This window comes from Methanosarcina sp. Kolksee (genome assembly GCF_000969945.1).
GTDB lineage: Archaea > Halobacteriota > Methanosarcinia > Methanosarcinales > Methanosarcinaceae > Methanosarcina > Methanosarcina vacuolata.
The window spans coordinates 1-230,686 of sequence record NZ_CP009524.1; the positions used below are offsets into that span (position 1 = coordinate 1).

Annotated in this window: 183 protein-coding genes, 3 tRNA genes, 3 rRNA genes and 1 pseudogene (1 of these 190 cut by a window edge); 79 read left to right on the forward strand and 111 right to left on the reverse strand. The window is 39.8% G+C overall.

Going from position 1 to position 230,686, the window contains the following annotated elements; genetic code table 11:
• The first annotated feature begins 1,030 nt into the window (after positions 1-1,030).
• The 4 genes from MSKOL_RS00190 to MSKOL_RS00205 all read left to right on the forward strand — a co-directional run bounded on the left by MSKOL_RS00190 (position 1,031) and on the right by MSKOL_RS00205 (position 5,426).
• Entirely contained in the window at positions 1,031-2,275 is a 1,245-nt protein-coding gene (locus MSKOL_RS00190) for an ORC1-type DNA replication protein (RefSeq protein ID WP_048116571.1), read from the forward strand.
• Positions 2,276-3,314: 1,039 nt separating this feature from the next.
• Positions 3,315-3,875: a dephospho-CoA kinase gene (locus tag MSKOL_RS00195; protein ID WP_048153202.1), complete on the forward strand. Its 561-nt coding sequence runs from the start codon at positions 3,315-3,317 to the stop codon at positions 3,873-3,875.
• Positions 3,876-3,948: 73 nt separating this feature from the next.
• Entirely contained in the window at positions 3,949-4,428 is a 480-nt protein-coding gene (locus MSKOL_RS00200) for an RNA-binding domain-containing protein (RefSeq protein ID WP_048153203.1), read from the forward strand.
• Positions 4,429-4,652: 224 nt separating this feature from the next.
• On the forward strand, positions 4,653-5,426 hold the full coding sequence (locus MSKOL_RS00205; RefSeq protein ID WP_048116579.1) for a sugar phosphate isomerase/epimerase family protein: 774 nt from the start codon (positions 4,653-4,655) through the stop codon (positions 5,424-5,426).
• A 158-nt stretch (positions 5,427-5,584) separates the two neighbouring features.
• Here the strand turns inward: MSKOL_RS00205 and MSKOL_RS00210 are convergent, their stop codons facing one another.
• The 4 genes from MSKOL_RS00210 to MSKOL_RS00225 form a co-directional block, all read right to left on the reverse strand.
• Positions 5,585-6,424 (reverse strand): class I SAM-dependent methyltransferase, encoded by an 840-nt coding sequence (locus MSKOL_RS00210; RefSeq protein ID WP_048153204.1) that lies wholly within the window; start codon positions 6,422-6,424, stop codon positions 5,585-5,587.
• A gap of 414 nt (positions 6,425-6,838) precedes the next feature.
• On the reverse strand, positions 6,839-7,441 hold the full coding sequence (locus MSKOL_RS00215) for a gamma-glutamylcyclotransferase (RefSeq protein ID WP_231592319.1): 603 nt from the start codon (positions 7,439-7,441) through the stop codon (positions 6,839-6,841).
• A 41-nt stretch (positions 7,442-7,482) separates the two neighbouring features.
• Positions 7,483-8,553 carry an elongation factor Tu gene (locus tag MSKOL_RS00220; RefSeq protein ID WP_048116583.1) on the reverse strand — a complete coding sequence of 357 codons (1,071 nt, stop codon included), beginning with the start codon at positions 8,551-8,553 and terminating at the stop codon, positions 7,483-7,485.
• 389 nt (positions 8,554-8,942) lie between these two features.
• A complete protein-coding gene (locus MSKOL_RS00225) occupies positions 8,943-10,115 on the reverse strand; it encodes an RNA ligase (RefSeq protein WP_048116586.1) in 1,173 nt (390 codons plus the stop codon).
• Positions 10,116-10,414: 299 nt separating this feature from the next.
• Between MSKOL_RS00225 and MSKOL_RS00230 the strand changes: the two genes are divergently transcribed.
• Positions 10,415-11,203 (forward strand): TIGR00266 family protein, encoded by a 789-nt coding sequence (locus MSKOL_RS00230; protein ID WP_048153205.1) that lies wholly within the window; start codon positions 10,415-10,417, stop codon positions 11,201-11,203.
• Positions 11,204-11,662: 459 nt separating this feature from the next.
• Here the strand turns inward: MSKOL_RS00230 and MSKOL_RS00235 are convergent, their stop codons facing one another.
• The 6 genes from MSKOL_RS00235 to MSKOL_RS00260 form a co-directional block, all read right to left on the reverse strand.
• Positions 11,663-12,439 (reverse strand): CBS domain-containing protein, encoded by a 777-nt coding sequence (locus tag MSKOL_RS00235; protein ID WP_048116592.1) that lies wholly within the window; start codon positions 12,437-12,439, stop codon positions 11,663-11,665.
• Between the two features lie 171 nt (positions 12,440-12,610).
• A complete protein-coding gene (locus MSKOL_RS00240; protein ID WP_048116595.1) occupies positions 12,611-13,456 on the reverse strand; it encodes a CBS domain-containing protein in 846 nt (281 codons plus the stop codon).
• Between the two features lie 566 nt (positions 13,457-14,022).
• Positions 14,023-15,144: a CBS domain-containing protein gene (locus MSKOL_RS00245; protein ID WP_231592320.1), complete on the reverse strand. Its 1,122-nt coding sequence runs from the start codon at positions 15,142-15,144 to the stop codon at positions 14,023-14,025.
• A 182-nt stretch (positions 15,145-15,326) separates the two neighbouring features.
• On the reverse strand, positions 15,327-16,142 hold the full coding sequence (locus MSKOL_RS00250) for an HPP family protein (protein ID WP_048116598.1): 816 nt from the start codon (positions 16,140-16,142) through the stop codon (positions 15,327-15,329).
• A 64-nt stretch (positions 16,143-16,206) separates the two neighbouring features.
• Positions 16,207-16,854, reverse strand: coding sequence for a cyclic nucleotide-binding/CBS domain-containing protein (locus MSKOL_RS00255; protein WP_048153206.1), 648 nt, complete (start codon positions 16,852-16,854; stop codon positions 16,207-16,209).
• A gap of 796 nt (positions 16,855-17,650) precedes the next feature.
• Positions 17,651-19,105: an OB-fold nucleic acid binding domain-containing protein gene (locus MSKOL_RS00260; protein WP_048153207.1), complete on the reverse strand. Its 1,455-nt coding sequence runs from the start codon at positions 19,103-19,105 to the stop codon at positions 17,651-17,653.
• 789 nt (positions 19,106-19,894) lie between these two features.
• Between MSKOL_RS00260 and MSKOL_RS00270 the strand changes: the two genes are divergently transcribed.
• Positions 19,895-20,518 carry an RNA 2'-phosphotransferase gene (locus MSKOL_RS00270; RefSeq protein ID WP_048116607.1) on the forward strand — a complete coding sequence of 208 codons (624 nt, stop codon included), beginning with the start codon at positions 19,895-19,897 and terminating at the stop codon, positions 20,516-20,518.
• A gap of 45 nt (positions 20,519-20,563) precedes the next feature.
• Here the strand turns inward: MSKOL_RS00270 and MSKOL_RS19640 are convergent, their stop codons facing one another.
• The 3 genes from MSKOL_RS19640 to MSKOL_RS00285 form a co-directional block, all read right to left on the reverse strand.
• Positions 20,564-20,722, reverse strand: coding sequence for a hypothetical protein (locus MSKOL_RS19640; RefSeq protein WP_156150917.1), 159 nt, complete (start codon positions 20,720-20,722; stop codon positions 20,564-20,566).
• Positions 20,719-21,714: an RNA 3'-terminal phosphate cyclase gene (gene rtcA, locus MSKOL_RS00280; protein ID WP_048153210.1), complete on the reverse strand. Its 996-nt coding sequence runs from the start codon at positions 21,712-21,714 to the stop codon at positions 20,719-20,721. The genes MSKOL_RS19640 and rtcA overlap by 4 nt, the downstream gene beginning before the upstream one ends.
• A 99-nt stretch (positions 21,715-21,813) precedes the next feature.
• Positions 21,814-23,292, reverse strand: a complete 1,479-nt coding sequence (locus MSKOL_RS00285) for an NAD(P)/FAD-dependent oxidoreductase (protein ID WP_048153211.1) — start codon at positions 23,290-23,292, stop codon at positions 21,814-21,816.
• A 1,516-nt stretch (positions 23,293-24,808) separates the two neighbouring features.
• Between MSKOL_RS00285 and dnaG the strand changes: the two genes are divergently transcribed.
• Entirely contained in the window at positions 24,809-26,365 is a 1,557-nt protein-coding gene (gene dnaG, locus MSKOL_RS00290) for a DNA primase DnaG (protein ID WP_048153212.1), read from the forward strand.
• A gap of 454 nt (positions 26,366-26,819) precedes the next feature.
• Complete coding sequence (locus tag MSKOL_RS00295; protein WP_011305979.1) at positions 26,820-27,098, forward strand: UPF0058 family protein; 279 nt, start codon at positions 26,820-26,822, stop codon at positions 27,096-27,098.
• Here MSKOL_RS00295 and rimI read toward each other — a convergent pair.
• Both rimI and arcS read right to left on the reverse strand, forming a co-directional pair.
• Positions 27,082-27,612 (reverse strand): ribosomal protein S18-alanine N-acetyltransferase, encoded by a 531-nt coding sequence (gene rimI / locus MSKOL_RS00300; RefSeq protein WP_048116619.1) that lies wholly within the window; start codon positions 27,610-27,612, stop codon positions 27,082-27,084. The genes MSKOL_RS00295 and rimI overlap by 17 nt on opposite strands.
• 306 nt (positions 27,613-27,918) lie before the next feature.
• Positions 27,919-29,799: an archaeosine synthase subunit alpha gene (gene arcS, locus MSKOL_RS00305; RefSeq protein WP_048153213.1), complete on the reverse strand. Its 1,881-nt coding sequence runs from the start codon at positions 29,797-29,799 to the stop codon at positions 27,919-27,921.
• 315 nt (positions 29,800-30,114) lie between these two features.
• Here arcS and MSKOL_RS00310 point away from each other — a divergent pair, with 315 nt between their 5' ends.
• From MSKOL_RS00310 to MSKOL_RS00325, 4 genes are all read left to right on the forward strand, one after another.
• A complete protein-coding gene (locus MSKOL_RS00310) occupies positions 30,115-31,485 on the forward strand; it encodes an FAD-binding oxidoreductase (protein ID WP_048123441.1) in 1,371 nt (456 codons plus the stop codon).
• Positions 31,486-31,489: 4 nt separating this feature from the next.
• The gene (locus tag MSKOL_RS00315; protein WP_231592321.1) at positions 31,490-32,677 is read left to right on the forward strand and encodes a (Fe-S)-binding protein; all 1,188 of its coding nucleotides are present in this window, start codon (positions 31,490-31,492) and stop codon (positions 32,675-32,677) included.
• 235 nt (positions 32,678-32,912) lie between these two features.
• The gene (locus MSKOL_RS00320) at positions 32,913-33,170 is read left to right on the forward strand and encodes a hypothetical protein (RefSeq protein ID WP_048153214.1); all 258 of its coding nucleotides are present in this window, start codon (positions 32,913-32,915) and stop codon (positions 33,168-33,170) included.
• A 102-nt stretch (positions 33,171-33,272) separates the two neighbouring features.
• The gene (locus MSKOL_RS00325; RefSeq protein WP_048153215.1) at positions 33,273-33,554 is read left to right on the forward strand and encodes a hypothetical protein; all 282 of its coding nucleotides are present in this window, start codon (positions 33,273-33,275) and stop codon (positions 33,552-33,554) included.
• 742 nt (positions 33,555-34,296) lie between these two features.
• Here the strand turns inward: MSKOL_RS00325 and MSKOL_RS00330 are convergent.
• From MSKOL_RS00330 to MSKOL_RS00340, 3 genes are all read right to left on the reverse strand, one after another.
• Entirely contained in the window at positions 34,297-35,775 is a 1,479-nt protein-coding gene (locus tag MSKOL_RS00330; protein ID WP_048153216.1) for a flippase, read from the reverse strand.
• A gap of 399 nt (positions 35,776-36,174) precedes the next feature.
• Complete coding sequence (locus tag MSKOL_RS00335; RefSeq protein ID WP_048116630.1) at positions 36,175-36,435, reverse strand: type II toxin-antitoxin system RelE/ParE family toxin; 261 nt, start codon at positions 36,433-36,435, stop codon at positions 36,175-36,177.
• 2 nt (positions 36,436-36,437) lie between these two features.
• Positions 36,438-36,698, reverse strand: coding sequence for a DUF2683 family protein (locus MSKOL_RS00340; RefSeq protein WP_048116633.1), 261 nt, complete (start codon positions 36,696-36,698; stop codon positions 36,438-36,440).
• A 273-nt stretch (positions 36,699-36,971) separates the two neighbouring features.
• Between MSKOL_RS00340 and MSKOL_RS00345 the strand changes: the two genes are divergently transcribed.
• Positions 36,972-38,297 carry a HEPN domain-containing protein gene (locus MSKOL_RS00345; protein ID WP_048116636.1) on the forward strand — a complete coding sequence of 442 codons (1,326 nt, stop codon included), beginning with the start codon at positions 36,972-36,974 and terminating at the stop codon, positions 38,295-38,297.
• Between the two features lie 359 nt (positions 38,298-38,656).
• Here the strand turns inward: MSKOL_RS00345 and MSKOL_RS00350 are convergent, their stop codons facing one another.
• The 4 genes from MSKOL_RS00350 to MSKOL_RS00365 all read right to left on the reverse strand — a co-directional run bounded on the left by MSKOL_RS00350 (position 38,657) and on the right by MSKOL_RS00365 (position 44,176).
• Positions 38,657-40,498, reverse strand: a complete 1,842-nt coding sequence (locus MSKOL_RS00350) for a YgiQ family radical SAM protein (protein WP_048158056.1) — start codon at positions 40,496-40,498, stop codon at positions 38,657-38,659.
• Between the two features lie 402 nt (positions 40,499-40,900).
• Positions 40,901-41,542 carry an MBL fold metallo-hydrolase gene (locus tag MSKOL_RS00355; protein ID WP_048153217.1) on the reverse strand — a complete coding sequence of 214 codons (642 nt, stop codon included), beginning with the start codon at positions 41,540-41,542 and terminating at the stop codon, positions 40,901-40,903.
• A gap of 212 nt (positions 41,543-41,754) precedes the next feature.
• Positions 41,755-42,513 carry a TatD family hydrolase gene (locus tag MSKOL_RS00360; RefSeq protein WP_255351951.1) on the reverse strand — a complete coding sequence of 253 codons (759 nt, stop codon included), beginning with the start codon at positions 42,511-42,513 and terminating at the stop codon, positions 41,755-41,757.
• A 154-nt stretch (positions 42,514-42,667) separates the two neighbouring features.
• Positions 42,668-44,176 (reverse strand): 2-isopropylmalate synthase, encoded by a 1,509-nt coding sequence (locus MSKOL_RS00365; RefSeq protein ID WP_048153219.1) that lies wholly within the window; start codon positions 44,174-44,176, stop codon positions 42,668-42,670.
• An 824-nt stretch (positions 44,177-45,000) separates the two neighbouring features.
• Here MSKOL_RS00365 and MSKOL_RS00370 point away from each other — a divergent pair.
• From MSKOL_RS00370 to rrf, 3 genes are all read left to right on the forward strand, one after another.
• A 16S ribosomal RNA gene (locus MSKOL_RS00370) occupies positions 45,001-46,478 on the forward strand.
• Positions 46,479-46,687: 209 nt separating this feature from the next.
• Positions 46,688-49,595 (forward strand): 23S ribosomal RNA (locus MSKOL_RS00375).
• A 71-nt stretch (positions 49,596-49,666) separates the two neighbouring features.
• A 5S ribosomal RNA gene (gene rrf, locus MSKOL_RS00380) occupies positions 49,667-49,788 on the forward strand.
• Together the 16S, 23S and 5S rRNA genes form the textbook arrangement of a ribosomal RNA operon.
• Before the next feature lie 469 nt (positions 49,789-50,257).
• Here rrf and bfr read toward each other — a convergent pair.
• Positions 50,258-50,728, reverse strand: a complete 471-nt coding sequence (gene bfr / locus MSKOL_RS00390) for a bacterioferritin (protein WP_048153221.1) — start codon at positions 50,726-50,728, stop codon at positions 50,258-50,260.
• Positions 50,729-51,021: 293 nt separating this feature from the next.
• On the opposite strand from bfr, the gene MSKOL_RS00395 reads away from it, so the two are divergent.
• From MSKOL_RS00395 to tpiA, 7 genes are all read left to right on the forward strand, one after another.
• The gene (locus MSKOL_RS00395) at positions 51,022-51,408 is read left to right on the forward strand and encodes a hypothetical protein (RefSeq protein WP_048116648.1); all 387 of its coding nucleotides are present in this window, start codon (positions 51,022-51,024) and stop codon (positions 51,406-51,408) included.
• A gap of 228 nt (positions 51,409-51,636) precedes the next feature.
• Positions 51,637-52,269 carry a YIP1 family protein gene (locus MSKOL_RS00400; protein WP_048153222.1) on the forward strand — a complete coding sequence of 211 codons (633 nt, stop codon included), beginning with the start codon at positions 51,637-51,639 and terminating at the stop codon, positions 52,267-52,269.
• Positions 52,270-52,396: 127 nt separating this feature from the next.
• Positions 52,397-52,468 (forward strand) — tRNA-Cys (locus MSKOL_RS00405).
• Between the two features lie 60 nt (positions 52,469-52,528).
• Positions 52,529-52,600, forward strand: a tRNA-Cys gene (locus MSKOL_RS00410).
• A gap of 172 nt (positions 52,601-52,772) precedes the next feature.
• Complete coding sequence (gene nth / locus MSKOL_RS00415; RefSeq protein WP_048153223.1) at positions 52,773-53,387, forward strand: endonuclease III; 615 nt, start codon at positions 52,773-52,775, stop codon at positions 53,385-53,387.
• 287 nt (positions 53,388-53,674) lie between these two features.
• On the forward strand, positions 53,675-54,853 hold the full coding sequence (locus tag MSKOL_RS00425) for a bifunctional 5,6,7,8-tetrahydromethanopterin hydro-lyase/3-hexulose-6-phosphate synthase (protein ID WP_048116656.1): 1,179 nt from the start codon (positions 53,675-53,677) through the stop codon (positions 54,851-54,853).
• A 203-nt stretch (positions 54,854-55,056) separates the two neighbouring features.
• Positions 55,057-55,725 carry a triose-phosphate isomerase gene (tpiA, locus tag MSKOL_RS00430; RefSeq protein ID WP_048116659.1) on the forward strand — a complete coding sequence of 223 codons (669 nt, stop codon included), beginning with the start codon at positions 55,057-55,059 and terminating at the stop codon, positions 55,723-55,725.
• On the opposite strand, the gene MSKOL_RS00435 is transcribed toward tpiA, so the two are convergent.
• The 3 genes from MSKOL_RS00435 to MSKOL_RS00445 all read right to left on the reverse strand — a co-directional run bounded on the left by MSKOL_RS00435 (position 55,722) and on the right by MSKOL_RS00445 (position 61,332).
• Complete coding sequence (locus MSKOL_RS00435; RefSeq protein ID WP_197078795.1) at positions 55,722-58,586, reverse strand: HEAT repeat domain-containing protein; 2,865 nt, start codon at positions 58,584-58,586, stop codon at positions 55,722-55,724. The two genes, tpiA and MSKOL_RS00435, sit on opposite strands and share 4 nt — an antisense overlap.
• Positions 58,587-58,937: 351 nt before the next feature.
• Positions 58,938-59,117 (reverse strand): hypothetical protein, encoded by a 180-nt coding sequence (locus MSKOL_RS00440; protein ID WP_048116665.1) that lies wholly within the window; start codon positions 59,115-59,117, stop codon positions 58,938-58,940.
• Between the two features lie 154 nt (positions 59,118-59,271).
• Positions 59,272-61,332: a DNA-directed DNA polymerase II small subunit gene (locus tag MSKOL_RS00445; protein WP_048153225.1), complete on the reverse strand. Its 2,061-nt coding sequence runs from the start codon at positions 61,330-61,332 to the stop codon at positions 59,272-59,274.
• A gap of 731 nt (positions 61,333-62,063) precedes the next feature.
• On the opposite strand from MSKOL_RS00445, the gene MSKOL_RS00450 reads away from it, so the two are divergent.
• The 6 genes from MSKOL_RS00450 to porB all read left to right on the forward strand — a co-directional run bounded on the left by MSKOL_RS00450 (position 62,064) and on the right by porB (position 67,810).
• Positions 62,064-62,621, forward strand: coding sequence for a signal peptidase I (locus MSKOL_RS00450; protein ID WP_048116670.1), 558 nt, complete (start codon positions 62,064-62,066; stop codon positions 62,619-62,621).
• A gap of 678 nt (positions 62,622-63,299) precedes the next feature.
• The gene (dusB, locus tag MSKOL_RS00455) at positions 63,300-64,271 is read left to right on the forward strand and encodes a tRNA dihydrouridine synthase DusB (RefSeq protein ID WP_048153226.1); all 972 of its coding nucleotides are present in this window, start codon (positions 63,300-63,302) and stop codon (positions 64,269-64,271) included.
• A gap of 614 nt (positions 64,272-64,885) precedes the next feature.
• Complete coding sequence (locus MSKOL_RS00460; protein ID WP_048116675.1) at positions 64,886-65,434, forward strand: pyruvate ferredoxin oxidoreductase subunit gamma; 549 nt, start codon at positions 64,886-64,888, stop codon at positions 65,432-65,434.
• A complete protein-coding gene (gene porD / locus MSKOL_RS00465; RefSeq protein ID WP_048116678.1) occupies positions 65,431-65,715 on the forward strand; it encodes a pyruvate synthase subunit PorD in 285 nt (94 codons plus the stop codon). Before MSKOL_RS00460 ends, porD begins: the two co-directional genes overlap by 4 nt.
• On the forward strand, positions 65,715-66,923 hold the full coding sequence (gene porA, locus MSKOL_RS00470) for a pyruvate synthase subunit PorA (protein ID WP_048116681.1): 1,209 nt from the start codon (positions 65,715-65,717) through the stop codon (positions 66,921-66,923). Before porD ends, porA begins: the two co-directional genes overlap by 1 nt.
• Positions 66,920-67,810, forward strand: coding sequence for a pyruvate synthase subunit PorB (porB, locus tag MSKOL_RS00475; protein ID WP_048116684.1), 891 nt, complete (start codon positions 66,920-66,922; stop codon positions 67,808-67,810). The genes porA and porB overlap by 4 nt, the downstream gene beginning before the upstream one ends.
• A gap of 1,540 nt (positions 67,811-69,350) precedes the next feature.
• Here the strand turns inward: porB and MSKOL_RS00480 are convergent.
• The 8 genes from MSKOL_RS00480 to MSKOL_RS00515 all read right to left on the reverse strand — a co-directional run bounded on the left by MSKOL_RS00480 (position 69,351) and on the right by MSKOL_RS00515 (position 78,403).
• Positions 69,351-69,806: a hypothetical protein gene (locus tag MSKOL_RS00480; RefSeq protein ID WP_048116689.1), complete on the reverse strand. Its 456-nt coding sequence runs from the start codon at positions 69,804-69,806 to the stop codon at positions 69,351-69,353.
• 472 nt (positions 69,807-70,278) lie between these two features.
• Positions 70,279-71,103, reverse strand: coding sequence for a metal ABC transporter permease (locus MSKOL_RS00485; RefSeq protein WP_048116691.1), 825 nt, complete (start codon positions 71,101-71,103; stop codon positions 70,279-70,281).
• 54 nt (positions 71,104-71,157) lie between these two features.
• Positions 71,158-71,922, reverse strand: a complete 765-nt coding sequence (locus tag MSKOL_RS00490) for a metal ABC transporter ATP-binding protein (RefSeq protein ID WP_048153227.1) — start codon at positions 71,920-71,922, stop codon at positions 71,158-71,160.
• A gap of 250 nt (positions 71,923-72,172) precedes the next feature.
• Positions 72,173-73,135, reverse strand: coding sequence for a metal ABC transporter solute-binding protein, Zn/Mn family (locus MSKOL_RS00495; protein ID WP_048153228.1), 963 nt, complete (start codon positions 73,133-73,135; stop codon positions 72,173-72,175).
• Positions 73,136-73,407: 272 nt separating this feature from the next.
• Positions 73,408-73,857 carry a metal-dependent transcriptional regulator gene (locus MSKOL_RS00500; protein WP_048123449.1) on the reverse strand — a complete coding sequence of 150 codons (450 nt, stop codon included), beginning with the start codon at positions 73,855-73,857 and terminating at the stop codon, positions 73,408-73,410.
• 231 nt (positions 73,858-74,088) lie between these two features.
• Positions 74,089-75,402 carry a GntP family permease gene (locus MSKOL_RS00505; protein WP_048153229.1) on the reverse strand — a complete coding sequence of 438 codons (1,314 nt, stop codon included), beginning with the start codon at positions 75,400-75,402 and terminating at the stop codon, positions 74,089-74,091.
• A gap of 502 nt (positions 75,403-75,904) precedes the next feature.
• Positions 75,905-77,095 carry an ISH3 family transposase gene (locus MSKOL_RS18985; protein ID WP_082090993.1) on the reverse strand — a complete coding sequence of 397 codons (1,191 nt, stop codon included), beginning with the start codon at positions 77,093-77,095 and terminating at the stop codon, positions 75,905-75,907.
• Positions 77,096-77,401: 306 nt separating this feature from the next.
• Positions 77,402-78,403 carry a hypothetical protein gene (locus tag MSKOL_RS00515; RefSeq protein WP_048153230.1) on the reverse strand — a complete coding sequence of 334 codons (1,002 nt, stop codon included), beginning with the start codon at positions 78,401-78,403 and terminating at the stop codon, positions 77,402-77,404.
• A gap of 424 nt (positions 78,404-78,827) precedes the next feature.
• Here MSKOL_RS00515 and MSKOL_RS00520 point away from each other — a divergent pair, with 424 nt between their 5' ends.
• The 3 genes from MSKOL_RS00520 (at position 78,828) to MSKOL_RS00530 (ending at position 83,329) form a co-directional block, all read left to right on the forward strand.
• Positions 78,828-80,147: a cobyrinate a,c-diamide synthase gene (locus tag MSKOL_RS00520; RefSeq protein ID WP_048158058.1), complete on the forward strand. Its 1,320-nt coding sequence runs from the start codon at positions 78,828-78,830 to the stop codon at positions 80,145-80,147.
• 538 nt (positions 80,148-80,685) lie between these two features.
• Positions 80,686-81,150 carry a glyoxalase/bleomycin resistance/dioxygenase family protein gene (locus tag MSKOL_RS00525; protein ID WP_048153231.1) on the forward strand — a complete coding sequence of 155 codons (465 nt, stop codon included), beginning with the start codon at positions 80,686-80,688 and terminating at the stop codon, positions 81,148-81,150.
• A gap of 745 nt (positions 81,151-81,895) precedes the next feature.
• Complete coding sequence (locus MSKOL_RS00530; protein WP_048153232.1) at positions 81,896-83,329, forward strand: methanogenesis marker 14 protein; 1,434 nt, start codon at positions 81,896-81,898, stop codon at positions 83,327-83,329.
• A 179-nt stretch (positions 83,330-83,508) separates the two neighbouring features.
• Here MSKOL_RS00530 and MSKOL_RS00535 read toward each other — a convergent pair whose 3' ends face one another.
• Entirely contained in the window at positions 83,509-83,835 is a 327-nt protein-coding gene (locus MSKOL_RS00535; protein WP_048123454.1) for a DUF2098 domain-containing protein, read from the reverse strand.
• Between the two features lie 535 nt (positions 83,836-84,370).
• Positions 84,371-85,330, reverse strand: coding sequence for a GTP cyclohydrolase MptA (gene mptA, locus MSKOL_RS00540; protein ID WP_048116709.1), 960 nt, complete (start codon positions 85,328-85,330; stop codon positions 84,371-84,373).
• Positions 85,331-85,730: 400 nt separating this feature from the next.
• On the opposite strand from mptA, the gene MSKOL_RS00545 reads away from it, so the two are divergent.
• Entirely contained in the window at positions 85,731-86,015 is a 285-nt protein-coding gene (locus MSKOL_RS00545) for a non-histone chromosomal MC1 family protein (RefSeq protein WP_048116710.1), read from the forward strand.
• A gap of 121 nt (positions 86,016-86,136) precedes the next feature.
• Here MSKOL_RS00545 and MSKOL_RS00550 read toward each other — a convergent pair whose 3' ends face one another.
• A complete protein-coding gene (locus MSKOL_RS00550) occupies positions 86,137-86,340 on the reverse strand; it encodes a hypothetical protein (RefSeq protein WP_156150918.1) in 204 nt (67 codons plus the stop codon).
• Positions 86,341-86,389: 49 nt separating this feature from the next.
• On the opposite strand from MSKOL_RS00550, the gene argB reads away from it, so the two are divergent.
• Both argB and MSKOL_RS00560 read left to right on the forward strand, forming a co-directional pair.
• Positions 86,390-87,289: an acetylglutamate kinase gene (argB, locus tag MSKOL_RS00555; RefSeq protein WP_048153234.1), complete on the forward strand. Its 900-nt coding sequence runs from the start codon at positions 86,390-86,392 to the stop codon at positions 87,287-87,289.
• 73 nt (positions 87,290-87,362) lie between these two features.
• Positions 87,363-87,869, forward strand: a complete 507-nt coding sequence (locus tag MSKOL_RS00560; RefSeq protein WP_048153235.1) for a GNAT family N-acetyltransferase — start codon at positions 87,363-87,365, stop codon at positions 87,867-87,869.
• A gap of 33 nt (positions 87,870-87,902) precedes the next feature.
• Here MSKOL_RS00560 and MSKOL_RS00565 read toward each other — a convergent pair whose 3' ends face one another.
• Together MSKOL_RS00565 and guaA are read right to left on the reverse strand one after the other, a co-directional pair.
• The gene (locus tag MSKOL_RS00565) at positions 87,903-88,943 is read right to left on the reverse strand and encodes an archaeosine biosynthesis radical SAM protein RaSEA (RefSeq protein WP_048116720.1); all 1,041 of its coding nucleotides are present in this window, start codon (positions 88,941-88,943) and stop codon (positions 87,903-87,905) included.
• Positions 88,944-89,085: 142 nt separating this feature from the next.
• Positions 89,086-90,003 carry a glutamine-hydrolyzing GMP synthase gene (guaA, locus tag MSKOL_RS00570; protein ID WP_048116722.1) on the reverse strand — a complete coding sequence of 306 codons (918 nt, stop codon included), beginning with the start codon at positions 90,001-90,003 and terminating at the stop codon, positions 89,086-89,088.
• A 501-nt stretch (positions 90,004-90,504) separates the two neighbouring features.
• Here guaA and MSKOL_RS21260 point away from each other — a divergent pair.
• Positions 90,505-90,639 carry a hypothetical protein gene (locus tag MSKOL_RS21260; protein WP_255351952.1) on the forward strand — a complete coding sequence of 45 codons (135 nt, stop codon included), beginning with the start codon at positions 90,505-90,507 and terminating at the stop codon, positions 90,637-90,639.
• A 720-nt stretch (positions 90,640-91,359) separates the two neighbouring features.
• On the forward strand, positions 91,360-94,113 hold the full coding sequence (recQ, locus tag MSKOL_RS00575) for a DNA helicase RecQ (protein WP_052725612.1): 2,754 nt from the start codon (positions 91,360-91,362) through the stop codon (positions 94,111-94,113).
• A 226-nt stretch (positions 94,114-94,339) separates the two neighbouring features.
• Here recQ and hxlA read toward each other — a convergent pair whose 3' ends face one another.
• A complete protein-coding gene (hxlA, locus tag MSKOL_RS00580) occupies positions 94,340-95,620 on the reverse strand; it encodes a 3-hexulose-6-phosphate synthase (RefSeq protein WP_156150919.1) in 1,281 nt (426 codons plus the stop codon).
• A 366-nt stretch (positions 95,621-95,986) separates the two neighbouring features.
• On the opposite strand from hxlA, the gene MSKOL_RS00585 reads away from it, so the two are divergent.
• From MSKOL_RS00585 to MSKOL_RS00600, 4 genes are all read left to right on the forward strand, one after another.
• Complete coding sequence (locus MSKOL_RS00585) at positions 95,987-96,463, forward strand: DUF5788 family protein (protein WP_048153237.1); 477 nt, start codon at positions 95,987-95,989, stop codon at positions 96,461-96,463.
• Between the two features lie 237 nt (positions 96,464-96,700).
• Positions 96,701-97,627, forward strand: coding sequence for an aspartate carbamoyltransferase (gene pyrB / locus MSKOL_RS00590; RefSeq protein WP_048116728.1), 927 nt, complete (start codon positions 96,701-96,703; stop codon positions 97,625-97,627).
• The gene (pyrI, locus tag MSKOL_RS00595; RefSeq protein WP_048116730.1) at positions 97,624-98,094 is read left to right on the forward strand and encodes an aspartate carbamoyltransferase regulatory subunit; all 471 of its coding nucleotides are present in this window, start codon (positions 97,624-97,626) and stop codon (positions 98,092-98,094) included. The genes pyrB and pyrI overlap by 4 nt, the downstream gene beginning before the upstream one ends.
• A gap of 210 nt (positions 98,095-98,304) precedes the next feature.
• The gene (locus tag MSKOL_RS00600; protein WP_048153238.1) at positions 98,305-98,778 is read left to right on the forward strand and encodes a DUF5788 family protein; all 474 of its coding nucleotides are present in this window, start codon (positions 98,305-98,307) and stop codon (positions 98,776-98,778) included.
• A gap of 90 nt (positions 98,779-98,868) precedes the next feature.
• Here MSKOL_RS00600 and MSKOL_RS00605 read toward each other — a convergent pair whose 3' ends face one another.
• The 10 genes from MSKOL_RS00605 to MSKOL_RS00650 all read right to left on the reverse strand — a co-directional run bounded on the left by MSKOL_RS00605 (position 98,869) and on the right by MSKOL_RS00650 (position 105,270).
• Positions 98,869-99,609, reverse strand: coding sequence for a DUF1673 family protein (locus MSKOL_RS00605; RefSeq protein ID WP_156150920.1), 741 nt, complete (start codon positions 99,607-99,609; stop codon positions 98,869-98,871).
• Positions 99,610-99,620: 11 nt separating this feature from the next.
• Entirely contained in the window at positions 99,621-100,340 is a 720-nt protein-coding gene (locus MSKOL_RS00610) for a DUF1673 family protein (protein ID WP_231592588.1), read from the reverse strand.
• A 68-nt stretch (positions 100,341-100,408) separates the two neighbouring features.
• Positions 100,409-101,029, reverse strand: coding sequence for a DUF1673 domain-containing protein (locus tag MSKOL_RS00615; RefSeq protein WP_255351953.1), 621 nt, complete (start codon positions 101,027-101,029; stop codon positions 100,409-100,411).
• The gene (locus tag MSKOL_RS00620; protein WP_048153241.1) at positions 101,026-101,625 is read right to left on the reverse strand and encodes a DUF1673 domain-containing protein; all 600 of its coding nucleotides are present in this window, start codon (positions 101,623-101,625) and stop codon (positions 101,026-101,028) included. The genes MSKOL_RS00615 and MSKOL_RS00620 overlap by 4 nt, the downstream gene beginning before the upstream one ends.
• On the reverse strand, positions 101,622-102,242 hold the full coding sequence (locus MSKOL_RS00625; protein WP_048153242.1) for a DUF1673 domain-containing protein: 621 nt from the start codon (positions 102,240-102,242) through the stop codon (positions 101,622-101,624). The genes MSKOL_RS00620 and MSKOL_RS00625 overlap by 4 nt, the downstream gene beginning before the upstream one ends.
• Positions 102,239-102,856: a DUF1673 family protein gene (locus tag MSKOL_RS00630; protein WP_048153243.1), complete on the reverse strand. Its 618-nt coding sequence runs from the start codon at positions 102,854-102,856 to the stop codon at positions 102,239-102,241. Before MSKOL_RS00630 ends, MSKOL_RS00625 begins: the two co-directional genes overlap by 4 nt.
• The gene (locus MSKOL_RS00635) at positions 102,853-103,470 is read right to left on the reverse strand and encodes a DUF1673 family protein (protein ID WP_048153244.1); all 618 of its coding nucleotides are present in this window, start codon (positions 103,468-103,470) and stop codon (positions 102,853-102,855) included. Before MSKOL_RS00635 ends, MSKOL_RS00630 begins: the two co-directional genes overlap by 4 nt.
• A 13-nt stretch (positions 103,471-103,483) precedes the next feature.
• On the reverse strand, positions 103,484-104,134 hold the full coding sequence (locus MSKOL_RS00640; protein ID WP_231592323.1) for a DUF1673 domain-containing protein: 651 nt from the start codon (positions 104,132-104,134) through the stop codon (positions 103,484-103,486).
• Between the two features lie 64 nt (positions 104,135-104,198).
• Positions 104,199-104,780 carry a DUF1673 domain-containing protein gene (locus MSKOL_RS00645; RefSeq protein ID WP_048116755.1) on the reverse strand — a complete coding sequence of 194 codons (582 nt, stop codon included), beginning with the start codon at positions 104,778-104,780 and terminating at the stop codon, positions 104,199-104,201.
• A gap of 40 nt (positions 104,781-104,820) precedes the next feature.
• Positions 104,821-105,270, reverse strand: coding sequence for a hypothetical protein (locus MSKOL_RS00650; protein WP_048153246.1), 450 nt, complete (start codon positions 105,268-105,270; stop codon positions 104,821-104,823).
• 253 nt (positions 105,271-105,523) lie between these two features.
• Here MSKOL_RS00650 and MSKOL_RS00655 point away from each other — a divergent pair, with 253 nt between their 5' ends.
• From MSKOL_RS00655 to MSKOL_RS00670, 3 genes are all read left to right on the forward strand, one after another.
• Positions 105,524-105,940 (forward strand): hypothetical protein, encoded by a 417-nt coding sequence (locus MSKOL_RS00655; RefSeq protein WP_048153247.1) that lies wholly within the window; start codon positions 105,524-105,526, stop codon positions 105,938-105,940.
• Between the two features lie 48 nt (positions 105,941-105,988).
• The gene (locus MSKOL_RS19645) at positions 105,989-106,192 is read left to right on the forward strand and encodes a hypothetical protein (protein WP_156150922.1); all 204 of its coding nucleotides are present in this window, start codon (positions 105,989-105,991) and stop codon (positions 106,190-106,192) included.
• A 502-nt stretch (positions 106,193-106,694) separates the two neighbouring features.
• The gene (locus MSKOL_RS00670; RefSeq protein ID WP_231592324.1) at positions 106,695-107,216 is read left to right on the forward strand and encodes a hypothetical protein; all 522 of its coding nucleotides are present in this window, start codon (positions 106,695-106,697) and stop codon (positions 107,214-107,216) included.
• Positions 107,217-107,886: 670 nt separating this feature from the next.
• Here MSKOL_RS00670 and dapB read toward each other — a convergent pair.
• From dapB to MSKOL_RS00705, 8 genes are all read right to left on the reverse strand, one after another.
• Positions 107,887-108,678 carry a 4-hydroxy-tetrahydrodipicolinate reductase gene (gene dapB, locus MSKOL_RS00675; protein WP_048116763.1) on the reverse strand — a complete coding sequence of 264 codons (792 nt, stop codon included), beginning with the start codon at positions 108,676-108,678 and terminating at the stop codon, positions 107,887-107,889.
• Complete coding sequence (dapA, locus tag MSKOL_RS00680; RefSeq protein WP_048153249.1) at positions 108,675-109,550, reverse strand: 4-hydroxy-tetrahydrodipicolinate synthase; 876 nt, start codon at positions 109,548-109,550, stop codon at positions 108,675-108,677. Before dapA ends, dapB begins: the two co-directional genes overlap by 4 nt.
• Positions 109,551-109,590: 40 nt before the next feature.
• Positions 109,591-109,785 carry a 30S ribosomal protein S17e gene (locus MSKOL_RS00685; RefSeq protein ID WP_048116768.1) on the reverse strand — a complete coding sequence of 65 codons (195 nt, stop codon included), beginning with the start codon at positions 109,783-109,785 and terminating at the stop codon, positions 109,591-109,593.
• 527 nt (positions 109,786-110,312) lie between these two features.
• Positions 110,313-110,612, reverse strand: coding sequence for a hypothetical protein (locus MSKOL_RS00690; protein WP_048158061.1), 300 nt, complete (start codon positions 110,610-110,612; stop codon positions 110,313-110,315).
• 294 nt (positions 110,613-110,906) lie between these two features.
• Positions 110,907-111,671: a heparan-alpha-glucosaminide N-acetyltransferase gene (locus tag MSKOL_RS00695; protein ID WP_048153250.1), complete on the reverse strand. Its 765-nt coding sequence runs from the start codon at positions 111,669-111,671 to the stop codon at positions 110,907-110,909.
• A 54-nt stretch (positions 111,672-111,725) separates the two neighbouring features.
• Complete coding sequence (locus MSKOL_RS19650) at positions 111,726-111,896, reverse strand: hypothetical protein (protein WP_156150923.1); 171 nt, start codon at positions 111,894-111,896, stop codon at positions 111,726-111,728.
• A gap of 193 nt (positions 111,897-112,089) precedes the next feature.
• On the reverse strand, positions 112,090-112,965 hold the full coding sequence (locus MSKOL_RS00700; RefSeq protein WP_048153251.1) for a CPBP family intramembrane glutamic endopeptidase: 876 nt from the start codon (positions 112,963-112,965) through the stop codon (positions 112,090-112,092).
• A 2-nt stretch (positions 112,966-112,967) separates the two neighbouring features.
• The gene (locus tag MSKOL_RS00705) at positions 112,968-113,849 is read right to left on the reverse strand and encodes a DUF1616 domain-containing protein (protein ID WP_048153252.1); all 882 of its coding nucleotides are present in this window, start codon (positions 113,847-113,849) and stop codon (positions 112,968-112,970) included.
• A 477-nt stretch (positions 113,850-114,326) separates the two neighbouring features.
• On the opposite strand from MSKOL_RS00705, the gene MSKOL_RS00710 reads away from it, so the two are divergent.
• The gene (locus tag MSKOL_RS00710; protein WP_048158062.1) at positions 114,327-115,223 is read left to right on the forward strand and encodes an NAD-dependent epimerase/dehydratase family protein; all 897 of its coding nucleotides are present in this window, start codon (positions 114,327-114,329) and stop codon (positions 115,221-115,223) included.
• A 324-nt stretch (positions 115,224-115,547) separates the two neighbouring features.
• Here the strand turns inward: MSKOL_RS00710 and MSKOL_RS00715 are convergent, their stop codons facing one another.
• Positions 115,548-116,444: a DUF1616 domain-containing protein gene (locus MSKOL_RS00715; protein WP_048116774.1), complete on the reverse strand. Its 897-nt coding sequence runs from the start codon at positions 116,442-116,444 to the stop codon at positions 115,548-115,550.
• Between the two features lie 987 nt (positions 116,445-117,431).
• On the opposite strand from MSKOL_RS00715, the gene MSKOL_RS00720 reads away from it, so the two are divergent.
• Positions 117,432-118,394 (forward strand): glycosyltransferase family 2 protein, encoded by a 963-nt coding sequence (locus MSKOL_RS00720; protein ID WP_048153253.1) that lies wholly within the window; start codon positions 117,432-117,434, stop codon positions 118,392-118,394.
• A gap of 210 nt (positions 118,395-118,604) precedes the next feature.
• Here the strand turns inward: MSKOL_RS00720 and MSKOL_RS00725 are convergent, their stop codons facing one another.
• The 9 genes from MSKOL_RS00725 to MSKOL_RS00765 all read right to left on the reverse strand — a co-directional run bounded on the left by MSKOL_RS00725 (position 118,605) and on the right by MSKOL_RS00765 (position 129,192).
• Positions 118,605-120,140, reverse strand: coding sequence for a lipopolysaccharide biosynthesis protein (locus MSKOL_RS00725; RefSeq protein WP_231592325.1), 1,536 nt, complete (start codon positions 120,138-120,140; stop codon positions 118,605-118,607).
• A gap of 592 nt (positions 120,141-120,732) precedes the next feature.
• A complete protein-coding gene (locus MSKOL_RS00730) occupies positions 120,733-121,779 on the reverse strand; it encodes a polysaccharide deacetylase family protein (RefSeq protein WP_048153254.1) in 1,047 nt (348 codons plus the stop codon).
• A gap of 57 nt (positions 121,780-121,836) precedes the next feature.
• Positions 121,837-123,264 carry a nucleotide sugar dehydrogenase gene (locus MSKOL_RS00735; RefSeq protein ID WP_048116783.1) on the reverse strand — a complete coding sequence of 476 codons (1,428 nt, stop codon included), beginning with the start codon at positions 123,262-123,264 and terminating at the stop codon, positions 121,837-121,839.
• A 96-nt stretch (positions 123,265-123,360) separates the two neighbouring features.
• Entirely contained in the window at positions 123,361-124,299 is a 939-nt protein-coding gene (locus MSKOL_RS00740) for a UDP-N-acetylglucosamine 3-dehydrogenase (RefSeq protein WP_082090996.1), read from the reverse strand.
• A gap of 45 nt (positions 124,300-124,344) precedes the next feature.
• On the reverse strand, positions 124,345-125,427 hold the full coding sequence (locus MSKOL_RS00745) for a DegT/DnrJ/EryC1/StrS aminotransferase family protein (RefSeq protein ID WP_048153255.1): 1,083 nt from the start codon (positions 125,425-125,427) through the stop codon (positions 124,345-124,347).
• Positions 125,428-125,490: 63 nt separating this feature from the next.
• Complete coding sequence (locus tag MSKOL_RS00750; protein ID WP_048153256.1) at positions 125,491-126,159, reverse strand: N-acetyltransferase; 669 nt, start codon at positions 126,157-126,159, stop codon at positions 125,491-125,493.
• A gap of 503 nt (positions 126,160-126,662) precedes the next feature.
• Positions 126,663-126,911 carry a hypothetical protein gene (locus tag MSKOL_RS19655; protein ID WP_048116790.1) on the reverse strand — a complete coding sequence of 83 codons (249 nt, stop codon included), beginning with the start codon at positions 126,909-126,911 and terminating at the stop codon, positions 126,663-126,665.
• Between the two features lie 548 nt (positions 126,912-127,459).
• On the reverse strand, positions 127,460-128,302 hold the full coding sequence (locus MSKOL_RS00760; RefSeq protein WP_052725294.1) for a CPBP family intramembrane glutamic endopeptidase: 843 nt from the start codon (positions 128,300-128,302) through the stop codon (positions 127,460-127,462).
• Positions 128,303-128,304: 2 nt separating this feature from the next.
• Positions 128,305-129,192: a DUF1616 domain-containing protein gene (locus tag MSKOL_RS00765; protein ID WP_048153257.1), complete on the reverse strand. Its 888-nt coding sequence runs from the start codon at positions 129,190-129,192 to the stop codon at positions 128,305-128,307.
• Positions 129,193-130,093: 901 nt separating this feature from the next.
• On the opposite strand from MSKOL_RS00765, the gene MSKOL_RS00770 reads away from it, so the two are divergent.
• The 3 genes from MSKOL_RS00770 to MSKOL_RS00780 all read left to right on the forward strand — a co-directional run bounded on the left by MSKOL_RS00770 (position 130,094) and on the right by MSKOL_RS00780 (position 134,194).
• Entirely contained in the window at positions 130,094-130,993 is a 900-nt protein-coding gene (locus tag MSKOL_RS00770; protein ID WP_048158065.1) for a glycosyltransferase family 2 protein, read from the forward strand.
• Positions 130,994-131,015: 22 nt separating this feature from the next.
• Positions 131,016-132,029 (forward strand): glycosyltransferase, encoded by a 1,014-nt coding sequence (locus MSKOL_RS00775; RefSeq protein ID WP_048153258.1) that lies wholly within the window; start codon positions 131,016-131,018, stop codon positions 132,027-132,029.
• Positions 132,030-132,214: 185 nt separating this feature from the next.
• Complete coding sequence (locus tag MSKOL_RS00780) at positions 132,215-134,194, forward strand: hypothetical protein (protein WP_048116796.1); 1,980 nt, start codon at positions 132,215-132,217, stop codon at positions 134,192-134,194.
• 511 nt (positions 134,195-134,705) lie between these two features.
• On the opposite strand, the gene MSKOL_RS00785 is transcribed toward MSKOL_RS00780, so the two are convergent.
• Positions 134,706-135,911 (reverse strand): glycosyltransferase, encoded by a 1,206-nt coding sequence (locus tag MSKOL_RS00785; RefSeq protein WP_048153259.1) that lies wholly within the window; start codon positions 135,909-135,911, stop codon positions 134,706-134,708.
• Between the two features lie 202 nt (positions 135,912-136,113).
• Between MSKOL_RS00785 and MSKOL_RS00790 the strand changes: the two genes are divergently transcribed.
• The 6 genes from MSKOL_RS00790 (at position 136,114) to MSKOL_RS00815 (ending at position 148,691) form a co-directional block, all read left to right on the forward strand.
• The gene (locus MSKOL_RS00790; protein WP_048153260.1) at positions 136,114-137,298 is read left to right on the forward strand and encodes a glycosyltransferase family 4 protein; all 1,185 of its coding nucleotides are present in this window, start codon (positions 136,114-136,116) and stop codon (positions 137,296-137,298) included.
• 1,053 nt (positions 137,299-138,351) lie between these two features.
• Entirely contained in the window at positions 138,352-139,827 is a 1,476-nt protein-coding gene (locus tag MSKOL_RS00795; RefSeq protein WP_197078796.1) for a right-handed parallel beta-helix repeat-containing protein, read from the forward strand.
• Positions 139,828-140,707: 880 nt separating this feature from the next.
• Positions 140,708-142,738 carry a right-handed parallel beta-helix repeat-containing protein gene (locus MSKOL_RS00800; protein WP_048153261.1) on the forward strand — a complete coding sequence of 677 codons (2,031 nt, stop codon included), beginning with the start codon at positions 140,708-140,710 and terminating at the stop codon, positions 142,736-142,738.
• A gap of 816 nt (positions 142,739-143,554) precedes the next feature.
• Positions 143,555-146,461, forward strand: coding sequence for a disaggregatase related repeat-containing protein (locus tag MSKOL_RS00805; protein WP_048153262.1), 2,907 nt, complete (start codon positions 143,555-143,557; stop codon positions 146,459-146,461).
• 303 nt (positions 146,462-146,764) lie between these two features.
• Positions 146,765-147,160: a hypothetical protein gene (locus MSKOL_RS00810; RefSeq protein ID WP_156150924.1), complete on the forward strand. Its 396-nt coding sequence runs from the start codon at positions 146,765-146,767 to the stop codon at positions 147,158-147,160.
• Between the two features lie 61 nt (positions 147,161-147,221).
• Positions 147,222-148,691: a flippase gene (locus MSKOL_RS00815; RefSeq protein WP_048116812.1), complete on the forward strand. Its 1,470-nt coding sequence runs from the start codon at positions 147,222-147,224 to the stop codon at positions 148,689-148,691.
• Positions 148,692-148,747: 56 nt separating this feature from the next.
• On the opposite strand, the gene MSKOL_RS00820 is transcribed toward MSKOL_RS00815, so the two are convergent.
• A complete protein-coding gene (locus tag MSKOL_RS00820; protein ID WP_048153264.1) occupies positions 148,748-149,707 on the reverse strand; it encodes an NAD-dependent epimerase/dehydratase family protein in 960 nt (319 codons plus the stop codon).
• 211 nt (positions 149,708-149,918) lie between these two features.
• Between MSKOL_RS00820 and galU the strand changes: the two genes are divergently transcribed.
• On the forward strand, positions 149,919-150,806 hold the full coding sequence (gene galU, locus MSKOL_RS00825; protein ID WP_156150925.1) for a UTP--glucose-1-phosphate uridylyltransferase GalU: 888 nt from the start codon (positions 149,919-149,921) through the stop codon (positions 150,804-150,806).
• 188 nt (positions 150,807-150,994) lie between these two features.
• Here the strand turns inward: galU and MSKOL_RS00830 are convergent, their stop codons facing one another.
• The gene (locus tag MSKOL_RS00830) at positions 150,995-152,278 is read right to left on the reverse strand and encodes a UDP-glucose/GDP-mannose dehydrogenase family protein (RefSeq protein WP_048153265.1); all 1,284 of its coding nucleotides are present in this window, start codon (positions 152,276-152,278) and stop codon (positions 150,995-150,997) included.
• A gap of 233 nt (positions 152,279-152,511) precedes the next feature.
• Here MSKOL_RS00830 and MSKOL_RS00835 point away from each other — a divergent pair, with 233 nt between their 5' ends.
• The 6 genes from MSKOL_RS00835 to MSKOL_RS00860 all read left to right on the forward strand — a co-directional run bounded on the left by MSKOL_RS00835 (position 152,512) and on the right by MSKOL_RS00860 (position 158,822).
• Positions 152,512-152,790, forward strand: coding sequence for a hypothetical protein (locus MSKOL_RS00835; protein ID WP_048116821.1), 279 nt, complete (start codon positions 152,512-152,514; stop codon positions 152,788-152,790).
• Between the two features lie 607 nt (positions 152,791-153,397).
• Positions 153,398-154,471 (forward strand): DUF354 domain-containing protein, encoded by a 1,074-nt coding sequence (locus MSKOL_RS00840; RefSeq protein WP_048158068.1) that lies wholly within the window; start codon positions 153,398-153,400, stop codon positions 154,469-154,471.
• On the forward strand, positions 154,455-155,504 hold the full coding sequence (locus MSKOL_RS00845) for a polysaccharide deacetylase family protein (protein WP_082090997.1): 1,050 nt from the start codon (positions 154,455-154,457) through the stop codon (positions 155,502-155,504). The genes MSKOL_RS00840 and MSKOL_RS00845 overlap by 17 nt, the downstream gene beginning before the upstream one ends.
• A gap of 19 nt (positions 155,505-155,523) precedes the next feature.
• Positions 155,524-156,420 carry a glycosyltransferase family 2 protein gene (locus MSKOL_RS00850; RefSeq protein WP_255351985.1) on the forward strand — a complete coding sequence of 299 codons (897 nt, stop codon included), beginning with the start codon at positions 155,524-155,526 and terminating at the stop codon, positions 156,418-156,420.
• 51 nt (positions 156,421-156,471) lie between these two features.
• Positions 156,472-157,686 (forward strand): glycosyltransferase family 4 protein, encoded by a 1,215-nt coding sequence (locus MSKOL_RS00855; RefSeq protein WP_048153268.1) that lies wholly within the window; start codon positions 156,472-156,474, stop codon positions 157,684-157,686.
• 128 nt (positions 157,687-157,814) lie between these two features.
• Positions 157,815-158,822 carry a GNAT family N-acetyltransferase gene (locus MSKOL_RS00860; RefSeq protein ID WP_048153269.1) on the forward strand — a complete coding sequence of 336 codons (1,008 nt, stop codon included), beginning with the start codon at positions 157,815-157,817 and terminating at the stop codon, positions 158,820-158,822.
• A 282-nt stretch (positions 158,823-159,104) separates the two neighbouring features.
• On the opposite strand, the gene MSKOL_RS00865 is transcribed toward MSKOL_RS00860, so the two are convergent.
• The 3 genes from MSKOL_RS00865 to MSKOL_RS00875 all read right to left on the reverse strand — a co-directional run bounded on the left by MSKOL_RS00865 (position 159,105) and on the right by MSKOL_RS00875 (position 163,582).
• Positions 159,105-160,577, reverse strand: coding sequence for a lipopolysaccharide biosynthesis protein (locus MSKOL_RS00865; protein ID WP_048158069.1), 1,473 nt, complete (start codon positions 160,575-160,577; stop codon positions 159,105-159,107).
• A gap of 84 nt (positions 160,578-160,661) precedes the next feature.
• Entirely contained in the window at positions 160,662-162,599 is a 1,938-nt protein-coding gene (locus MSKOL_RS00870; protein ID WP_048153270.1) for a hypothetical protein, read from the reverse strand.
• A 185-nt stretch (positions 162,600-162,784) separates the two neighbouring features.
• Positions 162,785-163,582 (reverse strand): hypothetical protein, encoded by a 798-nt coding sequence (locus tag MSKOL_RS00875; protein WP_048153271.1) that lies wholly within the window; start codon positions 163,580-163,582, stop codon positions 162,785-162,787.
• Between the two features lie 1,034 nt (positions 163,583-164,616).
• On the opposite strand from MSKOL_RS00875, the gene MSKOL_RS00880 reads away from it, so the two are divergent.
• Positions 164,617-166,218, forward strand: a complete 1,602-nt coding sequence (locus tag MSKOL_RS00880; protein WP_231592328.1) for a glycosyltransferase family 2 protein — start codon at positions 164,617-164,619, stop codon at positions 166,216-166,218.
• A gap of 434 nt (positions 166,219-166,652) precedes the next feature.
• Here MSKOL_RS00880 and MSKOL_RS00885 read toward each other — a convergent pair whose 3' ends face one another.
• Positions 166,653-168,740, reverse strand: coding sequence for a disaggregatase related repeat-containing protein (locus tag MSKOL_RS00885; protein WP_048116843.1), 2,088 nt, complete (start codon positions 168,738-168,740; stop codon positions 166,653-166,655).
• Positions 168,741-169,707: 967 nt separating this feature from the next.
• Between MSKOL_RS00885 and MSKOL_RS00890 the strand changes: the two genes are divergently transcribed.
• Positions 169,708-170,094 carry a serine O-acetyltransferase gene (locus MSKOL_RS00890; protein ID WP_231592330.1) on the forward strand — a complete coding sequence of 129 codons (387 nt, stop codon included), beginning with the start codon at positions 169,708-169,710 and terminating at the stop codon, positions 170,092-170,094.
• Between the two features lie 292 nt (positions 170,095-170,386).
• Here the strand turns inward: MSKOL_RS00890 and MSKOL_RS00895 are convergent, their stop codons facing one another.
• On the reverse strand, positions 170,387-172,132 hold the full coding sequence (locus MSKOL_RS00895; protein ID WP_048153273.1) for a hypothetical protein: 1,746 nt from the start codon (positions 172,130-172,132) through the stop codon (positions 170,387-170,389).
• Between the two features lie 869 nt (positions 172,133-173,001).
• Positions 173,002-173,898 carry a polysaccharide deacetylase family protein gene (locus MSKOL_RS00900; protein WP_048153274.1) on the reverse strand — a complete coding sequence of 299 codons (897 nt, stop codon included), beginning with the start codon at positions 173,896-173,898 and terminating at the stop codon, positions 173,002-173,004.
• 613 nt (positions 173,899-174,511) lie between these two features.
• Here MSKOL_RS00900 and MSKOL_RS00905 point away from each other — a divergent pair.
• Positions 174,512-176,125: a right-handed parallel beta-helix repeat-containing protein gene (locus MSKOL_RS00905; RefSeq protein ID WP_048158070.1), complete on the forward strand. Its 1,614-nt coding sequence runs from the start codon at positions 174,512-174,514 to the stop codon at positions 176,123-176,125.
• Between the two features lie 173 nt (positions 176,126-176,298).
• On the opposite strand, the gene MSKOL_RS00910 is transcribed toward MSKOL_RS00905, so the two are convergent.
• Both MSKOL_RS00910 and MSKOL_RS00915 read right to left on the reverse strand, forming a co-directional pair.
• The gene (locus MSKOL_RS00910; protein ID WP_048153275.1) at positions 176,299-176,841 is read right to left on the reverse strand and encodes a metal-dependent hydrolase; all 543 of its coding nucleotides are present in this window, start codon (positions 176,839-176,841) and stop codon (positions 176,299-176,301) included.
• 97 nt (positions 176,842-176,938) lie between these two features.
• On the reverse strand, positions 176,939-177,643 hold the full coding sequence (locus MSKOL_RS00915) for a (5-formylfuran-3-yl)methyl phosphate synthase (RefSeq protein WP_048116862.1): 705 nt from the start codon (positions 177,641-177,643) through the stop codon (positions 176,939-176,941).
• A 112-nt stretch (positions 177,644-177,755) separates the two neighbouring features.
• Between MSKOL_RS00915 and MSKOL_RS00920 the strand changes: the two genes are divergently transcribed.
• The gene (locus MSKOL_RS00920) at positions 177,756-178,490 is read left to right on the forward strand and encodes a HisA/HisF-related TIM barrel protein (protein WP_048116864.1); all 735 of its coding nucleotides are present in this window, start codon (positions 177,756-177,758) and stop codon (positions 178,488-178,490) included.
• A 269-nt stretch (positions 178,491-178,759) separates the two neighbouring features.
• A complete protein-coding gene (locus MSKOL_RS00925) occupies positions 178,760-179,020 on the forward strand; it encodes a hypothetical protein (RefSeq protein WP_048116866.1) in 261 nt (86 codons plus the stop codon).
• 226 nt (positions 179,021-179,246) lie between these two features.
• On the opposite strand, the gene MSKOL_RS00930 is transcribed toward MSKOL_RS00925, so the two are convergent.
• The 3 genes from MSKOL_RS00930 to MSKOL_RS00940 are packed head-to-tail and all read right to left on the reverse strand — an operon-like array spanning position 179,247 to position 181,954.
• Positions 179,247-180,443 (reverse strand): prenyltransferase/squalene oxidase repeat-containing protein, encoded by a 1,197-nt coding sequence (locus MSKOL_RS00930; RefSeq protein ID WP_048153276.1) that lies wholly within the window; start codon positions 180,441-180,443, stop codon positions 179,247-179,249.
• Entirely contained in the window at positions 180,424-181,698 is a 1,275-nt protein-coding gene (locus MSKOL_RS18995) for a nucleotide modification associated domain-containing protein (RefSeq protein ID WP_082090999.1), read from the reverse strand. Before MSKOL_RS18995 ends, MSKOL_RS00930 begins: the two co-directional genes overlap by 20 nt.
• Before the next feature lie 4 nt (positions 181,699-181,702).
• The gene (locus tag MSKOL_RS00940) at positions 181,703-181,954 is read right to left on the reverse strand and encodes a hypothetical protein (RefSeq protein ID WP_048153277.1); all 252 of its coding nucleotides are present in this window, start codon (positions 181,952-181,954) and stop codon (positions 181,703-181,705) included.
• Between the two features lie 290 nt (positions 181,955-182,244).
• Here MSKOL_RS00940 and MSKOL_RS00945 point away from each other — a divergent pair, with 290 nt between their 5' ends.
• Positions 182,245-182,907, forward strand: a complete 663-nt coding sequence (locus MSKOL_RS00945; RefSeq protein WP_048116870.1) for a DUF166 domain-containing protein — start codon at positions 182,245-182,247, stop codon at positions 182,905-182,907.
• Between the two features lie 80 nt (positions 182,908-182,987).
• Positions 182,988-183,413, forward strand: coding sequence for a DUF2111 domain-containing protein (locus MSKOL_RS00950; RefSeq protein ID WP_082091000.1), 426 nt, complete (start codon positions 182,988-182,990; stop codon positions 183,411-183,413).
• Between the two features lie 199 nt (positions 183,414-183,612).
• Here the strand turns inward: MSKOL_RS00950 and MSKOL_RS00955 are convergent, their stop codons facing one another.
• The gene (locus MSKOL_RS00955; RefSeq protein WP_048116874.1) at positions 183,613-184,443 is read right to left on the reverse strand and encodes a F420-dependent methylenetetrahydromethanopterin dehydrogenase; all 831 of its coding nucleotides are present in this window, start codon (positions 184,441-184,443) and stop codon (positions 183,613-183,615) included.
• Between the two features lie 415 nt (positions 184,444-184,858).
• On the opposite strand from MSKOL_RS00955, the gene serB reads away from it, so the two are divergent.
• Together serB and MSKOL_RS00965 are read left to right on the forward strand one after the other, a co-directional pair.
• Complete coding sequence (serB, locus tag MSKOL_RS00960) at positions 184,859-185,551, forward strand: phosphoserine phosphatase SerB (RefSeq protein WP_197078798.1); 693 nt, start codon at positions 184,859-184,861, stop codon at positions 185,549-185,551.
• 49 nt (positions 185,552-185,600) lie between these two features.
• Positions 185,601-186,458, forward strand: a complete 858-nt coding sequence (locus tag MSKOL_RS00965; protein WP_048153279.1) for a coiled-coil protein — start codon at positions 185,601-185,603, stop codon at positions 186,456-186,458.
• Positions 186,459-187,168: 710 nt separating this feature from the next.
• Here MSKOL_RS00965 and MSKOL_RS00970 read toward each other — a convergent pair.
• From MSKOL_RS00970 to MSKOL_RS00995, 6 genes are all read right to left on the reverse strand, one after another.
• Entirely contained in the window at positions 187,169-187,747 is a 579-nt protein-coding gene (locus tag MSKOL_RS00970) for a GNAT family N-acetyltransferase (RefSeq protein ID WP_048153280.1), read from the reverse strand.
• A gap of 923 nt (positions 187,748-188,670) precedes the next feature.
• The gene (locus MSKOL_RS00975; protein WP_048153281.1) at positions 188,671-189,810 is read right to left on the reverse strand and encodes a radical SAM protein; all 1,140 of its coding nucleotides are present in this window, start codon (positions 189,808-189,810) and stop codon (positions 188,671-188,673) included.
• Between the two features lie 70 nt (positions 189,811-189,880).
• Positions 189,881-191,038 carry an NAD(P)/FAD-dependent oxidoreductase gene (locus MSKOL_RS00980; RefSeq protein WP_048153282.1) on the reverse strand — a complete coding sequence of 386 codons (1,158 nt, stop codon included), beginning with the start codon at positions 191,036-191,038 and terminating at the stop codon, positions 189,881-189,883.
• A 15-nt stretch (positions 191,039-191,053) separates the two neighbouring features.
• The gene (locus tag MSKOL_RS00985; RefSeq protein WP_048116895.1) at positions 191,054-191,995 is read right to left on the reverse strand and encodes a UbiA prenyltransferase family protein; all 942 of its coding nucleotides are present in this window, start codon (positions 191,993-191,995) and stop codon (positions 191,054-191,056) included.
• A 288-nt stretch (positions 191,996-192,283) separates the two neighbouring features.
• Positions 192,284-193,756 (reverse strand): tRNA guanosine(15) transglycosylase TgtA, encoded by a 1,473-nt coding sequence (tgtA, locus tag MSKOL_RS00990; RefSeq protein WP_048153283.1) that lies wholly within the window; start codon positions 193,754-193,756, stop codon positions 192,284-192,286.
• A 199-nt stretch (positions 193,757-193,955) separates the two neighbouring features.
• On the reverse strand, positions 193,956-194,543 hold the full coding sequence (locus tag MSKOL_RS00995; protein ID WP_048116901.1) for a pyruvate kinase alpha/beta domain-containing protein: 588 nt from the start codon (positions 194,541-194,543) through the stop codon (positions 193,956-193,958).
• A gap of 487 nt (positions 194,544-195,030) precedes the next feature.
• Here MSKOL_RS00995 and MSKOL_RS01000 point away from each other — a divergent pair, with 487 nt between their 5' ends.
• Both MSKOL_RS01000 and MSKOL_RS01005 read left to right on the forward strand, forming a co-directional pair.
• Positions 195,031-195,777 carry a proteasome assembly chaperone family protein gene (locus tag MSKOL_RS01000; RefSeq protein WP_048153284.1) on the forward strand — a complete coding sequence of 249 codons (747 nt, stop codon included), beginning with the start codon at positions 195,031-195,033 and terminating at the stop codon, positions 195,775-195,777.
• 4 nt (positions 195,778-195,781) lie between these two features.
• Positions 195,782-196,171, forward strand: coding sequence for a DUF473 domain-containing protein (locus MSKOL_RS01005; protein ID WP_048153285.1), 390 nt, complete (start codon positions 195,782-195,784; stop codon positions 196,169-196,171).
• A 339-nt stretch (positions 196,172-196,510) separates the two neighbouring features.
• Here the strand turns inward: MSKOL_RS01005 and thsA are convergent, their stop codons facing one another.
• Positions 196,511-198,145, reverse strand: coding sequence for a thermosome subunit alpha (gene thsA, locus MSKOL_RS01010; protein ID WP_048116909.1), 1,635 nt, complete (start codon positions 198,143-198,145; stop codon positions 196,511-196,513).
• 660 nt (positions 198,146-198,805) lie between these two features.
• Here thsA and MSKOL_RS01015 point away from each other — a divergent pair.
• The 4 genes from MSKOL_RS01015 (at position 198,806) to MSKOL_RS01030 (ending at position 202,822) form a co-directional block, all read left to right on the forward strand.
• Positions 198,806-199,144: a hypothetical protein gene (locus MSKOL_RS01015; RefSeq protein WP_082091001.1), complete on the forward strand. Its 339-nt coding sequence runs from the start codon at positions 198,806-198,808 to the stop codon at positions 199,142-199,144.
• A gap of 531 nt (positions 199,145-199,675) precedes the next feature.
• Entirely contained in the window at positions 199,676-200,248 is a 573-nt protein-coding gene (locus MSKOL_RS01020; RefSeq protein WP_231592333.1) for a DUF2795 domain-containing protein, read from the forward strand.
• Between the two features lie 916 nt (positions 200,249-201,164).
• Positions 201,165-202,646 (forward strand): hypothetical protein, encoded by a 1,482-nt coding sequence (locus MSKOL_RS01025; RefSeq protein ID WP_048153286.1) that lies wholly within the window; start codon positions 201,165-201,167, stop codon positions 202,644-202,646.
• Positions 202,643-202,822: a hypothetical protein gene (locus tag MSKOL_RS01030; RefSeq protein WP_048116912.1), complete on the forward strand. Its 180-nt coding sequence runs from the start codon at positions 202,643-202,645 to the stop codon at positions 202,820-202,822. The genes MSKOL_RS01025 and MSKOL_RS01030 overlap by 4 nt, the downstream gene beginning before the upstream one ends.
• Before the next feature lie 340 nt (positions 202,823-203,162).
• Here MSKOL_RS01030 and MSKOL_RS01035 read toward each other — a convergent pair whose 3' ends face one another.
• The 10 genes from MSKOL_RS01035 to MSKOL_RS01085 form a co-directional block, all read right to left on the reverse strand.
• Positions 203,163-206,210 (reverse strand): FAD-binding and (Fe-S)-binding domain-containing protein, encoded by a 3,048-nt coding sequence (locus tag MSKOL_RS01035; protein WP_048153287.1) that lies wholly within the window; start codon positions 206,208-206,210, stop codon positions 203,163-203,165.
• A gap of 212 nt (positions 206,211-206,422) precedes the next feature.
• Positions 206,423-207,040, reverse strand: a complete 618-nt coding sequence (locus MSKOL_RS01040; protein WP_197078799.1) for a 4Fe-4S binding protein — start codon at positions 207,038-207,040, stop codon at positions 206,423-206,425.
• Between the two features lie 6 nt (positions 207,041-207,046).
• Positions 207,047-207,406 (reverse strand): TrmB family transcriptional regulator, encoded by a 360-nt coding sequence (locus tag MSKOL_RS01045; RefSeq protein WP_048153288.1) that lies wholly within the window; start codon positions 207,404-207,406, stop codon positions 207,047-207,049.
• Between the two features lie 584 nt (positions 207,407-207,990).
• The gene (locus MSKOL_RS01050) at positions 207,991-209,214 is read right to left on the reverse strand and encodes a SufD family Fe-S cluster assembly protein (protein ID WP_048153289.1); all 1,224 of its coding nucleotides are present in this window, start codon (positions 209,212-209,214) and stop codon (positions 207,991-207,993) included.
• A complete protein-coding gene (locus MSKOL_RS01055) occupies positions 209,196-209,939 on the reverse strand; it encodes an ABC transporter ATP-binding protein (RefSeq protein ID WP_048116922.1) in 744 nt (247 codons plus the stop codon). Before MSKOL_RS01055 ends, MSKOL_RS01050 begins: the two co-directional genes overlap by 19 nt.
• A gap of 487 nt (positions 209,940-210,426) precedes the next feature.
• Positions 210,427-211,089 (reverse strand): MBL fold metallo-hydrolase, encoded by a 663-nt coding sequence (locus tag MSKOL_RS01060; RefSeq protein WP_048153290.1) that lies wholly within the window; start codon positions 211,087-211,089, stop codon positions 210,427-210,429.
• 9 nt (positions 211,090-211,098) lie between these two features.
• Positions 211,099-212,070, reverse strand: a complete 972-nt coding sequence (locus tag MSKOL_RS01065; RefSeq protein ID WP_048116928.1) for a DUF128 domain-containing protein — start codon at positions 212,068-212,070, stop codon at positions 211,099-211,101.
• 502 nt (positions 212,071-212,572) lie between these two features.
• On the reverse strand, positions 212,573-213,067 hold the full coding sequence (locus MSKOL_RS01075; protein WP_048153292.1) for a DUF5817 domain-containing protein: 495 nt from the start codon (positions 213,065-213,067) through the stop codon (positions 212,573-212,575).
• A 45-nt stretch (positions 213,068-213,112) separates the two neighbouring features.
• Positions 213,113-213,787, reverse strand: a complete 675-nt coding sequence (locus MSKOL_RS01080; protein ID WP_048153293.1) for an undecaprenyl diphosphate synthase family protein — start codon at positions 213,785-213,787, stop codon at positions 213,113-213,115.
• Positions 213,788-213,940: 153 nt separating this feature from the next.
• Positions 213,941-215,125 (reverse strand): redox-regulated ATPase YchF, encoded by a 1,185-nt coding sequence (locus tag MSKOL_RS01085; protein ID WP_048153294.1) that lies wholly within the window; start codon positions 215,123-215,125, stop codon positions 213,941-213,943.
• A 313-nt stretch (positions 215,126-215,438) separates the two neighbouring features.
• Between MSKOL_RS01085 and MSKOL_RS01090 the strand changes: the two genes are divergently transcribed.
• A tRNA-Arg gene (locus MSKOL_RS01090) sits at positions 215,439-215,510 on the forward strand.
• Positions 215,511-215,926: 416 nt separating this feature from the next.
• On the forward strand, positions 215,927-216,340 hold the full coding sequence (locus tag MSKOL_RS01095; protein WP_048116943.1) for a cell surface lipoprotein: 414 nt from the start codon (positions 215,927-215,929) through the stop codon (positions 216,338-216,340).
• 236 nt (positions 216,341-216,576) lie between these two features.
• Here MSKOL_RS01095 and MSKOL_RS01100 read toward each other — a convergent pair whose 3' ends face one another.
• The 11 genes and pseudogenes from MSKOL_RS01100 to MSKOL_RS01150 all read right to left on the reverse strand — a co-directional run.
• Entirely contained in the window at positions 216,577-217,365 is a 789-nt protein-coding gene (locus MSKOL_RS01100; RefSeq protein ID WP_048116946.1) for a winged helix-turn-helix domain-containing protein, read from the reverse strand.
• A gap of 597 nt (positions 217,366-217,962) precedes the next feature.
• On the reverse strand, positions 217,963-218,748 hold the full coding sequence (locus MSKOL_RS01105) for a winged helix-turn-helix domain-containing protein (protein ID WP_048153295.1): 786 nt from the start codon (positions 218,746-218,748) through the stop codon (positions 217,963-217,965).
• Between the two features lie 157 nt (positions 218,749-218,905).
• Positions 218,906-220,834, reverse strand: a complete 1,929-nt coding sequence (locus tag MSKOL_RS01110) for a hydantoinase/oxoprolinase N-terminal domain-containing protein (RefSeq protein ID WP_048116952.1) — start codon at positions 220,832-220,834, stop codon at positions 218,906-218,908.
• Positions 220,835-220,987: 153 nt separating this feature from the next.
• Positions 220,988-222,994: a hydantoinase/oxoprolinase family protein gene (locus tag MSKOL_RS01115; RefSeq protein WP_048153296.1), complete on the reverse strand. Its 2,007-nt coding sequence runs from the start codon at positions 222,992-222,994 to the stop codon at positions 220,988-220,990.
• Between the two features lie 518 nt (positions 222,995-223,512).
• On the reverse strand, positions 223,513-224,532 hold the full coding sequence (locus MSKOL_RS01120; protein WP_048158074.1) for a cation diffusion facilitator family transporter: 1,020 nt from the start codon (positions 224,530-224,532) through the stop codon (positions 223,513-223,515).
• A 504-nt stretch (positions 224,533-225,036) separates the two neighbouring features.
• Complete coding sequence (locus MSKOL_RS01125; protein ID WP_048116955.1) at positions 225,037-225,621, reverse strand: acetate uptake transporter; 585 nt, start codon at positions 225,619-225,621, stop codon at positions 225,037-225,039.
• A gap of 52 nt (positions 225,622-225,673) precedes the next feature.
• Positions 225,674-227,050: pseudogene (gene mtaB, locus MSKOL_RS01130) on the reverse strand (methanol--corrinoid protein co-methyltransferase MtaB); the annotation flags it as partial.
• Between the two features lie 23 nt (positions 227,051-227,073).
• Positions 227,074-227,850, reverse strand: coding sequence for a methanol--corrinoid protein MtaC (gene mtaC, locus MSKOL_RS01135; protein ID WP_048116961.1), 777 nt, complete (start codon positions 227,848-227,850; stop codon positions 227,074-227,076).
• Positions 227,851-228,861: 1,011 nt separating this feature from the next.
• Positions 228,862-229,023 (reverse strand): hypothetical protein, encoded by a 162-nt coding sequence (locus tag MSKOL_RS20835; protein WP_156150926.1) that lies wholly within the window; start codon positions 229,021-229,023, stop codon positions 228,862-228,864.
• An 84-nt stretch (positions 229,024-229,107) separates the two neighbouring features.
• Positions 229,108-229,662 carry a TATA-box-binding protein gene (locus tag MSKOL_RS01140; protein ID WP_048116969.1) on the reverse strand — a complete coding sequence of 185 codons (555 nt, stop codon included), beginning with the start codon at positions 229,660-229,662 and terminating at the stop codon, positions 229,108-229,110.
• A gap of 903 nt (positions 229,663-230,565) precedes the next feature.
• Positions 230,566-230,686, reverse strand: partial view of a GTP-binding protein gene (locus tag MSKOL_RS01150; protein WP_052725296.1) — the 3' end only. Its footprint extends 551 nt past the window's final position; the window shows 121 of its 672 coding nt (coding positions 552-672); its start codon lies beyond the right edge, outside the window; it ends in the stop codon at positions 230,566-230,568.

Sequence of the window (230,686 nt, forward strand, 5' to 3'; positions counted from 1 at the left end):
TATTTAAGGTATAAATCTTTTCCAGTGGAAATCAGGGGGTCTTTACCATAACAATTAATACGGTGTACTTCCATTGCATCTACTGCAAATATAGCTTAAAATCACTTGTTTATAAACCAATTTCACCTAAAATTTCAACAAAAGAAGATATGGAATATAGATTTTATCTGGTAGGCGAGGTATCTTAATACTTAAAACTCGCCCGCCATTTTATCATCAGCTAGTAGAAAATAAGGGTTTCAGGCATTAATTATAAGCAATATGTCTCTTCTATCCCTTTCTCCTTATTAGCAGGATATATAGGGTTTTTCATAAAGGCACAAATAATGATGGAGTAAAATCTCAGAAATCCTAAAATGAACTTTAGTTCCAGATATTGAAAGTTAAAATTTCGGAGTTGAGAGTTTAACCTTTCCCCCTTTCCCTCTCTCTCTCTTTCCAAATATCCCTTACATGAAACCACATTTACAGCCTCCTAAAATCCCTTGATAACCATTACACAAATTATTGAAACCCGCTGAACGGCTATTGTAAAATCAGTCTAAAGCTTGTCAAATAGTTGCGGTTATAATTGTCAGGCATTTGAAAAGGAAGCTCTAAAAACACAATACTTAATAGATGCGGATCAGGAGGATTAAATTGACTGCAGACTGTAAAAATTCCTCCTGATTTCAGGTAACAGTAAAACGTTTGAGATTAAAAACACTTAAAATTAGTAAAACGCTTAAAATTAGTAAAACGCTTAAAATTAAAAGCACTTAAAATTAGTAAAACATTTAAAATCAAAACATTTAAAATTAAAAAACTAAAAATCATTATTACAAAAATAAATATTAAAGTAATTCAAAGAAAAAGTATACAGAGTTTTTCAACTATATTAATTTATTATATCTAACTTACTTAGTAAAATTACTGTATCTACTGTATCCATTAATTTGACATGCAATGGTTTGCATTGTATTAATTATCTGCGTTAGAAGTATCTTAATTTCTTAAATGCTTAATATCATAATTTTTATAGAGGATCTTCATGATAAAAGCTCAATCATTAGACGGCTTATTCGAAAAATTACTTGACGGAAAATCAATTTTCAAAAATAAAGAAGTACTTCGGCCTTCTTATACGCCTGACCTTTTATTGCACAGAAATGAGCAAATTAACAGTCTTGCGACAATCCTGGTTTCTGCACTCCGAGGAGAAACTCCTTCCAATGTACTTATTTATGGGAAAACCGGGACAGGAAAAACCGCTGTTACCCGTTATGTTGGAAAAGAACTTGAAAGGGTAAGTGAAGACAAATCCCTTTTCTGCTCGGTTGTTTATATTAATTGTGAAGTAATCGATACACAGTACCGGCTCCTTGCAAATCTTGCCAGACATTTTGAAGAAGAAGTTCCGATGACCGGATGGCCTACTGACCAGGTCTTCATGAAATTCAAGGAGGCAATAGATTCCAGAGAGCAGGTCATTGTCATAATTCTGGACGAAATCGATAAGCTGATAAAAAAAGGCGATGATGTTCTTTATAACCTGTCGAGAATCAATACAGACTTGCAGAGAGCCAAAGTCAGTATGATCGGCGTTTCAAACGATCTTAAATTCACGGAATTTCTGGACCCCAGGGTCAAAAGTTCCCTGGGTGAAGAAGAACTTATCTTTCCTCCTTATGACGCTGAACAGATAAGCGATATCCTGAAACAAAGAGCAAAAATGGCCTACACCGACGGTGCTCTTGGTGAGATGGTAATTCCCTTATGCGCCGCTTTTGCAGCTCAGGAACACGGCGATGCAAGGCGCGCACTTGACCTCCTAAGGGTCTCGGGGGAAATTGCAGAAAGGGAAAATCAGCCTCAGGTTCTTGAAGAGCACGTAAGGCGCGCTCAAGAAAAAATCGAAGTTGATCGCGTAGTCGAAGTGGTAAGAACCCTTCCAACCCAGTCCAAACTCGTACTCTATAGTATCATTCTTTTGCGGAGTAGAGGCAGAGAAGGTAAAAATGTCACAACAGGCGAGATGTACAATGTTTACCGCCAGCTCTGCCACCATATTGATGTGGATATTCTTACCCAGCGCAGGGTTACCGATCTCATGTCCGAACTTGATATGCTGGGAATAGTCAACGCAGTGGTTGTAAGTAAAGGTCGCTATGGTCGAACGAAAGAAATTTCACTGAGCGTTCCAGTCGAAAGCACCCGTAAAGTACTTCTTGAGGATTACAGACTCAAACCTCTGGTAGACTTCAAGGCGTCAGTTTTCAGCAAGATGTTTTCGTAAAGACGTTTTCAGCAAGATATTTTCATAAATACGTTTTCAGCAAGATGTTTTCGTAAAGACGTTTTCAGCAAGATATTTTCATAAATACGTTTTCAGCAAGATGTTTTCGTAAAGACGTTTTTGTAAATACGTTTTTGTAAATACGTTTTTGTAAATACGTTTTTGTAAAGACGTTTTTGTAAAGACGTTTTCGTAAAGACGTTTTCATAAGAATGAGGCATGTTTTCACAAGGATGAGACTTTTTATATTCTCCATCCTGGTTTTTTGGCCTACCTGCTAACTTCTCACTTTTTCGGGGTTTCCATAACTTCTTTTAACTTTTCTTATTTTAGGTCTTTAAGTCTTCTCTAACTTCCCTTACTTCAGGTTTTTGCCTTTCTTTGCCCTTTCTCTACTCTCAGTTTTCTCTCAGTTTTTCAGTTTTTTTCGTGCTCCAGCTTATTTTTATCATTCATGTGTTAGTTTTCAGGAAATAATATATACGATCCTGTGATTTGACTAGAATCATATTATCTTATGTTAGCTTATGGATTCGATTATTCAACTTACTATTTAATTTATAATTTTATCTCTACCCACCTTTAAAATTAGGATTCAATATACTCAGGTTTCTGTTCAAATCTAATAATTCAATAGTCCAAACCCAATAATCTAATATTAAACAAATTAGACAATTCAAATCCAATGATTATTGCTTAGGCAATTCAGATCCAATGATTATTGCTTAGATAATTCAAGTCCAATGATTATTGCTTAGGCAATTCAGATCCAATGATTATTGCTTAGATAATTCAAGTCCAATGATTATTGCTTAGGCAATTCAGATCCAATGATTATTGCTTAGATAATTCAAATCCAATGATTATTGCTTAGATAATTCAAATCCAATGATTATTAATAGACAATTCAAATCCAATGATTATTGCTTAGATAATTTAAATCCAATGATTCACGATCCAGTAATTCAAGTTAATAATTCAGGTTTAATGGCTCATATTAATAGTTTAAGTTTAATTAAAGTTTAAAGGGTAATTTTTGATGAAGATAATAGCGTTCGTAGGCATGCCAGCATCTGGAAAGTCGGAAGCTGCCAGAATTGCTGCTGAAATGGGTATTCCCGTTATTAACATGGGTGATGTGATCCGGAAGGAAGTTTCAAAGCGCGGGCTTGAACCCAATGATTCCAATACCGGAATGGTTGCAACACAACTTCGCAAATGCGAGGGTATGGATGCAGTCGCAGTACGCTGTACTTCCCAAATCAGGGATGCCGGCTCTGACCTTATTGTTGTGGATGGGGTGCGTGGAATTGCCGAAGTGGAATGCTTCAGGCGAGAATTCGGAGAAGGTTTTATTCTAATTTCGATTTATGCTCCTATTGAAATTCGCTTTTCTAGAGTTCAGAAACGAGGAAGAAGCGATGATATGAACAGTATAGAAGGGCTCCGCAACCGGGACGAACGAGAACTCGGCTGGGGGATGGGAGAAGCTATAGAAGCATCGAATATTGAAATTGAAAATAATTCCACTCTGGAAATTTTCAAGAAGGATGTTGTTGAGGTTTTGAGCAACTACTTTGGAAAAAACCCCACGGAGTAACACTCTCAAATATATTTCTGAACAAAATGCAAAATTCCGGAATAAATCCTTTTTAAATTACTGGAGTAGATTTATGATACATGTTAAGGTTTCAGCAGCTGTATATCCTACAGAAGACTCGGAAAAGGTTGTCAAAGCAGTCTCGTCTCTTTTTACTGATATTGAACTTGAGAAGAAAGATATTGAAATCACTGGTTCAGAAACGGGAGTTTCTCCTTCCTTTTTCTTTTCAGGGGAAGGGGGAATTGATGTTCTGCAAACCCTGCATTGGCTCATTCGCAGGGAAGAAATTATAGATAGCGTCCGCAACAAAGCTTTCAGCAAAGGTTTGTCCAGCGACGGGCTTTCGGTTCATTTTTCGCTCAATAAACAGGCTGCTTTTGTCGGAATTCCCAGTGTTCCTGCGCAGGAAGAACCTCTTGGATCTATTGAAATCATTATCAGAACCGACTCTCAGGAAGAAATGGAAAGGCTTTTTGAATGGTTTTTGCCCCTTACTGAAGACGGAAAACCTGTTGTTGAGGTAGAAATGGACTATGTGGAGAGGAATTGAAGGGCTTTAACATGTTTTACACAAGATACATTTTCTCTGTAACCTTTTAATCCATTTTTAATCCATTTTTAATCTATTTTTAATCCATTTTTAATCTATTTTTAATATCTTTAATATTTTGTAAAACTGGGCTAATAATAGTTCATTAAAATAATTCAGTTAAATATATCTCAGTTCTCGCTAGATGATGTATATTGATAAATGAAAAGGAATGAACTTTCATCATGCAGTTGCACAGAATCAGCTATTCTTCGCGTGCAGTCATTGAAGACCCTTTCAAATGGGCTTACACGCTCGAAGACCATGGATACACCGGTTGGGAAGTCGTACAGGAAGGTTCTCAGTGCCTGAACAGTAAGAACATTCAGAATTTGAAAAATATCAGTGAAACCACAGGTCTCGAGCTAACTCTGCACCTACCTTTCTCGGATATGAATCTGGCAGGTCTGAATTACTCAATCAGGACAGAAGTTATCAGGCAGATGAAGCACTACCTTACTCTTGCCTCTAACTATGTCAATCTTGCTGTAGTACACCCTGGTTATCTTTCTCCTTATGGCGCGCAGGTTCCACAGGAAGCTTATTTTACCAATCTTGCTTCTCTCCAGGAAATCTGTGACTTCGCTGCGGATTTCGGAATCCTTGTTGCTGTCGAAAATATGCCCGACATGCCTAAGATCTTTGGAAAATATCCCGACGAGATGCTTGAGATGCTTGAATCCATTGGAAGCCATAATGTAGGTTTCACCTTCGATGTCGGACACGCAAACACATTAGGGCTTATTGACGATTTTCTGGATCAGTTAAGCAATCGTATTTCCCATGTGCACATCCATGATAATATGGGAAAAAAAGATGAACATTTACCTATTGGAGAGGGTAATATTAACTGGAAACAGGTTATGGAGAAGCTCTCAAACTACGAAGGAATCTTTGTTACTGAAATGAGTTCAGTAGAAGAAGGGATCAAGAGCCTCGAGTTTTTAAGGAATTTGTGATAAGGAACTTGTGAGTTTTTGAGGCTCTGTTTCCCGTTTTTTACTTCTTTCAAATTATTTTTTCCCTATATTTTCATAACTCGTCTTTCTGAAGAACCTCTTGAAATTATTTTTCCCCTATATTTCCATAACTCGTCTTTCTGATGATACTATTAAAATTACTTTTTAATTGCTTTACAAAAGATAACATTGTTACCATTCCAGAGATCGATACCTGGCAAAACATCATCATAGCACTCGACTTTTTCAAAGTTTTCCTGTACCAGCATCTTTTTCAGGTCATCATACGTGAAGAAGTGAGTCCAAAAACGATATACATTGAAATTGTCAGAATTATCGATTACGATGTGCTGGTACAATATCACTTTGTCCATCGGATAATAATAGGAGTCTGAAAGAACAAGGTATGGTCTATCTTTCCAAAAGCCACATTCTTCCATTTCCCAGGATTTTTCAGCAACTTTCAATTCGATGTCTTTATCGCTGAGAACATCAAAAATGAAAATTCCTTTAGGCTTTAAAGCTCTGTAAGTATTCTGTAATAAAGTCCTTCTTGCAACTGGTGTTAAGACGCCAAAATCAGTAAAAATCATCATTGCAAGGTCATATTTATTCTCTTCACATAGTTCGAGGTAATTCTGGTTTATGTATTCTATATCCAGGTTTTTCTTTATGGCTTCATTTCTGGCATATTCGATTGAATTCTTTGAGAAATCGACACCTGTTACTTTATGTCCCCTCTTTGCCATAACCTCAGCATACAATCCGGGTCCGCATCCCAGATCAAGAATATTCATTTTTTCCTGATTGACGGAGTTTAAAATCCAGTCCACGGTACTCTCTATACTTGCTTTTCTCCGGCTTGCCAGATCAATATCCGGGTTCAAATGGATATTCAACAGCTGCTTTGAAATGTGGTCATCTGTCCACATAACAGCGTTTCCTTCTGCATAGATTTGCGGTTTCTTTGTAAACTCTAGAATATCTCTAAAATTCATAAATGAGCCCTCTTTTCCACCGTCATGGATTTATTTACGGACTTATTCACGGACTCTTATATTTGCGATTAACCACAACTCTCTATCTCTACGATTAACCGTTAAACAACTCTCTATTTGCGATTAACCACAACTCTCTATCTCTACGATTAACCGTTAAACAACTCTCTATTTGCGATTAACCACAACTCTCTATCTACGATTAACCGTTAACATCTTTCAATAAAACAGAATGCTCAGCTGTTGTTCATTCTAAAATCCTTTTTTGAATTCCCCATTAATAACTTACGCCATGGTGGGAATTCTTCGTAATGTTTAGCATGAAAATTCTTTCAAGTACTTTCATTTCTTTGTGCCTGTGATTAGAAGAATTTCATGTGTGTTTTGGTAGTATTATTCACTTTCTTAATTGTTTCATTCCTGTGGTTCTTTTTCATTCAAGTATCTGGCCCAGTCACCATGCTCGATTCTTTCCGATTCAGGTTTCTCATCATAAACGTAAATAAAGCCTCTAAATTTCTGCTCACCAATTTCCAGATCCACATACTCCCTGTGGTATCCTCCGAAAAGTTCCATATAATCAATTGATTTGGCAATTTCAAGCTGCTGTTTTCCTGAAAACCTGCGTACTTCAGCTACAACACAGGAATTTTCCAAGGGATAGATGCCTGGATAAGGGCCCAGGGAGTAAAGAGCGTACCCTCTTACTGTTGTTGTACCAAGAAACTCTGACCTGTTTTGCAGATCAAAACGGCGGCTATTGTAAAGCCCATTTCTTAGGCTGCCGTACAGTGCCATGATAAGCTCTTCACCTTCAGGTTTCTGGTAAGAACGCTGCCAACAGACATTTCTGTGAAAAACATTTCCATAAAAAGTCTTATCTCTTACTGTACTCTCCCCGTCTTCACAAGTAGCTTCATTTTTTCTTGAATCCTCTTTTTTTGAATCTTCTTTTCCTAAATCCTCTTTTTTTGAATCCTTTTTTCCTAAATCCCTTTTTCCTGAATTTTTCTCCATATTCTACCCTTAAAAATTATGTATTTAAATTTATAAAATAGTTATTTTGTAAAGCCATAGCCTGCAAATCTCTGGGGAATGTCAAGGTTTGCCAGCAGGAAACGGTCTTCTTTACTGTAAGCTACTTTTTTATTACCTAAAAGTTCCATCACGCAGGTACTGCCAGGCTTTGCTTCTTTTACTTCCTTCCCATCAACCAGGATCTTCTCCACACGTACAGGTTCGGACTGCAGGCCAACAAAGAGATGAAGCACACTTGAGGTTTCAATTGCTCGTGTGAATCTTGAGATGGTGCATTCAAGGACATAATCAGTACTTATGATTTCTTTATCGGAGATGATAAATCCCCTTTCTATATCTTTGGCCTGCACGTTTTTAAGACGCATTCCTACTCTGGTGCCTGTGGGTGCACTTTCAATATCCACATCGTGGCTCTGGATGGATCGGATTTCAATGTCTCTGTCCATCGGGAAAATTTTGGTTTTGTCCTTGTCTTTTGAAATCCCCTGTTTGACAACTCCAAGAACAACGCAGCCTTTTCCAGTAACATTGAACGCATGATCTATAAACACTCTTGTAGGCAGACTATTCAACTCAGCCTGTTCGGCTTCGATTTTTTCCGAGATCTCGGAAATTTTGGCTTTGAGGTCTTCCACACCCTCAAAAGGATCTTTTGCACTTTTATTAGTATTCAGGGAAATACATTCCCAATCCTGAAGGGAAGTGCCTGCGGTCATCAGTTTTATTTTCTTTATCAGCTCATCGATTGCATACATATGTGTACTGTCGGACTTTGTCAGGGCAATTATTCCATGCTTAAAGCCGAGCAGATCCAGGGCAACAATGCATTCTCCGGTATGAACACTTGCAGGATTATTCCTATCAAGGCCATCAGGAGGGACACAGAGGACTGCCATATCTGAAATATTCAGTACCGTAATCAGGGATTTTAAAGCTTTAGGATAGCCGTGCGAGTCTACAAAAACCATTTTCCGGCTCTCCTTAGCATTATTATACATAGTTATGTCGGAGGATGTTCCTTTTTTCCCCAGGTTTGCGGCAAGGGAGGTTCTTCCACTTTTTTCCGTCCCGATAATTGCAACATTTGTCATACTGGATTCCTTCTAATTCTTTGTAATTTTTTTTAATTTCTTGTAATTCCTTTTAATTTCTTGTAGTTCCTTGTAATCTCTTGTAGTTCCTTGTAATTTCTTTTAATTTCTTTTAATTCCTTTTAATTCTTTTTAATTCCTTTTAATTCCTTTTAATTCCTTTTAATTCCTTTTAATTCCTTGTAATTCCTTATAGTGTCTTGCAATTCCTTGATCTATGTGCTATTGATAACTCTGAATTTACAGTGTATTATGACTCTGAATTTACAGTGTATTATAACTCTGAACCTGCATCTGGTATAATTATACTGTAATATATTTCTTTTCGAAACACTCTGAAAAAAACTATTCAAAATTCAAATCTTAAAACACAATCTGGCAGGGAAATATCACCAGGTTTCACCCTGCCACATTGCTTGAGTTTTATCGTTGGTGCTTTTGTTAATCTTTTTTATAATTACCAGATACTCTTCTCCTACTAACTGAGGCTCTTCAAAAATTGCATCTATCCCGAGTCTTTTAAGATAATCTTCGAACTCGGCTGCAGTTTTTAGATCCCTTACCCGGATCTTTGCTTCTTCATATAACCGCTGACCGTTTTTTACACTCAGAATGGATTCACTGAGAGGGCCAAGTATACTCTTCCCTAGCTGCATGCAGCGTTTTTCAAACTCGGCCTTATCTTCGTTCCATTCAACTGTTTGAAAACCTTCTCTGACAATTCGGGAAAGCATATAGTCTCTGCCGGTCTCATTGTAAAACTTAAAGGCATGTCTGAGATCCGAGCAATTACTCTGGGAAGAGGTATATTTTAACGGAGAAAGAACCATTTCCGGGTCTTTTATTACGACGCCTTCATGTTCTTTTTCTCCGAGTTCCCGGATGATTTTTCCAATTTCTTCAGCAGCACTTTCCAGAGGAATTTCTTTGAAAAACTTTACCTGGAAAAAGCCGTACTTTTCCAAAATTTCCTGTTTCCGGCTTATTGGGAGAGGCTTACCGCTATTTTTCTCCCGGATATCAAAAATATAAAACTCTACTGAATCGATGCCATAGATATCTTTAGGGACATAAGGATTGTCCGGACCTATCATCTCTCCATAAAGTACAAGTTCAGGGAAATCGTCAAAAAACTTCAGGTTCAATTTCTCTTTTGCTTTTTGAGTCGTATAGGGACAGATATATCCGCTTCGGGTAATTGCAAGAATTTCGTCTTTTGCAATCGCTATGCGGACATTATACCCATTCATCTTTTCTTCCACAGCCACTTTTTCAAGGCCGCTGAAGTGCTTTTTAATCGTGGTGTCCAGTACCATTGCTCTCCGGATTTTCGGGAAACCCATTATGATTTCGAAAGAATCGTCTTTCTCATAAAGCACAGTTCCCCTCTCTATATGGGAGATCTCCTTATCGAAACGGAACAGATATTCATATTTTCCCCAATTCTGGGCAAGATAGTTTTTCTCAAAAAGGTGCTGAACCCTTTCTTTATCGAATCCCAGGAAACTGGCAAGCTTAACTATAAATTGAGGATCTATTTCCTCGTTCCCCTCTCTACTCATGTTTATTTATCTGTTTTCAGGCCTGAAATAAGTTGTCGTTATCAGGCATGTATCAGAATATCTACATCTGTCTTTTCAATAACCTGTCTTCACAATAACCTGTCTTCACAATAACCTGTCTTCACAATAACCTGTCTTCACAATAACCTGTCTTCACAATAACCTGTCTTCACAATAACCTGTTTTCATGAAATAATTTAAAAATGATTTAGTCCATTAAAAATGTTTTTAAGTATTCGGTTCTAATTTGTTTCTAATTTTATTACATCTAAGCTTACAAAAAGGTTGGAGAGTATAATATGGCAGATGAAATCGACTACGAGATTATCGGCGACGATATGCAGATCGTTGAAATTGAGCTTGATCCGAATGAAGCTGTTCAGGCAGAAGCCGGGGCTATGGCATACATGGGGCCCGGAATTGAGATGCAGACCAGTATGGGTAACGAAGGTGGTGGATTTTTCGGAGGTCTCAAAAAAGGACTTAAAAGGGCCCTGACAGGGGAAAGTTTCTTCATTACAAGCTTTGTTCAAAAAGGTTCTGGAAAGGGGCATGTAGCTTTTGCGGCTCCTTATCCGGGAAAGATTATTCCCCTTGACCTCACAAAGTTTGGAGGCAGTCTCCTCTGTCAGAAAGATTCATTTCTCTGTGCTGCTCGCGGAGTAGAAATAGAAGTAGCTTTCACCCGCAAGCTTGGAGCAGGATTCTTCGGTGGCGAAGGTTTTATCCTGCAGAGACTGACAGGTGACGGTCTGGCCTTTCTCCATATCGGGGGCACAGTTATAAGAAAAGACCTGGCGGTTGGTGAGACTTATCGTGTTGACACAGGCTGTGTGGCAGCTTTCACCGAAACCGTAACATATGATATAACCTGGTCAAGGAACTTTAAAAATGCCCTTTTCGGTGGTGAAGGAGTTGTTCTTGCAACCCTTACAGGTCCGGGCACAGTATATATGCAGAGCCTGCCTTTCTCCCGCCTTGCTGACAGAATCTTTGCAGCTTCTGCTTATGGTCACAGGGACGAACAGACCGGCGTTGCTGGAACTGGTATTCTGGGAGGCCTCATCGGTGGAGATAGGTCTTTCTAAAAATAGGAAAGTATTCTAAATGAAAAAATCATTCTAAAAGGGGAATTGTTTTAAAATCGAATCTTCTAAACAGGCAGTCTCAAAAGTAAACTTGATTCTACAATTGATATATTATATTTGACTGTAAAGTTAATCCGTATCTAAAGTTTGGAAAAATAGCTTCTATGTATTTAAAGTAAATATTATCTATAGTCCAATTGTAGAAATGGCTTGAGTTTTGAGACAGCTTGTAAAGAGAAATTCATTGAAAAATCGAATTCTTCTTAAAGAGAGATTCATCGTAAAATAAGAATCCTTCCTAAATAGGATTAAAGTAAAATTTGTTTTAAAGCAAGAAATAGGTCCAAGAGAAAGTGCAGAAATTCAAAAAAGGCCTGTTTAAGAAAGCAGGCCTTTTTTTAATTACTGGCTTTCAGGATTTCAATTAAGTTTTTTCTCTCTCTTTCTCTGGTTTTGAGCTTACTTCTCAAGTGTATTTATTACATTTCTGCGGGCCAGGAAACCAGCAAGTTCATCATCCAGGCTAAGGACTGGAACACCTCCTACATCGTGTTCTAGCATTGTCCTGACAGCTTCTTCAAGTGGAGTATTGGTATAGACACTAATCACACTACGGGTCATAATATCCCCTACCAATAGGTTCTTGATCCTTGAATCCTGCTGATTATCAGCCACTAGATCCCTGAAAGAACGCATGGCAAAGGCAATATCGTCTTCAGCAATAATGCCTACAAGTTTTCCGTTTTCAAGTACTGGCAGCCTTCCTACATCTTTGTCCAGGATAACTCGCCTAGCGTGGCTAACCCTATCGGATGAACTGATTACTACAGGATTTTTTTCCATTACTTCCCCGACAAAACCTGTGAAGTGGTTTAGTTCCATGAATTCCTGGGGTGTCACCCAACCCAGGGCTTTTCCATTATCAGTGACAATAATTACGCCACCAGTCTTTTTCATCAGGGTAAGAACATCCCTGGTATCGGTATCAGGCAGAACCTTTACAAAATTGTCGGATACGGCTGTTGCAACATGCAGAGAGGATGCAGGTTTGCTCAGTTTCTTGCGAGTCCCGAGCTGCTCTGTCAGACTTCTCATTGTAAGTACACCGATTATCTGATCGTCATGAACTACCAGCAGACGTTTTGTGTTTTTCTTTTCCATTAGATCCAGAGCGTGAGATATGGTGTCTGACTTATCAATCCTGTATGGCTGTACCATCATGTCTTTAGCTTGCATGTAATTCACCTCATGCGTATCCAGAATTTTTAATTATATTTTTCGTAATTCTTTACGTGTTTTCTTCATCCGTTTCCTACGGTTTAATTCCGCATTCTTTTCTTACATTTGGATGATTTGTCTATCGCTGTTAATTGTTTCTTTCGCAGTATGTACCTCCACTGCGGTGTTTCAGAGGATGGCTTTCATGATATCGGTTCTGCTTATTATGCCCACTATATCTTCTCCATCACTGACAGGTAATGCAGTCACTCCATTTTCAATCATCTTTTTGGCGGCTGCACTGATATCTTCATTTGAATCAATGGAGTTTATTGGAGATATCATGATGTCTTCTGCGGTCAAGGGTAACTCTTTTACATATCTATAGGTCTTCTGGCCCCCAGGAGAGGATTTGCGAGTCATCTTGATGTTTTTCGTGGAAAGTTCGCCTTGAAAATCAGTTAAGAGGTTTAAGGCAAGGCTTCTGCTGGAAATAATTCCTACAGGCTTTCCTGCATCGTCTTTAACAATCACTCTTTCGATGTTATTTCTGTTCATTTCGTCAATTACATGGTTGATAGTATGATGCCTGTGAACAGAAATAATATCTTCAGTCATTAATTTAGAGATCTTTGTTTTCATTTCCTCGTCATTTTCCGCAACAAAGCGCACAAGATCTGTCCTGGTGATAATACCTACAATATCGTTCTTTACAACCGGGATAGTGTGCACCCCGTTCTCAAGCATTAAGGCAGCTGCTTGGGAAATAGAGGCCTCAGGATAGATGCTAATGACCGATTCAGTCATCAATAACTTGATAGGGATTTGATCTATTGGCCTCCTCCTCCATAGAGGTTCAGCCTGAGCCAGACGGTTAGTGATGTCTGATTTTGTAACGATTCCCACTATCTTGCCCTCATTGAGGACGAGCAACGTACTGATTTTATGCCTTAACATCAGTTTTCTCGCACGTGACACGGGTTCATCTGTATTTACGACGTACACAGGTGAACTCATGATGTTCGCTACATTCATGAAGTACCTCCTTCACTTTTACAATATATAAGTGTCAATAATTATACTTTTTGAATCGGAAGCAAAAGTTACAGTTTTTAGCTGTAATCGGTGAATTTTTAGGGAAGTAACCAGTACCTCTTGTTGAAGCGAGAACTATTTTAAAAGGTTCTTTTTTTATAAAGTTCTTATTTTAAAATGAGCTACACTTCAAATCCTGGGTACTCAATGTACAGCTTACTTTTCGACCTATCCACAAATTATAGGCTTACTTCTTGATCTATCCAGCTAGAAAATTTTCCTTTTCTTCAAATCTCTTGGAATCTTAATCTCCTGGAATCTTAATCTCCTGGAATCTTAATCTCTTAAAACTTAAGCCCGAAAGTTTCTCGGGCTCAGTTCAACTTTAATTTTCGCTAAACTTCGTTAAGTTCCGTGACAGTTTGAACCAGCTTGAATCAACTTGTATCGGCTTGAATCAGCTTGAATCAGCTTGAACCGACTTGAACCAGCTTGAATCAACTTTAACCAGCCTGGATGAGGTCTAATCAATTTGAATCTCTAATCAATTGATTATTTCCTGGAATTCATTTAAGAGATCTCAGAAGGTCTCTTTCAGTAATAATGCCGCGGAGCAGCCCATTATCCAGGACCGGAAGTGAACCTATCTTTTTCTCAAGCATTATTTCCATTGCTTTTCCCAGGTCTGTGCCTGGACCAGTCCATATCAGCTCTCTTGAGACAATAGAACCTACAGGCCGGTCTAGAGCCTCGTGAATGTTTCCTGTTGTCAGCTTACTGAAGGCTTCTCCCTTTCCAAGGAAGTAGATAATATCAGAGGACGTGATAATTCCTGCGAAGATGCCGTCCTTGACTACAGGAAGCCTTCGAAGCCTGTTCTCTACCATTATTTTTGCCGCCTGTCCAATGGGAGTATCAGTTGAGACCATTCTGACGTTCTCGGTCATATATTCATCAACAGTTCGGTTTGTCACGATTCCGCCCATCAATTCAAGTGCATTCCTTTCGGTAAAGATTGCAACGACCTGCATGTCACTGTTCACGATTGGCAGACCGCCTGTTCTTCTTTCAATCATTGTTGAAACAGCGTCTTTAAAGTCAGCCTGGTCATAAAGATAGGGAATGTCAGTTTCCATGATTTGTCGTACTTCTTCGTTGATTGCAGCCAGAAGGTTACCTTTGAAGCGGTTTTCAACGAGCAGATTCTTTTTTCCGCCCCCCAGAAAATCGATAATATCTACGGAAGTAACTACCCCTTCCAGTCTCCGCGTACCGGCGTTTGTAATAGGAATGCGCCTGAACCTCTTTTCAGTCATAATCCTGATTGCATCCATTATTTTTGCGGTTGGAGGGAGGGTTACTACATTTCTTGTTGCCAGAGCCAGGATTTTTCCCTCATGTTCTGAAATGCGGGATTTAAACTCAGGACCTATTCGCATAGTGCCCATGCTGCTAATCGTGTGCGGGTCTTTCTGCTGCGCTTTCTTGGATTTGCTCACACCTGGCTGAATCTTCATCTTGTCGACAGATTTAAATGTCATATTTTTGTCCAATGGAATCACCGAATTCGAGTTGCAGTTAATTGCTTTTTTCATATGCCGTTTTTCTCTTCCTGCAGCTTGCAGGAGTTTCCCTGGAGCGTGCAGCTTACTTCTCAGCAAACCCAGGTTTGCTACTGGAAAAAACAAAACCTGAAAGCAATTTCTCCCGAATCTTTCCGAAAGGTTTACTTTATTTGTGGATTTATAATTATTATTGATGATAGTCTTTGATGTTATAATCTTTTTGCATGAAAACTGCCATTTATTTTTTACATTAATTTTCTGGCCAGTTTTCACAATTCACGGAGCTTTAAAGTAGAAAGTTAATTTCAAAAGCGATTATCTGAGGGTTGTTCAGTCCATACATTGACAATAGACTTCAGAAGATCCTGTCTGTCAGCAATTCCGGATACTTTTCCATGTTCATTCACTACAGTGACCCTCCCGATATCATAGTGAATAATCATCTCAATTGCACTCCGGACGGAATCGCTTTCTGAAATAGTATATGTGGGAGTTGACATTACCGTTTCAACCTTCGGACTGTCATTGGGCCTTGTCGCTCGATCGTCTTCTACGGATATCCGCACAGCTCCTGATTTGATGATGTCCCTTCTGGTTATCATCCCTATGGGCTCCCCTGTTTTTGAAGCTACAGGAATACCCGTGTAATCTGTCTCAAGCATACGCCCCCAAATCTTTGCCACTCTTTCTTCTGGAGAGCAGATTTCAACTTTTTTTGTCATAATCTCCTGTATGGTTTTGGGAAGATTTTTCGGAAGCTCCACGTTTCTAAGAATATCCACATTACTCAGGACGCCGACAACCGTATGGTCAGCAGTTGATTTAACAACCGGGACCCTATTCTGTTTCGATTGCACTATTAACCTTGCAGCTTTCATGACATCCATATCCGGAGTGACTGTCGGGGATTGGCTTGCATACCCGTCTACTGTGACATTTGAGCGTGTAGAGGTAACCCTCAAGATATCCTGGTCACTTAGCATTCCCACAAGCCTGTTCTCTTCGTCAACAACAACAAGGCTTCGAAGAAGGTAATCGCGCATCAGCTGACGGGCGTGAGTTACAAAGTCTCCTTCTTTGATACTTATAGGCCCTTCTGACATAATCTCGCTGACATTCATTGTTTACCTTCCTGTGCTTTCTTTAAGACCGAATATTTGAAAGTCGAGATTTCAAGATTGTAATTCATTCGTAATTCTCCCCTTCTTCTTGCCGACAGTTTTCGCATAAATACATGCCGTCAACTAATTTAAGGTCTGCTGAGTGATAAAAACAGGATTCACATATTCCTGTGATGAACTCCTCTGTAATCTCTTCAACTGAAGGAGTGGAGAGGAGAGCTTCCCGGTTCATATCAATAAGATCTTTGAGTATGGTGCTGAGCCCGGGTGTAACCATCAGAATATCAGTATTCGAAACCACTCCTATTATTGTACCGTTTTCCAGGACTGGCAACCTTTTAATATTCGCCTTTAACATGATCTCAGAAGTTTTTATTACACTTGTTTCAGGCTTTACAGTTATTAAGGGGGTTGAGAGGATTTCACTTGCCTTTACCTCACCTGGTTTTCTATCTTCTGTAACAATACCCTTTACAAAGTCCCTTTCAGTTATAATTCCCATGGCTTTGCCATTTTCTGTAATAATGACGCTTCCTGCATCACGGCTGACCATTTCCCTTGCAATGGCAGGAATGTCTGAATTAATGTCCATTATTATGACTGCTTTATTCATGACTTCAGCAACTGAGACCTCTCTTTCAATCTCTCTGCTGTGAATACCAGTATCTATATCTCTCTCAGCATCGGTGCCCCTTCCAGGTTCATCTGCCATCTACTGCCGTTCCCCCTTTCATTCCGTAATTTGGCAATTCACAATATAAAATTTACAGATAATTTTAGATAATTTTAGATAATGTTAGACAACGTATAATATATAAACTTATAATATATTATTTAAAATATAATTTATACTAAAATTTCGAAAAAGCTCTTCAGGTATCAAGTGTCCTGTGGAAAAACGTTCAAGATCGCTTTAGTTTTCCCTCCAGTTTAGGCCTTGCAATCATTAGCTTTTTAAAGATAATACTCCGGTGAGGCCCATTGTCCCGGATTTCTTTTTTTGTCCGCTTCCTCTAAGATGTTTTCCCCATAATTTTCGGACTTTTTTTACAGCTTATATTATGATTCAATGGTACATAATAATAACGGCATTTACTTTTTTTGTAGAGAACATAAATTTGCATGAAGTCAAGCGCATTCACTTTAAATCTCCAGTTAGTTTGCTTATGGTAAATCTCATAGTAAAAAGCTTGAGGAAATCACGGAGGAAATTTTTCAGAACCCCCCTATTTCCACTGGAGGTTTTTGCTGAGAATGAAAAAGATTCAATCTTCTGGAAGAAGTATTAGAAAGAAGTGCAGAAAAGAAGTATACTTTAGAAAATAGGCTTATACAGTTTCAAAAAATCCAAATTATATTTGTAATGCTTTCTATTTCTCTCACAAGAAATTTTTCAGACCCCTTCATTTCCACTGGAACGCACTTTATAAGTTTTTACCTTAAAAAGTATGGCTTGAGGAGTAAACCAAAAGCAGAAGCCCGATCCGAAGCCGAAAAAGGGAAAGTGATTAAAGCATAATTACTCTGCTTCGGTTCCCAATACTCAGCTCGATTTCTTCATTCAGGCCATACTTCGAATATGCATTAATGACCTGGATTTCGGAGTCAATATCAAGATCTTCGATCACATAAGCCTGTTCTCCCCAGAGAGTTAGCCTTATGCTGCCGGTTTCGTCTTTTATTTGGAGATTTGCAACCACATTCTCGGTTCCATCTTCCCTTTCAAACTCGCGGAGTTCCCCTATTTCGGAAACCTTACCCTGAACCGAATAGTTTTCCCCAGGGATAATAGCAGCGATATCCGTAAACTTTTCTCTGTACTCAATCTCCTTTTCACTCTTCTGGATTATTCCCCGGCTTCCCATGTTGAGTTCCACCTGCTGGTTGAAGGCATTTTCACGAGAGTAAGCATGAAGTACCTCTATGGTCTCGTCAAAGTCGATTTCATCCAGAAAACTGGTTTTTTCATCCCATAGAGTCAGCCTGATTTTTCCAGTGGAATCACCAAGAAGAAGATTTCCGACTCTTCCGGCAGACCCGTCTTTTTTCTCAAAGGTCCGGATTTCCCCTATATCAAGAACTCTACCGGAAACGTTAATATTGTTCATATCAGCCCCGATATCCTCAATTGGGGTAAATTCCTCTTCGTACTCGATTTTTTTCTCACTTTTCTTTATTATACTTCGGTTTCCCACCTGCAACTCAACTTTCTGGGTAAAGGCATTCTCCCGCGCATAAGCACTGACCAGCTCCACAGTGTCTCCATATTCTACCTGGTTCATAAACTCAGTCCTGTCGTCCCAGAGGGTCACCCTGACTGTGCCTGTACTGTCTCCAAGAAGCAGGTTTCCTACCTTTCCATTGGTCCCGTCTTTTCGCTGGAAGGTCCTTATCTCTGAAATTTCCAGGACTTTTCCTGTCAAATTCAGGTCTCCCATGCCGTCCTTTATATCCTTTATTTTCTGGTTGTTGGCAGCTACATCGATTTCTTCTTCACTCTCGGCCAGGACTCCATTATTTCCGACATTGACTTCCACTCCTGAGTATCCTTGCTTCGCATAGCCGCTGATCTGGAGGGTTTGCCCTGCTACGATTTTTCCAGTTTTGATGAGATCTGCCATGTTGTCCCAGAGAGTGAGCTTAATCTTGCCGGTTTCATCTCCAACAATTATATTTCCGACTCTACCTATCGTCCCGTCGTTTCGGGTGAATTCTTTGATCTCAAAAACCGACACAACCTTTGCAACAAAGTTAATTTGCCCGCTATCAGCTGTAATATTTTCAACTTTTACACTGTCCCGACCTACATCCGAAAATCCAAGTTCATTGGCAACCAGCATGGCAGCCATAGGTTCATCGCAAAGCCCTCCCATGCTTTCGACCTTTTCCTGTACACGCTGCAGAAAGTCTTCTTTACTGATAACGTTATTAAGTTTATTATAGATTGATTCAATGTCTGTCATATTATCCCCTTAATATATGATTTCTATTTTCAGTGTCTATTATTTGCCTCAATTATTTGCCTTAATTCCTGTGGCAATAATTGTTAGTAACTGTTAGTGGCTGTTAGTGACTGTTAGTGACTGTTAGTGACTGTTAGTGACTATTAGTGACTATTAGTGACGGTCAATGCTTTGAATCCAGTTTAGCATTATGGCATAAAATTCAAAAACTGTTAAGAGACAAGTAGATTACAGGTTAGTAAATTACAAGTTTACAAGTCTGAGCACATTAACTTAAGTCGCACATTAACTTTTTACTTACATCTTTTAATGAATGATAAGAATAATCATAACCAAATACTTTCTAAAGTCCCTTTTATTCTTTTTGATTTTAAGTTTGAACACGCGGCTGTTGAAGTACTTTATATATTGCGCTACGATATGCAAGCCGTCTTACTAAAGATTACCGTGTGCCAGATGAAAGTATTTCTCAACAAAGCGGAATCAATATTAATAAACTATGCCCGTTTAATAAACTATGCCCCTTTAATAAACATGCCTACGCTTATCTATTCTATCTCCAGCGGGCTTTCAAACTACAAATATCCTGAAATCAAAGCTTGATATTCATTATTTTTCCTTGAATGCCGTACTGAAGAACTCAGAGGTTTCCTGTCCTGCGAATTTCAGGAAATAAATTGGGGCAGAGGATAGTTGAGAAACAATAAAATTTTGGCTCTGCAACTTTGTTAAAATAAAACTTAAAACAAAACCTTATTTATAGTAAAGTTTCATTATGTACGTGATATCATGATTCGAAAATGCACTGAGCACGGCTATTTTAGAGGAGGCAGCTGTCTGCAGTGTAAACGCCCTGGAAGATACCTGCTGGACGATAACAAGGAAGAAAAGCTTGGCAGGTTTGTATCTGGTGCTCTCAGACATTTCCCGGAATCTGCGGGAGTTGAAATGGACAGATTCGGCTGGGTTAATATCAACGATTTCTGTGACGTTATGAGAAAGCGATACAACTGGATGAGGAAGGAATACCTTTACGCGCTTGTAGAATCTGATGAAAAAGGAAGGTACGAGATCCGCAATTCAAGAATCAGGGCACGTTACGGGCACTCTGTCAATATTGATCTGGATTACAGGGAAAGCGATTCTCCATATCTGTATTATGGGGCAAGCCCTGAAGAAGTTGATGTTCTGCTGGAGAACGGAATATTTCCAATAAAGCAAAGATATGTCCATCTCAGCACTTCGTATGAAAAAGCAGTAGAAGTGTCTCTTATTCATACTGAAAGCCCTGTCATCCTTCAAATCGATGCCTTTAAAGCTCAGGAAGATGGGATCTCTCTCAAACTTGCAACTGATGACATCGTACTTGCGGAAAAGATACCTCCTGAATATCTCTTTATCGTTGAAGACTGATTTTAAAGGGTCGATTTCAAAAGAACAACTTTAAAAGGCTGATTTTTAAATTTCCAGCAAGTTATTTGTGTTACTTTTCTTTTCGTTCTTTTCTTTTTCTTTCTCTTTCCTTTTTCTTTCTCTTTCCTTTTTTCTTTTTCTTTCCTTTTTCTTTCTCTTTCCTTTTTTTCTTCCCTTTTTCTTTTTCTTTCTCTTTTCTTTCAACTCACGGACACTTCTAAAAAGCCTTCTTTTTTTTCTATCCTGAATTTGACATTCAGAAACTGTTCAGTAACCCAGATATTTGTCGTAGTATGAAGAGAGAGTTCACGGACAGTGTAAGAACTATTTCCTGCAAGAGCCATGTACGGTATTAGCTGGTCTGCCAGATGTGTGTCCACCGAGGCTCCTGATCTAAGTTCAGGAATAATTTCGTCTGCGGCATATTTGCCTACTTTTTCTGCGGGAAGTCCTCTTTCCCCAAGGGCACTCCCACCTATATAGCCTGTCCAGAGGGTTATCCCGCTTCCGGTGGAAAAAGCTTCAAAGGATTGAGTTTCAATTTGAGATGTATATCCGGCTTCCATTAATCTCGTACTGGCAGCTTCGGCCTGGCGTAAAGGTACATGAGTCGGAAGATTCGAAGCGTGAGAAATCCCCTTGATTTCTTCCTCTTCTTTTAAAAAATTAAATCCTCGCAACCTGCACGGCTTAAAATAAGCTGAAACTTTTCCTCCTCCTTTTGGGTAGTAACCGTGTTCTTTCAGAGTTAAGCTGCCTGAATATCCAAGTTGTTTCAGAGCCCTGAAGGTTACATTCTGCAGGTAGTCTATTGTTGGAGACCAGGCAACGTCGGTTCCCCCTTTTATAGTGAGCTCGACCTTCTTTTTTGCAAACGGTAGGGCAGGCATAATGCACTGGAGGAGCAGGGTTATGCTTCCTGCAGTCCCGATATCAATATCATACTTACCCCCCCCGATTTCCACTGGAACAAACAAAATTTCAGTAGAGCCTGGAAAAAGTCCAGATGTCTGAGCTCTACATATACTGGCTGCAGTTTCCAGCGCCTTTAAATGCTGCTGTTTCAGGCCTGGATTTGGTCTGTTTTTCCTGATATTAGTAATCCTTATCCCATTTCCGGTAACTGCGGAAAGGGCAACAGCCGTTCTGACCAACTGCCCTCCCCCTTCACCATAAGAGCCGTCGATCTCTAACATTTGCTTCCCCCACATTTTCCTGATTCCATCTTACGTTATCCTACTGATTTCTATTTGCTTTGCTTCCATTTATGTTGCTTCTATTTTCTTCGCTTCCATTCACTGTGTTTCTATTTGCTTTCCTTCCTTTTCCTTTATATTTCGGATTGCAGTTTTTACAGCTGGTCTGAGAGGATCCACAAGCATAGAGACCGGTGGTGCATAGCAAGTCTCCAGGTCAAGAAGGTCTCTAATGGTAGCTTTCTTTCGGATTGCCAGGGAAAGAGCATCAATCCTTTCTTTTATTCCCTCTCCTCCGGCAAGCTGTGCACCTACCAGAATATCGTCTTTGAATAGGAGTTTAATGTACAGGTCTTTACGGCCTGGATAATAGGAAGCTCTTGTACGCCCCCGTGAAAATCCTGTGTTTATCTTTATTCCATGGCTTTCAGCCTCTTTTGAGGTAATGCCAACTCCGCCGAATTGTAAATCTCCTGCCACGGCTACCCAGGGGTTGGTAAGTGGTCCGAGAGGAGTACGTTTTCCTGTGATATTATTGCCGATTATGTCGGCCATATGCCGGGCTGTCGTTCCCAGTTGACTTAATTTTGCTTCTCCTGTTATAAGATCTATTACTTCCACACATTCCCCGCCTGCATATACATAGGGAAGAAATTCTTCTCCTGCCTTAACCTGGAGCATTTCATTTACAATTATTCCTCCTGCCTTCCCTATTTCGATACCGGCCTCCAGGGCAAGGGATATCTCAGGTCTAACTCCACTCGCAAGAAGTACAAGATCTGCAGAAAGCTGACTATCTCCTACATATAGTGTTTTTTCTTTCCAGAAATTTTCAGGATAAACGGCAAGTTCCCCGAAAATGACCTCAATCCCGAGACTTTCCAGATGTTCTTTTATGATTTCGGAAATGTCAGGATCCAGTTGTCTGGAAAGCAGATTTTTACTTCGGCTTATAAGGGAGGTTTTAATTCCTCTTTTTGAAAGTGCCGCTGAACACTCTATTCCTATTGTTCCTGCACCTATTATGCAAACTCTCTCAACAGTTTCCAGGGCTTTTTCAAAAAGCACTCCATCGTCAAGGGTCCTTAGAGTAAAAACGCCATAAGGGAGAACATTTGTGCTGCCTGTTAGAGGTATAAAGGGAAGGCTACCTGTAGCGATAACAAGTTTGTCAAAAGGATAAGTTCCTTCTCCTGTCCGAACAACTTTTAAATCGAGGTCTATTGAACTGACACACTCGTTTAGCCTGACATCTATTCGATTTCTTTTGAAAAAATCCGTGGGCTTCACTATTAATTTTTCAAAACTCTCGATTTCCCGGCCCAGAACAAAAGGGATTCCGCAGTGGCTGTAAGCAGTATGGGAATCTCTTGAAATTACGGTAATCTCAAAATCACTCTGTCTTCGAATTTTGGTAGCAACCGCCATGCCACAGGCTCCCCCTCCTATAATAACCACTTTTACGGGGTCTTTTTTTTCGAGATTCTGTGCGGATACTGCTCCCTGAAATTTTCCATCGGCTCTGACTGCTTTCTGTATTTCATCTACAACGCTTTCTGTGCCAAAATAGCTTCCCATGCTCTCAGTAATTGTGTTTCCCGCCTATTATAATTTAAGTGCCCAAAAAGCTTTCAGGTTAACGAGTGGAGAATTCTTAAAACGATTCATCAAGGTTATTTGATCAGGCATTTTTTGAAAGGCAGATTACTTGAAAATCATCTGCTCTTCCCACATGAAAATGGGTCTTTACATAATCCGGAAAAAGCGTGAAAAGGACTTATAATCTTCAGGGGTGGCTGAACGAGCGAGTTTGGGAGTGGGGGGTTAGTACATAAAAAAGTTTCTATGCCTCGCCCGTTCAATTTTTTACAAGTCTTTTTTTTTATATATACTTTTCTAAATTTTCGACTCTATTATTTTTTACATTTTCTAAATTTCTTATGACCCGTTCTGAAAGACTTCTTCTGAAGTTGTTTTGAAAGTATCTTATCTTCAAGACATCAGACATGAAAAATTACTTTGATTTGATAAAACTCTTTAAATAACCACAAAGTTCTTAAAGCCTGCCGGCATTAAATACATGAATTTAAAACATATGACGTACAGGTTTCCTCATTTGCCGAGACTCCTTTAAAAGCAGAAGGGAACTGTTCTGTCAGATCATATCATTGATTAACAACTTCACCTATTCACCATTGCTAAATTCGTAAAGATAATCCAATGTAACTAATCCATATGCAAATTAATAAAAACTTCAGATTCACTATATTATCACTCAGGGTTAAAATACCATTCAACGTAAAGCTGAAATTCATATCTCATCACCCATGAAGTAAAAGTCAAAAAGTGTTCTCGATAAACCTGATATACATTTCACTTACCGCTTACCAGTTATCACTACAGAGCCCCTAAATCACGGGATAGGGCGTCTGCACATATCGGCTTCATGCCCGGATTACCCGTTTTTAAGGGTATTTATTGAAAATCATAGTTATCAGGCTAATTGAAATGTGAACACTTTTTTTTGGCTTTCGGTCCTGAAGTTTATCTCAGGGTCATAATAAGAACTTATGTTAGGGAAAAGGCTTTCGAACAGATATTGGAAAGTCTCAGAAACAACGCAGGTATTATTGTCTGTTCAATTGAAAGTTAAGAGATTCTAGATCTAGAGAGCCTTAAGACAGGTTAACTCAGGTCTGGGATTATAGCAGGTTCTCATAAGGTAAGAGCTTCCACTTAATAGCGTAAATTTCTGGCACTCTACCGAATTATGTCTCCTGGCATAAGTACAATGGAAACTCAAGGCAGGTTCGGAACTAGCTTTCCGGCTACATTTATAGTTAATTCTTAAATCTGCCCCTTCAAGGGTGTTTTGTCCCTGATCCGAGATGAAATCTGATTTTTTTACTATTTTTGCATTTTCCAGGGCTTTACGAGTTTTCGGAGTCTAGAGAATAGTTTATGTTATCAGAAAACTCGACGGATCTAATTCACAAATGTAATTAATTACAATTGTTGGGAATTAACTTCCTAGTGTGTTTAATTTACTAAATCTATCACGATAAATCATTCACAATATATGAGGAGAATTCACATGCAAAATACGGATACTACAAAATACATCATTCATTCTAAAATTAATGCGGATGGGGTAATTGAACGTCCTGATATCGTAGGTGCGATCTTTGGGCAAACTGAGGGATTACTCGGGGCTGATCTTGATCTCCGTGACCTGCAAAAAACTGGCAGGATTGGCAGGATCGAGGTAATGGTTACGGCTAAAGGAGGAAAGACCAAAGGAAATATCTTTGTTCCCTCAAGCCTTGATAAGGTTGAAACCTCAATTCTTGCCGCGTCGCTTGAGACCATTGACAGAGTAGGGCCATGTAGCGCAAAAATCGAGGTTTTCCAGGTAGAAGACGTAAGAGCTGTAAAGCGAAAGAAGATTATTGAAAGGGCAAAACTCATTTTTACCAAAATGTTTGATGAGACCGTGCCTGAATCCCAGGAACTGGCCGACGAAGTACGACAGTCCGTAAGAGTCGATGAACTCACTTACTACGGAAAATCCAGAATTCCCTGTGGGCCGAATGTACTTAATTCAGATGCCATCATTATTCTCGAGGGAAGGGCTGACATTCTGAACCTGCTCCGCTATGGTATAAAGAACACCATCTGTGTAGGAGGAACAAATATTCCTCCGGAAGTTGCAGAGCTTACTAAAAAGAAAACGGTAACAGCGTTTACTGACGGAGACCGCGGAGGAGAACTCATAATACGTGAGCTCCTCCAGGTGGCAGACATCGACTATGTTGCCCGTGCCCCCGATGGAAAATGTGTAGAGGACCTTGTCCAGAAAGAAGTTATACGAGCTCTTCGTCGGAAGGTTCCTGTAGAGCAGATCATCGAGAAATATGGAATCCAGGAGAGGGAAGGCGAAGATAGTGCCTGCAGAGTGGAGAGGGGCTCCAAAAGAAAGATAAGGACACCTGAAATTGCTCCCAGGATTGCCGAAAAGAAGCTGCACAAGCGTGTTAAAGTTCACAGGGTCTCTTCAAAGCCAGACCTTTACGGGGAGGAATTCCCGGAAGAAGAAACGAAAGAAACAGAATCTGTAAAAGCTTTTGAAAAGATTTCTGAAAAAACTGCTGAAAAAGTCTCGGGAATAGTTCCTGTGACTGCAGAAAAAGTCAAAACAAGACCTATCATCGCAAAACCTCAGATTTCAGCAAGGGTAGTTCCTTCTGCTGTCAGAGTTTCCAGAGAAAAGCCTGTCGATAAGGTCCCGGCAGCCGTCAAAGTTCCTGGAGGTGAGGCAGTTAGGGTCTCTCCTGCTCCAGTAAAGCCAGTCCCTGTTTCTCCTGAAGCCCTCAGGTTCAGGCCTCATGTCGAGGCTCTGAAAGGAACTTTAACAGCCAGAATTCTTGACTCTCAGGACAAGGTAATAGAAGAGATTGCGGTGCGGGACCTTGCGAGCAGGCTGAAAACCTATAAAGAAAACATCCAGAGCGTAGTTTTTGATGGCGTAATTACTCAGAGACTCGTTGATATTGCCTCAAGTAATGCAATTAAGAACCTTATAGGTGTAAAGATAGGGAATATAGCCAAGGTTCCTGCTGATATGGAAGTTTTAACCGCAAGCATGCTTTGAGAGACCTTTACTTCTCTCAATATTTATTCTTTTTTACTTCCTTTTTTCACTTTTCATTCCTTATTGCTTCTTTTTTCTCAATTTTCATTCCTTATTCCTTCATTTTTTCCATAAGTTCTTACATTTTATAATCTCATATTTCTCAAAAAAATGTTCTTATCCTTTCCATCTTTTTCTAAAGTCAACTCCATCTGGACTGTCATCTTATGTGTAATATTTATATATAAGGTCCAGAAGTTTATCTATAGGGTCTAGAGGATCACCACGATTTGGTATTTTTTCACACCATAGTGCTAAACTTCACACTTTCTGCCATAATCCTTCATTATTTATCATATACATTATATGGAAAAGTTTATCATTTAAAACTAGGAAGTTCATTTCCTCGGATAATTCTTTTATCCGATTCAAGATAACATTAAATTGATCTTGTAAAATTGTAGGTCTGTTCGCTATGCACAAGGAAGAGCTAATACAACTACACACGTATATGGCCCAAATGAAGAGATATTTCGAAAGGCACGGGGTAACGCACGAATTCGATGATTACAAGGCTTTATCCATAAGCCCTGTACACATTCACCGGAGCAAGGCAGATCACAAGCGCGCAATTTTTATTTTAGGAGGCGAACTTGCAACTCTCATGTCCCGGGACGATCCTATCTTTGAAGAAACACCAGCTCATATGAGGGATTCACTGAATTCCGTCATCAAGCTCATGGGTAATAACTGATAGGGCCCCTGAAGGTGACAAAGAATTCGTTATCTGAAATTATAGATTCCAGGTATTTTTGTTTTGAAATTAGGAGACGATAAGGGTGAAGGTGCATCTTCATCACCATCCCGTCCTCTCCATCTGCATAATATTTTTTTTCGGTCCAGCAGGATACAAATCCTATGGACTTATATAATTTTTGCGCTCCTTCGTTACTGTTTCTTACTTCGAGCCTTGCGTATCGAAGACCGTTTGCAACAAATATATCACAGATAGCATGAATTAGTGATGTGCCTATTCTTCTTCCCCGATATTCTTCTTTGACACCGACAGAAAAAATGTGCCCTTCGTTTTCTCCGGAACGGTAGCCTACTACATACCCCACGACTTTTCCATCTTGTTCTGCGACAAGAAAACCATCCCCGACGGTTTCATAAAAGCTCATGTACAGGAGGGAGTTGTGCTCCGAAAAGGCCTCACTTTCAATTTCAACTACTTCTTGAAAGTCCTCAGGTACAAAACGCCTTATCATAATATCTAATATATTCCTGCCATTTTATTATTTCTTCGAGAGGAAAAGTTTCTTCTAATTTCCTCCCAAAGTTCTTCTGAAGTCATTTTGAAGCCATAAAGTTCAGATTTCATGAACTTATTTCAGTATAGCTGGTTTTCATATAGCTGGTTTTCATATAACCGATTTCAATATAACCGATTTCAATATAACCGATTTCAATATAACCGATTTCAATATAACCGATTTCAATATAACCGATTTCAATATAACTTATTTCAATATAACTTATTTCAATATAACTGATTTAGAGGTCCATGTATAAGCTCAGAGTTTCTTGATATGCCTGACATCCACTGCAACTCCTCTACTGGATTTCACCATTTCTTCTCCGCTCATCATAGCTCGCCCTACACAGAGCGCTTTTTTCCCGAGCACAATTACCTCATCATTAGGCCTTATTCCCGGATCGGCTTCAATAACTCCTGGGGCAAGGATGGAACCGCGTGGTAGAAAATCATCAATTTTTACCAGGTATTTCTTGTTTTTTAGCACGAGTTCAGCCCCTTCGAGGGAAAGAGCAAGCATTCCGTATTGCGGAACCAGGGTTGCGAGTTGTTTTTTTCCAGAAAAGAGCTGATACTTGGGGAATCGGCCTTTAACTGCAAGCTTTCCGGTTTCTTCAGAGAAAAGAAATGCAGCACCTTCTCCGAACTGATATTCTGCAATAGCTCTCATGAAATTCTTTTTGTCTTCTTCCGCGTTCAGGCTTTTCCTGCTGAAACTTTCGGATGTGCAGATAGACTCAACGGTCTTCTTGAGGTTTGAAAGAGCCTCCATAGATACAAGGCTTCCTGTGGCAGTATAGGTTATTTCAATCCCGAGCTTACCTGCCGCTCGTTCACAGATTTCTCTGTATGCCCCTTCTACATGGGCGACTATGACCTTGTATCTGTATTTTGAGAGATAAGCCTCAAGGCAGCCGGAAACCCAGGCTTTTTCTTCTTCGTCCCAGTGCCCTGTAACCGCAGTGTCATAATGGGCTGCTGGGTATGTTAATTCCAGTTCTCTGGGCACTATTCCAAGAGGCGAGGTTAAAATCACTTCATGGACGAATTTCCGGTATTTTCCTAGGGCCAGAATAAATTTCTGATGGGATTGGGAAATTGAGTAAGGTTTTCTGGCCGCGCATGGTAAAAGTACGAGGATCTCAAGGTCCGGAGGTGTATACTTCTCCTGTATACGCCGTGCAAACCGCACCACTTCGACTCGAGATAGAGCCTCCGAGGTATCTGCAAGCAACTGGTTTTGCCGGAAAGCAGGAATTCTTTCTTCAAGGTAGGAATACTCAAAATCTCCAAGTCTTAACAGGGCTGTGAGCCAGGGCCTGACTCTGCACTGGCCTTCAACATATTCTCTCAATGTTCCGGTCCTTATTCTTTCCCGCACAAGGGAAAGTTCGGCTTCGAGAGCATTCTTATTGTGAGCTGAAAGGAATTTTGCTCTCTCTATCTTCGGAAGCTTCCTGAGATCTGCAGGTGTACTTTCGGCACATACCCTGCACCTGCAGGGAAACTCTGTCAGGGAGTCAAGATAAAAGCTGCCTGCTGCTGTCAGGTAAATATCAGAATAAGCTGCAATTTCTGCTCTGGTATCGTCCAGGACATCAACTCCGAGGTAGACCAGCATAGCTATACTTTCAGGAAGCGCCAGGTTTGGGGCATAAAGAGCTGTATCAGGGGGAATATGGTTTCTAAACTCTATTACAGTCTCGAGAAATCTTCGTGCATTGTTTTCCAGGGTACCTGCCCCTTCCATTACATACAGGTCAGTTTTTTCAGGCTGTTCTCCCATCCTCAGGAGAGAACCTGTCGGGCCTGCATCTTCAACGTTTTCGCCTTTAAAAGCAGTAAATTTTTGGACTTTCTCAAGGGACTCAACTGGAATAGAAGGCGGATACGCTTGATGCGGCAGGATTATAAGAGTTCCTTTTCCTGCTTTTTCCCGGATTTGCTTTACGCGTGCTTCTAGCTCTGCATCGGATTTTACACCCCAGAAACTTCCTGCATCAATAACAGGGCCAGGTTTTTCCAGCCTTCCTAGTTTTGCCGCATTCAAAATGCAGGGCGTATGAAGCTCGGGAGACAGCAGAAGTTTTCCAATCCTTGCTGCTCCGTCTCTCTGTTCTATCTCAAAGTACCGTGTCATATTTGTCCTCTTATGTCTATCAGGATGTAAAGGTTTGTCCTGCACTTTTTTCCTGAATATTTCTTTTACTCCCCGCTTTTCTGAAGCTAAAAGGTTCTCAGCTTTACGTTTTATCCCTTGAACTCTTCAGAAGGAGAATGGTATTCTTCAGAAGAAAAAAAGATATTCCTCAGAAGAAAGGAGGATGGTATATTTTTATATATTATTAATCTTGATTATTTGCTGCAACTCATCTTTCATTTGTCTGTCATTGTCTGTCTCAAGCCGTGGCAGAAATTCTATTTTTCACATTTGAACTCCAATTTGAGGTCTAGAATGGATATAACTGCAGAACTTCAAAAAATCGTTGGTGGACGACTTTCTGTCTCTCCTTCGGAACTTTATTGTTATTCTTCTGATGCATCCCAGGTCAAGGGAATGCCTGATTACGTGGTACGCCCGAAAAGTACAGACGAAGTAAGCCGGATTGTCAGGCTTGCCTATGAGAACGAGATCCCTGTGACTGCAAGGGGAGCAGGCACCGGACTTGCAGGTGGTGCAGTCCCTGTTAAAGGGGGCATTGTGCTGGATATGTCGGGCATGAACCGTGTTCTTGAACTCGATATTGATAATATTCAGGTTCTGGTAGAACCCGGGCTTATTCAGGATGCTTTAAATGAAGCGCTAAAGCCTTATGGCTTTTTCTTTCCTCCAAATCCTGGCAGCTCAGCCATGTGCACTATCGGGGGTATGATAGCTTACAACGCAAGCGGAATGCGCTGTGTTAAGTACGGTACTACCAGAAACTACGTTCGTGACCTTGAAGTGGTGCTTGCGGACGGGACAGTTATTCATACCGGTTCAAAGATGCTGAAATCCGCAGCAGGATATGATTTGACCCAGCTTATTGTAGGTTCGGAAGGCACACTCGGCATTGTCACAAAAGCCAGGCTTAAGATTGCTCCTCTCCCTAAAACCCGAAAACTGGTAATTACTTCCTTTGAAAACGCGGAAATTGCAGGGCAGGCAGTTGTAAAAACCTTTTCAAACGGGGTTATTCCCTCGGCCTGTGAGATTCTGGACAGGGTTTCTCTGCAGGTTCTCAAACGTTACGACCCGAACCTTGTGCTTCCTTCAGAAGGCGATGTTATTCTTTTCGAGGTTGACGGCACTGAAAACTCGGCACGTGAAGCTGCAGAACAGATAATGAAAGTTTGTGCCCCCCTGGCTCTTTCCATAAGGCTTGCGGAAAGTGAAAAGGAAATGGCAGATATCTGGGCAGCCAGAAAACTCGTAGGAGCTGCTGTTTCTCGCCTGGATCCAACAAAGAGCCGCATTTATGTTGGAGAAGACGTGGGAGTTCCCATAAAGCAAATCCCGGAACTGCTAAAACGAGCACAGGAAATCGCCGAGAAATTCAACCTGCCGGCTATGAAATACGGGCATATAGGGGACGGAAACCTGCACCTTGCCCTCTTCATTGATGTCCTGAATAAAGACGAGTGGGACCGCCTGAAAAAAGCTGCGGACCTTATTCACAGGACAGCGATTGAGCTTGGAGGCACAGTTAGCTCCGAACATGGAATAGGCGCGGCCAGGGCTGAATACATGAAAGCACAATGGGGCCCTGCCCTTGAGGTAATGCGTGCGATCAAAAATGTCCTTGACCCGAAAGGTATACTGAATCCGGGCAAACTGGGGTTGTGAGAACATGAAAAACGAAGGAAAAAAGGAAACTGAGCAGGCAAAAAAACCGGCAAAAACCAAAATAACCGATAATGAGATCAAAATAACCAATAATGGGATAAACGAAAACGAGGGCGGAAAGCAGTCCTTTGAGGTTGACCGCAGGTCGGTTTATAGATGCGTGCAGTGCGGGACCTGCCGCTCGGTTTGCCCTGTGTTTGACGTGGTAGGCTGGGAATCTGCCAACACACGAGGCAGAATGCTAATCATCAAAAGCCTGCTCGAAGGGAGGCCCCCTTCCGAAGATGTCCTCCCAAGCCTTGCTTCCTGTACAACATGCGGAATCTGTGCTTCCAAATGCCCTGCAGGAGCAAACCCACCTGAGGTCGTGGAAGCTGCCCGTGCCCAGCTTGTGAAATGTGGTATCACAACTGACGCCCAGGAAAACTTGAAATCGGCAATTATGGCATACGGTAACTCTTTCGGGGAAACAAGAGATCGTAAATACTGGCTCTCCGAAGCAGAACTTTCCAAACTCCCTCATAAATCCGATTATGTCTATTTTGTGGGCTGCTTCGATTCCTACCGCTATCCGGAGTTTGCTAAAAGAACTTTTGAAATTCTGCAGCGTTTTGGAGTGACTCTTCTTCCTGACGAGCAGTGCTGTGCTTCTCCACTCCTGCGTACCGGATTTAGGGAGGAAGCAGAAGAGGTAATGAAGCACAACCTTGAGCAGATCAGAAAAGTAGGGGCACACACAATTATCACAAGCTGTGCCGGTTGTTATACAACGCTCAAGAACAACTACCCCGAGGAACTTAAGGTTATAAGTCTCCCTGAATTCCTTGCCGAACACTTGGAAGAACTCAATTTAAAGAAACTTGACCTTACAGTTACCTATCATGACCCCTGCCACCTGGGCAGGCATAATAAGGTTTATGATGCTCCAAGAAAGGTTATTCAGGCAATCTGTACTCTCAAGGAAATGAAGAACATTAAAGAGAACGCACGCTGCTGCGGCGGTGGAGGCGGGGTACGGACAGGGTATCCTGATATCTCTCTTGAACTTGCAAGAAACAGGCTTCAAGATGTGCCGGAAGGCATGGATTATATCGTCACTTCCTGTCCTCTCTGTGTGAGAAATCTCAGGGATGCAGGCGGAAATATCGAGGTTATTGATATTGTAGAACTCGTGGCAATGGCAATGGAGTAAGCCTGTCTAACTTCAAAATCTGGCTGCTTCTTAGTCTAGCTAACTTCAAAGTCTAGCTATTTTAAGTTCAACTGCTGCTTCTCAGTTGATCTTAATAATGGTCGGCTTGATCTGGCTCACCCCATTCTTTTTTTACGGCATATGGCACCATATTTTTATTTTTGGAACAACACTCTTGTTTACTGGATTTTACGGTTGAGTATGAGTTTTAGAGATCGGTTAGGAGGACAGAATTATGAGTTGTAAACCGATAACGTTTCGTAATGTTAAGCCTGATACGTTTAATTGTATGAAGAAAAAGCTTCAGGACTACGGAATACATGTCCCAGAGGGTTATAGAGGAGAACTTTCTGGCAAAGGAATTACTGCGAATTTCGAATGGGACGGACAATCCAATCTTACCATTACAATCACGGAGAAACCTTTTATCGTCAGTTGTGAAATCGCTGCCCAAAAAATAAAAGGTTTCGTAAGAGATTGCCACGGTTCGTAAAAGTTTGTCTCAGTTCGTGAGGAAATTTAAAATTAGCTTCGAAAATTATCTTTGGATTACTACAAAAATTAATTTCATAAAAATTAATTTTGAATTAAGACTATGGGCGAAAGGAAACTGGACACTGAGGGCTGTCAGGGGATTAAATTCAGAAATGTAACTCCTGAAGTATTTTCCTGTATGAAGAAAAAACTTCAGAGCTATGGACTTGAAGTTTCATCCGGGAATTCCGGTGTTCTTAAAGGAAACGGAATAGTTGCACATTTTAGCTGGGATGGTGAGGCAAACCTGTCAATTGAGATCAAGGAAAGGCCTCTGGACACTTACTGCGGGCAGGTAAGTGGAAAATTCAGGGCTTTCTGGCGTGAATGTCAGGGTTTATGAAGCTGAACCCAAGCCATGCTTACACCAGGATTACGTGCGTTTTTTATAACTGGTTTAAAAAAGAATTATTGATTGATTTGTCAGATGTTGATATTGAAATACAGTATCTTTGTAGATATAGTACTTGAGAATCTCATAATCTCATAATCTCATAATCTCACAATCTCATAATCTCACAATCTCACAATCTCATAATCTCACAATCTCACAATCTCATAATCTCACAATCTCATAATCTCATAAATATTTTCACAAGTCTTTCCATGTTACGGGAATTATACCGGAGTTTATACTTTCATACATGAAACCATATCAAGAGGCACTTTTTTTGTAGGGTCTAATAAAAAATTAATTATGTTGGCAAGCAGTTCCAAAATGTTTAATACAAAATAGATATATATTGAACTGATTTAGTTATAGTCAGTATAGTGAAAATTGAAGACTTCTCCAATTGTAGAGTCTAAAAAATAATAATTAAAATAAAACGCAGTAAAACGGGTACCTTCCTTATAAGAAGATAACAAATCACATAAATAACGATTACGGTCTCAGAAAACCAATTCAAGATTAGGCGACAACAAGACTTGAATAAGGCGAGGTCTGCAACTTAATTAATTTTTTGTTAGACTTTAAATTATCGTAGCCAAGAGCCTTTATTTTATAACATTTTAGAAACTCCGGTTATAGCAATATTTTAGTTTTATGCGGCAGAGAATGAGTTCAATATTAAACAGTCGAATGTTTAAACTCCAATTATTTTGACTAGATTTTTCTTGATTCCAAACAAATATCTTTTTATTAAAGAAAGTTCAAGGTCGTTGAACCCTCCCAACAGAAACATTCCAAATAGATAGATTAAAACACCTATTCCTGCTACCTCAAAAATCTCATGGATGCTTGAAATCTCAAAATAAGAAACAAAGAGATACATAGCCACTGAGGACAAAATGCTTTTTGCAATATCATGAAAATAGAATTCATGTTTAAAATATTTTAAAGACATATGCGTGCAGAGAATTGCCATAAAAAAGTATGAGATCAGAGTTGAAAGAGCAGCTCCGACAATACCTATTGAGGGTATTAGTAAAAGATTGAGCAATACGTTCGAAACTGCCGCAGCAATATTGATATTAGTTTGTGCTTTTGTTTTTTTGACAATTAACAGTGTATTGACAAAAATTTGAACAACTCCTGCCATAAGGCCAGAAAAAGCGATAACAGGAATCACAAACCAACCCGATAGAAAGTCTTCAGTTGTAAATATTCCAAGTAAAGGCTTTGCAAGAGCTGAAAGCCCAAAGACTGCCGGAATGGAAATGAAAAGGAAATATCGCAAAGAATAGGACATATAAATAATTACTTTGTCAATTTTATTTTCATCAAACAATTTTGCAAGTTCTGGGAGAAGAATAAGCTGAAGGGGACTTACAAAAAGCTGTGTAAGGCTACCAATGGAACAGGCTGCCGAATAAACACCCACACTTTTTAGACCAAGAAAGTAGGTAACCAGATATCTATCACTTGATTCCGTAACCCATCTGATAAGAGCATTTGGGGTCAGCGGTAACGAAAATTGCAGGTACTCTCTTATATAAACAAATCGAGGGATAACAAATCCAATCTGTGATATAATTGTTAGAAAAGCGATTAAAATAATCATGCTCTGTACCATTAATGTGGCTGCTATGACACCAAGAAGCCCGTATCCCATTTTAAGAAGAGCAAGAGTCAAAAGTAGTTTTCCAAACACCTCAAAAATAGTAAGGCAAGAGTATTTCTTGATCTGTTTAAATACTCTGAAATAATATAGGGACACAGGTTCGAGCACATTCAAGAGAATCAAAAGTGAACCTGCTTTGATGAAATAAGCTGCTCTAAGGTCCTTGAAAGCAAATGTCGCGAGAGGTTCTGCAAACATATAAAGCAAAAAAGAGACTAAAAGACCAGACATAGTTACGAAAAAAAGGATGGAGTAGACAGCTTCCCTTATTTTGTTTATCTCTGTTTCAGAAGATAAAAATCTGACAAGAGCCATTGAAAGGCCCAGAAGTGCAAATGGAGTAATAAGGGACACAGTGATAGTGATCTGAGCCCAGATGCCATAATAATATGCTCCAAGGCTTTTTGTGATTATCGGAAGTAGAAAAAAAGTACCCAGGCTTGTAAGTACTTGAGCCGTGCCTATTAAGCCAACATCTCTTGCAAACTTTTGATATGACATCAATTAACCTTGAAAAAATCCTATTTTTTTATATTTATAATTTGAATAAACTCACGAAAATAATACTTACAAAAATACTCTTAAAATTTAATCCAACTTATTATCAATAATGTATTTAAATCCTTTTGAACGCCATGTGGAGGTCCATTGCAAAAATAAACCCTAAAAATAAAAACGCATTGTCACAAAAATCAACATTATCTAAATTTACACATAAGACCTCTGGACACTTACTGCGGGCAGGTAAGTAGGAAATTCAGGGCTTTCTGGCGTGAGTGTCAGGGTTTATGAAGGTGAATCCAATTCATGCTTACATCAGGATTACGTTTATTACAGCAAATTCATGACACTGCCGAAGTGCTACTAAAGTTCAACAATTTACACGAACTTGCACTTTAATTAATAAGCATCTTTGTGATGGGCCAATTTTACTAACGTCACAGTTTGCTCTTTTTCATCAACAGAAAAACATAGCACAAAATTAGAATCAACATGCACTCGCTTATACTTATTCAAAGGATAGTTGAGATTTTTGTAATGCTGAGGATTAATGCAAATTTCATCAGCTTTTTTGAATACTGCCTCAAATAGGACATGATTCTTTTTGTTTAACTTTCTCAGCTCTTTTGAAAGTTTTCCTTTGATTAATAATTTGTACAAGCTTATTCATCCTCATCAGGCAAGCTTTCGATGTATGCTTTTAGTTCATTGGCATTTTCAAATGGCCCAATTACTTCGTCATTTTCCGAATCAAGCATTTCCTTTATGAACTCAGGACTGTACTGAGGCTCAAGTATTTTCTCTTCATACTGAGCTACAACTAAGTCAAGAGCTGCACTCTTATCCTTTAGATTATATTTGGCTTTAACAATATTCAAAACCTGGTTTGTCCTGTCTGATATTTTAACTCTAGCTTGTATCATATACATTCCTTATGCACATTATATGCACACGTTGAATATAATACTATCTTTCTATAAAGCCGAAAAATACATAGCTTTATGACAAAAACTATGAATCATAAATTAAAATTGTCAGATCTTTAGATATACTGATTTGAAAAACAGTTTTGGCACTAATTTTGCAACAAAAACAGATTTTTGTTCACTTGATGTACGTCATAAAATAGGACAAAGGACAATGAAATGTCATAAAGAAAAACATGAGAATTTATACTCTAAATAAGATTTCTTATTATGAGCAAAAAAGACCAATTCATAAAAGAGTTTAAACCTTTGATAGATAATTTTCTGCAGATAATATGGGATAATAAAAGACATCAAAAAGAAAACGTAAAAGGTTTTACTGTCTCTGGTTTTCAATATGATATTATCATAACAATAGATCAATTTACCTCTTTTAATGATCTTGTGACGAAGCTCACTTACTACCAAGATTTTGAGGGTAATTTTTCAGAAAAGTATGTAGAAAAAGAATTCTTAAACCTACTTCATAAATTACGAAATGATTACTCCCAAGCCGATGAATCTATTGAAAAGTTCTATACAAATTTTATAGAGAATTCAAATAATGAATGGCGCGTTATTGCTCAGTTAGAAAATGTAATATTTGTGGAACGTGCCGTTTTTAAGTTAATTGATTGCACTCTAAAACATATGAAGCTAGATGACTTAATTGATTGCACTCTAAAATTAATGAAGCCAGATGAATTATCCATTAGCGGTAGTTCACTCCAACAGGAGGTTTTAGGACCTCATTATTCAAACTGGGTATTATCACATTGCATATATACAGACGTTAAAGCAGGTGATCTCTCAAAAGCCGAGGAATTGGCTATTGATAATTTTAATTTATCTATTAATTTATTAAAACTTTATTTTCCAAATTTAAAAATTAGTATTAAAAATCCGGTATCTCTATCGGATAAACAAGAAACAATTATTTATGAACTAATTTCAACTAATATCACGAAAAAATGTGCTAATGTATCTGGAAAAAAAGATATCAACCAACAGCAAAAATTGAATCCAAAAGTGTATGAGTACTTAGTAAAAAATGGAATAAACAGTCTTTCGAATAATAATCAAATAAACTGTGAGTTTAAAATAAGTGATGTAGTAAAAGACTGTTTATATTGGTATGGACTTGCTTTGGACACAAATCTTCTGTCAGCCAAACTCCTTAATTACGTTACTGTTTTAGAATCCGCTTTAAAATTCAACGATCGTAACGAATTGACACAAAGGATTGCAGATCGCTGCGCTTTGTTCCTAGAAACTGATTATAAAAAGAGAAAGGATATTTGTACAAATGTAAAAGAAATTTATAAAATGAGAAGTGCAGTTGTTCACTCGGGTAGTATCATTGGCAAAAAATTTAATAAAAAATTTGAACAATTGAAATTAATTGAATTAGCAGGTATATATGCAAGAAGTGTATTGATAAAATTAATTAGAGAGAACGATCAACGAAATGGAGATTTTAAGACATTTATTCAAGATCTAGATGATATTAAATACAAAGAAAAATTTTACGTTTTAACTGTTCGTGACTCAGTATAAAGCTACAATTTTGACAAAAATGAGAAACTCTCGAAAATGGTACTGTCAAGTCCTACGGGTGCTAAGGTATTTTTCCAGCCACGGTTGAGCTTATAAAGTGTCTAGCATCTGTCAACTTGACAGAATATAAATATTTGTACAGCGCATTCACAAAATCCATTCATTTCATACTATCTAGAATACGAAACAATTCACCGATCCTATCAAACGTAAAAAATAGTGAGAAACATATAGGCAGAATTAATGGGTATTTCACCTAGGTTTTTACAACAAAGCCTATGTATCACAAATTATAATTTACAGAACTTTTAGTATACTACCACTGAATTACTTTAATTTCTATAAGAACAACTTTATCTTTACCACTTACCTTTCCTTCTTATCAAACACTTATGGGCATTACCTACGAGGTCAAGTCTTCCTACCTTCTCGAGAGCTTCATATACAAGCTCGTAATTTGCAGGGTTCCTGTAGTGCATAAGGGCTCTCTGCATGGCTTTTTCTTTCTTACCTTTCGCAACGTATACTTTTTTGCCTGTGAACGGGTCAAGTCCTGTATAATACATGCATGTCGATACGGTCATAGGTGTTGGGGTAAAGTCCTGTACCTGTTCAGTATAGCCTCCATGGTCTCGCACATACTCCGCCATTTCTATCATATCTTCAAGGGTACAACCCGGATGTCCTGACATCAAGTAGTTTACGATGTACTGTTCTTTGCCGCACTTCCGGTTGACATCTGTAAATTTCTGGGTAAATTTCTCGTAGACTTCCCTGCCTGGCTTACACATTACATTTGTGACCTGCCTTGAAAAGTGTTCAGGTGCAATCCGCAATTGTCCGCTGATATGGTAAGTGCAAAGCTCTTCAAGGTACTCTTCGTCCTTAAGCGCCAGGTCATAGCGTACCCCGTAACCTGTAAAGACATGCTTCACTCCCGGAAGTTCGCGCAAGCGGCGTAAGAGTTCAAGCAGTTTTTTGTGGCTGGTATCCAGAGCAGGGCAAATGCGAGGATAAAGGCAGGATTTGTCCAGACAGGCTCCTTTTTTCTCCCAGGTTTTACACTCCATGCCATACATGTTTGCGCTTGGGCCGCCAACTCCGTTAATAATGCCTTTGAAATCAGGTTTTTCTGTGAGCTTTTTTGCTTCACGCAGGACAGATTCAATGCTGCGGCTTGCAATCATGCGCCCCTGATGTTCTGTAATTGCACAGAAAGCACAGCCTCCAAAGCATCCCCTGTGTGTTGTAAGGGAGAATCTTACCATTTCAAGAGCAGGAACCGGTTCAGTATAGGAAGGGTGTGTTTCACCAGTAAACGGCAGTTCATATACATGATCCATTTCAGCCTCTGTAAGGAGACGCATTGGCCTGTTCTGCACGATCACGGTTTTCGGGTGAGGCTGAACAATTCCTTTTCCAGTAACAGGATTCTGTTCCGCGAAATAAATGCGAAAAGCCTTTGCAAAGGCCGTTTTATCCTGAGAAACTTCTGAAAAGGAAGGAATTTCAAGATATTGCTTTAAAAATGTGGCTGCATCCTCAGCTATTTTCTCGTCTTTTTGTTTTGACTTTTCGGCTCTTTCCTTGAGTTCTTTCCAGGCTTTAACTTCCATCTTCCATACTGTACCCGGAATATCTCTGATATTTCTGATATCTTCCCCGGCTTGCAGTCTTTTTGCAATTTCCACGATCTGAAGCTCCCCCATGCCGTAGACTATGAGGTCAGCAGGTGCGTCAGCCAGAATGGATTGCCTGACCTTATCCGAAAGATAGTCATAATGGGCAAAGCGACGTAAGGAAGCTTCAATGCCTCCCATTACTATAGGCACTTCAGGGAACGCTTCTTTTATCCTGTTAGAATAAATTATCACGGCGCGGTTCGGACGAAGCCCTGCTTTTCCTCCAGGGGAGTAAACGTCCTTTTCGCGTGGTTTCAGGCCTGGAGTCAGGTTGCTGACCATAGAATCAGTATTTCCTGCACTTACGGAAAAAAAGAGTCTGGGCTTTCCAAGTTTTTTGAAATCTTCAGGGCTGTCCCAGCGCGGTTGGGCGATTACTCCTACTCTAAAACCGGCATCTTCAAGAACTCTTCCTATTATTGCCGTGCCAAAACTGGAATGATCTATATAGGCGTCCCCAGAAATCAGAATAATATCAAGTTCTTCCCAGCCGCGAGCTTTCACTTCCTCAGGGCTCATTGGAAGAAATTTCGATGCAGGTATGCGGGAAGAAATGTATTTTTCTTTTCTTTCCTTCTTCCTGTGTTTGGTCTCAGATCCTTTCCCTGGTTTTCTTCCCACTGCTGTCGGGGACTTTACTTTTGAGATCTTTACTTCTGAGACCTTTACTTCTGAGACCTTTATTTCTGCTTCTTTTCCTTTGGTTTTATCAGATTTTATTCTGGGATTTGCGCCTAATTTAGCTTCTTCTTTTGTTTTTTGTTTCATTTCAGCTTTTTTTGGAACAAAAGAACCGGTTTTTCTGCTCGGTCTTTCTTTATTTGGCTTTTCCGAGCTTAAGTTCTTATTCTTCTTTGAAACTGCTGTATCTTTGGCCATAATTTGCTTTAAGGCTCCTCATTTTCGTATTTTTATTCGCTTTTATTCGCCCATCATCATTTTTAGCATTCTGTACGAAGCCATAATCTGGTTGTTCCCATCCCTATCTGTAGGAGCTCCATGTCCAGAATACAGAGCTTTTACGTCCAGTTTTGTGAGTTTTTCTATTGAGCTAGCCATCTTTTCAGGTTCCGAACCCTCAAAGTCCGTTCTTCCGAACCCCCCACCTGGAAACACAGTGTCTCCTGAGAAAAGACTTTTTGAAACAGGCTCATAGAGGCAGATACTTCCTTTTGAGTGACCCGGCGTATGGATTACTTCTAGGTATTCCCCATTTCCGATGTCAATTTTATCTCCTTCTTCATATGTAATTGTGGGCTTGACCTCAGGAGCTCGCTCCCCAAAAATCACGGCCACACTGAGGTATTCATCATTTATGCCTTCCAGGTCAGCTTTATGTATTCCGACTTTTGCACCGCTTCTTTCTGCAATAACTGCGGCTGCTGCGGTATGATCATAATGACAGTGTGTCAGGACTATTAATTCGATGTCTGTTAGCTTTATATATTTCTCCAGTTGCTTGATAATCAGGTCGCTGTTCATCCCTGTATCGATCAGCACTTTCCCATTTACCAGATAGACACTGGAATCGTAAGCTGTAGGGCAAATATACCGGACTTCCATAGTTTTTCCTCTTTCACTTCTCTTTCTCTTTTTTCCTTGCTGCCATTTCCTGCACTTTCTGCGTAACTTCTCTTTCTTACACTTTCCTTAACTTTCCTTAACTTTCCTTAACTTTCCTTAACTTTCCTTAACTTTCCTTAACTTTCCTTACACTTTCCTTCCTGTTAGTTCACTCTTTGGTTTTAATATGTCTGAGCACTATGTCTGATAATTTAGATATTAAAAGCTCTGCGCGCATTTTCAGTAGTCGATTTTGCAATTTCTGCTGGCTTCATATCCTTAAGTTGTGCTACTACAGGAACGGAGTCTACTATGAAGGCAGGCTCGTTTCTGCCTTTGCGGGGAGAAAGGAAGGGACTGTCGGTTTCCAGAAGCAAGTTTTCAAGCGGGACGGCTTCTGCAAGAGTTTGGTGATGTTCGGAAAAGCATACAAGAGTTGCCAGGGAAATATAGTATCCCATATCCACAATTTCCTTCATGGTCTCAAGAGGGCCGCTATAGCAGTGATAGATTACCGTATCCACGTCTTTGACAAGTTTCAATACTTCCGCTTCAGCCATTCGGGCGTGCACTATCAGAGGTTTGTTCAGATCTTTTGCAAGCTCAATTACCTTTTTGAATGCAGCAGTCTGTCTCTCACGTTCCTCGTTTGTTTTGCAGTCCTGAAAATCCAGTCCTGCTTCCCCGATTCCAACTGCTTTTCCTGCATTTGCCTCAATCTGGACAAGAATATCATTTATCTCTTTATCTTCGCCTTCCCTGCCAATATCAGGATTCAGGCCAAGTGTGGCATAAATATCTTCATTATTTTCCGCAAGTTCAAGGCTAATGCGGTTGCCTTTCAGGGAAATCCCGGAGTTGATCATTCCGACAACTCCTGCCTCTCTGGCTCGTAGAATAGTCTCTTCCCTATCGCGGTTAAATTTGGGAAAATCAAGATGACAATGAGAATCAATAATTGGATAAGGCATGGGTCTGTATTCCATCTCATTTTATTTTACTTTTTATACATGATTATGGAATACAGACCCGAAAATGAGTATGCAGCTCTTATCCGGTTTTTTGTTTTTTTAATTATAGCACTCGAGCCTGCCAGTCTGTTTTGGCCAGCCCAAGTTGTCAATTTTAGCTTTTTTCTTCTCTCTTATACAGCAGGTTCATAGCATTTACAAGAGCTTCTACAGAGGCCATAACTATGTCCGGGTTTGCAGACCGTGCAGTTACGACTCTGCCCTTTTCATTTTCGAGACCTATGTATACATCTGCAAGGGCATCTGATCCACCTGTAATTGCATCGATCCTGAATTCCTGGAGTCTGAAGTGGTTACTTTCTCCCAGGATATCCCTTACTGCTTTGAGGGCGGCATCTACAGGGCCAACCCCTGTCTTTGCTGCAATGATTTCTTTGCCTTGGATATCTGCTTTGACTACTGCAGTCGGTGTCAGGATATTTCCTGTCATTACAGAAACTTCTTTGAGTTTAATCAGTTCTTCTTCTGAACTTGCTTTCCCAAGCACGGCAGAAGCAACAGCATAAAGGTCTGCATCTGTAATGTGCTTTCCTTTATTTGCAATCTCTTTAATTCTGGATACAATTTCATCAAGCTGCTTGTCACTGCTGATTATGCCTGCAGATTCGAGAGATTGCTTGACTGCATGTTTGCCTGTATGCTTACCAAGGACAATACGCCGTTTGTGTCCTACCATTTCCGGTGTCATTATTCCGGGCTCGAAAGTATCGGATTTTTCGAGTACTCCCTGGCTGTGGATTCCTGACTCATGGGAAAAGGCGTTTTGACCTACGACAGGTGTGTTTGGAGGCAGCCTGATTCCAGTATAGTTTTCAATCATTTTCGAGGTTTCTACAAGATACTCAGTGTGAATATTTGTTTTTGCCCCGTAGATTGAGGTCAGACTCATAACTGTCTGGGAAAGGTCAGCATTTCCTGCTCTTTCACCTATTCCATTTATTGTGACCTGAACCTGGGATGCACCTGCTTCGACTGCCATAAGGCTGTTTGCTACAGCAAGCCCGAAATCGTTATGGCAATGTACGTCAATGGGAATCGTTATTTCAGTCGCGATGTCCTTTATCTGCCTGTACATTGCTGATGGAACCATAACGCCAACAGTATCTGGCACATTAATGATATCGCATCCTGCTTCCTGCACCGCTTTGAAAACCTCTATGAGATATTCAGGTTCGGTTCTCGTAGCGTCCATTGCAGAAAACATGCATCTTCTCCCATTATCTTTAATGTACTGGACAGCCTCCACAGCCATTTGAATAACTTCTTCCTGGCTTTTTTTGATGGTGTATGTCCGCTGTACTTCAGAAGTAGGGACGAAAGTATGCACAAGTCCTACATCACTGTCAAAACAGGCATCAATATCTTTTTTCAATACACGGGCAAGTCCACAAACCTCAAGGTCCAGTCCGTCATTAGAAATAGATTTTACGGATTCTTTATCTCCTTCTGATGAGATAGGAAATCCAGCTTCTATAATGTCTACCCCAAGTTTGTCAAGTTGACGGGCAATTTCCAGCTTCTGGGCAGAAGTTAGAGATACACCAGGGGTTTGTTCTCCGTCACGCAGTGTTGTGTCAAAAACAGTTACCTTTTTATTCCTCATAGGTTCGATGTAAAAATCGATCCCTTCTTTCAGTTCTTACATTCATAGTAATCATCTAGTTGAATGTTAATTCCTAGTATATAAATCTCACGAGAGTTCTTTTATATTTAATATTAAGTTTTGTTTTTCAATTTCTCGACGGAAAATTATATATACTAGATACCCCATTCTAGGGTTGCTTCTCAAGGTGTAACACAACATCTATGAGGATGAAAAACGAAACTTGAAAAACGGGACTTGAAAAACGGAATTCAAAGGTGCCGAAAAAACGAATCTGAAAAACGAAAACAGAAGGCGCCTGTAGGCATTGTTTCTTGAAGCAATGGCTCATAAAAACGGATAAAGTTAAGGATTCGAAAGTACAACTCTTTTGAAATCTTTTAACTCTTCTCATTTCCCTCTTTCAAAATTGTTCAATCTCCTTTGCAGGAGAAGTTTTATATACAATCAATGCGTTGTATAACTTCCTCGTACATCTTCAATGTTCTGAGGAAAACAATACAAAGCTTTATATACAAGAAATGTCTTGTATACATCCCTCACACAAGCGATTGTGTCGAGGTGAATAACACAAAGCTTTATATACAAGGAATCCCTTGTATATGACCCTGCGCAAACTGATTGCGTAGACACAAATCTCTTTCATCTTTTAATGGAGTCAGGAGTTGTTTCCTGACTGACGAGGATTTTGTCGGTTCGGTTAATTCTGGGCGGTGAGAGTTTTCATAACATATCATCGCGAAACTGAAATAACTGAATTGATAGTTGTTAGTGCAAGTTTCTGCGACCAAGACCTTTATTTTGAAGTGTGCGATACATTAACAATTCTGGTTGATCCTGCCAGAGGTTACTGCTATCGGTGTTCGCCTAAGCCATGCGAGTCATATGTTCTTCGTGAACATGGCGTACTGCTCAGTAACACGTGGATAACCTGCCCTTGGGTCCGGCATAACCCCGGGAAACTGGGGATAATTCCGGATAACGCACATATGCTGGAATGCTTTATGCGTAAAATGGATTCGTCTGCCCAAGGATGGGTCTGCGGCCTATCAGGTAGTAGTGGGTGTAATGTACCTACTAGCCTACAACGGGTACGGGTTGTGAGAGCAAGAGCCCGGAGATGGATTCTGAGACATGAATCCAGGCCCTACGGGGCGCAGCAGGCGCGAAAACTTTACAATGCGGGAAACCGTGATAAGGGGACACCGAGTGCTAGCATCATATGCTGGCTGTCCAGGTGTGTAAAATACACCTGTTAGCAAGGGCCGGGCAAGACCGGTGCCAGCCGCCGCGGTAACACCGGCGGCCCGAGTGGTGATCGTGATTATTGGGTCTAAAGGGTCCGTAGCCGGTTTGGTCAGTCCTCCGGGAAATCTGACAGCTCAACTGTTAGGCTTTCGGGGGATACTGCCAGACTTGGAACCGGGAGAGGTAAGAGGTACTACAGGGGTAGGAGTGAAATCTTGTAATCCCTGTGGGACCACCTGTGGCGAAGGCGTCTTACCAGAACGGGTTCGACGGTGAGGGACGAAAGCTGGGGGCACGAACCGGATTAGATACCCGGGTAGTCCCAGCCGTAAACGATGCTCGCTAGGTGTCAGGCATGGCGCGACCGTGTCTGGTGCCGCAGGGAAGCCGTGAAGCGAGCCACCTGGGAAGTACGGCCGCAAGGCTGAAACTTAAAGGAATTGGCGGGGGAGCACAACAACGGGTGGAGCCTGCGGTTTAATTGGACTCAACGCCGGACAACTCACCGGGGACGACAGCAATATGTAGGCCAGGCTGAAGACCTTGCCTGAATCGCTGAGAGGAGGTGCATGGCCGTCGCCAGTTCGTACTGTGAAGCATCCTGTTAAGTCAGGCAACGAGCGAGACCCGTGCCCACTGTTACCAGCATGTCCTCCGGGATGATGGGTACTCTGTGGGGACCGCCGGTGTTAAATCGGAGGAAGGTGCGGGCTACGGTAGGTCAGTATGCCCCGAATTTCCCGGGCTACACGCGGGCTACAATGAATGGGACAATGGGCCCCTCCCCTGAAAAGGGCTGGTAATCTCACAAACCCATCCTTAGTTCGGATCGAGGGCTGTAACTCGCCCTCGTGAAGCTGGAATCCGTAGTAATCGCGTTTCAATATAGCGCGGTGAATACGTCCCTGCTCCTTGCACACACCGCCCGTCAAACCACCCGAGTGAGGTATGGGTGAGGGCACGAACTCTGTGTCGTGTTCGAACCTGTGCTTTGCAAGGGGGGTTAAGTCGTAACAAGGTAGCCGTAGGGGAATCTGCGGCTGGATCACCTCCTAAGCAAAAAAACCCACTGCCCAGATGCCGATAAACCGAACAAAATCCTCACCATTAAAATCATCGATCATAATCTCATGATCAACTCAAACTCATCAAATGCACCCGGAAAGTAAATTTTCGGGGAAGGGCGGATTGCCTGCGTTGACACGCAGGTACATGAAGTCATGTATAGGTGCTGTATACTGGACGCTTTCTGGACCTGGTTAGGATACACAGGAATTATGCTATCAGGTGGATGGCTCGGCTCAAGAGCTGATGAAGGACGTGCCAAGCTGCGATAAGCCCGGGGTAGGTGCAAGGAGCCAATGAACCCGGGATTTCCGAATGGGACCTCTCCATAGTGATCAGTAATGATCGGGAACGCTCCGAATTGAAACATCTTAGTAGGAGCAGGAAAAGAAATCAACCGAGATACCGTGAGTAACGGCGAGTGAAAACGGCACAGTTCAAACCGAATCCCTTCACAGGGAAATGTGGTGTTGTAGGGCTGTTCAAACGTCCGGCGGCTAAACAGAACTTGCCTGAAACGGCAGACCGTAGAGTGTGACAGTCACGTATGTGTAAACCAAAAGACCGGAACATGTCCCTGAGTACCGTGCGTTGGATATCGTGCGGGAATCTGGGGGGCACCAACCTCCAAAACTAAATACTACTTGAGACCGATAGCGAAATAGTAGGGTGACCGAACGCTGAAAAGTACCCCGAGAAGGGAGGTGCAAAGTGCCTGAAACCTGATAGTGATAGAACGATATGGCATGAAAGGAACTCTGATATGAAGGAAACATTCGCGAGAATGTTGTACGAATATCACTGCCGGTGTCGTATCTTACGTTTTGAAGAACGGGCCAGGGAGTTTATCTCAGTGGCAATGGCTAACCTTATATTTGGGCAGCCGAAGCGAAAGCAACATGTGCGCAGCCCTTCGGGCGAGGCACGACGTATACAAGTGCGTGGAGTCACTGGGGTAAGACCCGAAGCCGGGTGATCTAGGCGTGGGCAGGTTGAAGCGTGGCGAAAGCTACGTGGAGGACCGCAAGCGGTATTGATCTGCAAATCATTCGTGTGACCTGCGTCTCGTAGTGAAATGCTAATCTAACCCGGCATCCGCTGGTTCCTTCCAAAACATGTCGCAGCATGACCTGACTGGAGATCGTCGGTGGAGTAGAGCACTGATTAGCGGTTCCGGGGGGGAAACCCCTCGCCCGCCTGTCAAACTCCAAACCCACCGTCATTGTAGAAAGTCGGAGTCCGGACTGCTGGGGTAAGCTTGTAGTCCGTAAGGGAGACAACCCAGCCCGTGGTTAAGGTCCCCAAGTGTCGACTAAGTGTTAATACTAAAGGGCGTCCCAAGCCCAAGACAGCTGGAAGGTTAGCTTAGAAGCAGCTACCCTTCAAAGAGTGCGTAACAGCTCACCAGTCGAGGTTTGGGGCCCCGAAAATTGACGGGGCTCAAGTCGACCACCGATACCACGGAGTACCGCAAGGTAATCTCGTAGGAAGGCGTTGCGTTCGGGCTGAAGCAGGGTTGTAAAGTCCTGTGGACCGTTCGCAAACGAAAATCCTGGTAATAGTAGCAGCAAAGCAGGGTGAGAATCCCTGCCGCCGAAGGGGCCAGGTTTCCTCGGCAATGATCGTCAGCCGAGGGTTAGTCGGTCCTAAGACGTACCGTAATTCGAGTACGCCGAAAGGGAAACAGGTTAATATTCCTGTACCATTTAGCAATCCGTCTGACGTCTCAGGGCAGGCCGAGCGGCGTCGTCGCGCCGTCTAAGCAGCGAACCCCGTGGAGAGCCGTAATGGCGAGAAGCGGGCGAATCTGTAATGGCTAAAGTCGGCTGCACCCAGGGACCCGTGAAAAGGCCGCTAAATGTCCGTACCAAGATCTGACACTGGTGCCCCTAGCTGAAAAGGCTAAGGCGTGTCGGAGTACTTCAGTTAAGGGAATTCGGCAAATTAGCTCCGTAACTTCGGGATAAGGAGTGCCTGCTGTGAAGACAGCAGGTCGCAGTGACCAGGGGGCTCTAACTGTCTAATACCAACATAGGAGATTGCAAACCCGTAAGGGCTAGTACAATCTCTGAATCCTGCTCAGTGCAGGTACCTGAAACCCCGTTTCAACGGGAAGAAGGGCCTGTAAACAGCGGGGGTAACTATGACCCTCTTAAGGTAGCGTAGTACCTTGTCGCTTAATTGGCGACTTGCATGAATGGATCAATGAGAGCCCTACTGTCCCTAACTGGAATCCGGTGAAGCTTACATTCTAGTGCACAGTCTAGAGACCTCTAGGGGGAAGTGAAGACCCCGTGGAGCTTTACTGCAGCCTGTCGTTGGGTTGTGGTTCTGGATGTACAGTGTAGGTAGGAGGCATCGAAGCGGGTGCGCCAGCATCCGTGGAGCCGCAATTGGGACACTACCCTTCTGGGACTACGACCCTAACTCTGCGAAGAGGACCCCGATAGGTGGGCAGTTTGCCTGGGGCGGGACGCCCTTGAAAAGATATCAAGGGCGCGCAATGGTTGACTCAAGTGGGTCGGAAACTCACTGAAGAGTGCAAGAGCATAAGTCAGCCTGACGTTATTCAGCATAGCAGTGGATGACGAGACGAAAGTCGGCTCTAGCGAACTTTTGAGCCTCCTTGGTGGGGGCCAAAAATGACAGAAAAGTTACCCCGGGGATAATTGAGTCGTTGCCGGCAAGAGTACATATCGACCCGGCAGCTTGCTACCTCGATGTCGGTTCTTTCCATCCTGGCCGTGCAGCAGCGGCCAAGGGTGAGGTTGTTCGCCTATTAAAGGAGATCGTGAGCTGGGTTTAGACCGTCGTGAGACAGGTCGGTTACTATCTACTAGAGGTGTTCGAGGTCTGCGGGTAAGCTGCTTTTAGTACGAGAGGAACCAAGCAGCGGCGCCACTGGTGTACCGTTTGTCTGACAAGGCATCGCCGGGCAGCTACGCGCTTCGGAATAAGAGCTGAATGCATCTAAGCTCGAAATCTAACCTAAAAAGAGACCTCATTAAGGATTCCGGTAAAAGACCGGTTTGATAGAAACGGGATGTAAGCACCAAGGCAACGAGGTGTTCAGTCCGCGTTAACTAACCATCCGTTCCTTTCCTAATCAAGTCCAGGCGAAATCCAGTATGCAGCACTATACATGACTTCATTTCACAATCCCACTTATAGGTTGAGTCTGGCGGCCATAGCGGCAGTGTAACTCCTGTACCCATCCCGAACACAGTAGATAAGCCTGCCCGCGTTCCTTACTGTACTGAAGTGTGCGAGCCTTCGGGAACTCTGGATCGCTGCCATACTCACCTTATAATACTTTACTTTTCATGATCTGTTTTTAAAATTAGTTTTTGATTAATTTTATATCGCTTTTTCAGTCCATTTTTGAATCGCTTTTTCTCGTATTCTGCTTTATAGACCTTCTTATGACTACAAAAACAGATATTCGCCTTTTTCCATAAGAAATAAAGGCGTTTTCTGATTCTTTTAATGCTCATGTTTTTGCATCGTTATCGTCTAACTGCTGCCAATTTGGTAGGATATTTTGTATTCTTACGTGATCGGCGGAATTAATGATTTAAGAAAGCAATAAAAAAGGCTAAAAATATATTCACAAATTCTATTTCCAATTTCTCATCTTATAACTCTCCTTAGAAAGATATTCCTGGGATACTGAAAATTTTTTTACCCTTTAGTCAGGGCATCTCATGAATGGCCCCAGGAACCTCTTAAAAGCAATCTTTTCAAGGTATAGATTCAGCAGGAACTTCCTTATCCATAGATCTGCTGTGCCAGATAGGTCTGGATACCTATCTGTCCAATCTGGTCGAGCTGGGCTTCTAACCAGTCGACGTGTTCTTCTTCTTCCTTCAGGATAGATTCGAGAAGGTTTTTAGTGTTGTTATCTCCCAACTCCGTCGCCAGGCGAATGCTTTCATTATAACCTTTGACGGCCCCTAATTCAGCCTCAAGATCATGCTCATGCATCTTCGGCACATGGGAACCAATGGTTATTTCGTTCAGTTTGCTGACTATGGGCTTTCCTTCCAGGAAGAGGATACGTTCGATTAGTTTTTCAGCGTGTTTCATCTCGGCAATGGTCCGCTGCTCGATTGCCTCGCCCAGTAGTTTGTAGTTCCAGTTTTCGCACATCTCAGCATGAACAAAGTACTGGTTGATAGCAGTCAGTTCCTCGGCCAAACGAGCGTTTAGACTCTCGATAATCTTTTCATCTCCTTTCACAAATAAACCCCCTATGCAAAAGAAATTATAATTTTCACAATTTATAATTATAGTTTATGAATATTTTTATGTACCCACCACTTCCTGAAAGTGTTGAAGTTTTTCATTGGGGAAACAATGTTGTTGAGCCTGGTTTTTGGGCTTTTCGACCACAGAAACCGTCTCAAATTCTGAGTAATAGCAACCAACTACCATCGAAATCAATGTTAAATTTTAGCGAATCCGGAATATTATAAAAATCGTCTAAAATTGTTAAATATCATGAAGTCTTTAATTATTCTGGGGAATATATTATGAGTGATGAAAATAAAACGAGTCAAGATAACGAGAGTAGGTTCAGGTATAGACTTGGTAAGTGGCTTCTGAATAGAAATGAATGCGTCTTCATGAGTGTAATAGATCAGAACAGGGACGATAAATCTATACACAAGCACTTAATTGGATCAATTAATAATTGGGTAAACAAAAAGGAAGAATTTGCAACACAGGAAATGGTTTCTGAGATATGCGAGTTTATTAAAAGCGAAAATGAAGACCTTTACTACCGTTTAATGGAAAAATGCGCTCTAAAAGGAATAAATGTAGGTGAAGGTATATTTGAAGCACTGAGCATGTGCAAGTGTGAAGAAGCAGTAACTAATCCTCAATGCGGCATAACTGACGACGCATCTGGTGTGTGAGATCTCCAGTCTGCTTTCTGATTTTCGTGAACATTCAATACAATGCTATTTGTGATGTATTAGTTATCCAGGTTCGTGTTCGGTGGGGGTCTCTACATTATGTGCCTCTACCGTTACGGGCTTATAATGAAATTTCTCTTAATTTTACTGAGATCAAAGGGTCTTATCAGAGCATTTTAATAAATTCATCTAAATAATAATTAAATCTATACTTATTGGGGGTAACTCATGGGTTATATCGAAACCTGGAAAGAGGTAATGCAAAGTCCGTCTGACTTTTACAGAGAAATGCCTAAGACCGGAGGGTATACTGATCCGCTTACCTTTGCAGCAATCAGTTTCATCATATACGCGTTTTTAGCCGCACTTTTAACCGTACTCTTTGGCCCTGGAATGTATATGGGCTGGATGCACGGTGGAACGTATGGTGGGATGTACGAGGGTATGTTCGGTAGTTCTAGAGGGCTTGGCTTTTTCACGATACTTATGACTGTGATCATAACACCTATTACAGGTATTATTTCTATCTTTATCGAAGCTGCAATACTCTATGTTATTTATAAAATACTTGGAGGAACGGGAAGTTACGAAGGCACTGTAAGATTCATTTCTTATGCAACTGCTGTACTGGTACTTTCCTGGATTCCTATTATCGGCTGGATTGCCGGAATTTACGGGATATATCTCTATATTGTGGGCGGAATATATGTCCATGATATAAGCATGGCAAGGTCCGTAATAGCTATACTGCTACCAACTTTACTTATAATCCTGTTTATGGCCATATTTATGGCATGGATATTTGCTTTCTCAGGATTATCTCTCTTCGGGTTCTTTTCTACGGGGGTTATCCTTTTATAAGAACAACTCCCTCTACTTTTTAGTTACGTTCTCTGTAAAAATTTAAAAACCGATTGCCTCGAGCTAAATATTTATATATTAGAAATTACTTTAATTGAAGCTACACGAGCAATACGTGATCAAGAATGCCAAGATGGCGGAGCGGCTACGCAATCGCCTGCAGAGCGATTCCATTCCGGTTCGAATCCGGATCTTGGCTTCTTACTTAAACAATTTATTGCTCTAAATTTTTAAAGTATTTCAAACGAATTTGCATAATGCCAAGATGGCGGAGCGGCTACGCAATCGCCTGCAGAGCGATTCCATTCCGGTTCGAATCCGGATCTTGGCTTTCCTTTAAAAACCAATCTTTTTTCCAGAACTTTTAATTCCCTGAGAACTTTTAATTCCCTGAGAACTTTTAATTTCCTGATTCTCACGACTTTTATGTAATTTAGAGCTTACTTTGATCCAGGTTCAATTCCGAACCTTAATTTTATATTAGAGAATACTGATTTTTGAGCATGGACATTGATGAACTCATGAAGAGGCTCTTTGAACTTTATCCTGAAGCTTCTAACGATGCCTTTAAAGATCCTTTTTTTGCGCTAATTTCCACTGTGATGTCCCACAGAACCCGGGATGATGTGACCTATCCAGCGGCTAGCAAGCTTTTTGAGAAATTTTCGACGCCTGAACAAATGGTGAGAGCTGATGTTAGCGAGATTGAAATTCTTATAAAAAATGTGGGCTTTTATAGAGTTAAAGCCGGAAGAATAAAGGAAATTTCCAGACTTCTTCTAGAGAAATATGATGGCAGGGTTCCTGACGATATGGAAGCTCTTCTTGAACTGCCTGGAGTTGGCAGGAAGACTGCTAACTGCGTGCTTGCGCATGCCTTCCTTAAGGATGCCCTTGCCGTGGATACTCATGTTCACAGGATTTCTAACAGGCTTGGTCTGGTAGAGACAAAAGCTCCTGAAGAAACTGAAATCGAATTAAAAAAGATCTTTCCACAAAAATATTGGAGACATATAAATCTCCTGCTTGTAAAATTAGGGCAGAATACCTGCCGGCCCATTTCTCCCAGGTGCAAAACATGCGCTCTTGATGATATCTGTCCTAAAATTCTCCTTTAATAGGGAGTTTTCTGTGGTCCCGGAAATTTCGAAGTCAAACTCCAATATGGCTCCGAAAACTTCAAAGTCAAACTCCAAAATCGAACTCCGTGCCTCTCTTTGGCTCTATCAGGCTGCGGAAAAAACCTGCGAGGCGATACGAGATTATTTATATAAGGCTGGCATTTAGCAGGCAAAAGGGTTATTCGTATCCTTAGTTAATAGTAAAATATTTCCATGTACACGGCTATCCATACCGTTATCAATACTCAGTATCATATAATTTATCACATTTTACGAGGTCAAATATGTTTCAAATAGGAGAAGCTTTAATGGGGCAGGGTGCAGAACTTGCCCATGTTGATTTGATGATTGGAGACAAGGGAGGACCCGTAGGTCAAGCTTTTGCAAACGGCCTGACCCAGCTTTCAGTCGGCCATACTCCACTCCTGTCCGTTATCAGGCCCAATCTGCCTCCAAAGCCTTCAACTCTAATTATTCCGAAGGTTACGGTAAAAAATATGGATCAGGCAGGAAAAATTTTCGGACCTGCTCAGTCAGCCGTTGCAAAGGCAGTAGCAGACTCCGTTGAAGAAGGCGTAATCTCAAAGGATCAGGTTGAAGAAATTGTCATTGTAGCCAGTGTTTTTATTCATCCTGATGCCCAGGATTACAACAAGATATACAGGTATAATTACGGAGCCACAAAACTTGCAATCAAGCGTGCTCTCAAAGGCTTCCCGGATATAGACACTGTTCTGGAGGAAAGCAACAAGTCTACCCATGCTATCATGGGATTCAAGGTTATAAGGCTCTGGGACCCACCCTATCTGCAGGTTGCTTTTGACAATCCTGACATCCAATTTGTGCAGTCTGCCATCTCCCAGATTCCTAAAAGTGATCACGTTATTATCGAAGCAGGTACACCTCTTATCAAACGCTATGGTATGGATGTCATTTCAAAGATCAGACAGGTAAGGCCTGATGCCTTCATAGTAGCTGACCTGAAGACTCTGGACACCGGAAACCTTGAAGCAAGAATGGTTGCTGATGCTGCAGGAGACGCTATTGTAGTCTCTGCCCTTGCTCCTATCAACACTATTGACAAGCTTATCGAGGAAGCTCATAAGACAGGCATCTATGCAGTCATGGACACGCTTAATCAGCAAGATCCAATTTCTGTCTTAAAACAGCTTAAGGTCATGCCTGATGTCATTGAACTCCACCGTGGAATCGACATTGAGGCCACTGAACATGCATGGGGCAATATTGCTGAGATCAAAAAGATTGCTCCAAAAACTCTGGTTGCTGTTGCAGGCGGGGTCCGTCTGGACAAGGTGCCTGTGGCTCTCAGTCAGGGTGCTGACATTCTTGTGGTGGGCCGTGCTATTACTAACGCAAAAGACGTCAGGGAAGTTGCCGAGCAGTTCATCAACAGCCTTAACAAACCGGAAATTGACCAGTTCAGGATCATGACTGACTTCTAAGCAGGTTTAAGAATTTTCCATAAAAAGGTTTAGGAATTTTCCATAAACAGGTTTAAGAATTTCCCGAAAAAGGTTGCCGAAAACCTACTGCTAAAAACCTACCGCTACAGGGGAAAACCATGCAGTGATTTCGGCAGAAACCTTTAGAGAAAGCGTTGAAATTCGCGCTTTCCATTCTTTTTACTTTTCAAGAGGGGATTTTTTTGGGTTTACCATTCATTGTATTGAACTATAAGACTTATTTACAGGGTACTGGTCAGGGAGCAGTGGAAATTGCAAAGGCCTGTAAAGCCGTATCCGAAGAGTCAGGTATCGAGATAGCAGTAGCTCCGCAGCTTCCGGATATTTACAGGGTAGCTTCGGAAGTTGAGCTTCCGGTCTTTTCACAGCATCTGGATGGAATAGGAGCAGGAAGCTTCACAGGCCATGTTTTTGGAAAATCCATAAAAGAGGCAGGTGCTGTAGGGACTCTGATCAACCACTCTGAAAAGCGTCTGACCCTTGCAGAGATCGAGGCATCGTTAAAGGCTGCAAAGGAATTCGGACTCAGGTCAATTATCTGCACTAATAATGTCCCGACAACTGCAGCAGCAGCAGCTCTGGGGCCGGATTATGTTGCAATCGAGCCCCCCGAACTTATAGGGAGTGGAATCCCTGTTTCAAAAGCTGACCCCGAAGTTGTTAGCGGTTCGGTTGAGGCAGTTGCAAAAATTGATCCCAGGGTAAAGGTACTCTGCGGAGCCGGGATTTCCAAAGGTGAAGACCTCAGGGCAGCCCTTGACCTTGGTTCTCAAGGCGTGCTTCTGGCATCTGGAATTGTGAAAGCCGCAGACCCAAAAGCCGCACTCGAAGACCTTATTCGTCTGGTTTAAGTTTTGTTTTCTTGAATTTCAGGTTGAGCTTTGTTATTTGCATTTAAGTACTTGGTGAGAGGTTTTACCGCTCTTTCATCTCCAATGTCAATTAGCAGGAACACGGAGTTCTCCCTGATATTCTTGTTTTCACTACTCAGGCCTCTTATTAGAGGTTTCACTGCTTCTTCTTTTCTATCAATAAGGATCTTTGAAGCGCAGTTTCTTACTTCTTTGTTATTATCTCCCAAAGCTCTGACAAGAGTTTCAGTTGCTTTTTCATCTTTTATCTCTCCTAAAGCAGTAACAGCAGAGAGCCGAATTCTGGAGTTATTATCCTCAAGAGCCTTCTCAAGAGTTCCAACTGCTTTTGGGTCGTTTATTTTTCCCAGAGCTTCTAAAGCAGCGCATCTGAGTGTTTCATTTCCATCTACTGCAGCACTATTGAGCACATCCACAGCTGTGGCATTACCTATATTTCCAAGAGCCCATGCTGAAGCGGTTCTCACATTTTCGTCTCCATCTTGCAGTGTCACAGTTAAAGATTTCACTGCTTTTTGGTCCCCTATTGCCCCCAGAGCCAGAGCTGCATTTTGCCTTACTTCGGGATCTTCATCGGATAGTATCTGGGTCAGGGATTTAACTGCCTTCGGGCTTCCAATTTCTCCCAGAGCAAGGGCTGCACAACTTTTTACGGAATCGTTTTCGTTTAAAGCCATGATAAGAGGGTCTACTGCCCTTTGATCCCCGATTTTTCCGAGGGAAATGGCACTGCACTCTTTCACATTGTCGTATTTATCCGTTTTCAGGGCAATTGATAAGGGTTCCACTGCCTTTTTGTTTCCAATTTCTCCAAGAGAAAAGGCTGCACAGGCTTTTGTCTCATTGCAGTCTTTGACCAGTATTTCAATAAGAGGCTCGATAGAACTTTCTTTTCTCATTCCTCCCAGTGCAAGTATAGAGCTGACTCTCACATAACTCTCTTCATGTTTTAATGCATCTAAGAGTTTCTCCGGCGCTTTTTTATCTTTAGGATTAACTCCGGAAGCCTCTTCGTATTTTTTTATGTTTTGAGGGTCTGCTTTCAGTGCATTGATGAGGGGTTTTGTTTCTGAGTTCCCAACATCTTCAAAGGCGTTTGCCACTTCCTTCCGGAAGTTCAGGTCTTTTTCTTCTACAGCCTTCTGGAGAGTCTGGTCTACTTTTTCGTCACCTTTTTTTTCAGTAAGTTCAGCAGAAGTTTCTGGTTTTTCCTTGAAAAGTTCCTCAAGTTCTGGAACGGCTCTCTTGTCTCCCATTTCAATGAGTGAAAAAACAATATATTTTCTAACAGTCTTATTCTGGTTCTCAAGAGATTTTATCATATAAGGGACTGCGGGTTCTCCTATTTCTACAAGAGCTCTGGCACAGCTCAATCTTGTTTCTTCATTTTCAGCCGAGAGATTTTGAATGAGAGGTTTTATTGCTCTTTTATCTCCTATATTTCCAAGAGCCCAGGCGGCCGTACTGCTTGTATATGCGTCATCATCTGAAAGGGCTTCTATAAGGGGCTTAACTGCTGGTTTTCCGATTTCAACAAGAATATCACCAGCATATTGCTTGACATTCTTATTTTTATCCTTTAATGCCTGAATAATCGGTTTAGTGTTTCTGTCTCCAGTTTCTTCAAGCGTCTTTACAGTTATATTTCTGACTTTTTGGTCAGGGTCTTTTAACTGCTGGACGAGAGCTCCGATTGATTCTTCTTCTCCTAATTTCCCAAGAGATTCCACGACAAGACTCCTTACTTCAGGATCTTCATCTGAAAGAGCACTTATCAGGGCTTTTTCTGCTCTCTGATCCCCAATCTCTCCCAATTCAACAGCGGCAGTACAGCGGATTTCCTTATCTTCACTCGAAAGGGCCTTAATCAGGGCTTCTGTTGCTCTCTCTTCCCGGAGTTCTCCAAGAGCGACAATGGCTTTCTTTCTTGTTTCTCTATCTTCGTCATTCAATGCTTTTATCAGGGGTTCAGTTGCTTTTTCATCCCCTATTTTTCCAAGGGCTTCCACAGCATTCCTTCGAACTTTTTCGTCCTTCTCTGAAAGTGCCTGAATCAGAGACTCTTCAGCTTTTTCTCCTCCAAGTTTCCCCAGAGCTTCTGCTGCATTGGACCTTACCTCACTGTTATTATCTTCGAGACTCAGGCAGAGGGCCTCAACAATTTCCTCATTTTCGACTTTTCCTGAGAATAAGGTTCCTCCCCAGTCATCTTCCTCTGAAGAAGAACCTGTCTTTTCAATTTCCCCAAGAGCCCAGGCTGAATTGGAGCGCACTCTTTCATCTTCGTCTGAAAGTGCCTGGATTAGTTGTTTTTCTGCTCTCTGGCTTCTTGCATTACCAAGAGCTAGAGCTGCATTGCTTCTAACCTTCGAGTCTTCGTCATTCAAAAGCTTTATTATGGCTTTTTCTGCTTTTTGCCCACCAATATTTCCAAGAGCCAGAGCTGCTTCACATCTTATTTCCGGGTTTTCAGAGTCAATAACTTCTATAAGAGGATCTACAGCTTTTTCTCCCATTTCTTCCAGAGCGAATCTGGCTTCCTTTCTGGAGTCTATATTGTCATTTCCTAATGCCTTTATCAGAGGCTCTATAGCCTGTTGAGTTTCTGACTCATTCGTATCTAACATGGTTGTTTCATTGGAGTTTTCATTGTTGCTTTCGCTGATCCCGGAAGCAGCTCCAACCAGTGTTAGTGTGGGAGGTTCTATAGCCTGTTGAGTTTCTGACTCATTTATATCTAAGATGGTTGTTTCATTGGGGTTTTCTTTGTTGCTTTCGCTGATTCCGGCAGCAACTCCAACCAGTGTCAGTGTGAGTAGTAACAGTAAGATTTTAGGCACTGAATGATTCATATTTTATACCGTTTCCGTAAATTCAATGTCAGTTTGATTTTGAAGTTTAGAGCCTTAAGTTTTGTAGATATTTTCTGAAATAATGAATCTAGCTTAACGTTAAATGAATATCCTGATACATTTTTGGTATATATTTAGTTTCTTGCAATTGATTTATGTAAATTTTTGCAAAACAAATTTTCAGGAATTTACATTCTTACCAGGGGACGGTGCTTGATGAGGGATATGCTTGGGTGATGAAAATTGATGCATCGAAGGAATTATAGAGAAATTTTAAAAATCTCCATAGGGTATTCATTAATCTAATTTTTACTTTACTATTTATTACTAAAAAAATCATTAATTATTACCGTATGTTATGAAAAAATACTTTTCAAGAATCCACGCCGGAAAATCTATCCTTAAACATTCGATAGCAATACGCTGCCGGCAATTAGTTTCAGCTTCCAGAAAGCGTCTTCCGGGGAGCACTTTTGAGAGCTTCTCAATTCCATGACTGCTATAAATGTCTTTTAGCATTTTCCAGGTTTTTACCTTTTTTCAAAGATTGAAAAATGTCAGGCAATTAACGGTAGCAGGAAACTTCATCAGGAGTTAAAAATCATCTTATCCATACGGAATCGCGAAGAGCCCTAATATAGTGCATAAGAATAGTGTCGCAGTTTATAAAAATTCAGTCAAAAGGAAGAATCTTTACGTCGAAATTTTCGAGATCCACGATAGGGACCCTGGCAGGGACAGGTACTAGATTTACACGCTTCTGGAACTCTGTTTGGCCCTGCCATGTTCCGGAATTGACCAGAAGGACGTTCTTATAGTGCTGGACCCCAAGGGTGTGGACGTGACCTGTATGAATAATATCAGGCACAGGATCGATTATGAAATAATCCTTTTTCTCAGGGGATATTGAAACTCTACTCCCATAGGTCGGAGCAAGATGCCTGCGTTTCAGCATCTCAAGGACTGCCCCGGCAGGTTCCTGGTACGAGACTCCGGGGACACTCGCCACAAGGTCGTCAATCGACCTGCCGTGGTAGATCAGAAGGCGAACACCGTCAAGTTCCAGAAAAGCAGGGTTACCAACAAAAACAATATTCTCAGAGAAATACGCCTGGATACTTTCCGGCAGGGCAGGCTGAGGTTCTGCCTGGCGAACAGCATCGTGGTTACCTGGACTTATTATTACACGAATATGCTCGGGGATTTCCCTGAAATATTCGGCGGCCTTCCTGTATTGGTCGTAGACATCCAGAATGTCAAGTTCCAATTCCTGGTCAGGGTAGATCCCTATCCCGTCAACAATATCTCCTGCGACAACAAGATAACGGACACTGGCTGCAAGTTCCCGCATATCCTCTGAATCCGATTCCCCTTTCAAAAAATCCAGGAAATCAAGCCAGGCATCTTCCATAAACTGGGAGCTACCCACGTGCACATCCGAAATCAATACAGCTTTCCCATGGCTTCCGGTTCTGCGCTGGACATTATTCGGGACATCAGGTTGTATTAGCTTTGTTGCCAGCATGAGGCTTCCGTCATTGGTTATCGAACCAGCTACCCCTATGACCTCATCAAGGAGAATTTTTGATGCAAGTTCAAAAAGCTCTTTATCGGAATTTCGAATCAGGACTGAAAAAGAACCTGTTGGGTCCTCCAGAGAAAGGATTTTGTGGCCGTTCGTTGTGCTGTTGATATCCGAAACCATACCTATAATCGAGATTTCTTCAGAACCTCCATCTCCTCCTCTGCGAAAGCTTCTTCTTTTTAAGCTTTCGATAGGACGTGCATTGATCCTGCTCCGGATAATCTCCGAAAGCCTGCTGTATCTGTCCCTAAAATATTGCACAAATTGCATATATTCCCCGACACAGGTGGAATGCCCTGTTATATCCGAAACGACGGTCACAGGATTTTTGCCCGGATAATGTTTGTATTCATCTATGGAACTCGAAAATATCCCTCTCTCAGAAGTGGAAGAAGGTGGTTCTGTCCTGAAACTCCTATTTGAAGGAATTGAGGAAAGAGAGTTCTCCTGCCCGAAAAAAGAAGAGACTGGCCTGTTTGCATCCAGGGAGGAATGAAAAGAGAAAGTTGGAGTTGCTGTTTTCACCGAAGAAAAGGAGTCTGAGGCCAGATCGGAGGCCAAAGCTTCGTCAGATAAAACAGTGATTGATTGTGTATTCAGAGTATTCGGAGTATTTGGAATATTTGGAGTATTCGGAGTATTTGAAGCATCTGGAATATCCTGAATGTTTGAAGCATCTGGAATATCCGGATCTGGTTCGTAAGCCTTATCCAGAACAATGCCCTGAACTGAAGAATCAGGAACATCGTCTTGAGATAATTTTATACTTGGATCAGAAGCTGTAGTAATAACATCTGGCTCTGAGGAAAGAACAGGTTCTGAAAGAAGGTCGGGCACTACAAAGGAATCAGGTTCTGAAGATGGATTGTCTGATCTGGAAGAAAGTATGGAAGTCCCGGAAAGAATTTTCCTTTCCTCTGTAGAGGAGGCATGTATTTTATCTGAATGCGACTCACCCGCCGAAAAAGCGTCAAAGCCTTCAAGATCTATATCTTCGATACTTATGACAATAACAGAGTCATTTACAGTTGAAAGGACATATTTAAGCAGGTCTTCGGGAGAATTACTGGAATAAATAAGTTCTACAGCTTCAGGACTTATCTGGTACTCTTTTTCCATAACAGTCCTTATAATATCCTTTTTTTCCATAATTCCAACCTGACCTTTCGAACTGACCTGAGTTCTTCCAACTTTTCGTGCGATCTGGCACCATGATCAATTTCACTCAAGACTTGCAGAGACTAAAGCAAAAGCCTGCTTACAATATAAAAACTAATAAGGTACAAAACTAATGTACTAAATTTAGTTTGTTACCATAAAGAAGAATGTATGAAACTTTTGTACGCTCGATAGAGTACTTATAGTTATTAATTCCTATCTATTGTAGAATGAGTATTAGTTCCTATACGATATAGAACGAATCTGTTCATTGTTTATTAAGAAACGATAAATGTTTTAAATAAGCAATAAAAAATATTAAAAAAATAGATTAATCAATTGAAAAGAATTGGTTAAAAAAAGTTAATTGAAAACTAATATAAAGTAAAAACAAGTCTTCAGTAATCTACTGAGAAAACTCAATAAACCAATTTTTGACTAACTTATATAAGTCAGAAATGTAGAATGTAGGGCTGAAATAGTTTTGCGGCTGCATTATACTCTGAAAATCATACTAAGTCCCTGGGTAATAATAAGTTTAGCCAGATGATAAGATTTCGAGTAGGACAAAATCTAATGGAATATAACGCAGCATCCTGGTGTTGAGTCAACAACAAAATGTCGTATCAAATCGATTGCAATTATTCGGAATTATTGAATCCTTGATGATTGACTCGACACTGGCATCTATAAGGATAAAATCAAAAGAATAAAGGCTTAGCATGAGCGAGATTAATAAGGAAAAAAGTGCCCAGGAACAAGAAAACGCCTGGGTTTCCCTTGGGAAGGACTTGATGTCCGTTGTAGCTGTCGTGATCATTTTTATGGTCCTTTCCAAGCTGGCATTTGGACTCTGGACTCCTATGGTTGCGGTGGAGTCGGGGAGTATGGAACCGCATATGCAGATAGGAGATATTATTTTCATTAAAAGCATCGATAGATCAAATATTACAACGTACGAAGAAGGAAAAAACACAGGCTATAAGTCATTTGAAAATTATGGAGATGTGATTCTTTATCGCCAGTATGGCGAGGAAGGAGTGACTCCGATTATTCATAGGGCTATGTACAGAGTGGAAGCTGGAGAGCCAATGTGGGAAGGCGGTCCACCTGCTCCTTATTCCGGTTATATTACCAAAGGAGACAATGCTGTAACCAACAGTCACTATGACCAGGAAGGGCAGATAAGTTATAATATGCCTGTAAAAGATGAATGGATTATAGGGACTGCGAAGTACAGGATTCCTTATCTGGGATATGTCAGATTGCTCTTCTCATGAATCAAATTCATATGGCTCTCGACTTATCTTTTTAAATCCCTGAATCAGTTTTCTTGATTAACTGGTTCAGGCATCCTGTTCTTTATTTCTTGAATCTTTTCAGGTTCTTGGTTTGTGTTTCTCTTATTATTATATATTACAATGATTATGTTTTTAAGTAATCGTTCTATTTTTGCCAGAAATTGTGTGAGTTTCTAGTTGCGTGAATTTCTAGTTGCGTGAATTCCTGATTACATGAATTCCTATTGCGTAAGTTCCTGATTGCGTAAGTTCCTGATTGCGTAAGTTCCTGATTGCGTAAACTTCTGGTTGCATGAACTTCTAGTTGCGTAAACTTCTGGTTGCGTGAATTTTTAGGTTTTGGCGTATTAGAGAAAACTCACATAGATTCAAAGAATTTCAGGAAATCAAAAGAGGCTCAATAAATCACAAAAAGGTTTCAATTACAGGAAGCTAGAGGCAGCAATCTTTGAGGAGGCAACTCCAAAACAAATAAATAAGGGAAAGGAATGAGAAAACCACCAGGAAAATAATTAGAAAAACAGTCAAAAAACAACCAAAAGAAACCAAAAATAACCAAAAATACCAAAAACAATTAAAAATAGAATCAAAAACAGATCAAACTAGAATCAAAACAGAATCAAACTAGAATAAAAATATTCAAAAACCGTTGGAAAAATGAAACTTAATAAACTAAAAATCGGCAAGACTGAAACACCTGGAAACCTTCTTCTTGCGCCTATGGCAGATGTTACAAATCTGGCTTTCAGGTTGCTCTGCAGGCAGAATGGAGCTGACCTTACATATACTGAGATGATCAGCGCAGATGCCCTGGTCAATGAAAACCGAAAATCACTCCTCAAGGGGCTGTCTTCCCCTGAAGACCGACCTTTTGGAGTTCAGCTTGTAGGAAGTTCTCCTGAGAAACTGAGGGAAGCTGCTCTCTTTATTGAAGACGAGTATAGACCTGAACTCATCGACGTGAATATGGGTTGCCCTGCACAGCGCATTACTGGAACAGGGTGCGGCTCAGCTCTTCTCAACTCCCCGAAACTTGTATATGAAATTATCTCAGAGCTGACCGATGTGCTGAAGACTCCTGTGACTGCAAAGATCCGCATTCTGAAGAGGGATGAAAAAACCCTTGAGATTGCACGCCTGATCGAAGAGGCTGGGGCTTCTGCCCTAACTGTACATGGCAGGAGGGCAGAGCAAATGTACTCCGGAAGTTCAGACCTTAGAGCGATAAGGGCCGTTAAACAGGAACTTTCCATTCCAGTAATTGCAAACGGCGATGTAAGGGATGAGGAGTCTGCCGAAGCTGCCCTTGATTTTACTGGATGTGATGGGCTTATGATCGGACGCGCAGCAATGGGGAATCCCTTTATTTTCAAAAGGATAAGGCATTACCTGGAAACCGGGGAAAGGCTGGAATTTGACAGGCAAGTTCGGCAATTGAAGGACTTTGAGAATTATATCGCCTTACTTGAAGAATATGACCTCAGCACGTCTACAAATCTAAGAATGCACGCTCACTGGTTTACAAAAGGGTTGCGCGGCTCGCGGCAGATTAGGGAAAAGATTAATAATCTGAAAGATGGAAAAGCGATGATTGAGTTAATAAAGGATTTCTATAAAGAGAAATATTAAAATATCCCATATTTTTAAAAAGATATTTGTTTACGGCTATGGTGCGATAAAAACGTAACCAGACAACAGGTTAACCTGAATGTACCAAATATAATACATTTAAAAAATAATTATAGATTAGAACTATCTATAAAGAATATATTTCAATTCACCGAAAACCTAATAATATTCTACACTATTATCCATGAACTATCAGGCATAAAACAGTGTGAATTCAGAATTGAAAATAAACCTTTCAATATTAGTTATAATTCATGATATGAAAGAGATCCAGGTTAACAATTTACCATCCAGGTTTTTGGGTCCCTGACATGGATGTACATGTCACACTTATTATATTACAGTAGTGCCTGAAGAAAGAGTCAGATGCTGTGGTTGTGTCTGACAGAATAAAATGCTGATTATGTCTGACAAAATAAAATGCTGATTGTGTCTGACAAAGCAAATAAATTGAATAATATTGGGTTAATTCGCTTAGTATTTTGACTAATAGAGTGTGCCAGACAGCTAATTAAAACTTGTCAAACAGACTGCCGAGAACAGCAAAATTACAGAAAAATTTGAAAAACAATCGAAAAACAATAGATAAAATCTCATTAAAAAGGAGAATCTAGATGAAGGAAATCAGAATACACGGTCGAGGAGGCCAGGGTTCTGTTACCGCGGCTGAAATGCTTTCCGTTGCAGCTTTTGAAGATGGAAAATTTAGCCAGGCCTTCCCCGCTTTTGGGGTAGAGCGTAGAGGTGCCCCAGTCCAGGCATTCACGAGGATTAACAATAATCCTATCAGGCTCCGAAGTCAGATTTACAAACCGGATTATGTTATTGTCCAGGACGCAACTCTGCTTGAGACTGTTGACGTTGCAAGCGGGGTAAAGGATGACGGAATAATTATTGTTAACACAACCGAAAAACCGGAAAGCCTGAAACTCAATACAAAAGCTAGGGTCATGACCGTGGACGCTACCAAGGTGGCAATGGACATCATAGGTATCCCCATTGTAAATACTGTCCTCCTTGGAGCTTTTGCGGGTGCAACCGGAGAAATCAATGTTGAATCAATTCAACATGCAATAAGGGCTCGTTTTTCAGGAAAGGTAGGAGAAAAGAATGCAAATGCAATTCAGAAGGCCTACAAGCTTATCAGGGGGGAAGAAGCGTGACAAATAAAGAGGAAGAATGTTTAAACATTTCACGCTGCAGAGTCTGTAAACCTGGTTCTACTCTCATAAACAAAACCGGAGGCTGGAGAAACTTCCGTCCTGTTTATATTTACGAAAAATGTACCAAGTGCGGAATTTGCCATATTGTCTGTCCTGATATGTCTATCAAACCTAGAGAAGATGGCTTTTTTGAATATGATTATGATTACTGCAAAGGTTGCGGCATCTGTGCAAATGAGTGTCCTGCAGATGCAATTGAAATGATTCTGGAGGAGAAATAATGATTGATCCGGCTTACAGAAAGAAAATGGTAGTCGTGGAAGGTTCCTATGCTGTGGCCCATTCCGCAAAAATCTGCCGTCCAAATGTAATTTCCGCCTATCCGATTACTCCTCAGACACATATTGTCGAACATCTATCTCAGTTTATGGCAGACGGGGAAATCCCTAACTGCGAGTATATTAATGTAGAAGCTGAGTTCTCGGCAATTTCTGCCCTTATAGGAGCATCAGCCGTAGGTGCAAGGACTTATTCAGCCACAACCTCCCAGGGGCTTCTGCTCATGCATGAGGCACTTTTTAACGCTGCAGGCATGAGACTTCCAATTTTAATGACAGTGGCAAATAGAGCAATTAGCGCTCCAATCAACATTTGGAACGATCATCAAGATGCTATTGCGCAGAGAGATACAGGCTGGATGCAGCTCTATGTAGAGGATGTTCAGGAAGCGTGTGATACCCTGCCTCAGCTCTACAAAATCGCAGAAGACAATGAGATCATGGTTCCGGGTATGGTCTGCATGGACGGCTTTATCCTGTCTCATGTTTATGAACCTGTTGTCCTGCTTGAACAGGACCTAACTGATGAGTTCCTTCCGTCCTTCCAGCCCGAAGATATTCTTGATCCTGAAGACCCCAAGACTTTCGGAGCCTTTGCATCCCCTGATACATATGAAGAGTTCAGATATCTTCACGAGCAGGCAATGCAGAAAGCCCTTCCAAAGATCGAAGCCGTTGCAAAGGAATTTGGGGAAGTATACGGTAGATATCACGGAGGACTTATTGATGGTTATATGCTTGATGATGCCGAAATAATTATCATGGCTATGGGCTCTATTCTCGGCACTGTCAAGGATGTTGTTGATAAGTATAGAGCAAAAGGAGAAAAGATCGGCGTCTTAAAGGTCAGGTCCTTCAGGCCTTTCCCGAAGGAACAGATCTGCAAGGCTGTTAAGAATGCCCACGCAGTTGTCGTCCTTGATAAGAATATTTCTATCGGGACTAACGAAGGAGCGCTCTTTACAGAAACAAAATCCTGCCTCTACAACAGTAAAGTCCGTGTACCTGTGGTTGGCTATACTGTAGGGCACGGAGGCCGTGACATTCCAGTGGAAAGTATTGCAAAGGTTATAGAAGAAACCAAGAAAGTTGCAAAATCTGGAATCACGATTGAAAGCCAATTCCTGGATCTTAAGGAGGAGTTGCTATGAGTAAAACTGCACCTCAAACATATATTACGTCCGGGCACAGCGGCTGTGCAGGTTGCTGTGATGCCTTTGCTGCAAAATTCACACTTATGGGCGCAGGCCCAAATACAATTATAGTTAACCCGACGGGTTGCCTTGAAGTCATGTCTACACCTTTCCCATATTCCTCCTGGCAGGTTCCGTGGATCCACTCCCTCTTTGAAAATGCAGGTGCAGTGGCTTCAGGTGTGGAAGCTGCCTTGAAAGCCCTTGGAAAAAAGGATGACATCAAGGTTGTATCAATCGGGGGAGACGGTTCTACTATGGATATAGGTCTCGGTGCCCTTTCTGGTGCATTCGAGAGAGGCCACGACTTCACCTATGTGTGCATGGATAACGAAGCGTATATGAACACTGGAGTCCAGCGCAGTAGCGGAACACCTTTTGATGCAAGTACCACAACAACTCCAGCCGGAAAAGTTTCCTTTGGAAACCCACGCCCTAAAAAGAACATGCCTGCTATCATGGCAGCTCATGGCTCTCCTTATGTGGCCACGACCTCCATAGGTTTCCCAAGAGACATGATACGAAAGGTCAAGAAGGCAACTGAAATCGTAGGACCTACCTATATCCATGCTCAGGCCCCCTGTCCAACAGGCTGGGGTTTTGATACATCCAAGACCCTGGAAATTGCCAAACTCGCAGTCGAAACCTGCCTCTGGCCCATGTATGAAATGGAAAACGGGGAAATTACCCAGGTCAGGAAAGTTAAGGACCCCAGGCCAGTTGAAGAGTACCTGAGAGCCCAGAAAAGGTTCAAACACCTCTTCACAATGGAAGGCGGTGAGGAAGAAATAAAGAAAATCCAGGCTCTTGCAGACTGGAACATAAAGCACTTTGGGCTTCAGTAAAAACTGAAGTTCTATTTTTTAATTTTAGTTTTTAATATTACTTTTTTTTAATTTTACTATTACTTCACAATTTTCTATTTTCTTTACAACGCTACTGGAATTATAGAACTCGATAGCTTAATTTTTCGGGATTGTCAACACAAAATTTTCTGGAAAAGAAAAAATATCAAAAATCAATAGACAATAAACAGAACTGTGAATTTTATAGTGTATAAATGCATGAAGCCCATTTGTACACTATAAACTATATCTTTCTGTCAAACTATTGCATCGATTCTCAAAATAAGTGCATAATAAGAAAATGATTCCGGCTTACAATTCGAATATTGTTTTAAAGTCGTATGAGATTTTTTAACGCAAAAACACAGCCGGTCGCAGAGTGATTTTATCTGGATATTACAACCACGAAAAAAACGGAAAACACGAGAGAATCACACCTTTACTACTCATTTCCGTGTTTTCCGTGCTTTCCGTGTTTTTTTAAAAATTCATTCTTGACATACTTTGAAATCAATAAACTAGTGTTATGGAAACTTAATTATCGAGCATAATTTTTGATAACTTTTCATTAAACGATAGCGATTCAGATTTAACATATGGTTAATATCTAAATTTTCAAGACACTAGGATATAATATAAAGAATTTTTGGAGTTTAAGACATACTAAACGAACATGATATTCTTTGAATAACATGCAAAAACAATGAAAGTGCTTGCAGATGGTAGCATTTTCATGCTAAAGTAAACTTGAGGATATCCAATACTAAAATGGAGATACGTAATGTGAAGAAAGAGAAAAATTATTGAAACAAATACAAAAGGTTCCGCATTACGAAGACAGGCATCTGTTTTTTAAATGCCGTTTTTAAATACCGTTTTTTGAAATTCCGTTTTTAGTACCATTTTAAGATACCGTTTTTAGTACCATTTTAAGATACCGTTTTTTGAAAATCCGTTTTTTGAAAATCCGTTTTTAGTACCATTTTAAGATACCGTTTTTTGAAAATCCGTTTTTTGAAAATCCGTTTTTAGTACCATTTTAAGATACCGTTTTTTGAAAATCCGTTTTTTGAAAATCCGTTTTTAGTACCATTTTAAGATACCGTTTTTTAAGATACCATTTTTTAAATACCATTTTTTAAATACCGTTTTTAAGATACCGTTTTTTAAATACCGTTTTTTAAGATACCGTTTTTTAAATACCGTTTTTTAAAGACCGTTTTTCAAAGACACCGTTTTTTACAGATGCCTGGCAATTCAGATATCTTATAGTTATATAAAACTACGGATGTACTGAAAACGAAATATAAAATTCTGGAAGTACCGTAAAATACAAAGAAAGTCTAAAAGATAATAGAGAAGAAACTTCCTTTCTGGATTCAATCAAAACAGAGTACTGGAAGCACATTCAATTCATAAAATTATTAAAATGATTAGAGTTAAGAGACTTATTATAATCTTAAAATATAAAAGAGTGGAAGCCTGGTTTTGAACCCTGATGAAAAAAAGAATTTGAGCGAAAAAGTAAGTTACCGGATGATTACAGATCAATTAGTGGTAACTGTCTTCTCAGGTCAGGCAAATAGCCTTCTCTGTGCAGGGCTATTTTATAGTCGCTTATTGCTCTGCATAATTTGTGGGTATATTTTATGCAGTCGTTACCAACATTTCCCTTAAACAGCAATTTTTCTGTTTTTTCTATAAATTCGGGATACGTAAAAACCAGCTCTTCTTTGGTGTGCAGGAACAGAGCTGCAAAGTCCCTGTGAATGCCCATGCTTCTTTTAAGCAATTCAACGTTAAGATGTTCCTCAGACAGATAGGGGTTGAACTTCACAAAGGTGTGAAAATCTGCAATGTTCTGGTTTAAGGAGTTTAGAATTGAGTATAGAACGTTGTCGGTTTCCGGAAGGGGGATATCCGGAAGATCGAGGCAGTCTCCATCAAAAGTCTCGTTTTCTTTTATATTTTGATCTCGGGTTGTATCACGATCCATTTTATCACCCTGATTGTAAAAACTTATTTTAATGAATGCTCTGGTGGCTTCCGTTTCGTATAACGGGTTCAATCACTTGCTTTAATATAGTTTTCAGATACACTTATCGGATTGTCTTCGGGTGGCTCCAAATAAATCCATTGTGTTAATCACCGGCGTTTCCGTCGCTTCCCCACTCGAAGCGGTTGTACGCACATGGGTTTAGATGCTTCAGATTCCGTTTTTATCTCCACGAACCCAGCCTTAGAGGTCTAGCACTGAGTCCTGTAAAGTATGATCAATTAAACGTTTAGGCTCTAGCATCTCACCATATATAAAATTATGTCTTAATAAAACAGACTAAATATAATTATATCAAAAATTTTTATTTGATACTGTAAAGATCCTGAATAGCTATCTAAATTGTCCTGAAGCAATCTTGAATAAATCTTAAACACCAATTTAAAGCCTTTAAAATAAATTTCAGGGAATTTTAAACCCCTGAACTTCTTCTATTCTCCAGCATTTCCATCCCGAAAGCTGCAACTCCATAAACAAGGCTCAGTACGAGAATGATCGTCGCACCGGATGGGACATCCAGAGCATATGAAAGACCTATTCCTGTAACGCTGATTACGGTTCCAAAGGCTATGGAAATCAGCATCATACGCTTCAGGTTATGAGTAAATTTACGGCTCAGGGAAGCAGGAATGGTAAGTAGAGCGATTACAAGGATAATACCCACGACCTTAATAAGCACCACAATTGTTAGCGCAATTATGCAGAGCAGGAAAAGGTAAAGCTTCTCGGTAGGAAGTCCCTGCACGGTTGTGAATTCTTCGTCAAAACAGAGAGCAAGGAATTCCTTATAAAGTAAGTAAACTGCACCTACTATTACTATATCAAGAGCTAGCATAAAGTACAGGTCGGAGCGGGGAACTGTTAATATATTTCCGAATAGATATGTCATAAGATCAGGAGCATATCCAGGGGTTAAATAGACAAAAATTATTCCGAGTGCCATTCCAAGAGACCAGAGTATGCCTATAGCACTGTCTTCAGGGATTTTAGACCTCTTGCTAACTGTTCCCATAACAAGAGCCGAAAGCAAGCTGAAGGGAAGAACTCCGAACATAGGGTTGATTCCCAGGTAATAGCCCAGCCCAACACCTCCAAAGGAAGCATGAGCTATCCCCCCACTTATGAATACTATTTTTTTGACGACAACATAGACTCCTATAATCCCGCAGGCTATACTTGCAAGAATTGCGGCTGCAAGAGCGTTCTGGATAAAGGTGTATTGCAGAAAATTAAACATTCTTATTTCTCCGTCTGTTTTTCGAGTCAGTCTTTTTCGGACAAGTCCTGATTATCAGGAGTTCTCCTTATGGTTTTCCAGCACTCTGTGAGGTATTCCATGAGCAATCAGTTCAACAGGGCACTGGTAGGTAGCTTCAAGATCTTCAACCGGGATTTCTCTGGAGTTGTGGTAATGGAGAGTGCGGTTTAAGCAGGCTATTCTATCGACATAAATAGAAACCGCGCTGAGGTCGTGAGTAACCATGATGACTGCCATTTCCTTCTTTAGCCTGTCCAGCAGGCGGTAGAGTTCCTCCTGCATATGCGGATCAAGCCCGGAGTTAGGTTCGTCCAGAAGCAGAAGTTTGGGGTTTGTGGCAAGAGCTCTCGCAATAAAGACTCTCTGACGCTGCCCTCCCGAAAGCTGGCCAATCTGCCGGTCCTTGTACTGGAACATTTCTACCATCTTCAGGGCTTCTTCTGCAGCCTTTTTGTCTTCTTCTCTGTATTTTTTCCGAAAACCCGTATGGCTCATCCTGCCTGTGAGCACCACTTCCCAGACACTTATAGGAAAGTCATAATCGAAACCTTTGTATTGAGGAACATAGCCTATAAGCTCTCTGCTCTTTTCGGGTGTTTTCCCAAAGAGCTTTACACTGCCTTTATAGGGTTTCAAAAGTCCAAGGAGCACTTTGAGAAATGTGGTCTTTCCTCCCCCATTAGGTCCGATAATCCCAAGCAGTCCATTGGGCTCTTTTAATTCAAAATTGATTGCCTCAAGGATAATCTGGTTTCCGTAACGAACCCAGACATCTTTCAGTTCTATAACCTTCTCCATTGCCTTCCCTTCAGAATATCGTTTTTATTATCGTTTTTATCATCGTTTTTATTATCGTTTTTATCATCGTTTTTATCATCGTTTTTGTTTATCGGATTACAATCTTTTGATATTTATATACGAAATTTGAGTGGTTGACTTTACCAGAACTCAAATGCTAATTTTACTAACTTTGTACCTTACTGACTTTTTACCTTACTGCCTTCGTACCTTACTGCCTTCTTACATACTGCCTTCGTACATACTGCCTTCATACGAGGTTTCTGGCAAAAATATCAGATACATTATCCATATTTGCAATGTAATCCTTTGCAAGCGGGTCTACAGCTACAACCTCACCGCCGATCTCTTCAGCTACGGCTTGCGCACTCTGCTTACTTGTTTGGGGCTGGATAAAGATTACTTTGACGTGCTTTTCCTTTGCAAGATCTACAAGCTTCGCCAGATCCTCAGCGCTTGGCTCTTTTCCTTCACTCTCAACTGAAATCATGGTAAGGTTATAATCCGCTGCAAAATATCCCCAGGAAGGATGATAAACCATGAAGTTTCTTTCCGTTTTTCCCGAAAGCTTTTCGCGAATCCTTGCGTCCAGGGTGTCCAGTTCCTTAAGATAGGCGTCTCTGTTCTGAGCATAGTAAGTCTTGTTCTCAGGATCTATTTTGGCAAGTCCCTCATAAATGTTCTCGACCATTATTTTTGCATTTGCAGGAGATGTCCATATATGGGGGTCCAGTTCAGTTTCTTCTTCATCAGCTTCAAGTTTCCCTGCTCCTTCCTCTTCGTGATGATCGTGAGCAGCAAGTTCTCTGAGTTTAATTCCATTAGAAGAGTTTACAATAAGAGTTCCACTGTTAATAGATTCAAACCTGTCGATCCAGACTTCCTCAAAGGGCATATCGATTCCGACTGTAACATACATACTGGCTTTGCTTATATTTTCTATTTCTTTAGGGGATGGTTCATAAGTATGAGGGTCTGCTCCCGGAGGAATTATGACAACAGTTTTTACTTTGTCTCCCCCCACTTTTTCTACAAACTCAGCCTGAGGAAGCACACTTACAGCTACAATTACAGGCTCGTTTGACCCTGCTACTCCAACTTCCTGTCCTGTACTCTCATTAGTTTGGGAGTCATCTGGGCCTGTACAGCCGCTGGCAAAAAGGCTCAGACCAACAGTCAAGAGCACTAATAAAGGTAGAATTTTCAGATTCATATTAAGATCCCACTTTCTTCACTTTCATTTTTCTTTGGCTCATGAATGGCTCATGAATATATTTCTGGATGAGATAAGGCCGACATCATTCAAAGTCTCTCTATACCCAAAGTCCATCAGTATTCCAAATTTGGTATATGACCAAATTTTTGAGTTATTCAGACAATTTTTTGGTGTATGACCAAATTTATCTCGAAGCTCATACTCAGCACTTAATTAGCACTTTAGCTCTTCATTTAACATTTCGTTTAATACTACACTTATTCAGGCATTCAATCATGTTTTTCTTCATACAAGCATCTTTCATGGCTTATTTCCCCGCATACCCCGAACATTGGGTGGCCCATTGAGCTGCAGATTTTATTTACAGCGTCCCTTGAGACGAAAGCCTCAAAACGCGAAACTTCACTACAAGCTTCCTCCGACGAAAGACCGTAATGGGTTAAGAGAAGACTGAGGATCCTGTGCCTTCGGATAAGAAACTGCGTATACGCCTCACCCATTTCCGTCAGATCCACCCCCCTGTAAGGGACATGGTTCAGGTAGCCTGCACTTGCAAGCTCGTTTAAGGTCTTGGTTGTGGTTGAGGGGTCTACTTGCAGGCCTGAAGAAATCTCTGTAGTTTTTACAGTGCCTCCTTTTTCAAGAATGAACTTAAGATAATCTACCTTTCTCGGCGAGAGTTCAAGGCCTGTAAATTCATGATAACTTTGCTCATTCATATAGAGAAATATAAAAAACTGGTATTTATTGTTTGCCACGTCCCAAATTATGAAGTTATAATTTTACTGTGGCAAACTTAGAAAAGCGGGAAGAATGTGAGAGTAGAGTTTAAAACTCTCAGTAAAAAACATAGTAAAAGAGAAAACCTGGTAAAAGAAAAGGTTCAGTAAAAGGAAGAATTCAGTAAAAGGAAGAATTCAGTAAAAGGAAAATATCAGAAAAAGAAGAATTCAGTAAAAGAAGATATACACAGTAGATATCAGCAGGAAACTCACGATACCCATCAAGGCGTTCCCAAGGGTATTTGACTTGAAGACCTTAGATGGTTCCAGTTCTGCAAGCTCTCCGAAAATCCAGAAGAAGGGATCATTGACATGGGAAATTAGAAAAGTGCCTGAAGCCATAGAAAGGATAACAATTTCCGGAGGAATCCCAAGCTCAGGAACCAGTGGCAGTAAAAGGGAAGGTGCAATAAGCATGGTCACAACCCTTGATCCCTGAACGGTTTGAAGGGCTGCGGCAACGAGAAAAGGCACAAGGATATGGGGAAGGCTCAACTGCAAGAAAAACCTGCCAAGAGCTTCTCCTGCCCCGGTCATGGCAAGAGTTGCCCCGAGAGCGCCTCCTCCGCAAAGGTCAAGAAGAACAACTCCACTTCTTCTCACAGCTTTTTCGATCAGTTCCCTCAGTACGAGAGATCCAAGTTTTCTGGCAGAATAGATGGAGAGAAGGACCCCTATAAGAAGGGCAATATTTGGGTTTCCCAGAAAGGTGAGCACAGGATGTTGTTCAAAGCCTGTGTGAAGGAGAATAAGGAGTAAAGGAAAAAAGATTGGGGCATAGGCCTCAAGCCGTCGGGGTCTTTTGACAGAGTTACTATATATTCCTGAGGTTTTTTCCTGAATTTCAGTTGTCTTTTCCTCTACCCTGTTCGAAAGATATGCAGTCTCAGACTTTTCCAGATTTTTGGAATAAAGGTAACCTGCAATGGAAGTCGGAAGTGCAATAAGAAGTCCCAGAATAAAAAGCCTGTCCACATTAGCTGATAGCTCTTCTGCTGCCGAGATTACTACCGGTGAAGGATAGACAAGGTTAAACGAGGCAACGGCTCCGAGTGCAAGGACTGTTGCAGTGGAAATGGGGGGGTTATCGAGCCTGGCAGCCAACTCTTTAGCTATTGGAATAAAGATAACATAGGCAAGAATGTAACACATCAGGGGAACAGAAAAAAGAAAGCCAAGGACATTAAGGGCAAGTAGGGGATTTCTGGAAAAACGTATAATATCAGAGGCTATTAAGGACATCCCTCCGGTTCCCTGAAGCAGGAGTCCAATAACACTTCCACATGTAATAATAATAGCAAAACGAGAAAATACACTGCCCAATCCTCCGGTTATTGCTTCGACCGTAGCCAGGGGCTCTCCTGCAAGGATTCCTGTAAAAACGGATACAAGGACAAGACTGATAAAAGGGTGCAACCTGAGTCTGGCTGTAAAAAATAAGATGCAGAGAAGGGCAAAAAGGAATATGATTACAGGATGCATGTTTAAAACCTGATCGTGGATGGTCTATCTTTATTCGATTGATGTTTTAAAACACCTGAATGTCAGCAGTTCCTTTAAAGTCCATATTGAGTTCACAATTCCTGCCGCTCTTGCAGGTGTGTTATATAAGTTCCATTCCCGGAAATATTGCCTCGGTTAGTAAGACCCTAGAGCTTACAGTTTTTATTTGGACAGGCAACGTCAAAGAATTGTGGGTTTTGACTTCTTTTCCCCTAATGTACACATATGATATTCAAATATCTAATACAAATCAAATATAAATTAACCCTCATATCAGTAGTTCCGATCAGACTGACTTCCGAATGATAAAAACAAATTGAACTTACATTTTATCCATTAATTTTCAAAGTAGACTATATTATTGATCAGATTTTAAAATTCTTAAGCTATAACTTTCACTTACATTTTTCAAAAAATCAGATCACATTGAGTAATTTTATAGCATACGCTATTAGGTTCTTAAATTTTAATTTGAGATGAGTTATATTATAGTTAATCGAGTGCATAGCACTCGATTTCTTTCTTCATTGACCCATCTCAAACAATCCAGTAACACACTAACAGGAATAAAATTCAGCGACCTTAGTCCATATCTTACAACTTTTTTTATGTCTTCATTTATTAATGATTTTAGCTCATAAGCTGTAATTTCTAGAACTGACTTTAGCATATTTAGCACATTGTACATGATGCATTGAATAATAAAGAACAATACTCTTGCTACTGGAGATTTTGTACATGATCGTATCTTGAACTCGTTTTTCACTCTATACCCAGTTTCTATATTCCATCGTTTTCTATATTCTTCAGGAATCATCTTTTCAAATTTCTCAATTGATTCTGCTTTTTTGTTTGTAGCAAACAGAAGATACTTTTTCTTTTTATCATTATATATTGCCACAACATTGAAAGAAGGTCCTCCTTTCTGGAATCGATATTCAAAAATAGTCGAAGTATTCCCATACTCTTTTTGATGATTTTTAAGTTCTCTATTGATAACCTGAGTCGATTTAGCTGCTATAACAAAATTGACTTTAAGTTCATCCAACTTTGAAATTACATCTGTGTTAAAAAATTCTTTATCAAGGTATGTTGTTCCTGTTTTTACACCTATCGTTTTAAGTCTTTTGAATAAAGATTCGATTAAAAGAGAATAATTCTTGTTCAAACTATTGATGTCTATTACGTCAAGTGTTAAGTGAGAAGTTCCAATTATATCAAGAGTACAGAACGATTTACCCCATGAACTACCATTCTTTAGTTTTATTCCTCTAATACCAGGAGTATTTTTGTCTCCATAATACGAAATGTCATGAAAATCAATAGCTATATCATGAATATTGTTTTCAAGTTTCATCATCTTGAAAAGCTCAAGATTCATTTTTCTAAAAGAGGAAAGAATATCTTCAATTTTATTTTCTTTGATGTAATTGAAAATAGTATCTGCTGAAGGTATTCTTAAGTCAGGATTTTTTCTTTGCAAATCATTACTTGCAGATTCAAGAGAGTCTGTAGAGGATGTTGCGGCATGCAGCAATATGTTTAAAGTGTCCTGACATTCATAATTTGCAGATTCTGGCAAAGTTATTATATTATATTTGCTAATCAATTCAGAGGATACAGCCAGCAAGCTGGCTGTATCTGTGGTCATGGAATCGTTTTTTGTTGGCATTAAAAATAAATTCCATGATCTAATAAAACTTTTTTTCGGCTAATTCTAATTAGTTACTAATGTTCTAAATTCAGCATTCGGAACTTGGGTTATTCGGAACTACTGATATTCTTTTTCTTAAATCAAAAATAAGGATTAGCTTTCAATAATACTTTTATAACTTTTGAATAAAACTAGAACTTTAAGGATTCTCAGATACTAAAAAATCTATCTGATGAATAGTTGCATTTAATGTTGTATTCTAACACTTTGTGTGGAGAGTAGGTATACTCTCCGACACATATGTTATATTTTTTGCTGGCTAATTTATTCACATTCTTTTGTTGAAGTCTCTGCAGCATTATCACATGTCTTTTCTTCTGTTGAAGTCTCTGCAGCATTGTCACATGTTTTTTCTTTTGTTGAAGTCTCTGTTGAGGTATCTACAGCATTGTCACATGTTTTTTCTTCTGTTGAGGTATCTGCAGCATTGTCACATGTTTTTTCTGTTGTTGAAGTATCTGCAGCATTGTCACATGTTTTTTCTGTTGCTGAGGTATCTACAGCATTGTCACATGTTTTTTCTGTTGTTGAAGTATCTGCAGCATTGTCACATGTTTTTTCTGTTGTTGAAGTATCTACAGCATTGTCACATGTTTTTTCTGTTGCTGAGGTATCTACAGCATTGTCACATGTTTTTTCTGTTGTTGAGGTATCTACAGCATTGTCACATGTCTTTTCTTCTGTCGAAGTATCTGCAGCATTACCACATGTTTTTTCTGTTGTTGAAGTATCTACAGCATTGTCACATGTCTTTTCTTCTGTCGAAGTATCTGCAGCATTACCACATGTTTTTTCTGTTGTTGAAGTATCTACAGAAACGCAGCTGTGTAATTCAGAGCTACAATTTGTTGAGCTACAATTTACTACGTTGCAATTTACTACGTTGCAATTTACTAAGCTACAATTTGCTAAGCTACAATTTGCTTGCTCGCAGTCTGTAATAGACTCGCAATTACAAGAGGTACATTCCTTATTACAATATTTGTTCTGTTTTCCGTCTACAATAGAAACGCAGCCGTATAATTCAGAGCTACAATTTGCTGAGCTACAATTTGTTACGCTACAATTTACTAAGCTGCAATTTACTAAGCTGCAATTTGCTAAGTTGCAATTTACTAAGCTACAATTTGCTTGATCACAGTCTGTTGCAGACTTTACAGAATTATCACAGGAAGCTGCTCCTGCGGTAATTGAAGTTGAGATCATTAGTAATATAAATAAAATAGATCCCATAATTTTTGCAATTGATTTTTCATTAGAATTCATCTTATTCCTCTAGTTCCTCTGATTCCTCTGATCTTGTAACTTGAGAAAATCCGGAACTAAAGTTCATCCTTTCAATTATATATATAACAATACTTACATTAAATACGTTATATAATATTCATTAGAATGTTTCTAATACTTCATAACCTCTAATAAGGCGATAAAAACAAATTTAAAGCTTTATAATGCTTTATTTACTTTTAATGCTTGTTTATAAAGTTGCGAACTTAAATATTAATTAATTTTATTAAATTTTGCTGTTGTTCTTTCTGTTTAATCGCACTTATTACTAACATTATAACATTTTTATTATATATTGAATTTTTCAAAATTTTTTCATTCTTTTTTTGGACGCGATCATAAAGTGCTGAAAACAGCCGGATTGATAGCTTTAATATATTTTAACGGCAACAATATCCAGCAGATGACAAAAGGAATACTTATTGCAGGAACCCATAGTGGGGTCGGAAAAACGACAGTCTCCATGGGTATCATGGCTGCCCTTAAACACAGGCAGCTAAAGGTTCAGCCTTACAAGGTAGGGCCTGACTATATCGATCCTTCTCATCACACTGCAATTTGCGGGCGTCCTTCAAGGAACCTGGACACATACATAATGGGCACTGACGGAGTCGGGCAGACTGTGGCCCGAACTTCTGCAGATGCGGATATTGTGGTAGTAGAAGGAGTTATGGGGCTCTTTGATGGAATTGATTCTACAGAAATTGCAAGTTCCGCACATATAGCAAAAACCCTTAATCTCCCGGTAATTCTGGTAATCAATGTGCATGGGATGTCCAGGAGTACCGCTGCTCTCCTTAAAGGGTATTCTGAGTTCGATCCTGAAGTAAGGGTTGTAGGCGTTATCCTGAATCAGGTAGGCAGCCAAAGGCATGCGGAACTCGTAAGAAATTCACTTCCGGGTAACATTCCTATTGTAGGTATGATTCCAAGAAGGAAAGATATCGAGGTTCCCTCCAGACATCTCGGGCTGTACATGGCTCATGAAAAGGACTACAATACTGAGGAAATGGCGGCTTTTATTGAGGAAAATGTTGACCTTGACGCAGTGATCGAACTTTCTGAGCCTATTTCGGTCCCGGAGATCAGAAATATCACTGGGCCTGAAGCGGATCTCAGGATAGGAATTGCTATGGACCCGGCTTTCTGCTTCTATTACCAGGATATGTTCGACGCGTTCAGGGATTGCGGAGCTGAAGTCGAATTTTTCAGTCCTATGGAAGGAGAACTTCCGGATGTAGACGGAATTTACCTTGGAGGCGGCTACCCTGAACTTTACGCAGAAACCCTTGAAAAGTCAGAAACTACCCGAAAACTTAAAGGCCTTGCAGCTGACGGTTTGCCTATCTATGCAGAATGCGGTGGCCTTCTTTACCTCTGCGGGACATATGAAATCGATAACAGGACATATAAACTCGCAGATGTCGTGCCTGCAAACACACGCATGACAAATCGGCTTAAAGCCCTGGGATATACTGAAGCTCGCCCTCTGGACAAAACCTTCTCTTCTCACAATATCAGAGGTCACGAATTCCACTACTCTGTCACTGAATGTGATCGCGATGCAAAGTTTGCATATGAAATGCTGCGCGGAAAAGGTATACAGGACGGTTTTGATGGCCTTGTCGAGCATAACACCCTGGCAGGCTATATGCATTCTCACCCTGCTACCTTTCCGGTGGAAAAATTCGTGCAAAAATGCAGGGAATACAGAAAACGGTAAATGTTCTTTTAGAATAAAGCACAGATTCAGGATCAGTGTAGTTGCTTGCAAAGCAAGCAACTTTTTAATTTCTACCTTTTTAATTTCTACAATTCTTAAAACATATACTGTGTCTTTTATTTAAGTTTTTAACTGATAATATTACTGCCATTTTCATTTATCTCTTAAATTCGCTATCTGTCTGAAGATTATTTTTTTCTTTCTCTTCTTTTTTCTCCTTTTTTCTCCCTTTTGGGTTTTTCTGAGAGCTTTTTGTGGGTGGTTTAGAAGTCTTTTTAGAAGTCTTTACAAATTTTAAGTTTCAACAATATAGTTCGAATTTTTTGGCACTTTTACCTGAAACTTCATATAACACTTTCAGTCTATTAGGCTATAATTTATAATGTCTAAAGTAATTTACAATTACCAACGTAATTTTTGGAACGGAGGAGAATAAACTAGAAGGGGACTTACCAGAAGAGAATGAACTTTAAGAGAACTCAGTACAAGAGAATACAATAGAAGAGGTATCATATTATTTACAAAAGGAGAAAATAAAATGAAATTTATATGCCCGCTTATTGTTGTAAATGATATAGGGGCTTCCAGAAGCTTTTACGAAAACGTCCTTAATCAAAAGGTACAGTGCGATTTCGGTGAGAATGTATCATTTGAAGGCGGCTTTGCTATACACTTGAAATCACATTTTTCAGATTTAATAAGCATAAGTAAGAACGACATAGTTCAAAAGTCAAACAATTGTGAATTGTATTTTGAAGAAGACGATTTGGATAGTTTTCTTCAAAAGCTGAAAGATGTGGGTTCCATTGAATATGTACACGGTTTGAAAGAACAGCCCTGGGGACAGCGAGTTATCAGATTCTACGATCCTGATATGCACATTGTTGAGGTTGGCGAACCTATGGAAAGCGTAGTAAAAAGGTTCTTGAGTCAAGGCTTATCAATTGAAGAAACCATAAAACGCACTCTAATGCCAGAGGAATTTGTCAAACAGTGTTTGTAGATAAATGAACTATTTTTTAGATCTAAATTACGGGTTGGCAGTGCAACAATATCAATTTTAGCAAAATATACCGTGAAAATGTTTCTGTATGGGTAATTTGTATATAAAGTGGAATTTTGTGGAAGAAATAAATGAGAAATCGCCAGATTACGGAATAGTGTCCTAAAAATATTATAAAATCAAATTGCGTGCTGCAATCTCACCTAAAGGATGCTTCGTGCCTTTCGCCTGGTTTCTGAAAAATTGTGTAATGCCCATGTATGAGATTTCCATAAGATAAAGTTGCATTCTCAACTCTGTAACTGGAAGTGCCAGGAAAGCTCATTTTACAAAGAAACGATGGTAAAGAAGTTTAAACGAAAACAAAAAGAGGCGAGGATTCACTTCGTCCCGCACCTGAATGCAGGGTATTCGTAACCTTCCGCGCTCCCGATATAATAATATTATTAATTTACAGTACTTAGCAAAAGTTATTATAGGTTTTGATGAATACCATCTTTAAACCTTTGATAATCCACTCCTGTTGGTCTTTTTGTAAAGTTAGAGAAGTACTACTTTTCCCGATTAATCTGAGTTCAAATACTGGCTTTCTAAATATTAAAAACATAAATTTATCCTGACTGACTTCAATTAGGTCTGAATAATCTTCAAATAAGTCGGTATTGTTTTTAGATTAAGTTCGCACAATGACTTGTACTTTGTACTAATTCGAGTTTATGCACAGGTTTTTAGGAAGGAATTAAAAATGGCTCTGAAACCCAGAATTACAGAATCCCCTCAGGTTCGTTTGATTGACCTTAAGTCAAAACCTTTCTTTATTGTAGCTTCCGTAGAGGTTGGAAACACCACAACCAAATGTATCCTTACAGCTACCAATATGGAGACTGGAAGGACTCATATTATTAATAAGGTAGTGCGGATGACCAGAGATGTCCGCCGCCCTAGTCCCGGAGAAGTTGTATTCGGGAGGACCCTTACCGGTGTGGAGCTCACTCGTGAATCCGTTGCAGAACTGGTACGTGGAACCCTGACCGAATCAATGGAAAAAGCAAGTCTGGATATAAAAACCGATCTGGACTTTGTGGTTCGTTCCACTGGAGTTGTTGCAGGTTTCGATTCTCCGGAAGAAGTGGGCGAATTTATCAAGGCTCTGGCAGATGGCTGCCTGATGGCAGGAGTTCCCCCGAAAAACATGACCCCACCAATGTCTATTTCAAATATCCCCAAAAAATTCCAGAAATACAGTAAACTGGAAAAAGTAATTTTTGATGGGGCTGTAGCCGGCGTACTACCTCCGATAGGTTCAACTGGCGTTGAAATCGTTGCAAATGAGATGGAAGGGGAGCTTGCAACCGCGGGGATTAAGGAAGCATCCAAACTTACCGATGTTGATTTCAGGAACCCCTGTATTTCAATCGATTTTGGGACAACCCTTGATGGCAGGGTCACAAATTCGGATCAACCGTATGCAAAAACAGTGGGTAACTTCTGTGGCTATGCCGGGGCAATTCCTGACGCAATTATTCGGGGTTCGAAGATTGTGGACTCAAAAGTAGGAACTGCTCTCGAAGTTTTTGAAAAAGAGAAACCGCCTTCTTTCCTTACTTTAAAAATGAAGGCTAAAGCGATTGAAACGTATACAAAGCGTATTCATGAACTTATTGTTATAGAACAGGTTCCACGGGACAGAACGAGGTACGGAAGCGTGCCTGTAAGGCCTGATGCAGCTGAACAGATAGGTGTAACACTTATAGGTTGCGATGTAGGAGTAAACGGCTCCGATATGGGCAAGCTTAGTGCTATAGGCATGGAAATCTGCAAGACTCACGGACTTCAGGTTGTTTCTGCTGTTATTGATGAGGTTATGGCAGGCGTGGTTTGCAGGTTGATTAAGGTTGCAAAAGAAGCAAAGCTTGTTTTTGAGGATACAACTATAGGGATCACTGGCAGGGCAGGGATTACGGGGAACAAACCTAAATTGATCCTGAAATGCCTGGAAGATCTGAATATTTCTTCGAAAATCGATGAGAGAGTAGTCTTCGTAGACGATGGACTTGCCAGGGGGGCAGCCGTAATGGCTCGGTGTATGAATTCTCTTGGCTCGCCGCAAAACCCTCTAGGCGGCAGGCACGGTGGAAAATGTATTCTTGCACAGAGGGTAAAACTACAGAATAAATGACCTTAAAATTGAAGGACAAATGGCCTTAAAACTACAGGAAAAATAACCTCAAATCCAGGATAAATTACCTTAAAATTACAGGCCAAATGACCTTAAAATGCTAAAAATATGAAAAATATTTAAAATGTGGAAAAACTCGAAATATTAAAAGAGAAGGTTTTTAAATGCAGCAAGAGGAATTAACCTCCTGCTCCTCCACCACCGGCTTTTCCAAGGTCGAAGGCTTGCATTGTTTCTCTCTCTTTTCTGAATCTTTCTTCCAGTTCCTCGGCTGTGAATTCTCTTTCTTCTTTCTTTTCTTTAGCTTTAAGCTCAGTTAGTTCCAGGGTTTCTTCCCTGTACCATAGCTCTGTACTTTCGAGCAGAACCCATACCTTTCCCTGCTCATCCTTTTTGATTTGAGTTACGCGGCTGACCGTATCACTGTTTACGTATTTGACGGTATCTCCCGCTTTAATGGGTTTTTTATTTCGCCCTACTGCTGTGATTACTTCAGCATCAGCCATGATCTTACCTCGAAGGCTTCCAGGACGCTGGTATTTCAGGCCCAAAAGTCCTTTGTTTTAATTTTCTGCTTATAGGTTGTCCAGGCCCTCTAATAAAGTTTATGTGGGTTAAACTCTGGGGTAACTCTGTAAATCCTTCTAAGAAAAAAATCTCATCAAAAACTTTTTCAAAAAAAATCTGTAACTATTCAGCCTAGGAAAAACAACATCATTAGCCTGATTTAACAGAATTCAATTGGCAAATTTCAGAAAATGTATTTTATTTGATTGTTGGCTATTGATTACGTTTTTTTCAACTATCATTAGTTAGAATTCAGACATGCCGATTTCATCAAAATCGATATCGATCGATAGATTCCGGCAAGCTGAATCGTTACAAGAATCTCATCAAAAACGTTTTCGAAAAAAGTTTTATCAAAAACTTTGTGGAAATTGTTTTGGATTGAACTTTTGAGGGCCTCTGGGGATCAGAGCTTTTTCCAGAGACTTCCGGGGTTCAAGGTATAGGACGGGTCTATTTTGTATTCTCTTATTTTTAACTGTGATTAATTTCCGACCTTAGATCTCCCATCAGGGCAACTCTTTCGGCATAAGCATTGTGCCTGTGAATGCTTTCCTCATTGGTTTGCTTAATAGTAATTACTGCATTATCAGGAAGGTTCGGAAACTCTTTTACTACATTGTCGGCCATGGTTCTTACACAGTCTTCCACAAATTTCGGGTTCATATGTGCAGTTTCCACAACGACTTTTTCGTCTGAGCGTTTCAATACCTCATACACGCTGGAACTCATAGAGTGATCAATAATGCTGATGATGCTTTCGAGGGAGACGTCAAAATCATGTGCTACCTTGATTGATATAATTCCTCTTCCACGCTGGTTATGGGTAGCCATGGGAACTTTTTCCAGGAATTTTATAATCGTATCTTTATCGACTCCAAGTTCAGAAAGCTCATTTGCGGCTTTATCTCGCATAATCTCCTGAGCACAGGGGCAGGCTGTCATTCCTACAACTTCGGCGCCTATTAGCTTCTTTACATCAAAATAGTCATCATTGCCCTGGCCCCTTATAGCTGATGCTTCAGCAAAGATATTTACAACTTCCTGGCACTTGATTCCGGTGGCAGGGGACGCACGTCTGATCATATATTCGCTTGTCATCCTAACTTCGGCCTGGTTGGCGTATTCATGTCTGCCAAGCAAGTTGTGTGCGATATCACTGCAAAGCTGCTCAATTTCGTATACGGGCATACTGAGTATTTTTTCCAGTACCTCATCTACAGCTTCGAAGTTCCTTGAGAGATTTGCTCCTTTTCGGTCCGAGGGCAGGTCAACAAAAACGTCAAAAGTTGAAATAAGTACGATAGGACGTTTGTCTTTTCGCTTGATTTCAACGAGTTTTTTAACATTTGTTACCCCTACTCGGGTAAGGTTTATAGCTATGCTTGGTTTGCTGGCCTGGACGTCCGGGAGGTTGAAAGTGCAATGTTCCATAATTAACCAGATCCATAAAAAGATGAATGTTTAATTTTGTAAAATGAATCTTGATAAACATGCAATTTTATTCCATTTGGAAAAATATAATGATCATAAGGAGTAATAGCATGTAAAGTTTGTGCTTTCAGGGGTTTTCGAATATATACAATAAACTCAAATTTCTTAATTGCCCAAAACTGATTTCCTAAAACATATTTTGGACTGCATTTCTAACAAGATATAATTATTTAAATATTTCCCATTTTGCCAACAATATTGAAAAATTTAGTTTATATATTCCTCGCAAATTGAGGTGAATTTTTGATAAACCAATAACTACAGGCAACATCCTGAAGAAAGATTTTATATACTTTAAAACGTAATCAGTGTCTAGCAATACATTTGCGAGGTGACCTTTATGTCCAACACAAGAAATTTTGTTTTACGAGACGAAGAAGGCAATGAACACGGCGTTTTCACAGGAAAACAGCCTCGACAGGCTGCCTTGAAAGCTGCAAATCGGGGCGCTGGGACTAAATCCAATCCGGATGTCATCCGACTCAGAGAACGCGGGACAAAGAAGGTGCACGTTTTCAAGGCATGGAAGGAAATGGTTGAAGCGCCTAAAAATAGGCCTGACTGGATGCCTGAGAAAATCAGCAAGCCCTTTGTCAAGAAAGAAAAAATAGAAAAAATCGAATAAATCGGATAAATCGAATAAATCTGATAAAAATAATTTCTCTCATATACCCTGAAAATAGGGTTCTTTCTTTTTCTTTAATATAGATAAGGAATTAGCCTGGACTGGTCTTTAATTTTTTATACTATCCGGGCTGGCTTATTTCCAATGTTTTCATTTCCACTGCCTTCATTTCCACTGCTTTCATTTCCACTGCTTTCATTTCCACTGCTTTCATTTCCACTGCTTTCATTTCCACTGCTTTCATTTCCACTGCTTTCATTTCCACTGCTTTCTCAAAATTAATTCTCTTACTCTTATTTTTTTGCATGTTGTTTCTAACTATCACCAGAGTCTTTAACGATAAGTTTAAAAATAGATTTTCTGATTCCTACATCATGGAACTAAAGAGAGAGAACGTGCTTATTGAAGCCCTGCCTTATATGCAGGAGTTCTATGACTCAATCATGGTTATAAAAGTGGGCGGAAATGCAATGGTTAGCGCCCAGATCATGGAGGATATCATAAAAGATGTTGTGCTCCTGCGCTATGTGGGAATCAAACCCGTTATTGTACACGGGGGCGGGCCTGAGATTACTGAAAAAATGGAGCGTATGGGCAAGAAAGCTGAGTTTTTCCAGGGATTACGTATTACAGATGACGAGACAATGGAAATTGCCAGGATGGTGCTTGTCGGAAATATCAATACCAAAATTGTATCTCTTATCGGGGTTTGCGGAGGAAATGGTATTGGGCTTACTGGATACGATGGAAGAATGATCCTTGGCCATAAGCAGGCTGTAAAGAAGGTAGTGATTAACGGTATTGAGACTGAAGTTGATATTGGCTGGGTTGGGGAGTGTGAGGTAATTAATCCTGATATTCTCCATATAGTACTTCAAAACGGTTATATTCCTGTCATTTCTCCTATTGCTGTGGATGCGAAAGGCAATGCCCTGAATATTAATGCCGATATAGTGGCAGGCGATATTGCAGCAGCTTTGCATGCTAAAAAGCTTATTCTGATGACTGATGTCTCAGGGCTACTTAGAGATGTAAATGATCCCGGTAGCCATATCTCCCGTGTAACTCTGGATGATATTGATCACCTTATCGCTGAAGGCATTATACAGGGTGGTATGATCCCAAAACTCAAAGGCGCAGCAGTCGCAGTAAAAAACGGGGTTGAAAGGGCTCATATAATAAACGGAAGTGTTTCTCACTCCATGCTTCTTGAACTCTTTACTGATCGCGGAGTCGGAACCATGGTCTACAAGTTCAAAAAGCCAAAAGATTAATTATAAACGACCCGGCAGCTTATAAATACCTCTAGTTTTTGATTAATCTTGATAAAAGAGTTTAGAGGTATTTATGAATCTAATCATCAGGCCTGTCAGGTTAAGTGATTCTCAGGACATCAATGAGATGCGAAGGCAAAAAGAGGTCAGGGCACATACCCTTGCCCTTCCTACCGAAACTATTGAGTTTACGGAAGGATTCCTGAGGAGTATGGGAGGTGACGACCATGTACTGGTATCCGAATCCGAAGGAAAAGTTATTGGAATGGTAGGGATACATCTTCTGAAGGGTGTCAGGCAGAGACATTCCGCCTTCCTTGGAATTATGGTAAGGACTGAATATCAGGGGCAGGGTATCGGGAAAAAGTTGATGGAAAACATTCTTGACCTTGCAGATAACTGGCTTATGCTGGTAAGAATCGAGCTTGATGTTACTGCAGACAATGAAAAAGCTATCAGTCTTTACCGGTCTTTTGGTTTTGAGATCGAAGGGACAAAAAAATATGCAATAATAAAGGATGGGAAGTATGCCGACCTTCTCATGATGGCCAGGTACAATATTCCCATTCAGTTCAAATAAAAAAATTCAGTAAAAATGAATTTTTTACGGTTTTTAATCTAAAATAGGTGCTCCGTAGGTAAAGTCTTCAAGTTCCAGGACTTTTCTCCAGAGTTCTTTGCATTCGCAGTCTGTTTTGCTGAGGTCTTCTGGATTCTGGGTAAGTGAAAAAGTCCTTAGAGAGTCTGCAACATCCGAGCTGCAGATTTTACAATTGTGAGGACCGCGTTTTGAGCCTGCACCTACCGGATCGGACATAAGAGGAAGGTCTGGATGAGCGGCTTTTGCCCTTTTCAGGATTTCTACAATACTCCAGAGCCAGGGAGGGCGATATTGTCCTTTTTCCCAGAGCGCTTCAACAAGGGTGCCTTTCTGGACATTGCAGAGGTTGATCGAAATTGTGTCAGCGTAAGGAGCCGCATCATCTATGGAACCGATAATGTCCTCAAGGGCCTGGCGTTCGGAAAGAAAAAGAGGTTTTAGCATCAGGTAGGCTTTAACAGTTGCCCCATTTTTCCTTGATATTTCTGAGGCACGGACAAAATCCCTGAAGGTAAAACCTTTATTAATAGAGTCCCTGCGGATTCTGTCCGAGCTAGTCTCCAATCCGAAAGCCAGTTCAAATGGCTTATTTTTCAGAATATTGAGACATTCCTTAACATTCTCTTCAGTTACGAAGTTAGGGCGGGTTTCCGCAAGTACCTTGACTACTCTGGGATCGTCTGCAAGAGTTTTGAGGATTGCATCTCTTGCCTCAGGAGGAACCTCCTGCTCGTCAAGAAAACTGCCTGAGGTGAAAATTTTTACCATAAACTCAGGGAATTTTTCAGCTTTCTTCATTGCTCTTGCAAGCTGGGCCTTGTAATCCTCCAGAGTTGGGGGTTCACTTGCGCAGTCATAGACATAACCGCACATAGTACACCCTCCGGCTTTTCCCCAGCGGCACCCGGCGCTCTTGAAGATCACAGTCAAAGTCTTTACCTGAGTTTCATTTACCAGGTCTACTCCTGTCCAGCTTGCTGCAGGTTCATTGGTAGGAGAAGGTCTAACTTTAATCCGCTGTCGGATTTCCATTACTGCTTTATTCAGTGTCATGGGCGTAAAAACTCGCTTTGTGGCTTGCTTCATATTATAAAAAAGATTTGAAGCTGAGAGCCAGCTTCATTATTCATTCCTTATATTCTGTACTTTTACTTTTATACTCTGTAACTCTAATTCCATTTAAGTGGCCTGTGCTTCACTCAAACTCAATAGTTGCAGGCGGTTTTGGTGTGATATCATAAACCACTCTGGCTACTTTCGGGATTTCAGAGGTAATTCTTGATTCCAGCTTTTTGAGTACATCCCAGGGAAGTTCGAGCGCTTCTGCAGTCATTCCGTCTCTGGAGCCTACAGCCCTTACAGCTATTATCCAGCCGTAAGCCCGGATATCTCCTTTTACGCCTGTTCCCTTGCCAAGTACAGCAGCAAAAGTCTGCCAGGGACAGAACCTGTCAAGAAGTTCTTCTTCAACTATAGAGTTCGCTTCCCGTACAACCTCAAGTTTCTCCTCTGTAACTTCTCCAAGAATCCGCACAGCCAGGCCAGGTCCGGGGAAAGGCATCCTTTCACAGATTTCGTCAGGCAGCTTGAGAGCCCAGGCAACTTCTCGAACCTCATCTTTGTAAAGGTCCTCGATAGGTTCTATTATCTTCTTGAAGTCCATTACGCTGGGCAGCCCTCCAACATTGTGGTGGGATTTGATTCCGCCTTCTGACTCGATCCTGTCAGGGTAAATTGTGCCCTGGATAAGATAATCGGCTTCAAGTTTCCTTGCCTCTTCTTCAAAGACCCGGATGAATGTCTCGCCTATAGCCTTCCTTTTCTCTTCAGGGTCAGTTATGCCTTTCAGGGCTGCAAGGAACCTGTCCTTTGCATATACAATATCCAGGTTCATGTGGGAGAAAATATGCTTTATCCTCTCGGTTTCTCCTTTTCTCATGAGCCCTGTGTCAATGTAGATTGGTTGCAGCCTGCCCCCTATTGCCCTGTGAGCCAGTTCCGCACAAACAGAACTGTCCACGCCGCCTGAGAGTGCAATAATTGCTCTCCCATCCTTTATTTCCTTGCTAATTTTCTCAACTGCTTTTGGAATGAATTTCTCGGGTTTTACCATTGAAATGCTCCTTAAATGATGCTGAACTGAAAATCCTTTGAAAAAATGATCGTGATCAGTAAAGACTTATTAGAATTATCTGAATTTGACTATTTTAGTGTGATATATGAGTTTGTGCATGGGGTTTTTGATATTTAAAGGTATCATAAAAGAAGTTTGCAGATAAATAAAAATATTTTACTTCTACTGAAACGAAATAAAATTTAAATGTATTCTCTTTGTCTAGCAGCTATAAACGGGAAATTAGTTTTTTAATTCCCAGTTATGATTTTGTTTTAGATCTTATTAGCCAGTAACTTACTGGCTGGTAAGATAACTTCAAATGGAGTCGAAATCAATTTCCTGAAGACTTTATGGAAAATTAAGCTTGATACGAAAGCAAGTATTCTACATAGGCAGAAATTTACGTCTACCCCCTCTAGAAAATTAAAAATTAGAATTATATACGAAGCTTTTCCAAAAATATTCCTATTAAAATCCAGAGAGGAATTGGTGATAGGAATGGGTAGTGAGAACTATGAGCTTGTCGATACGCTTGAAAGAATTGCAAAGTCCCTGGAAAGCCTGGCGGAGTCACAGAAAAAAATAGCTGACACTCTGGAATGGGTGGTAAAAGACAAGGGATTTGTAGACTGAAGCGGGCGAAATTTTTGGAATAAGGAAAAGTGTGCCATGAATAGAAACTGCGGAAAACTGAAAACATAGCTTGTTGGTTAAGGGATTATCTTAAGAGGAAGATAAGAAGTACCTGGGTGTAGCCGCACTCCTTATCTTCCTATCTTTACCTAAGATCAAACATTAATAATGCTGACGCTAGAAACCAGTAAACCACTTGCTTATTACCACTTTTCAATCCTTTTCCGACTTTTCCTAATTTGGTGATGTGATTTTCTTTTCAAAATTTTTTCCTAATTTGGTAATTTAATTTTCCTTTCTATATCCTTTTTTGAATTTTACTATCTTGAGATACCTCTGATGTATGTCCATAGCTTACAGCTAATACACCCGAGTACTTTCACCCCGCACACCTGCAACTTAAATATGATGAGCGTAAAACACCACAACATCAGGATTCCATACCTGACACATTTTATACTGATATTACTGATGTCTAATTCCTCACTACACGGGAATAATTTACTATAGAGGAATAGTTTTCATAAACATAGAATAAGTCTATTATAAAAATTGAAATATTGAGGATATGTCTGTGCATGAGAGCATATCCACACTTTGACTTCCCTGGATCTTCTGGGGTTTATATTCTGGCGTGACATTGATTCTACAGGTCAGGGGGATTCGAAAACGAGCACTGAGTATGATTTCTTGAAGGCAAGTAAACGTGAGCTTGAGCCAATGCCTTCCCTGTCCGCCAGAATGCATTCAACCCTTCACCAGTATTTCGGATACACTTCCTTTCGCCCGTTGCAGGAGGCAATTATCAGGGATGTTCTGGAAAGGAAAGACGTTTTCGTGCTCATGCCTACCGGCGGGGGCAAGTCGATGTGCTACCAGTTGCCTGCCCTTCTCATGGAAGGAGTTACTGTTGTTGTTTCTCCTCTTATCTCTCTGATGAAAGACCAGGTTGATGGACTTGAAGCAAACGGGATTGCCGCAGCCTGCATGAACAGTACCCAGAGCGCCAGAGAAAACCGTGATGTAAAGACGGCTTTTCTCGAAAACCGGTTAAAAGTTCTTTACGTTGCTCCTGAAAGGCTTATGATGCCAGGGACCCTTGCTTTTTTAAAGAAAGGAAAGGTCAGTCTTTTTGCGATTGACGAAGCTCACTGTATTTCCGAGTGGGGCCATGATTTTCGGCCTGAGTACAGAAAATTGAAACTTTTGAGAGATCCTAAAACAGGCTTTCCTGATATCCCAATTATTGCGCTTACGGCAACAGCCACAGAAAGGGTCCGAGAAGATATCATATCGCAACTCAATCTTCATCTTCCTCCGGAAAAAGGTCCGTATGTGGCCAGTTTCAACCGGAAAAACCTTTACTATGAGGTCAGGCCAAAAAAAGAAACTTTTTCCGAGATTACTGACTACCTGCGCAGGCATAGAGGTGAAGCGGGTATCATCTATTGCCAGAGCCGAAATAGCGTCGAAGCACTTACAAAAAAACTGAACATTGCAGGTTTCAGGGCCCTTCCCTACCATGCAGGGCTTTCAGACTCCGAGAGGAACCGAAACCAGGAGATGTTCATTAAAGATGACGTGGACATCATAGTAGCTACAATCGCTTTTGGGATGGGGATTGATAAGTCCAATGTACGTTTTGTAATACACTATGATCTTCCCAGAAATCTTGAGAGCTACTATCAGGAGACCGGCAGAGGAGGAAGGGACGGAAGCCCATGCGAATGTATCCTTTTTTTCAGCAGAGGAGACCGGTTCAAGATTGAGTACTTTATCTCACAGAAGACAAATGAAAAGGAGAAGGACATTTCTCTGGTGCAGTTAAGGCAAATGGTAGCTTATTGCGAGGTAAATAAGTGCAGGCGCCAGACTTTGATGGAGTACTTTGGTGAAGAGCTCCCAGAACCCTGCGGGAATTGTGACTGCTGCCTTACTCCTAAAGATACCTTTGATGGGACTGAAGCTGCAAAAAAATTGATAACCTGCGTCCAGGAACTGAACCAGCGCTTTGGCACTAACTATGTTATTGATGTCCTCACAGGTTCAAAGAATAAAAAGATCAGGCAAAACCGTCATGAAAGGTTGAAAAGTCATGGCAGTGGCCTGGAGTTCACAAAAGAACAATGGAAATCATTAGCTTCCGAAATGATAAATACCGGTCTTCTGGACGTAAGTGGGACAAAGTATCCTGTATTGAAGCTTAATGCCATGAGCAGAAAAATACTGAAAGGGCTGGAACAAGTAGAGCTTGTCTGCCCCGAAGGTTTTGCTCCTGAGGCTGAAGAAAGTTTCATGCCTTCTACGGTAACTGGTACAAAAGGCAAAAAAGCCGACGATCTAAGTTTCTCTGAGGAAGAAACTTTTTCAGATAAATTTTCAGTTGCTTCTGACATCCTCAAAGCTTCAGAGGCGAAAAAAGCTATAATCTCCGGGAAAGAGCCTGATCCTATTCTTTTTGAACGGTTAAGAGCTCTGAGAAAGGAAATTGCTCTACAGAAAAATCTTCCTCCCTACATTATTTTTTCTGACACTTCCCTTAAGGAAATGGCTACAAGATTCCCGCAAACTTCTGAGGAGTTTCATTCTATTACAGGGGTTGGAGAACATAAATTAAGAAAATACGGGGATGTTTTTCTCAAGGAAATCGAAAACTACTGCACAGATTACAGTTTAGTACCCGCTGAAAAACCTGCTGAAAAATCTATTGAAAAACCTGTTGAAGAATCTGCTGAAACACCTGTTGAGAAATCTATTAAAACACCTGTTGAAAAATCTATTGAAACACCTGTTGAAAAATCGATTGAAACACCTGTTGAAAAATTAGAGGCTACCTGTAAAGACCCTGAACAAGAGGGAATAACCTCAAAAGAAACTGCTCAGAATGCTCAGAATGATGAAAATCCCAAAGTTGAGGTCGAGATGTTCGGGACTAATATGTCCGACCCCGAAACTGACAAAATCAACAGTTTGGAAACTTGCAACTTATCAACAAAAAAGACAAGGTATCTGGATACGAGCATTCAGGACTGGTCAGAGCGGAATTCTTCGGCAGGCGGCTTCAGGGAAATAGATACTGCAGAGATATCGCCTGAATTAGAGGTTGTAAACGCCACCAGAGCAGATCCTTCTATCTCCGGTTCTTTTGAAACGGATTCTCTGCAAAGAACTTTCTCTCTTTTTACGCAGGGGTTTGGAATCGATGAGATTGCTGACATCCAGGGTATGAGTATCAGAGCCGTTTTCAGGCAACTTGAACAGCTCACTCTTTCTGGAAATGTAAGAAATATTGGAGGACTCTTACCTCCCAAAAGACAACAACAGATCAAAGCTTCCCTGGAAAGCTTAGAAGTTGAGCTAAACTCTCTGCTTCGGGCAAGGTTGGGTGAGAACTGCCAGGAAGAAGAAATGAAATTTGTCAGAGCTCTCCTTCTGTCCAGAATCTGCTTTTCCCAGCCTGAAGATGGTAAGTAAAACCCTTTTCTGCAAATTTCGCTGTTCTTCTTTGATTTTTATGATTTTCTGACCTTTTTAATTTTCACTGTTTTTCAATTCTCACTACTTTTTAATTCTCGCTGTTTTTTAATCCCACTTTTTTTAATTCTCGCTGTTTTTTAATTATCACTTTTTTTAATTTTCACTTTTTTAATTCTCATTTGTGTTTTCTTGTTTTTGGCCTGAGTCCTGAAAATGGGGGCATTCAACGTTTTTCCCATTTCTTTAGATTCATAATCTCAGACAGCGTCCCGCCTCTCTTGATTTCATCGAAGAGTCTTTTTTCGGTTTTGTAAACTTCTTTTGCTCTTCTTGCCAGCTCGTATGCCCTTTCTGCTGGAATTACCACAACACCGCTTTCATCGCCCACTATATAATCTCCTGGCTTCACGGTCTGGCCACCGCAGGTAATTTCAGCGTTGATTTCTCCAAAACCTTTAGGATCTCCGGCGTTAGGTACGGTATTGCTTGTATAAATCGGAAGTCCCAGGTTTTCGACTTCGTCAATATCCCTGACAGCACCCTCTATTACCAAGCCTGCAATTCCCTTGTTCAAGGCGCTCCAGGTTGCAAGCCCTCCCCAGCAGGCAACATCCTTATTTTCGTTGTAAATAACGATTACGTCTCCTTCTTTTGCAATATCAATTGCTTCCACGGGCTTTGCCCAGTCTCCGGGAAAAGTCTGCACGGTAACTGCGGTTCCTACCATTTTTCCTCTTACCAGAGGATGAATGCCTTTCATTGCGCCTTTCCGGTGCATGGCATCAGAAATGTTTGAAGTGGATACTTCCTTAAGAATTTCTCTGATTTCCTGGTCTACAGTGCTGACACTGCAGATTTCTACAGCTTCTGGGGAGTCCACACTCTGCCTGATTTTTCTTGCAGCTTCGGTTACGTTGTCAGAATGGGTGATATTCCCTCCGACGATTACAACTTTTGCCCCGGCCTTAACAGCCTGCACTGCACTATTTGCATCGAGCCCACCAGCGACTGCAAGCTGTACGTTGACTCTCTGTGAAATTTCCCTGAGAAGCGATATGGGGTCTTTTCCCATCATCTGCTGGTCTATACCTATGTGTACATTAACATAGTCTACGCCCAGAGACTCAAGTTCAATTACTCTTTTTACAGGGTCAGGAGCCGAAATGAGGTCTGCCATTAACCTGACTCCATATTTATGGGATGAACGGAGTGCATCAAGTAACGTAGAATCATCTGCACTCCCTAGCACAATAACGACATCAGCTCCAGCTTTTGCTGCCATCTCAACTTCTATAGCGCCTGTATCTACAGTTTTCATGTCTGCCAGAATCGTCCGGTCTGGAAAAGCTTTCCTCATAGTGCGGATTGCGTCCATTCCCTCACTTTTGATCAGAGGGGTTCCAATTTCGATCCAGTCCGCACCTCCTGCTATTGCCTCTTTTGCAATCTCTACCGCACGATCCAATTCCAGAAGATCAAGTGCAACCTGAATTATGGGAACTATAGTATCACCTCAAGCGGGAAATAGGAAAAGCTGAAATTTTCAAATATTTCTATATCAGCTGTCCTGTATGTTTTTATCCTGTTTTACTCCGGATCTATTCTTTCGGACTTCCGGGTTTTATATCGATTCTTTTAATTTAATTCTCTTAAATTTATCCTTTTATTCTGACTTAAATTATCTAATTTTTATATGTGAGTTTTTCATTACCTATATTTCTTTTTATTTGCGACTGTTTTTGTGTTCACGGTGTTGTTTATATCTGACATTCACAGGTAAAGAATAAATATTAGCCAGTTATAAAAAATGAATATTATCCAGTTGTCGTAGGAATTTGATTAATGCTATAATATTTACTGGGGGAAGACAATGGAAAAGAACCTTGGAATATCCGAAAAGAATGATTCTGAAAATTATATCACAGATGAGGAACGCAAGCAGTTACTTTCGGCTCTGCATTCTCGCCTTTTCTGGGTAGGTCAGCGTATCCCGGATTATGTTGAGCTTGAGGGAGAAACTTATCCTCTTCACAACTATATATGGGAACTGGTTCAAAAAGAGGAACTCAGTGAATCTGAGAAATCCAGGATAGATAAATGCATTGAAATTCTTTCAGCAAAGGAAATGAAAGATGAAAAAGAGCTTGAAGAGAATTCCCTTACTTCGGAAGAATCAAGAAATCTCTATCATGAGACTGCAGGCTTATTGCGTGCAATCACAAATTTACAGGAGATCGAGAGCGGAATCTTCAAGCAAAATACGAAACGTTTTCAGGAACAGTTCGCTAATCAGAGGGTTAGAGACGCAAAACTCTGGCTTGAATTCATAAAAACAGTGTCTAAATGATGTAAGTGTCTAAATGATGTAAGTGTCTAAATGATGTGTTAGCATTGTAAGTGATATGTTAGCACTGAAAGTAACATCTCAGCATTAAAAGTAATACATTAACACTTAAAGTAACGTGTTAACATTGAAAGTAATACGTTAGCACTAAGATACAATACAGGATTTAATTTCCTTCAATACTCTTAGAAATTTCTGGAGCAAAGGTTATATCTCTGGGAACCACTTTATGAAAACAGGATGTCATTTAAGAACAGAAACGTCATTTCTATGAAGGACTTTTCGCGGAAAGAAATCGATTACGTTCTGGATACGGCAGAAAAACTTGAACCTGTAGCCAGAGGTGAAGAGAGGTCCCGGTTGCTGGATGGAAAAATAATAGCTCTTCTTTTTTTTGAACCAAGCACGAGGACAAGGCTGTCTTTTGAGGCCGCTGCGCAGAGGCTTGGAGGGCAGGTTCTTAACCTGGGTTCTGTGGAGGCAAGTTCAGTAATGAAAGGAGAAAATCTTGCCGATACTATCCGCGTAATCAGTAAGTATGCAGATCTTATAGTGTTGCGTCATCCTCTTGATGGGTCAGCACGAATGGCTGCGGAATTTGCAAGTGTTCCTATTATCAATGGTGGAGACGGCTCTCTACACCACCCTACGCAAACTTTCCTTGACCTCTATACTATTCGCAGGGAAAGCCATCTAGAAGGTCTGAAGATCGCTATGGCAGGAGACCTGAAGTATGGAAGAACAGTTCATTCCCTATGTCATGCCCTATCTCTTTACGGAGCCGAAATAACTTTAGTTTCGCCTCCTGAACTCAGGATGCCCCAGGAGATAATCAGGGATCTTCAAAAGAATAAGATCAGAATCAGAGAGACAACTTCTCTTGAAGAAATAATTGGAGATGTTGAAGTTCTTTATATGACAAGGGTTCAAAGGGAACGTTTCCCTGATCCCGAAGAATATGAAAAGGTCAAAAACAGGTTGAGGGTTACAGGTGACCTGCTGAAAAACGCAGATCCTAACCTTAAGATTCTTCATCCTCTCCCACGGGTCAACGAAATCTCTCCTGAAGTGGATTCAACACCTTATGCATGTTATTTCGAGCAGGCTTTTTATGGGGTCCCTACGCGGATGGCACTTCTCGCTCTTGCCACGGGAGTGATTGAATGAAGGAAAAAAGAGACCTGAAGATTCAGGCAATTGAAAATGGAACGGTGATTGACCATATAAAGGCTGGGCAGGCTTTGAATGTTCTGCGTATACTCGGGATTTCCAGTGCTTTTCGAGCTACTATCAGTTTCGTTATGAATGCACCCGGTGCAGCAGGCATAAAAGACGTTGTGAAGATTGAAGGTAAGGAACTCAGCGTCGAAGAGCTTAACAGGATTGCTCTTATATCTCCGAAAGCCACTATCAATATTATAAGGGATTTTGAAGTGGTTCAGAAAAATAAGGTTGTGCTTCCTTCTTATGTTGAAGGTGTTGTACGCTGTACCAATCCAAACTGTGTTTCTAATAGCAGTGAACCCATAAAATCAAAATTTTCCGTGCTTCAGTCCGAAGAAGAAGGGGTAACTCTACGCTGTCTTTACTGCGAGCACGTAATTTCAGAAAATATAGCCGAAAATTTGCTGTAAATGAAAATTTGCTGTAAATGAAAATCTGCTGCAAATATATGACTTTCTGTGAGCTAAAAATCAATTTTCGTTTTTATCTTGAGGTTCTCTTACAGGACTGAAGTGATCGGTAATTAATTCACAGGATATTAGTTCAGTGTAGTTCGAATATTATCTATTTGAATATAATTTTGCAGTTTTAACTGCTATTATCTTCAGGGGAAATTGCTCATGATAAAAAGAGATAATGATACGGAAGAGGCAGATGACGAATATATAAGTACTCAAGAGCGCAATAAGCTCCTCTGGAGCCTAAGGAGTGATTTTGCCTGGACAGGAAAGAAAATCCCTGAAAGCGTAGAGATTGATGGGCGTGAGTACAAACTCAGGGACATGGTTCGAGAACTGAGCGAAAAAGAATCACTGGATACAGATAAAACTGCCGAAATCAGAGCTCTTATCCCAAAATTGAATGAAAAATCAAAAGTAGACGAAGAATTAATAGAGACCGAAGAGCTTACAAAAGCAGAGGCTGAAGCCCTCTACGAAGAAGCAACTGGGCTTATGCGGGTTTCAATGGAATTAAAAGACAAACTTGAGGGGAAAGGTGGGGAAAAAAGTGTTGATGAGTTTAAGCGTATGCTCAATACCCAGAAGATAGTGGACGAAAAGTACTTTCAGAATCTTATTAAAAGTTTAAAGTAATAAGTTTGTTTGTGATTTCTTCAGTGGTTTCGGCTTCAGGGAATTTCAATTTCAGGATAGTCTTTCGATTTCTTTTTTGTTTTCAATTTTCTACTTACTCTTATTTTTTAAGGTCGCCATAATGTCTTCAGGTTCTTCAGTGTAGAATTCCAAACTTAAGTTTGATCGTGTAGTAATTTTAAGAATCTGTTGATAAGGCACTGTGAGTTCGAAGATATAAAAATAAATAACAAGGACATATGCAACTATCCAGAAATCTACCATGACTGAGCTTAGTTTTATGAAAGCTGGAGCTGCTTCCATCTGCAAATCTCTGGTTATATTTTCTACGATATGAGGCAGTTGAATTGCAAGGGTAGCAAGGGCTAACAAACGCAGTGGCCAACGCAGGGAACGGCCTTTGTTCTTTGATATAGTGTTCGTCACGATATTCTCTTTCCTTAACACGAGGGATCTGAACAGATGCCGGCGAATAATTATTTTTTCAGGAGTCAACAACACAGTAGTATGATTATAAAGAATAAAAGCCAAAAAAGCCAGATAGGGGATTAAGGAAGAACAGAGATCGAAAAAAGAGCCTGCAGGACTATATAATCCCAAAATTAAACTGATTACTAACGATGTACCGATAATTTTTCCAATTCCGTAGCCTCTATACAGGCCCCGTCCTTTCAGAACCTCACCTTCTTGCATACTTGCAGGAGAATGTACTGGTTGGCCCAGCTTTTCCAGTCCAAAACTATAACAGCCGCCTCCCTTCCTTTCTTTTTGGATAGAATCCTCCATAGGGCACCATCCCATCAATTTTCTAAAATATTTTACCAAAATCATTTCATAAGCCTTCAAAACGTTTTTATTTCATTTTGATCCCTTTCGTTTTTGAGGAAACTTGTAAGCTCTTCAGGTTTATTAGTAAAAAACGTAATTTCCAGTTTTGAGTGAGTAGTAACTTTAAGGGCCCACTGATAAGGCGTTAAGAGTTCGCCATTGTAAAATGCCACAAGTAGAATTGTTACTGTTGCAATATGTCCCAGAAATAGACTAAGATCAACATAGTTTGAAAGTAATCCTTCAATATATTCAACATATTCAATATATTGCGAGTTCCTTGGCATCCCTTCTATAAAGTAGATTGGTATTAAAACTACACAAAACAAACGGGATAGCCATCGTAATGAATGATTATAATTTTTCGTTGTCGAGATTTGAATGATATCCTCTTTTTCAATCACAATAGGCTTACGTAGAGGCTTTTTGATTCTGATTTCCCCAGGTGTTACTGTGACAGCATCGGGGCGATTAAGAAGAAATATTATAGGCAGAACGAACTTAACAAGGCCTGAAAATATAATCAAATAAGAGTCTTCAGGAGTATATGCCCATAAAAGCGAGGAGGCTATTAATGTGGAAAAAACGATTATTAAAACCCGCAATAACCACCACCAGTCAAAGAGACTGGCTTGCACTTTAAGAGTTCTGTTTTCCTGGAGATCCGCGGGAGAGGAGCTTAATTGAATATTTCCATTTCCCCATTTAAAATCCGGGAGGCAACCTTCCTGCATTTGATTCTGGAGGGAGTTTTTTGTCGGGCACCATCCTATCAGCTTTTCTATGTATCTGGACTCCCGGCTCATATTTCTTCATCCTTTTCTCCAAGGACATACAACTTTTGCTGTCCCTTTTCTCTTTTCATGTACATTTTCATATGGTTTTTCTTCTCCCAGTAAATTAGCTGGAAATAGAATCCCCACATCAGAATCAGGGTTCCTGAAGTGAAAGAGTACAGTGCCTGATCGTTAAAAAGATAAGCTGCATAAGACGAGATATAGGGCAATAAAGCCATGAGCAAAGTGAAACCCAAAAATAGGAATAAGATCACGCAGGCAAAAGTTCTTCTAAAGGAAGGAGAAACGACAGGATTTCTTTTCACGGCATCGTATTGACGCATCTGTTTTTTCCAGCCGAGCAAATAGATCGGTAAAGAAAGTGAAAGGCCAAGAAGGAAAGCCTCTGTATTTACACCTTTTTGAAATAAGTTTATATAAATATAAATAAAGATAATTGGTAGCAAGAGGAGTTGGGTATCAAGCCTGGAATGCTGTTTAGGAATATTCAGACTTCTTGTCTTTTCTCCTCCAGACCGGTCATTTGCTGCAAAATTAGCAGAACTAATTCGGGTTTCAGCTTCAAGTGCTTTTGCATTCGGACACCAGCCCATCAACTTTTTTATGTTTTCAACTATAAGGCTCACATTTCTCCCTCCTTTTCCCCAATAGCATATGCCTTTTGGAAGCCATTTTCACTTTTAATATAAATTCTCATATGGTTTTTCTTCTCCCAGTGAATTAGCTGGAAATAAAAACCCCACATGAAAAAACAAAGAATTGAAAGTTCGAATAAGGCTAAGTTCCAGTGTATTATCATATAAGTGAGCAACGTAATCGGAGCAATAAAAACTATGATTATCAAAAAAACCCAAAGATATGATAATTTAGAGACATTGCGGGCAATAGGTTTTTTTGCAATGTCGTTGAACCGCTGAATCCGCTCATTCCAGTGAAATACAAAATAAAATAAGGGAGGTAATGGTGCAAAAAGGGAGGGGAGAAGGCCCATGTGATTGTATATAAGGAAATGAACAAATGTTAAAAAAATAGCAAATAGAAGAATTTGATTACTTTCTCTCTGGAGCCATCCAGGATTCTTTAAACAGCTGTTATCTCCCCTTGCTCTGTCCGGAACATTGGAATCAAAATTTTCAAGGTCAATATTCCTTCTAGCTTCATATGCTTTTGCATTTGGGCACCAACCCATTAGCTTTTTTATGTATTCGACTTTAAGGCTCATATTTCTTCCTCCTTTTTCCCAAGAGCATATGTTTTTTGGAAGCCATTTTCAAATATTATACAAATTTTCATGTGATTTTTCATCTCCCAGTAAATTAACTGGAAATAAAAGCCCCACATAAAGAACCAAAGAATTGAAATATAAAATATCGGTATCGATTGACTGCCAAAGTTGAATATGTAAGAGAGAACTATAAGAAGAGATGTGAATAGAATAGTAAAAATTATGAATAGTAAACCTGGAAGATATTTTTCTTTAGAGCCATAACGAGTAATAGGTTTTCTCGCAATGTCGTTGTATCGCTGCATCTGCTTATTCCAGCGTAATACTAACTGAGATAGGGCCACTAAAAATCCAGCAAGTAAATATAGCAGGTTCAGGTCTATCAGATTAATCATCAGGAGATACACAAACGTTAAAAAAATATCAAATAGAAGAATTTGATTACTTTCTTTCCGGAGCCATCCAGGATCCTTTAAATCTCCATTTTCTCCCCTTGCTCTGTCCGGAATATTGGACTCAAAACTTTCAAGATGAGCGTGCTGTCTGGCTTCATATGCTTTTGCGTTTGGGCACCAACCCATTAGCTTTTTTATGTATTCAACTTTAAGGCTCATATTTCTTCCTCTTCTTCCCCGATAGCATATGTTTTTTGGAAGCCATTTTCATTTTTGATATGAATTATCATGTGATTTTTTTTCTCCCAGTAAAATAGCTGAAGACAGGTTCCCCACATAGTAAGAATCCAGGTTGCTGCAATAAAAGAATACATTGATTGAGAGTTAATAGAAGAAGGCGTGTGAGACAAGAAAACTATAGGTGGGAAACTCAAAAACAAAATTAGGGATAAGAAAACAAAGAAGAGTACTATTTTAGAGACATAACGAACAGTGGTTTTTTTTGCGGCAGCATCGTACTCACGTATCTGATTTTTCCAGAAAAGTAAATTTATCAGCAAAGAAAACAAAATGCCCAAAAAGAATAAATCAAAATTTACACCCTTTACTAATAGCATAACTGTGTAAACAGGAGTTAAGAAAAGTGTTGGTAAGAGTAGTCTGACATCAAGCCTGGAAAAACGGCTAAGAGCCATCGGAATCCTGACTTTTTCTCCTCGAGGTTGATCATATGCTTCAAAATTAACAGGGCTAACTCTAGATCCGGTTTCAATTGTTTTTGCATTCGGGCACCATCCCATTAGCTTTCTAATGTATTTTGCTTCCCAATTCATGACTCTCCCTCCTTTTCCCCAATAGCATACATCTTTTGGAATCCCTTTTCACTTTTCACATAAATTTTCATATGACTTTTTCTTTCCCAGTAAATTAACTGAAGATAACTTCCCCATAACAGAATCAAAGCCCCTCCAGTTAAGGAATACATTGACTGAGCGTTAAGAAAAGAGGGTATCTGAGATAAGAAGACCATAGGCAAAATTAAGAACAAGATTAGGACTAAGAAAACCCATAAGAGTGTTTTCTTTGAGGAAGAGCGAACAATGGATTTTTTTGCCAGGGAATCGTAATGATGCATCTGCTTTTTCCAGCCGAGCAGGTAAATCAGCAGAGAAAGTAAAAAACCTAAAAAGAGAGCTTCTGCATTTATACCTTTTTGAAATAGCAAATTTATGTAAACAAGAGTTAGGAATAATGTTGGTAAGAGAATTCGGATATCAAATCTGGAAAAAAGCCTGGAAATACGACTTGCAATCTCTGGATTCCTGTCTTTTTCTCCTCCAGATTGACCATATAATTCAAAATTAGTAGGGATAATTCGAGATCCGGTTTCAAGTGTTTTTACATTCGGACACCATCCCCTCAGTTTCTTGATGTATTCCAGAGTCATAGCATCTCTCCGTTTATTTATTTACAATGTAGACTCCCGGCATTTTGCGCCCGTACACAATGATTATTTTCCCATTCCTTTTTTCCCAGTACATATCTGTAAGGTAATACAGAAAAGCCGTCAAACAAAAGCCAGATAGAAATGCTATAATGTATTTCCAGCCAAGAAATGAACTTAAGCCGAGAAGCACTACTAAGCCAGTTGAATCAAAATTAAAATAATAAAACAAAGCTATCAAACAAAAGGCAGAAATAAAAAACAAAATGAGTCCCCAATTAAACTGTGAAAAAAAGAGATACAGTAGTACCAGGGAAAGTAGTAGATTTATAATTCTCCATTTTGGAGATACAATATTCTTCTTTATTTTCTTGCCTGTGTTTTTTATTTTATTCAAGAAATGCCAGTTCCAGATGCACAAGAGCAGGTTAAAAATGGTTCCGATAGTTAACCCAAATATGAAACCTTTATCCATAGGATGAATGCCCAGAAATCCAATTCCCAATACAGAAAAAAGAGTCAATCCAGAGGATATTACTAATGCTCTATTATGGCGTTTGTTCCACCAACCAGTGGGTAAAACCGGAAGACTTCCAGCATCTCTCCCTTTAGCTTGGTCACTGGCTTCAAAATATTTAGAATGGATGGAATGTTGAGTTTCAAGCATTTTTGCATTCAGGCACCATCCCCTCAGTTTCTTGATGTATTCCAGAGTCATGTGTCCATTCCATTCATGCATTTACAATGTAGATATCTGGCATGTAACTCCCTTCCAGAAGCACAATTTTTTCGTTTTTCTTTTCCCAGTATACATCTGTAAGGTAATACAGAAAAGTTGTCAAACAAAAACCGGAAATAAATGCCAAAACAACTCTCCAGCCAACCAGTGAAGACTGTGTAAGCAGCGTTGTAAGGCCTAATAACCCAGATATGACTATCAATTTATTTTTTGTCTGAACTCTTTTGCTGGAGTTTTTTATTTTATTCAAAAAATGCCAGTTCCAGATGCAAAGAGGCAGGTTAAAGATAGTTCCTATAATTAACCCAAATATGAAACTTTCATCTCTGAGATGCACCCCAAAAAATCCAATTCCCAACAAAGATACAAGAGTCAACCCTGAGGACACCATTAAGGTCCTGTTATGGCGTCTGTTCCACCAGCCGGAGGGTAAAGGCGAATTTGCGGCATCTTTTCCTCTGGACTGGTTGTTCGCTTCAAAATATTCAGGGTGGATGACATTTTGAGTTTCAATCGTTTTTGCGTTTGGACACCACCCCATAAGCTTCCTTATACTTTTTGTGAATACGTCCATCTTTAACCCTTCACTTAATTTTACCTGCCTTTAGTCAGGCCTATTCAATCGATTCTTTTAATTTCTCAAATAATTCATCAGCTATCTTTGTGGGATCTTCCGTACTCTGGAGTTTGAGCTGCATCTCTTCTGCAAAGTCCCAGAGAAGTTCAATGCATTCCCTGTACCTCTCGCAAGACTCGCATTCACCTTCGTGTTCGTACCAGACTTGCATTCCGTGTTTTGCCGAGACAAAGATTATTGCGTTGGCTTTGAAAGGGACCGATTTTCCAAAGAGTATCCCCTTTTTTGAGTCAAGTTTTTCTACTTCGATCCTGTTTGCACTGGCCATTTCAAGCAGGGTTTCTTCAATGCGTTTATCCATACTAAGAAGGGCTCGCGAGACCGCCTGCCTGGAGACCCCGAAACGTTTTGCGATATTGATATTCGGAAGCCCGTTTCGGCGCAGAACCCAGAATTCAAACTGTTTTTCACCTGCTGGAAGGAACATATGTAAACATCTGAACGTTGACTATATATAACTTTCTGCTCTGAAAATTTTTGAAGCTATTTGTCTAAAAAATTCTTCTCTCTAAAGATAATTCTAAAATCTTATTAAAAGCAGTTTAATGACCTGACCATAAAAAATATATAGAAACTGATTAAAGTTTAATCGGAGCTTTATATATTTTTACAAATATATGTATATTAAATCCCATTTTTGAAATTATAAAATGAAAATATAAAATCAATAGGGATGTTTTATGCAAAAAGATAGTGATTTTGAAATAAATCCTGAAGTTATATCTTTTTCTGAAGACTCAATAGCCGAAAATGAAAACGAAAAAAATATGAAAGAAACTGAAGAATTTGAAGCCCAAGCTGCAGCATCTATTGATTCCAGAACCTATGAACACTCTTCTTTTTTTCTCGGTATACCTTTGATTATTATTATTGGGGGTATAAGAAGCAGTTATGAAAGTGTTTTCTCCATTGAATATAAAGGAAAAAACGTAGTTGTACTATACAATGGTATCTGCCTTGTCTCAGTAGCGGACAGACTTTTTATTCACGGAAAATGGGACAAGGGAAAAAGGCTCGGAATACAGGGAAATGTCGTTGTTGCGGACAGAATTGAAAATTTGAGTTCTGGGCTTGTCTTCAGTCATGACAGTCAATGACCCTGCCTGGAAACTGTTCTATCAGGATTCACGTTAATTAGAGTCCGCATGAATTTGCTTTCGACTTCAATCCTGTTTGCCCTGGCCATCTCAAGCAGATTTCTTCGATGCGCTATTTATACTAAGAAAGGCTCGCGAGACCGCCTGCCTGGAGACCCCGAAACGTTTTGCGATATTGATATTCGGGAGCCCGTTTCGGCGCAGAACCCAGAATTCAAACTGTTTTTCACCTGCTGGAAGAAACACATGTAAACGTCTGAATGTTGACTTTATATAACTTCCTCTATCATTAACTTTGTTGAGTCTCTTTAATGAAAATTTTTGCCAGATGAAAAAAATCCTGAAGTTTTGTTAAGAATAGATTGAAGATCTGGTCATAAAACATATATAGAATAACATTAAAATTTATTCACAAATATAACTATTTATTGAATAATATAAAATTTGAATTCGATGTTATGGTACTATAAGTTCGAAGTTGAGGATTTATTTAGGTCTTGATATGCCGAAGAAATTATTCAGAATAAATTTAGAGATCCTGTTTCTTTTGGAAGATTCCCGAAAACTGGTGCAGACTCTCTCCAATGTTAAACTCTCTATAAATCCTGCACTTCCAAAAGTGACTGAACGCGGTGTTGCTCAATCTGTTCAAAATATGTAGGGCTGATGATCTCTGCGTTTTTAGGACTGATTCGCTTTTATATTGCTAGTAAATGGAATAAAAGTACAGAACTAAGTTTTAAGAGTGATAAATGTGACTAGAATATCAAATTCTCTCGTGATCGGGGTAATTGTAGTATTTATTGTAGGAACCATACTTTTTTATTCATATTTCGTAGGCCAGCTACTCTGGGGCATTATAGCTGCGGGGATGATTATTCTGATTGCAGTTATGCTACTTTTTTTGCCGCTTATCACAGACCCTTTGAACTCATCCGGTTACAGGGGAAATGAGAAATCCGAATCTTTTGGCGTTGAATCTATATGTCTAGGCGATTCCATAGTTTATGAAAGACCATTTTTCTTCATCGGCTTGCCTTTCATTATAATTGCTCTAGGAGGTATATTTTCTAAATACGAAAGTATATTTTCTATAGCATATGAGAGTGGAACAACATTGGTTCTATATCATGGAGTCTGTTTTGTTTTAAAAGACGACAAACTTAGCATTAGGGGTAAATGGTACAGGGGAAAAAGGCTCGGAATACAGGGAAATGTCGTTGTTGCGGACAGAATTGAAAATTTGAGTTCTGGGCTTGTCTTCAGTCGTAAATGACTTTATATGGCAACTGTTCTACCAGATCATCGGGCAGTTCTGGCAGGTCTACCGCTTTCAGTTGTAAATGACTTTATATGGCAACTATTTTGCCAGGGTTCTAGTGCCATGGCAATTTAATTATTTAGTATAATTTTTGATAGCTTCTCATCAACATATAACGATTCAGAGTTAACATGTTGACCAATAACTAAATTTTCAAGACACCAGTGTCGAGTCAATCTTCAAGGATCCAATAATTCCGAATAACTGCAATTGATTTTATACGACATTTTGTTGTTGACTCAACACTAGATGTTATACTTCATGTTTTTTCTTTTGGTTTTGAGTTTCTTTGTCCAAGTTTGTAGTTTTCCTTATAATAGTTTTAATGGAATATTGCTTGCAAGCAAGTATCCCTATTGTTGTGGGATGATATTTTGAGATTTCAGGGCTATATACTTACAAGCAAGCAGTATCCTATTTCCTATCCTATACTATATATAACTTTCCAGTCAACGGGTTAATATTAATCTCCTAAAGAGTAAACCTGCCTGGATTAAGTTAAAAAAGATTAGAAAAAAGAGAGTAAATAGCTCTTTTCTAAGTTAAAAGAGAGTAGGCCTGATAAGGAAACTCAGGACTCAACCAGTTGTTCAAAATTTCTTTAAATTGCTGACTAAAGATGTTCTTATAAACCAAGCACATCGTCCATGGAATAAATTCCTGTTTTTTGCCTGCAGACCCATTCGGCTGCACGGACGGCACCTTTAGCAAAGATCTGGCGAGAGTGAGCCATATGCTTGATCTCAATTCTTTCAGAATTCCCCGCGAAAAGAACAGTATGGTCACCTGTGATATCTCCGGCGCGGACTCCATGAATTCCAATTTCTTTTCCGCGTGGGGCAATACCTTCCCTGCCATAGACATATTCCTTTCCGCCGAGAGCTTCACTTATAATGTCGGCTGCCCTAAGGGCGGTTCCGCTTGGGGCATCTTTTTTCTGGTTGTGGTGAGCTTCAATAATCTCGATATCATAATCTGCAAGATATTTTGCCGCTTCCCTGATAATCTTGAAAAAGACATTAACGCCTACCGAATAGTTGGGGGAAATGACGGCACTTACCTGGCCTTCATGAATAGCTTCATCAATTACTGCTCGCTGCTCCGGAGTCAGCCCTGTGGTTCCTATTATTAGATTTACCCCGGCTCTGGCTGCTATTGGAGCGTTAACTACGGTTGCACCGGCTATAGTGAAGTCGATAAGGACATCAGCCTTGCTTTCTTTCAGAACAGTTTCAAGGTCTTTTACGTCCGAAACCTTGACTCCCAGGTTCCCTACGCGGGCAAATTCTCCTATGTCCTTTCCGAAATTGTTGATGTCAAAAGCAGCAACAAGCTGCATGTCCGTAGAGTTGGTAACATTCTCCACAATTAAAGAGCCCATCCTGCCGCAGGCTCCGAGTACTGCTACGTTAATCATTCTATAACCCCCAGTTTCCTGAGTTCATCTGCAACCTTCTGAGCATTTGTCTCACTAAGGGGCGCGAGTGGAAGCCTCAGTTGCCCGCTTGCCAGGCCTACGAGTTCCGCAGCTTTTTTAACTGGGATTGGGTTCGTTTCCAGGAAAAGGGAGCGAATCAGAGGGGCAATTTCAAAATGGATCTTCCTTGCAGTTTCGTAGTCTCCGGCAAGAGCTGCATTTACCATTCTGGACATTCTGTCAGGCACTATATTTGCAGCAACAGAAATGACTCCTCTGCCTCCTACGGAGAGAATAGGAAGAGTCAAATTATCCTCACCTGAAATAACCACGAAGTCTTCATCTACAGTATTTTCCAGAATCTGGGAAACTTTCCCGATATTCCCACTGGCTTCTTTAATTCCCACGATATTTTCAACTTTTGCAAGTTCGACAATGACTTCGAGTGGCATGTCCTGTCCTGTACGGGAAGGGATATTATACATAACCATAGGAACATCGACTGCTTCTGCAATCTTCTTAAAATGCGCAAGCAGCCCCGCAGGATTTGGCTTGTTATAATAGGGAGAAATCAGAAGTACACCATCGACACCCGCGTCTGCAGCGTGTTTTGTAAACTGGAGGGCTTCTCCTGTATTATTTGAACCTGTTCCTGCAATTACAGGAACTTTTGAACATTCCACTGCAATATCTATGACTTCTTCATGCTCAAGTGCAGAAAGAGTTGCGGATTCTCCGGTAGTGCCACAGGGCACAATCCCTGTAACTCCTCCCTCTTCAACAAATTCAATATTCCTTTGTAAGCCTTCCCTGTCAATCCTGTCATCTTTCGTAAAAGGAGTTATCAGGGCAGGCATTGTTCCTTCAAACATTTCAGATATCCCCGCCTGTGTCCAGAAGTAAATCTTCTGCTCAGTATACTTTCATGCGTGCAACTTTTCTTGTGACGTAACCTGCAACCCTGTTCCTTATGACTTTGCTTTCAATGGTCGTATACTTTGTCACAAGAGCTTTGTTAGTTTCAAAGTCTTTTGTAAAGACATCCCCGTGGTTCTCAATCAGTCGGAATGCGATTCTTTTTATGTTTGTCTGTCTTATATTTCCCATCGTATCTCCTCTTAGATGTTTTTGCTGCTTTTAGTCCAGTTATTCAATTCTACTTCTAGTTTATCTCACATGTTTTCCTGTGAATTCTGGTTAACGTGAAGCCCGAGGTAAAAAATAGTTGTTTGATGTCTATTTTTCTTCTCTGGATTTGATAAGTTTAGCGAAAACTGGATATAATAATTTGATTGATCATGATTTTGTCGACTAATAAGGTCACTTGGGATTTATAACTTTTGGGGTCGACACTCTGGCCTAAACCTGTGAGGCTTATCATTCCTTTTCTCAATTACTTGAGTGTGTAATTAGATGCTGACAATTCTCCTTTAAATATATACTTTTTGCAGCATCAGTGCAACAGCTATAGTTAGATTCTGGATACAGTTTTGTTATGTGACATTTGGATATATCCTTTAAATATCCGGTGCCTTTATGTGATATTTAGATATATCCTTTAAATATTCTGTACCTTCATGTGACATTTAGATTATCCTACATTAAATATCCAGCACCTTTATGTATTATATCTCTTATTTTCTCTTTACATAGTCTGTTTTACCAAGAAAGCGGTCAAGAGTCCCTGCGTTAGTGAAAACACGCTCTCTTATCCCTTTACGGTTAATAAAGAGTCCTATTAATACTAAAAGTAGCCCAAGATCAGGTTTTGCTTCGACAGCAACTGCTCCTATCAAAACCATGGAAGAAGCTGCAAGTCCCTTCATGGCTCCTTTCCTGTAAGAACGGTAACCTGTTCTTTTAAAAATCCGGATATCCCGAAGGGTCAGGAAAAGAACTACAAAATAAGCAAACATTGCAATTTCTAGATACATTCTTTTCTCCATCTTCTGTTTTTAATTTTGTCTTCCTGCTCCTTTACCGGATTGAAAATATGAGTCTTATTTCTTTTTGTTCTTTTATCCCGGCTATACTTAATATCCTGATTATTTTTCAGCGAGCAGGCGAAGATTGATCAGTATACCAGTGTAAGCAAACAGATACACATTAAGTATATTACATAATATAAAACCAGCAGGTTTTGAACCTGCTGGTAATTTTGAGTTGTAAAAATAAATAGGAGAATATAATTTATGAGGTATTTTTTAGACTTATTTTTTCACTAGACTTTACAGCATATTCAGATTGAGTAGTCCGCTTAGGAATAAAAGTCCGAGAAAAAGGGGTTGATGAATGAAGTATATGACCAGAGAATGTTGCCCCGTTCTTGAAAACAGCCTGATAAGGGGATTTTTTCCAGTATAGGGAATTTCAAACTGCCTTTTTCCGCCGGAGTACAGAAAATTACCCAGGCAAACTCCTGCTAGCAATACCCCAAACCAGGGAAATATAGGAAAGTAATCAAGGGTACTGAAATTTTCGGGAGTAAAGCCTAGCCAGAGCAGGCTGGAAAATCCAAAAGTCATATTCCTCAGGTAAAGCCCTATAAGGCCGAAAAACAGGCTAAAAAGGAGATTTTCTTTCCCATAATCCAGAAAGGGATAGACGAGTACTGCCGAAACCCCAAAAAAATGCAGGATTCCAAAGACAATATACTCTTCAGGTAAAAAGATCCAGGTTATAACTGTGAGCAAAAGCCCCATTAAATAGAGTTTTATTCCTCTTTTCAGGTACTTAGAAAAATTTTCTGCTTCATTTCCAGCAAACTTTTTTTTAAGGGCTCTTGAATGGCTTATAGAAAGGGCCGCTCCTGAGATCAGGATGAAAAGTAAAGCTGAGAATCTGCCTGCATATAAAATTAAACCGGACCTGAGCTGAACATTTGCAATCTCGAAAAAGTTCAGGTCATAGAGAAAATGATAAAGGAGCATCAAGAGAACAGCAAGTCCTCGCAGACAATCAATCTCCCAGAAGCGGTCTGCATATCTGGCCATAAATTTTTCTCCGGAGCGCATCAAATTCCATTCATAAAGAATGAACGTTTTCTTTTAAAGACGTATATTTATAATTTCTGGTTCATTCAGGAGAAGGCTAAGGTCTCTTACTCTTTGGTCTCTTACTCCTTGGTCTCTTACTCCTTGGTCTCTTACTCCTTGGTCTCTTACTCTTTTATGTAATGGCAACAGAGGCTTGATTCCTTCAGAAATTTCGATCAGCATGTCTAATCTGCCAGATAACTTCTCTTGCAACAGGAAAAAGGCACTCTTTGTAAGCAAATGGCTGCGTAAATAGTCAGGACTGAGTGTCTACTTCATTTCTATTAAGAATTAGATTGCTACTATTAAGATCACTTCTATTAAGATCGAATACACTAACTTTCATGGACTTCTTCAAATCAACGTTTACAGTGTTTTATATCAATCCAATTATGGGTCCTGCATGTGGGATTATCCCAAACAAGAACACATTTATTGAGCCGTGAATCATTACCACAAGGGGAAGACTTCGGGTTTTATAAAATAGGTATCCTAAAAAACCTCCTAAAAGGAAGGTATATGCCATTTCGTAAGGAGTGCCGTAAGTAGAATGCATTATCCCGAAAAGGAGGCTTGAAAGAAAAATTCCCCAGGCTGGTCCCAGGAATTCTTCCAGGCTTGTCTGGAGAATTGACCTGAAGATGAGTTCTTCTATAAGCCCTACAATAAAAACCATTATAATTATGAGTATCAGCAGGTTTCTCAATGAGAGATCTGGTATCAGTTCTCTGGCCCCTATCATTACATATTCTACCTGTCCAAAAACCAGGCCTGCAAGAATAGATAGAGGAAGGTAGATCCATATCCTCTTCAGAGTGTCTCTTTTTTTCTCATATATCACTTTCTGATGCACGGTAGCAAGAGTTATTGGAATTGCCATGGGTGCATAGATAAATATGAATGAATAAAGATTTCTCTCAAAAAAAATTGGCATTGAAAAATTTACCAATCTGAAAATTGTCAGAAGCAGGAGGGCTTGGTAGATTTTCCTTATTTCAGTCTTTTTCAGAACTGATATTGAATATGAAAGCGAGAGCAGAAGCAAGGTATAAGCTATTGAAGCTTCTCTTAACCTTCCTCCGAAAATCAACAATTCGATAAGAGTAATTGCAGCTACAGGGATTCCTGCATAAATTATCTTTTTCAGGAACCCGCTTTTTTCTTCATTTTGCATTTTAAGCATTTTCCCGAGCTCCGGCAGAGAGGTCTTTCCTGCATCCAGCTCTGAAGATATAAAATCCGAGATTGCCATCTTCAGGCCTCCTCAGTAACATTAATCCAGAGATGCAGGTTCCGGTAAGGTATGGTTTTCTCAGTTTCATTAAAGAGCAGAAACTCTAGTTTCATATTCTTTCCTTCAAGAGGTGGCGTAAAATTAACTGGTTGTTCCCAGGACATATTATTCCCCAGGCTTATCTGTTTCTTACTTTCCGGAAGCGACCTGTTTTCGAGCCTTACATCTATTGTATAATCCATTGGCCTGTACTCGTGGTTTATGATCCCTACAGTAACTGTTCCTTTTTCTCCCTGTACAAACTCTGTAGGATAGTCTCCGATCTTACTGTTGTTTCCAAGAATATAGAATTCGGTAAAGTGCTCTCCCTCTTTAGGGTTTCCTATAATATAAGCGAGGCTTCCCATAGAGGCCAGAATAGAAAGGACAAGGATAACCGCAATAACTTTATCAGTTTTCGATTCGGTCTTTTCAAGAATTCTGGCTTTCATGCTAAGGTAACATCTTTTGAATGAAACTCCAAAGGCTTCGGTTTCAGGCAGCAGTCCTCTTCTGTAATATGCAATTGCACACATCAGGAGAGTAAAAATTGAAAATTCTGTCAGCAGAGGAATCTCCCTGATACCCCAGCTGGAATAGTTCAGGCCAAGTCCCAATAATGGGGCGATTGAAATACTCAGTCCGAAGGAAATTGCAGCTCTCTCAATTCCGTCAAGATCTTTTTTTGCTGGGAAGATAGCTCCAGTGAGTGCATAGCCCGGCAAGAAAAGCACAATAATAATTCCCAGGTACGTGCGCAGGAAACTGTCGCTAAGTACAGGTACGAGTATGAAGATGTTAGTAATAAACACAAAACCTGCAACCAACAGCAGGTCCATGGAAAGTTGTCTATTTCCGGCCATTATATCACTAATAAAATTATTTCATACTGTGTCCTCTTTGAATTTATATCTATGCAAGCCTTTCACTGCTAAACCCTTCTCATTTTATTCATAAGTCTAATTTTGTCTTTCAGATGGTCTTTTTAGGTAGCTCTTGCAGGAAAACAAGGGAGAACATGCCTTTCCGTTTGAATTTAATTTTTGCTGGTATTGTTCTCTATTTATGAAATTCAGTTTTGAGGATAATTTTACTTCTTTCTGAGGCTTAATTTTCTGAAAAACACCTCAATTTCCAAATTTCTTAGACTCCCCCTTTATTGATTAGGTCTCTTTGTATGAAAAATTTTCCTTCTTTTGAAGAACTTTTTTCCTCTTTTGGAAGAGACCTTTTCCAGTCTGTGTCATATTTTGTACACTCTAGGGATGTTTTAGCTTTATTTTATAAACCTTTGGGCGCGCACAGAAAATTTTATTTTGTATTTTTCCCTTTCTGCAAGCATGAAAGTGCTGGTTACTGGAGGAGCAGGTTTCATAGGCTCCCACATAGCTGAATATTTTGCAGAAGCAGGACATACTGTCAGGATTTTGGATAATCTTGCCACAGGTTTTCTCAGAAATATTCCGCAGTATAAAAACATCGAGTTCATTGAGGGAAATATATGTGACTTTTCCTCAGTCGAAAAGGCGGTTTCGGGCATGGATTACGTCTTTCACGAAGCTGCCCTTGTATCTGTACCTTTAAGCTGTGAAAAACCTGCTGAAGCTTTCCAGATTAACACGCTTGGGACCCTTAATGTACTGCAGGCCTGCGTTAAAGCCGAAGTCAATAAATTTGTGACAGCGTCTTCAGCTGCGATCTATGGAAATAACCCCATCCTTCCAAAACAAGAGAACATGTATCCTGAACCGTCTTCCCCTTATGCTATTTCTAAACTTGATGGAGAATATCTGGCGAGGATGTTTTATGAAGACCACGGTCTTCGTACTACTTGCCTGCGTTATTTCAATGTCTACGGTCCTCGCCAGGACCCAAAATCCCCATATGCAGCCGTTATTCCAATTTTCCTTGAGAGAGCGAAACTGGGAAAGGACCTTGTTATTTATGGAGATGGACTTCAGAGCCGAGATTTCGTTCATATTAAAGATGTAGTCAGGGCAAACGCCGCGGCTCTTGAGCATGGGGATGGTCAGGTCTTTAACGTGGCTATGGGAAAAAGCGTGACAGTTCTAGAACTTGCCGAAAATATTATTAAGTTAACTGGCTCTTCTAGCAGGATTGTGCATGCCGCTTCAAGGGCAGGTGATGTTCGGGACTCAAAAGCAGATGTCTCAAAAATCTCAAGCTGGTGGAAAGGAGAAATCGAGTTACAGGAAGGGTTAAAAAGCCTGATTTGATAGGATTGTAAGAGATCTTACTTTCTAATCTAAAAACGAAAGCTGCTATCGGTTAGACAGCGGCTTTCTCATTGGTTCAAGCAGTTTCTTACCTTAAGTAAAGGTTCCAAGTTGAGTTTTCAGTGTACTATCTAAAATTTTTATATGGTCAAATCTACAAATTCTTAAAAGAAAATATTCAGTTCGGATGACTGAGTTATATAATCTCCAACTCTTTAATTGAGAGCTTTCAAACTGCAGAGATGCAGCTTAAAGACTGTATTATATGCTATTCGTCTGGAAATTTGAGAGCTCTTCCTGTTAAATATCTTTTCCGCCTGATATTTAAGTTTCCAGTTGTTTTGGTGCACTCACATTTACCCATAGATGAAGGTCTCTATAAGGCACACTTTTCTCAGTGTCATTAAAGAGCAGGAACTGAAGCTTCAGATTCTTTCCCTCAACAGGAGGCATAATAGTAACTGGTTCTTCCCAGGTAGCGTTATGGGCAAGATTGATATGCTTCACATTTTCCGGAAGGAACAGTGATTTATTTTCAAGTTTTATTTCCATTGTGTAATTTACAGGCCTGTATTCATGGTTTACAACTCCAACTATCACGGTTCCACTTTGCCCGAGCGTGTAATTTGTAGTATAATTATCTGCTTTTCCTTCAGGTCCAAGAAGATAGAACTCTGTGAAATGTTCTCCTTCTTTTGGGCTCACAACCACATAAGCCAGGGTTGCTATGGACAGGAGAATGGAAATTATCAGGAAAACCGTGAGAGCTCTATCCAGCCTTGAGTCTGAAGTTTCCATGATCTCGCCTTTGAGCGAAAGTGCTGCTGCTTTGAAAGAGATATTAAAAGCCTCGTTTTCTGGGAGACTGATCCGTCTAAGATATGCAAGGCCACACATAATAAAGGTAAAAGCGGACAGACTTATGAGAATTGGTAGAGTCCTGATTCCCCATGGAGTATAATTAAGGCCAAGGCCTATTAGTGGCACAACTGCAATACTCAGTCCGAAAGAAAGAGCGACCCGTTCGATTCCATCAAGATCAGATTTTGCAGGAAAAAGAGCTGCAATCAGAGCATACCCTGGCAGAAATAACACAAGAGGCAGTCCAAGTATGTTCCGGAACATTGTTTCATTTATTCCAGGAGTGAGCACAAAGATATCTGTTAGGAGCACGAGCCCCATAATTATAAACAGATCTGAGGAAATTTTTTTTACAGTCATGCAGGTCATCCAGCTTATAATAAAAATTATACTCTCTTCAGTTTCATTTAGATGAGTAAATATTTTTCTAATCCATTTTATTCTTTCGATCTATTTTTCCAAGATTTAAAATACTCAAATTTGAAATACTCAGGTTTTTTCTCCGATTTTTGTGCCCATCTTTTCCGATCCACGCCAATTGTCTTCCATTATCCTACAAAGTACTTTCTTCTTTATTTGCAGCTTCCTTTTTATTTCTTTTCCTGAATCTTTTTTCTCAACCTTTCTGGCTGATACTTTTTTAATAGCGCAGCTTAATTAATGTAGGCTCTTCTTTGTTTTATGTGGAATCCTCATAATGTCTTCATAAAAACCAATGCGTTCTCGAATTGAAAATCATCTTACCACGGGGAATGACGAAGAACCTTAATTCACATAGAATATTTTTTATGCTGCTTCACTTTTTTAATAGCTTTCTTTTCCTCTAAATAAAACAAACTCTATAGTTTATTTTATCTCATATGATTATCTTTATTTCTTATTTCTCAATATTAAAAATTGCGGCAAGTGGTGAGCAGGAATAATAGAGTTTTGAAACTTGAAATATTTCTAAATAGATTCTCACAAAGATCCAGAAGTTTGCGGGACTGAAATCTTAAAGGTCTGAGCTTCCATACTATTGATTCTCAAGCTTACTTTTTCATATATTTGTCTATATTTTTAGAATATGTCAGTTAATACAGATTTTCAATAGTCGATATTTCAATTGTCCAATTTTATGTCTGTACTAACATAGGGTCGAAGCATACTGATGCCAACCATCTACTATTCTTTTTAAAGTCTACCTGTCAATAAATTTATATATGTATTTTTCCAGATTTCACTTTAAAAACTAATCTTGTTGTAATGTTTAATAGATCTAATCTTTTCCAGATTCAACAACTTTCAGGATCTTCATAACTAATCTTCTAAATATATACGTGGCTACACGAAGGGGGGTTATCAAGAATGAGTGATCAGTTACTTATGAAAAGTGGCACAGGGCCTATAATAAATAAAAGAAATAAATGTACTATAAGCAGAGCTTCTAAAAATGTCACAGTTGTCCTTTCTGCCTATAATGAAGAAACATCTATAGGAAGTATTGTACTTCTCACCAGGCTCTATGCTGATAGGGTGATTTTGGTTGATGACGCCAGTTCAGATCAAACAGCAGAGATAGCAAAAAAAGCCGGGGCTGAAGTGATGATAAACAAGACTAGTAGGGGCAAAGGTGCGTCTCTAGAAACAGGTTTTGAAGCTGCAGTACATCTCGGCGCTGATGTAATTGTGACAATGGACTCAAGAGGTCGCCATAACCCTGAAGACATCCCAAGGCTCATTGACCCGATAATAACAGGAGGTGCAGATGTGGTCAATGGGACTCGGTATTTAAACAAGGTGAGCAAGAACACTCCTGTTTACCGTCGTGTTGGGCAAACAATTCTGGGTAGATTCGCCAATAAAAAATCTGACAAAATTAGAGATTCTCAGGTCACTTTTCGCGCCTTTACAGCCTCTAAAAAAGATATTATCTTCGATGCCCGGGACCTGGCAACAGAAGACGAGATGCTTATAAATGCAGACAAATCTGGCCTTCGCATAAAAGAAATCGAGATAGGTACCCATTATACCTTTGAAGACCCAATACAAGCTCCAGTTAAGTATGTTCGTGGAGTACTAAAGACTGTAATCAGGGATATAGAGGCCAATAAGCCACTATACTTCTATGCAGTGCCAGGTTTTGCCCTTGCAACATGCGGTTTTTGTATGGGTGTGAAGTTTCTTGAAGTCTTAGTCCTTGGAATAGAAAGCCTTCATTTCTGGTATGTAATTATAATGATTTTTCTATCTGTTGCCGGAGTATATATGACAGTGAAAGGAATTGTACTGCATTCCCTGGCAGAGGTGGCCCAAACTGAGGCTACATAATACCTGATACACAATTACTCAAGATCATACTCTGGGAATATCGTCAAATAGAACATGTTGAAATGAAAAAATAAGATACAGAAAACGCTTTTAACGGTGTGCGAAGTAAAAAGTTCAGTTTTCTTTTAGTTTGCTTGAACAGGCTTTCTTGGGGTTTCTTAATTAAAGCCTGACTTCATGTTTTCAGGTTTCATTGTTTGAACGAATTCTTCAATTTTTGAATTCTCCAAATATCTTTTTTATCTGTTCATCGCTTTTCAAGATATACAGATAGTATAAACAGACAATTACACCGGAAAAGATAACAAGCAGTATCTGGTTTATTTCTATAATTTTAAGGGCAATAATGATAGCTCCTGCAGGAACAAAGAGAATAAAATTCGAAAATACTATTTTCAGGGCTCTCGAAGTCTTTACTCCGGCATAGGACATCATCTTTAGGCAAAGGTAACCGTATACTGCAATACCTGATAGTGAAAAAAGAATCAGTGCCGCACGGGCACTTCCAAGCAAGCCGCCGATTATAAGGGAAAGGAGGCGTGTTATCAGGTTGAATAAATTATAATGAAAACCGAAGTGATATTTTTCGACTACTACGTATATAGCAGTTAATGGAGAGGAGATAAACCATACAAAAGCCCAGAGACTAAGAATCTGAGCGTAGATGCCTGCTTCTGTCCAGGCTTTTCCAAAAATAACCGTAAAGACGTCGCCGCCGACAATTGTCAGGATAAGTATCGGGAACATGCCTATAACCACAAGCATTCTGAACACATTCTCAACAAGGGAAGGGAGAGTGCCCTCGGTGAAGGCTCTTGAGGCTCTCTGGAAAAATACCTCTGAAATCGAACCTCCAATGAAACTCATCGGCAGCTGCAGAAGGCGAAAGCCGAGAGAATAAAAACCTACTACTGCAGGAGTGAAGAAAGCCGAAAGAAGGAAAGCAGGAAGCTGCCAGGATACTGAGTTCATGAGGGCTCCCCATGTATCTACAAATGAGAACTTGCGGTACTTCTTAAACCCCTCATAAATTTTTTCCCAGCTCAGACTTTTTACAATTAATTTCCTGTCATCTCTCCAGATCTGTCCTCCAAGTACAAATGTTGCAATAGACTGACCGGCAAGGCTTCCAACTATCAACCCTCCTGCTCCAATCTTTTTTGTAACCCCCAGGCCTATCTGTGTTGCAGTACTCGAGAACGAACTGAAAACTTTTGCAAATGAAAGCCTTTTAAAAAGTTTTGTTCTTGTATTCCAGCTATTCAGTGCAAGAAATAACCCGTTTACAAAAATAAAAGGAGGTACAAGCCAGAGATAGTTTCCTATCTGCTGAGAATTTAGAATATTAACTATTGGTTCTTTAAAGTACCATATGACTGGAAAGGTTAAACCTGTTACGAATAGCACTGCTAGAAAACTCAGTCCCAGCAGGTTTACAGCCTCTTCACTCGATTCAGGTAGCATTATGGAATATTCGTATCTCATGCAGGCAATAACACTGATAATGCTGGTGATAGAAAGGTAAAGAGCCCAAACTCCAAAATCATCAGGCCCATAGAGGCGAGTCAATACAGGAGCAGCTAAAATTGTAAGGATTTGAGCAAAGGTTGTTCCGCCTGCAAGTGTTATCACATCAAAAACAAAGCTTTCTTTTTTGCTGTTATCAGACTTTTTCTCTGCTGCATCTGCTGTTCCTTCATCCATTTCCGGTACCTTAAAGAAATTTCCTTTAGAGCTGAAATCCATTTAGTCCTACATTTTCAAGCCGCGTCAAAACTTTAAAAATTAAGTTATATCTTATACTAATGTATGATATTCTCAAGCTGATACTGAATATTAGACTTTTTCCCTCTAGACCCCCTATAAATAAACACCTTGAAATAAATCTATCGGTTTCCTCAGTCTATATAAACGTTAACAACTGGAACCATATATTTTCTCCTGACTCCTCATTTTCTCTTCCGTTATCTTTAAAACCACTTTATCACATTTTTTTATAAATTCTAGCGAGTTACAGTCATAATGAATATTTTTAACGCAACGTCAGTGTTAATTTTTAAAGAATTTCGGTCCCAAAAACGGTAGTATCCGCTTTACCAACCTCAAGCCCGTTCTAAATTGAAAAAAGTTATTAATTATGCTTGTCTTCGGCGGTGATTTTATATTTTTTCAATGTGTTAATTTGATAGTGTTAATTGATAGTGTTAATTGATAGTGTTAATTGATAGTGTTAATTGATAGTGTTAATTGATAGTGTTATTTTGCTTATGTAAAGAAACTAATCTATCTTAGCATCTGGTGATTATCAACTGATTCCGATCACGTACCTGGTTTTTTTTCAATATCGTGGTTCAATATTGGTAGACCACCAGTTATATATTTCCTCTCCACTTGCAAGCCATGCTTTTTTGCCGGAAACATATTTGAGGAATTTTTCGTAGTATTTAAGGCCTTCTCCATCAATGGATGTATTGTTGTGCCATAGAATTGTGATTACACCATTATACTGTTCAACTTTATCAACAAGGCTTTTTGTGAGTTCCCAGGCCGTTTTAACGTCAAGCCGCATGTAACTTTTTAATAACGTCCGGTCCATAACTATGAGAGGAAGCTCAATGATATCTATTTGTTTTCCAGTGTTTATATTATATGGCCTGAAAGGATGACACATACCATTTCTAAAGCCTGCACAATCCGAATACCCAAATGTTGTGTCATACTTAAAGTTTGCTTTGCTTAACAATTCCCATGTATCCGGTACTTTAAACCTTAAATAATGATTCCTGTACCCTATAATTTCCTTACCCAATACTTTTTCAAGTCTCTGCTTTTTTTCCTTTATATCTTCCAAGCTTCTGTAAGACTCATGCCCTCCGTGCAACCCTACTTCCCAACCATGAGTGGATATATACTTCAACTCGGCTTTGAGATCCTCAATTTCATAATTGAAATCTTTCTCTCCAGGCCTCAAGGCCAGAAAATAAAAGCTGGATTTTGCATTATATTTTGCCTCCAGCTCCATTATTTCTCTAAAGTTCCAGCAAGGGTTAAACTTTTTGCAAATTCTACAAAAAGGCGTCTTTATAGCATCTGTTAAATTTCCTTTAGCAAAAGCTTTGGCAGTTCCAATGATCGTGTAGATCTTTTCCGGATATATCACATCAATATCATGAGTAAGGCAGACTGCGAATTTTTTTCCGTCTGGATACTCAGGGTGTAACCCGTTTTCTACCAGAAACCTGGAAACACTGGGATCAAAAATATTCCTCTGGCTGCTTAAATAGTACGGAAACCTATCGTACTGGTCAGTAAAGGTCAAATTGTATTCTTCTTTTTTGCTAAATAGATCCCAGAGTTCCTCATTTTGTTTCAGTTCCTCGATCATCTTTCATCCTTTTTCCAGATTTTAATGCCCTAACTTTTTTTTTAAATAAATTTTAGTTTACATTAATAAATGTTCGTTTTTATCGCCTCTCCCTATTCCCTTATAGACAAATCCCTTACTAATAAATTCGTCCGGTTCAATTACATTTCTTCCATCTACAATAACTGGGTTTTCTTTGTCTGTAATTTTCTTTACCCAATCAGCCTTTATATCAGAGTATGCACTGTGCCCTGCAAGAATGACCACAGCATCCGCGTCTCTGATAACATTTTCAAGATTATCTGAAATCTCAATTCCTGGATAGTTCACAACATAAGGATCATGCACAGTAACTATTGCACCTGCCTTCAGGCAGAGTTCCCTGTAAGGTTCTGAAGGCGTGTTCCTTGCATCATCCGAGTCCCGGATGAAAGCCCAGCCGAGAATTGCAATCTTTGAGCCTTTCATTTCCTTTCCAATCCTTTTAAGAGCTGCAACAGTCAGGTTGTACATATGGGCAGGCATGAAATCATTGACTTTTCTTGCGAGCACGTAGATTGAATCTGCACCTTCCGGATAGTCAAGCTGTCCATTACCTATCTTAACTCCTCTCTCCAGGTGGTATGTATCTTTTGTAAGGCAGTGACCTCCAACGCCTGCTCCTGGCCAGAGTATAGCTCTTGTAATGCCTTCTCCTTTTAGACTGTCTACTCCAGTCCTTACATCGTACACGTTTATACCCATAGCTTCACAGTAAAGGGCAAGCTGGTTAATTGCTGCAATCTGGAGGTCGCGGAAAGTGTTTTCTGCAGTTTTCGTTACCTCGGCTGCAGTTGCACTCATAGGAATTACTTTCCCCACAGTCAATACAGGAGAATAGAGCTCGATAGCCCTCCTGGTACTTGCTTCGTTTATACCACCCACAATTCTATCATGTTCCCTGATATTTTTTAAAAGCCTGCCTACCATTACTCTTTCAGGGGCATGGGCAAGAGCAAAGTCTTCTCCGGCTTTTAGGCCTGATTCTTCCTCAAGAATCTTTTTTGCCATACCTTCGGTTGTACCAGGAGTAATTGTGGACTCAAGAACTACGAGCATTCCTGGTCTCAGGTATTTTCCTACGTTTCTTATACCTTCAATAAGTGCGGAAAAGTCAGGTTCCAAATCTTTAGGATTTGCAAAGGGAGTTTGGATTGCAAGCGTTACGGCATCAAGTTCTGATATCCTTGAGAAGTCGGGAGTGCATTCAAACTTGCCGGCTTTTACAACTTTGTTAATAAGGTCTTCCAGACCAGGCTCCTCTCCTTTAAGAGGACTCTCTCCACGGTTGAGCATACCAATCTTGTAACTTGAACTTTTTGAATTGCGCTGGAAGCCAAGAACTTTATTGAAACATGGAGCATCTGCGAAAAGAACCGCTGAAGGAATACCTACATAGCCCATTCCAAGTACTCCAATTTTTTTTATTGGGCCTCTTTCCTGGAAAAGTTTTTCTAATTTACTCATGTATATCACTTTCTAAATTGTTTTTTTCAGATCTTTTCAAACCTTTCTCATTTTCAAAAGTTGTCGAGATTTTACTTTTTCAGAGTCTTTTTCGGCTTATTGTCCTACTTCAATTAATCTTCCTTCTTCATAGGATTTTATAGCGGCCATTGCCACTTCAAGGGCATGTTTTCCGTCTTCTCCGCAAGGGTTAGGATTTTTACCCTTCGTAGCACAATCTATGAAATAGGTGAGTTCGTTTTTCAGGGGTTCGCTATGTTCTACTTTGGCTTTTCTTATCCATTCGTTATCGTGTAGCTGTACTGTCTGATTAATATAGTCCAGATAGGCAACTCCCTTAACTCCAATCGCTGTTAGCTGCCTTATCTTGTGAGGAGTCAGCCAGTTTGTTTCCACAACCCCTGCAAAATTATGGTCCATACGCAGGATAATTGAGGCGTGATCTTCAAATGAGTGAATGTCAGCACCTGCAATTGCATAAACACTATTTATTTTCTTGCCGTAAAGATATGAGATCACATCAATATCATGTACACCAATATCCAGGATTACTCCCACGTCTCTTATTCTCGGGTTATAGGGTCCTACTCTTTTGGTTGAGATTGAGACTATCTTTCCCAAAATGCCTGAATTTATAATCTCTTTGAGTTTTATAACTGCGGGGTTAAAGCGCTCAATGTGCCCAACCATAAGGATTTTTCCCGCTTTTCTTGCAGCTGCTATCATCAGGTCCGCGTTTTCAGTCGTGTCTGCAATCGGTTTTTCTACAAGGACATGTACGCCTGCCTCAAGAGCATCAAGTACGACTTGCTTATGCAGTTTGGTGGGCACAACCACACTTACCGCATCAAGTCCTTCGGCTAACATTTCCTTATAATCTGTAAAGGCTTTTGTCTTGAACTGCGTAGCCATTGCTTCAACACGCTTCTGGTCTACATCCGAGATTCCGGCAAGCTCCACGTCATTCATTTCATTGTAAATCCTTACGTGGTTCTGCCCCATAGCACCTGTACCTATTACTCCTACTCTAATCAAAAGTTTCACTTCCTGATTCTGAGAATGCGGTGGCTGGAAAACTAATCAGTCCTTTGCATAAAATTCTTTGGTCGCGTCAATTATTTCCTGTAAATCAGTTCTGGATAATGCAGGGTGCACAGGGAGAGATAGAACCTCGTCGGCTGCTTTTTCTGCGACAGGCAGTGAGTCCCTGTATCCAAGTTCCATGTAGAAAGGTTGCTTGTGAATAGATATAGGATAGTGGACTCCTGTTCCTATTTCTTTTTCTTTCAGGAAAGTTGCCAGTTGATCTCTCTTTTCTGCTCTTACCGTATACTGGTGGAATACGTGGGTGCAGCCGGTTCTTATTGCTGGTGGCATAATTCCGGATATACCTTTTAACCCTGCTGAAAGAATCTCCGCATTCTTTTGTCTGGTTGCTGTAAAACCATCTAGCTTTCCGAGCTGTACAAGTCCGATTGCAGCTGCAATGTCAGTCATGCGCAGGTTAAAGCCCAGCATTTCGTGCAGATATCGTACTTTTGAGCCATGGGCCCGAATCATTTTTGCTTTCTCTGCAATTTCCTTATCGTCTGTAGTGAGCATTCCACCTTCGCTGGTTGTCATATTTTTAGTAGGGTAAAAGCTGAATGCTCCTGTTCCGAAGCTGCCCACTTTTTTTCCAAGGCATTCTGCACCATGGGACTGGCAGGCATCCTCAATTACAATAAGCTTATTATCATCTGCAATTTCCATTATCGCTTTCATGTCTGCAGGGTGCCCATAGAGGTGAACAGGCAAAATTGCTCTGGTTTTTGGAGTTATTTTCTCCTGAATTCTTTCAGGATCTATATTATATGTATCTGATTCAATATCTGCAAAAACAGGTTTTGCCCCGGTATAAAGGATACTGTTTGCTGTTGCAATGAAACTGAAAGGACTTGTAATCACTTCATCTCCTTTTTCTATACCATTGGCAAGAAGCGCAATGTGCAAAGCTGCAGTGCCAGAGTTCACAGCAACTCCATGCTCACAACCAGTGTATTCAGAAAAAGCAAGTTCAAATTCTTCGACTTTCGGGCCCTGTGCAATCATGCCTGACCTCAGGACCTCTGTTACTGCATCAACCTCTTCCTTACCCATCAGGGGCTTGGCAATTGGGATCATTTTAGAACCTCTTTTAATAATCTTGATAAAACTAATCTTACTCACGATTAATTTTTTATAAGTTTATATCTGATTCAATTCCTTTAAATCTTTGGGGAGTTCTCGTATTCTGGCAGGCGCTCCAATTGCAAGTTTCCAGGCGGGCACGTTTTTTGTCACAAGTGCTCCCCCTGCAACCATTGCTCCTTCTCCTATTTCAACATCGGGAAGTAAGGTGGCGTTTGCACCGATAGACGCACCTTTTCTCAATACAGGACCCTTCAATTCGTATTTCTTTCGAATAGGATATTTATCGTTGGCCAGAACAGCACAGGGCCCAATAAATACATTGTCCTCGATAACAACATTGGTTGGAATGTAGACATTTCCCTGGATGCTTACGTTATTTCCTATTTTTACATGTCCATCTATGATGACATTGGTTCCAATAAGAACATTGTTTCCAATTTCTGTATTTTCTCTAATCATTACGTTATGCCCGGTTTTGAAGTTTTTTCCGGTTTTTACATTGGAAAATATCGTTGAGCCAGCCCTTACAATTGAGTTTGGACCTATGGTACACCCTGGAAAATCAAAGTTTTCAGTTTCGACGTTTTGCCTCAGGATTTCCATCAGGACCCTATGTTCAGGGTATCCTAGAATCACATTTTCCATTATTACTGTGTCTTTCCCAATTACAGAGGTTCCGTATATCTTAGAAGAATTGTGAATTTTAAATTCAGTAGAGTTCATTGTTCCCCCCGTTCTTCTGGTTTTTCTTAGCCAGATAAACTTTCTGTTGGAGCATAAAAACATCTGCTTACTTTATGCAGTTTTTCATAATCATTCATTTCATAGTTTTTCATGTTCCCGAGAATCGGGCTATTCAAGCTCTCAGGACAAACCCAATATATTGTTATTGCTTTTTTTATATTCATTTCTTTGATTTTTCTAACTACCTCTAAATTTTTAGTTTAAAGGGCTCTTTAATTATTTAATGATTTGGTTCATTTTTCTACTCTTCTTTCCTATCTTTTCTAAGAATTATTCAATTATATTCTGCGTTTATATTTTTACAATATAATTTTTAATTTTATTCTTTTGATTGCAAACTCAAACTCATAGTATTTTCTTTATCTATTAAGGAAACTTCCTACCTTTTTCCAAAATTCGAATTTTATGCCTCTTCTCTTGATGTTTATCAATTGTATGAGGAGGATTTTTATATCTTATCGCGTATTTGTTCCTGTAATATGCTAATCAACTCTAGGAGTGCTGACTACGCTTACAAGTTTAATAACGTCCAACTCCGTTTCTTCAGGTGTGCTCTCAGTAACTACCGTAACACCGGGAATTCCTGAAGGCGCATCTGTGGCTGCGGCAGTTTTACTTTTATTGCTTTTGCTCAGGGACTTCCTCCCTGCATCGAAACACTGGGAAAGTACGGTAAAGGTTTCTTTGAATATGGGAATTATTCCACTGATGTTTTCCTTTGGTGCAATCATTCTCTTTAAGGTTGTCGCACTATTTTAATGGCTTTTCAGAGGGCTTCCGTCAGGTGTTCGCTCCGATTCCCATCTCGGCAGAGTGCGGCTCTGCAGTTCACTGCCCTTTCTGCTCCACTTTTCTTCGCTCATGAGGGCTGAACTATGGGTAAGTAACAGTAATCTTGTCTCATGAAGTATTTCTGGATATAATCACACTTTTTTAAGAATGATTGTCGTACTTGACTCGGTTTCGGCTGCCGGGGTAATTTTGGTTATACTCGGCAGTTGATGAGTTTCATTTACTTTTTTATTCTGGCAGAATACAGTTTATACCTGAATTCTCTGGTTAATTCTCAAAAATGTAAAAAACGCGAAAAGCATAGGGAACTGCTAATATTTACTCTATTCTGTCTCCATTATTGTAGAAACCTAAGTGAGTTTTTCCTGATTATAATCGAGAGTAAATCTGTAAAGAAGTTCCCGCTATATCGAAGATTTTGCCTTTGGCTTAATTTCCTTTGATCGAATCCTTTCTTTTTTGGAATACATTAGTAGACGTAGAGAGTTTAAAGGAGAAGGGGGATAATCCCGAAAAAGAACACATTCATAAACCCATGAATTAATGCAACCAGCGGTAGGCTTCGGGTTCCGTAATATAGGTAGCCTATAACAGCACCCACCAAGGTTATGTAAAATATTTCGTAAATGCTCCCATATCCTGAGTGCATTAACCCGAATAAAATACTTGTAACTATCAACGCTTCCCGGCCGCCTAATACTATTTCTAACCGGGTCTGCAGGACTGACCGGAAGATCATCTCTTCTATAGGGCTCACGAGAAATACCATAATTATGGTGAGATTTATGATGTTAAGGATTGAAAGATCCTGAATAAGAGGATTTTTTCCTACTATGATATATTCTCCTGCTCCTAATAAAAGGCCCATGAATATTGATAATGGAATATATATCCCTATTTTTTTGAAAGTTATTCCAAGCTGTGCGGGAGTAAACTCCTGATTAATGGCTGCAATGCTTACAGGAATTGCCAGAAGGCAGTATATGAAAATAAGGTTGTAAAGTTTTTCTTCATAGAAAAGAGGCATTGAAAAATCTACCAGACGCAGGATCGGTAGAAGGAGAAAACTCTGATAGGTTTTCTGAATGTCCTTGTTTTTTATATATATTATGGAAAAGGAAAGCCCAAGCAGAACTAATGCATGTATTTCCATGCCTGGGAGTTTCCTTCCCGAATATATCATCAGTTCCGCAAGAGCAATAGCTACAATCGGGATTCCGAGATAAACCCATTTGTTTTCGATCTCGGGTGTTTTTTCCTTTAGATTCTCAGACATCTTCGTTTTTATGCCTTCCGGAGTCTCCACATTATAAATCTCAAATGCTCCCATCTTCACACCTCCTCTCCAACATTTATCCAGAGGCGCAGATCTTTGTATGGTATATTCTTTTCAGTTTCATTGAAAAGCAGGAACTCAAGCTTCATATTATCTCCTTCAACAGAAGGTGTAATCTCAAAAGGTTCTACAAGGGTCTTATTATTGGCAAGCCTGATATGCTGCAGATTTTCCGGAAGAGGCAGAGATTGATTTTTAAGCCTTACTTCCATTGTATAGTCCATTGTTCTGTGTTCATTATTTGTTATTCCTATAAAGTAGGTCCCACTTTCTCCCTGTATATAATCTGTTTTGTAGTCGTTAGCCGTTCCATTGGCCCCAAGAACGTAGAACTCCGTATATGGTTCTTTGTCCTGAGGCACAAGAACGACATAAACTCCAGTTCCTATCAAGATAAGGAAAGAAAGAGCTAGAATTATTCTAAGGTTTTTCTCTGTTTTAGATTCCGGCTTTCCTATTATTCCTGATAGCAGGGTGATAGCAAGATCCTTGAAAGGGACATCAAATTTACTGTCTGCAGGTAGATAGTTTCTTCTAACGTATGCTGTTGCCAACATGATCAGGGTAAATATGGAGATACTTGTTATGAGAGGTATCTCTTTGATTCCCCAGGAGGTATAATTGAGTGCAAGCCCTATCAAAGACACAATTGAGACACTCATTGCGACAGAAAGAGCTATCCTTTCCATTCCTTCAAGTCCGCTTTTTTCTGGAAAAAGCATGGCTATGAGGGCGTATCCTGGAAGGAAGAGGATCAGTGGTAGACCAAGAGCTGTGCGAATAAGGCTTCCGCTAAGTACAGGAATTAGTACGAAAATATCTGTAAGAATTACAAGGCCTGCTACTAACAACAGGTCAGATGGGAACTTCTGGTTTCCGGCCATATAACTCCTCATAAAACGGTTTTATGTTTTTTGGCTTCCCAGCCTTTTCGTTATTCGGGCTAATCTGCCAATTTCTCTGTTCCCTTATGAGGTTTTTCGGAAACCTTCCGATTTCCTCTTACCGGCTGCTTTTCAGTCTTCAATTGCGAAGAGTTACGCCGGAAAGGTGAAAGTTGTCCGAGCTTTAATCCCGGTTTTTTTCTTATTTAGCAGAATATATTTCCTGAATTATATTCGTTTTCAAGAATGTTTTAACCCGATCTACTCAATAACTTAGTTGTATAAAATATCTTTCCCTTTTCCTGAATTGTATTTAAAATACTTTTCCCTTTTTTTCTATATCCCTTAAAGAACTTTTAGCCTTTTGAGTCTCCCTCTTTCTACTTTTTTAAATATACTTTCGGGGTTGAATCCGCAGGGTTGCAAACGTTGACATCTAACAAGGAAGTCTTTGAGTTCTTATATCTGTATAATTTTTTCTTTTATTATTCTCTTATTTTTGTAAATAATTGATACCTTTTAAGCTACTATTATGGTTAACAGGCATTTCACATGGGTTTAATTATTTTTCGTTATCGGGGTTACTGGCTAATTATTTTTCGTGTCTAAATGCTTATATAGCTCGTATATTAAAACAGATACAGGTCTTGCATTAAATGCTGTGACTCACTTACGGAGTATTTATGTTCCTTCTTTTGGGTAAAAAGAGGAGAACAAGTCCCCCAATTGATTCTCTGTAAATGTAGCCGTAAAAGACCTTTTGAAACCCTCTAAAAATTATGGAGCGATGACTCTGAAAAATATATTTGCAGAATTTGGACTTTTTACTGATTCTTCCCTAATAAACTATGTTATCAAGGAGACTTCTTACCTTTATCTTCAAAGAGGTAGATGATTGCATATGGCCATTACGATTGCAGCCATGCCTGCTTATAACGAAGCCCATGCCATTGCAGATGTTATCAAGGGTTGCAAAAAATACGTCGACAGAGTAGTAGTTGTAGATGACGGAAGCACCGATAATACTGTCGATATCGCCGAATCTCTTGGCGCCTATGTAGTTCGTCACGAAACAAATAAGGGATATGGAGCAGCCCTAAGAAACTGTTTTGAAACCGCCCGTAAGCTCGATGCAAATGCTATGGTCATAATTGACTCTGACGGTCAACATGACCCCTCCGAAATTCCCAAGCTCCTTGAACCCTTGAAAAATGGGTTTGATCTGGTAATCGGCTCAAGATTTGTCAATGGCAACGGTAAAAATGTCCCTATTTATCGTAAATTCGGGATGAAAGTCCTTGATATCGCAACCTATATTGCAGGCGGTCTGAATGTAACGGATTCACAAAGCGGATTTCGAGCTTATGGAAAAAAAGCTATTGAAAACATAAATTTGAATGGAACAGATATGTCTGCGGGCTCTGAAATTCTGATTCAGGCCAAGGATTATAAATTAAAGTTTACTGAAGTGGAAATCCATTGCAGATATGATCTTGAGGACTGCTCAAGTGAGCATCCTTTCATACATGGTCCTAGAGTCCTGTTCCGCATCCTTAAAGATATGGAGTACAGACGGCCTTTGTACTATTTCTCTGTTCCTGGCTTAATTATGACATCTACGGGCTTTCTTATGGGATTAATATTTTTACAGGATTTTCTCATGGGAGGATCCCTGCGCTTTGGGCCAACACTCCTTATGGTCATGCTAACGGTTATAGGAGCCTTCATGGTGTTTACCGGAATAATACTGCATGCCATCTCAAGAATGATATTTTTAAACGAGAATATTCGAAAACAGTAATGTTAAAACGGGGCCAATTTGTATGAAATACCCTTTTGTTTCAGTCGTAGTAGGTATTCGTAATGAAGAAAAATTCATTGAAGAATGTATTGAGTCACTTCTTAATCTAGATTACCCGAGAGATTCTTACGAGATTATTATCGTTGATGGGATGTCCACCGACAAAACGCGAGATATTGTACAAAAATATCCTGTCACACTTCTTTTGAACGAAAAAAAGAATGTTGCTGCGGCAAGAAACCTTGGTGTGGAGAATGCCAGGGGAGAACTTGTCGCGTTTACCGACGGAGACTGTAAGGCCGATCCTCAGTGGTTGAAAACCCTTGTCCATGAAATGCAAGCTTCTCCAGATGATGTTGTGTGTTTTGGAGGGCCGAACCTGATCTTTGACACTGATCCTGTATTTGGCAGAGTTGTGGGATATGCCCAGGAGTCTTTCTTGGGGTCTGGAGGTTCGGCTCAGTCTAAAAACTCCACAAAAAAGCATTATGTCAGCTCTCTTCCTAACTGCAATGCAATGTACAAAAAAGCGGCAATTAAGGAAGTTGGAGGTTTTGATGAGCGGTTTGTGGTGGGTCAGGACGGAGACCTGAACTACAGAATCAGTAAGAAGGGTAACAAGTTTTTGTATATCCCGAATGCAAAGGTCCTGCACCATAGAAGAGGAACTTTCAAGTCCTTTTCCGTAAGGATGTTTAAGTATGGTGTGTGGATGGCAGAACTTTTCAAGAAGCATGGAGAATTTGTCCGTTGGTATGCTTTTTTGCCTTCGATTGCCATCTTATTTGCAGTCATTTTGCTTATTACTTCTATTAAATTTTTCATCCCAAGTTTGCTTCTTCTTGCACTCATGACTGTGTACTTTATTCTTGTCTTTATTACCTCAATCCAGGTTACCTATAAAATGAAATCAAAATACGGTCTTTTTACCCTTTTTATTATTCCTGTGCAACACGTTGCTTATGGGCTGGGGTTTTTGTACAGCTTTACAAATTCCCCTTTGATCTCAAAAGACAGTTCCTGTTCAGATATTTAACAATCACGAACGATGTCATTTATTTAAATAGAAACCGAAACACTTGAATATATGTGAAGCTTTTCAGGGCAAAATCTTCTTAATCAATAAAGCCCTGATGAATTCTTGCTGATTTTCAAACACAGAAGTTTGGATGCCAGGTTTGTTAAATTTATTATATGATTATTTAAGGTCATGGAGATAGTATGTTCGGATTAAGTAAAGAAACAGGACTCGGATTAGATAATGACCGTCTAATGAGGTTAATTTCTTTTCTGTTTCCGTTAGCTATAATCTTCGCAGTAATATTCGCGTTCTTATGGATGTTTGCAACCGGAAAGTTCGGTTATGCACTTCGGGGGATATTTACAGGAATACCTGCAATACTTTCCTGTCTTTTCATATTTTTCATTTACAAAAAAGATGTAAGTTTGCACGATATCGATATCTTTCCATCATTGAGTACAAAGTCCCTTGCGTACCTTTTCGGGATATTTTATATTGGTTCCCTAGTTGTACTTTTGCTGTCTCCGGGAAGCAGGCCTCTATGCTATTTCCTTTTTATTTTAGGACTTTATCTGTCGGTATTCTTCCAAATTTTCTCTAAAAATATAAATCCTTCTCTTATTCTGGCGGAATCTATCTTAATCGCGGGTAATTTAATTTTCAGTGTGACTTTAAATTATGATTTCTATGTCGGTACCACAGACATCCTGCCCCATATCTTTATTTCGGAAGTTACTGCACTGACCGGGAAAATAATTCCGACTTCCTTAAGTGATTACGCTTACTTTCCTCTTTATCATGTGTTTATTGCAGAAGCTTCTGAAATCTTGAAAATAAGCATAAAGAACTCACTTTTTGTGGTAACTGCACCTGTCTATGCAATAACCATAATTTTCCTTTATTACCTTTTTAATTACATAACAAACAACAGGCAGATCTCACTCCTTTCATGTGTACTCTTCTCCGCAAGTTCTACCGTACTCTATTATGGTACAAATGTAATCACTCGCACAATGGCATTCATAATGTTTATTGTATTATTATACCTGATTTATAGTGTCAATTTCAAAGAGGATAAACTTTCCTTAAAAACCCTTTCAGTAATTGTTGCAGTTTTTTTAACTTTAGTTCACAATGTCTCCCTTCCACAGCTTGTTATATTGCTGATCATTCTTCTTGCATCGGAATATGTGATAGGGAATAACAACTATATCAGCAAACCCTTCTTTATACTGCTTAATGTCATTTTTTCCACTTACTGGTTCTTTGTAGCATACATGTTTGTACAGAGGAGCCTGGCTCCCCGTTTGCAGAGCCAGTTTTTGGATTCTATAGTTTTAACTGCTGGAGGTTCAGAAGTTCTTCAGGAAAGTTTTACTGATTTAGCAGGGCTTCTGGATAAATCGGTATTTTTATTTTTTGCATTGATAGGAATAGGTTTTCTCCTGAAAAATTACAAGAAAAATTATGCTTCTGTATTAGGGTTATTTGCTCTGTTGACTCTTATATTTTATATTCCCAATCCCCTCAATACGATCTGGCAGTTCAAAGTCCTTTTCAGAGTTGACCGGTTTATGCTTTTCGTCAGTCCCTTTATGGCTTTCATAATGGGGTACGGATTGTATATATTCTGGAATTATATGACTAAGTATTCTTCTAAGAAATCGAACTCTGCTTTCTTAGTGATCTTATTGTTTTCGATTTTTGTTTTAGTCTCTTCGGTCTACAGTATTTCAGATTCGGGTTTTCTTGGTCAAGAAGCAAAACACGAATACTTTACTTCCGAAGAGTTGAGCGGCTTTAATCATATTTTTAAGTATGTTCCTGTCAATTCTCCAACTAAGTCGGTTTACACCGATTATTACGCTTCAAGGTTCTTTTATGTCCCGCTGATTCCTTCGAAATCTGCGGAATTGAATATCTCATCTTACGATAATTACAGAATCGGTGATGTAAATAAACTCCCGGAATACAAAGGTTATATCGTTCTCAGAACCAGAGAGTTTTTCAGGAGTGGATTATACTTTGGCAGTGAGGAAAGCACCCTGAAAGATACTGCCAACTATTTCTATCAGGGGTTACCCAAAAATGAGCTTGAGCTGGAAAACAACCTCAAAGGCCTTGACAAAATCTATTCAAATCCATCGACAGACATTTACATTCCGCATAAGGGGATTTAATAACCCCTTAAATTTATTCTTTAAACTCACATTCCGATTTCTAATATTTTTGTACAATTTCAAATCACAGAAGTATTATTATAATGGTTATTGATTAACAAACTGGCAATATCAAATGATTATTATCTCAAGTTGGCAGGGGTTCAGAATGTGCATTTAAAGATGCTTTTTTTCCAGGTGCCCATTTTACTTCTAGTGTCATGGCAACTTAGTTATGATACTTCAATACATAGACAATACTTCATCTGTAGTCCCGTTCTTAATTATAATGATCCATAACTAAATTGCTTAGACACTAGTGTCGAGTCAACCGCAAAATGTCGTATAAAATCAATTGCAGTTATTAAGAATCATTGAATCCTTGATGATTGACTCAACATAGGGTGAAATGGTACAGCATTTGTATATGAGTATAAGCTTTTACGAATTTTTATTTTCTATTTTGTGGATTTTAGTGTCTGTGATTTACAGCAGACTAAGGAATTAAAAAAGTAGGCTGGGGGATTGGGACTTATTTCAAAGTCTTCTCCAAAAGCTCTGAGTATATATCCACAGTCTTTTTTGCATGGGCTTCCCAGGTCAGTTCTCTCTGAATTATGCTTTTACGCCCGAGCTTCCCCATGTTTTCTCTCTGGTTTTTATTCTCAAGCAGTTTATTAATTTTTCTGGATAATTCTTCAGGGTTTTTTGCAGGTACCAAATACCCTGTTTCCCCATCGACCATAAGTTCAGGTATCCCGCCGACGTCGGTTGCTACAACTGGAACCTCACAGGCAAGGGCTTCGAGTACTACATTTGGTCTTCCTTCAGAAAGGGAAGGCAATACGAGGATATCCGAAGCTGAGATCCAGAGCGGGATGTTCTCATGGTTTACAGGCCCAGTGAATTTAATGTGATCTGCAATTTTGAGCTCTTGTGCTCTTTTTTCCAGACTTTTTTTCAGGCCATCGTCCCTGCCTACCATAAAAAGATTGGTGTTTGTGTTCACAAAATCCTTTGCAGCTTCAATAAGGTAGTCCACACCTTTTATTCTTCTAAGGGCTCCAACAAATAGGACGATATTCTTATCTTGTGGCAGGTTTAACAGATTCCTTGCATGTGCTTTTCCTGCAGGTTTGAACTTTACGGTATCAACACCGTTTGGAACCACATGGACCTTTTCTTCGTTTATTCCCAGATTTACTATGTGGAGCTTGAGATCCTCGCTGACAGAAAGAATCTTATCTGCAAAATTCATTGCCTCTATAATCTGCTTTGATGTATAGGAACCTTCATAAGCAACTTTTCTTTCTATTGTCCCGAGTGCACTTATTACAAGAGGGACTTTCCATTTCTTTGCAAGTTTCATCATCCCATACCCGTCAGGATATGAAAAGTGTGCGTGGATCAGGTCTGGTTCTGGATTTATATTTTTGATTGCGTATTCGAAAATGAAGTGAGAGTACGAAAACCCTGTTATGGGATAAAAATATTTTTTGGGGACAGCATATATATAACGTGGATAATGAAGGTCATATTTTTCGGTATGCTCAATCCGAGGCAGTTTAAAAAAGTTATAATATGGAAATACGGAAAAAGGAAGGACAAAGGGTTTTGGCGAGATGACAGTAACATCTACGCCCTGGTTTGCAATTGAGTCTATACTCTGTTTTATGAATGTCCCAAGTTGAGGGTAATACCTGTTAGGAAATTCCTGACATGCTTCCAGTACTTTCATAATCTTTTGCTCGTTTTCGATTCGGATGCATCAAAAGCAGACAGAGGAGAGAAGTAATCCTATAAATACTTCTCTGCAAAATGCATTAAATTCTTGTCCATGGATTTTATGCTAAACCCTCGTCCTTGAACTGAAAAAAATAATAAATAAAGCCATGGGATAAACTAATTAACTACTTTTGCTATTCTGGTAACCGGCTACTATGTTTAAAAAAGTAAATAATATTTTCCTGGTTTATTACGGTTCTTTCAATGCTAAATCAGGTTCGAATATCCACATTCTAGAACTTCTGAACAATTTAAAAAAACATACTGATATAGTCCTGTTTGCACCCGGACAGAAGAGTGTAGACCGCACTCTTCCAGGGATAAAATGCGTGCCTGTAATAGACAATAAATATCTTGTACAGCCCTCTTACGAATTCATGCTTTCTTTTTACCTTCTTTATTCTTGCATAAGAAATAGGCCTGACGTGCTCTATCTTCGCCAGAATTCTTTTCCGTTCTTTCCTATACTTCTATGTAATATTCTAAAAATTCCTTCCATAGTAGAAGTTAATGGGATAGTTCTGGATGAGTTAAAGGTCGATCCAAATTCACAGTCTTTTGCGTATAGAGTTTTCTCTCATCTTGCACTCAGGTCTGAAAACTTTAATTACAGGCACTGCGACAGAATTGTTTCAGTCACGGATAAACTCAGGGACGAACTTGTGAGACTATACTCAGTTCCTGAGAGCAAAATCTATGTTATTAACAATGGGGCAAATACTGATGTATTCAAGCCTCTGGATTCCAAACAGACCAGAGAGAAGCTGCAGCTTGAAAACTCAAAAAAGTACATATGCTTTGTCGGGAACCTTGCAGCCTGGCAGGGAGTTGAATATCTAATTCATGCCTCTCCTTTGATTCTGGAGAAATGTCCTGATGCTCATTTCCTTGTTGTAGGAGACGGAGTTATGAAGGAGAAACTGATGGAAATAGCTTCTAGGTTAGGGCTTTCGGATAAATTTACTTTCACCGGAAGAATTCCCTACGAACAGGTTCCTCTCTACATCAACGCGGCTGATGTTTGCGTTGCTCCTTTCATCAAGGAAAGAAACTCAAAAATAGGACTTTCAGCATTGAAAACTTATGAGTACCTTGCCTGTGGAAAGCCTATTGTGGCAAGCGGTATTTCGGGAGTCAAAGATTTAATTGAAGCTTCAGATGGCGGAATTTCCGTAACTCCTGAAGATCCTGAACAACTTGCGATTGCTGTAGTCAAATTACTTCTCGATGAAAATACCCGAGCTCTTATGGGAGAGAAAGGCCGAAGATATGTCGTTGAGAATCACAGCTGGGACGGAGTTGCAAGGAAAATTCTTGACATATGCAAAGATATTATTTAATTAACTCTTTGTAACTTGTAAAAAGAAAGTCTACAGCTTTATTCATGGCTGTATTCATAAAACAAACGCAGGCTGAGATAGTATTTTTTGTAACTTACGGCATTTTACGGCTTGAGTAAACTACCAATCTTCAATCCTGCAATTCTTCATTATTTGCTAATATTACAGCGCTGCTGTAACAGAGTTCGGCAACTATGTGATATTTATCCATGTGTCTTCGGTTAAGGAATCATTTAACCATAACATGGCTACTAAAATTATTTACACATCTTGATTTACTTTACAGGTTTACAGAAAAACATGATAATAGTAACATTTTTCTAATAGATCGTATCTTAACCAATGACGAATGGATATTTATCTTAATTGCACTGTTTATTGCAAGGGGTTAATTAGAAACTAACAATAAATTCACTCTTTTCTCAAGATGAATTTGTGTAATTTGGAAAACTGTAATTTGGAAAACTTAACCTGAGAAACAGGCGATTTATTTTGAATTCTTTACTATAGCATCTTGTCTGGCAGTGTACCGAAAGTTCTATGAGTTATTAGTTCAGTACTTTTTCTCACATCTTTAAACTCATATAACTATCTTTTATAAAAATTTGACAAATAGTATGAAAAAACGGCCGAATTTGTAAATATTTTTTGTAAGTGTTCTTAAATTCTGCGACTGTATACGCTGTTACTACACAAATATCTATCTAACAGAAATAATTATGAATTTTTGTAATGATTAATACTAAATCATTTCGATGTTAAAACGAGAATTAGGAATCTTTTTATCGATGGGTTGCCTTATCCTTAAAGGTGTTATTATATATTAACCCTTTACGCTTTCAAAAATTAATTTGCGTATATAAAGCCTTTAAATTCTGAAAGGATCTAATGTTTGTAATATCTTGCCCAATATATCTGAAAATATGGGCAAACTTCCTCAAATTTTTAGCAAACAATTGTAATTTTTGCGGAGGTGTGGACACGTTACTGCACAAATATTTAATTATCAAAAATATTAATAAATTTTATTCTGATCACCTTAAGATGATCCCGATGTCAAAACGAGAATTTGGACTCCTTTTATTGGTAAGTTGCCTTATTCTTGCAAGCGTTCCTACTGCTTTATGCCAAAGTCCTGCGCCAACTGTTTATGTTGCAGGAGATGGTAGTGGAGATTTTAACTGCGATGGAAAAGATGATCATGTACAGATAAATCAGGCTCTTAAGTTTGTGGCTGATAACTCTGAATATACCACTGTCCACCTTAAAGGTCCGTTTACGTATGTTATTAACAATACTCTTCTCATCGGCAGCAATACTATTCTTGAAGGTGATTCGACTGCTGTGATCAAACTGGTTGATCACGCAGGCTGGGTTACAATGAAACCTTTGATCCAGCAGATGAGTAGTTCCGGAAATAATAACATTGTAATAAGAGGTTTCGAGGTTGATGGAAACCATGACGGTAATTACGATCAAAAAAAATATCCTAAGGGTAAAGGGTTCTATAATGTGATGTACTTCCTTTATTGCAATAACGTAACCGTATACGATATGTACATGCACGACGGGCTCGGAGACGGACTGAGGATAAAATATGGCAAGAACGTCCAGTTTTATAACAACAAGATATACAAGCTCGGACACGACGGTCTGTTTGCGATTCAGTGTCAGAATGTAGAGGCCTGGAATAATATAATAACTTGCAGGACTAACAGTGGTCTTAGAATCTGGAACTCAAATGATGTAAAACTCCATGATAATTTCATCGATTCTTTCTACGATTGGAGCGCAGGCGGCCCGGGCATTCAGGTAGAAAAGTCTTCAGGTGCTATGGATGATATTGAGATCTACAATAATATGATCAATAATACCTACGGCCCTGGTATCTGGCTTTTCAACTATGATACCTCTGCTACCAAAGACGAGGGGAAAAATGTCTATATCCATAACAACATTTTCTATGACACGGGCACCAATCCTAGCATTACATGGGTTGGGGGTATCTTGGGAAGTGGATTCCATGATACACTTATAGAAAATAATGTCTTTGACAGTGCATATAATGTTGCCATTGTCAGCATGAGTCCCGAAGGTTTTTTCTCAAATTATACGTCAGAATACACAACAATTGTCCGCAACAATATAATTGTAAATACCCAGAAGCGTACAAAAAGTCCGAGCGGAACAGGATATGGAATTGCCAATTACCTACCTGAAACACATTCCTTTGAGATTGCATATAATTGCCTTTACAATAACTCAGCGGGTAACTATAAAGACTGCACCTCGAAAGCCGATATCCACATAAGGCCATTATTTGTAGACCAGGAAAACCATGATTACCACCTTCAATCAAGAGGTGGAAGTTGGAACGGGGAAACATGGGTTAAATACAAAGTGAGTTCTCCATGTATTGATACCGGATATCCATCTGCTGACTATTCCAATGAACCTGAAGATAACGGAAACAGGATCAATATCGGAAGGTATGGGAACACAATCTATGCATCGAAATCAAAGCACTGATGCATCGATATGTTTATCGTTTCTTCTATTGCGAATCCAGAGACTTGAGGTTGCATTTAATTAACATTGATATAAGTGCCATAGCCGTTAGGAAAAACTAGACACGCGTTAAAAATTATATCCGGGAGGGATTTGAAAAAGATTCTGTATAACTTTAACGATATCATTTGATTGTATTCTTAATGATATTGCAAAGGCTGTCTCAAAACGACATTCAATTCTATAATTGGGATGATTCATTGATGGTAGGGGTTCAACCCTGCGTAAATTTTGGGATGATTTCCGGCTGAATTAAGTCAAAAATGTTTCCCCCAATTATAGAAATTGTTGGAGTTTTGAGATCTCCCGTAAATGTTACTAAAGCTGTTTCTGACTTCGGGCCTGGCTAAAATCTTTATAGACTCTTCTTTTCATTTCACAAACTGATTAAAAATTCAAAAAGACTGTCAAAATATTTTTATAACATAGTGATTTAGTTCATAGTGTTGTCTATAGAAATTATTAAAGTGTTTATAGTGTTGACTATTAAAATTATTAAAGGCTAATACTCAATTTATTCACTATGCTCCTTGGGGGGACTTAGATGAATTTGAGGAATTAGCCTGAAATAAAGGGTGATTTCTTCTGGATTCCTTTGTTCCTTTGATAGGATTTAGTAGTTTTTGCTATGAACAATTTCTCTAAGAATTTCTATAGCCTTGAATGTTGGAGAGTGGATACTATTTGAAAAATCTCATCCATTATTCAATGAACTGAGTAAGAAATTTGTCTAATTATTTGACAGGCAATTTTAATTTTGTAGACAGATGGGTACTTTTTGCCCAGCACTTACTCTGTAATCATTTTAATATACTTTTTATAGTAGTCTCAGGTGATATAGATGCTAAAAAGAGAATTAGGGATCTTTTTCTTGGTAAGTTGCCTTATTCTTGCAAGTATTCCTACTGCTTTATGTCGAAGTCCTGCACCAACTGTTTACGTTGCAGGAGATGGGAGTGGGGATTTTAATTGCGATGGAAAAGATGATCATGTACAGATAAATCAGGCCCTTAAGTTTGTAGCAGGTAACTCTAAATATACTACTGTTCACCTCAAAGGTCCTTTTACTTATGTTATTGACGATACTCTTCTCATTGGTAGCAATACTATTCTTGAAGGGGATTCAAATGCTGTTATCAAGCTGGCTAACAATGCAGGTTGGGTTACAATGAAACCTATGATCCAGCAGATGAGCAGTTCCGGAAATAAAAACATTGTAATAAGAGGGTTCGAGGTTAATGGAAACCATGACGGTAATCCCAAAGTTTCTAAGGGTAAAGGGTACTATAATGTAATTTACTTTACTAAGTGTAGTAATGTAAAAGTATACAACATGTATATGCACGATGGACTCGGCGATGGGCTGAGGATAAAATCCGGAAATAATATTCAATTTTATAACAACAAGATATACAAGCTCGGGCACGACGGTTTGTTTGCAATTGAGTGTCAAAACGTAGAGGCCTGGAAGAATACAATAACCTGCAGGACTAACAGTGGTCTTCGAATCTGGAACTCAAACCATGTAAAATTCCATGACAATGTAATTAATTCTTTCTACCACTGGAGTGCAGGCGGCCCGGGCATTCAGATCGAAAAGTCTGCAGGTGTTATGGATGATATAGAGATCTATGATAATACTATCTCTAACACCTATGGCCCAGGCATCTGGATTTTCAACTATGACACCTCTGCTACCAAAGACAAAGGGAAAAATGTCCATATCTATCATAATGTCTTCTACGGCACAGGCACCAATCCTAGCATTACCTGGGTTGGGGGTATTGTAGCCAGTGGGTTCCATGATACTCTAATTGAAAATAATGTTTTTGACGGCGTATATCATGCTGCTGTTATTCACATGTATCCAGAAGTTTATTCTCCAAAGTACTCGTCAAAATACACAACAATTGTCCGTAACAACATAATTGTAAATACTCAAAAACGTACAAAGTCTCCTAGTGGGACAGGGTATGCAGTGATCAATTACATCACTAAAAACCATGTTTTTGTGTTGGAGAATAATTGCCTTTACAAGAACTCAGCAGGCAAATATAAAGGCTGCACTTCGAAATCTGACATCTACTTAAACCCATTATTTGTAAACCAGAAAAAACATGATTATCACCTCCAGTCAGTTGCAGGTCACTGGAATGGGAAAAAATGGGTTAAGGACAAAGTTAGTTCTCCCTGTATTGATGCCGGATACGCCTCTTCGGACTATTCTAAAGAACCTGAAAATAATGGAAACAGGATCAACATAGGCAGATATGGAAACACAATCTATGCTTCACTGTCATCCACACAAGTAAAGACTGTTCAGTCTTTGTTAACAGACTCAATCTCCGAATATACAAATGAGACTGATGAAAATGAGACTGATGAAAATGAGACTGATGAAAATGAGACTGATGAAAATGAGATTGATGAGGATCTTAACTTTACGGAGGAAATTTTTGACGAGGACGAAGATAATTTCACATACTCCGAAGATCTTTCTGTCGATACACAGGGTCCGGTTATTGAATCAATTCCCGAAACTACAGTTAAGATTGGAGAAACTTTGAACTTTACAGTGGAAACTTCTGATGTGAATGGAGGCAACCTTACCTTTTCAGCATCTGATCTTCCTGCAGGTGCAAGTTTTGACAAAACAGGAGTTTTTAGCTGGACGCCTTCAGACGGACAGGAAGGAGTATACACTATATCTTTTGAGGTAAGTGATGGCATTTTCAGCGATTCTGAAGTTGCAATAATAAGTGTGGTTGAAGAAGCCGCTTTGAACCTTTCTAACGCGTACGACACCTACCTTTACGAAGTATCTCCTGAAGGTCTTTGTTTGAGCAATTTATCTCTCGGATTGGAGGAATGACTGATGCTTAGTAAGTTCTAAACCAAAAAAACTCGCAGTCTGTGGTAAAACCAGCTCTGTTGAATCAATTCTAAATTGTGTAAATAAAGCAAGTTCTCAGAAAAATGGTCGGAATATCTTAAGAACGCAGTTAGAATGGAGTTGCAAGAATGGAATTGGAGCAATATGCTCTGACAATACTTTTATGATATGTCAGAGGTTTACTCCTAATTTCCACATTCTTCTCCAACTTTTATGTTTTTTATATGGTGTTTTCTCTTTCTAAAAATCCATTCTTTCTAAAAATCCATTCTTTCTAAAAATCCATTCTTTCTAAAAATCCATTCTTTCTAAAAATCCATTCTTTCTACAAATTTATTTGTTCTCTCTAACACTATGCAACTCTTTAAATATTTATCAAGTTTGCACAAATATTTTTATAACATTACAATATAGTTTACAGTGTTGGCTATAGATCTTTAATTAAGGGCTAATACTCAGACCGTTCACTATGTTTCATGGGGGGATTTGGTGAAGTCGAGAATTGGCCTGAAAATCAGGGAGATTTATTCTGAGTCCCTTATTCATTGCATTTTATCGGATTCAATATTGTTTGCCATGAATAAATTCTCCGGAACTTTTCTATAGCCTTGAACGTCTGAGAGTGAGCACTATCTAAAAAACATTATTCACTTTATGAGAATCAGAATATTAAGTTTAAGCAAATTTTTGATAAATAGTAACAAATTTTATGGGGATATTGATACGTCACCACATGAACATCTACCTACCAAAATTAACAATATGCGCTGTTGTGATCAATCCCAGATAATCCCGATGTTAAAACGAGAATTTGGACTCCTTTTCTTGGTAAGTTGCCTTATTCTTGCAAGCGTTCCTACTGCTTTATGTCGAAGTCCTGCACCAACTGTTTATGTTGCGGGGGACGGTAGTGGAGATTTTAACTGCGATGGAAAAGATGATCATGTACAGATAAATCAGGCTCTTAAGTTTGTGGCCGATAACTCTGAATATACTACTGTACACCTTAAAGGTCCTTTTACTTATTCTATTAACGATACTCTTCTCATCGGCAGCAATACTATTTTTGAAGGGGATTCGACTGCTGTGATCAAGCTGGTTGATCACGCAGGCTGGGTTACAATGAAGCCCTTAATCCAGCAGATGAGCAATTCTGGAAATAATAATATTGTAATAAGAGGTTTCGAGGTCAATGTGAACCATGACGGTAACACCGAGTTCGCTAAGGGTAAAGGATATTATAATGTGATTTACTTCCTTTACTGCAATAACGTAACCGTATGCGATATGTATATGCACGACGGTCACGGAGACGGGCTGAGGATAAAATATGGCGAGAACATCAAGTTTTATAACAATACTATCTACAAGCTCGGACACGACGGTCTGTTTGCGATTCAGTGTCAGAATGTAGAGGCCTGGAATAATACAATAACCTGCAGGACTAACAGTGGTCTTAGAATCTGGAACTCAAATGATGTAAAATTCCATGATAATTTCATCGATTCTTTCTACCACTGGAGTGCAGGCGGGCCAGGGATTCAGGTAGAAAAGTCTGCAGGCATTATGGATAATGTAGAGATTTACAATAATACTATCAATAATACCTATGGCCCTGGAATCTGGCTTTTCAACTATGATAGCTCTTCTGCTACCAGAGACCAGGCGAAAAATGTCTATATCCATCACAATACTTTCTATGACACGGGCACCAATCCTAGCATTACATGGGTAGGCGGTATCATAACAGGTGGATTTGAAGACACTGTCATTGAAAACAATGTTTTTGACGGAATCTACCATACTGCAATTGCCAATATGTATATCAACAGTTATTCTCCAACCTATGTGCCAGGAGGCGACGGATTCACAACAATTGTCCGCAATAACATAATTGTAAATACCAGATTGCGCACAAAGTCTCCGACTGAAACAGGGTATGGAATTATGAATTATCTGCCTGAAACGCATTCCTTTGTGCTGGAAAATAACTGTCTCTACAATAACTCAGCAGGTAACTATAAAAACTGCGCATCGACAACTGATATCTATGTAACCCCTCTTTTTGCAGACCCAGAAAACCATGACTACCATCTTCAGTCGGTCTCAGGCCGCTGGAACGGAAAAACCTGGGTTAAAGACAGAGTTAGTTCTCCCTGCATTGATGCCGGATGTTATTTCTCGGATTACTCTAACGAGCCCGAAGATAATGGAAACAGAATCAATATAGGAAGATATGGAAACACGATCTATGCATCTCTTTCAGGGGTTTCTGAGGAAAATCATGCTCCCATAATAGAGCCTATTTCTGAGGTCACGGTTAAAGCCGGAGAGAACCTGAATATTCTAGTAAAAGCTTCTGATGAGGATGGAGACAGCCTTACATACTCAGCTTCTGGCCTTCCTGCAGGTGCAAGTTTTGATGGGAATTCAGGGCTTTTCAGCTGGAGGCCGGCAAATGAGCAGGAAGGTCTCTACGCGATATCTTTTGAAGTGAGCGATGGTAAGCTCAGTGCTTCTGAAGTTGCAAATATAAGTGTTGTTTTGAATCTCTTTGGAGATATGTACGACAACCGCATGCGTGAAGCTTCTCCTGAGGATGTTTTTTCGGATAAATCATTTCTCGATGTAGGAGGAATTAGCAGCGTTGGTAGATACAGAGACCTTATATGGTTTAATGTAAGCGAATACACCAATGATACTGAAATCAGTAGTGCAAATCTTTCTCTTTTCTGGTATTATCCTTCCAGCACACGGCCAAATGATACTGTTATCGAGGTCTACAGGCCTGTTTCCTGGAATCCTGACTATGTGAGCTGGAATAAAAAGAATAAAGATATTGCCTGGAATAACGCAGGAGGAGATTGGTATGACAGAAATGGTGTCCTCCAGGGAAGTACTCCATATGCTACATTAACCCTGAGAGCCAGTAGTTTGCCAGATAACAGGTACTATGAGCTCGATGTGACCGATCTTGTAAAAGAATATGTCAATTGCAGTTATGAAAACACAGGTTTCCTTATAAAAGCCCGCAGTGAAAATAATAACTATATTGCCTTCTACAGCGCTGACTGCGGAAACACAAGCCAGGTACCAAAGCTTAATATTAAGAAAAGGGTAACTGCAAATGCAACTATTACTGGCGCAAAAGATAACCGACTGCGTGAAATCTCACCTGAGGGCGTCTTTTCTGACACATCATTTATCGATGTAGGAAAATTGAGCAATGTTGGGAGATACAGGGATGTTATTTCGTTTAATTTAAGTGAATATACCAGTACCACAGAGGTAGAAAATGCAAATCTTTCTCTTTTCTGGTATTATCCTTCCAGCACACGATCAAATGATACTGTTATCGAGATTTACAGGCCTGTTTCCTGGAATCCTGATTATGTGAGCTGGAATAAAAAGAATAAAGACATTGCCTGGAATAACGCAGGAGGAGATTGGTATGACAGAAATGGTGTTCTCCAGGGAAGTACTCCATATGCTACATTAACCCTGAGAGCCGATAGCTTGCCAGATAACAGGTACTATGAGCTCGATGTAACTGATCTTGTAAAAGAATATGTCAGTGGCAGGTATGAAAACACAGGTTTCCTTATAAAAGCCCGCAGTGAAAGTGATAACTATATCGCCTTCTACAGTGCTGACTGCGGAAATATAAGTCAGGTACCAAAACTGAATCTAGTTTACAGGTAAGAGTTGAATTCTCAAAAAAGATTTTCCATAACTTCCGACCCGAAAATAAACTTCTGCGGTCGGATATTTTGGAACTTTTTTCTTTTAATGCACGAAAAACATGAATTTTTAAAATTTTCCATAAGTAATTTTTTAAGTAAGTTAGTATGGCTTCTAGACCTACTAATCAGGTTTAATTATTTGTTTTTGCTTCCAAACTTATTCTTCTTTTTAAACGTCTTATTCTAATTTCTGGCTCTTTTGGATTTATGCCTACATCGTGTAAAATTTTTAATTATATTTCCTAATAAGCCAGAACTTGCGGTGTTCGCATCTTTAATTCTTTTTGTCTCAACTGCATGTTTTTTAGAAAATCATGTCCATATATGCACTGAACTTCTGCCAAAATTTATCTCAACACAAAGGCTTTTATCTTTTGTAGAAATTTCTTATTGGGGGCAGTTAAAATTTGTCGTTGTTGAAAAAAAAATGCCGCTAAAAAAATTTGAAGTTAACACTGAATATAAGTATAATATATCGAAACTTTTGAATTCAAAATTAAAGGTACTTTGTATGAATGAAACTTATTATAATATAGTTATAAATAGAACTTCTACTGAGAGATTAAAACTTGAGCAAGATGAGAAGCATTCAAAAGGGTTTAAATATCAGGCGCTGGATATTGAGCCGGGTCAAGTCTTAAGAAATACTTTCATGTAAGGCTATTTTCATAACTTCTTTCAATGGAAATTCTTAAAAACGGAATTCTTTTTAAGGTGATATGGTGTCATATCAAAAGTTTGCAAAGGATGTTGGTTTTATCGGGACAGTTCAGGTACTTACAAGCCTGGGAACTTTTTTCCTGCTTCCGATAATTACAAAGACCCTTGGAACATACGACTATGGACTCTGGGCTCAAATCAATATCACTGTATCTCTCATCTCTCCACTTGCACTGATGGGCCTTTCTATGGGTTTTGTCAGGTTTTTATCTTCTGAAACGGAAATCAAAATAATAAGGGAAGCAGTATATTCAATTCTCTTTTTTGTAACTGTATCCGGTCTATTTGCCTCTTTTTTACTCTATACGTTTGCAGAGCCGCTTGCAACCTTTGGTTTTAAAGACCCTCATGCAACTTATTTTATCCAGGCAGGTTCCCTTTTAATTCTTCTGAGCGTGATCGAGTCTATATCTCTTTTTTATTTCCGGATTTTCAGGCAGATTCAGACATTTTCTTACTTAACCCTTTTTGAAACATTTGGAAAATTGTTTTTTATTCTCTTTCTTCTCAAAATGGGATATGGGCTTCTTGGTGTAATAGCAGCTACTCTACTTGTACAGGGCTTCATTTTTTTAATTTCTCTCCTGATGATCATATCACAAATAGGATTCGTTATCCCGAGATTTACTTACATGAAAGAGTATCTGCAATTTTCTCTACCGTTAACTCCCAATTCACTTGTAAGGTGGATTACAGAATCAAGTGACAGATATATGGTTACTTATTTTCTCGGCCTTAGAAGCGTGGGCGTATATTCGGCAGCCTGCTCAATTGGCAGTCTTATCCAGCTTTTTGTAAGCTCTCTTCAGCTCATTCTTCTTCCCGAGTTATCAAAGCTTTTCGATGAAAATAAAATGGATGAAGTCAGAATTTATATGTCTCATTCTCTAAGATATTTTCTTCTCGTCTCAATTCCTGCAGTCTTCGGGCTCTCAGCTCTTGCAAAGCCTTTGCTTGGGATCCTTACCACTGATGATTTTCTTTCGGGTTGGTTTGTAATTCCCATTACTGCCTTCTCAGGTCTTCTGGCAGGAATTTTCCAGATATTTGTCAACACAATGCTCCTTATAAAGCAAACAAAAACTGCAACTTACATTAATATTGTTGCAGCAGTTTCGAATGTATTGATTAATCTTCTACTGATACCTTCTATTGGAATTGTTGGAGCCTCACTGTCAACTTTATTTTCTTACTTTTTAATGTCTGTGCTTTGTATGCATATTTCCTTAAAACATTTTAAACTTGATTTTTATCTTCATGATATTGCAAAAAGCGTTCTGTCCTCAGTAGTTATGTATCTCTTTGTTTCCTACTTCGCTATCTCAAGCATCATTGAGCTTTTTGAGATTGCAGGTATAGGTGTACTTATTTATCTGGTTATGATGTTCCTGGTAGGCGGATTCACAGACCACGAACTTTCTTTAATACGAAGATACTTATTCAGAGTCAAAAGCGAAGTCAAGCAGTAATTTTGCCTTTTTATACGGATCCACAAAAAATTGTTTAAAAAAAACTGGAATAAAAGTTAGTCTACTAACTTTTCCCCAAGTAATGCTCTAGCCGTTTCCCTAATACTTCTCTCCGATGTATAGACCGGTCTCCAGCCCAAACTTTTCATTTTTTCAATCCCTAATCTCATCCTTGGCACATCGCCTTTCCAGCCTCTGTTTCCCCCTGTATAGGTAAATTCAACATTAAAAAGCCCCATCTCTTCTATAACAACCTTTCCTATCTCTGTGGCACTGATGGTGTCTTCGGAGCCGATATTAAAGATATTTACCTTTTCTTTGCTGTTCTCGATTAAAAATAATATTGCATCAACACACTCTGAAACATGAAGATAGGATTTTTCCTGCTTGCCATCTCCCAGGATTTCCAGCATACTAGCGTTTTTCCACAGTTTTTTTATAAAGTCAACCGTAATTCCATGTGTACTGCGTGGGCCAACGATGTTTGCGAAGCGAAATATCCAGGCCTGCATATCAAAGGTATGAGAATATGAAGTAATAAATGCTTCACAAGCCAGTTTAGAGGCACCGTAAAGAGATATCGGAATAAGAGGGCCATAATCTTCTGGAGTAGGCATAATATTCGCTTCTCCATAAACTGTCGAGGTGGAAGTAAACGCAATTTTTTTGGTGTTGTTTTTCCTCATTGCTTCCAGAAGGTTATATGTCGCCAGAATATTCTGATCCAGATGAACTCTGGTATCCGAAGCTCCGAGCCTTACATCAGGATTTGCGGCCACATGACAAACAAAGTCGATACCTTCACAGGCCTTCTCTATCGCCTCCTGGTCAAGGAGGTCTCCTTTTATCAGGGTGAAGTCAGGGTTTTCAAGATGATTTTCGATAAATCCCATTTTTCCTGAACTCAGGTTATCAAAAACAGTAACTCTGTTCCCTTTTTCTATAAGGTGATCTACGAGGTGGCTTCCTATAAAACCGGCTCCTCCTGTCACAAGTATTTTATTCTTTGCAGGCATGGAAAATCCTCCTAACAATCTTTCCAAATAATCTTTCTTTCGATTAATACTTTATAATGTCTTGAAGTAATCAGAAAATACTTTTATCTCATTTCTTATATGTGGAATGAGTAGATAACCATAAAATATTAAAGATATTCTGGTTAAAGAGTATTATTTGCTTAACTATATGAATAACTTTTCACAGAATTCTTTTACCGGAGAGTTTATTTTGACCGTTAAAAAAGCACTTATTCCGGCAGCTGGTCTTGGGACTCGTTTCCTGCCTGCCACCAAGTCGATGCCAAAAGAGATGCTTCCGATTATTGACACACCTGTGATCCAGTATGTTGTAGAGGAAGCCATTGCCTCGGGAATTGAGGATATAATCATTATTACAGGCAGGGGTAAACGGGCAATTGAAGATTATTTCGATGATTCTCCCGAACTCGAAATGCATCTTGCGAAAAAGCACAATACTGAACTTCTTAAACTTGTGCGTGACGTTTCTTCCCTTGTGGATATTCACTATATCCGTCAGAAAGAACCTAATGGACTAGGGGATGCGGTCCTCAGGGCAGAAAACCATATTGGAGACGAACCTTTCGCTGTGCTTCTCGGAGACGATATTATTGTGAATGACAAACCCTGCACGGCTCAACTCATTGAAAATTTTGAAAAGTATGGGAGATCCACGCTCGCAGTGGAAGAAGTTCCTCGTGAAAAATTAAGTAGTTATGGAATTATAAAGGGCAAGCCTCTTAGTAATTCTCTCTATGTACTGGAGGATATTGTCGAAAAGCCTTCACCTGAAAATGCTCCTTCAAATCTGGGAGCAATAGGTCGCTATGTTTTCACTCCTGAAATCTTTGACTGTATAAAAGAGGCCGGGACAGGGGTAGGAAACGAAATCCAGCTGACTGACGGCATTCGGGTCCTTAACAGGTCGCAGATGATCTACGCATGCAGGTTCAAAGGAAAAAGATTCGATACCGGTGACAGGTTAGGATACGTAAAATCAATAGTGGATTTTGCCCTTGAAAACGAGAATCTTAGAAAAGACGTACTTGAGTACCTGAGAGAAATTCTAGCATCGGTCAAGGAACCTTCAGATAAATAAGGTCCCATACATAAGGGAGTTGGCCAAGTTAGTATATAAGTCACTATAGTCACGAGGCTAAATAATGCAACTACCCAATGAGGTGCAATGAAGTTTTTTGTTGCAACAATTACAGACGTTACTATAAGGAGCTAGCAAAGTATATCATATAACTTTATATAAAAAGAGTAAATGATTTCTGCTGGTTTTTACCAGCAGAGTCCCTCATAATCTATATTTTTCGCTTTAATTACCCGTCTTCCGTCAACTACTATCTTTTTGTTCATGACTTCAAATTCAGAATCAAGTTGCTTGAACTCATCCCATTCTGTCATTACAAGGCAGGCGTCAGCACCTTCAAGAGCGTCTTTAGCTTTCCCGCAGTATTCAATTGTTGGAAATATCCGTTTCATATTCTCAGTTGCCATTGGATCGTAAGCCGAAACTTCTGCTTCTAATCTTAAAAGTTCAGCAATGACAGGGATAGATCTGGACTCTCTTATATCGTCTGTATCGTTCTTGAAAGCAAGCCCAAGGACCGCAACCTTTTTTCCCGCAAGGCTTCCTATTTTCTTCTGGAGTATTTCGGTCATAAGAATTGGCTGTTTTTCGTTTACTCCAATTACGGATTCCAGGAGCGCTGGAGAATATCCTATTTCTTTTGCCTTTCCTATAAGTGCTTTTACATCTTTTGGGAAACAGGACCCTCCAAATCCTGCTCCTGAATTCAAAAACTTTGGGGATATCCTGGAATCCTTACCTACAGCTTTCATAACCTCGTAGGTATCAACGTTTAACCTTTTGCAAATGTTGCCAATCTCGTTAGCAAAGGATATTTTTGTAGCCAGAAGGGAGTTATTTGCATATTTGATCATTTCCGCTGTTGATACACCCGTGCGGGTCACCTCACATTTAAAGGTCCGGTAAAGTTCTGAGACAAGATCTCCCGATTTCTGGTCAATTGCTCCTACAACTATTTTATCAGGATGCATGAAGTCGTAAACGGCTTTTCCTTCTCTGAGGAATTCGGGGTTCATTGCAACTCCAAAGTCTTTTCCTGCTACCTTTCCTGAAGTTTCTTCAAGGATTGGAAGTACAAATTTTTCAGTTGTCTCGGGAACGACTGTGCTTTTAACAACGACTACATGGTATCCTTCTTTCTTTGCCAGTACTGCCCCTACACTTGCTGTTGCCGCACGAACAATTGAAAGGTCTATGCTTCCATCTTCTGCGGAAGGAGTTCCTACACAGATAAAAGAAATGTTTGTATTCTTGATCGCAAATTCATAGTCAGTGGTTGCAGTGAGACTTTTTCCGGCATATTTTTGCAAGAGTTCTCCAAGTCCCTCCTCATAGATAGGGGGAATGCCTGCATTTATCTGATCCATTTTTTTCTTGTCGATATCTACACAGATTACTTCATGCCCGACTTCTGCAAAACATGCGGCTGTGACCGAGCCCACATATCCTGACCCTATAACGGAAATTTTCATAAATTGAACCTCTTTATTGAGAATTGGAGAGTAATCAATTCCAATTCTTATTTATTTTTTGATAGGAACTCTTTCCAGGTTTACTATAGAAACCTCCAATCTATACGGTTTTCTACCACAAGTTCCTAATAATTCTTCACAAGTTTATATAGTTTAAAGGCTAATACCTTGTATAATTAGGGTTTAATACATGTTTTGATAACTCCTTTACAGAAGTTTTGGGGGATCTTATAATGTTTTCAATACTTGGTTTGAGCACAGAGTTTGCAGCGGGGAAGTCTCTTTCAGATTTAGGTATCTGCTTTCTCTCGACGGATTTTGGAATCCCTGTGTATTATCGGATAACGGTCGTGGGACTAATCGCTCTTGTAGGTATGAAGGAAATGCTGCTGGCTTCTAGAAAAGAAGATGAATTTTCTGTGGATTCAATGGATATGGGAATTTATCCACTTATAGTATGCTTTATTACTAGTTTCCTCTTTGCAAGCTTTAACATAATTCTAACAAAGTAATCCTCATATACATAATACATTTATTTCTTCAGTATTTCTTCAGTATTTCTTCAGTATTTCTTTTGTTTCTTCCAGTAAGTTTATTTTCTTACCAAATTAAAAAAAGCTAAATAATGTTTATTTTCCTATTTTTTAGAATATAATGTCTATAATTCTCAACACTGATAATTCTCGTTATCTTAGTTCAGTAACTATGTTTTCCATAGCTATTTATCTTTGAGCCATTTATCTTCTAATCATAATGTTGTTTGTTAATAACTCTAACTATCTTAAATAATTTAATTCGTCAAGGGCACTATCAAGGGGGGGCTCCATCCACTGGAGACGGATAGTTACCACTTTTTAACATTATATGGGGGAGAGTTCTGTCTGATAGAACAGTTTGAAATCGGGGTTGAGTGAAAACCAGGATTTGACTGCATATTTTTGTCACAGTAAGAGAGAAAAAGGCAGGAAAATTTCCTGATTTGTTGATATTAATTTATCTCATATACTTTTGAATCAGGTTCAAGGTTAGTTTCCTAACTCTCAATCTTGAAAGACTACTCAAGCAGACAGACTTTCTTTTGATTATAGTCATGGGAAATATTTATTGGGGAGTGAAAAATTGAGAGTTCTTGTCGATATAGGGCATCCAGCCCATGTTCATTTTTTTAAAAACGCTATATGGAGTCTTGAAAAAAAAGGGCATCAAGTATTGGTGGTCTCTCGAGACAAGGATGTAGTAATAGATCTCTTGAACGCCTACGGAATTTCACATACAGTTTTGAGTAAAGTTAAACCAGGAAAAATTAATCTGCTTGAAGAATGGTTCATAAGAGAGTTCAAAACTTTTAAAATTACTCAGCAATTTGATCCTGACCTTTTTATAGGTATCCTTTCTCCAGCTGTAGCTCAGGTAGCCTGGATGCAGCGGAAAAAATCCATAATTTTTAACGACACCGAACATGCAGTACTGGCACAGAAGTTAACCTATCCTTTCTGTGACATAATCTGTACTCCTTCATGCTATCTAAATAATGAAGGGCCAAAACAGATCAGGTATAGTGGATATCATGAACTGGCTTATCTTCATCCATCTTATTTTACTCCCAATCCTGAGATCCTGAAAGACCTCAAAGTAGAGGAGGGGGAGCCTTTTACGGTCCTTCGCTTTGTTTCATGGGGCGCACATCACGATGTCGGCCAACATGGAATAAAAAATAAAGTAGCACTTGTCCAGGAAGCCGAAAAATTCGGAAAAGTATTCATAACTTCAGAAGGCCCTCTGGAAAAAGAGTTTGAAAAATATAGAATCTGTGTATCTCCAGAAAAAATTCACCACTTGCTCTATTATTCCACTCTATATGTTGGTGAAGGAGCAACGATGGCTGTTGAGAGTGCAATCCTGGGGACTCCGTCAATCTATATTTCCACTCTTGCAGGAACGATGGGGAACTTTTCCGAACTCGAAAAGAAGTACGGTTTGCTTTTTAATTACAGCGATTCGCAATCTGCCCTGACAAAAATTTCAGAACTTTTCAAAGATTCGGAACTTAAGAAAAGCTGGAGTTTGAAAAGAGCGGCTCTTCTCAAGGATAAAATCAATGTTACCGAGTTCATGGTCAATCTCATAGAAAGTCTTCCTGAAAAAAAATCTGGGCTTTCTTTATCTTCGGTTTCGGATGAGTCTTATGCATGAATTACTGATGAAAAACCAGGATGTATGGGATCTTTTCACCCGAAAAGAAGAGTATTATCCCGAAAAGCTGGATGAGCACCAGCGTTTTCTTTTCTCTGAAAAAGATCTCCTAAATGCCTCTGAGCCCAAGGTCTCCAGGTATCTTATGAAAAACGGGATGCAGGTCGAATTCCCTGAAAATAAATCATTTGCCGTTTGTTTGACTCATGATATAGACGATATTTACCCGCCTCTTTCCCATAGCTTGTTGTCATCAGTTTACAGCCTTAAACGGTTAAATTTCAAGGATTCTGCAGCTCAGTTATTGTGGAAATTGAGGGAAATAGACTACTCTCCTTACCTTAATTTCTCTAAAATTATGGACATTGAAGCCAGGTTTGAAGCAGAGTCCTCTTTTTACTTCATTGCTGCAGAAGCCGATCCAGTAAGATTCAGGTATGATATAGAAGACATAGAACATCATCTGGGAGAAATTTTAGATAGGGGATGGGAGGTTGGTCTTCACGGAGGTTACTATTCATACGGCAGTCCAGAAAATATAAAAAAAGAAAAAGAAAGACTTGAAGCCGTTTTGGGTAAAAAAGTAATAGGCTTTCGCAATCATTACCTCAGGTTCAAAACTCCAGACTCCTGGGAAATTCTTGCAGATGCCGGTTTTAGCTATGACTCCACTTTCGGGCACAGATACTCAGTTGGCTTCAGGAATGGAATGTGCCACCCTTTCAGTCCTTATAACCTTAATACAGGAAAAGAAATTGGTATCCTCGAAATTCCGCTTATCGTTATGGACACTGCTCTTTTTGCTACTTCTAAATCTTTTGAAGAGGCCTGGGAACGCACAAAAAATCTGATTGATACTACAGCAGGCCTTAACGGTGTTATTACTCTTTTGTGGCATAATTTCGCGTTCAGTTGCAATTTTCGAAAAGATTGGGTGAGGCTGTATGAGAAGGTGCTTCAGTACTGCTCCGAAAAAAGGGCATGGATGACAAGCGGAGAAGAAATCTACAGGTGGTGGGCAGATAGGAGCTGAATTAAAAGGAAAGTATCTGCTGGTTACGCCTGCAAAGAACGAAGAACAAAATCTGCCAGAAGTTTCAAAGGCTGTAATCGGACAGGAATTAAAACCTGAGTTATGGATTATAGTCGATGATGGAAGTATAGACGAAACACCACGTATTCTCGAAGACCTGCAGTCAAAATACTCATGGGTCCAGAGTATAAGATTACCTCCAAGACCAAGAGACATCACTTTTCACTACAGTTATGTCTGCAAACAGGGCTTTGACTATGCGCTTGAGTATTGTAAGGAAAATAATATTGAATTCGAGTATCTAGGCCTTCTTGACGCTGATACGGTGCTTGAAAAAAATTATTTTGGAAAACTTCTGGCTGAGTTTAAAAAGGATAGTTCTCTAGGAATTGTTAGTGGGGGAATATATTATGATAATGACGGAAAACTTTCCCTGGAAGTAACTGCAAAAGAGCTTCCTCGAGGCACAGGAAGGATCTGGAAGAAAGAGTGCTTCCTCGAAACTGGCGGTTATCAGGTTGAACCGTCTCCAGATTCAATTTCTAATATAAAGGCTCTTTTGCGAGGCTGGCGACTCATGCAGTATACTGATGTGGTCCAGATCCAGAAGCGTAAAACAAGTGCAGCTGATGGGCTCTGGAACGGGCATCTTAAAAACGGCTGGATGGCCTATTACCTTGGCAAAAACTCTTTCATGGCTCTTTTAAACATACTTCATCTTTCCTTGAAGTCTCCTTACTATACGGGCATTGCCTATTGCTGGGGGTATTTTGGCTCGGCAATTAGAAGGGAGAAAAAAATCCAGGATTCTGAAGTAAGGACTTACTACAGGAATCAGGGATTTTCAGGGTTGTTTTCCAGAATCTCAAAAAATTTTGGCCACAATTCGAGACATGTAAAGGAGAGAGAGCAGTGAAGATTAGCAAACATCTCGAAAAGGCAATTCGTTTAAGGTGATAACTTGAAGATGCTTTTTCTTGACATGGTAAGGCCCCTTTCTCTTGCTGATGGCTCGTTTATTCACAGGTACGAGCTTGTTAGCAACCTTGCCAGGCTTGGTAATGAGATCCATATTTTTACTGTTGGCAAGACTTCCTTTTCGAGCATGACCAATATTCACAGCTATTATATCCCTCCTGGAAGTTTCCTTTCACTTACTTTGAGCTATTTCAGAAACTCCATATTTCTTCTGGGTTCCGAAACTTTTGATGTGCTATATACCCGCAATCCCAATTTTGGCTTTCTTGCTGGACTATTCTGTAAAAACAGATGCAAAAGAATTATTTATGAATTAAATGGAATTCCTGAAGACGAAAAGAACCTCTTCAGGGAAAAATCTGAAGGAGATCAATTCTCACATCCCGAAAAAAGAAGCAGTTTCTCAAACCGATATTTCTCTACACAAGCCAGGTTAAAATTATTTATTCTCAAGAAGGCTCTTGAGTTTTCGGATAAAATTATTGCTGTGACTCCCGGGATAAAATCAAATCTTGAGAAGGGCTATAACGTCCCGGGAGAAAAAATAGTCGTAGTTTCTAATGGGGCAAACACTTCCCTTTTCCGGCCTCTGGAACAGGAAACCTGCAGACGAGAACTTGGTCTGGACCTTAAAATTCCTTTTGTATGCTTTGTGGGTAACCTTGCTCCCTGGCAGGGGGTCGAGTATCTAATAAAGGCAGCCCCATCCATACTTTCCAGATTTCCGGAATGCCACTTTTTGATTGTCGGAGATGGGGTTATGAAAGATAATCTTCTCAAACTCTGCAGGGAACTCGGAGTCGAGAATAGGTTCATCTTTACGGGTGTGATTGCCTACGATCGCGTGCCTTTCTATATTAATGCGAGCGATATTTGCACCGCTCCTTTTATATTTGCCAGAAACGCAAAAATAGGCCTGTCTCCTTTGAAGTTATATGAATACATGGCTTGCGGAAAGCCTGTAATTGCAAGCAATATCAGTGGGGTCTCTGATGTACTTGAGGCTTCCGAAGGGGGGATTCCTGTCCTTCCTGAAAACCAGGGTGCTCTTGCAGAAGGTATCTTAAAGTTACTTGAAAATCCCGATTTAAGAATGAAATTGGGTTCAAAAGGTTTAAGTTATGTTACTGAAAATTACAGCTGGTATAGCGTTGCGAAAAAGGTTAACGAAGTCTGTAAGTCAGAAATTGAGGCCAGGAAATGAGGGCTTGAAATCATCCTTATGTTTCCTATGACTCATCAGGATAAGAATAGTCATCTATTTAAATCATCCTTATGTTTCCCTATAACTCATCAGGATAAGAATAGTCATTTATTTGTACGGGGCTTAAAATGGACGAAATTGAAGTTAGAGAATTAGCGCCATCAGAATATAATGAATGGGATTTGCTCGTAGAAAACGCTCAGTCTGGTACACTCTTTCATACCAGTGAATGGCTTGGAATTTGCAGGGATGTCCTATCAAAGGATCTTAGAATTTATGGTTGTTTCAGAAAAGGCGAGCTTGTGGGAGGATGTCCTCTTTTTGTTAAAAACATTAAGGGCGCTTTAAAGGTAGCGAATTCTACCTGTGATATGACCAGCTACAGCGGGCCTCTTATAAAAGAGAGTGCCAGCTCTAAAGCAAGTAAACAGGTCCAGGAAGTTCACGACATTCTTAATCCTCTCAGGGAATTCCTTTGCAAGCAGGGATTTGATAGTATTCACCTTACGTTCGCTCCAGGTTTTAAAGACGTAAGACCTTTTACGTGGTACGGATGGGACTCCACTGTGCACTATACTCATTATTTGAATCTGAGCGAAGATGTAGATAATAACATTGCAAGAAAGATTCGAAGAGAACTTAAAACTGCAAATGAGGCAGGACTTAAAACCAGGGTATGGAACGATCCTGAAACATATTACCATCTGCTCTCAATGGTCTACGAAAAACAGAAATTAGCTCCTCCCCTTCCCAGAGGATTCTTTGAAAGAGTGTTTAAGCTAATTCAGGAAAAAGATATCGGCTACATGTTTGTTACAGAGACCCCTGAGGGCGAAGTTGTTGCAGCTCACTTAAACCTATATGGTAAAAAATGCACTGTAACCTGGACCTCGGCTCTGAACCCGGATTTTGGCCGTCTGGGTCCCAATGCTCTTCTGTATTATAACGAATTTCTTGACCTGAAGTCCCGAAATTTCGAGTATATGAACGTAATGGCAGCAAATATTTCCAGGTTTGCGGATTTCATTATGGGCTTTTCTCCTGAGCTAATTCCCTATTATAGTGTGACTCTTGAGAGCAAAAAATATTCAATTGCAAAAGCCCTGTATAAAACTACTCACAAAGAAACTTACTGATAAAAATCAAAAATATGGCTCTTCGTTGTTTTGTGTGGATATCCTTATAACGTCCTCATAAAAACCAATGCGGTCTTGAATTGAAAATCATTTTATCCATAGGGAATAGCGAAGAGCCAAAAAATAAAAGTCGGGGAAATCCCAAAATTATTTTTTCATTATGTTTTTCTAATGTTCTTTCCTTTTTCATTCCTGACTGAAACTCTACTTTTCCTTCATAAAAGTGATTTCTTAAGAGATCAACTTTCAGTAAGTTTTTTTCTAAAAAGGAATTACACCCTTTCAGGTTCTATTTTTTATATTCACGAGAAAGGCTGAAAGTAACTTCTTGAAAGCAGGATCGTCACGAAGAGCTATTCCATAATATATAGGGGTTATGATGATAGCTGCAAGCATAATAATATAAAAATTCGCAGAGAGCGTTTCCAGTAGAATCAATGGGATTGAGATAACTACCCCAATTGTTGTATATTTAATGAGGATTTCCAGGCTTTCCCTTTTACTGATCCCTACAAGATTAAGCAAGTATGCATTATTCCATAGAGCGAATATAACTCCTGTGAAGCTAAACAAGCAAAGGGAAAACTCGGCACTTTTTGCATAAATTCCTCCTATGGCAAGTGCCACGAACCTTGAGATTAAAAGAGCCGTACTGTAAGTAAACCAGACTTTTTGCTTGTCAAATATACTATAGAGAGTTGAAATGGGTAAGGCAAGGAAAACAAGGAATATGAATGGCACAAGGATTTTTACATAAGTGCCTGCTATGTACCAGTTTTTCCCAAAAGCAAACGTAAATATTTCTTCTCCCAGAATTAACAGGAGTATCATAGGGAATATTCCTATTAAAATTAGCTTTTTGTAAACTTCGCTTACAATAGCTTTCATATCGCCGCTCGAATTCCCATTTTTCACCTCACTGATTTTCTGGAAGAAAACCTGTTGTATAGCTGTCCCGACAAGTCCCATGGGCATATTTACTACCTGATTTGCAAGTGAAAAATATCCAACAATGGTTGTGCTGTAAAAATATGCAAGCAAAAAAGTAGGCACCTGTGGCGAAATTGTATTTGCAAGTGTTGACCATGAACTAAATAAAGGAAAATTTTTATATTCAATAGCCATTTCTTTCATTTTTTTAACTGAAACTTTTTTGAAGACCGTTAAGTCTTCTTTTACTCCTTTAAGCATGGCCAGGTCTGCGAGTCCATATCCAAGGGTATAACCTGCTATTAGACCCAAAGGTGATGCAGTCCAGAGAGGAATTAACTGAAGCACTTTGGCCGATAAAGCGTTTAACACTCTGGACCCTGCAACAACTCCAAAACGCAGTTTTCTTGAAAGCCAGTAATTCTGCACGAAAAAAAGGCCATTAAAAAATACTATTACAGGAAGATAGATTAAATATTTTGAGGATCCCTTCGTATGAAATATATACTCAATAATATGCTCAATATCCTCTGGAAAGATTATCACTGCTACAGCTGTGAGTAAGGATATAAAAGTGACTAAAATCGAGGAAAGGAAAAACACATTTGCGGAATCCTCTTCGGATTTTGGTAACATAATAGCAAACTGGTATGAAAAAGTAGAGAAAATTACCAGTATACCTGATACTGCCACAAAAAGCTGAAAGACTCCCATATCGTCAGGGCTGTAAATTCTAGTGACTATTGGTACCAGAAGTATACCCAGAATCTGAGCAGCAACACTTCCTGATACAAGTTTTAACACATTACCGATAAAGTTTGACATAATTATTTCCAACTTTAAAACATAAACCCCAACATATGGGCTTTTTTTCATTCCGCAATAATTAACGGAGACTATCCTGAGCTCTTAGTTTCTGGCCGTTTTTCTTTCCTTTGTGTAAGCAAACACCTCGTCGTTATCATATACTCGGGCATAATCATGTGTGTTGAATCTATTGAAAAATCCCTCTGGCAATGTCTGGATAATATTTACTCCATAGCGTTCAGGATCATTGATAGAGATAGGTTCTTTAACAGTTGACTTTCTCAGCAAAACCGTAGGACTGCCATCAATCTCTCCAGTCTGTATATGCTGAATGTTAAAATATGTTGCGTTACTGGAATCATATGCTCTGTCCCTGTAAAAAAGACAACTGTCATAGGGAGAGTCCATCAAAATATTTCCAGAGTACTTCATGGTTACTGTTTTAATGGCCTCGATTTCAATACTTTTAAACTGGTTTCTTACAGTTGTGTCCTTTGCCACAAGTGGGTTGTCTTTATTTATGCCTGGTGTTGTAACCATTACAAACGAAAATAGAAAAATGATTAAGAACATCACAGGGATCTTTGCTTTTTTTGAGTTAAAGAGACTTATCAATTTCAATATATATGAGGCGGATACAAGTACCAGGAACACTGCTATCAGTGGGAACCATCGGCTTGTAAGGAAATTCCTCATTCCAAGCAAAGGAATTCCATAAGCAAGACTGTAAAGTATTATAACAACTAAGGCAATAGAAAATTTATTGACTTTTTTGATGTCTCTGTGAGAAAGCCATGCTAATACCCCTCCTATTGCAAAAAAAGGTAGAGCGAGATAGCTTATATGGAGTAAGAGCGTTTCCAGTGTTTCCTGATTATTTATGGAACCTACAATAAGTACATCACTTGAGTAACTTGATCCGATTTTAAGGACATCCATAAGAGGACTGAGCACCATTTCAAGAAAAGAGGTATTTGAGTTGACATACGTGAACATCCAGTATGTTTGTAAACTAATTATAAAAAAAAGAATGTAGTTAAAACTGTTTGTTTTCACGAAAAGACTCTTATATACACGATTATGCAGATATTTGCCTGCGCAAATTGAGACTAAAGAAAGAAATACTACAAAAGTTGTCAACTGGTGGGTCAGAACCATTAGAATGGTAATTAGCAGAATGAATCCTGTATATCTCAAGTTCTGGTTCTCGCTAAATATCGCGTATATAATGAATATAAAGTAGCAAAGAACAAGAGAACCAGGAGTTATATTTGTAATGCCTGCAACGATATTATGATTATTTATGTTTATTAATAAAGTCGCCAGCAAACCCATCTGAACACCTTCAAGTTTCTTTCCTACAAGGTAAACGCCTACTGTACTGAAAACGCTGGCAAACCCTATGGAATAAAATATTGCGTCTTTGATATCGGTTTCGCCCATTACCTGGATAATTGAGACAAAAATATGAAAAAGTGGGTAGTAGAAGTACTTACTGCTTGTTTCAATTGGAGCAACAAACCCGGTATCAGTAACTGCCCGCGCCATGCTGGCATGGAAATAAGCATCGTAGCCCATTAGACTTGGAAAATTATAAAAAATTCCAACTCTGATGAGAATTGATAGCAGGAATATCTGCAATAATAGAGAGGACACTCCATCTCCCTCTCTAACATAAAGAATCTGGGAAGCGATAATAGCTGCAAGGATACATATCAATATAAAGGAAGAGATTGGCCTGTAGTACAGATTCGTGCTATATATAAAAATGCATGCCAGAAAAATGAGATAAAACGAGATTTCCAGTATACTTTTAAGCCTGTCTTCTCGGGAAGATATTGCGGTCTCACTCTTAAATTTATTTCTAAATATAAAGTAAATCAAACAAGAGGAAAGAATGGCAATTCCAATATCTTTCTGGTTCAGGTTGATGATGTAGTATAAAGAAATAATTGATAATCCTAAACCAAATCCCATGACGCTGAGAATCACATCAAGATTTGTTGTAAATCTCTCCGCGTATCCTTTTGCAGTTTCCATACAACCCCACAACATAATAATTTTTATAATTTATTTTTTCAACTTATTTTTTCAACTTATAATATTTTTTGTTGTAAGCCCAGATGAATTTTTATGCACTTCTTCTCATTTTCATGTCCTTTCTCTTTTGCATTTCAGCTTGTCTTAATTTCAATATTATTCTTCCATCATCTGTATACTTCAGCTCACGATGCCGTCCAGCCGTCCTTTTCAGCGCAGCACTGAAATCTTTTTTTGTAAAACTCTAGGTAATCCCCCTCCAGATAGTTCCCCTCCGGATAGTTCCCCTGATATATATTATACCAAAGAACCATAAGTACGCCTCGGAATTCAACTGTATCAGTAAGCTTTTCTGTAAGCCTCCATGCCTGATTGAAGTCAAGATGCATCTGGTTGAAAAGAGTGGTATCTATTACACTTAACGGGATTTCAAGGATCTCAATTTCTTTTCCTGTATTAAGATTATATGGACTGAAAGGATGGTCCATTCCGTTCCTGAAGCCTGCACAATAATGATGTCCGAAAGTGGAATCATAGCTGAACCCCGCATATTCAAGGGTCCGGAAATAAAAAGTGGATTTCTCTCCGTAGTTTTCTTCAAGTTCCATAATTTGCCTAAAATTCCATAAAGGACTCCAGGTTTTGTTTATTCTTGAAAATGGAAGGATAGATGCCCGTACAAACTGCCCTTTTTTAAGAGTTTTTATGGTTCTGGCTGCGGTCTTCGACATTTCGGGGCATACAAAATCGATGTCATGAGTAATGTCATGAATAAGGCATACAGCAAATTTTTTTCTTTCAGGATATTCGGGACTCAAGCCGTTTTTTATCAGAAAGCTTGAGACCTCTGGCTCAAAAACATTTCTTTGACTGCCTAAATAATAGGAAAGCCTTCCGTATTTATCTAAAATAATAGGATCATACTCTTCTTTTTTTGTAAATAGTTCCCACAGCTCTCTGTCTTGTTTTACTTTTTTGATCAAAGTATCCCCCTTAACCATACTTCTTGGATCTTTAACTTTATTAAATATTTGGTCCAGTCTTCTTTTGTTTTTCTCATTTAGGAACCTATCTCGATGATCCTGTCATACCAATCTCGCCCCCATTGAAAAACCGAATCGATTTCTCATATCTCTCTTATATCTTTCAAATCACGACTGAGAAATCTTAACTTTTATCTCTTCAGTACGGGTTTTTCCATATTCTGCCATTTTCTTATTTAAAAATCGATTGTCTTTGATGATCAAGAAAAAAACAATTATTCTATTAATCGATATATTTAATATAAAAATAACAAAGTGATCCTAAATATTTTATAGCTTTGTAATTAAGTCGGGGCCAAAAAGTCACCCTTATTTTATAATGTAGCCCCACCAAACAAATAAAAATTATTATAGTGTATGTTTTGGCGTTGAATTGAAATTCTTTTTCCAGTGCTCTTTCACTATTATACTATTTTGCTCATTTTGCCTGTTGATTTTTAAGCTGTTCAGTATCTTCCTGCCTTAGTATTTCTGGTAGTTACCCTCTGGAAGTCGCTAGCTAAGTTTCGGCTTACCCTATATTGGGAATCTATAGTTTGCAGGTGCCAGTTTCAAACCCCTGTTATACTGTATGACATTAATCCTTTCAATATACTAATCAAACTCTTGCTAAACTTATGAAATTATCTTCACAATACACTAATGCTTATTTCAATATTTACTTTAGTGGCAAGCTTTGCTCTTCTCTATTTGAATTATCCTTCTCTATTTGAATTATTCTTCCCTATTTGAATTATTCTTTCCTATTTGAATTATTCTTCTCTATTTGAATTATTCTTCGTTTTTATTTTTATTCATAAAGATCATTTGTAAGGATAACTTTTCCTTATTAATATTTTTACGAAACTATCCTTGTCAGATGTTAACCTTATATATATCTAACTCTCATAATTTTTAGTATGATAGCCTTTAATATTTTTCCACTTATACAGATAAAGGGGGTTATAGCATATGCATATGTATAAGGGGGTGGATTGGGTTTGTTTTCAGCCCTTGCACTTGGTCTTAATTCTCTAATCTCTGATCCTATTAGCATAGTATCTTCGCCATCTCAACTTCCCGATAGGTTGCTCAGGCATGAATTTACGGTCTTAATTCCAGCTCAGAATGAGGAAACTTCAATTGGAAGCAAAGTCTTAATTGCGGCAAGTTACGCGGACCGTGTACTCGTTCTTGACGAAGGTTCTACTGATCGAACTATGGAAGTAGCTGCTTTGGGAGGGGCACGAGTTATTCCTGTCTCCGGAGGGGAGGAGGCATTACTTGATGTCTTCTACAAGGTATCTCTTGATTCTGAACTTGTGGTTCTTATCTATCCGGAATGCATGCAGGATATAGATTTGCTTTCTCATGTCCTTGAGCCTTTAAGAAATGGGTTTGACCTATCTGTGGGTTCGTGGCCCTGTCGCATTACCTGTGAGCAGGAAACAGTAATGCTCTTCAATGGAAAAAACACCTTTAAGGAAAAAATAGGCTTTCTTGCAATAACTGCGGACTCAATGCAGAAAATCAGTTCACATAAACAGCATTTAACTTTAAAGTCCTTGCTTTCTGCAGCGAAAACCGAAGGACTCAAGGTTAACTATCTGAGTTTTGATGTGGACCCTATATTCAGGAAACTTGAGAGCACGCGTATTGGAGTTGTCGTGCCTGCTTATAATGAGGAATTACTTATAAGCGAGACTCTAAGCGGTATCCCCGAATATGTTGACCGAATTTACGTAATCGATGACGGTAGTATAGATCGGACAGGGGAAATTGTAAAAAAGTTCGGAGACTCCAGAATCGTCTATTTGCGCCATGAAGTAAACAAAGGGGTAGGTGCGGGAATAATTGACGGGTATAAACTTGCCCTGAAAGACGAGATGGATATCGTTGCGGTTATGGCCGGAGATAATCAAATGGATCCTGTTCAACTTCCCAGGTTGATTTTCCCAATCATTGAGGGAAGAGCTGATTATACAAAAGGAAACAGATTACTCACTGACAATTTTAGGACCGGAATGAGCAAATGGAGATCTCTTGGAAATCTTCTCCTCAGCTTTATTACAAAAATAGGCAGCGGTTACTGGCATGTTATGGACCCTCAGAATGGATATACAGCTATTTCCAGGCAGGCTCTGGATGTTATCGATTTAGACTCAGTCTACCCTTATTATGGCTATTGTAACGACCTGTTGATCAAGCTTAATGCCTTTGGAATGAGAGTAATGGATGTGGTAATGCCCGCCCGGTACGGTAGAGAGAGATCAAAGATTCACTACGGCAAGTTTATTCGCAAAGTAGCTCCCATGATCTTTAGAGGTTTTCTATGGAGGCTGAGGGTCAAATATACGGTGCTGGACTTCCATCCACTTGTACTATTTTATTTCCTTGGAATGGTTGCCTTGCCTGTGGGTGTTATTTTAGGACTATGGGGTCTTTTGCAGGTCTTGTTGCAAAATCCTCTTCCTTCTTACTACCCTCTGCTTGGTTTCCTTGTGTTGGGCATGGGGCTTCAGATGCTTCTTTTTGGAATGCTTTTCGATATGCAGGTCGAGAAGAAAAGGAATGAAAGAGTAGGATTCGCTCGTTAAGGCCTGGAAGATTATTCTTCCATATTTTTTTTAATTTTTCCGTTTTTTTATTCATTACTCTTTGAATGACAGTGTACTGGTTTTTCTGTAAAATCACAAATCTCAATAAGTTATTGAATAAAAAATTCCCTCTCGGAAGGTCAATTTCTCCATAGTACTCAAAAACTTGTCTTCAAATTTACAGCAAATCCGATATACTGCTCGATTTTCCTATTGTTTTGTCTATTAAGTTAGGCAGGAGAGCTCCAATAACAAGATATTTCTGATCTACCAGAACCTTCAGTTGGGGTATAGAAATCCCAAACACTAAAGGTAACCCCAAAGTAATCTCAGATGTTCAAAGAGTAGCATCAAAAGTTAAATACTTCTTCATTTATGTCTATATGTTCTTTTCTTCATGAATCAAAATATTTCCAGACCAACTTTATCGACATTCAGGTATACTCTATAGTGAGTTTGGGTCTCTGATTTTTATTTTGCCAGTTAGAACTGTAAAAAGCTATATAGTTTTCATCTTCTTCGCGAGCCTTTATAAGGAAACCTGTATCCTCGTACTTTCCACTTATATATTCCTGCACAAGTTCTGTTACATCCAGGTCGTAGTAGCGGTTGTCAGGGGTCTCATCTCCACTGATAGTTATCGTGGCATATGGGGTGCTTCCCTGGAAGACCCCATTCCTGTCATACCAGTCCCCTCCAGAGTTTTTCCAGGGGTCATTAGATTCCCTTTGCTGCCAGGTAACATGTTCTCTGCACCATTTCATAGGTCTGTATACTTCCAGTATAGTATCTTTTGATCTTATCTGGTTCTCCGGGTAGTGCCAGAATAAAGATAGAGTTGCCTCTTCAACCTGGTCAGTCTGATTAAGTGAACTCAGCTCAAAGATTATAACGCCTCTATAAATGCCCCCATCGGATTTTTTTCCGATATCGATATATTCACTATCACTAAAAGTGGTATTTGGGGCTTCTTCTCTCAGCCTGTTGTCAGAAATAATTAAAGGTAAAGCAATTTTAAGGTTTTCCGCCTTATCAAACTGCATCGAAATATTTAATAATAATTTTTTCAGGAACTTTATAAACTCTGAAAAAGCTCTTTTAAGGCTCGACTCAAAGCTTTCTTCCTGGCCGGTCTGGGCTTTGCTTTCATTTATCTCATAAGGCGTCTGCGGTCCGGCAGACATAGCTTCACTCCAGGGAAAGTCCTTGCCCAAAGACTCATTGGCGTTCAACTTTGCTGCAAGTTCGGAGTCAGCTTTAACGTCTGAGGTAGAGTTTGCACCCATATAGTTCCCGCCGGCGTTGCCTGAAAGACAATTGCTTTCCAGGATAAAGGAATGGGTATTTTTTAGCTGGTTGTATACAGCATATCCTTTCCCAGCTGCAGGACTGGACTGTGTATTAATTATTATATTATTTTTCACGATAGTCATATAGCCTGAACCTGGGGCTGAAAATTCATCACTGACCTGTTTATGGGCAATAGCAGCGCCATAGCAGCCATCGAATTTATTATTCTCTATCACAGTATTTTGGAAACCACTAAGCACTATGCCCCCTGCCCAGTCCGCACCCTCGTTAATCCCGGTTTTATAAAATTTATTGTGATGTATGAATATGTCTTTTGCAGAATCTTTCGAATACTCGGGCCCATAGCCTGTGATCCATATGCCTGCTGCATTCGTCTCGTATAGCAGATTATTGTAGATTTCAATATCATTCATCACAGTTGACGGACCAATTTTCTGGATTTCAATTCCTGCCCCTCCTCCTCCTTCTGAGTCAATTATATTGTTATAAAATTTTACATGGTTTGTATTGTAAATTCTCAAACCGCTATTCGTTCTGCACGTTATTTTATTATTCCAGGCCTCTATATTCGAAGAATAGATAGCGTAGAGGACGTCATGACCTAACTTATATACCCGGTTATTGTAAAACTTAACACCTGAACATTTTACGACTTTAAGTCCATCGCCGTGACTGTCATGCATATACATATCGTGAACCTGTATATTCTTGCAATTAAGGAAATATATCAGGTTGTAATATCCCTTTCCCCTATTTTTTTCATTATTTTTGTCGTGATTTCCGTCAATCTCAAATCCCCTTATGGTAATATCATGATTTTCAGCACTGTTCATTTGCGTAATCATAGGTTTTTCTAGAGGCCAATCTGCTTTATCTTCAAGTTTGATTACGGCTGTCGGATCTCCTTCCAGAATAGTATTGTTTCCAATTAAAATACTGCCCGAGATGATGTATGTACTGGGGCCTTTCAGATGAACGGTTGTGCATTTTGGGTTTTCTGCAGCATATGCAAGAGCTTTGTTTATTTCTACCTGGTCATCACTTCCATCACAGTTAAAATCTCCACTTCCGTTGGTAGCAACATAAACTGTTGTACAGGATGTCTTTGATAGAGTGAGGGTTATACTTACAATTATACAAACAAAAATTATACCAAGAAACAATAACTTTTTTCTGTCTCCCCATTTGTACGTTTGCTTCTTTCCATTCATTTCAAATCCCCAATACATTGAACTATAATTCTTCAATGTTAAAAAAATTTATCTTTTCAGGACTGTAAATAAACTCCCCTTGAAATTATTTGCATTCTTCCCGTTGTTTAAATCCCACGAATAAAATTCTAAAAAGTTCATCTTAACTTTAAAAATAAAAGTAAACTCATGGGAAACCTGAATTTTTAAAATTTATTTGATTTTAATTTATTGATTGATCTCTTCCTAAAATCAATTTTGTTCCTAAATTGATAGGAAAGTCAGAACTATTTCCCACGATAAAAAACTCCCTTGATTATTCAGAATACGGATTAAGAGACTTAATTTTGAGTTTTGGGGTCAACTAAAATTTTAAAATTTGCCTATTAATTTTCACTTCAATGTTGAAGTAAAACTAACCATTAATAAGTAATTCTTATAAGAAGTACTCTTACTCTAATTTTTATATAAATCCTTACCATAATTGATTGGATTGTTTACGGTTATATATTTTAGGCTTCTGAGCGCGTAAATCTCTTAGGACTTACGCTGTTGGACTGAGAAATCGATAGCATTAAACCTTCAATTGTCTAAAACACTAAACAAGTCACAATGTCGAAAGTGCTTGATTTTGTACTTCAAGTGCGTAAGTCCTATCTCTTTAATCCGTAGGGTTTATCGTTTTACCTATATTCTACTTCAGGGAGTTTGGGAAGTTAAACTTTATCAGATTCTAGGAACTATCGAAACTTCTAAATTCTGCAAAAGTAAGTAAAGGGGTATAGTTATTATTAAGTCGAAAGCAGATTATGATTTTTACGTAAAAGCAGACAAGTTTGCTTTAGGGAAACATTGTAGACGCCCTAGACTAATTGGTGATGATATATGGAAATTTCAGAGATTACTACGAAAAACTGAGTATTATAACAACTGTAAGAAATCTCTAATTTCCAAATTATATCTCAAATACTTGTTATTCAGGTTCTACATGATGAGTGTTCATCTAGGGTTCAGTATTCCAATAAATGTCTTTGGTCCAGGGTTGTGTATTGCCCATAGAGGAACTATCATCATAAACAAAAATGTCAGGATTGGAGAGAACTGCAGAATACATGCATGTACTAACATAGGATCTAATCGGAATGAGGCTTCAGCCCCACAAATTGGAAATAACGTATATATCGGGCCTGGTGCCAAAATTTTTGGAAATATCCTAATTGCGGACAATATAGCAATTGGGGCAAACTCCGTTGTAAATAACTCATTTTATGAAAAAGGCATTTCAATTGCAGGTCTCCCTGCCAAAAAAATAAGCACTAAAGGATCAGATGGCATTATAGTTGAAGCTACGCAAATTGTAAAAAATAATCCCTGATTCTTAAAATAATCCCTGATTCTTAAAATAATCCCTGATTCTTAAAATAATCCCTGATTCTTAAAATAATCCCTGATTCTTAAAATAATCCCTGATTCTTATAAGTGAACACTCCGTAAGTGAATGCCACGGTCAGTAAATGAATTTTAAATTGTTTAATCCTGTTTTTCTCATAGCTAAATATTCTGTTAATAAAAGTGCTTTCATTCCAAAAAAACGAAAAAGTCAAACCTTCAAAAATTGGAAATTAGCTTCTCCAGAGATCCGACTTCCAGACGAAACAGAGGGGCGTTCACGGGACATATTCATAAATTTCTATATTAAGGGAATCATAGATCTTATATACAGGATAAGCAGCCTGGGGTTTGAAGGTACTTCCGCTTGTAGAAACTGATGTTTTATTGGATCCCTGTTCCCTGGCATTCAAAGCCTCAGAAAAAGTCGTTTCTGCAATATAGAAAGTTTCGTTTTCTGCTGCTTTTTCTACAGAGATACTGTTTTTAGAATCATTTATATTGCTGCCAAGTATCTCAGGCTGGGCGATGATTTCGTACTTGTCTGTACAAGACATAACATATGGATAAGTTTCTTTCACGCAGGATAACCACTGAACCCCATCGGCCTCATTTTCCGAAATAGCTTCAGAAACTCCACCTGTATACGGCGAACTGAAACAGGTGAAGAATCCCAGTGTCCAGAGCAGACAGAGAACCAGCACTGCAGAGCCAAGGCCAAGAGTATACCCTTTTCTAAGGAAAATAATGTAAAGGGAATACCCCAACAAAGGAATCTGGGCAAAAATAATGAAGCTCAAATTTGCAAACTTATCTGGAGGGTAAGGAATGAAGGGGTTTAAAAGGAAAGCAATCTCCAGGAAAAAGGTTACTATGTAGAGGACCAGAAAACGGGGGTACCTGCGAACAAAATGATGGCAAAACCTTTTACGATTCTGCCATACGATTACGGAATTGATCAGGATAAAAATTAAAGGAATATAATATTTGCCGTAGTAGAGATTCAAGAGATGTACAAACTCTAAAACTCCGTTTTCAGTTGATGGAAACGTGGAAAAGCCTGCGGACACTATCATTTTAGTGCGCAGGATAAGGTTTGAAATAGATATATCAAAGAACTGAAGAGTATATTTCGCACAAAGCAGGAAGCCTCCCGAGATAAGTGACAGGAATGCAAATATATTCATTTTTTTTCCTGCAGGGTGGGAACCGTCAGAGAAGAAAAAGTTGATACTCAGGATTTTACGGACAAATTCAGGCTTCAGTATTTTACTCGATAGGGCAAGGGATAGGGAGAAACAGACAAGATATGCAAAAATAAAGGGATGAGCTAAAGGAATCAATGGTATCATGAAAAGAAGGCAAACAGCCATTGCCCTGTTTTTATCTGAAATTACGCTTCTCAGCACAAGAAGGTATAGAGGTATCAAGCAAAAGCAAAGATAATAAGGAACTGCTGAGGTCTGGAAATGGCCAAAATACGGAATAAGCGAGGAGAGAAAAGCTGTTAAGACCAATTTTTCCCTGCTCATAAAAATCCGATAGAACAGGAACATTCCAGTAATAAATATTATTGAGAAAAATACTGGCAAGAAGTAAGAAAGTGCCGACGTTTCAAGGCCTGAAATCTGAGCCAGAGCTGAAACGAGCAGAGGACCCGTGGGAGAAAGGTTGGAAAAGCCCGAAAGGTTACAAAATGAACCATGTCCTGCAAGTCCGAGGTACGAAAATTCATCTCCCCTGCCTATTGAAACATAACCAAGCATGTGAGGGGTTATCAGTACTGTAGTATGGACAAGAAACAGTATAAGAACTGCGCTCATTTTTCGGTATGCAAGAAGCAGAACGCAGGCTGAAACGTAACAAAAGAGCAGGGTAAGGTAAAAATGAAAAGGAAGCTGTTCATAGATATCGACTGTGTATCCTTTGGGCTGAATTCCCCTGAGAATAAAAAGGCTATAAACCAATAGTAATAGAGAAATTGAGGTTATAAGGTTTAATATGTTATTAGTAGTTTTAGACAATGTGTCCCCCATCCTTTTTGAAAATTGCAGAGTCCAGTTTCCGCACCTAACTATGATCTATTCCTGAAAACTTGGTTTCACTCTAAAAGAGTTTTTCTTTTACAGGCAGCACACAGGCCCAAAAACTTTCGATCCTAAAATTTTGTTTATTTGTTTCTTCTCTTCCTTATTCCTTCTATATTCAAACGGCCCAACAAATAATTAATGGTTGTGCCCTAAGTGCAGTTTGATATACCTGCCTTAACCTAATTAATGTTTTGATGGTGAAATGTTTCGACAATTAAAGGCTTTCAGATATATACCCTTATCCAGAGACTTTATTGTTTCTGTCACAATAACTCACAGTATATTAAGTATATCCTTTTTGAGTACAGATCCTCCGAAGACTATATGCAGCTTTTAACCTACGAAGTGAACATCATTTATCAGATTTATTTGTTATTCCTGCCAGCGTCTGCATGTCCCTAATTAGTCCATCAGAAGAAATCATTCGTTTAAGATCAGGATAATTAGGCGGTTCCCTGAAAAATAGATGGAGTGAGGAAATACATGGAGGAATATATCGTAAAATCGCGCAAATCATATATGACTAAATCTATTTAAATAAGCAATTAAAGTTTAGGGTATAAATATTTGTCCTATATAATTAATATTCAGTGTTGATTATTCTTTATTATACTTGTTATTATATAGGACTTACGCACTTGAGGAACAAAATCAATTATGGCAAAGGCCATGGATTAAAGTCGCGTTTTATACAGCTAACGTTCTGATGCTGTTGACTCTTCAGTTCAACCGCGTGAGTCCTATTTAGACTTGCCAGGATCCTTTTCAAATTTTCAATTATATCTAGAAAACCTTTCTAAAGGTTATATTTCTGGGTAATCCCTCAGGCACACTTTTTTAACATCATTCAGGGATTTCAGAATGTGACGAATTCTACGTTCTATAAGCTTTCCTTTCATACACCAGTAAAATGGCCTGTTGTTCCCTACTGAAGGAAATTTAGTGCAGGAAATATCAATCGGGTGGAAATAAAAGATAGTATGTCCTCTTTTCAAACTCTGGATAAGCCCATTCAATACCAGAGGAGCTCCAAGAAAGCGGAGTATTGGGCCACCAGATGCTGGAATTTTAAGTACATTCTGATAGTATGCCCAGGGGAACTCAATAAAGTTTCTGTCGTCGCCTGCCTCAAGCCCGTTCTCTAAAGGGTAGTAAGGAAAAGATGAGACTGTCTTGAGGGACGAATCCGTTTTATTATAAAGAGAATTTACGGAAACTGAGGAATCATATTTGAACCCGATGTTTTCAAGTGAATCTAGCATCCAGCCACCTACAAAGGCATTTGGTGCCCTGTAACCTACAACTCTCTCTCCACTAACTTTTTCAAGAATCTTTTTCGCAAACAATGTTTTCTGCTCGAATTCGTCGTCACTCATCAATCGCTCCTTTGTCTCAGGATCGATTTTGCAGGCGTGATGCAGACCATGACATGCAATTTCATGCCCTCTTTCCGCAATTGTCTCAACAAGTCCAGGATAATGTTCGACAATGTCTGCGACTACAAAGAAAGTAGCAGTCACATTAAACTCATCGAGAATATCCAGTGACTTTTTTGTAGGTTCAGTCAGGTAATCATACCTGCCGTCCCATTTTTCAAAAAACTCATTCACAGTCCTGTAAACAGCGTAAGGAGAACTGCAGACTGAAGGAATATGATACCAATCTTCAAGATCCACTGTGACTGAAAAACTCCCCCTCATAAGACCCCACCGAGCGACCAACTGTGCTTATAATCACATAACAAATTTTTGACTTATAGTGAAATTACATAAGACTGGGAATAAACGAGAACGCAACTTCGCAAAAAACTTGATGTTTTAAAAAAGGGGCACAAGGGTATAAAAAATTTTTTGATGTTCTGCTTGAAATGCACAGTAGCAATAATCTTAAAAATTGTTTTTGTATTTAATTTTGAAAATTTAATTGTGAGTTCAAAGGGACTCTGTTCCAAAATCCAGTGATTTTTGCATTTTTGGATTGAAAATCTGAATTAGCAAGAAGAAGCCAGTTATCATCAAAATCAATATTCGATATCTAAAGACTTCAATTCTTAAGTCGTATCACAAGGATTGTGACTAATTACAAAATCTAGTGATTTTAAACTTTATATTCATCACTAGATTAGCATGAAAGTTCTTTCAAGTACTTTCATTCTTTGTGCCTGTTATTCGAAGAATTTCATGTGCGCTTTGGTACTGAGTCAACGGAATTAAAAAGAAATATTAATCTATGCTAAAATTTAACTGATAATATTCTCTGAAGATGGTTTTTTTCATGCCCGGAGAGTTAATACTAAAAAATCTAGGAATAAAAATGAAAGGGAAAATTCTGAGACATAGGTTGCAAAAAAGGGAAAAAACCGTAGTCTACTTTACAATTTTAGTTTTTTTGATCGCATTAGGAACAACCGCTCTCTCCACTACATCACCAGGTATAACTGTTTATGTTTCTGCCGATGGGAGAGGGAATTTTAACTGTGATGGAAGTAACGACCAGGTAGAAATAAACAAAGCTCTCGCATATGTTGCAGAAAACCCTCAATTCACAACCGTTCATCTGAAGGGCCCCAATACATACATCATCTCGGACAGTATTTTAATTGGAAACGACACTATTCTGGAAGGAGATCCGACAGCCGTAATTAAACTTGAAGATAAAGCAGGTTGGCCAAAAAATAAGCCTCTGATTACGCAGATGGACAATTCTGGAAGCCAGAATATTACTATAAAAGGATTTGAAATCAATGGAAATCATGACAAGAACAAGGAAAAAAATAGAGGAGAGGGATATTACAATCATATTTATTTCTTAAACTCCAGCAACATTCAGGTTCACTCTATGTACATGCATGACGGGCACGGAGATGGGCTGAAGATAGAGAGAAGCTCTAATATCCAGTTTTACGATAACCGGATTTATAAACTGGGGCATGACGGTCTTTTTGCAATCCAGTGTCAGAATGTAGAGGCCTGGAATAATACAATAACCTGCAGGACTAACAGCGGTCTTAGAATCTTGAATTCAAACCATGTAAAATTCCATGATAACATAATAGATTCCTTTTCCCATTGGAGTGCGGGTGGTTCTGGAATTCTGATTGAGAAAACAACAGGAGTGATGAGTGACATAGAGGTGTATAATAATACTATTCATAACACCTATGGACCCGGGATATGGCTGTTAGGATATGGTTATTCTTATCCCATGGAAGAGGCAGAGAATGTATATATTCACCACAATGTTTTCTACGGCACTGGTACGGACCCAAACATAGATTGGGTAGGTGGTATAGTAACAAGTGGATTTTACAATACCCTTGTAGAGAATAACGTATTTGATGGTACGTATCACGCTGCAATTATCCATATGTATCCTACAGGTGGTTCTACCGATCTTTCACCCAAAGGTACAGGATATACCACAATTGTCCGCAATAATATTATTGTAAACACGCTGCAACGTACGAAAGACCCGAACGGAACAGGATATGGAGTTATTAATTATCTTCCTGAAACGCATTCCTTTGTGTTGGAAAATAATTGCTTTTACAATAACTCCGCAGGAGACTACATGAACGCCAGTTCGACAAGCGATATCCATGTAGACCCTCACTTTGCAAACGAGATAAATCACGATTATCACCTGAAATCAACAGGTGGAAGATGGAATGGAAAAACGTGGGTAAAAGATACTGTGAGTTCTCCATGTATCGATGCCGGTTATCCAGAATCTGACTATTCAAAGGAGCCAGAAAATAATGGAAACAGGACCAACATAGGCAGGTATGGAAATACTGAATGGGCTTCTATCTCAGGGAATAGGCCCGGGTATGTTGTATGGTGGAACCAGCTATTTTCACCAGAATGGAAAACTTTCAGGCTGTTTCTGAAGATGTTTTTCTTATTCTGCTTTAATGTGTTATATTAAAGCTTCATTAGCTTATTTATCAAATTCTTTTATGGCAATTCCCTGATTAGTTTAGCGATGGCTTGAAAAACCACAGTTAGGACAACCTTACCACTCAAGGCAATGACGAGATCAATAGGAAAAAAGGTAAAGTAGAATACTTTCATTTCTTTGTGCCTGTTATTCAAAGAATATCATGTGCGGTTTTTGTTATAGCAGAATTCTTTTTTCTTCTCGCTTATATACTTAACAGTAAGAAGGACAATTATAGTCAGTCCGACGGTTTCTGAGATAAAAACTTCTGTGAATGCTGGGTGGTAGGATCTACTAAAAATTATCATAAGATACTCAATAAAGCTTGCTGAAATCGTGTCTTTCGGAAACCCCCAGCCCAGGAGCGGCCAGAAAAATACTTCAGGGGTATTCCATATCTGATCTTCTAAAATGTGGCAAAAGGATGCTCCTGCAATAATCAGGAGTTCAGGTTTCCCCTGTCTATAGAGATAGTAACCTGTCAGGCCCAGCAGAAGGCCAAAAAGGAGAGTGTGGGCAAAAATTCGCCCGCTTCCTATGGTTTCGGCAAGAATTATCCTGCCAAGAGGTTTATCGATAAAGTCTGGAAGGAGCGCTCCAAATGCAATCCACGGAACCTTTACCCAGAAGTTATTTTTTGAAAGTAATCGGCTCAGGAGATAAAAGATCCCTAGAGTGATCCCGACGTGTCCGAAAACAAACATCAGACCAAAAATAGTTATTTACTTATAATTCTTTTTCGGCAGGCCTGTCTGGTGACCTGCCGGCACAAAATTTCAGTTTCAAATCAAAAAGAGTTTTTCAAGCCTGGCATTCAGCTACGAGCTTTTCTACCAGTTCCTGCCGGATTGCATTTGTCCTATCTCCTCCGCAGACCATACCCCGAACCCCGATAATATCCGGTCCGATTCTCTCAAGCACTGGAAGGTCCTCAAATTTCAGGGAGCCTGCAATCGCGTTTTCAAGTCCGCACCCATGGGCAAGGTCCGTGAACCTTTTAAGTTCTTCCTCGTCCATAAATTCGAAGGTAGATTTTCCATCCTTAATTCCTGTATCAACCATCACCACATCTGCTCCAGCTTTTGCGGCGATTGAAGGAAGCAGTAATGGAGAAATTGAATTGATGCGCTTGTAGTCCGAATACCCTGAGGCAACAACTTTTTTTGTCGAGTCGTAGTCCTTTACGGCCTGTGTTATTTTTGTGATAAGCTCGAAAGCCTGATCTTCAGTATGGATATCGTAAAGGCCAACTTTAATATAGTCTGCTCCTGCAACGGCTGCTCCAAATGCTGCAAGGGAAGCAGTTCCTGGTTTATAGTTAAAATCTCCTATGGTTGCGCTTATTGGCTGTCTACCGTCTACAGCTTCTTTTACGTCCCTTATTACCCATGGGAAATTCGCGCCAAGGGAACCTTCTTTCGGATTCTTGACATCTACAATGTCTGCGCCGCCTCTGGAAGCAATTATTGCTTCCTCTTTATTAATTGGACTTATAAGCAGTTTCATAAAAAGCCTCTAAATAAACATCTAATTGGAATCTTACAGTGAATATTACTCTTTTTATACAATATTCTTTATTTTATACTTTTTTATAGGATGATACAACTATTGAATAAGTATGTTCCGAGTAGTTTTTGTGATGGATATATTTAACCGTAACGTAGTTCTTGCAAAGGGCGGGGTCAGGGAAAAATACCTTCCGGTTTCAGATTCAAGTACTGTATGTAGCAGCTCGGACCCTGTAGAGATAGTGGAACTCCTGCATCCCAGTGAAGTCTATATTGCCGACCTCAATGTGCTTCAGGGCAAAGGGCCTCTTGAAATCAATGCCAGAGTAATTAGGGAAGTAAGCTTAAGGGCAGACACAATGCTTGATTTCGGGATATCAGCTCCAGAGGACGCGGACAAAGCCCTTTCCATTGCAGGAACTGCCGTGATAGGCACAGAGACAGGTACTCTTTCGGCAATAAAAGATGCAGCTTATGGAAACTCCGGAAGGATCAGTGTCAGCATTGATATAAAGCATGGTAAAGTCCTGAAAAATGATCCTGAGCTTCCGGAGTCTCCTTTTGAAATCGTAAAACTGTTAAATAATTTACCCTTAAAAGACCTCATTTTCCTTGACCTTGACAGGGTTGGAACAGCCTCAGGCTTTGACCCAGAATTCCTTCGAAAACTGGTCAAATGTTCCAGGCATAGCGTGCTGCTTGCCGGAGGGGTCAAGGATATGAAGGATCTTTTTACTCTTGATAAGCTAGGAATAAAAGGAGCCCTGGTCGCAACTGCCGTGCATTCGGGAATGGTCCCTCCGGCCGTGTTGAGTTCAGGGCTTAAGTCAGATGACTTAATATAAAATCGAATAACAAAATAAAATCTAATAACTAAAATAAAATCTAATAACTAAAATAAAATCTAATAACTAAAATAAAATCGAATAACAAAATAAAATCTGATAACTTACTATAAAATCTAATAACTGAACTAAAATTTGATAATAAAAACTAACTGTTACCTGGAAATCCTTTTATTTCAGCCTAATATGTCTTGTATATAATCGCGTATTTTAGTATTAAGAAAAGATCACAGATTTCATTTAAAAATAGGAAACTATGAGGTTTACATATGGTAAAGAAGGATACATCTGAAGAGAATATCGAAGAAAGCACTGAGGGGAAAAGCGGAGATGGATATGTGGAGATTAAGATGGGAGGAGGCTGGTATATGACGATCTCCCTGGCACACAGTGACCGCTTTGAGAAAGAGTATGTCGAACTTGCAAAGGAGCGGGGAGGCGTAAAGAGGTCCAGGTTCAACCTTAACCCCACTCATGTCAGGATGTTAGGAGAAACCCTGATAAAATTTGCGGATGATAACGGGCTTTAATGATTGGCTGTATTCACTAACAATCCCAATCATTTATTTTTTGGTATTAATTTCTTTCCTGTGTTACTGAGCCCTAATTGTGAGAAAGGATTATAATGTTTAGAAAGCATTTGTTTTCCGCTCAATGAATTATTTCATTAATCTAAAGTCTGGGATATTACCCTGATTACCTCAAGAATTTAACCCAAATTTTCTTTGAAGTTTTACAAGGTTTATGCAAGCTTTTTCAACCAAATAATCTCTTTGAGATTGGTTCATAAATTAAACTGGCAATTATTGAAAGTAGTATAGTACCTATTAAGGATTTGTAGTTGTTTTTTATCCATTTTTTTACATATATAAATTTATCCTTCGCCAGTCCAGTCCAGCTGTCTTTAAATAGACCTATTGCATTGGCGTTTTCAAAAAGTTTGATACACATAAGCATATCGTAGATTGCCCATAAAGTTTTAGTATCTGGTATGCTTGGGTGAAACCATACTCCTTTGTTTTGTATTCCTTCTTGAACTAATTCACTCATTATTTTTGAAAGATTTACCTTCGAATTTATTGCTCTTGCTTTAATAAGAGCTATTAATACCAATGGATTTGTAAAATGGTAATATGTTACTCTACAATTGCATTGAGGAAAATCGATTAATTCTGTAATGCCCGACTTAGATCCACAATTTTCCCATTCAAAGTCTTCATTATAATTTTTTAATAGATAATTTGCCCCTTTTACTATCTGCTCGTCGGTAAAGTTATTTCCTATATCTATTAGCGTTGAAACCACATGTGCGCTATGGGCGTGTCTGGAATCTGATCCTTTTATTTCTCCCCATCCTCCATCATCGTTTTGAATGTTCCTTAAATATTGCTCACCCAAGCTGATTTTTTCTCTAGTTGTTGCTTTCAGGGTTCTACTAAGTATATCTAGTCCAGATGCTTTACTAAGTGCTTTTACTGCCAAACAAGTTGAGTATGTTCTACTTTCCATTCCATTTACTGGAGCCCAAGCTTTTCCATTATAATCGTATAATATTAGTTTCACTCCTCTTTTTATAGAAGCTTGAAGCTTAATTTTTAACTTATTATCAAGAAAATTTTCTTGACAATATTCTGCCAAAGCTAATAAAGCCCATGCCGTAGGCTCTACACACGATTCACTGGTAAAATTAGATTCGTATTTCCATCCGCCATCTTCTTGTTGAAAAATTATGATAGTGTTTAAGGAGCGAATAACTTTATTTCTATTTGGTTCGTTTATTGATCCTTTTATACACATTAGGGCTTGAGAGGTTGCTATTATCCCGACTTTCTCTATATTATCTAAATGCTGATGCCACCCACACTTATTATTTATACATCTATATTTTGAGAATATAAAGTTCGTGGAAGTTTTTATAACATCATCAAGTTGTTCACTTTTTAACTTTGTCATTTTCCTCCCTTTCTAAAATGAAATGGGGTAAAAGTTCTAACCTAGAGCCCAAAATTCTTTCCCAGTTTGGGTGTGATTTCCAATCAACAAGTTTCTCATCGAGTCCTAAAATTTTGGCCACCAAGTAGCGTAAATATTGGCTTCTTGGAGTGTTATCAAGGAGGTAAAACACTATAGTCTGGTTATCTTTCTCTATAAATATATAAGGCTCATCTGAATGATGTTCATGATAGTCTTCCCAGAAATCTGTAAAACTATAATATTTGATAGGAAACTTTTTTAAATCGTCTTCAATTTCTTTTACCATTAAAGAAGAAATACTTTTTGGAACTGGTAAAATATGAATATGTGCATGATTATCATTTGGGGGAAGACCTATTGATGTTGCTATATTCCCATGTTCGTAACACAAAACAAAATCAGTTTTGTATACTTTTTTAAGAATCGCGGTAACTTTCTCTTTCAAATCTAAAAATTCATTAAAAAGGTTAGATGGTAGCTTCCCGAAAGTTGTAATGTGAGCCTTCGGAATGATTAGACAATAACCTTCTACTAAAGGCCCTAAAGAAAGCATAACGTAGAAATTTTTTCTTCGTACTAATATTCTTTCTTCTTCTAAAGGATTACAAAACCTACAGCCTTTATAAAGATCTATTTCATTTACGGGTTTAGAATAATCTTCATACTTAATAAGTGCAAAAATCGCATAATTTATTATATCCATTAATTGAGCATCTAAGTCTTCTGACGCCATTAGGTTTCTATCATTTTTCAAAATAGTTTTTATTCTTAGTATTCTCACTAATATCTGGTCTGTAATCGAACAAATTTCCATATCTCTCCATGCTTGCCCATAGTCGTGATTCTTTTTTATGAAGAGAATCCTTATTCGACTTGTAATTTCATCATAAAGTTGAGACATTTTTTCTTGGGCAATTTCAGGCATTTCCCCATTAGAAAGCACTTTTTCGGGGTTAGGTAATTGCTGATCATAACAGATTTTCATCAAGGCCATTAACGAATAGTTTATTATCCCCACATATTCGCTTTCTCTTCCTTCCGGAATCAATTTCTGGTCCTTAAGTTCTTCTAGTGTTCTGATCCTTTTTGCTTTAATCCATAATTGATCAAATAAAGATTCCAATCTAAATAGTATCCACGATGTTCCATAGTCACTCATTTTTTTTAGGAATAATTCTTTGCAACTTGCTATTATTGTGTCAAATTTATCTATATGTGGGGTTTGATTTATCATAATTTCATCCTATATTAATAAGTTCTCTATTTAAGCTCCTCAAAATTTTTATGTACTCGCAGGAATTCGTGATTCTAAATGAACAGTATGCTGGATCACACTCTTCTAAATACTCTTTAAGACATAACTTCACATATAGTTCATTTTTTAATTCTTCTATAGATTTAGAGTTCGTATTCAGTTGATCTAACTCAGTTCTTAGATGTTCAATTAATCTTTTGTTATTTTTCTCTTTTTCTTGTCCTTCCTTTATCATCACTGATCAGTCCATATATTTTTTGATAATTCTCTCCCTTTCGAATTTTCATTTCCATTGTAATTTATACTTTCTCTTCTCTTTTAAATACATAATTTCTGGTTTTATAGAAAATTTATATAGATCACTTTCAATAGGTTGAGACAACTAAAAGTAATGTATCAGGCCGTTCCGTTAGCCTTAATGGATTTTTTATTTTAGGACTCCAAAGCTAATTTCGTGTATACAGTGCGTTCATTGAAACAAAATAAGCATCTATTTATGTAATATTAAAAATAGCTTAGAATAATATGACTGTAATAGGAGTAATTACGCGGGGCAAGTACGGGCACCGCTTGATTGAGACTGTCAGGGAGCATAGTGATTTTTCAATCGTAACTGCGGACCTGCCTGAATTTGTGCCTGTATTTATTGAAGAGCCTGATGAATATCTGGAAGCCCTTAACTTCGATAGGCGTGTATTCTCTGCCGAAATTATAATTACTTACTCTCTGCATCCGGATCTGACATCTGCAATTGCAAAACTTGCGGCAGAAGCCGGTGTGCGCTCTCTTATAGTTCCGGGTGGACCATCCAGGGCTTCAGTTCCTGAACTCAAAAAGATCTCCGAAGTTTCAGGTATGGATGTCGAGGTAGATGAGATCTGCTGTAGTCTTGAGCCCAACGATTTCAATAGACCGTTTGCGGAACTCTTTGGGTCTCCTATCTTGAAGGTAAAAACAAAAGATGGAAAAATTGCCGATGTCGAGGTAATAAAAGGTGCTCCATGTGGGAGTACCTGGTATATGGCAAAGGAAATAGTCGGAACGGAGGTAAAAGATGCACCTCCAAAAGCCGGGCTGTTGATCCAGCATTACCCCTGTCGGGCGACACGTGGCGAGGTCGGTGGAATCCATGAGTCAGGGGAACTGCATAAACAGGCGTTTATAAAAGCCCTTGTAAATGAGGAGTGATTATATATTCTTTGAAAAAATATATTATAAATATGACCGGAAAGTCGGATCCAGCTTTTCATTTCTGAGAAGCCTTTAATTTGTGTCTTTCCCGGTCTCAAGTAATTTACAGGGGTGAAAAGATTACTACCCTAACTATCTCAGAAGATTCAGGGCCTGAAGACCTCGAGTCACTAGCAGTTGCGATACACTCGGTCATTGGACTTCCTACAACCATTCGCAGTCTCAAGCGAAAAGGACTTCGCCTGGAAAAGGGTCAAATCCTTGACAGAGACTACACAGGGCCTGTGCTCGAAGAAGTATTGAAAACAAACAAAGTTGTCCACGAAGTCCCTACAGAAGGCGTGTACAGGGGAAAACATGTAGTTGTTGCTCCCATTCACTCGAAAGACGGAGAAGTTATTGCAGCTCTTGGAGTTGTGGACATACTGGCTACTATAGATCTTCACTCTGTTTTTCAGGAATATACATCGGTACTGGAAGAAGTTGAAGATGCTAAGAAATAGAACTCGTAAAATATAGCCTGAAGTTTGTATCATAAATTGAAAAATTACTGACATTTAAATAATAAATTGAAATACTACCAAGTACTTGCACAACAATTTAAAAAAGTAGTTATTGGAGGACCGTCTTCCTCTTATTTATCAAGGGAATTATTCGCTCCTCCCTTTAAGCTTCCGATTTAAGCCTTAAGGTTTTCCGGGCTTACTCTGGCTTCTGGTATAATTTTACTTTCTTCAGCAGAGTACCGTTCTTTGCATGGGGTTGCCTTAGTACGGTATCATTGGATTTTTCAATCTCTCTTGCCTGTATTGCAAGCTGAGCGGCGGCTCCCATAATTTCGTGTCCAGCTGCTGCTGTCAGGCATACCTGATCGATTTCTTTTAACATGAAACATGCAGGGAAGTTAACCTGTGCCACTTTTTCAGCCATGTGAAGGGCGGCAAGAGCTTTTGCTTTTGCATAAGGGTTTTCGAAGCCTGCATACTCAACACATTTTTCAGGTTTTGCAAAAATGTGTGGAAGCTCCAGTTCCTTTCCTGATTTTCCGGAAGCAACCTGGTCAGTTACTTTATCCAGTTCTTCCTGGACGAGTCTAACGACACCACAAACGGATAACACTTTCATTGCATCGGAATTGAAGGATGCCATCTCTACAGGGTCAAGAAACTCTCTTTTGGCTCCGATAAGAGGGTCTACTGGGAGGATCATATATCCGAAACCTTCCTTTTCAAGAGCCTCTCTGGCTTCTTTCTTTGTTGGGCCATCTGAGACCACAATGCAGGGAACGTCTTTCCATATTTCACGAGCTGCTTTGGGGCCCGGAGCTGCTGCATTCGGGCTGATAATTATCACAAAATCTGCATCCCACTGCTTGAAACTTTCAGAAGCTGCAGCTTCGGCAGGGCTCATTTTGGCACCTGTGCCAAATACACGTACCGTAATTCCCTCTCTTGCTGCAATTTCATCCTGGAGCAGATTGATAACCTGGCTCATTCCCAGGTTGCCCATTTTTATAAAACCTATGTTGACCATTTTTCTCAAAATCCTGTGTTAACCAATTTCTTCAATAATGGAATTCCTAATGGGTTTATAATCCTTTTGGCGAATTATGTCCTTATCAACTTTCTTTTATAAAAACATATGCAATATATAACTATTATTCAATATCTTTCTCTGCCCCTCCGAAAAGCTTAAAAAGGATGTGATTTATTTCACTCAAAAACGTTGACATCAATGTGTTGTTTTGTGGTCTTGTTTCACAGAACCCGTATTATAATTTGAAAACTTTATCCATTGGTGGGCTTTTAATGTCAGGGCAAATTTATTATATTAAATTGCGGGGGTACCCCTGAAGAAGGTACACCAGGCAGCATGCCCTTTTTCGGGAAATTATCCCGCTATATCTAATAGTTATTCAGGTCCAGGTTTTGATTGAGTGAACTGTCCTATGCATAATTTTACTGGAAACAAATTGATTGTTTTTGATATGGATAGCACCCTTATAGACGCTGAGACTATCGATGAGCTCGCCAGGGCTGCAGGTGTTGTAAGCAAAGTAGAGGAGATTACGAAGAAAGCGATGTATGGAGACTTCGATTTTGAGCAAGCGCTTATTGAAAGGGTTAGGCTTCTAAAGGGACTTCCTCTCGAAGCTGCCTTTGATGCAGTAAACAAGATCGATCTAATGCCTGGAGCGGCAGAACTTATCCTCTATGTCAAAAGTAGAGGCTATAAAACTGCAATGATTTCCGGTGGGTTTACCATCTCTGCCGATACGATAGGCAAAGCGCTTGGTATTGATTTCATTGTTTCCAACGAACTGCTTGTGGAAAACGGCTGCCTTACAGGCAAAGTTGTCGGCCCAATAACACAGAGCGACTCCAAAGCAAAGGTGTTCGAAGAACTCACCCGACTAAATGGGGTTCGGCCAGAGCAATGTGTAGTTGTCGGGGACGGCGCAAACGACGCCTGTGTCTTTGAGAGAGCAGGTTTTGCCATAGCTTTCAATCCCAAGCCCATCCTGAGGGAATATGCGGACGTGGTCATAACAAAAAAAGACCTTAGAGCCGTTATCCCTGTTCTTGAATCTCTTTCTTATCAATGTTGTAATCAGGCACAGCATGTCGACATCGAACAATAGAGCTACTAAAATGCCAGCTTTTTTGCTGGATCGGGAGGCACAATAAGAGATGCTAAAGGAATTGCAGAAAAAAAGATCAGATTTGAAAGACATTTCTGAAGAATCCAAGGAAAAAAGGAATACTTTAAACGCAGAGGCTAGTGCACTCGCTGCAAAGCGTAACGACCTGAACAAGAAGACGAAAGACCTTATCAATGAAGCCCAGGAATTAAAAGTCCTCAGAGACGAAATTAATGAGAAGGTCAGCGAATACAAGAATAAGCGTGATGACACCAATGCTAAGGCAAACGAGCTCTTTGCAAAGGCTGACTCCATCAGAAAACAGAGCAATCTTGGTGGTCCTTCGATCAAAGCTCTGAGAAAAGACATCGATCGCCTCGAATTCGCCCAGCAGACTGAAGTCCTTAGCACAACCAAGGAAAGGGAACTCGTTGGGAAGATCACTCAGCTTCAAAAGCAGTATCAGGTCAAAAAAGTTCAGCTAGAGGGCAACTCCGAACTGAAGACTCTTCTGGACGAAGCCCAGAAAATCCGAGATGAAGCCTCAGAATTCCATACCGAGCTGGCTGAATATGCCAGGCAGGCCCAGGAATATCATGAGAAGATGATTGCAGCTTTCAAAGAGGCTGACAGAACCCGGGCAGAGTCTGACGTTGCCCATAGGGAATTTGTAAAAGCCCAGGAAGCAGCTGACGAGCAGCACAAGGCTTTCATCAATGCCCAGAAAGAAATCCGGGACCTTGACAAAGAAATCTTCAAGCTTAAGAAGAAAGACAAAGAAGGGAAATCCCGCGTTGTTAAGTCCGAACTTCAGAAGGATGCTAAATCTATCTTCGAAAAGTTCAAGGGTGGAGCAAAACTCACCACCGAAGACCTTATGACTCTTCAGAGGTCTGGTTTAGTCTGATTTGTCTCACAAAACAAAAATTTAGCTGAAAGGCTTCAATTTCCATTGCAGGTTGAAACATACCTGCAACTTCATTTTTCAGATTCATTTCGATTCATTCTGTACTATTACTGATTCTACTCTATCCTATTTGCCGTTCTATATTCCAGTTCTGTATCTTATATAGTACTGCGATTCTAAAGTAGGTTCATAAAACTTAACTTTTTAATAGATCCGAAGATCACGGATTTTTCTAGGAAAATAAGGAATCGATTTTGGAATCGAAGCACTATTATTAAATACTCCACGCAGTTTGAGATTTGTTAGCTACCGATATTTGTTTCAAAAACAGAACAAAAAGGAGCAGAACTGAAAATTAATTTACATTTCGACCCCCCTCTCAAAAATAAGGTGATTTTTGCAACAACTGAACAAACTTATTGAATTAGATGTGGGCACATTCTCAACAAAATCAATGATTTTGGCTCGAATCCCACAACGTTCAAAAAAATCAAGTTTAAATTTATAAAAACAAATGAAAATTTAGGTGTCTATATAGGCACATAGGGAGAGTTAAACTATTTATATAGAATCAAGGGTAAAATTAGTAATAAACTGCGTGAATAAAAAAAATTAAGTTGTGTTTTTTTGGAGGGAGTCGAAATGTAAACTAATAGGGTTGTGTTGCAAAAATTATCACCCATATTATTAAAAGAATCTGCATATTTCTTTTACTTTTCAATTTTCTTTCGAGTTTTCATTTTCATCACTTTTTCAAATCTAAAAAATTCGTATTCTTCTAATGGTCTCGAATTGTTTTGATGCTCGTTTACACGAGGCTGATGTGGATCAGGGTTAAACTTATTATAAAACTCTACAATGTTAAATCCGCATTTATTCACATAAAAATGAATGTTACGTTTTTCAAAATAAGGTGTAAAGAGCTCCCATACTTTTGTTTCTGGATACTGCACCTCAATTGCCTGCCACGCTGCCGAACCAATTCCACGATTATGCGTTTTTGACGAAATATAGAGTAAATCAACCCAATTGCGATGTGTTTTGTTGTCAATTTTTAATACTACGCCTCCCACCTTTTTACCGTTCAGTAAAATGTGGTAAATGACTGCTTCAGGCGCATGAAAAGACTGCTGGATATCTTCATCTGATGGAATAGGACCAGCTTCTGCATCACCTAAATTTTCTATTAGCGCATTTATGAAAGCTTCCTGTAATTCCTTTTGAAATAATGCTAAATCCTCTTCATTTGCAAGTACAAGTTGGACTTTATCTTCTAACTGTTTATTCATCTCTTTTATCCTTCCTACCAATTTAGGACTTACTCGGTTGAATCATTTATGTAAATAATATTAAAATATTTCATTCAATAGATACTGTGTAGTCTATGGGGTATGGGGAAAATTTTCAGCATCAAGCGACATTTATCTAGAGGGTAAACCTCGTCAACTACACAGAACCGGTTGCAGCATGGTGTACCACCAAGTGATAGTAAACCAGTAGAAGTGATTATAAGCTCCTTTTACAGGAGTTAAACCTTTTTTGGTTCCGTTGCAAAAAACTAATTTTTCAGGATTTTGATATACGAACTTTTTGACATACAAAGTTCGGATTTTTAAAGAAAATCACTTATTTTTCGGTCAATTTTTATGAAATTCACCCTAAAATGACTCAGTACCAAAATCTAGTGATGAATGTAAAATTCAAAATCACTAGATTTTGTAAATGGTTATCATCCGTGTAATAAAACTTAGTTATTCAAGTCTTTAGATAGCGAATGTCGATTTTGATAAAAACTGGATTCTTCTTGCTAATTCAGGTTTTTTATCAAAAATGCAAAAATCACTGGATTTTGGAACAGAGTCCCTAAAATACGAACTTTATCATATTTAGTTCGTATGAGCTTTTCATGAATAATGGACTTGTAACCTTTGATGGAACGAAGGTTCTCACAGCAGCAGATACGATCGATTTGTTAATTTCATTCCAATGAAGTTCAGGCCTATTTTTGAAGTTAATATAATTACAGGTCTTTGGTACGTGGAGGCAGTATCCAGAATTTACTGAAAATTCAAAGTCAAATTTTTGTATATTGAGCATAATTTAGTACTCTTGTTATTGGATTTTCAAACAAGAAACTTATTAAAATTTCTAATTTTATAGGTAAATTGGAACACTGCCCCAAATTACCTTAAAACCTTCACTTGTTCTTGGTTTACTCTGAAAGCTTCAGGTACTTCTCCCTGAACTCGGGATTCCTCATAAGGCAGCACTTTGCATTATATGCAGGGTCTTTCCTGATCTTTTTCCAGACATCCTTTATCCTGTCCCTATGGACGTTCCCATAGGGGATTGGGATACAGGCACAGGGCAGAATATTCCCTTCCGGGGTAATATGGAGCCATTTCCGGCCTGCCATACAGCCTGTGGTCTTCATAACCTGCGGGATAGGGAAGATTCTGGGACCTTCTTTCTCTCTAGCTCCGGATACGAAATTCTCAAATTTTCTCAGGTCCTTTGGAGTCATGATTTCAGAGGCGTGGTCCATCCACCTGCCCGTGGGGACTATTTCGTAGAAGGAGAGTTCATGGACTCCAAGCTCGGATGCAAGAACATACAGTTCTTCAAGCTCATTCACATTGTCCCTGGAAAGTACTACATATATATTTACAAGTAGTCCTGCCTTAAGGCCGTTTTTGACGGCTTCTACCGCACTATTAAAAACTCCTTTCCTGCCTCTTACATAATCGTGTTTATCTTCATACGGGCTGTCAAAACTGACGGTAAGAGAATAAAGGCCTGCCTCTTTCAGTCTTCTGGCTCGCTCTTCGGTCAGCCCCACCCCTGAGGTAAACATGCCTGTAATGGCTTTTTCAGGGTCTACATATCTGATCAGGTCTTCAAGTCCAGGATAGGTTAGAGGTTCCCCTCCGTCAAAAATAACAAAAGTTGTGCCCATTTCAAGCACCTGGTCGATCGTAGATTTTACAATATCAGGGGCAAGCTTTTTCCTATTTTTCGTGTCAGGCAAGGCACAGTGAATACAGTTGTTAGGGCATTCTTCGGTGATAGAAATAGTTACCTGGTCCGGAATCATTTTTCCCAGAATAAAAGAAAGCTGGCTTTTTACCAGGCGATCAAAGCCCTTACTTGGCACCGGGGGCATCCAGGTTGAACAGATGAGCCTGTCGGCTTCGACCTTTGCAGGCTTTTCGCCTTCAAAAATTGAGAGGTTTTTCTCAAGAGTTTTTCTCATAAGGATGGACGCAGCCCCGCTGGTTTTCATCCTCATGTGTCCGTCTTCGATCTCGGCATAAACTCTAAAAAGAGGGCTTTTATAGAAATCGTATTGCATATTGTTCCTGCACCTGACATTTGATAATGTCCATATCGGTTCGTTCTCTTTTGCTCTTTTAAATTTCAGTTTATTTATTCCTGAGGAGTGCCCTGAACTTTAAGATCGCAGAGGGTTTTTTCTTTAGCATGAACGCAAAAACCTGCATAGCCTGCTCAACTGAACTTCCATGAATAAACGAGAGGTCCTCTTTTTCGAAGACCGTAGTCATCTCATCAATTTCCCTGTCCGTCATTTTTCTAAGAGTCTCAAGCCCTATTCGGCCCAGGTAGTGTTCGGCCAGAAACTCTTTTTCCCATTTCTTCCGGTAAGCCAACAGGGCAGATTTTGAGACATCTCCTTTGCTTATGGCATCTGCAGCGACATCTCCACATATCTGGCCTGCCCTCATTGCATAGCCTATTCCCGACTGACCTGCTGCCCCGCCAACGACCATTATCCCGTCGGTTATGTAGTCACCTGGAATGGTCACAATAGGGTCTCCTCCTGACAGTTTTCTTACAACTTCAAGCTCGTCGAGCCCTTTAAGCTTTTTGAAATTTTCAACCCAGGCATTAAGGTAAGGCGTTGCATCAGTTCCGCACCGGCGCACATAGGCTCCGATTGCGGCATTATCTCCTCCTCTTGGAGAGTATGTAGTTTTCCAGCCTGGAGCATGATTCCCTACATAATACTCAAACATCTCTGGTTTCCCAAGTCCGGGACTTTTAATATCCAGTTCAATTCCCCAGGCAATATCTTCAGGATGTTTCATTGTTTTCAGGCCCACAAGGGAAGCCATTTTTGAATTTATGCCGTCGGAGATAATAACCAGTTTTGAGGTAAATACTCCAGCAGAAGTGTTGACAGTAAATTTATCTCCTTCCTTCTGAATATTCTGTACTTTCACTCCTGTTCGAATATCTACGCCGGTTTTCATTATTTTCTTTGCATAAAACCTGTCGAAAGCCGTTTTATCAATAGCGTATCCAGTAGTTTCAACTTCGACTGCCCTTCCTGACGGGGAAATAATCTTCATGCCTTTGAGATAATGCAGGACATAAGAAGGGTCTACCTTTTCTCCACATTTATCGAGCATCCCCTTAAAAAAAGAGTTTGCAGGATGGGGAGGATGCCCTATTTCTTCTTTTTTTTCCAGCATAAGGACCGCCGCCCCTTTCTCACAGGCGTTCCTTGCAGCCATCAGTCCTGCAGGAGATGCCCCTATTACGATAATATCCGCGTCCATTTTTTTCTACCTGTTTTACCAGAGAATGGAGGTGTAGCCCCCTGCATAAATGCACAGCACTACGTCAAAAATCATTGATCCAAACATAATCGCTCTGTAATTTGAACCATTAAGGAAGAGCCTGCCACCTCTCTCCGGGGTAGGATGTTTGATAAAATCGAGACACTGAGTAAGCATCCAGAGTCCTGAAGTAAGGGCTCCTGCAAAGTATACAGGTCCAAGACGAGCCGACCAGCCTATGATTAGTGAAGCGATGACTCCTACAATCCACCAGAAAGTAACGAATCTGGCAGTAAAGGGGATTCCAAAGGTTACGGGCATCGTTGGAGCACCTTTCATTCTGTCTCCTTCCACATCTCTGGAAACTCCTCCGAGGGTAAAAGCCCAGTCCGTAACGCAAATCATTAGCCCGAAACAAATAGCTGGTAAAGGAAGGATTACCCCATCGCTGCCTTTCAGGATTCCTGCAGGGTCAAAGGCAAGCCAGATACCCACAGGTACGAGTCCGTAAGAAATACCTACTGGCAAAAAACTGAGGAAAGTATTCCTTTTTGCAAAAATTGAATATATTGTGATAACTGAAGCCGCAATAATAAGGGTTACGAGAGACTCAGGGTTCAGGTAAGTGGCTGCTGCTCCCGCAATTACTAATAAAAAGATGGTATAAGCAAGCGCAGAACTTTTTGACACTCTCGAAGAGGGTAAGGGACGGCCAGGCAGGTTGATCGTGTCAATGTCTATATCACAGCAGTCATTGAAAACGTATGAGCTTGTAATGGCTGCAAAGCCACCTATTACCGCGATAATGAAGGGAATAAGCTCAGGAAGTCCTCCGGTCGCCAGGTAGGAAGCAAGGATTGCGCTTGAGGCAGGCAGGGTAAGGTCCATGTAGTAGAGTTCGGGTCTCAACAGCCGCAGATAAGGACTAAGCTCACCGATTCTTGCTGTAAGGGACAATAGTTTCACCTATACTTTTCTGGTTTGTACGAAAGTTTTTGTATAGAGCTTTGTATTTCAGCTCTTTTCCTGTTTAGAGGATTCTTTGCAGGTAATTCTATAAAGGTTTGCACCTCAAAAAAGTTTTCTTTTTATCTCTTTTGAGGCACATTTTGATTGCCAGTAGATTTAAGGATTTCAAGGGATCAGGAACTAAAAGTATCCGGTACTCTTAATCGGCTACCCAAAATTTATTTTTTTCCAATTTTTCCTGTATATTTATTCTTTTTTCCAATTTTTCCTGTATATTTATTCTTTTTTCCAATCTTTCCTGTATACCAGTTTTGCCCTTTTTGTTATTTCTTCAATTAGAGGGTGCTTGAACTCCTCCTCGCAAATAAAAGTAAACTCGGCTTCAGGGTTCAGGTCCATCAGTTTAAGAGTGTTTGAAAGAGCTGTATCGAGTGATTCGTAATCCGGAAATTTTGGAACTTCAGCATTGAAAGGATACACTTCTTCCATTTCGGTAGGAAACGCTCCAAAAGGTGCTTTGAAAGTAAGAATCTGGTCGTAATCTTTCTCTCCTTTTATTGGCCCTGTCCTAATAATTACCGAGCCTTGCAGGCTGAACCTATCCAGCCGTTTTCCAAAACGCATGACTTCGGGGCGGGAGGAGGACTCAGGTCCGCAGTAGAAGAAGGTGCCTTTTGTAGCCGGATCAAGCTGTTCAAGCCAGGAAGAGTGAGTGTAAAGCTTCTTCAGTCCATCCAGAAGTTTTGGATGGGCACGACAGCGCTGCTCCACAAGTTCGAGCAATTTCCCATCTTTTATGCACTGCTTAATCAGCCGGATTTCAGCAAAGGTCGCGTAAAGGTTGTGCCTTCCAAGAAGCTCTTCCCTGTTGTCGGCTTTTTTCAATTCTTCTGCCGTGTACTTTGAACAGACCGGACAGGAACAGGGCAGATAGTTCAGCTTTTCAACGTGGTAAGTTCCATTCACAGTAATATAGCGCCCGTCCTTGGCGTAAAGAGCATAGGCTGCCGAATCAAAAAGGTCACAGCCCATGGCTACTGCAAGAGCAAACATCATCGGATGGCCTGCCCCAAAAAGGTGGACAGGGGAAGCTGGAGAGAGCCCTTTTTTAGACGCAGCAATCACATCAACGAGTTCCGCATAACGGTAGGCTTCCATGAGCGGGACAACTGCTCCAAGTGGGTAAACTTCAAAATTAAGGTCTTTCAGGTGGGAAGCAGCTTTTTCCCTCAATTCAGGATATGTTGAACCCTGAACTGGCCCTGCAAGAAGCTGCTCGCCCTGGATAAACTTGCGTGCCGCTTCAAGGCGTTCAGCTGTGATTGCAAGTTCTTCTTCAGCCCGTCGGTAGTGGACATCAGGGGGCGTAGGGATATCCAGTGGAACAATAATGTCGCTTCCTATCTTTTGCTGGAACCCGAGAATTTCCTCATTCGTAACTTCGACGGACCCATATACAGAAAGCTGGAAAGAACCCGAATCCGTCATAATGGGACCATCAAAACCCAGAAGTCCATGCAGCCCTTTTTCCAGGGCGACACTTTTCAGTTCTTCCTTGCGGTAAATAATGTAAGAATTAGTAATCAGAATCTCTGCCCCGAAGTTTCGCATTTCTTTCGGGGGAATAAGCTGAATATTTGGATTAATCACAGGCATAACGGTAGGCGTTTCAATAGTCCCATGGGGAGTCCTGAGCCTTCCTATCCTTCCGCCTGCATCCTTGTCGAGTATTTCAAATATTGCTGACATGCCGGCGTTATAGATGTCTCTCAGATATATTTATCTTTGGGGAATAGCGAGAAGCCAGGGTAATTCTAGTAAATCACCTGAGCTTCCTCATCGATCTCAAATGAAGAGCTGAATCACCTGTATCAAGGATTTATGTTTCCCCTGTTTTTTCTTGTTTTTTCCTTGTTTTTTCTTTTCTTTTTCTTTTCTTTTTCTCATCTTAATCTTCTTTAGCTCGCGGCATGGCAATAATCTCACGAACCTGAAGAGAGAAGAAATCTCCGCTGTGGGCTGGCCTGAGTACTAGGGCTACGTCTGCACCATGCCTTGTGCCTCCTATCGCTATGATCTCTGTGTTGTCGGAAACCGGGATATGGCCTGAGTCGGCTGCCATAACTGCGACCTCAATGGCTACCTTGAAGCCTTTTCCGAAGAGAGATCTGAGGGTGTCCGAAACGACTTCTACTCTGGAAAATCCCCCGAATTTTTTTGTGATTGAGCGCTCGACTCCTGAGAATATATGTGATTGAGTTGTTATTACCGCCCCAAGGTCTTCAAGTTTCTTTTTGTATTCCTCTTCTACTTCCCATTCGCCTTTCTTATTCTGCCCGTACTGGTGGCTTATTCCAATAACTTTTATGCCGCTGCCCTTTACAGCCTCTGCCATTTTTAGTGCGGTTTTTCCGCTGGTGCTTGCCACCACAATATGGGATATTTGAAGTTCTGCCGCTCTTGTCGCTGCTGCTGTAATAACGGCGTCTGTATTTGACTCTCCTACACTGTCAAAATAGAGAATAGATTTTTCCATGATTTTTCTCTTCCTGTGTTCGAATTTTTCTTTCGATTAGCTCTTTTACTGTATCCGGATGTTTCTTTCGATTAGCTCTCTTCCTGTGTCCGGATGTTTTTTATATGAACTGTTTTCCCATATTCGGATGTTTCTTTCCATGAACTCTTTTACTGTTTTCTTTTACTGTTTTTCTTGTGTATTATGTTTTTTTCGTTTGCGTTTTTTATCGAATCAGGTTTCTGTTAAGTTTTAAAGTTGAAAGTGAAGATTTGAATTTATTATCTTTCTTTATCAGAGTTATTTTTCTCTATCAGGAGAAAAGATATATATTAAAAAGATTCTCTTTTTATCAAAAAGAGAGTTCGGTGGTCAGAGCCTCGGGTTCATTGTATATTTCTTATTATATGCGTTCAGGGGTTAACGTAGATCGGACTGCTGAGAATCTTGTTTATCTAGGATTAGCTCAGATATAATCATAGGGGTTGTATTTCTCTGAGGTGGTTACTTGTCAAATACAGATTATGACAACAACGACGTGAAGATTATTACCAAACCTGTGCAGTCAAAAAATCCTGTTTTGATTGAAGGTTTTCCCGGAATCGGACTTGTGGGGAATATTGCAAGTCAACATATGATAGAAGAATTGAAAATGGAATACATTGGCTCTATTGAATCAAGGTATTTCCCCTCGATTGCAGTACTTTACGAGGGGCTTATAAATATGCCTGTGAGGATTTATGAAAGCGTGGAACATAACCTGATTGTTGTAATTTCCGATATCCCAATCAGTCACACTGTCTCCTACGATGTTAGTAATGCTCTGGTGGACTGGGCTGAGTCTATTAACGTAAGAGAAATTGCTTCCATTGCAGGAATTGCCATAATGGACGGAGGGCATAAAGTCTTTGGGGCAGCCACCACCCCGGAGATGCTGGACAAAATTAAGGAAAAAGTAGAAGTTTTCCAGATGGGAACTATCTCCGGGATTTCAGGTAGTGTAATGGCTGAATGTCTGCTGCGTGGAATTCCTGCATTTAGCCTGCTTGGTGCTACCAGGACCCAGAACCCTGACCCAAGAGCTGCTTCTGCTGTTGTCGAAGTTTTAAACGAGCTATATGGGCTTTCAATAAGTACAGTTCGGCTTATAGAGCAAGCTGAACGCATAGAGGTCGAACTCCAGAGGCTTGCTGAAGATGTTCAGACTTCAGAGCAGAAAGGAGAAGTAAAGAAGGAGTTCCCAATGTACGGGTGATCCCATGGAGTACATCGCGTTAACAGGAATTGCTGATTCTCTTATCGAGGTCTTGAAGAAACACAATCTCAGGACTCTTGAGATTCGGAGTCCTCAAAACTTCGTAGGAGTACTCGGGCTCAATGCAGGAGATAGCGTTCTCCTGACCTCCACCAGCCTTCCGGATCTCACGAATGGGACTCAGGGTCTCATAGCAAAGGTTGTACAGAAGCAGATCTCGGTTCATTCCATTGTCAGTTCGAACGATTTCTACATTGAAGAACGAGAAGCTATGTCAGCCCGTATCCAGCTTCAGTGCAGGTGTATGGCAAGGGTAAGAAATGTTATTTCAAGCGAGCTTGGGAAACCAGTCCTGGTAGACGCCAGGGAAATTTCTTGCTATGAAGCCAGATAACAATTTTCGGCTCTTCGTTGTTTTGTGTGGCTATCCTCATAATGTCCCCATAAAAACCAATGCGGCCTTGAATTGAAAATCATCTTATCCATAGGGAATGGCGAAGAACCCAATTCACCTTTCACTTTAGCAATTCAGTATCATTCAGTATATAAACTCAAAAACGTCTTTTTTGAATTTTTTAGATTTTTTTGGTTTTGGAAACCCTGAAGTTATGATTTGTTTCCTAAATGATTTAAAAAAGATTTGAAAACTCTTCTAAATAACTGTCCTGAAATTAAAAAAGAAAGTTTCAGGAATGCTGAAAATTTTCGGCACTCCTGGATTTATACTTCAAATTTACATCATATCTTCAGGCATTCCGCCGCCTGGCATTGCTCCCGGACCACCCATTTTGGCTGGACTGGACGAGGCAATTACATCATCGATTCTGAGAATCATAATTGCGGCTTCGGTGGCTGCATTGATTGCCTGGGTCTTGATCCTGAGAGGTTCGACAACGTTATTTTCGAACATGTCCTCGATCTTGCCGGTGTAAACATTGAGTCCGGCACGCTTGTTTCCTTTCTCGTGCTGGGAGCGCATTTCTACAAGCATATCGATTGGGTCAAGTCCTGCATTTTCTGCAAGGGTACTGGGAATAATCTCGAGAGACTCGGCGAATTTCATTACAGCAAGCTGCTCCCTGCCTTTAAGGGTTGCTGCGTATTCCTTGAGCCTGAGGGACAGTTCTATTTCTGGAGAGCCGCCACCCACAACGATCTTCTGGTCTTCGAGAGCAACGCCCACTACTCTGAGAGCGTCTTCGAGTGCTCTTTCAATTCCTTCCACGACATGCTCGGTTCCGCCGCGCAGAAGAATTGAGGTAGCTTTGCTGTCCTTGCAACCTGTAACGAATGTCATCCTTGAGCCTGTAACGTCTTTTTCCTCTACAAGCCCTGCATAGCCAAGGTCAGATTCCTCAATTTCGTCAAGGCTGGTGATAATTTTTGCGTCAGTTGCACGGGAAAGTTTATCCATGTCGCTCTTCTTCACCCTGCGCATGCCAAAGATCCCTGCTTTTGTCAGGTAATACTGAGCAAGGTCATCGATTCCTTTCTGGCAGAAGACAACGTTTGCGCCTGTCCTGATTACCTTGTCCACAATTTCCTTGAGCATTGCTTCTTCCTGGTCTAAGAAGAGCTGCATCTGGTCAGGAGTGGTGATCTTTATTTCGGCTTTAGTCTCGGTTTTCTTGAGCTCAATTGGTACGCTTAAGAGCAGGACTTTTGCGTTCTCCACTACTTCTGGCATGGCTGGGTGGACACGTTCTTTGTCGACAATTACACCCTCAACAATCTCAGAGTCCTTGATGCTTCCGCCGGGTCTCTTCTCGACTTTGATGTCCTCGATGTCCACAGTGATTTTTCCATCTTCGCTTTTCTCAGCAACCGACTTAACGGCCTCGACTGCAAGCCTGGAAAGATGTTCCTTGTTAGCCTCTGCACCCTTTCCTGTTATGGCTGTGGATGCGAGTTTTTCTAGAGTTTCGGTATCTTCAGGAGATGCACTGATAGTGATTGTCTCTAATATCTTTGTAGCCTGATCTGATGCAAGCCTGTAGCCACTTGCAATGACTGTTGGGTGGACTCCGCTTTCCAGCAGGTCTTCTGCTTTTGTCAAGAATTCCCCTGCAAGTACGGCTGCGGTGGTGGTCCCATCTCCGACTTCTGCATCCTGGGTCTTGGCTACTTCTACGATCATCTTTGCACCTGGGTGCTCGATGTCCATTTCTTTGAGGATTGTTGCTCCGTCATTGGTGATAACAACATCACCCATGGAGTCTACAAGCATCTTGTCCATACCCTTGGGTCCAAGAGTGGTTCTTACTGCTTCAGCAACTGCCTTTGCGGCCATAATATTGTTGTGCTGGGCGTCGGAACCATGAGTTCTCTTGCTGCCTTCTCTTAAAATAAAGATCGGTTGTGCTGCCAAGCTTTAATCTCCTTTTAATGATATGAATTTCTATGAATTTTTATTAGTTGTATTCCTGAGCACGTTACCTTTGTGCGTATTTCCTATTCTTAATGCAAGCACTTCTATATAAGAATTTCTCCGGAGCGTAATATCTCAATTTAAAAAAAGGGTCTCCTGAATCTCTTAATACCTTTTTCGGTTCTTCTTCCAGGTGTATTAAGAGTCTATCCGAAAAGTCAATAATGGCTGTTGTAATAGTTATAATAGTTTATAATATCGTGTATCCTTTCCGATCATGCGTATTGCCAATTGTTAAGGTTTTGGAGGTCAAGCACTCTTCGAATAGTATCTAAGCCTCATGTTTTTAATAAAGAACAATTATTTATAAGCTAAGATATATTATTATTTTATTATATTAATCTATTATATTGCACATTCCAATTTTTGATACTTTTGTACGATTTCAATTCACAAAAGTATAATTATAATAATCTATTAGCAATTATAATAATCTATTAGCAAAATGGCTACTATCCAGTGATTGTTGTCCCAATTTGACAGGGGGTCGGAATATCAGTTATATTCTTTTATACTCAGTTTTTATGTTAATCAGTTTTATATTCTTAAATCAGTATGTTCAGTTGAATCAAATGAACAATTTCGTGCAGGGGGTATGGAATGAATCTAAAATTGATAGTTTCTCTACTGTTGATGTGTTTAGTTTTTTCTCTTGGATCTGCTCAAGCACAGATGTGGAGGAATAGTTGTGAGCCTGTGAAGGTATCTGGTATTACACCTGATACGTTTGAGTGCATGAAGAAAAAGCTTCAAGACTACGGCATTGACGTTCCACCGGGAAACAAAGGAGAACTTTCGGGAAAAGGGATTATTGGAAGTTTTGAATGGGATGGAAAATCTGATCTTACTCTCATAATTACGAAAAAACCTTTTTTTATTAGCTGTAGAACAGCAGATCGGGAAATAACAAAATTCATAGATGAATGCAAAATTTTGTGAGAAATAGCTTGATTTAAATGTGTGGGCGAGAAGAAACTGGTGTCATGAAAATTTAATTGTGAAACATTAAAGGGCATAGGTACTCATAGCAAACCTATATTATCAAGTTCCTTGAGTAAAGAAATTCTGCGTTTATTCAGGTGGTTCATAACTTAATTTTCACGACACTAGATACTTTTTATTAGTTTTTGATTTTTGATCTTTCTAATTAGTGCCATCATTTTTCCTATTGATTATGAATTCTTTCTGATGGAATATTGGGTATCAATCAGAGAAACAAGGGTATGTAAAATTTCAACTTATTGTTATATTTAGTAAGACTGTTCTGTTTAGTAAGACTGTTCTGTTTTTATATGTACATCTAAAAAGTAGGAGATTTTTTGGAAATATACTATTTGTTGAGTAAATATATGATAACGTTGACTGAATAACCTCAACATTTAATTTATATCGGTTTCTTATTTATATTTCTCTAGATATTATATTAGATAAATACAATCTCCTTGTTGATACAATTTGAAATCACCTTCATTGGCGCGTAAAAGAATTATAAATCAAACAGATGTATATGTAAAATTGTATCAAATTTATCAAAATGTTGAAAGTGGACAAACTCCACAAATTCCACAGAAAACAGACCGATATACGTCTACAGAAAAATACGTCCACAGAAAACAAACCAATATACGGGGGAAAAATCAAATGCAGGAAAGTGCTACTGAAGTACATAATGCGATTCAGAAAGCTTTACAAGCTTTTCAAGATATGAAATATCCTGTTACGAAATGGCAACTTATTGATAAAGCTAAAAGTCTTAATGCCCGTAACGAAGTAATACAAGCTATTGAAAACATTCCAGACAAGGAATACCACAGCTCTTCGGATGTTCTCCAGGAATTCAAAGGTATTCAGAATGTTATGCAAGCTTTTAGAGATGTAAAGTTCCCTGCAACAAGGAATCAACTCGTAGAGGAAGCTAAAAAACTTAATGCTCGTAGTGAAGTGATAAACATTCTCGAGTCTTGTTCAGACCGGGAATACACAAACTTTTCCGATGTCATCAAGGAATGTAAAGGTAAAGGTGAATTGGCAAAGCCGCGGTAAATACAATACCTTAATTTATGGATGAGCTCATCAAGGTGGTTCAATCCAGATTGAGATGTCTATGAGTTCATCCAAAACTAATTTTATTTCCAAATCCTGGCTGGTCTGGGAATAAGAAGTGCTTGTGAAAATAGTCTGGCTTACATAAAAGAACAATCTGCCGGTAGTTTCCACAAAGTAAAATCTTATAAAATTGATTGAAGGGATTCTGAGATTCTCCCTTCGTGTTTTTCTTCACAGATTTTGTGCAAAGAATCCTCAATGCTTTTTTTATACTTAATCGTGTTGTGAAGTCAGCAGGGGAATGAGCTCGGGAAGCGTGAATTTAAGGGAAAATTCGGTTTACAAAATTCGGTTTACAAAAATCCGATCACATCTGCAAGTTCCTGAAAACGATAAGTACTGAAATGCATGTATATTTTTTCCTTATGGTTGGCAACGTGCCTGTTTTTCAGATTTTCTCAATAACTCACGGACACGACCAATATTCTTAGGCGCCATATCCACAGGCCTTACTGAACTTTTGAACGCCGCCAGTTACAAGCCTATCCAAAAAAATATTTATCTGGCCCATATCAAAATCAAGTTTGTTTTTAAATCAAAAAAAATTCAGAAATATTTTTATTATCAGAATCTTTTTGTTTCTCTATGATACGAGATGAATAGAAGCGATTTTAAGTTTTTAGATCAGCTCTATTTATATTCGGTTAAGATACAATCTATAAGAAATATGTTATTTTTATTTCCACTTCTGTAAACCTATAAATGTAAATCGAGATGCATAAAAATGTAAATCGAGATGCATAAAAATGTAAATCGAGATGCATAGATAATTGCAATAGTTATTTTGACTTTGGCATATTCCTTAACCAAATACAAATGGATAGAATTGAAATAACAACATAAGGGAGAAAGTATGTCATCAAAATTGATTGTTCCAGTAGAAACATTTATGTCAACTAAAGGAATAGAACGCTACGTATTTCTGGATAATGAATATTTTACCATCGCTTTTTATGCTTCTGGCTCAAAATCAGTTTCTTTCTCTAATTCTCATCCAATGTGTAAGGGCAGCTTCCATATTAATATCTTAAATGATGGTGGAAGTTTCTCCTGGACAATCGCTTATAAAAAACAAGTACTTATAAAGCACTTTGCCGAGATTAATCATTTACTGGGTAATTTATTGAATTCTGACTTAAATAATATGATGTCTACTCAATCAATAATCACCCATGATTATGCATTATCATATGGGTTTTATGACTGTGGGAGCAGGTCGATTGAGGTTCATTTGACCAACCATGATCGTTCCTATGTTTACCTCACCAAAAATTATTCAGAATGGATGAAAGACCTCGCCAGTGAAGAACCTAAGTTTTTGGAAAGACCATTAAACGTATTAGCTTTGCCTGGAGCTCATGATGCAGGAATGTTTGAAATCTTCAATCCCGGGTTCATACTTAAAAATAAAGATTTCTTAAATCGACTCCACTCGCATTTTAAAGACTCTCTTATGAGTAAATCTATGAATTTTTCTGATATTACTGATTATCTTGAGCGAATCATAATTAACATAGCTTGTACGCAAAAAGATGATATTAACACCATGCTTGACCTGGGAATCAGGTATTTCGATTTTCGTCCGGGATATTGTTACGGATCTCTTAAGAGCATTCCAGAATTTAAGGGCAAAATTCTCCACCAGCATGGGTTTGTTCCAGGTTATTCTTACTATGGTTTCTTGTGCGACATATTAAAATGGCTCTCAGAGCATCCCAGTGAAATTGTTGTCGTTAATCTCAACTTCCAGGGCTTTGAAGAATCTTTGATGAAACCAAATGCTGACTACCTTATGAGGTTAGTATCAGATGCTCAGTCGGCTACTAACACTCTTAATATATCTATTGGGAATAAGACCGACTTAAGTGTGATGATTAAACAATTGCTAAATGAAAACAAGCGTTTGATTTTCCTGAACCAGATAGAAGCAAATTCTAATACACATAAGTATGAGGCATGTAAGTACGATTCCTATAATGACAATTATGCGACTACAAACGTGAAGAAAATTCTTACTGTATTGAACCAAATGCGTTTTTATCCGCCAGAAGGTCAAGATTACACGGTACTGCAACTTCAAGGTACTGCAACTGCAGATGTAATTGCATGCTCAACATCAGTACTTGATGCAATTGGCCCGTTTAGCAGTGATGCAATGTCTCCTTTGATGTCAACTAAAGCTGCTTTTGATTACTCAACATATCCCTGGATTATAAATAATGTGCCAGAGAAGTTTTCGCCTAACACTTTATTAGTATTCCTCAATGACTTTGTTGATAATGCACTTGTCAAGCACTCAATTGATATCACACTCAAGCGGATTTTAGCCTCGTGACTATAGGTACACCAAATCAACTTGGTGAATTCGAGTCCGAGCTAACTGCTTCCCTGTTTGGAGTTGTACCTGCTGTGTTAATTGGTGGAATTGGTTCAATAGTTATTGCAGTTCTGTGGATGAAGCTGTTTCCAGAGCTTTTGCATGCAAGTAAATTGGGATATTCAACTGACTAATACTTCGTATTCCAAAATACGCTCACAAACCTGAAATTTTAAATAAATTCATTGGTCAGTGATTTTTCAGGTCGTGTTCGTGAGTTATTGATCAATTCCGAAAAAGGGAGTACATTCTCCACGTTTGAAAAAATAGAAATATATCCTTTGCTTACGTTTTTCAATAACTCATACCCATTACTATTTTTCATTCAATAAAGTATTCATTTTGAAATCGATAAACTATTTTAAAATACATAAAAAGAGTTTTAGTGAGATCTCCTGTACGAACCGTTATCGTATAGTAATCGTTAGTGAGATCTCACATACTAATTGTTAGTGAGTTTTCATTTACCAATGCTTAATGCGTCTTTATGTACTCAATCATGCGTGGAGTCAGCAAGGGAATAAGCTCCGGAAGCATATTCGGCATCAAGTTATCCATAGCCTTTGGCATAAGGTCAGGAAGCTGCTCTCTCATGTAGTCAGGCATAGGAACTTTCTTTTCTACAGCTTTGAGCATATCAGGCATGACTTTCGGCATAACCATCGGCATGAGCCTGGGCATCATAATCGGCATCATGGGTTTCATCATAGCATCCATGCCAGGCACATATTTGACCATCTTCATCATTGCCTGAAGTGGTGCTGGCATCGCTGCCATCATCTGGGGCATGAGTTCAACCATCAGGTTGGTCATATTCTCAGGCTGCATGAGGTCGATCATCTTTTCAAAGGGGACCCACGACTCCAGAGTATAGGAGGTTGAGTCAGGGATATTGTATCCAAGGCTTCTGCCCACAAGAGCTCCCAGATCCTGAGCCTGGATATTGAGGTTGCCTTCCTTTGCTGCTACACGGAACTGGAAAATACAGCAAGGGCAAAGCGCTGCAATAATATCGGCTTTAACATCAAGGGCTTCCTGGAGTCTCATATCTCCCAGTTTGTATGCAACCGGCGGTTCGGCTATAAGGCTTACAACTGAGCCACAGCAGTGGGCTCTTTCCCGGTTATACTCAAGTTCCCTGAACTTTATTCCAGGTATAGCTTTGAGCAGTTCTCTGGGCGGTTCGTAGATTTCGCCTCCTGCTCTCCCAAGGTGACAGGAATCATGCCACGCTACCACTTTATCTAGAGGCTGTTTAAACTTTGGCTTGAGGACATCGAGATGATCCACGAGCACTTCAGAGTAATGTTTTGCCTCAAGCCCATACTCGATCCCCAGCTTTTTCGCCCACTGAGGATAGACCGTATGCCACATGAGCCAGCAGGCAGGGCAGGAAGTGATTACGGTTTTTACACCCTTCTTTTTCATGTTTGAGACATTCATTCTCATTATTTTTTCAAAAACGTCCCATCTTCCGGCAACAAGCATAGGTATTCCGCAGCAGGCTTCCTTATCTAAGAGACTTGTAAACTCTACTCCTGCATCATCAAGCATGCGGACAGCCCCTATAGCAACGTCATTTTCAACAAAAGAGGCTGTACAGCCCGCAAAATAGGCGTATTCGGCTTTATCCTTAATCTTTGCCCTGATATCCTCTGGAACCCATTTATCACGGTCTTTTCTGTAGTTTGCCCAGATATTTCTTTCTTTTAAGAGGCTTGCTGCCATAATCTCAAAAGGCGGGAAGGTCATCTTCTTCTTTTCCTGGACAAGTTTTCCCCGCATGGTCATCCAGGCATGTTCGATTGGCATGTCAAGCTCGCAGCGGGAATCGCACATCTGGCAGGTAGTACAGGCGAGGAAAGTATTTGTCTGTCTCTGGTCAAGTTTTTCCCGGCCTGCCAGGTATTCCTTGATGAAAAACCATTTTCCACGAGGTGACTGCGACTCCCAGCCTCTGCCATAATATTGGTCGCACTCGCTCACGCAGTACCCGCACTGAGAACAGGAATAGGCAAGCTCTGCGACTTCTGCAGGGATCTCTTTCTCGTCTTTGAAAGAAACCTTGCCAATTCCGGACATGTTTCCGGCTATTCTGCCAAATGGTTCAAAGGCAGAGCCCATTGATACTGCAGTGTTCAGAAGCCCTTTTCCCTCCAGGGTTTCAGGGTTCATGATACCATTAGGATCAATTTCTTTTCTCAGGGCCTCTATTTCAGCAAGTCTTTCTCCAAAGACACTTTTTCTCTTTGAAGCAAAGAAAAGCCCTGAAGAATAAGCCCTTCCGCCATTTTCTTCTGCAATTTTCAAAATGCTCAGGGAAAGAGCAAAAGCTGTATTAAAGAGCACGGAGCGCTCCGAATGGCGCATGAAACAGAGTAGGACCACATACCCATCGCTTATAATCATGCCTTCGGTAAGCACAGGCAATTTTATTTTCTTCCCGATTTCTTCAAAAGCCCTGTCCATTTTCTCAAGCGGCACTAGGATTTCTGCCGGGATAAACGAAGGACCCAGCCTCTTTACTTTCATGGACTTGAACCATTCGTCGGTCTCGTATTTTGCAATTTCTTCCGGAAGGATTGTCCCACCTGCACCTTCGATTGCTTCTTTCAGGCCGGAGACGTCTCTCGAGGCAGGGTACATGAAAGTTGAAACGTAAGAGACCGGCAACATCGGTCTGTCTTTATCCACTACTTTTTCATAGTGGAGTTTCCTGGGCGCTTTATTCTTCATATCCGCCCATTCGGGGTTCAGGAAAGAAATTGACCAGAGAGGGATATTTTTTCTTCTTATCTCTTCTACTGCCTTTTTCAGGGCTGAAGCGTTTGGGAAACTGGCAGAAACAGCTTTTCTCTCTTCGAATTTCTGGACTTTCAGGGTTATCTCGGTAATAATGCCTATGGTTCCCATTGTCCCGATTAACTTTTTCAGTTCAGGGCCTGAAAACTCCCGGATTTCTCCTGTGGGAAGCACAACTCTGGCTTTTTCCATGCTCTCGTGGCCCCAGCCAAACTCATAACTTCCGTAACCGGCTCCGCTCTGGGATAACCATCCTCCAACTGTCGAAGAAGGGGCGCTTGAAGGAATTGCTTGTAATGAAAGCCCTTTTTCTTTTAGTTTCCTTTCCAGCTTTTCCCAGATTATACCGCTTTGCACAACCGCTTTCTGCTCTTCGGGATCGACGCTTATGATTTTATTCAGTGGTGTAACATCGGCAACTATTCCTCCCTTTGTCGGAATTACCCCTCCGTATCCTGAAGAGGCTCCTGCGCGGGGTACAACCGGAATCTTATGCCTGTTTGCGAATTTAAGGAGCTTTACTGCGTCTTCTTCGGTCCGGATTTTTACGACAGCTGCAGGGTTGGTATTCCCAATTACCTTCTTAACAAGTGGAGGTAAAGCCCCCATATCGTGGTTGTAATAATGGCGTTCCCGTTTGTCAAGATTGACATATTCCCCAAAGAGTTCGGAGATTTCTTTTTTCTGAGCTTCTGAAAGTTCCGCGATGCGACTTGTCATGTTTTTTCTCCTTTTTCTCTCCTAATCTAGCTAATTTATAGACACTTTCCAGTATGCACATTTTGTCATTCTAATGTCAAACTCCGGAAGTGTTTTCCGGCTCCCCTGTATTTTACTATATAAGTGGTGATAATAATACTTATTATATTTGTCCAGGGCCATTCCGTTTTTTCTATTTATATCGTACCAATAAAATTAATCACCATAGAACTTCAAAATTGCAGGGCGTCTTTAGGGCAGACGTCCACACAGCGCCCACATTTGATACAGTCTGGGTTTGCAGCATCCTGAGTGATTTTGAGCTGCATGGGGCAGACTTTTTCACATTTCTTACAGTTAATACATTTTTCCTTTTCGAGTTTAAGAGGATACTTTTTACCACCAAGCAGGCGTTGAGCTGTCCCCATAGGACAGAAGGAACACCAGGTTCTTGGGCTCAGGTAACTGCCCAGAAGGGTTGCAATTGCAGTTGTTACCAGGCACATCATTACAAACACCATGCCGATTTTCTCAAAAGTATTGAGGCTTCCAATAGCGTTTGATATCCTGTATCCCATAAAGCCCATTAGCAGGAAAAATATTGGCAGGCGGATCGACAGGGACCGCAGAGTGGGGGGTATCTTCTTTTTCCTTGAAATCTTGCTGACCCAGAAATCAACAAAACTTCCCCTGGGACAGAGATTTCCGCAGAACCACCGGCCTCTGAAAGGACTAATCAGAAAGAGCGCTGCAAAAACCAGTAGCAAGAAGTATCCGAGTACAGGATACCAGAGCCCTCCTATGGAAACGATAAGAACTATAATTCCCAGGTAGGGCGTTATTTTAAGCAAAGTGAATCAACCTCCGTTTTCCCATTTATCAAGTTCCTGTCCGAGCCTTTCAGCCCAGGAATTCACCACGGTCATGATGATATTTTTTATTTTAGCCCTTGCGTTGACCTTATACTTGAAAATGTAGCCTCCTCCGTCCAGGTTCTGCTGCGACCTTTGCAGAATTTCTTTTTCGTGTAGTTTTTTGACGGAGCGCTGGATTGTGGAAATATCCAGTTTCAAGACATTTGAGAGAAACTCAGTGTCAACCCACTGCTCTTTCTCATTTAAAAAGTACTTCATAACCTTAAGGTCAGCCTTTGTAAGGTTAAGGGCGCACTTGATCACGTCTTCGATTTTGAACTCTTTACAGGCAAAGTCTATCATTTCAATCCCTCTAAAGCACTACAGTACTGTAATATTACCACAGCCGTATATATACGATGCCAAGTACTGTATTGTACAGCCAAAAATGAGAAGTACTGTGGTTTTTAACGTGTTTTTAACCTTGCCGCCTTGCAGAAAAATAAAAATAGTCTGCACATAAAAAGGAGAGTGCAATTAAAGCCTCTTCGGCGTGTCTTTATAAAATGAGATATTTGTCTAGGGACTTCGATATCTTATTCATTCGCGACATTTACGGAAACATTTTTATACTTCCTTATTTAATTTGCGAACTGCGGTTTAATGAGCAGATTAAACTTTAAGGCTTTCTTTTTCACAGGAAAACCCTATTCTCATAGTGTTCAGCTCATTAAAATCCACAAACACTCAATAAAAGACCGGCAGGTTTCTCCTTTTTCCCTGCCGGTTTCACACACCCGGTTCCAGAATATTCTGGTTCGGAGAAGTTGTATCCAGATTTAGTTTTTCTAGACCCCTTATTTCCCCTTATCCGAGATCACTGTTCAAGCTTTATTATCTTAAATTATGTCTGTTTTGGATTCTGTTCGGATTCTATTCGTTCATAATTACATTCCAAAGGCTGTCTGTGTAATCGTGTTTTCGATTTCTTTTTTCAGTTCCTCCGGAATTCCCCTTATTCCTACGTCCAGGAACCCGCGTACGATCATGCCTACAGCTTCATCTTCGGTAAGGCCTCTGGCCATAAGATACTCTACCTGGTCTTTAGCAATTTTTCCAACTGCGGCTTCGTGAGTAAGTTCTATATCATCTACGTTTGCTTCAAGGATGGGGATTGCAAGCTGGCTTCCTTTATCGGTAAGGACAAGCCCTTTGCATTCAAGGTGCCCTTTTGCTCCCTTTGCATTGCCTATCATTTCTCCTCTTGCAATTATTCTTCCGCCGATTGTAATAGTCCTCGATATAAGCTCAGCCTTCGTGCCAGGCGCATTGAATATCGCCTTGCTTCCGAGATCCAGTTCAGAGCCTGGATGGGCAATGGCTATAGTATTTAACCTGGTTACTGCTCCTTCTCCCTCAAGTTTGACAGTTGGATACGTCTGGACAGAACGAACAGGTTTCAGGCAGATATAATTGCTTACGTAAGTTCCACCTTCTTCCACAGTAACTACCGTCCTTGGCCTGACTCCTATCTGCTCGGCCCAGTTGTGGATCATTGTGAAATTCAGAGTAGCGCCTTTTTTTACGTACATCTCGGAAATTCCCAGGTGCAGCCCTTCTTCCACTCCTTTTTTAGCTGTGCAGCCTGTAATTATGTCAAGGCTGGCACCTTCCTCAACAATTATGATATTATGTACGGTCTGATACGCCTTTTCACTGTTCAGCATAAGGCAGGTCTGGACAGGCATTGAGGATTTCTTGCCAGCAGGTACCCGGATAAAGTATCCGTCCGCATTTTCAAGGTAAGTTTTTGCGGTGTATTTGTCGGTGTCAACAGACACAAGTTTCCATGAGTAATCTTTAAGCCAGTCGTATTTTTCCAGGGCTTTCTGGGTGGACATAAGTTCTACATTTTCATCTTTCAGGGAAGAATGCGATACTGCATTATCAAGCACCAGCAGACTGCCAGATCGGCCTTCTTCGCTAGGCACGACTCCTACCTGGAGCAGGGTTCTTTTGCTTTCTTCGTCAAGGGTCTGGAGGTCTTCTATAGGCTTGCTAATCCGGGAACCTTCCTCAAATTTTTCCAGCTCTATATCTTCTCCAAAAGCTGCCTTTTTCTCGACTGCGCTTTCAGCGCGCTTTTTCAGGTTCACTTCATCAGTCTGCATTTTATACACTCCTCATACCCTCTGCTCTTTATTTCTTCCAGCATTTTCAGGGGATTTCCTGAACACATAACCGTTCCATTGCAAAGGATGTACCCTCTATCTGCATTTACATAATCCAGAATCTGGCCGGTATGGGTAATTATAAGGGCAGATTTACCTTTCTTGCAGCCTTCCCCAGGACAGTTCAGTCCTTCTTCAAGTAGTTCCTTTATTGTTATCCCTACCTGTTCTATGCTTACGAGGTCCACTCCGGATTCCGGCTCGTCAAGCAGGTAAAGGCTTGGGTTCTGGGTTGCAAGCTGAAGAAGTTCTGAACGTTTGATTTCTCCTCCCGAAAAGCCCACATTCACATCTCTGTCCATAAAGCGCTTCATATCCAGATCCTCAACAAGGGCCTCCGGATTTTTAGTTCCTTTCGATAACACCTTTACAAGATCCCTCAATTTAATTCCGGACATATCTGGAGGGCGCTGCATCATAATTCCCAGGCCAAGGCGGGCTCGTTCATCTACCGGCATCCCGGTAATATCTTTTCCTTTAAACAGAATTCTGCCTTTTATAACTCTGTATTCGCTGAAGCCCATGATCGTTCTCATCAGAGCTGACTTTCCGGCTCCATTTGGCCCAAAAAGCACATTGGTATATCCTTTTTTGACTTCGAGGTTCACGTCATGAAGCAAAATTTTTCCGTTTACCTCTACAGTCAGATCCTCTATTTTTAGCATCAACATTTTCTCCCTTTATTTCATTTTTAATATGGTTCCCCTCTACTTTTTGTTTTTAAATAAAATAATGCTTGAAAGTAAATTCATTCAAACTTCACTTTAAATGGCTGGAAAAACGTCAAGAGCCGGACAATTTCAGCATCTTTTCTCACTTTCCGTTATTTCCCACCAAATCCTGTATTCTTTTTAGAGGACATTCTATTTCTAACTATAGATTCTTTATTAATTTTCTGTAATTTATATTCTTTAAAATTAAAATGTTAAAATTCAGAATTTTTATAAAATCTATTTCAAATACAGGGTTATAAAGTAAAATTTTTAGAATAGAAGTTTTTAATTTGTTTAGGATATCTGGCTTTGCAGAAATCTATCTAAATAGCTCTGACTGGATCTGAAAATGAATGTGTAAAAGTATCTCAGGTAATTCAGTTTAAACAACTGAATATTCTTTATTTACTAGGATTTCTACATAACCGAATATTTTAATTTATTCCAGGTCCATGCGCAGACCGACTTCGATTTCGACAAATTCTGCTGGAAAAATCTCTTTTATTTTTTCTCTATGAGCGGTACAATGCCCTGCTGCTATGAGTTCCATCCCTCTCAGCCTTTCAAACTCCTCGCTATCGTGAAGCCCCCCAATAATTCCCTTTACTTTTCCGTAACGGTTGGCAGTATCCAGAATTGCGGCAAGCCCAGGGTGAGCACAGCCTGTAAGTACATAAGATCCGTTTCCCGTATCCAGAATAAGAGCCTGCTCCTTTACCTTGTCTCCAAGTTCCCCTGTACTCCTGATGCCACGAGAAATTTCTACAGGCTCTTTTATTTCGATAAGAGTTGCCCTGTTCTTAATTTCTCTTTTAAGATTCTCCGAAAAAGAAGCAGGAACATAGACCTCAAGCCCGGGATTTGCCTGAAGGACCTCCGGAAGGCCTCCTATATGATCCCAGTGCTGGTGAGAAAGAATTATTTTTCCGATGCCGGCTGGGTCAATGTTGAGCCTCTTCATGTGTTCCAGGAGGAGAGGGCCATCCCATCCGGTGTCAAAAAGAAGGATTTCGCGATTTGTTTCAATAAGAGCTGCAAAACCCCAGCTTTCTGTAAACCCCTGACCGGCTTTGTTGTCATAAATGACAGTAAGCCTGAACATTGGGATTCCTCAGATTTCTGTCATGGTTTTATATTCCATAACAGTAGAAACAGGATTTGTCTTCATTTTAATTCCGGTCTCTTCAAGGGCGCAGATGCCATTAATGCCTCCTACTATTGCAATCCCGTACTTTCCGGTTTCAACGGGAGCTCCAAATAAAGTTTCATCAATTTCTCCCGGAGGGAAATAACCCGCAAGGCCGACTTTTTCTACTGTTTTGAGAACTTCTCTAGCTCTGTCATAAGCTGAACAATTAATCTGCCGCATATTGGCAAGGATTTTACCTTCCCCTTTTTCAAGCACGTCAAGGACAGAAGTGGTCTTTCTGCTCATGAAAATTTGTATCGGATCAATTGAGGTTCCACTGTAGGAAATCAAATCTGAAAACCGTGCAGGTTTTTGATTTTCTATCTGAAGAATTCCACCGTAAGCAGGTTCCACAGGGATGCCAGCTTTTAGAAGGAGACCATCAAAAGCGACGCTGCAAACCGTAGCTATTCCTATTTTTCCAGGGGGTAGGGAAATCAGTTCTTCATCTTCTTCAATAATCTTTACTCTAGGGCTTATCATATACCCTTCGTGTGCAGTATATGATACCACCTCAATAACAGTCTCTAAATCGTCCTTATCAAAGTATGAAATATTTACAGGGACTACTCCATCATTGGTTTCAGGATTATACGTGGTTCTAAACGCCATTTCTTCTATCCGGGATATTACAAAACCAAACCGGTCTGCGATGAGGGCGTCGCTCATCTCCCTCTCTCCAAGCTCGGTAAGTGTACGCCCTGCATATCCGTGTTTGCTTGTAAATCCTCTTTCATCCAGGATCCTAAGATGGTAACGGACCGCTCGCTCTCCTATATCATAGCCCCGGTTATTAAGTTCATCAGCTATTGCCCGGGCACCTATAGGTTTGTCACTTTCGTGAATTACCCTCATAATTTCAATGAGTTTTCGCTCAATTTGCGGATCCATCATGTTTAACACCGTTATACTTTACGAGAAAAATGAATTGCCTTTGATTTTGGCAAGATTCTATAATTTTTATCTAAGCTCTGAGTAAAGCCTGTTCTCTCCTGGCTTCCCCAAAACCGATTTAGTTCTTATTTATATTCAATTATAGTAAATCTTTTCGTAGTAATATATTTTATCTCCCGAGTCCCGTCACCCGAGTCCCGTCTCGGGAGGACGGGGCCCTTTTCGCTTCGCTCAAGAGGGCTGAATTATGGGTAAGATAAATTGTTTTTCAATTTGCTGAAAAGGGCTGATCTACCTGCAGCCTTTTTAAAAAGGCTTGATCGCAAATCTTTTTTGAAATGGCTTGACCGCAAACCTTTTTTGAAATGGCTTGACTGCAAACCTTTTTTGAAAAGGTTCGATCGAAAACGTTGTTACGGTTTGATCAACCGGCGCAACTATAGAATTAGGGGGGGTTAAGTTACGCTGGGTTATATGAAGGTGGTTGTGTTTAGTTATATCCTCATACAATTTTTATAATTCCTGGTTGGGGGGAATAAAGTTCTCCTGTTTCCAGGAGGTTTTTGAGGATTGTCTCGAATTTTTCCTGAGTTATTCCTTTTTCGAGGGCTTTCTGTCGAAGTTCTTCTTTTTCTATTTTTCCGCCGGCGGTGTTCAGAATATCGATAAGAATTGATTTTGGATCTTTTTTTATAGGGGGCGAATTGGAAAGGCTTTTTTCTGGGAATTTAAGTTTTTTTACTGGGGTTTCAGTTATGGAGGTTGAAGAGTTAGATTCTTTGGGCGATAAGGTTGGTGAAAAGTTTTCGTTGGCTTTTCCGGAGATTTCAGCTTGAAGGTGAGTTCGAAAAAGCACGGCGTCTTCGAGATCTTCGGAAAAGTGGAATACCCTGAGTTTTCGGGTTTGCAGGAGAGCGCCGCAATGCTGACATTTCAGGGTTTTTTTTCCTGTTTCTGTGATCTGGGCATGCTGTCGGCATTTGGGGCACACAATCACTGAATAGCGCAAATTTTTGCGCTTTTGTCCAAATTCCAGCTCAGCTCACCTTCCGTATCTTCTCTTTCTTTTCTGAAAGTCCCTCATAGCCCTCAACAGATCGACCTTTCGTACGTCTTTCCAGTTAACATCTGTAAAATAAAGTTCTGAATAGACTGACTGCCACACCAGGAAATCCGAAAGGTTCTGCCCTCCCGAACGGATCATGATATCAGGCTCGTGGTGGACGAGGAGATGAGATTCGATCATTTTTTCGTCCACCTCTTCAGGCCTGACAGTTCCTTCTTTAACTTCGGCAAGGATAGTCAGTACAGCCTTCGTAATTTCATCTCTTCCCCCAAATCCCAGTGAGACATAAACAAGAAAATCGTTTCCAGGAGCAGTGTTATTTACCTCTCCGTCAACGCCATAGATTCTATAACCTGTACAGGCAGGAAGGTTAGAAAAGACCTTTTCCAGCTTTGCTTTGAGAGTTGATGAGACTTCAGCTTTTAAAGCCGGGTCAGTATTCAGGATGTCTACATAGACGCTCACAATTTTGACCTTGAATTTTCTAAAAATATTAAGTGTGGATATGAGCCTATCGATTCCTTTGGGGTCAAAAAGGTCAGTTTCCTTGAGTATGATTGCTACATGCCTGGGAATATTTGAAAATTCCCTGGCTATTTGCCAGGTCAGGTACCTCTCATAGACCGGATATGCAAAAGAAAGTAAATCCATCTGATTAATATCCTCCCTGACAAGCTAAAGCAATCCACTATTTCATCTTTTCTATTGTTAATCTCAACTTCATAATTCTTTCCAGGCATGTTCCGAATGATCTTTTCCGGATGACAGCTTTTTCAGATTTATTATATCTATCATTGGGTTTGTTTACTTTGCAGTGGATACGATCTTGATTACATCGCCGTTTTTCAGTTCGTGCTTTTCCCCAAGCCTGAGCCTTGTCCTTGCATCTACGGCATATAAAAATCGATCCCCAATTTCAGTATGGATCTGGTAAGCAAGATCATGACAGGTAGAGCCCCTTTTCATAATGTAGGCATCAGGAAGGACATTCCCACTTTTATCGGACCATTTTCCTTCATCTTCTACGGGGTATACAACAATAAGGTCCAGAAGCTCGAAGACAGTTCTGTTTATGCACTCCTGGACGCCTGTACCGCCAAGCCTCTCAATCACTTTATGAATAGCTTCGAGCCCTTTTTTCTGAGCTTTTGTAAGGTTTTCACCAAGCACCTCGAATTTCCTGTCTCCGGGACTGTATTTAATAAGCTCATTTTTTGCTGCAGATTTAAGTGCCAGTTCGGCTGCTGCGCTTACAGGGACTACTATTCTATCAAGGTCTTTAAGCCTGTCCAGGTTTTCTCTTGAGGCGACGTCGGCTTTATTTGCGGCGATAAGCAGAGGCTTGCTGATCTCTCTCATTGCATCGCAGAGCCGGATCATATCTTCTTCGCTCCATTTAATGTGGTCCAGTCTTGCAAGCCCTGTTTCTATCAAAGCTGCATTCACATGGGATTCTCTTATTCCTGCTCCGGCAAGCTGTTCTGCAATTACTGCTTCTAGCTTGAGCCCTTCGGCCTGGATTTTTCTGGCAAGCTTGACCCAGTTTCTTTCCAGAATGCCATAAAGCCACATTGTGATTTCCCTATTCAGGAAAGCTACGTCTTCAAGAGGGTCATGATCTCCGATATCTACAGGGTTGCCCTCGGCGTCAGTCCCGCCTGAGGCGTCTACTACATGAACAATTGCCTGAGCCTGCCTGAGTTCATCCAGAAAAGTATTTCCCAGTCCCCTCCCTTTGTACGCATCAGGGACAAGTCCGGCAACGTCAATTATATCAATCGGGACGAGCCTTACCCCATCCACGCACTTTCCGCATCTCTTTTCCTTTTCTTTGCAGGGGCATTCAACCCGCACATAAGTAACTCCGTGATTAGCATTAATAGTTGTAAAAGGATAATTTGCAATTTCAACGTCTGCAAGTGTAGCAGCTTTGAAAAAAGTGGATTTTCCCGCATTGGGTTTTCCTGCAAGTCCTATAGTCATTGACATAAATTATAAAAACGAACTTGTTGCATTTAATCTTTATTGGTAGTGATGTCGGAGAAACGGGATTTTTTCCCCAACTTTCAGGCCAGGGTTATAGCTACAAATTAGAGGTTAAGCTCTTGGGTAGTGTGCCAATTTTTCTGTACAATCAGAAATCTAAATAAGTTATTGGGTAGAAAATTCCAACTCGGAAGATCAATTTTGTTCATAGTACTCAAAACCTGATTTCAAGTTTACAGCAAATTTGAGACACTGTCGTCTCTTTGAGGAATAAAGTTTATATCCTTGAATGTGCTTATCAGTGTTGCTTGCTTGTGTCCCGATAGGGTAGTGGATATCCTTGAGGCCTGCGGAGCCTTAGACCTGAGTTCAAGTCTCAGTCGGGACGTAAATTTTTTGATTTTCTATTTTTTTTATTTGATCTTTTTCCTTCAGTTTTTTACCGGATTTCATTTTTACTCTTCTTGATTCCTTCTTTGCTTCGGTTCCGTTCGGTTTTTTTACCGGATTTTATTTTTACTCTTCTTGATTCCTTCTTTGCTTTGGTTCCGTTCGTATTTTCCTCGATTTGTCACTTTCTTCTGTTTTTCTCCCTACTTTGTGCCCTTCTCTTTCTTGTCTATGATTTTTTTCCTTTCTACGCTTCGCTTCTTGTCTATGATTTACTTCCTGCTTTGATTTGTTTCCTGTCTTCTGCTTCTTTGTTCCACGAATTACATTTTTGTTTTTGCTTTTTTCTGTCAGATCAAAAAGATAATGAATATGATCTGAACTTATACTATTAAATGAAAAAGAGGGATATTTATGAAGAGAAATAGTCTGATTTTACTTATGGGGTTAATATTCTTATTTGCCTCAGGTTGTACTGAGAGCAATGAATCGGTGCCTGACGATTCTAATTCTTCGGTACCTGAAGCCGAGTCTGCCTTACAGTCGGAAAATAACACGACTTCAAAACTCGGAGAAGACCACATTGTCCGTCTTGAAAAGTATGGTGTGGTACGGCCTTCTGAACTGGAACTCTCAAAAGGGGATACTGTTTCCTGGTGGAGCGACAAGAGACAGGGTAATTACGTGCTTGTTAGTGAGGAAAAGCTGTTCCCTGATGAAAAACTTTCATACAGGGTGCCTTTCACGTATACCTTTAATGAAATCGGAACCTACCATTTTATTGTCAAGGATCTTCCTGGAATGAACGCTACGATAAGGGTGAACTGAAATTTCTGCTTCCTTGCCCTGTATTCTTTATTGAATCTTTTTTCCACAAGGAGGGAGGTACTTCTCCTAAACCTTTCTCCTAAACCTGGCTTTTTTCTTGCTTTTTTCTTTTTACTCCAAACTGGCTGAAGGTTCAGGATTGAAAAATTTATAGAAATTTGGAAAACTTGTAGAAATTTGGAAAACTTGTAGAAATTTGGAAAACTTATAGAAATTTGGAAAACTTATAAAAATTTTCACACTTTGGTTATAGGCCTTGCTATCCTTTTGTAGTGATTGAAAAGATCTTTTCCCCATTTAAGCGCACTTTCATCAAAACTTACCAGGTTATGATTATAGTAAATTCCACTGTTACAGAAGAGGGAGAGCGCCATGAACTTTTCCGTGACTATGCTTGAAGCAATTTTCATATTATTATTATTGCAGACATAGAGTTTGGTATGTTTCAGGTTCAGGAAATGTTCAAGTTCCTTCTTGTAGTCATTGAGCATTCTATCATAAACGTATTCTGTAAACACCAGGGTTATGTCCGTGCCCTTTGCGGCAAGTTCTATGCACAGGGACGGATAGATGGGCAGGAAAAAGGAAGATGAAATCCTCACTTTATCGGATTCGGACAGGTGTTTTACAACTTCTTTTGGATATTCAAACACATGGTTTCGGTCAGGGTTTACTTCAATATAGTTTCCAAGCTTTCCGATCTCATCGAGAAACTCAGGAGGAATTGATGTCATATCCTGATTTATCCAGTAATCGTGGTTTTTATCAAAGACGTTGAATGTTTCAAGAATTGTTTTCATCTTCGGAACCAGAATCTCTCCGATACTGGAAAGTTTATAGAGCCTGTTACTCTCAACAATAAGGTCCTGCTTCATCAGTATCTTTATCTGGGTCATTATTGGGCTCGAACGGACATCAAGCGTATTTTTGATTTCTTCGATGTTCTTTGGTCCGTCCAGAAGCAGTAAAAGTAGGTTTTTCCTTTTTTCTGAAAGAAAGAGAACATCCAGTAGTGATGAATCCATCTGATTCCCTCTCTTAGGTCTCATCCTATTATATGTGACATCATATATATCTCTATACTAAAATATTCTGAACTTTCTGTCTTTATCCTTGCCATTGTAGTTTTTCATAGGATAAAGAATCTTCAGGTGTGGGGTTTTTGGTTTCCTTTGGGGTTTATACTTGAAGGTTTTTGAGATTTATACCTTGTATATAATGAAAATTACCATTTTTTGTGTCATGATATCATAATTTCATGTATCATAACATTATAATTTCGTGTATCACAACATTATAATTTCGTGTATTATAACATTATAATTTCGTGTATTATAACATCATAATTTCATGTATCACAACATCATAATTTCATGTATCACAACATCATAATTTCATGTATCACAACATCATAATTTCATGTATCACAACATCATAATTTTATGTATCATAATATCATCATAATATTACTTGTAAATATAATTACTTTTTATTACTTTTTGATAAGTTCTCTAAAAACTTCTATGCGGTAATCCTTTTAGACTGCATCTGTTATCATTTCTTTATACAGTAGTCCATTTGGAAGTAGATAGAGATTATATAGGTTATAAGTCTGTATCTTTTCATATCTTGTTTACCTGTCTGGAAAGCCTTTTGAAATAATCGAACAGTTCCTGACCCCATAAAAGGGCGCTGGGTTCGGAGCTTATAATGAACTGCTGGTCGAATTTCCCTTTTTTATCAAAAAGGCCCAGCATCATTGTCCTATCAGTCACGGTAATCTCAGTAAGCTTTATTCCTTCTTTGGAAACATACAGGCTTACATTATCCATGCCCATTAATTCATTTATCATATTTGAGTGTTCGTTTGATAGATGGTCCCAGACAGATTGATTAAAATTCAGGGAAAGTTCGGCATCTTTTCTGCCAAGCTCAACGTACAGGGGGAGATAAGCGGGGTTGAAATAGGACGCAAAAGTCGAAGCATGCCTTGCATTGGCCATGCTGTCTATTATTTCTTGAGACGGTTCATATATATGGTTAAGGTCTGGCTCTATAAATGTACAGTCTCCCAGTTCGGATATACGTTCCAGCAGGTGGCGGGGAATTCCGTTCAGATCGTGACCTGTCCAATATGAATTGTTTTTCTCAATTACATCAAGAGCACTTATCAGGGGTTTTATCTTCTTGATTATGAACTCTCCCAGGACTGTGAGTTTATACATTTTGTCTTCCTGGACAATAAGATCATGATCTATCAGTTTCTTTATCTGGGGAAGGATCGAGGTGGCCGTAACATCCAGTGTGGTCTTGATTTCGTCAATATTTTTTGAGCCGCTATCCAGCAATGTAAGAAGGTTTTTTCTCTTATCGGAGCGGAAAACAAGATCAATAAGTGAAGAATCCATGTTCTCTTACTTCCTGTTATTCAGTAACTTGCAGTTGTAGCCGATCTTTCTTTCCAGCAGGCTGGTTCTCTGGCTTTTCGTTTTCAAATTGAGCATTTCTCCGGCTTTTAAATCGACTTTCATATATAAAAAACATCATATATATATAATTTTATCTCTAATTTGTTAAAATCTCAGGGTTACAGACTCCTACAAAAGTCATTTTTGTCTCCATTGGCGTATGTTTCCAGCCAGGTGGAGAAAGGTATTCCAGACTTGTGCTTATTTTTATTGACCCTTCTGGAAGCCCAAAATCTTTCATTGAATCCAGAATAAGTTCTTCACCGGTTTTATGGGAATATTCTATCGCCATACCATATTGCTCGAATTTCTTCCTTCCTTCAGGGGTAAATACCAGGAAATTTTGGTCTGGATTTTCCATTGAAGATGGTCTTATAATTATCTCAATTCTTTTAATTCCTTTTCCTACTAGAGCTCCAACTGCATTTCCTACGCTGGCCTGGTCAGGAACTATAACCTCTGCATCTATGAGACCCTTAATCTCTTCATAATAAGCCTTTACAGGGCCTCCGAGCAGGACTATGGGAATATTAAATTTGTACTGGACAGGAACGTCTTCCTCCAGCATTTTCTTTATCCCTTCTTTTCCCCTGCCTTCCATGATAAAAGACATAAGGCTGTAAACCATATTTTTTGCAATCTGCTGCTTTATCTTTTTGCAAAAAGCATGAACTCCCATTTGAGTAAAACGCGAAAGTTTTTTGGCTCCAATCTGGGCAGCTTCCACATCCCATTCGGTATATTCCCCAAGTACGTGCAGGGCATCAGTCGGTGTGAAGCCTATAGCCTGGATTGCACGCTGCTGAATCAATGAATCAAGGACTTCTGGAGAGGGGAACCGCTTCATTTTATTTAAAATTCCGTAGATCGAAAGAGGCTCGTCTTTTACAATCTCAAGTAACTTTTTTTCGCTTTCTGTAGGACTAATAGGGGCTACTCCAGTACTAACAAAAAATTTTGTGGGCTGAGTATGTTCACTGAGCATGGTTCTCAGGGGAACAGGGTTCTTCTCAAGTTTCTCTTTAAAGTTTGGGTACCGTACAGCAGCAACGCAGAGAGGCATAACCCTTTTCGGACCTATCCTTATGCATTTCTTAAACCACACATGGCTATCTCCCCCGTTTGCTGAACTCTCCATTCTTATTGCTTTTACGCGGGTTTGCCAGCCTCCTACAACTGCTCCTTTCTCACAAAGCTCAGGAACTCCATTTTTTATTATGGAGACATCCGTACTTGTCCCTCCCACATCAATTACGGCACATGTGTCCAGTCCTGAGAGGTAAGAAGCTCCCTTAATACTTGCAGCAGGGCCTGAGAATATGGTTTCAATGGGACGCAGTTTTGCGCCTTTTATATCTATAACCGAGCCGTCACATTTCAGCATAAGGATTTTCGCATCAAGGTTTCTTTTCTTTATTTCGGCAGTGATGGAATGGATAAACTGATAGGTTATTGGAATTAGCTGGGCGTTTAATACGGCTGTGGCTGCCCGTTCGTAAGCTCCCAGCTCCTGAGATAATTCATATCCGCAGACCACAGGATGCCCTGTCAATTTAAGGACTATCTCCTTTACTTTAAGCTCATGTTCCGGGTTTCTCGTGCTGAAGTACGAAGACACTGCAAACGCGGAGACTTTCTTTTTCAGGCTTACTGCAAATTGTTCTACGGCAGCAAGGTCCAGAGGCTGCAGTTCATCTCCATTGCTGTCATGTCCTCCTTTTACAATAATACAGTAGTCTGCTGGAAGTTTTTTTGGGACAGTGTAGTTCCCTACCAGAATCAGACCAACAGGATACCCTGTTTTTTCGAGAATGGTATTTGTTGACAGGGTTGTGGAAACCGATACCAGCTTTACTTTGCTGAGATACTCCGGATTCAGTTTATCAATTGCATTTCGAATTCCGGCCATAAGGTCCGGATAGGTAGTAATTGCCTTGCTGGTATCAAGGATCCGGCTATCCGAATCTCTTAATATTACAGCATCGGTGTAGGTTCCGCCTGCGTCAATACCCAGACTATATTGCATGTCAAAACAGCCCCATTTTTACTTTATATTACAAATTAAGGTCCTTTTTTAGCTGTATACATCTTTTTTATCCGGATTTATAAAATTATTCTCAAGATATATATCTCTGTTTATAATATCCGGCTGCTGATATCCTAATTTATCCTTATCCTCTCAAGCTGTAATCGTAGTTTTTGGGATTCCTATTCCTACGAAAACAAGTTTTGTTTCCAGGGGCACATCAGTCCAGCCGCTCGGAGCTAGATGCTTCCGGCTTACGTCTATTTTTATGTTCTCCTTTTGAAGTCCTGCACTCACCATGTAGTCCATAACAAGCTGTCTTCCAAGCTTTTCTGCGAATTCAACGGCTTCACTATAGCTTTCAAATTTCTTTCTTTCAGATGGGGAAAAGACAATGAACTCGTTTTTAGTCTGATACGGCAAGGTATCTTCTGCAGTACACTTCTCATGAGCTTCGTTATCTATATTCTTAGCCTCTCCTTCAAAAGACTTGATAACTTTTGTTTTTATAAGAATCTCTACCCTTTTAATTCCTTTCCCGACAAGAGCTCCGACAGCATTTCCAACCTCAGCGTGCTCTGGAACTATAAAGTCAGCATTAATCAGGTTTTTGAGATCCTCAACATATGCCTTTACAGGTCCTCCTAGAAGCACCACAGGAATTTCAACTCTGAAACGGGTAAAGTTTCTTCCGAGAAGAACCCTGTCGATCTCGTTTCTAGGCATTCCTTCTATAAGATAAGCAATAAGATCTTCGGCAATATTTCGCGCAACCCTGCGTTTTGCTTCCGCGCTGAAATTTTCTGGGCTCTGCTTAACTATCCTTCCAAGCATGGAAGCTCCGATTGTTGCAGCCTCTACATCCCATTCAGTATATTCTCCGAGCACATGAAGGGCATCGGTAGGCGTAAAACCTATTGCCTGGATTAACCTTTTCTGGACTAATGAGTCCAGAATGGACGGTGATGGACGTTTTTTCAGGGCTATGAGCAGGTCACCGAAGGAAACAGGCTCTTTTCCGATGTGCCTGTATATTTCCCTCTCTCCTGCCTTCAATTCGATAGGCTTGAAGCTGGTCCTGACATAAAATTTTGTTACCTGAATGCTCTCGCAGAGATACCCTTTTGCAACTCTGTTCGATTTCAGTTTTTCCCTGAAACCGGGATATATAACCGAAGCCCGGCAGAGTGGAATTACCCGACGCGGGCCGATATAAGTTCTGTCGCCTTTTACCCAGATATGGCTGTCTCCTCCTGTTGCAGAGGTTTCCATACGAATTGCTTTTACGCGGGTTTGCCAGCCTCCGACAACGGCACCCATATTGCTGAGTTGGGGAAGCCCGTTCTCCATCATGGCTACATCCGTGCTCGTGCCGCCAACGTCGATCATAGCACAGGTCTCGAGCTTGCTCAGATGAGATGCCCCAACAAGGCTTGCGGCAGGCCCTGAAAATATTGTCTCAATGGGCTTTTCCAGGGCTTCTTCTATTCCCACCACTGATCCGTCACATTTCAGCATCAGCAGGTTAGCATTTATACCCCGGATTTCGAACTCCTTAACTATTGACTGGATAAACTTGTGAGTAATAGGAATTAACTGGGCGTTAAGAAACGCAGTTATAGCCCTTTCATAGGCTCCAAGGTCCTGTGAAAGTTCGTGCCCGCAAACCACAGGATGCCCTGTAAGTCCCTTTACGGCTTTTTTGACAGCAAGCTCATGTTCCGGATTGCGGTTACTGAAATATGAAGAAACTGCAAAAGCCGAAACCTTATCTTTTACCTTGAGGGCAAATTCTTCTACTGAGTCAAGGTCAAGAGCCTTCAGTTCTTCTCCGTCACTGTTATGCCCACCAGAGACCGCTATCCAGTAGTCCGTAGGAAGTTTCTCAGGAATCACATAATCCCCTATCATGATTAGCCCTACCGGAAACCCAGTGCTTTCCAATATGGTATTCGTAGACAGGGTTGTAGATACAGATACCAGTTTAATGTCTTTAAGATACTCCGGGTTCAGCGCATCAATAGCGTTTTTCATTCCAGGTAGGGGATCGGGGTATGTAGTTAGCGCTTTACTGGATTCTATCACAGATCCGTCTGAATCTCTAATGATAACGGCATCAGTATAAGTGCCCCCCGCGTCGATTCCAAGACTGAAGTGCATTTTTAACCTCTTTTGAGAGTTAGATATAACTTCCAGGATTTTCAGACAATTTTTTAATCCAGACAATTTTAAATTCAGCCCACTTTAAATTCAGACCATTTTAAATTCAGCCCACTTTAAATTCAGATCACTTTAAATTCAGATCACTTTAAATTCAGACCACTTTAAATTCAGACCATTTTTAATTCAGACTACTTTTAATTCATACCATTTTTAAATTCGGGTAATTAAGCTTTCTTTAGCAAGCGATAAGATTCAGAGCTCTCTAAATTAGGTCTCAATTTATACCCATATACGTAAAACCTGGATATCTGTTAAATCTTGTAGTAGCTAGATAGATACCCGCTAGAATTAAAGCGATGGGTTTGCTGTTTTCCTAACTTTCGGTTTTCATATTGGTTTTTTCACACCATTATTGCCATATTATTTTATTTTTTCTATGTTTTATTTGGCATGAAAGTGCTCTTAAACACTTTCATTTTTTGGACATGTTTTTGAAGAATATCATGTATGTTTTGTTAAAATAAACTTGCCTTTTCCCCTTTCTTCTCATTAGATGATCTACTTTTGCTTTTGAAATTCTGGTTCTTTCCTGGTACGGGCTCGATCTTTATCAGTATGTATGTGTCTTCTGTAAAAGCTGCTTTCAGCCTCTCTTCTACGAGATTTGCTATCTCTGCAGCTTCCAGGACACTCAGGGAGTTATTCACATTAACAATGGCGTTGATTGCTATACCCTTTCCTATCCTGCGAGTTTTAAGTTCTCCTGAACCCGTGACGTTTTCGGTTTTGTTTATAATCTCTCTAATTCTGAGGTTATTTTCCTCCTCAAGGGAAGCTTCTATCAGCTCATTTGCAATCCTGTAGAGAAGTCTTCCTGAAGTTCCAAGGAGATAGAGGCTTAAAAGAAGAGCAGCGAAAGAATCAGCTATATCAAAGCTTTTTCCAGGCAGAAATGTGCATCCTATCCCTGAAATAACAATGCAGGATATTAATACGTCTTTTATTGGAATTATTAACAAGCGTTTTACTGGAATAATTGATAAGCCTTTTACAGGGATATGAGCTTTTGAAAAATCCTCTTTAGCCTGTAATTCAGGATTTTCTGTCAGAACTGCCATAATATTTCTTAATATAAAGGCTGAAATTGCTGCATAAAGTGCAATAATTTCAGGAGTTTCGGGCTCTTTGCCCTGCAAAAACATGAGCATTTCCCCAGAACTCAGGGAAATCATATGAAAACTTGCAAAAAGAAGAATAAAAGCTTCTGCTCCCATGCAGAGGGTTGTGATTTTTCCATGTCCGTAGTTATGGCTTTCATCTCCAGGTTTACTTCCAATAGAAAAATCCAGGAGTTTTATACATTCATTGGCGAATTCGGAGAAGGAGCGAACTGCATCGGCAAGAAGCAAAGTACTATTTCCCAAAATCCCGGCTAGCAGCTTGAAAAGTGTCAGTATCAAACTCAAAGCAAGCCCTGTATAAGATCTATTGCGGATTTTGTTGTGGGTTTTGTCAAGCTTTTTATCCGCTTGCATTCGAAGTTCACCGTTAATTAGTTTTTCCAATCTTCTTTCTAGCTCAAATGTTGCCTCGTTTTCGATCAAACATTTTTTGAAAAGGTTTTCAATCAAACGTTTTTTGAAAAGGTTTGTGCCACAACTGTTGCACCGTTTAATCACGCTGATAGGGTTCGGAGATAAGATACTCAACTTCAATTATTGCTGAGGTTTTTGCCCAAGCCTTTTTTTAAAAGGCTTACGGTAAAAACAAAAACGAAAACGATTTTTTAAATTGAATAAGCCCTCGAGTGCCTGTGTTTTTATAACGCGGTCACAATACAGAGTTTAGCCACTCATTCAATACTATTGGGAGGATTGGTAAACACAGGTTTAATACCTGTGCTTACCTGAAGAGTCGTTTTTAGCTGTTTTTCTGTTTTTTCCTGCAATTTTATACTTTTTTTATGCTTATTGAGGTTGGTGCAGGTCTTTTACCAGGTACTCGAGAGTTTTACTCAATGAATGCTGATTATTTTACTATTAGAGTGGGATTACGGTTTTTCCGTGGACCTCGTTCATTACCATGCCAAGAGCTGTATAAAGAGCTCCAAGACCCATAACAAGTCCTACATAGCCAGCTACTATAAGCAACCCTGTACTGCCGGTTGCGTTTACAACAGCAAGCAACATAAATAGCAAAAATAATGTAACAAAGACAAACTGAAGTGCACGGACTCCTATTCTCATAGTAGCGACCAGCATAACAAAGGTATATACACCCCAGATAAAGAGATACGCGGCCATAGCAGTTCCGGACGAAGCCTCAGCCCAGCCGATTGCAGGCATAACAAGCAATCCGGCCAGTGAGAACCAGAACAGGCCGAAAGCAGAGAATGCAGTCCCTGCAAAAATATCTCCTTTTTTCCAGGACATAATTCCTGCAAAAACCTGGGCAAATCCACCCAGAAATATTGCCATGGAGACAATCATCGATTCCACAGGATATATCCCTATGTAGCTTAGACTTAACAGAACTGCGGCAAGGCCAAGGCCGGTAAAGCCCAGAGGGGCAGCATTTGCAGTCTTGTCAACTATTACAGTAGCAGTTCCTACGTTTTCGCTCATAGTTTCACCTGAAGCCATAATTTTAAAAAAGTTAAAAAAAGAAGTTTAGGGCTTAGAGCCCGTAGTTTTCTGGTTTGAAAACTGCAACTTCTTGCTTGAACTTGGTCAGGTTGTCGCTCATGAACTTGTCAGCATCGTCAGTGAGGGCTTCGAGGTCGGCCTTAACCTTTGCAAGAGCATTGGTTTCGAATCTTGTAAGTCTGAGCTTGCCGGAGTTGACACCTTCTTCGACGATGTTGCAACATTCGATTGCTGCGTTCTTTGCACGGAGGTAGTTGTTCTCTCCGTCCTTTGCGATTGCCTGTCCTACCTTGTAAGCGTTGTCGTAGGCAATCACATAGCCCTGTGGGTCTCTGTATTTGTCAGAGAGCACGAGGATGTCCCTGAGGTCCTTTGCTTTGCCAGTCTTAAGGGCAACGTTCATCATGGAACAGTCGTATGCAAGGGTCTCGGACCAGCACTGAACAGTTGTACCGCCGAATTCACCGTGGTACTCAACGGACTCGTTGGACCAGAGGTCACAGCACTGCATGACAATGTTACCCATCAGGTCAGAGTGGGCACAGGTTGAGGTCTTACCTTCCTGAGCTATCGGGACACCTGCAATGGATTTTACAATGCTGTTTTCATAACCACAGTCCTTTCCAGGGCCTACTGCACCGGCTTCATATGCACAGAGGGATCTTGCTGCAGAGATTGCCCTTGCAACAATTGCAGTTGTGTGGGCAAGGTTCTTGTCAAGCAGACCGCCTGCAATGAACATTGCAGTGTTTGCCTGGGCACAGTCTGTGTCACCTGAGGCTACAGTTCCTGTCTTCTTTGCAACGTCTGCAATGTCGGACCAGACCATTTCCATGTCCATGCTGCCAAGTACACCAATTCCGAAGAGGATACCTGCAGTGTCGTTTCTCAGAATAGAATAGTCGAAGACTTCCTTACCACCCATTGACTCAACTGCGAGCAGGTCTGCACCATTGTTGGCAGCTTCTTCAAAGGCTTCCATAAAGGTGCTGTACTTGTCTCCTCTGAGCTGGAGGTAGTCACGGTCTTCACGAATGTCACCAATTGTGTGGCGAAGTGCACACTTTATACCGTATTCGTCATGGTATTCTTCCATGATGGTCTTCTGGGCATGTGCAACAGCTCCTCCCCAGGAGGGATTGTTGGACATCTGCTGAACGTGTTCAGTTTCAAGTACAACAGAGGGAGCTCCTATCTGGACCATCCTTGCCATAATGTCAGTGGTGATCCTTTCATACTCTTTTATGAGTTTTTCTTTGGATGCGCCGGCTCCAGGCCTTGGGGCATAGTTTACTTCGGGAGTCGTGTAACCGGCACCAATTTCAAGGCCAAGCCCTGCTTTTACAGGGAATTTTGATTGCCCGAAAATCAGTTCATCTGCGTTAGCGTGAGCCATTGAAGTGTATTTTTTTTACCATTTTTGCTCCCTCCTCAGTGTTTGTGGAATTCCTCTCTTAATGCTGTGATATCTGTAGTACCTGCAACGATTGCGTCAGCAATCTTGGGGGCATCAGCAGCTTCTTCACCATAAACTCCAAGTTCATACTGAGACACGAAGTCCTGGTTCACAGCACCGCCACCACATGCGAATGGGATCTTTATTCCCTTTTCAAGGAGTTTGTCATTAACTTCCTTGAATGCATACATGGTGGTTGTCATAAGAGCAGTACCTGTGAGCATTATTGGCTTCTCTTTTTCGACTGCAGCGATTACTTCGTCTACAGGAACATCTCTTCCAAGGTCAATTACCTCGTAGCCATTTGCTCTCAGAAGGGCAGCAACAATGTTCTTTCCGATGTCATGGACGTCTCCTTCTGCAACATGGCAGACAACCTTGCCCTTTGGCTCGGGAACTTCGGTGGTCTGGCTCTTACAGAAGTCGATACCTGCCAGCATGGCATCAGCGGACATCATAACGTTCGGGAGGAAAATGATACCATCGTCGTAGAGCTGGGTTACAACTCCCATTCCTACCATCAGGGCATCATCGATAAGGGCGATTGGCTTCTTGCCTGCATCGATAGCAGCCTGGAGTGCGTCAACTACGTCATCCTCTTCTCCCTCATAGATTGCTTTTGCAACAGGATAGATGAGTTCGTCTTTTGGATAAAGCTCTTCTGCAGCTTCATCAGGGGTCATTTCCTTTTCGAGGGCGACGTTGTAGCGTACTAATATGCCGTCGATATCTTCCAGTTTCAAATCCAACATATTTTAACCTCCATTTAGCAAAAGAGTCTCGGATTGCTCAGATCGTTGACTCTGCAAGTCACATCTCCCTGAAATGTTTAAGCGTTTTTTACCAAACGCTTCTTGAATATAATGGCAGGGAATTCGAAAACCTCCAGATCGAATTCCTTCCATTGAGAGGGATTGGATAACTTTGAGTGGTGTACTGTTCATTCAGAAGCTGGATTTCAGTCCTTTCTCTTGTTTTTCAAGCTTTCTGAAAATAACTTTTGAGTTACTTCCCGTTTTTTATCCCGTTTTTAAGCTTTTTTCAGAAAGCTTTTAAGCTGCCAGGTTCAGATATCTTTTATTTTCTATTTCCTGGCCCTTATGGATTTTTTTCCAGTTAATTCTGATAAGTGTACTCCCTAGTATTCCGGGATGCACTTGCAGATCACAGTTAGATTTTATTGCATATACCTTCACCTATGTTAATTTTTGAATCGCTATAATTTTATAATTCTCATCTCAATTTTCTCTGCAAATGATTTTGTAAAAAAGAAGTATTTTTTTGCTCTCTTTGATCTAAACAACGAGATCAAAATTTATTGGTCGATTATTTTCAATTCCAAAGCGATTTTATTGCAGAGGGTGAAGATACGGAAGTTTTTATTTTGAGCGAGGAGGTTATCAAGTAGATTTGTTTTTATTGTAGATTTGAAACAGGCAAAATGTGGTGATCAAAGTATATTTTTGAAAGTACACAAGTGAAATGAATCTCCTGTTTAGTTCTCCTCAGTAATTACCTGATCTCTTACTTTCGATGGGAACTTGCGCAAGAGTTTCCATAACTCCGATCTTTTAATTCTCTGGAGTTTATTCAGATTTGTTTTTTGCCGTTTTTCAACTCTTTTTTAAACAGAGGCAAACTATTTTCCGGGAAGGTTATTCTATCTCTATCTTTAATTTTTTAATAAGCAGGCGTCTTTATGACTGTTTTAAATTCTGCTGTTTGTCCGGGGTCAGTTTTCTCCAGATGGCTGAAAGAGTACCTTACCTCTCTATCCAAGAGGTTATCTTCCAGACAGGGGCGATGACCCTTTTATAATATATAAACTTTTTGTGTGTCAGGTCAAGGCTGTCCTGAACCGGAAATATTTTTCCTTCTTCATTACCTTCATCCATGCCGCAACGTCCTGAATCGGAAACTTTCACGCCGGAAACATTCTTCCTCCTGGGATTCCTTTCTCTCTGCCAGGTTGAATTATGGATTATTCCTGCTCTAAGTTCTAAGAAGATTCAATAAATAAGCCCTAAGTTATCAAACTCTGTCTTTATGACCTGCAGGCCCTTCTCGCAATCCTCCGGAGATTTGCCGCCTGTGATCACCAGTTTGCCAGAGCTGAATATGAGCACTACTACCTTGGGAGACTCAAGCCTGTAAACAAGCCCGGGAAATACCTCTGGCTCGTATTCTACGTTCTCCATACCAAAGGCTATGACAATTGTATTCAGGTTCAGGTTCGTTTCCAAATCAGCAGTTGCTACAATGTTTTGAATATAAACCTCAGGTTCTGAATTTATTTTCTCGCAGCCAATGGACTTGAGTATTTTAGCCAGATTGATTATGGCCATTTTAGCGTTCTCGACGGTCTTAGCTCCGGTACATACCACTTTTCCGGAGGTGAAAATCAGAAAAGCAGCCTTTGGGTTCTCAGTTCTGTAGACCAGGCCAGGGAACTTAGCTTTGTTATATTCTGCTCCCTCCAGTCCGGCCTCTATCTTCAGCAGGTCGAAATCTTCCGCCAGAGTGGTGGATGCCACCACATTCTCTATAGTTATTGCGTATTCCATACAACATATATCTTAAATGTTCTATAGAAGCCATTGTCGGTTTAAGTCACAAATGGTTAAAAACTGGGGTCTGTACGGGAGAATCAGTTAATGCAAATATTATGAAAATAGCAAAATTGGTTATCTACCAGATACACGGTTGATTTTTTCATAATCAAGTTTTCAGTGTAAGAATTATTCATTTTCATGTGTTAAAAAGGGTCTGCTGTAACAATCGAGTTGCAGAGCTAAAGGCTTAGAAACAGCATAAAAAATATTCCAAAAAAGATGACGGCTTTTGTGGACTATTAAGGAAAAATTTTAAATTTTGGAGGAAAGCTGTCTTTCTTTCAGGCATCTGCTTATTGCCATCCACAGCTTTAATAAGTTCGTTTTTGGGCATGGCGTTACCGCAGAAAATACCGCTACTCTCGATTGAGATTTTCTTCATTTTTTAAGGACTTCCATTTTAGGGATTGTGCGCAGAGGTTACACTTCCCTTTACAAGATTTTCCTGATGCCTGAAAGAAAGCTTAATGTGGTTTATGTGGTTGGGTAGTTTATGTGGTTGTGTCGTTTATGTGATTGAGTGGCTTATGTGGTTGGGTGGTTTATTTGATAGGGTGGTTTGTGTTATTGAATGGTTTATTTGATAGGGTTGTTTATGTGGTTGTGTCGTTTGTGTGATAGGGTGGTTTGTGTTATTGAATGGTTTATGTGGTTGGGTGGTTTATTTGATAGGGTGGTTTGTGTTATTGAGTGGTTTATGTGATAGGGTTGTTTATGTGGTTGGGTCGTTTATGTGGTTTGGTGATCTATGTAGTCAGGGTTTAGCTCTTCTGCCTTATTTTTTATGCCTTCCAGAATCTACTCGGAAACAGAAATCCCTGTTTTGATGGAGATCTCCTGTGAAGCGATTTCAAATTAGGACGAATAGGCCGAAACTCCCGACATTTGAATCGAGTTTTCTCTGCCCAGGGCTATTTTGTTCCCACTGGTTTCTTCCAGCAGTCCGAGCAATTTGTCTAAATTTTCTCCTCCCTGT

Bases quoted from the DNA above. Each gene is read 5' to 3' on its own strand.
- MSKOL_RS00395 (WP_048116648.1), top strand. From the start codon at position 51,022: ATGAGTGATGAAAATAAAACGAGTCAAGATAACGAGAGTAGGTTCAGG.
- MSKOL_RS00690 (WP_048158061.1), bottom strand. From the start codon at position 110,612: ATGTATCTAGAAATTGCAATGTTTGCTTATTTTGTAGTTCTTTTCCTG.
- MSKOL_RS00210 (WP_048153204.1), bottom strand. From the start codon at position 6,424: ATGAATTTTAGAGATATTCTAGAGTTTACAAAGAAACCGCAAATCTAT.
- MSKOL_RS01005 (WP_048153285.1), top strand. From the start codon at position 195,782: ATGGAGTACATCGCGTTAACAGGAATTGCTGATTCTCTTATCGAGGTC.
- MSKOL_RS00535 (WP_048123454.1), bottom strand. From the start codon at position 83,835: ATGGCTGATGCTGAAGTAATCACAGCAGTAGGGCGAAATAAAAAACCC.
- MSKOL_RS00255 (WP_048153206.1), bottom strand. From the start codon at position 16,854: ATGGCAGATGAACCTGGAAGGGGCACCGATGCTGAGAGAGATATAGAT.
- MSKOL_RS00605 (WP_156150920.1), bottom strand. From the start codon at position 99,609: ATGATTTTGGTAAAATATTTTAGAAAATTGATGGGATGGTGCCCTATG.
- rtcA (WP_048153210.1), bottom strand. From the start codon at position 21,714: ATGTTAGAGATCGACGGCTCTTATGGTGAAGGGGGAGGGCAGTTGGTC.
- MSKOL_RS00905 (WP_048158070.1), top strand. From the start codon at position 174,512: ATGAAAGGGAAAATTCTGAGACATAGGTTGCAAAAAAGGGAAAAAACC.
- MSKOL_RS00205 (WP_048116579.1), top strand. From the start codon at position 4,653: ATGCAGTTGCACAGAATCAGCTATTCTTCGCGTGCAGTCATTGAAGAC.
- MSKOL_RS00310 (WP_048123441.1), top strand. From the start codon at position 30,115: ATGGATATAACTGCAGAACTTCAAAAAATCGTTGGTGGACGACTTTCT.
- MSKOL_RS00955 (WP_048116874.1), bottom strand. From the start codon at position 184,443: ATGGTCAACATAGGTTTTATAAAAATGGGCAACCTGGGAATGAGCCAG.
- MSKOL_RS00610 (WP_231592588.1), bottom strand. From the start codon at position 100,340: ATGCAGGAAGGTTGCCTCCCGGATTTTAAATGGGGAAATGGAAATATT.
- MSKOL_RS00870 (WP_048153270.1), bottom strand. From the start codon at position 162,599: ATGGAAACTGCAAAAGGATACGCGGAGAGATTTACAACAAATCTTGAT.
- MSKOL_RS00855 (WP_048153268.1), top strand. From the start codon at position 156,472: ATGCTTTTTCTTGACATGGTAAGGCCCCTTTCTCTTGCTGATGGCTCG.
- MSKOL_RS00885 (WP_048116843.1), bottom strand. From the start codon at position 168,740: ATGAATGGAAAGAAGCAAACGTACAAATGGGGAGACAGAAAAAAGTTA.
- MSKOL_RS00830 (WP_048153265.1), bottom strand. From the start codon at position 152,278: ATGAAAATTTCCGTTATAGGGTCAGGATATGTGGGCTCGGTCACAGCC.
- MSKOL_RS00350 (WP_048158056.1), bottom strand. From the start codon at position 40,498: ATGAGCCCTGAGGAAGTGAAAGCTCGCGGCTGGGAAGAACTTGATATT.
- MSKOL_RS00560 (WP_048153235.1), top strand. From the start codon at position 87,363: ATGAATCTAATCATCAGGCCTGTCAGGTTAAGTGATTCTCAGGACATC.
- MSKOL_RS01035 (WP_048153287.1), bottom strand. From the start codon at position 206,210: ATGACAAGTCGCATCGCGGAACTTTCAGAAGCTCAGAAAAAAGAAATC.
- MSKOL_RS00440 (WP_048116665.1), bottom strand. From the start codon at position 59,117: ATGCTAAAAGACATTTATAGCAGTCATGGAATTGAGAAGCTCTCAAAA.
- MSKOL_RS00765 (WP_048153257.1), bottom strand. From the start codon at position 129,192: ATGGCCGGAAACCAGAAGTTCCCATCTGACCTGTTGTTAGTAGCAGGC.
- MSKOL_RS00700 (WP_048153251.1), bottom strand. From the start codon at position 112,965: ATGGCAATCTCGGATTTTATATCTTCAGAGCTGGATGCAGGAAAGACC.
- MSKOL_RS00330 (WP_048153216.1), bottom strand. From the start codon at position 35,775: ATGTCATATCAAAAGTTTGCAAGAGATGTTGGCTTAATAGGCACGGCT.
- recQ (WP_052725612.1), top strand. From the start codon at position 91,360: ATGCCTTCCCTGTCCGCCAGAATGCATTCAACCCTTCACCAGTATTTC.
- MSKOL_RS00940 (WP_048153277.1), bottom strand. From the start codon at position 181,954: ATGATAAAGGAAGGACAAGAAAAAGAGAAAAATAACAAAAGATTAATT.
- MSKOL_RS19655 (WP_048116790.1), bottom strand. From the start codon at position 126,911: ATGATTGCACCAAAGGAAAACATCAGTGGAATAATTCCCATATTCAAA.
- MSKOL_RS00565 (WP_048116720.1), bottom strand. From the start codon at position 88,943: ATGACACTGAATAAAGCAGTAATGGAAATCCGACAGCGGATTAAAGTT.
- MSKOL_RS00725 (WP_231592325.1), bottom strand. From the start codon at position 120,140: ATGGATTTCAGCTCTAAAGGAAATTTCTTTAAGGTACCGGAAATGGAT.
- MSKOL_RS00995 (WP_048116901.1), bottom strand. From the start codon at position 194,543: ATGGAAAAATCTATTCTCTATTTTGACAGTGTAGGAGAGTCAAATACA.
- MSKOL_RS00235 (WP_048116592.1), bottom strand. From the start codon at position 12,439: ATGCAAGCTAAAGACATGATGGTACAGCCATACAGGATTGATAAGTCA.
- MSKOL_RS00735 (WP_048116783.1), bottom strand. From the start codon at position 123,264: ATGAGTAAATTAGAAAAACTTTTCCAGGAAAGAGGCCCAATAAAAAAA.
- MSKOL_RS00890 (WP_231592330.1), top strand. From the start codon at position 169,708: ATGATGAGTGTTCATCTAGGGTTCAGTATTCCAATAAATGTCTTTGGT.
- MSKOL_RS00200 (WP_048153203.1), top strand. From the start codon at position 3,949: ATGATACATGTTAAGGTTTCAGCAGCTGTATATCCTACAGAAGACTCG.
- MSKOL_RS00425 (WP_048116656.1), top strand. From the start codon at position 53,675: ATGTTTCAAATAGGAGAAGCTTTAATGGGGCAGGGTGCAGAACTTGCC.
- MSKOL_RS19645 (WP_156150922.1), top strand. From the start codon at position 105,989: ATGAATTTGCTTTCGACTTCAATCCTGTTTGCCCTGGCCATCTCAAGC.
- MSKOL_RS00620 (WP_048153241.1), bottom strand. From the start codon at position 101,625: ATGAGCCTTAAAGTCGAATACATAAAAAAGCTAATGGGTTGGTGCCCA.
- mtaC (WP_048116961.1), bottom strand. From the start codon at position 227,850: ATGTTGGATTTGAAACTGGAAGATATCGACGGCATATTAGTACGCTAC.
- MSKOL_RS00250 (WP_048116598.1), bottom strand. From the start codon at position 16,142: ATGAATGTCAGCGAGATTATGTCAGAAGGGCCTATAAGTATCAAAGAA.
- dusB (WP_048153226.1), top strand. From the start codon at position 63,300: ATGAAACTTAATAAACTAAAAATCGGCAAGACTGAAACACCTGGAAAC.
- MSKOL_RS01100 (WP_048116946.1), bottom strand. From the start codon at position 217,365: ATGGATTCATCACTACTGGATGTTCTCTTTCTTTCAGAAAAAAGGAAA.
- MSKOL_RS01065 (WP_048116928.1), bottom strand. From the start codon at position 212,070: ATGATGGATCCGCAAATTGAGCGAAAACTCATTGAAATTATGAGGGTA.
- MSKOL_RS01045 (WP_048153288.1), bottom strand. From the start codon at position 207,406: ATGATAGACTTTGCCTGTAAAGAGTTCAAAATCGAAGACGTGATCAAG.
- MSKOL_RS00270 (WP_048116607.1), top strand. From the start codon at position 19,895: ATGATTCGAAAATGCACTGAGCACGGCTATTTTAGAGGAGGCAGCTGT.
- MSKOL_RS00730 (WP_048153254.1), bottom strand. From the start codon at position 121,779: ATGATCGAGGAACTGAAACAAAATGAGGAACTCTGGGATCTATTTAGC.
- dnaG (WP_048153212.1), top strand. From the start codon at position 24,809: ATGCAAAATACGGATACTACAAAATACATCATTCATTCTAAAATTAAT.
- MSKOL_RS00240 (WP_048116595.1), bottom strand. From the start codon at position 13,456: ATGAATGTAGCGAACATCATGAGTTCACCTGTGTACGTCGTAAATACA.
- MSKOL_RS01060 (WP_048153290.1), bottom strand. From the start codon at position 211,089: ATGTTCAGGCTTACTGTCATTTATGACAACAAAGCCGGTCAGGGGTTT.
- MSKOL_RS00600 (WP_048153238.1), top strand. From the start codon at position 98,305: ATGATAAAAAGAGATAATGATACGGAAGAGGCAGATGACGAATATATA.
- MSKOL_RS00480 (WP_048116689.1), bottom strand. From the start codon at position 69,806: ATGGATCGTGATACAACCCGAGATCAAAATATAAAAGAAAACGAGACT.
- MSKOL_RS00635 (WP_048153244.1), bottom strand. From the start codon at position 103,470: ATGACTCTGGAATACATCAAGAAACTGAGGGGATGGTGTCCGAATGTA.
- MSKOL_RS00750 (WP_048153256.1), bottom strand. From the start codon at position 126,159: ATGAACTCTACTGAATTTAAAATTCACAATTCTTCTAAGATATACGGA.
- MSKOL_RS00945 (WP_048116870.1), top strand. From the start codon at position 182,245: ATGACTGTAATAGGAGTAATTACGCGGGGCAAGTACGGGCACCGCTTG.
- MSKOL_RS00920 (WP_048116864.1), top strand. From the start codon at position 177,756: ATGTTCCGAGTAGTTTTTGTGATGGATATATTTAACCGTAACGTAGTT.
- MSKOL_RS00655 (WP_048153247.1), top strand. From the start codon at position 105,524: ATGCAAAAAGATAGTGATTTTGAAATAAATCCTGAAGTTATATCTTTT.
- MSKOL_RS00845 (WP_082090997.1), top strand. From the start codon at position 154,455: ATGAGTCTTATGCATGAATTACTGATGAAAAACCAGGATGTATGGGAT.
- MSKOL_RS00545 (WP_048116710.1), top strand. From the start codon at position 85,731: ATGTCCAACACAAGAAATTTTGTTTTACGAGACGAAGAAGGCAATGAA.
- MSKOL_RS00780 (WP_048116796.1), top strand. From the start codon at position 132,215: ATGTTCGGATTAAGTAAAGAAACAGGACTCGGATTAGATAATGACCGT.
- MSKOL_RS00220 (WP_048116583.1), bottom strand. From the start codon at position 8,553: ATGACAAATGTTGCAATTATCGGGACGGAAAAAAGTGGAAGAACCTCC.
- MSKOL_RS00315 (WP_231592321.1), top strand. From the start codon at position 31,490: ATGAAAAACGAAGGAAAAAAGGAAACTGAGCAGGCAAAAAAACCGGCA.
- MSKOL_RS00400 (WP_048153222.1), top strand. From the start codon at position 51,637: ATGGGTTATATCGAAACCTGGAAAGAGGTAATGCAAAGTCCGTCTGAC.
- MSKOL_RS00640 (WP_231592323.1), bottom strand. From the start codon at position 104,134: ATGCTTGAAACTCAACATTCCATCCATTCTAAATATTTTGAAGCCAGT.
- MSKOL_RS00365 (WP_048153219.1), bottom strand. From the start codon at position 44,176: ATGAGGAATAAAAAGGTAACTGTTTTTGACACAACACTGCGTGACGGA.
- MSKOL_RS00520 (WP_048158058.1), top strand. From the start codon at position 78,828: ATGACAAAAGGAATACTTATTGCAGGAACCCATAGTGGGGTCGGAAAA.
- MSKOL_RS00495 (WP_048153228.1), bottom strand. From the start codon at position 73,135: ATGAATCTGAAAATTCTACCTTTATTAGTGCTCTTGACTGTTGGTCTG.
- arcS (WP_048153213.1), bottom strand. From the start codon at position 29,799: ATGACACGGTACTTTGAGATAGAACAGAGAGACGGAGCAGCAAGGATT.
- MSKOL_RS00915 (WP_048116862.1), bottom strand. From the start codon at position 177,643: ATGAAACTGCTTATAAGTCCAATTAATAAAGAGGAAGCAATAATTGCT.
- MSKOL_RS00295 (WP_011305979.1), top strand. From the start codon at position 26,820: ATGCACAAGGAAGAGCTAATACAACTACACACGTATATGGCCCAAATG.
- MSKOL_RS00630 (WP_048153243.1), bottom strand. From the start codon at position 102,856: ATGAATTGGGAAGCAAAATACATTAGAAAGCTAATGGGATGGTGCCCG.
- MSKOL_RS00650 (WP_048153246.1), bottom strand. From the start codon at position 105,270: ATGTTCCTTCCAGCAGGTGAAAAACAGTTTGAATTCTGGGTTCTGCGC.
- MSKOL_RS00325 (WP_048153215.1), top strand. From the start codon at position 33,273: ATGGGCGAAAGGAAACTGGACACTGAGGGCTGTCAGGGGATTAAATTC.
- MSKOL_RS18985 (WP_082090993.1), bottom strand. From the start codon at position 77,095: ATGCCAACAAAAAACGATTCCATGACCACAGATACAGCCAGCTTGCTG.
- tgtA (WP_048153283.1), bottom strand. From the start codon at position 193,756: ATGTCAGCAATATTTGAAATACTCGACAAGGATGCAGGCGGAAGGATA.
- MSKOL_RS00705 (WP_048153252.1), bottom strand. From the start codon at position 113,849: ATGGCCGGAAATAGACAACTTTCCATGGACCTGCTGTTGGTTGCAGGT.
- mptA (WP_048116709.1), bottom strand. From the start codon at position 85,330: ATGGAACATTGCACTTTCAACCTCCCGGACGTCCAGGCCAGCAAACCA.
- MSKOL_RS00285 (WP_048153211.1), bottom strand. From the start codon at position 23,292: ATGGGAAGCTATTTTGGCACAGAAAGCGTTGTAGATGAAATACAGAAA.
- MSKOL_RS00815 (WP_048116812.1), top strand. From the start codon at position 147,222: ATGGTGTCATATCAAAAGTTTGCAAAGGATGTTGGTTTTATCGGGACA.
- MSKOL_RS00225 (WP_048116586.1), bottom strand. From the start codon at position 10,115: ATGAGTAGAGAGGGGAACGAGGAAATAGATCCTCAATTTATAGTTAAG.
- MSKOL_RS00980 (WP_048153282.1), bottom strand. From the start codon at position 191,038: ATGGACGCGGATATTATCGTAATAGGGGCATCTCCTGCAGGACTGATG.
- MSKOL_RS01095 (WP_048116943.1), top strand. From the start codon at position 215,927: ATGAAGAGAAATAGTCTGATTTTACTTATGGGGTTAATATTCTTATTT.
- MSKOL_RS01025 (WP_048153286.1), top strand. From the start codon at position 201,165: ATGTCATCAAAATTGATTGTTCCAGTAGAAACATTTATGTCAACTAAA.
- MSKOL_RS00360 (WP_255351951.1), bottom strand. From the start codon at position 42,513: ATGCCTTATCCAATTATTGATTCTCATTGTCATCTTGATTTTCCCAAA.
- MSKOL_RS00795 (WP_197078796.1), top strand. From the start codon at position 138,352: ATGTCAAAACGAGAATTTGGACTCCTTTTATTGGTAAGTTGCCTTATT.
- MSKOL_RS00865 (WP_048158069.1), bottom strand. From the start codon at position 160,577: ATGTCAAACTTTATCGGTAATGTGTTAAAACTTGTATCAGGAAGTGTT.
- dapB (WP_048116763.1), bottom strand. From the start codon at position 108,678: ATGATTAACGTAGCAGTACTCGGAGCCTGCGGCAGGATGGGCTCTTTA.
- MSKOL_RS00320 (WP_048153214.1), top strand. From the start codon at position 32,913: ATGAGTTGTAAACCGATAACGTTTCGTAATGTTAAGCCTGATACGTTT.
- MSKOL_RS00975 (WP_048153281.1), bottom strand. From the start codon at position 189,810: ATGCAATACGATTTCTATAAAAGCCCTCTTTTTAGAGTTTATGCCGAG.
- MSKOL_RS00925 (WP_048116866.1), top strand. From the start codon at position 178,760: ATGGTAAAGAAGGATACATCTGAAGAGAATATCGAAGAAAGCACTGAG.
- MSKOL_RS00460 (WP_048116675.1), top strand. From the start codon at position 64,886: ATGAAGGAAATCAGAATACACGGTCGAGGAGGCCAGGGTTCTGTTACC.
- MSKOL_RS01050 (WP_048153289.1), bottom strand. From the start codon at position 209,214: ATGCAGACTGATGAAGTGAACCTGAAAAAGCGCGCTGAAAGCGCAGTC.
- MSKOL_RS01115 (WP_048153296.1), bottom strand. From the start codon at position 222,994: ATGCACTTCAGTCTTGGAATCGACGCGGGGGGCACTTATACTGATGCC.
- nth (WP_048153223.1), top strand. From the start codon at position 52,773: ATGGACATTGATGAACTCATGAAGAGGCTCTTTGAACTTTATCCTGAA.
- MSKOL_RS00355 (WP_048153217.1), bottom strand. From the start codon at position 41,542: ATGGAAGTCCGGTATATTTGCCCTACAGCTTACGATTCCAGTGTCTAT.
- MSKOL_RS21260 (WP_255351952.1), top strand. From the start codon at position 90,505: ATGGGTAGTGAGAACTATGAGCTTGTCGATACGCTTGAAAGAATTGCA.
- MSKOL_RS01120 (WP_048158074.1), bottom strand. From the start codon at position 224,532: ATGCAAGCGGATAAAAAGCTTGACAAAACCCACAACAAAATCCGCAAT.
- MSKOL_RS00930 (WP_048153276.1), bottom strand. From the start codon at position 180,443: ATGACAAAGTTAAAAAGTGAACAACTTGATGATGTTATAAAAACTTCC.
- MSKOL_RS01080 (WP_048153293.1), bottom strand. From the start codon at position 213,787: ATGGATTTACTTTCTTTTGCATATCCGGTCTATGAGAGGTACCTGACC.
- MSKOL_RS00260 (WP_048153207.1), bottom strand. From the start codon at position 19,105: ATGACAGACATTGAATCAATCTATAATAAACTTAATAACGTTATCAGT.
- MSKOL_RS00835 (WP_048116821.1), top strand. From the start codon at position 152,512: ATGTTTTCAATACTTGGTTTGAGCACAGAGTTTGCAGCGGGGAAGTCT.
- rimI (WP_048116619.1), bottom strand. From the start codon at position 27,612: ATGATAAGGCGTTTTGTACCTGAGGACTTTCAAGAAGTAGTTGAAATT.
- MSKOL_RS00820 (WP_048153264.1), bottom strand. From the start codon at position 149,707: ATGCCTGCAAAGAATAAAATACTTGTGACAGGAGGAGCCGGTTTTATA.
- MSKOL_RS19650 (WP_156150923.1), bottom strand. From the start codon at position 111,896: ATGCTGATCGAAATTTCTGAAGGAATCAAGCCTCTGTTGCCATTACAT.
- MSKOL_RS00790 (WP_048153260.1), top strand. From the start codon at position 136,114: ATGTTTAAAAAAGTAAATAATATTTTCCTGGTTTATTACGGTTCTTTC.
- MSKOL_RS01125 (WP_048116955.1), bottom strand. From the start codon at position 225,621: ATGAGCGAAAACGTAGGAACTGCTACTGTAATAGTTGACAAGACTGCA.
- MSKOL_RS00745 (WP_048153255.1), bottom strand. From the start codon at position 125,427: ATGATCCCAATTGCCAAGCCCCTGATGGGTAAGGAAGAGGTTGATGCA.
- MSKOL_RS00215 (WP_231592319.1), bottom strand. From the start codon at position 7,441: ATGGAGAAAAATTCAGGAAAAAGGGATTTAGGAAAAAAGGATTCAAAA.
- MSKOL_RS00715 (WP_048116774.1), bottom strand. From the start codon at position 116,444: ATGACTGTAAAAAAAATTTCCTCAGATCTGTTTATAATTATGGGGCTC.
- MSKOL_RS00770 (WP_048158065.1), top strand. From the start codon at position 130,094: ATGGCCATTACGATTGCAGCCATGCCTGCTTATAACGAAGCCCATGCC.
- MSKOL_RS00230 (WP_048153205.1), top strand. From the start codon at position 10,415: ATGGCAGATGAAATCGACTACGAGATTATCGGCGACGATATGCAGATC.
- MSKOL_RS00860 (WP_048153269.1), top strand. From the start codon at position 157,815: ATGGACGAAATTGAAGTTAGAGAATTAGCGCCATCAGAATATAATGAA.
- serB (WP_197078798.1), top strand. From the start codon at position 184,859: ATGCATAATTTTACTGGAAACAAATTGATTGTTTTTGATATGGATAGC.
- MSKOL_RS00775 (WP_048153258.1), top strand. From the start codon at position 131,016: ATGAAATACCCTTTTGTTTCAGTCGTAGTAGGTATTCGTAATGAAGAA.
- MSKOL_RS00490 (WP_048153227.1), bottom strand. From the start codon at position 71,922: ATGGAGAAGGTTATAGAACTGAAAGATGTCTGGGTTCGTTACGGAAAC.
- MSKOL_RS00340 (WP_048116633.1), bottom strand. From the start codon at position 36,698: ATGATACAAGCTAGAGTTAAAATATCAGACAGGACAAACCAGGTTTTG.
- guaA (WP_048116722.1), bottom strand. From the start codon at position 90,003: ATGGTAAAACCCGAGAAATTCATTCCAAAAGCAGTTGAGAAAATTAGC.
- MSKOL_RS00525 (WP_048153231.1), top strand. From the start codon at position 80,686: ATGAAATTTATATGCCCGCTTATTGTTGTAAATGATATAGGGGCTTCC.
- MSKOL_RS00505 (WP_048153229.1), bottom strand. From the start codon at position 75,402: ATGCATCCTGTAATCATATTCCTTTTTGCCCTTCTCTGCATCTTATTT.
- MSKOL_RS00500 (WP_048123449.1), bottom strand. From the start codon at position 73,857: ATGAATGAGCAAAGTTATCATGAATTTACAGGCCTTGAACTCTCGCCG.
- pyrI (WP_048116730.1), top strand. From the start codon at position 97,624: ATGAAGGAAAAAAGAGACCTGAAGATTCAGGCAATTGAAAATGGAACG.
- MSKOL_RS00720 (WP_048153253.1), top strand. From the start codon at position 117,432: ATGAGTGATCAGTTACTTATGAAAAGTGGCACAGGGCCTATAATAAAT.
- MSKOL_RS00800 (WP_048153261.1), top strand. From the start codon at position 140,708: ATGCTAAAAAGAGAATTAGGGATCTTTTTCTTGGTAAGTTGCCTTATT.
- MSKOL_RS00515 (WP_048153230.1), bottom strand. From the start codon at position 78,403: ATGAATTCTAATGAAAAATCAATTGCAAAAATTATGGGATCTATTTTA.
- MSKOL_RS00760 (WP_052725294.1), bottom strand. From the start codon at position 128,302: ATGGGAGCATTTGAGATTTATAATGTGGAGACTCCGGAAGGCATAAAA.
- MSKOL_RS00345 (WP_048116636.1), top strand. From the start codon at position 36,972: ATGAGCAAAAAAGACCAATTCATAAAAGAGTTTAAACCTTTGATAGAT.
- MSKOL_RS00965 (WP_048153279.1), top strand. From the start codon at position 185,601: ATGCTAAAGGAATTGCAGAAAAAAAGATCAGATTTGAAAGACATTTCT.
- dapA (WP_048153249.1), bottom strand. From the start codon at position 109,550: ATGTTTGAAGGAACAATGCCTGCCCTGATAACTCCTTTTACGAAAGAT.
- MSKOL_RS18995 (WP_082090999.1), bottom strand. From the start codon at position 181,698: ATGATAAATCAAACCCCACATATAGATAAATTTGACACAATAATAGCA.
- porB (WP_048116684.1), top strand. From the start codon at position 66,920: ATGAGTAAAACTGCACCTCAAACATATATTACGTCCGGGCACAGCGGC.
- MSKOL_RS00485 (WP_048116691.1), bottom strand. From the start codon at position 71,103: ATGTTTAATTTTCTGCAATACACCTTTATCCAGAACGCTCTTGCAGCC.
- MSKOL_RS00450 (WP_048116670.1), top strand. From the start codon at position 62,064: ATGAGCGAGATTAATAAGGAAAAAAGTGCCCAGGAACAAGAAAACGCC.
- MSKOL_RS00445 (WP_048153225.1), bottom strand. From the start codon at position 61,332: ATGGAAAAAAAGGATATTATAAGGACTGTTATGGAAAAAGAGTACCAG.
- MSKOL_RS00625 (WP_048153242.1), bottom strand. From the start codon at position 102,242: ATGAGCCTTAAAGTTGAATACATAAAAAAGCTAATGGGTTGGTGCCCA.
- MSKOL_RS00805 (WP_048153262.1), top strand. From the start codon at position 143,555: ATGTTAAAACGAGAATTTGGACTCCTTTTCTTGGTAAGTTGCCTTATT.
- MSKOL_RS00695 (WP_048153250.1), bottom strand. From the start codon at position 111,671: ATGGCCAGATATGCAGACCGCTTCTGGGAGATTGATTGTCTGCGAGGA.
- MSKOL_RS01015 (WP_082091001.1), top strand. From the start codon at position 198,806: ATGAATCTAAAATTGATAGTTTCTCTACTGTTGATGTGTTTAGTTTTT.
- MSKOL_RS00785 (WP_048153259.1), bottom strand. From the start codon at position 135,911: ATGAAAGTACTGGAAGCATGTCAGGAATTTCCTAACAGGTATTACCCT.
- MSKOL_RS01105 (WP_048153295.1), bottom strand. From the start codon at position 218,748: ATGGATTCTTCACTTATTGATCTTGTTTTCCGCTCCGATAAGAGAAAA.
- MSKOL_RS00710 (WP_048158062.1), top strand. From the start codon at position 114,327: ATGAAAGTGCTGGTTACTGGAGGAGCAGGTTTCATAGGCTCCCACATA.
- MSKOL_RS00645 (WP_048116755.1), bottom strand. From the start codon at position 104,780: ATGGACGTATTCACAAAAAGTATAAGGAAGCTTATGGGGTGGTGTCCA.
- porA (WP_048116681.1), top strand. From the start codon at position 65,715: ATGATTGATCCGGCTTACAGAAAGAAAATGGTAGTCGTGGAAGGTTCC.
- pyrB (WP_048116728.1), top strand. From the start codon at position 96,701: ATGTCATTTAAGAACAGAAACGTCATTTCTATGAAGGACTTTTCGCGG.
- MSKOL_RS00970 (WP_048153280.1), bottom strand. From the start codon at position 187,747: ATGAATAAACAGTTAGAAGATAAAGTCCAACTTGTACTTGCAAATGAA.
- MSKOL_RS00900 (WP_048153274.1), bottom strand. From the start codon at position 173,898: ATGAGGGGGAGTTTTTCAGTCACAGTGGATCTTGAAGATTGGTATCAT.
- MSKOL_RS00585 (WP_048153237.1), top strand. From the start codon at position 95,987: ATGGAAAAGAACCTTGGAATATCCGAAAAGAATGATTCTGAAAATTAT.
- MSKOL_RS00530 (WP_048153232.1), top strand. From the start codon at position 81,896: ATGGCTCTGAAACCCAGAATTACAGAATCCCCTCAGGTTCGTTTGATT.
- MSKOL_RS01140 (WP_048116969.1), bottom strand. From the start codon at position 229,662: ATGGAATACGCAATAACTATAGAGAATGTGGTGGCATCCACCACTCTG.
- MSKOL_RS00190 (WP_048116571.1), top strand. From the start codon at position 1,031: ATGATAAAAGCTCAATCATTAGACGGCTTATTCGAAAAATTACTTGAC.
- MSKOL_RS00910 (WP_048153275.1), bottom strand. From the start codon at position 176,841: ATGTTTGTTTTCGGACACGTCGGGATCACTCTAGGGATCTTTTATCTC.
- MSKOL_RS01110 (WP_048116952.1), bottom strand. From the start codon at position 220,834: ATGCAATATAGTCTGGGTATTGACGCAGGCGGAACCTACACCGATGCT.
- MSKOL_RS00685 (WP_048116768.1), bottom strand. From the start codon at position 109,785: ATGGGAAATATAAGACAGACAAACATAAAAAGAATCGCATTCCGACTG.
- MSKOL_RS01085 (WP_048153294.1), bottom strand. From the start codon at position 215,125: ATGTCAATGACTATAGGACTTGCAGGAAAACCCAATGCGGGAAAATCC.
- MSKOL_RS00195 (WP_048153202.1), top strand. From the start codon at position 3,315: ATGAAGATAATAGCGTTCGTAGGCATGCCAGCATCTGGAAAGTCGGAA.
- argB (WP_048153234.1), top strand. From the start codon at position 86,390: ATGGAACTAAAGAGAGAGAACGTGCTTATTGAAGCCCTGCCTTATATG.
- MSKOL_RS01055 (WP_048116922.1), bottom strand. From the start codon at position 209,939: ATGCTAAAAATAGAGGATCTGACTGTAGAGGTAAACGGAAAAATTTTG.